This window comes from Rhizobium sp. BIGb0125, from assembly GCF_024810055.1.
Classification (GTDB): domain Bacteria; phylum Pseudomonadota; class Alphaproteobacteria; order Rhizobiales; family Rhizobiaceae; genus Agrobacterium.
On the sequence record NZ_JANUDV010000005.1, the window covers coordinates 1 to 230,686 of the forward strand.

Consider the following 230,686-nt stretch of genomic DNA (forward strand, 5'->3'; position numbering starts at 1 on the left):
TGAGGCTGAGGCTGAGGCTGAGGCTGAGGCTGAGGCTGAGGCTGAGGCTGAGGCTGAGGCTGAGGCTGAGGCTGAGGCTGAGGCTGAGGCTGAGGAAAACATTGATGTTGCAGAGGAAGAAGTACAGCGCTCTGTTACCGAAAATTATGATGAGCGCTCCAAGGACCTCGACTTTCCTGTTTTTGACGACATCGAACCAGTTACCGTCGCGGATGTAGCTGTAGAAACTGTTTTAGAAACAGAAGCTGTGGCCGAAGAAATTGAACAGGCTGACGACGCACCATCTGCGGCGGCGGGCACATTCATATTCAACCCATCGGCCCGGGCTTCCCGGTTTGTCTGGAAAATCGATGCGAATGGTTGCTTCAGTTCGATCTCGCACGAATTTGCCGAAGCCGTCGGACCGCGCTCTGCCGCTGTCGAGGGCATGTCCTTTGCGGATGTTTCGAGCCTGCTGAACCTCGACAAGGACGGCAAGATTACCGAACTGCTCAGCAAACGTGACACATGGTCCGGCAAAACGATTTTCTGGCCGGTCGAAGGCACATCACTTGTTGTGCCGATCGATCTGGCAGCCCTGCCGACCTATACGCGCACCCGCGAGTTTGACGGTTTTCGCGGTTTCGGCATCGTGAGATTGGCCGATGCCGTTGAAGACCCGCATGCTATCGGCCTGACACTTGCCGAAACCGATATCGCTCCTTTGGTAGACGTGGTCGACACGACGCTGCCAGAGGCCGAGACTATTCTGCCTCAGGAAGAGCCACAGGCAGGCGAGGCGCCAGTCGCCGAGGTCGAAGACCATGAGCCGGAAGCCGAACTGACCGACGAGCCGGTTATCGTCGCGGAGGAGCAGAGCGAAGCAGAACGCGGAAAGCCTGCCGCTTTGCAGCCGCCGCACGAAGAAGTTCCTGTGCTTCGGATCAGCGAAACCCCAAATCGCCGTTTCTCGGACAAGATCATTCAGCTGGAAGAACATCGTTCCCGTGGGCGCGATGGCTTGAGCCCCGGCGAACAGGCTGCATTCCGTGAAATTGCGCGCCAGTTGACGCCCAAGGACGAATTGGAACCTGCGCCGGTGTCCGAGCCTCTGTCACCCGTGCAAGAGGTTGAGCTGGAAAGCCCAGTTGCTGATGTCTCGGACGTTTCTGAAGAGATCGCTGTTGAAGCGCCCATCTCGCTCACTGACGAGCTGACACCGGCAGAAGAAGAAATCACAGCCACGTCAGAGGCTGACGAACCGGAAGCGCTTGAGGTAACCGACGTAGAACCTGAGATCACCGAGGCGGAACACGAAGCGCCACCTGCCCGTGAGCTCAGCACATTGACGGAAGAAACCGTTGATGCGCTGCCGCTGGCGCTGCTCATCCACACAGGCGACGACCTTATTCACGCCAACCCGGATTTCCTGCGTCTGACTGGCTATAGCTCTGTTGAGGAACTGGCTTCGGTTGGTGGCATTGACGCGCTGCTGCAAAGACAGGATCTGGAGAATATCGGCGAAGGCAGCGGCGGCATGGTTGCCGTAAGTGCCGAAAACGATCTGATTCCCGTCAATGCCCGCCTGCAGTCCATTCGCTGGAATGGCGCCGCCGCACTGATGTTGTCGCTGGTGCCGGTCCACAAGGTCGTGGAGCCAGCCCCTGTCACTCCAGTGGCCGAGGTGATCGAAGCTCCTGCAAACACCCTTGCGGTCGAGACATTGCAGGGTGAAGTCGATGAGTTGCACTCGATCCTCGAAACGGCAACTGATGGCATCGTCATCCTGGACGAGGAAGGCACCATCCGCTCCCTCAACAGGTCTGCCAGCGCCTTGTTCAATTACGACAATGGCGAGATCAGCGGCAAACCCTTCGTTGTTCTGTTTGCGCATGAAAGCCAGAAGGCCGTTCTCGATTATCTTTCGGGCCTGTCAAACAATGGTGTCGCCAGTGTTCTGAACGACGGCCGTGACGTTATCGGCCGCGAAGCAAGCGGTGGTTTCCTGCCGCTGTTCATGACCATTGGGCGGCTCAAGTCTTCCAGAGGGTTCTGCGCGGTCATCCGCGACATTACGCAGTGGAAACGTACCGAAGAAGAATTGCGCAATGCAAAGCGTGTGGCGGAAACCGCCAACGCGCACAAGACCGACTTCCTTGCCCGCGTCAGTCATGAAATTCGCACGCCGCTTAACGCCATTATCGGTTTTGCCGACATGATGGCAACGGAGCGTTTCGGGCCGATTGGGCACCCGCGCTATGTCGAATATGCCAATGATATTGGCCGCTCTGGACGCCATGTGCTGGATATCGTCAATGATCTGCTCGATATCTCGAAAATCGAAGCCGGCCAGATGGATCTCGATTTCGTGGCTGTTGAACTGAACGAAACGATCTCCGAAGCGGTATCGCTGGTGCAGCCACAGGCCAACAACCAGCGCGTCATCATCCGCACGTCGCTGTCGCAGTCGGTTCCCGCCATTGTGGCCGATCTTCGTTCGATCAAGCAGATCGTGCTCAACATTCTTTCCAACGCCATCCGCTTCACACCGGCTGGCGGGCAGATTGTTGTGTCAACCGCCTACGAGCCGAATGGCAGTGTCAACCTGCGTATTCGCGACACCGGCATCGGCATGAGCCGTTCGGAACTGGAACAGGCGATGAAGCCTTTCCGGCAGGTGGCGTCCAGCAACCGCATTCGTGGCGATGGTACAGGCCTCGGTCTGCCACTGACCAAGGCGATGGTTGATGCGAACCGGGCGAATTTTTCGATCAGTTCTTCGCCAAATGAAGGCACGCTGGTTGAAATCAACTTTCCCTCGCAGCGCGTTCTCGCCACCTGAGTGAATGAATTTTTTGAGAGGGCGTTGCATCCCGTCACAGGAACGCAACGCCCTTTTTACGTAGTTTCACCACGCAAATCCGCGGTCGCTTTTGGCAGCGTGCTTTTGCCGCGGGATTTTCACATGATGCTTTATGAAAGCAGTTCCTGTTTGAGTAACGATGCTGTAAATAGCGGACTTCTTTTGCAGTAACGGATTTCTGCCGGACAGCCGGTGGAAGGATCAGACAATTGCAGTCAGCCGATACCAGTCTCCAGCATGTCTCCGGGCCAAGCACACGCTTCAACCTGTTGAGCCTCATTGCAATTCTTGTGGCGCTTGTGGTCGCCATTCCCATCATTGCGGTTTTCTGGATTGCCATGAGCGGTGGTGTTGGAAACTGGGAGCATTTGTTTTCCTATGTGTTGCCACGCGCCGGTGGTAGGACGGTATTGCTGTTGTTGTGCACCGGCTTGCTGGCAACTTTCTTCGGTGCCTTGACCGCCTGGTTGGTCACGACATTCGAATTTCCGCTGCGGCGTATCCTGTCTCTGGCGCTCGTTCTGCCGCTCGCCATCCCTGCCTATCTGGCGGCCTATGCTTTTGGCGAATTTTTCGATTTTACCGGGCCATTGCAAACGGCAGTGCGTAGCCTGTTCGGCTATCACAGCATCAAGGATTACTGGTTTCCGGACATTCGCTCGCTGGGTGGCGCGGTGCTGGTGCTCAGCTCAGTACTTTACCCTTACATCTATCTGTCTGCCCGGTCGGCGTTCAGTATGCAGGGACGGTTTGCGGCCGAAGCTGCGCGTACCATGGGCGCTTCTTCCTGGCGGATTTTCTGGCAGGTGCAATTGCCGATGGCGCGCCCGGCGATCATGATCGGCCTGACACTGGTGCTTATGGAAACACTCAATGATATCGGCGCTGTCGAATATCTCGGCGTGCAGACACTCACCTTCACGATCTATGAGACATGGTTGAACCGTGGCAGCCTAGCTGGCGCCACGCAGATTGCTGCGGTGGTACTGCTGATTGTTGGTGCGCTGATCCTGTTGGAGAGAACAGCGCGTAAACGTCAACGCTTTTCCACCCAGAAAACCACGATGATGGCGCAACGGTTTCTGCGGAAACCTCTGACGGGTCCCAGAAAATGGCTGGCGACCATCACCTGTTTGATACCGGTTTTGACCGGTTTTGCCATTCCCGTTCTGGTGCTTGGCACCTATGCGGCCAAAAGGCTTGACGGATTTCTGTCTCCCAAGCTTCTGAAAGCGCTATGGCATAGCCTGTCTGTTTCAGGCACCGCTGCCTGCCTGACACTCGTCATGGGTTTCGTGCTGTCTTACGCTGCCCGCGCCAATGCATCGCCTGTAACGCGCACAGCTGGCCGGGTCGCCTCGCTGGGTTACGGAATACCCGGCACGGTTCTGGCGATTGGCGTGCTTATTCCGCTTGCCGGCTTTGACAATCAGGTCGACGCTTTCATGCGCAGCACATTTGGCTATTCAACCGGTCTGATGATGAGCGGAACGGCCTTTGCGATCATCTACGCAAGCACAGTGCGTTTCATGACCATGGCAGAAGGATCGCTGGATGCCGGCTTCCAGAAGCTTTCCCCACATATGGATATGGCGTCACGCACTCTGGGCCGCACAAAACTGCAAACGCTTGTCTCGGTGCTCATTCCCAATATGCGGCCGGCAGCGCTGACCGCATCGCTATTGGTGTTTATCGAATCTTTGAAAGAATTGTCAGCGACAATTCTGCTACGCCCATTCAGCTTCAATACGCTGGCAACACTTGTCTATGAAGATGCCTCGCGCTCCAAGGTACAGGATGCATCTGTCGCAGCCATCATCATCATTGCAGCAGGGCTTATTCCGGTGGCACTGGTTTCACGATCGCTCGAACAGCGACCGTCTGAGTAATCACCCAAAAAGAAAGGCAGCTAACGCTGCCTTAAAAATTAATGCTGTTCAACGAAAGGAGGAGTAGGCCGACATCATGTCTGTAGGACCAGAGGTCCTTGCGCCATCCACTCATCGGATGGCCCCACGTTGGTTTACTTTTGTCAAACGCCTCTTAACAGTGTGTTAAAAACCGCCCCAATCTATCAATGGCAAAAACTCGCGCATGTCTTTTGACATATGCCTTAAGAGCCGAATACAAAAGCGCGCCAGAGTTTGACCCTGACGCGCCTGATAGCTTCAAACCTACAATGCCGTTCAGCCTGCAGCAGCCTTGGCCGCCGCGTGCTCATCACGAATGCGTTGCAGTTCGGTCCGTTTCGAGGCAATCGACGCAAAGATCACACCCATGGTGACCAGACCGATCAGGATCGTACATATCGCATTGATTTCCGGCGTCACGCCAAGGCGAACCTGCGAGTAAATCTTGATGGGCAGCGTCGTGGCTCCCGGACCTGTCGCAAAGCTGGCAATAACCAGATCGTCAAGTGACAGGGTAAATGCCAGCATCCAGCCAGCAAGAACCGCCGGGAGAATAAGTGGCAAGGTAATGCGGAAGAAGGTTTTAACAGGTGGGCAACCAAGATCCTGCGCCGCTTCTTCAAGGCTGCGGTCAAAGGTCAAAAGGCGTGATTGCACGACGATTGCCACGTAGCACATGGTGAATGTGGTGTGGGCAATGACCACCGTCCAGAACCCTCTGTCGACACCAACCGCCACAAACAACAGCAACAGCGAAAGACCGGTGATGACTTCTGGCATGACGAGCGGTGCATAGATCATACCGGAAAAAAGCATGCGTCCCGGAAACCGGGCAAAGCGTACCAGCGACAGCGCTGCCAATGTGCCGAGGATTGTGCCAAGGGTGGCGCTCAACACACCGACCCGGGCTGTCACCCAGGCGGCATCCATCAGACCCTGGTTTGACCACATGGCACTGTACCATTGCAGGGAGAAACCACCCCATACAGTGACTAACTTCGAGGCATTGAACGAATAGATCACCAGAATGATGATCGGGATGTAGAGAAACGCAAACCCGAGGGTAAGGACGGTTACGTCAAACTTTCTGTTTTTCATCGCCCTGCCCTCACGCTTTCTGCTGCTGGTTTTGGAAGATGGCAATTGGAACCACCAGCACCAGCAGAAGCAGAACAGCAACAGCCGAGGCAATTGGCCAGTCACGGTTACCGAAGAACTCGGTCCACAATGTCTTGCCGATCATCAATGTTTCCGCACCACCCAGCAGATCAGGGATAACAAATTCACCGGTAATCGGGATGAAGCAGATCATGGAGCCAGCAATCACACCCGGCATGGAAAGCGGGAAGGTAATTTTCCAGAAGGCTTTCCATGGTGGGCAACCAAGGTCGGTTGCCGCTTCCAATAGGGTATTGTCAAGTTTTTCCAAGGCTGAATAAAGCGGCAGCACCATGAATGGCAGATAGGAATAGACCATGCCGATAAACACGGCCGTTTCCGTGCGGAAGATATGGACCTGCTGATCAGGTGCCATAAGTCCCAGCCATTGCAGGAACACCGTCAACAGCCCCTCTGGTTTCAGAATTCCGATCCATGAGTAAACGCGGATCAGGAACGAGGTCCAGAATGGCAGGATCACCAGCATCACCAAGGTCGGGCGAATGGTGGACGGTGCACGCGCCATGGCAAGTGCCATCGGATACCCGATCAGCAGCAACATCAGCGTTGAAATGAAGGCAATTCTTACCGAAGAAAAATAGGCATTAACGTAAAGTGCGTCTTCGGTGAGAAAGAGATAATTGTCAAAATTGAGTTGCGACAGAAAATCGCCGATAGCGCCGAAACCCTCAAAAACCGGCGTATAAGGCGGCATGGCAATCGCGGTAGCAGACAGCGATATTTTGACAATGATAAAAAACGGTACTGCAAAAAACAGCAGCAGCCAGAAATAAGGAACTGCTACTACCAACCAGCGTGCAAGACTTTGTTTGTTTTCCGAAGAGGCCGTTGCCATGAGAACCTCCCTTAGTTGGTCAAAACCATACCGGAATCTGGTCGCCAGTTGAGCCACACCGTATCATCAAAGGTGATCGGGCGATCAACAAGGCGGGACACGTTGGCTTGAGCCGCACGCATGATGCGGCCATCCGCCAGCTTGACGAGGAACACCGAGAAGTCCCCAAGATAACCGATGTCCCAGACCTGCCCACTGACTGCATTTGTCGTGGTATCTGCTGGTGGATCGATAGTGATACGGACCTTTTCCGGTCGAATGGCAAAAGCAACCTTGTTGCCGACTACGGCCTTGCAATCCTGCTCGACTGTCACACCCAAACCTTCACAATCGAGAAGGACGGTTCCGGGTTTGCCGACACCTGCCACATTGGACAACACGCTTGCCTCGAATATGTTGATATCGCCAATGAAGTCCGCAACATAACGGCTGTTGGGTGCCTCATAGATTTCCGCAGGCGTGGCAACCTGAACCACATTACCCTTGTCCATGACTGCGATACGGTCGGAAACGGTCATCGCCTCTTCCTGATCGTGAGTCACAATCAGGAAGGTCAGGCCTAGGCTTTGTTGAATATCCATGAGTTCGAACTGGGTTTCTTCGCGCAGTTTTTTGTCGAGCGCGCCAAGCGGCTCATCCAGCAACAGAACCTTCGGGCGTTTGGCAATCGAGCGCGCTAGAGCAACGCGCTGTCTTTGACCGCCCGAGAGCTGACTTGGTTTGCGTTTTGCAAATTCTGTCAGCTTGACCATGCGCAGCATTTCTTCAACGCGCGCCGATATGTCGGCTTTGGGCAAACCATCCTGCTCCAGGCCGAACGCAATGTTCTTTTCGACCGTCATGTGCGGGAAAAGTGCGTAGGACTGAAACATCATGTTGGTCGGTCGTTTGTGCGGCGGGGTACCAGAAATATCCTTGCCTTGCAGCAGGATACGGCCCTCCGTAGGCTCTTCAAAACCGGCCAGCATTCGCATCAGCGTAGTCTTGCCACAGCCGGATGGTCCCAGCAGCGAGAAGAACTCACGTTCATAGATATCAAGTGTCAGATTGTTGACGGCGACGAAATCACCAAAGCGCTTGGTGATGTTTTCAAACCGGATGAAGGGTACGGATGCGGGATCGTCCCAAGGACTGAATTTTCGTTTTACAGGTCCGAGAGACTTCGCCATTCGCAATCCCCTAAAAATAATAATGAGGCGGGCAAATGGTAGCTGCCAGCCCGATAAGCTGGCAACCAATGGTCAGAAACGAGCCCGCCGGCCGTTCCTGAACCAGCGGGCCCAAAATTAGCTACCGGTTTTTATCTGTGTCCAGACGCGGTTCAGAACGCGCTGTTCTCTCGGTCCATAAGGCGAGATGGTGAAGAGCTTCTTCATTGTCGCTTCGTCAGGATAAACCGCCGGGTTCTTGGAAACGGCTTCATCCATCAACGCCTGTGATGCCAGGTTGCCGTTGGCGTACTGAACATAATCAGACGCCTTGGCGATGACTTCCGGCTTCATCAGATAGTTGATGAAGGCATGAGCTTCGTCAACATTCTTGGCATCCGCAGGGATGGCAAGGTTGTCAAACCACATGTAGGTGCCTTCCTTCGGAATGACGTAGTCGACAGTCACACCGTTCTTGGCTTCTTCAGCACGCGTCTTTGCCTGAAGAATATCGCCGGACCAACCGATGGTGATGCAGGTATCGCCATTGGCAAGTTCGTCGATATAGGCAGACGAGTTGAAGGTCTTTACCGATGGACGGATCGCCTTGTAGACTTCACCACCAGCTTCCAGATCAGCAGCTTCCTTGCTGTCCGGATCCTTACCGATGTAGTTCATTGCAATTGCGAAGGTTTCGTCCGAAGCATCAAGAATGTTGATGCCACAGCTCTTCAGCTTTTCGGCATTTTCAGGCTTGAACAGAATATCCCAGCTATCGATTTTCACGTCACCGAGAGCTGCTTTAACCTTGTCGACATTGTAACCAATGCCTGTTGTGCCCCACATGTAGTTCACAGCATATTCATTGCCGGGGTCGTACTTGGCGAGACGCTCGCTGACTTCCGGCCACATGTTGCTGAGGTTTGGAATTTTGGATTTGTCGAGCTTCTGAAACACGCCTGCCTGGATCTGGCGGGCGAGGAACGGTGCAGTTGGCACGACAACGTCGTAACCGGAGTTACCGGCCAGCAGCTTGGTCTCAACCAGTTCGTTGCTGTCAAAAACGTCGTAGACAACCTTGATGCCGGTTTCCTTGGTGAAATCGGCCAGGATCGATTCGTCGATATAATCGGACCAGTTGTAAACATGGACCACTTTTTCCTGTGCGAGGGCCGTACCGGCCATCAACATTGCGGCGAAGGCGACAGACATACCAAGTGAGCGCTGCGTCATGATTTCTCCTGTTAATACGCCTTTCGAAGCAGGCGGCATCCCCTTTTTGAATGAGACTAGAAAGGAAAAAGATTATCGGCAAGCGGGAAATGTGCAGTGCAGAATTTTCCCACTTCACTTTTTTGGAGTTACTGAAAATCAAAAACACTCAATCCTGTAACCATTTCATCCAAACCCAATGGACGGGTTACAGGCGCTTGCGCTCTTGAGAGACAACCGGAGCGTTCACACAGGCGACAGGAAACACCGATGCCAACGGTGCCACTGGTTACTCTGGCAACATCACCATAGATTGTCTCGGCGCCTTGAGTGATATCGCAGGCCAGCAAAATCGCTGTGCGCCGCACCCTTTCACCAAAGGCTGTTTTGGGACCCTCGATCGTTCTGGCGATTGTTAAAAATGTGTCCCCATCCAGCACCTCGGCCGCTTCGGCCATAAGTTGTCCCGGCTGGCTGAAGGCGGCGTGGATATTGAGCCGCGGACAGAGGCCACCAAAGCTGGAATGCGGAAAGCCATGCGCCCCGATCTTGCGAAAGCGATTGCCTGCCTGATCAATCTCCATCAGGAAAAAAGCAATGCCAGGCGCACCCGGCCGTCCCAAAGAGACAAGTCGATTGGCGACCTGCTCGAAGGACACCTGAAACCGTGACGCGAGAAGATCCAGATCATATCTGAAACGCTGAGCCGCCGCGAAAAATGAGCCGTAAGGCATGATCAGGGCATGAGCAGCGTAGCGGGCGAGTTCAAAACGCGCCAGGCGTTTGGCTTCTGGGCTACTGAGGTCCAGGGTTTCCAGCGACGCCTGTATCTCCGGCTGGAGCATCAGAAGGCATGCCTCCATCGCCATTTCCTGCAGCCGGTCAAAAGGTGACAACCGCTCGGACAGAAACAGCCGCATGGAATGCCTGTCATACCGCCTGCGAAGATTTGGCATCGCATGGATGGGCAAGGTGCGCACCACGACGCCGTGCATTTTCTGCAGCCAGGTTTTCAAGGCTGCCGGCAGGTCGTCACCCGGTTTCAATTGCTCATGGAATGTTTCGGCCGCGTCATCGATCACGGCAAAATAATAGCTGCAATGTTCAAAGGCATCGCGGACCTCATCGATCGGCAACCGCGCCGATGACAGCGACGGTCCTTGACCATCCCTGGCCATCAAGCCCGCCAGGTCAGACAGCCGTTCAGCCTGTTCACGGTAGGCCCGATACAGTTTCATGATGCCACCGGCCACATTGGGTGCAGCATCTGCCACCTCGACCAGTTCCTGCGGAGATGGCACCTCCCCCGTCAGCAGCGGATCGGCAAACACTTCCCGTAACTGCGTGGCAACACCGCCGCTTTCACCCTGTAATTCATCCAGGTCAATCTTGTACACAGACGCCAGTTTCAACAGCAGCTGCACGGTCAAGGGCCGCTGGTTGCGTTCGATCAGGTTGAGATAGGACGGCGAAATGCCCAACCCCTCTGCCATGGAGGTCTGTGTCAAACCAAGGCCATTGCGCACGCGCCGCACACGCGGGCCTGCAAAAATCTTATTTTCCGCCACAGGCTCCTCCTTTGACAAGAATATTACAAGATAGAGCTGTCGTTGTTTTTACAGTTTTTACAAATTTACTACAGCCGTCAGTAAAAGACACTACATCCTAACCTCTTTCAAGTCACTGATTTTATGTTTCCAATAGAACTAAACGGAGTGATTATGTAAATTCCGTCATAGAAAATCTGAGACATCCTTTTAGGAAGAAACGTCTCCTTTTCTATTTTTACATTCGGGAGAGAGATATGACTGATTTTTACAATCTGGTACCAAACGCACCCAAAAGCCGTTTTGACGGCATCGAGCGAACATATACCGCTGAAGACGTGAAGCGTCTGCGCGGGTCTGTGGACATTCGTTACTCCCTGGCGGAAATGGGTGCAAACAGGCTGTGGCAGCTTCTGGAGCAGGATGATTTTATCAATGCGCTGGGAGCACTGTCGGGCAATCAGGCCATGCAGATGGTTCGCGCCGGCTTGAAGGCCATTTACCTCTCGGGTTGGCAGGTTGCCGCCGACGCAAATACTGCATCGGCCATGTATCCTGATCAGTCTCTCTACCCCGCCAACGCGGCACCGGAGCTGGCAAAACGCATCAACCGCACCCTGCAGCGGGCGGACCAGATCGAAACATCTGAGGGCAAGGGCCTGTCGGTGGAGACATGGTTTGCACCAATTGTTGCCGATGCGGAGGCCGGCTTTGGTGGCCCGCTCAATGCGTTTGAGATCATGAAGGCCTTTATCGAGGCGGGTGCCGCCGGTGTTCACTACGAGGACCAGTTGGCATCGGAAAAGAAATGCGGACATCTGGGCGGCAAGGTGCTGATCCCTACAGCGGCCCATATCCGCAATCTCTCCGCTGCGCGCCTTGCCGCAGACGTCATGGGTGTCTCCACGCTGGTGATCGCCCGCACCGACGCCGAGGCTGCCAAGCTTTTGACATCCGATATCGATGAACGCGATCAGCCCTTCGTCGATTACGATGCTGGCCGCACGGTTGAAGGTTTCTACCGCGTCAAAAACGGTCTTGAACCCTGCATCGCACGCGCCAATGCCTATGCGCCTTACTGCGACCTGATCTGGTGTGAGACATCAAAACCGGATCTCGAGCAGGCACGCAAATTTGCCGAAGGCGTGCACAAGGTTCATCCGGGCAAAAAGCTCGCCTATAATTGCTCGCCATCATTTAACTGGAAAAAGAACCTTGACGACGCAACCATTGCCAAGTTCCAGCGTGAGCTTGGAGCAATGGGTTACAAGTTCCAGTTTATTACACTTGCCGGTTTCCATCAGCTCAACTACGGCATGTTTGAACTGGCACGCGGATACAAGGACCGGCAGATGGTCGCCTATTCGGAATTGCAGCAGGCTGAATTTGAAGCCGAGATCAACGGTTACACGGCGACAAAACACCAGCGTGAAGTTGGCACCGGGTATTTCGATGCGGTCTCAGTGGCAATTACCGGCGGGCAATCATCCACAACCGCCATGCATGAATCGACTGAACACGACCAGTTCCGCCCTGCGGCTGAATAACTGGCACTGCGAAACCTCGCATCAAAAGTCCAATCGGGACCGATGCGTCAAAGGAGGAAAAGGAAATGGCTTCTATTTCGAGAGTTCGTGAGCGGGCCGAGGAACAGTCTTCTGCCATGACACAAGACCAGCAGGCCGCCATCCGTATGTTGGCCAATGATCTGCATCGCCTCAATCAGGCGGTTATGACTGCGGTTGAGGCGGGTGTTTCGGTTGAGCTGGTTCGCTCGGCACGTCACCACAGCGGCGGCGGCAATTGGGGTGATCTGTTGATCCCTGTTATCGTTGCCCAGAACAACGCGGCAGCCTGATCTTACACTGCACACAACAAGCCGGGCGGTTCACTGCCCGGTTTTTCCGATTTGGATTGCGAGAAATTACGCCAACAGCAGCGCGCAAAGCGTGGCGAAAGCACCAGCGGCAATAAGCGTCAGTCTGAAGATGAGGAGCTGCTTGCGGTCCTCTGCGCGGGCAATAGCAATTGCGCGGGCACGTCTGCTGTTGTTTTTCATAAGCGGTTCCTAACGAGAAACATAACCGGCATGCCGCTTGGCGGCGCCCAGCAGCACATCATGTAACGGCATAAACCGCGCTGGTATCAAGCAGGATGACTCGGCGCTTGTTAACAAGTCCTTAATGAAAGTGGTGTTTCACTATCGCCATTAAAAATGACTTAACTCGTTGTTTTATTACAGATCAGGCCGTTTCGCCTGCCGCATGGCCACTCGCCCACGCCCACTGGAAATTGTAGCCGCCAAGCCAGCCGGTTACATCAACACATTCACCGATAAAATACAGGCCTGGGACGGTTTTTGCCTGCATATCCCTGGAGTCGAGACCGTTTGTGTCAACGCCGCCGAGCGTGACCTCCGCGGTACGGTATCCTTCAGAACCGGAGGGCTTTATCTGCCAGTTCTGGATGGCTTCAACCAGGGTCGCCAGCTTGCGATCAGCCATGTCCGCCAAGGGCCCGGTTATGCCGGAAGCTTCGACGGTATATTGCGCCAGACGTTTCGGCAGGATATCTCCCAGCACCGTCTGCGGTGACTGTTTGCCGTTGCTTTTGCGGGCTTCTTTCAGCCGTTCCAGGATATTGGTGTCCGGTTCCAGCTTCAGGCGGATGGTTTCGCCTTCCCGCCAATAGGATGAGATCTGCAGGATCGACGGCCCGCTTAAACCACGATGGGTAAACAGCAAGGCTTCTCGGAAACTTGTTTTGCCTGATGATACTTCAGCAGGCACCGCAACGCCTGAAAGCACGGACAGCTTTTCCAGCATGGTCGGATCAAGCGTTAAGGGCACAAGGCCGGGCCGCGTTTCGATGATCGGCAGGCCGAATTGTTCGGCCACACGATAGGCGAACCCAGTCGCACCCATTTTGGGAATGGATTTGCCACCGGTCGCAATAACCAGACTTTGTGCCTCGATCACACCTGATGAGTTGGAGACGCTGAAACCATTTTCGGTTTTTTCGACGCCGGAAAGTTCGGTCTGCAACAGAAGCTCAGCGCCAACGCCGCGCATTTCTTTTAACAGCATGGCAATAATATCTTTGGCGCTATTGTCGCAAAACAATTGCCCAAGGGTCTTTTCGTGCCAGGCAATGCCGTGTTTTTCGACCAGCGTCATAAAATCGGCGGGCGTATAACGCGCCAGTGCCGATTTTGCGAAATGAGGATTTCCCGACAGGTAGTTTTTGGCCGTGGCATGAATGTTGGTAAAGTTGCACCGCCCGCCACCGGAAATTCTGATTTTTTCACCCGGTGCCTTGGCGTGATCGACAATGATGACCGAGCGTCCACGCTGGCCGGCGCGGATGGCACACATCATGCCCGCAGCCCCTGCCCCCAGCACCAGAACATCGCATCGCCGAACCATTTTTCATCCTTTGCTATCTCTTGCCTTCTCTTTTCAGAACATGGAGCAATGTCAATGCGGTTTCCCCCTCGCCAATTGCCAAACTCTGGTTATGATAGCGCCATTCGAAACAGACCTTCGGTGATTTATGCCTGCAAAGAGAACCATGCTCCGCCCAAAAAAATCGGCAACCATGGCAAAACCGGCAGCTCCAGACCTTTCCTCTACTCGTGGTGTCTCCTCCTGGCGTGAAGCCGCACAATGGTTGCGGGCACGGGGTATCGAGGACATTGAGTGCATTACACCGGACCTTGGCGGTGTACCGCGCGGCAAGATGATGCCGACCTCGAAATTTACCGGCGATACATCGCTGGCGCTGCCATCGGCACTTTATCGCCATACGATTTCCGGCGAATATCCGGACGAAACCGCGAACTTCCGTTATGAGCCACGCGACAGCGACCTCAAGCTCGTCCCTGATCTTTCGACACTGTCGGTTGTGCCATGGGAAAGCGATCCAACCGCACAGGTTATTTGTGACGTGGTTGACGCCGAAGGACAATCCGTTCCCTATACTCCACGCAACGTTCTGAAAAACGTCCTGTCGCTGTATGCCGACAAGGGTTGGAAACCGGTTGTTGCGCCGGAAATCGAATTTTATCTGGTCGCCATGAATGATGACCCGGATTACCCGCTGCACCCACCAAAGGGACGTTCGGGCCGTTCAATCGTCGGCGGACAGAGCTATTCAATTGCCGGCATCAACGAATTCGACGAGCTGATCGACGATATCTATCACTTCTCGGAAAAGCAGGGTCTTGAGATCGACACGCTGATCCACGAAGAAGGTCCGGCACAGCTTGAAATCAACCTGCGCCACGGCGATCCCATCGAGCTTGCCGATCAGGTTTTCCTGTTCAAGCGAACCATTCGCGAAGCAGCCCTCAAGCACGGTATCTATGCAACCTTCATGGCCAAGCCCATGCAGGGACAGCCAGGCTCGGCAATGCATATTCACCAATCGGTTCTGAATATTGAAACCGGCAAGAACATTTTCTCGACCGATAGCGGCGAAGCCTCGAAAGAATTCTTCCATTTTGTGGGCGGCATGCAGCGGTATGTTCCGAACGCACTGGTGATGCTGGCGCCTTACGTGAATTCCTATCGCCGCCTGACGCCTGACATGGCCTGCCCGGTGAACAATGCGTGGGGATATGACAATCGCACCACTGCTTTCCGCGTCCCGATCTCCGGTCCGTCGGCACGGCGTGTTGAAAACCGATTGCCCAGCTCTGACGCCAATCCCTATCTGGCACTGGCCGCATCGCTGGCGTGTGGTTGGCTTGGCATCGTCAATGAAATACAGCCGACGGAACCAACCTATGAAACTGCCAATGAAGGCTCCATCGAGTTGCCGCGCGGTCTGCTGGAAGCGGTTGCGCTGCTGGAGGGAGAGCCGGAACTGGAGCGGGTGTTTGGCCATGAGTTCGTTGGTCTTTATGCTGGACTGAAACGGGGGGAGTTCGAAACGTTCATGCAGGTTATCAGCCCGTGGGAGCGGGAATTCCTGTTGCTGAACGTTTGATCCTACGGCATCGCTGCCATGGTCGAGGCCGACCTTTGGAACACGATGCGTAGAATTGAGTAACTTGGAGCATGCTCATGTGTCTGGCCGAAGGGTGGGCGCTCCAACACCGTCAAGGAATGTGCAATGACATGGCAAAGCCCGATAGCTCCCGGAATTTCCTGGTATCAGGCAACAATTGCTGACCGACCTGAATATCCCGCGATGGATGGGTCGAGAGAGGTTGAGGTCGCCATTATCGGTGGCGGTTTCACTGGCCTGCAGGCCGCCTATAATCTGGCTTTGAAAGGCATTTCCGTTGCCTTGATTGAAGCGAACCACTTTGGTGACGGCGCATCGGGCCGCAACGGTGGCCAGTTCGGCACCGGTCAACGGTCATGGCCAGATGAACTGGAAGAGGAGATCGGTTACGAGCGCTCCAAGGGCCTGTTCGATCTGGCAGAAAATGCCAAACATTACGTGCTGGATTTCGCCGCAGCCCATGGCCTCGACATGGAGTATCTGCCGGGTCAGTTGAATGTCGCCCACAAACAGGCCTATGAAAAACACTATCGTAAAAGTGTCGAGGCGGCGGTCGAGCGTTATAATTACCCGTACATGTCCTATATGGACAAGGCAGAGGCCGAAGAGCGCCTTGGCTCCACACATTATTATGGTGGCGTTCGCGACACCGGCACCGGCCATATCCATCCGCTGAAATTGTTGGTGGGGCTTGCAAAAGCCGCCAAGGCCGCTGGTGCTGAAATCTATGAGATGACACCTGCGACCAGCCTTCGCCAGTCAAGCGGCAAAACAATCATCGAAACGCCGACGGGCAATATAACAGCCCGTCGCGTGTTGCTGGCGACCAACGCCTATATCGGCAATCTGGAACCGGTTACCGCTGCCCATATCATGCCGATCCGCTCCTTTATTGGTGCGACCGCGCCACTGGACAAGTTCCCGAGCATTTTGCCGGGCAAGGAGGCGGTTGCCGATTCACGTTTCGTGGTTCGTTATTTCCGTATGACACCGGATAACCGGCTGTTGTTTGGCGGGCGCGAGGCCTATACGGCCGATACGCCAAGGGACATTTCCACCCATATTCGCAAGCAAATTGCCGAAATCTATCCAGAGCTTGCCAATATCGAGATTACCCATGCATGGGGTGGCTCGGTTGGTATCACTATGCCACGCCAACCTTTCGTGCGTGAGGTGATGCCTGGCGTCATGTCGATCGGTGGTTACTCCGGTCACGGTGTGATGCTTTCCAACTACTGCGGCAAGCTGTATGCGGATATGCTGACGGACAAGGATCGAGCGCTCGAACAGTTCTCATCTTTGAATGTCCCAGGTTTCCCCGGCGGGGCAACGTTGCGTGCGCCTCTGCTTTTCCTCGCATTGTCATGGTTTGCGCTGCGAGACCGTTTTTAATCGCCCGCTTCTGACAGTGGGCATAACCATAGATAAACTTCCATTTTCGCCGGATAAAAGCGAAGTGACATCAAAATAATAATTCCCGACAACAAACTCTGGCGTTTTTAAATCGATTAGATTATCAATGCCCCCAACCCGTGAAGATCGAGAGAATCGGTATGAGCAGTCAAATTATTCCTGTTGACCCCTTTGATTGCGTCGTTTTCGGCGGCACAGGCGACCTGGCAGAGCGCAAGCTTCTGCCTGCGCTTTATCATCGTCAGGTAGAGAACCAACTCACGGACCCGACCCGTATTATCGGCGCGTCACGTTCGGTCATGACACATGAAGAATATCGCAAATTTGCCAAGGATGCTCTGAAAGAGCATCTGAAGTCAGGTGAATATGACGAAGCGCAGGTCACAAAATTCTGCGAACGCCTTTTCTACGTGCCAGTCGATGCGAAGTCCGACAATGGCTGGGATGTGCTCAAGAAGCTGTTGGAAGAAGGTAAGGAACGCGTTCGCGCATTTTACCTCGCCGTTGCACCGGGCATTTTTGGCGACATCGCCGACAAGATCCGCGAACACAAGCTGATTACCAAGTCGACACGTATCGTTGTTGAAAAGCCGATCGGCCGCGATCTCGCATCCGCTCTCGACCTGAACGACACGATCGGTCATGTCTTCAAGGAAGAGCAGATCTTCCGTATCGACCATTATCTGGGCAAAGAGACCGTTCAGAACCTGATGGCGCTGCGTTTTGCCAACGCTCTCTACGAGCCGCTGTGGAATTCCGCGCATATCGACCACGTGCAGATCACCGTTGCCGAAGCTGTCGGCCTTGAAGGTCGCGCCGGTTATTACGACAAGGCTGGCGCGATGCGCGATATGGTGCAGAACCATATCCTGCAGCTTCTTTGCCTTGTTGCGATGGAACCTCCGTCTTCACTCGATGCCGAAGCCGTTCGTGACGAAAAGCTGAAAGTCCTGCGTTCGCTGAGACCAATCGACAGCTCAAATGTCGAAAAGGCCACCGTTCGCGGTCAGTACCGCGCTGGCGCTTCTGCCGGTGGCCCGGTCAAGGGTTACCTGGACGAGCTTGAAGGTGGCGTTTCCAACACGGAAACCTTCGTTGCCATCAAGGCTGAAATCGGCAACTGGCGTTGGGCGGGCGTTCCTTTCTACATTCGCACCGGCAAGCGTCTTGCCACGCGCGTTTCGGAAATCGTCGTTACCTTCAAGCAGATCCCGCACTCGATCTTTGATGATGCAGCTGGAAAGATCGAAGCCAACAAGCTGGTCATCCGCCTACAGCCGGATGAAGGCGTGAAGCAGTCCCTGCTCATCAAGGATCCAGGTCCAGGTGGCATGCGTCTGCGTCAGGTTTCGCTGGATATGAGCTTTGCAGAAGCCTTCAGCGTGCGCAGCCCGGACGCTTACGAGCGCTTGCTGATGGACACCATTCGCTCCAACCAGACCCTGTTCATGCGCCGCGACGAAGTCGAAGCCGCATGGGAGTGGGTCGATCCTATTCTGAAAAGCTGGGAAGACATTGGACAGGGCGTTCAGGGTTACACGGCTGGCACATGGGGCCCAAGCGGAGCGATTGCTCTTATCGAGCGTGACGGCCGCACCTGGCACGACGCCGACTAAGGAGATATGCTTATGGACGCACAGATGCATGTTTTCGAAAACGGCCCGGCGCTTGCTGAAAAGCTGGCTGCCGATGTTGCCGAACGCCTCAAGGCAGCGATCACCGAGAAGGAAACGGCCAGTATCGCCGTTTCCGGCGGCTCTACACCGAAGCTTTTTTTCCAGGCGCTGTCCAAGCACGATCTGGAATGGAGCAAGGTCAATGTGACGCTGGTGGATGAGCGTTTTGTTGCCGCAGATAATGACCGGTCCAACCACAAGCTGGTTGCCGACAATCTGCTGCAGAACAACGCAAAGTCCGCATATTTCATTCCGCTTTATCAGGCGGCCGCAACACCGGAAGATGCTGCGACCCTTGCCACGGTAAAGACGGAACCGTTCTGCGATCCTTTCGACGTGGTTATTCTCGGCATGGGAACTGACGGGCACACTGCTTCGTTTTTTCCCGGTGGAGACAATCTCGAAGAAGCACTCGACCTCGATGAACCACGCAGTGTTCTGACAATGGCGGCGGAAACCGCAGGCGAAGAAAGATTGACCTTCAATCTGTCCAGCCTGCACGATGCCCGCTTGCTTGTTCTGCACATTGAAGGTGCCGCCAAGAAGGAAACGCTTGAAAAAGCGAAAGCCGATCTGGACGAAGACGAAATGCCCATTCGGGCCGTGCTGAACAGGGCAGATTCGCCCGTAAACATCTATTGGGCACCCTGATTTTTCCGGCCGGATCGTGACCGGCCAGAAACTGGGTTTACCCCAAGACTGACAACAACATGAACATCGGCCTGTCCGTCCCAAGCGGAGGCCGATGGTCACCAACAGACAGGATGAACGCCCATGGCCGCCGATTCCCGTATTCAGGCAATCACAGACCGTATCGTTGAACGCTCCAAACCTTTCCGTGAAACCTATCTGGAGCGACTTAGGCTTCAGGTTTCAAAGGGTGTTCACCGCTCTGTTCTCTCATGTGGTAATCTGGCGCATGGGTTTGCGGTCTGTTCCCCCGCCGACAAGGACATCCTTGCCGGCGACAAAGTTCCAAACCTCGGCATCATCACTGCATATAATGACATGCTCTCGGCGCATCAGCCCTATGAAATCTACCCGAACATCATTCGTGATGCGGCAAAGGAAGCAGGCGGCATAGCGCAGGTTGCCGGCGCGGTTCCCGCCATGTGTGACGGTGTTACTCAGGGCCAGCCGGGCATGGAACTGTCGCTGTTTTCGCGTGATGCCATTGCCATGACTGCCGGGATCGGCCTGTCGCACAATATGTTCGACGCCGCCGTCTATCTCGGCGTCTGCGACAAGATCGTGCCCGGTCTGGTGATCGCCGCTTTGACTTTCGGTCATCTGCCATCGATCTTCATTCCCGCCGGTCCCATGACAACAGGCCTGCCGAATGACGAGAAGTCCCGTATTCGCCAGCTTTATGCTGAAGGCAAGGTCGGCCGCGCCGAACTGCTCGATGCGGAATCCAAGTCCTATCACGGTCCTGGCACCTGCACCTTCTACGGTACAGCCAATTCGAACCAGATGCTGATGGAAATCATGGGCTTCCATATGCCCGGTTCTTCCTTCATCAATCCCGGTACTGAGCTGCGCGATGCATTGACGCGTGAAGCGACAAAGCGCGCACTGGCGATTACCGCACAGGGCAATGAATTTACCCCAGCGGGCGAAATGATCGACGAACGCTCTATCGTCAACGGCATCGTCGGTCTGCACTCCACTGGCGGTTCGACCAACCACACCATGCACCTTATCGCCATGGCGCGGGCTGCAGGCATTGTCCTGACTTGGCAGGACATTTCCGATCTTTCCGATGCTGTGCCGCTGCTGGCTCGCGTCTATCCAAACGGTCTTGCCGATGTGAACCATTTCCACGCTGCAGGCGGCATGGGCTTCCTCATCAAGCAGCTTCTCAAGCATGGTTTCCTGCATGATGATGTGCGCACGGTGTTCGGCCAGGGTCTTGAAGCCTACACCGTTGACGCAAAACTTGGTGAAAACGGCTCGGTCATTCGTGAAGCGTCCCCTGAGGTCAGCCATGACCCCAAGGTTCTTGCCAGCATCGAGACACCGTTCCAGCCCACGGGCGGCCTGAAGATGCTGACCGGCAATCTCGGCAAGGCCGTGATCAAGATTTCTGCCGTCAAGCCTGAGCGTCATGTTATCGAGGCACCGGCTGTGGTGTTTAACGATCAGCAGGAACTTCACGACGCCTTCAAGGATGGCAAGCTCAACCGCGACTTTATCGCTGTCGTGCGCTTTCAGGGACCAAAAGCCAACGGCATGCCTGAACTGCACCGCCTGACACCGCCGCTCGGCGTGTTGCAGGACCGCGGTTTCAAGGTGGCGCTGGTGACTGATGGTCGTATGTCTGGTGCATCAGGCAAGGTGCCGGCCGCTATTCACGTGACCCCAGAGGCCGTTGACTGCGGTCCGATTTCGCGTGTCCGCGATGGAGACATCCTGCGCCTCGATGCCGTCACCGGCACGCTGGAGATTCTGGTAAGCGCGGCAGAACTTGCTCACCGCGAACCGGCCACGGTTGACCTGTCTGGCAATGAATGGGGCATGGGCCGCGAGTTGTTTGCGACATTCCGCCGGAATGCCGGACCGGCAGACCAGGGCGCCAGCGTTCTGTTCAACTGAACCAGTTTCCCTAAATATAAAAAGCCGCGTTGGTGACAACGCGGCTTTTTCATATCCAGACGATGGACATGCTCCTGATTACCAGGATCGAAGATCAAGGGTTCTATCGCGATGCGCCGGATGCGTGCTGAACACAAAAATCCGGTCCAGCTCCTTCTGCGTCAACAGACGGAGGAAACGTACCTGCATGGTGTTGTTGGCGTGGACTCGCATCAACACGCAGCCAATCTTGCTGATACGAGCGTCAGGGATATCCAGATAAAATTGCTGCGGCAGGTTATACTGTGTCAAAAGAGCAAGAACTGCTTCCGACTGTGAAATCTTGATAACATCACAACGACGGGAAGCCATATTCATGACTGCTTTTTCAGTATATTCGATGCGCGCCGCATTCATCGTATCTTCCATCTTAAACCGCCCCTCGCGGTCATACATGAAAGACTCTTCCCTGCTGAAGTAACTGCTTTTTTGAATATTAGGACGGGCGTTCACAATATTTCCCCACTGAATTTATGGGTTCATACTAAGATCAGAATCTTTAAAAGTTTGTTTGCGCGTTTCGATATGAAACACTTCGGTAAATGCAGTGTAACCGGCCGAAAATGGCTTGATTTTCAGGCACTCCGCACCCATCAAACACTTGAATTTGCCTCACCTTTCGCCTCCAGAAACTAACCTTCAAACCGCAAATTACGCAATTTGAAGGTTAGCAGAAGGTTTGCAAATTCATTCTATTTGCGAAAAGTCGCCCCGTTCGCGTCAAAGAGATGCAGTTTTTCTCTCATCGCGTTAAACTTCAAAGTCTGACCTTTCTGGACATTCGCGATGCCGGGGATTTTTGCGATGACCGGCTCCTGAACAAAGCCACTGTCGATATAGAGAAGCGTGACCTCGCCCAAGGCTTCAACAATTGAAACCTTGCCTTCAAACAGGTAATCTTCACCGTCCTTGGCAATGTAAAGATCCTCAGGGCGAACACCAAAACTTGCCGTCTTGCCAACCTCGCTTTGCGCGGTCTCGATGGCAATGCGAAGGTTCTGGTTGCCGTTGAGTTCGAGCGCAGTTTCCGGACCAGCAGCGGTTATCTTGACCGGCAGGATGTTCATGGCAGGCGAACCGATGAACTGGGCGACAAACAAGTTGGCGGGGCGTTCATAGAGATCAAGCGGAGCCCCGACCTGCTCCACACGCCCGGCATTCAGAACAACGATACGGTCCGCAAGCGTCATGGCTTCCACCTGATCATGCGTTACATAGATCATCGTGGTGTCGGGCATCTGTTCGTTGAGCTTGGCAATCTCGATACGCGTTGCAACACGCAGTGCTGCATCGAGGTTGGAAAGCGGCTCGTCAAACAGGAAGACCTTCGGGTTACGGCAGATGGCGCGACCGATTGCAACACGCTGACGCTGGCCACCGGACAGCGCCTTTGGCAGGCGTTCCAGATACTGGGTCAGCTGCAGGATGTCTGCAGCGGCCCTTACCCGCCGGTCGATCTCCTGCCGGCTTTCCTTGGCGATCTTCATGCCGAACGCCATGTTATCATACACGGTCATGTGTGGATAAAGCGCATAAGACTGGAACACCATGGCAATGCCACGACGGGACGGAGGGATTTCGTTGACCAGTTGGCCATCGATAAACATCTCTCCGCCGGTGATGTCCTCAAGCCCGGCAATCATGCGCAACAAGGTCGATTTTCCGCAACCGGAAGGACCGACGAATACGATGAATTCGCCCTGTTTGATATCGAGATCGATACCATGCAGAACCTTTACCTGCCCATAGGACTTGCGAATGTCTTTAAGTGTCAGACCCGCCATTCTACCCTCCCCGTTTTCTCAGGCATAACGCGCGAAAAATGCGCCCCATGCAGGCAATTCAATATTGCGTCCGTTCAGACTGCTTTCAAAGCCATGGCCTTCCAGAACTTCCCAGTTGCCGTCAGGCAGTGCGGCCGTGGCAGCTGCCGGAGACAGGTTGAAGAAGCAGACGATGGTTTCGTTGCCCTTGGAACGGGTGTAACCAACGACGCTGTCGCTGACCGGCAGAAACTCGATCCCGCCCTTGGCAAAAGACGGGTGCTGCTTGCGGAACGACAGGAAGCGACGATAATGCTCCAGAACCGAGGCGTCGTTGCCTACCTGCGTGCTGACGGCACGGGCCTTGTGCTCGGCAGGAATAGGCAGCCAGGTCTTTTCAGAGGTGCTGAAACCTGCCTGTGCATGACCGGCATCCCAAACCATTGGTGTGCGGCAGCCGTCACGCCCCTTGAATTCCGGCCAGAACTGAATGCCGTATGGATCCTGCAGGTCTTCGAAAGCGATATCGGCTTCGGTCAGTCCAAGTTCCTCACCTTCGTAAATGCAAACCGAACCGCGCTGCGTCAGCAACAGGGCTGAGAGCACCTTGGCATAGGCATCCTTGTCGGCCACATCTGCACCCCAGCGGCTGACGTGACGGACAACGTCGTGGTTTGAAAATGCCCAGCACGCCCAGCCTTCAGGCGCGGCCGTCGCAAAGGCTGCCTGAACATCTGCCACACGCTGCGGGGTGAGCGCATCCGGAGCCAGGAATTCGAAGGCGTAGCACATCTGCATCTTGTCATCGCCGGAGGTATATTCCCCGACAATTTCCAGACCACGCTGACTGTCGCCGACTTCACCGACGGCGGCAATATCCGGGAACTCGTCCAACACGGCGCGGAAGCGCTTGAGGAATTCCAGGTTCTCCGGACGGTTCTTGTCGTAGAGATGTTCCTGGAAGTTATACGGATTAACGGCCGGCGCAGTCGAAGCATTGCGGCGCTCTGGTGCAAGAGCCGGGTTGTCGCGTAGTTCCAGATCGTGGAAATAGAAGTTGATGGTGTCGAGACGGAAGCCGTCCACGCCACGCTTCAACCAGAAACGGGTGGCATTCAACAACTCGTCCTGCACCTGCGGGTTATGCAGGTTGAGGTCCGGCTGTGAGGTCAGGAAGTTGTGCATGTAATACTGCATGCGGGTCGGGTCCCACTGCCAGCCCGGACCGCCGAAAATCGACAGCCAGTTGTTGGGCGGCGTGCCATCCGGCTTGCCATCAGACCACACATACCAATCGGCCTTCGGATTATCACGGCTGGAGCGGCTTTCGACAAACCACGGATGTTGGTCGGACGTGTGCGACATCACCAGGTCGATCATGACCCGTACGCCCAGTCGGTGGGCTTCGGCGATCAGGCCATCGAAATCAGCCAGCGTGCCAAACATCGGATCGACGTCGACATAGTTCGACACGTCATAACCGAAATCTTTCATCGGCGAGGTGAAGAAAGGCGAAATCCAGATCGCATCTGCACCGAGGCGAGCAATATGTTCGAGGCGGTCGGTAATGCCTTTCAGGTCGCCGATGCCGTCTCCATTGGAGTCTTGGAAAGATCGCGGATAAATCTGATAGATGACAGCACCGCGCCACCAATCCTTGTCAGACTTGAGAGCGGATGTAACCGAAGACGTCATTGCAGTATCCTTGGTATAAGCATTCATAAAATATCAGCCTCCCTTGACGGAGCCGGCCAGCAGGCCGCGTACGAGATAACGTTGAAGGGCGAAGAAAACGCAGAGCGGCACGATGATGGTGACGAAGGCCGATGCAGTAAGAATTTCCCAGTTGCCGCCGCGTGAACCAAGCAACGCATTAAGGCTGCCGGTCAGCACCAGCTGATCTTTCTGCGTGCCAAGAAAGACCATGGCGACAAGCAGGTCGTTCCATGTCCACAGGAACTGGAAGATTGCAAAGGATGCCAGTGCCGGGAACGACAGCGGCAGAATGATCTTGACGAAAATCTCGAAATCGCTGGCGCCATCAACACGCGCCGATTCAATGATTTCTTTGGGCAGACCGGAGATGTAGTTACGCAACAGATAGATGGCGAGCGGCAGGCCGAATGCCGTATGCGCCAACCAGATGCCGGCATAGGTTTTGGATGGTACGCCGAAGATGTTGCCGATCTCGTTGTAAAGTCGCAACAACGGGATGAGCGACATCTGCAACGGTACCACAATCAGGCCGACCACCATGGCAATCATCAAAGAACGGCCGGAAAAGCGCATCCAAGACAGGGCATAAGCGGCAAAGGCGGCAATGAGGATCGGGATGATCGTCGCGGGAATTGTCACAGTCAGCGAGTTGACGAAGGATTGTCCTATGCCTTCTGAAAAAAGCACGGTGCGGTAGTTGTCGAAAGTGAAGACCGGCGGAGACAGAACGGATATGTAGATACGCTTGCCGCGAGAACCCTCAAAGCTGGCGTTCTTGCTATACTCATAAGCGCCGTCCTTCTGTAGCAGAAGGTTTTCGCCATCACCGAGATCGACAACTTCATCGGCCGGATAGGCAGCAGGGTCCTGAACGCGCACACCAAATGCGGAGACCTGACCACCCTTGCCATTCTCGAACACCGAGCCGGAGATGATGAACTTGTCACCCTCCTGCCGTTGTGTTGATGGATCAGCCAAGCGCACCGCTTCCGTTTGCGTTGAACTGGCAAAAGCCGTCCACCAACCGGAGACGGTTATCTGATCCTTGTCACGTAGCGAGCTGACAAGGATGCCGAGTGTTGGCAGCAACCACAGAATGACGATGAACAGCACACTGGCATGAACGATCAGTCGTGGAAGGCCGACACGGCGAATACGTTTTACAATATCCATATCAGCGACCCTCCATTTCCTTGTTGGCCTGGCGAATGTTCCAGATCATGATCGGGGTCACGGCTGCCATGATGACCAGAGCTATAACGGCACTTCGGCCGCTGTCGCCGCCGCCGCGGAACATCCAGTCAAACATCAGGTTCGCAAGAACCATGGTGTTCCACTGGCCGTTGGTCATGGTCAGCACGATATCGAAAACCTTGAGAACGAGAATGGTGATAGTTGTCCACACAACCGCAATTGTGCCCCAGATTTGCGGCACCAGAATTTTCCAGAAAATCTGCCAGCCATTGGCGCCATCAATGACAGCAGCTTCAACTGTTTCTTCGGGAATACCACGCAGTGCTGCTGACAGAATGACCATGGCAAAACCGGTCTGGATCCAGATCAGGATCACCATCAGGAAAAAATTGTTCCAAAACGGCATGGAGATCCATACTTCCGGATTGCCACCGAAAAATGCGACAACAGCATTCAGAAGACCGATCTGGGTTTGCCCCTCACCGCGATATTCATAAATGAATTTCCAGATAACCGAGGCGCCTACGAAGGAAATCGCCATCGGCATGAACACAATGCTCTTGGCAATATTGCCCCACCAGATGCGGTCGGTCATCACGGCGATAACCAGCCCGAAGAAGGTGCAGGCAGCCGGCACAACGGCAAGCCAGAGGATGTTGTTGAAAATCGACTGTCGGAAACCGGCATCAAAAAACGCCCAACGGTAATTCGCCAGGCCGACAAAATTCACGCCAGTCCTGTCATAAAAAGACAGATAGAACGTCGCGATGACGGGATAGACGAGATAGACCAACAGCAGGATAAGCGCTGGCCCGACGAATAGCCATGGACGCACAGCGGCTCTTCGATTGAGATTGCGAGAGGCGTCGATGACATTTTTTGCGCTTACAGGGAACAGAACCTGCAAAAATTTGTCGGAAAGCCAATAATAGGCGGCACAAGCAAATACACCGACAATCATGACGCCGATTGCCGAAACGATCTGAGCGATCACATTCCCCTCCCTTATTCCCGGTCGTCCGACCTTTTGCCGATCACGAGAACGAAAAGCTTTAGAAACAACCGCCCGACAACGATGTTACCGGGCGGGGCAGGAAATGATTACTTCAGGCCGTCCCAGGCCTTCTGGATATCAGTCGCAACGGTTTCGGCAGACTTACCGCCGACGAAGTCCACCATACCGGTCCAGAATGCGCCAGCACCGATCTTGCCCGGCATCAGGTCAGAACCGTCAAAGCGGAATGTCGTTGCGGAGGTGAGAATTTCACCCTGCTTCTTCATCTGCTCATTGCCGTAGGCATCGGTGTTCACACCCTTGAAAGGTGTGAGGAAGCTGGACTGCGCCATCCATACTTCGTGTGCGATTGGCGTCTTCAGGAACTCGACAAATGCCTTTGCAGTTGGCGATTCCTTGGTCACTGTCACCAGCGTACCCGCGCCGAGAACCGGTTTTCCAAGCTCAGGCTTTGCAGCGTAAGTTGGCATGTAGAAGAAATCGACATCGGTTCCGACCTTGGTACCCTCAGGGAAGAAGGACGGAATGAAGGATGCCTGATGGTGCAGGTAGCACTTCGGCGGAATGTCAAACAGACCCTTCGGGCTGTCACGGAAGTCGGTCGATGCAACGGCAGCGATGCCGCCGCTGACATATTTTTCATTTTTGGCAAATTTGCCGAATTCGTCGATAGCGGCAACAACGGCCGGATCATTGAACTTGATCTCGTTCTTGACCCACTTGTCATAGGTTTCCGGGCTGTGCAGGCGCAGCATCAGGTCTTCCACCCAATCGGTTGCTGGCCAGCCGGTTGCACCGCCTGAACCCAGACCGATGCACCATGGCGTACCGCCATCGGCAACAATCTTGTCGGAAAGAGCCAGCAGGTCTTCCATGCTCTCAGGCACTTCATAACCGGCTTCTTCGAAATTTTCCGGCACGAACCATACCAGCGACTTCACATCAGCCTTGAACGGGAATGCGAAATAAGCAGGCTTGCCGTCCTTGCCATTATAGGTGCCGTAGTTCACCCAGGATTCACCGGCGCCGTAATTGTCCTTGACCCAGGATGCGACGTCATCGCCGAGTGGCACGAGCAGGCCCTTGGCGGCGAGGTCAGCCAGCAGACCCGGTTGCGGCAGAATTGCGATGTTGGGAGGAGAGCCAGCCTGTGTATCGATAACGATCTGCTGTTCGTAGTTTTCAGAGGAAGAATATTTTACATTAATACCGGTCGCATCGGCGAAATATGCCAGGACCGTCTGGAACAGGGCTTCATCTTCGCCGCGCCACGGTCCGAAAATCGTCAGGGTCTGGCCCTTGAGATCGGCATGGGCAGCTTTGAAATCTTCGTAGCTTTTCCAGTTGAATTTTGCATCTTCGCCAGGGGCGAATTTCAAATCCGCAGCCATTGCGGAGTTCATGAAAATGGCCATGGCTGCTGTTGTCGCCAGGAATGTCTTAAGCATGTGACTTACCTCCCATCACATCAAGATTTAAACCTATACAAACACCTCAAAGCGCTTTGGACGCTATTAATTCTCCGCGCAAACATGAGGAGTCAAGTGCCTTATCTAACTGTAACGTTGCAGTTATCTTGCTTCAATAGGTTTTGCAACGAAATTGCAGTTTTGAGCTGTATTTTCCATTGAGCAAAAAGGAATGTGGCGTTACACAATTCAAAGCGCTTTGGAGTTGAATTTTTGAGACGTTGGCTCGTCTCGCTAAAATTTGGAAGCGTGCGGAGGAGGAGAAAAGATGAACCTGAAGCAATTGTCCCAGTTGCTCGGTCTGTCCCAAACGACAATTAGCCGCGCCCTGAACGGTTACCCTGAAGTCAATGCCGAAACACGCCAGCGCGTGCTTCAAGCAGCCAAGGACACCGGTTACCGCCCCAACCTGACAGCACGTCGACTGGCAACAGGCAAGACCGGCTCAATCGGTCTGGTCATGCCGACTGCCCCCGCCCATCAGTCCGACATGCATTTTGGCGAGTTTCTAAGCGGTCTCGGTGAAGAGGCTGCCCGGCATTCATTTCACATGCTGATCATGCCTGCCGATCCCAGCAACGAGGAAGACGCTTTGCGCTGGCTAGCCGGCAGCGGCAATGTCGATGGAATTTATCTGGCCTATATGCGGGAACGCGATCCCCGCATTGCGCTTCTCAAATCGTTCAACATCCCGTTCATGGTACATGGGCGCTCGTTTGGTGCAGATGCCGATTACCCGTTTCTCGATGTCGACAATGAAGGTGCCTTTTACGATGCCACCAAATTGCTTTTGCAGCTTGGTCACAACCGGATTGGCCTTCTGAACGGCCCGGAAGGTCTGGATTTCACCTACCGACGTAAGGCCGGTGTCGAAAAGGCATTGACGGAATATGGCCTCGCGCTGCGTGCCGACTGTCTGCGGCACAGTGCCATGACCGACGAGATCGGTTTTCTGAATATGGAAGAGTTGCTTTCGCAGAAAAATCCACCGACCGCCATTCTCTGTGCCAGTACCACACTGGCGCTCGGTGCCATTCGCTCCCTCAACCAGCGGGGATTGAAACCCGGCAAGGACGTTTCTCTGATCGCTCATGACGATGTTTTGCCGCTGCTGAAGCCGCACAATTTTTCCGTGCCGCTGACCACCACCCGTTCATCGCTGCGAGCTGCCGGCATCCGGGTGGCGCAACGACTGATCAATCGCATTTCGTTTGATGAGGTGGACCCGGTGCAGGAACTGTGGAAAGCAGAGCTTGTGGTGCGCGCATCGACCGGACCTGCCCCGGTCTAATCCGGCGGTTAAAGCACGCTGCATTTGTCAACGATTGCAACGTGCTTCTACGCTCAAGTCAAAGCGCGTTAGAATGTCGGCGCAGTCTTTCCGCATTTTCTGTAGGCGGTGATCACTGTGTTTGCCATCAGCATGGCAATTGTCATCGGGCCAACGCCGCCGGGAACCGGCGTAATTGCACCAGCAACCTGACTTGCTTCTTCAAACGCAACATCGCCGACCAGGCGGGTTTTGCCCTCGCCTTTTTCCGGCGCGTCAATCCGGTTGATACCGACATCGATCACCGTTGCGCCAGCTTTGACCCAATCAGCCTTGACCATCTGCGGACGACCAACGGCGGCCACCAGAATATCTGCGTTACGGCACACGGCTGCAAGGTCCTTGGTGCGTGAATGTGCCATGGTGACAGTCGCGTTTGCGTTCAGCAAAAGCTGCCCCATCGGTTTTCCAAATAGATTGGAACGGCCAATGACAACGGCATTCAAACCCGACAGGTCTTCGCCGTTAATATCTTTGACCAGAAGCATGGCGCCAGCCGGTGTGCAGGAGATCAGGCCCGAGGCCAGATCACCAGTGGCGAGCTTACCTGCATTGACGACGCTCAAGCCGTCGACATCCTTTTCCGGCTGGATCATCTGAATGACCGGTTCGGAATCAAGGTGTTTTGGAAGCGGTAACTGCACGAGGATTCCGTGGATAGAAGGGTCGTCATTCAAGGATGCGACCAGTGCCTCAAGCTCAGCCTGTCCGGTTTCCAGCGGCAATGTGTGTTGCACGGAGTTAAAACCGCACTGCTTGGCCATTCTGCTCTTGGAACCAACATAGGCATGGCTGGCGGGATCGTCGCCCACGATGATGACGGCTAAGCCTGGCTTTACGCCAGCGGTCTTTTCCAGCGTCTCAGCAGCAACACGAACTGCCTCCGTTACCGATACCGCTTTCGCTTTTCCGTCAATAACCTGAACCATGCGCCTGCCTCCAATAACAGCCTGCCAGCAGAACACCGGCAACGACTTGCCCTATCACACCGGATAGCCGTGTGAGTTTCGCCCCTAATGCTGCTGAATGATATCGATTGCAAGCAAAAAGGCTGCGACAGAAGCGACAATAATCTCAGGCTCAGGATGCCGCCCTGCGGTTTGCGTAATCGTGCAAACGTTGACGGAGGGCGGCGATGTCGCGGCGGACCTCAAGCACTTCATCAGGCTCGTCATAGACTGGCTGGCTGAAAGCCGGTTTGTCGTAGGACTGCACTTCGAATTGGCCTTGCATCGCAGCTGCCAACATAGGCGGCAGATCAACGATGTCTTGTGGTGATGCCTTGACACTTCTGCGCATCAACACTTCGCGGACACGTTGATCGAGCGGAAGGTCATTCGCTGCGATCTCGTAGGCCAGATCATAGGCATCAGCCGTTTCAGGGGTTGCAAAGTCTTCTTCAGCATAATCCAGAGCGTCATCGCTTTCCGGCTGCGGGAAAATGGCATCCGGCTGCGGCGTATCCGTATAAAAGCCAATGTCTGGACCGTTGGTGGACTCGTGAGCAGGTATTGACACCTCACGCTTGCGGAAACGGATGTACAGGGCAACAAGTGTCAACACGCCAAGGCCAAGACCGCAGCCACCACCAATCACCGCCATTGAAATCATCTGGCGGAAACCAGCCGGAATATTGACCGCAAGCGGTGCGTTTGCGACAGCAAATGGAGCAGCGGCCTGTGTCGATTTCGGGTCACTATCAGCCAGCCCGTTGAAATAGGTTTCGCGGGCTTGCGACAGCTCTGCTTCCAACCTGTTTAGCTCCGCAGGCGCATCGCCAAAAACCGCCAATTCCTGTTCAAGCGCCTGCTGTCTGTTTCTGGCTTGGGCAAGCTCTGTCTTGGCCGCCTGCTCCTGCTGCTTCAGTTCGCTGGTGATGCTTTTCAACGCACGGTCAGCATTTGCCTTGGTTTCCTGCTGGGTCTGCGTTGCCGCAATGACGTGCGGATGTTTCGGGCCATATTGCACAGACAGTTGGGCGAGCGCTTTGGACGCAGCGACATATTGCCGAACAGCATCCTGAAGGGGAAGAAACGTCGTATCATCTGGAATTTCACGGGCAAGCGCCTTGTCGCCCTGCAACAGCGTCAGATTTGACAGCTTATGGGCCACATCCGCCAGACGGGATTCCAGCTCGGCTACCGATCCTGAAACAAGCGCCAGATCCTGTGTCGCAGCTTCCATCTTTGCCATGGCGTCGTTGCCATGCCGGACCTGAAAACCGGTAACGGCCGCTTCCGCGTTTTCAAACAGTGCACGGTTGCTGTCGTTATGTCCCTGAACCGAACCAGTCGCGCTGGCATTGATATGAGTTACGATGCGATTGGCGGCATGTTGCGCAAACCGCGCGCTTGCACCTGATGTTTCGGCGTAGGTCGTTACAAAAATTGCACTGCCATCAGCGGCTTGCGACAGAGAAATACGTCCACGCATATCATGTCTGGCGCGCAGAACAGGGTCCGACGGCGTTGGCACCTTGCCAAGCACCACTTCACCAAACAGGCCCCACCATGTCGCCTCATGAGCGGATGTCAGGACCAGGCCGTCATTGATGATCTGTTGTGCGAGCTCGGCCCTTCCCTCATCGGACAGGACGGCATTTTGTGCCACCGTCATCAATGTCTTGGAATCAGACTGCTGGGTTGAAGCGGCATTGAACTGGATACGGATCTGCGTCAGCTTTTCGGGTTCAGATGACGGCGTAACCATCAGGCCAAGTGCGACACCCGCCAGCGTAAAAAGTACAGTGCAGCCGACTGCGAACCGATAAGGGTTTTTCTTGAAAACGGTACTCAACCAACCCGTCGAGGACCGCGCCACGACACTTGCTTCACCGCGCGTTTGTGCTGGCACACGAAATCGATCCGACAAATGCAAATGTTCGATATTTTGCGCATGATCTGCCACGTCAAGCCACCTCAATATTCCGGGTCGGAACTGGTTGGAGCCCCCGTAATATTAATGAAACCTAAATCAACAAGGCAAATAAACAGTTAACAAAGGTCAATAAGGGCGATTGTCGACGCAAAATGCCGGATAGCTTTCCGGCGGCGCGTTTCAGTGGCGGATGATGCGATAAAGCCACTCAAAACCGAGGCGCGAAAACACCTCTGGTACCGGTTCCTGGTCAGTGGAATAGTGAACCTGCGAGGTCTTGCCGGCTTGCATATTGCGTGCACGATTCACGTCAACGCGATGCGCCAAAGGCGTGGTTTTTTCGGGTGATTCAAATGCAGAAAAAGAAAATCCAGAAAACTTACTCACACCCACACCCGTCCTGCGCTAGCAGTTCCTCTTAAACAGCAACTTTGCTGTTCAGGCATATTATTTGACAGAATTGAATTTACTTTCAAATAGCGTTTTCGAATATGAAGCATTTTTTTAAGAGAATATTAATCATTTCAAAAATGCAGGAACAACAAGGGCCGCAAGAGCGGCCCTTTGATTGGTGTCTGGACGAACTTTCCTGACTCAATGTGAGGGTGCTGCTTCGGCTGCCGGAGCCGCTTCGACCTTTTCACCTTCAACAATCTTCACAGAGTGCGGTTCACCACCACCCTGCTGGGCACGAATGTCTGCTTTGGAAAGATAATCGAGTTTTTCGATCAGTACTTCCTGCACGACGTCATCACCGAGCTTCTTGTTCAGTCCTTCGCGAATGCGTTTCTTGAACTCATCCGCATCAAAGGTCGAAACATTGGCAATGTTGATCATGTTGGAACCAGCCAAAAGCGTTATCAACTCGTCGGTCATCAGTTCCGTTTTTGGTCCCTCGATCAGGTTGACCTTTGTCTTGTCGACATTCAACGAGATCAGCGTGAGGAAATAACCATTTACAGCCCCTTCACTGATGACAGGGACTGTAATCTGCTCTCCCTTGACCAAAGCCAGCGACGCCTTGCGGGCCTCCTCCTCGCTGACCGGCGCCGGTGGCATTGCCATCTGCACGGAAAAATACACTGCGCCGAGCGTGATTGCGCAAACCCATACGCCGGTAAGGAGAAGTTTTAACATCAGGTAGCGCCGTAAAGAAATTGTTCCTGCGAGTAAGTGCCGTCGGTGTCAGCGTCGCGGATGGCGTTTTTCAGCAGGTCGGCAACCGCACGCACGGCATTGAGATGTGCCTCAACGCGGCGTGCATTCGTTGCCAGCTTTTCCTTGATGCCGCGAACCTGGTTGATGTAACCGGCGGCAATTTCTTCATGCGGTGTATCACGGAACAGCATGGTCAGTTCATACAGGCAACGGCTTTTGTGTGCGTTGGAGACCTTGAGATCGAATTTCGGGTCTTTGCCAATTTTTTCGTTTTCATTATCAATGATCGTTTCCAGACGTCCGAGAACCGACTGAATACGATGATCGTTCGACACTGCTTCCATGACTTCTGTTCCGTTATGATTATACATTTCTAGCCTCGTCGTTCATGTCACTGGATACACCGAGAATCTTGCGTTCGAACTCTGCAACCATACGTAGGGCCGCGTTGTTATCCTTGTCTTCGACGGAGGAGACACTTTCGAAGCCCTGGCTTTCAGCCTTGCGCAGCGTGTCCTTATAGACCTGCTCAGCAATACCGATGCCACCGTTCTCAGTCATACTGTTGGCCAACTGCTCGGCCAGCATACCTTTCCAGATTTCGCCAGCGTTACCCTTGCCATAGACTTCCTCGCTCTCCTGCGGGAGCATGGAGCCAATGAAGGTCCGCAGCACGGATGCTTCAAACTGACGGAAGGTTTCCGGAATTTCTTTACGCTCAGCGCGCAGATTGGTGTCTCCCAACCCGGCTTTGGATGCGGCATCGTTCAAAACGCCGACAGCGGCATCAAATCCCTTACCTGCATCGGCAAGGCTGGATGCTGCAAACGCCGCCTTGTTTGCCTTGAGCTTATCCTGAGCAACCTGCACGTCCGTTGGATCGGCTGCACGGACAACATCCATGACAAGGTCGCTAACAATCGATATCGCCACGCAATTACCTCCTGAAAAGAATGCAGCAGGTTTTGACCCACCACATCTGCATTTCATCAATCACGAATATTCACCACCACTTAAGGGCGATGCATGATGTGGCGACGACTATGTATCGCGAACCTTGCTGGAGGCTGGTGCTGGTGTCGCATTCATGATTTCCAATAGATCATAAATTGCATTGTCATCGGTTTCGCGATCTTCATCATCACGCGCTTCGTACATTTTGTCTTGCAGGCGGTCGCCTTTGGTTTTCTCTTTGAGAACAGCCATTTCCTGCAATTGCTGCGCGCCGGCCAACTGCCGGTCCTTGACGGTAAGGCGCCCGAAACGTTCCGAATACATTTTTGAGAACTGGTGATGCACCGGGTCCATGGAGCTTAAAGCGCCAAGAATACTGTCCATGGAATCTGCGACTTCCGCACGCTGGCGGGTGGTATCGGCAAGCGTCACTTCTGCCATTTTTTCCATATGGCGTTGAACTGTGACAAGCCGCTTGAGCTTGCGGGAGCGTTTATCCTGCGCCATGGCGCTTCTCCTTCACGGCGGGTCTTTATAAAGACCACTTACCCAACACATCACTCAATAACCGAAGAATATCGGTCCGAATCCATCCGCGAACTGTCGAATCAGCGCTGCGATGGAAAGGTAAAGCATGAAAAGACCACCCATCAGCAAATAGGGGGTGGAAATGAAGTAGACAGGAACCTGCGGCGCCAGCTTGTTGATCAAACCAACCGCGACGTTGAACATCAAGCCATAGATCAAAAACGGGCTTGCCAGACGCAACATAACATTGGTGGTCGCGCGTAAGGTATCGGTCATGGTGATCAGTGTTTTTTGCGAATCCAGCACAAAACCGACGGGCGTTGAACTGTAGGAATCGATAACCGCTTTCAGAACCACATGATGAAAGTCGAAGATGAACAGCATCAGCAGGCCACCAAAGACGATCATGTTGGTCAACTGACTTTCCTGGCTATCTTCCAGAACGTCCGCACCGCCGGGCGCGTTGAAGCCGATGGCGTTACCAACGATAGCGCCGGTAAATTGCAGGCCGAGAACATATAGCCTTGCAATCATGCCGTAGACGGCGCCGATAATGGTTTCTGAAAAGATCAGCGCAACGATGGCGCCGGGTGTCGCGCCCGCTACTTTGGGATAGACCGAATCCCACAAAATCGGCGTCAAAGCCATGGATACCGCAGCGGACAGAAGCAGTCTGATGGTCATGTTAAGACGGGCACTTGAGAAGCCCGGCATGGTCATGAAGCAACCACCGATGCGGCAAAATGCAAGGAACAATGCCAATATTGTCCCTTGCGGGTCGGTTATCATGAAATAGCGCCTAGAATCTTGATCTCAAGCCCCTTGGCCAGTTCAACATGCGACAGCACAGGCAAGGTGGCGAAGAGTCGCTCGATAATCATGCGCACATAGGACCGTGTTTCAGGCGACGTGACAAGAACAAAAGGTAGGCCCCTGTCCATGAATTCACGGATAACTTTCGATGCCTGCTCACTGAACTCTTCCAGATGGCGCGGATCGATGTCGAATTCGACGATTTCGCCCTTTCCATCACGCTTCAGCGCCTGATGGAAAATCATGTCCCATTTGTTGCCGAGGCGCAGAACACGCAGGACGCCGTTGTCGGCAAGGTCACCACACAGCTGCTGGGCAATGCGGATACGAACATGCTCAACGATCTGTTCCGTCTTGCGAACATGCGGTGCAAGCTCTGCAACGGCTTCGAGAATGAGGTGCAAGTTACGAATGGACACACGCTCGGCCAACAGCAGCTTGAGAACAGCCTGAAGGCCGGAATAGGACATGTGCGACGAGCAGATTTCATCTGCTAGCTTCTTGTATTCCGGATCAAGACGATCGATCAGCACCTTCACGTCCTTATAGGAAAGAAGCTGCGGCAGGTTGTTGCGAATGACTTCGCTCAGGTGGGTCAGAACCACCGAGACGTTATCAATCGGGTGGAAACCTTCGCGACGCAGGTCGTCAGCAAACGCTTCGAGGATAGAGACAGCCGGCATGCCAAAAGCCGGTTCGCGAATGTCGTCGCCTGGAATGGTTGGCTTGCGGCCGGAACCGGTCACGACAAGAACGTCGCCGACACGCAGTGAGCTGGAGGCAATCGTCGTTCCATGAATACGAATTTGGTAAGATTTTTCGGGGATCATGATGTCGTCGGACACCTTGATCTCGGGCACCACAAAACCATACTGGCTGGCGAATTTCTTGCGCATCTTGCCAACGCGGAACGCCAGCTCCTGATGGGCACCCAGCAAGCGTGTTGAAACCTGCTTGCCAAGGGCAAGTTCGATTTCTGCGGTTTTGAGCACCAGCTTGACGGAGTCCTTCTCGGCTTCCTTACTCTGGATAACCTTCTTTTCTTCCTCTTCGCGGCGCACGAGGTTCATCGCCTCGACCTGCTTTGGAATGTACCAGGCACCGAAGGCCATGACGCCACAGAGCGCCATAAAAGGCAGGAAAGGCAGGCCAGGCATAACAGCAAGCAGTCCCATCAGAAGGGACGCAACGAACAGCGCACGCGGGTAGGCGCTCAGCTGATCGACAACTGTTTTATCGGTGGTGCCGGACATGCCGCCACGCGACACCAGAAGGCCAGCGGCCAGAGAAACGATAAGAGCCGGGATCTGGGTAACGATACCGTCACCAACCGACAGCTTTACGAAAACGTCCGCAGCTTCGCCGATTTCCATGCCGTGACGGAAATAACCGATGATGATGCCGCCGAAGATGTTGATGGCGGTGATGATGAGGCCGGCGACGGCATCACCGCGCACGAATTTGGACGCACCGTCCATGGAGCCGAAGAACGAGCTTTCAGCTTCAAGCTCTTTGCGGCGGAGCTGTGCTTCCTTTTCATCGATAATACCAGCAGAGAGGTCAGCGTCGATCGACATCTGCTTGCCCGGGATCGCGTCGAGGGTGAAGCGCGCGCCCACTTCCGCGATACGCGTCGCGCCCTTGGTGATAACGATGAAGTTCACCGTGATCAGGATAAGGAAGACGATCAGACCGATAACGAAGTCGCCGGACATGATGAGGCTGGAAAAGCCTGCAATCACGCTACCAGCGGCGTCATGTCCCTGGTGACCATGCGAAAGAATTACACGCGTCGTGGCCACGTTCAGCGCCAAGCGCACCATGGTCGCAATCAGCAAGATTGTCGGAAACGACGAGAAGTCGAGAGGGCGTTGGATCCACAGGGATACCATCAGGATCAGAACGGACAGCGCAATGGAAAACGCCAGCCCCATATCCACCAGAATAACCGGGATCGGCAAAAAGAGAATGCAAAGAATTGCAACGATACCAAGGGCAAATCCAACATCACGCGTGCTGGGAGTGACCTTCGGTATTGATATTGCAGGTGGTTGCGCCATCGATAACGTCCTGTCTCTTCATGAGAAGGGGCGACCGATAAGGGCCGCCGCATGGTTTCACACCATCACTAGCGACCGAAGCTTGCGCGAAAATGGTAACCGCGCATTGCTGCAACAAAATTCAGAACCCGGTTTGCACCCGAGAAAAAACGAGATTTGTAAAAAGAGAAATCTGGGCGCCAATAAAAGGCGCCGCAATTCCAATCGTCACCATGATGGCAACGATTTTAGGAACGAAGGTCAGGGTCATTTCCTGGACCTGGGTAAGGGCCTGGATGAAGGCAATTGTTACCCCCACCACCATGCCCGCAATGACGCAAGGACCGGATGCGACCAGAATGGTCCAAACGGCTGCCCGCATGATATCAAGCGCATCCGCCTCGTTCATTGCAAAACCTCAGAACAACAATTGTTGACCTTAGGTATCAGATTCGCTGCTCGAATCCGAGGTGGAATCTGTGGTGTCCGATGTGGAAGTCCCACTTTTCTCACCGAATTTCACGCCAACCTGCAGCAGGATGCCCTTGCCCTCTTCCGTGATGGCGATAATGCCGTCGGAATAGATTTCGACTTCCTTGACGATACCCGAGGTCTTGTCATCGGCGCTGGTGATATGTTTGCCGATAAGATCTGTCGAGCGCGTCAGGGCTTCAGCCTGCAGCATGCTCTTGAGGTGCGTATTCGTCTTGATCGACTGCTCGACCTGCGAGAAGCTTGCCAGCTGAGACATCTGCTGGCTGGCATCCATCGGTTCTGTCGGATCCTGGTTCTTCATCTGTGCGATGAGGAGCTTCAGGAAACTGTCATAATTCAGCGACGCCTTGTCGCTTGCCGAGGTGTCGGAACCTGCATTTGCCCAAGGGTTTGATGTAGCTGTGGAGCCGACAATATCTACCGCCATGGTGCAATCTCCTTGCGAATATGTTCGATAGTCGCTGGCGTCATTTCCTGGTTGCTCAAGATCTGCTCTTCAGTCGCATACATGGAGCGAATGGCCTTGAGGGCATCAAACGCCTTGCCGGTTGCAACCAGCGCATCAATACGCTTCAACTCGGCCAGAATTTCGTCGTTCTGGAAGCATGACAGCAGCATCGTCACCGACTTGCGGAACATGGTCGTGGACTGTTCACGGCCTTCCGGGTTGATGAGCATCATCTGAGCGATGAAGTAGAGCTGACGCAGTGGAGTTGTCGCCTGCTCTGGCTGGAGAACATGGTTCTCGAGAAGGAAGGTAACATCATTCAGGAATTCGAGTGCAACCTTGCGGTCAACACGCAACACCGCCCCGTTAATAAAGATTTTCTCGCCGGATTTGAGCGAAATGCGCAGAGTACTTTTCATTTAAGTCCATCCCTGATGATGGTTGTTACGTCAATTATGCCTTGGAAGTTGCTCGATTCCCTCTTTCTGATCCGCTCGCATTCCTTCAAAATCCAGATTGCGATGGAGATCAGATTGGCACGAAGTTCGTTCGGCAACTGGTTCTCCGGGTGTTTGAGATCTTCTATGAACCTCACCCAAACCCGTCGAGTGTAATAGAGCGCTTCGACTGTCAGACGGTATTGCCCAGAGTCTTTTTGCGCGGCGTCCAGTAATTCCAAAGATTTGGACAAGGCCTGCCGCTCGCGATCCTTCGCGTCGGTGACGTCGTCCTCCATTATCTCCGCATAGGAAAACTGGTACATTCATTGTATCCTTTATCTACGGCTACCTTTAATCATCAAAGGTAGTTTACAAGGCTCATTTGTTGCAGCCGTGCCGTCAAGCTGTAGGCAATTTCTATTTGAGACTTCAGCAGATCAAGGCGTGTCTTTGCCTCGTATGTATCGATGCCCTCGAGATCAATGAGGTGCGTTTCGATGATCTTTTTCTGTGCTGACAAAGCATCGTTTGCCTTGGAAACACGCTCTTCAGAAAGACCGAGTTTACTGGCCTGCTGGTTCAGTCCGTCAATTGCGGACTTGATGTTATTGACCGCGTCCATGGAAACCTGTTCGCGGATTTCAGGAGCGATATTGTCCTGAAGGAAGGTCATGGTGGTCATTGCCGTGAAGGCGAAGTAACGCATGCCCTTGGAATTGGCGTTTGTCGATGTTTCGACGACTTCCGTCTGGCTGATACGGCTTGTCATGTTTACATCGCTGGAATCCGAGCCAAAGGCGGTCCAGAAATCGTAGTCTGTACCAGCCGTCAACGTGGAGTGCGGCGGGTTGGTGACCTTGGTTTCGCCGTTGAACTTCTTTTCCATGTCGGACATGAACGTCGCGACCTGTTCCTTGGTCAACTGCGAGGCATCGCCAACTGCAGGCGATACCACGTTCGTCATGTAGTAGTTCAACTCGTCGTCATAGGCCTGCTTCAACTTGGAATCGTCAGCGAAGTAATCATCGACCGGCTTCACATCGGTGTTGATGCCGGAGAACAGGAACTCGCCGTTGACGGACGTATTGGCAAAGCCAATGAAGTTGTTGAATGCATTGGTGATCGTGTTGCGAACAGTGCTCAGCGTCGGTTCTTCCGCGCTAGTGTTCGGGACAAGCACCTTCTGAATTTCATTTGCCGCTTCCGACATGTTCTTCAGTGCCAGCTGCGATGCTTCCAGACGTTGGGTGGCAATCGAGTTTACGCCGATGATCGATGTCAGGCGCTGCACATCACGGTTGAGGTCCAGGCTGCGTGCCGTGTTGGCACCCAGAGCTACGCCAAGATCAGCGTGCTTGCCCGTTGTCAGTTCCGTGGTCAGATCCGTCATCTCAAGCTGAGCCTTCAGGATCGTGCTACGCATGCTATTCTGCATTGCCAGTGAGGATATGAAAGATGTCTTCATTTTACTTCACCATGCTCATCAGAGATTGCAACATTTCATCAATCGTCGAGACCAGCTTCGTGGCGGCCTTGTAGGATTGTTCGATATCGAGCAGCAGAGACAGTTCCTCGTCCAGGCTGACGCCGGTCGTGTTTGAATAAACCTCTTCTGCGCGCTCATAAGCTGCAGTCTTCACATCGTTGGCGTTGGTCGCGCCCTGACGCATCTGCTCCAGCCAACCCATTGAGTTGGAAGCATATTTTAGAAGGCTCGTGTCCGTGTCGATACGGGTCGTCGGATCGAAATCGATTGATGTATCGAGTGCCGTTACATAGCTGCGGATAAGCGCGGAGTAGCCCGTGCCACCGCCATTCGACAGATCATTCTTGACGTAAGCTGCACCATTGATACCCCCATCACGAAGAAGTTCAGGGTTACCACCCTGGGAAATAATCAGATCCGGGTGCACTTTAATGGCAGCCGCAAGACCTTTGGTGATGGTACCAGCGGCCGGGACCGTGGCTGTAGCAGGATCGTTATAGGTGAACAGACCTGGCAGATCCGGATCGGCACCGGTGCTGTCTGCCTGCTTTTCAGCAAAAAGAGTGATCAGACCGCGAGCAATTTCGTCCAGCTGGTTCTGCATCGTCGGAACGACGTCGTCACGCAACTGCAACAGGCCGGAAAGGCTGCCGGATGCCGTGGTGTTGCTACCTTCACCGGCTTTGACTGCAACGCCGTCAATATACAGCGAATTGCCGTCCATCGATGCGGTGTAGCCGATCTTCGGTGTGAAGCTGACCTGGCGCGGAATGGTTTCGAACAGAGTGATACCCTGATCGCTGGTGTAAAGAGCCATGTCATTGTCACCGCGCGTCACAACGGACACGCCGACAATGCTTGAAATGTCTTTCAGGAGGCTGTCGCGGATATCAAGAGCGTCGTTCGGATCAGCTCCGGATGCTGTTGCCGACTTCACCGCATTGTTAGCGACTTCAAAACGGGCAAGCAACTGATTGAGGCTGTCGACCTGAAGTGCCATTTCCTTGTCTGCACGGGTACGAATAGCCTGCAGTTCATTGGAAGCGGTGTTCAGAGAGGTCGCAAGGTCAGTTGCTGCGTTGACAACGGTTGCTGCGAGCGCAGAGTCACCGGGTTTGCCAGCGTAAGTATCGAGGCTTTTCTGGAGCGCTCCGAGATATGCACTCGGAGAGCTTTCGTAGTCATTTCCGCCAAAGATACTCTTTACTTCTTCGAGGCCGGTAAGAAGGACATTCTGACCGGAAAAAAGTGAGGACGAAGCAAGTGTCTGCCGCAGAAGACTGTCGTTCTGAACGCGGGCCGTCGTAACAACCGATGCGCCGTAAGCTGTTGCGCTCAGAATTGCAGTTCTTTTAACGTAATTTTTATTACCAACATTGGCGATGTTGCTTGAGACAACATCAGTTTGCTTGCCGGTATTATTAAAAATTGACTGTGCAGTAATCATTGCTGACGAAAGTGACATTCATCTGTCCTCGTGAGATCTATTATCTCTTCAGGTTGACCAGGACATCCAACAATTCGGAACCTGTCTGGAAAACCTTGGAGTTAGCACTGTAGATGCGCTGCGATTCAATCATCTCGGTCAATTCATTGGCGATATCGACGTTCGAGGTTTCCAGCGTCTTGGTCATCAGGTTACCAACGCCCTTTGTGCCGGGATCGTTAGCGATCAGGATGCCAGACGTGTTGCTGGCGCTGTAAGCATTGCCGTTAACCGGATTAAGGTTATCCGGGCTGGTAACGGTCGCAAGCATCAGCCTGCTTTCCGTCAACACCTTGGAGCCGTTCTGGTACTGAATGTAGATGCTGCCATCGGTTTCGATGATGACATCTTTCACCGCCGAAGCGCCGTTACCGTTCAAGCCACCGCTCATGATGGTGCTGCCGGTGTTCTGTGTGGTAGAACCTGCAAGGCTGACCTCGATGTCGTCATTCTGGCCGGCGACACCAGGAATTATCAGGTTACCTGTGGCTGCATCCAATGCGCCAGTTACTGGGTCAAAAGTAAGCGTCTCCGGCCCCACCAGAACTGTGGAGGGGTCCCGCTTGTCTGTGACGCTCAATGACCATTCGTTTGCCGCAGTTCGCGTGAACGTGAAATCGTAAACGATCTCGACACCCTGGTAGCCGAAACCGGTCATGGAAGTTTTCCAAATATTCTCAGCCGTGGGAAGGGCTGGTGACGCGGGGGCAATTTTAGTCTGATTATTAAGGTTGAATTTCATCGTGCCGGCAGTTGTCGGGGTCGACTGGATGTCATTACCCGGCATTTCAACAACGCTACCGGAGAAGCGGTTGCTGGACGCTGTGGCCTGAGAAGGCGTGAACAGGTAATAACCAGCCGCATTCTTAAGGAAAGTTTTGTAAACGCCCGAGCCTGATGGCTCTTCCACGGTTTCGCGAGCAAAGTTACCTGCACGGGTCAGGAACTGGGCTGCGTCCGGATCGCGAGATTCAGCGACGATAAAGAAGCCACTACCTTCAATTGCCATATCCGTAGCAGTCGTTGTGTAGGAATAACCGCCAGATTCAGAAATGCTGTAGCGAATGTTGGAGCTGACGCCACCGGAATTGTAGTTTCCACCCGAGGACGGAAGAACCATGGACGAGAACGCGGTCGAAGCGCGCTTGTAACCAATTGTGCTGGAGTTGGCGATGTTGTCACCGACTGTAGCCAAGCGGTTAGCCTGCGCATTCATACCGGAAACGCCGGTCTTCATCGTTCCAAAAATACTCATTAAAAGAACCCTCGTGGTGGTCGTTGAATAGCAACTTAAGAGATGGGCCTTGCGTGAAGCTGTCTCATTTGCCGCATTCCGATGAAATGCGGCAAAGGTTCAAAAAATCATTGCCAATCAATGCAATAGCCGAGGAAGCGCTTGGAATCGACAGGGTCGTAACCAAGCTTCTTACGGAGCTTTTTGCGCAGCTTGCTGATGTGGCTTTCGACGACGTTTTCTTCGACGTCATCATCAAAAATGCCGTAGATGGCATTGAAAATCTGTGTCTTGGAAACGCGACGGCCACGGTTGGCGACCAAATATTCCAGAATGCGACGCTCACGGCGTGGCAACGGGAAGACTTCGCTGTTGATTTCAGGATCACGACCATCCGAGAAAACGCGGATCGGGCCGATGTCCGTAAAATTGTTGATGACCTTCAGGCGACGGCGAATAGCCGCTGCACGTGCCAGGATCTCGCGTGGGTGAACCGGCTTACGCACGACATCGTCGACTCCGCTGTCGAACAATGCGAGAGTAGCCTCCAGCGAAGGCTGATCGCTTACCGCGATAACCGGCGCCATGGTTCTGTCGCGAATTGCCCGTGGCAAATTCGCGTACGCGTTACCTTGGCCGATAAGGAATGCCTCAACAGCTGCCAGATCTGTGTCTGCAGCCGTCGTGACCCATTCGCCAAACTCGCGCGGGTCGAAACCCGTCGAGGGAATGCCCTCACGCCCAAATAAAGATGTGTATCCGTTCTTAACGAGCTCTCGCTCATCAACCACTACGATCATTCGTCCGCCTCCGAATCAGTGTGGTGTTGCCAATGTTGGCATTGGTACGAATCGGGGGAATCAGCGACAACTGTGGAATGTTAACTATAGAAATTAATAATTGATTAACTTTTGAGTGCCGATTTGATCTACATTTAGTAGGCATTTTAACTAATCGACACTATTTTAATGTGGAGAAAGGTACGATTCAATAAGAATCCCTCTTGCCGGACCATATTTGCGGCAAACGATCGCCACAATTCCAGATTCCGGCCACATATAGGGCAACTCAATTTATAGTTGTTATTGGTCGCAAAAATTCTTTGCGTTCGTGGTCCATTTTCCGTACCCGGTCGCGACCAGATTCGATATCACGCGGCACACATATTTCTTCTGTGCCGGATCGTTGTTTGGTCCTGCGTGATATCTGGCAACTGCCATCGTCCAGGTTTCATGCCTGTCGTGCAGATTTTTAAGGAACATCGCCGCATATTCCACGTTGCGCTTCGGGTCAAACATTTCCTGCGGAGAACTGAAATTTTCTCCATGGAAGTACTGGTTGATCTGCATGCAGCCAAGGTCAATCAGTTTTGCGCCGTTACGTTTTGCCTCTTCAAATGCCGCCATTGCCTCATTGCGCGACGCGGAAAACACTGATTTTCCTTCGATATTCATCGCGTTGGGATCAAGGCGCCCCTTGCGGCCGGTTTCGGTCAAGCCAACAGAATACAAGATGCCCTCGGGCACGCCGTATTTGGCAGCCGCAGAACGGATCTCATTTTCACAAGCACCCTGCACGCCAACCGCTGATGCGTCAGAGGTAAAGGCCAGAACTGTGATTACTGGAAGCGAGACCAGAATTCCCTTCAGCAATGACATCAAGTTCCCCTTCGTTGCCCTGTCCCGCGAACTGCCCGCGCTGGCTGCCTGACTCGCCCTGGTTGCGACCACTCAAAGCCTGCTGATTGTTTTGCTGACCTTGCTGTCCATTATTTTGCGAACTCGACTGATCACTTTTTTCTGTCGAAGAAATATTTAGCGTGATTTGATCGACCTGAAGGCCTTGAGCACGCAGCGCATCGACGATGCTTTTGCTGTCGTCACTCAATTTTCTATAGGCGGCAGTGTTCTGAACGGTCACATGGACGTTCAATTCGTCGCCAACCATGCGCAGTGACATGGTCACCGTGCCGAGGTCGATCGGCGTCATTTGCAGCTTCAGCGTATGGACGACCCTACCTGTGCTGCTCTGTGCGGCTGCATTCGACAACTCGGAGCCGGGCTGCATGGCGCTGACCCATTCAGGGTCACCAGCGATCAGGCTGGTCAATGCGGACGCATTTGTCGACATGGAAAGGCCGATGAACCGGCGTGAATCGAGAACCGTGACGTTCTCCATCGCTCCACCCTTTGCATCACTGACCTTGAACTCGATACCATCGCTGCCCGACCGGATCGACATGTCCATGTCACGGCCGGAACTGGCGCGCGAGGAGGAAAAGCGAACTGTCAGTGGGTCGGCATTCACATCAACATCTTCGGCGTCACTGTCTGCCTTGGCCGAAGACAGCATGTCGATAGCATTGGATGCCTTTGACTTCGTTGTCGATTTTTCATCGCTGCGCGAGGTTACGCCGGGATTTTCCTTGGCAATGGCTTTTGCCAGCTCGTGCACGGCTGCATCGCCCGGATCAAGGACAGAAAGAACTGTCGGTACTTTCGTGTCGTCGGCAGCAAGATCAGCGTCGGCGACAGTCGCACCCTTGAGCGCGTCGCCTTCATCCATGTCCTTAAGGCGTTTCTTGACCTGGTCGGCCTTGCCCGGCTTGGCAGTCGATGTGTCATCGGCTGTTTTGGTCATCTTGTCATAGGCAGACAGATGGGCACGGAGATTTTCTGCCGAACCATTCAACTTGTTCTTCTGGCCATGTGCACTGACCTGATCTTCCTGCAGCCGGCCATTTGCCGAGTTCGCATCGTCTTCCGATGCGGCATCATCAGATCCACGGTCATTCGCCTGACGGTCGTACGCGTGCGGCCCGGAACGGTCGTTCCGTGCACCCGACATCGCGTCGTCAAACCCGCTCGGCCGAGAGTCGCCCTTGCTAATGCCCGCGCTCGCAGGTTTTGCGTCAGATACTGGTGGCGTCAGTGTAAATGCGCTCGTATCGATCATTGCAAGGAGCCTTCTTTCTTAAGCAGTGCGTCTATTTCATCCAGCTTTGACCGTCCGCTTGAGACGGTGCTCTTGTATTCAGGACTAAGGTCTTCCATGACAGGCGTCGGATTGCGCCAAACACCACTGCCCTCCGCCTGAGGTTCGCTGCCAGGCGCTGCCGCGACCGGCAGGGTCGCCTCTCCTTCCCAGCCGGCCGTACCGGGCTGCAAGGACACGGCACTCGCCACAGGTGGGCGCACGACCTCTTCAGCAATGGCCTTTGCAGCGTCCCGCAAGATCTTGTCGCGGTCAGATAGATGTTCGTCCGGGATGCTGGTGATGGTTTTGATCGCGCTGACGATATCCGGAGTACCGATGTTTGCGAGACTTTCGTAAAGATTTGCCGGTGCCCCATCGACAACAGGTAGACCCGTTGATAGGTCCTTGGCTTTCGTTGCCGCCATACGGGCCAGTTTTTCCTTGCCTGCGACTGTCGCCATGCGTGCCATACGCAAATATGTCTCGCGCTGCCGGTCTGCATCCATCAGTGCGACCGTATCGGTAATCGTCGCCTCTTCAATGTGCTCATAGCGACGCACAGAAAGGGCCACGATCAAATCAGCGAACTGGCTAGCATAGGGCGAATGCAGAAAACGACGTGCATAACGCTGGGCGTATTTGAAGCCCTGTGTTGCATCTCCGTCCTCAACGGCAATGGCCAGCGAGCGGCGCAACGCCGCTTCTTCAACAATTGTACCGGGCGCTTCAAGCCGGGCGATATCATAGAATTTCAACGCGGCAACCGGATCCTGCGCCAATGTCACGTTACCGCTGATCAAAGCCAGATAGGGTCCGATACGGGTCTTGCGATATTCCGGCACCATGGCGCCCAGACCCTTGGCGATCAGTGTACCTCGGCCGCTGAGATATTTCCTTAGCGCATCTGCAACGCGCGTGTCGAAATTGCCATCGACGTCCTTCGCGACCAGCAATTCCAACGTCGCTGGATTACCACCACTCATCGCATAGATCAGTGCGGCGTCCACGTTGCGTGGGTCAGCGAAAATTGACGGCGGTGCATCTCTTAGACGTTCATCGATGGTCGTCAGCATAAAGCGCTGCATCTCGGCCGCCGAATGGTCACCAAGTACAACGGAATCCTGCACGAACTGCAGTGACCGCAGCATCGAATAGGGCATCAGATTGTCAGGCGACTGGGCAAAGCTTTCGGCAGCACCAACAAAGGTGCTGACCGCAGCCAATAGAGATACCCAGCGTTTTGGAAGCCGCATCCGCATCATCCCCGATCCGCTTCCAGAAGAATTTCGATACGTCGGTTGGAATCAGCCAGAGGATCTGACGGAATCTGCAGTCTACGATCAGCAAAACCGGATACCTGCTTCACGCGGTTTTCCTCAAGACCGCCACGCACCAGCATGTAATAGGCGCTGTGGGCGCGGTCCATGGACAGACGCCAGTTGTCGTTTGAACTGCCCTTGAACTGGCGACCATCGGTATGGCCGCGAATGACAACGCTACCACCCTTGTCCTGCAACAACTGACCGATCTTTTCCATCGCCAGAACCATTTCACGGCGCGGGACCGCAGAACCGACATTGAACATCGGCGCCTGGCTCTGATCGGAAATCGTCACGAGCATGCCACCTTCGGCTGGCGTCACGATCAAGCCTTCTGCAAGCTTACCGCTGACACCACTGATCTGCGCCTCGATCTCGTCACGAAGCTCCTTGGCTTCCTTTTCCTCGAGAGGGGTTGGCTTGTGCTGAGCCTCTTCCGGATCCGGTGTTGGCTTGATCTCATTCGGATCAAAACCAGGTTTCTGCTGCGGGATAACCGCGGCAATTTCTTGCTGCTCGTGGTCATTCTGTTTCTGCTCGTTGAGTTTGGCGACGTCAGCAATGATGTCGTTGGACTGCGGAGCTTCGTTTTGCTGCTGGTTCTGCTGCGATGCAGCCGCCACCTGCTGGTTCTCGGTCGCCTGAGTTTCCTGCTGTGTGTCCTGCGGCTGGGTTTCGGAACGTTGATCAGCGCGGGTTATGCGTACCTGCTGTGTCCAGAAATCAGGGTCGAACGGATCTCGATATGCCTCACCACCGCTTGCACCGGTTGCCGGGCCGGAATCGGCAGCACCGCCCTCACCCTTCGCGCTGACATTGGCCTGCTGACCAACTTCCTGCGCGATTTCAGCAAGAACCGAATAGGGGTTTTGGAAGAAGTCGGCTTCCGAGTAGTTGGCCTCTTCACCGGTTTGCGATGTCTGATCTTCGCCGGTTGCGGCCGCAGACCCGACTGTCGCATTCTCCGCCTTAACCTTGGAGCGTTCGTTCTTCTCCAACCCATCCTTTTCATCGACAGGCTTTTCCAGGCCTTTCGTCGTCGGCTTTTCATCAGAGAGCTGAATCGGGTTGAAGTAACTTGCAACGGATGCCTTGGTTTCTTCGTTTGCGGCGTTAACCAGCCACATAACAAGGAAGAACGCCATCATCGCGGTCATGAAGTCAGCGTAAGCGATCTTCCATGCACCACCATGCGCGCCGTCGTGATCACCACCGCGGCGCTTGACAATAATGACCTCGTTTTTGCCGTGGTGGTGATTTTCGCTTTCACTCATTTCAACACCTTCCGGACGCTAGACGCCCACGCAGACATGCGGGTCACCAGCACGCTGTTGTCCATCTCAACGGATAGATCAACATCCGCGTTTTCAACAAAACGAAACGCCTTTTCATTGCCGCCAAGGACTTCAATCAAACGGTCGTAAAGTGGCTTTGGCCCTTTCACGGTCAAAGTCACGGCCTCTCCATCGGTCAATGATGGGCGAATAATGTCTGCCAACCCGGCCACAGCCTTCTGCGCCAGGGCATCACTCAGGACCGGTGCCAGCACAGCCGAAATCTGTTCATCGAGGTTACTGACCACCAGGTCGTGATTTTCCTGCAGACGGCTTGTGATGAAACCGGCCATCTCGGTATGATAACGCGCCTGAAACTCGGCAATTTCCGCCGCATGGCTTTCAAGCATGGCGCGTTTTTCAGCCTCGAATTGCTCGGTCAATGCCGCAGTCGCCGCTTCGTGGCCTTCGGCATAGGAGATGCGCTTTTCTTCATCGACATCGACAGGTGCAGGCATGGCAAAACTGTCGTCCTCGCCCATATCAAAATCTGGAAATGAGGACGGCAATGCTACGGTCTCATCCATCGCATGCAGGACAGGCTGGCTTTCGCCAAAGTCTTTCAGATAACGGGCAATGGACGCGCTCATCGTCTTCCTCCGCCCATGGCCATGAGTGCGGAGGCACAGTGCTGCCTCCAGAAGCCATGTTTTTTATGCGGTTGTGAAATCATTCCCGTCACCATGTTCGAAGATCGTCAATTCAAGCCTCTGCCTGGAAAAAAGCCGAGGATACTCACTCGAAACGCTAGAACTTCAAACTTGTGCGAGGATGAAGGAGCTCCCTCCTCGCCCTTAAAAATCACCGAACGCCAGCAAATACTTACTTGAAGAGCATCAGGATATTTTCAGCGTTGGAGTTCGCAATGGACAACGACTGGATACCAAGCTGCTGCTGGGTTTGAAGGGCTTTCAAGCGGGTGGATTCTTCGTTCATGTCGGCGTCAACCAGACGACCGATACCCTTATCGATCACGTCCATTAGTGCCGACACGAAGTCGTCCTGCATGCTGATGCGGCTTTGCAGCGAACCGAGGCTGGATGCGGCGCTGGTCATGGCTTCTAGCTGGGTGTTCACGAACTGAACCATCACATCCAATGCTTCCGCATCGGTATAGCTTCCGCCTGTGACCATACCGTTCATGACGCCAGCAACCGAGTTGAGCTCGTTGATGTTAAGGGTCGTTACGGAGAACGAGAGCGAGCGGTCCGTCGCCAGAACCGGTGTCGCGCCAATATCGTAGTACCAGTCAGTGCCGGAGCCATCGGTATAGGCCACTTCAGTGCCGGCACCGGTAGACGGCGTACCGGCCATCTTGACCCAGCTGTTGGTCGCTACCTGATAATAGGTGTCCGTACCATCGCTGTAGATATTCGGATCAGTATTGGTATCCGGTGTTGCGGCATTGAGTGCTGCGATCTGTGTGTCGTTCAGCTTCTCGACAACGTAACCGGTTGTTGTCGTTGTGGTGCCTGCGGTGACCTTCACATTGACCTGCGCCTCGTTCGGGCCAACAAAGATCGCCTCCTTGTCCAGAATACCGAACTTGCCGCCGCTCAAATCGAACAGAACGGTCTTTGAATCGAGACTGTAATCAACGGTCGTAACTTCAACGCCACCTGATGATGTACGGATGAAGGACGCAACGATTTTTTTGACAATCGGCTCTTCGGCCGGCAGAGTGCCGCTGTTGCCAATGCGCTCCTGCAGCCAGTTTTCACCGGAGAAGGACGCGGATTCGGAAATGCTCTTCAATTGCTCCTGCAACTGCTGCATTTCTTCCTGAATTTTTACGCGGTCGGCGCCAACGCTATAGGCAGCCACTAGCTTCTTCTTGATTTCCTTGACCACTTCAATGGCGCTCTCAAGCGCCTCATAGGCGGTATCAACCTTTGCTGCACCCAAGCCGAGCGCATCCTGCACAGCCGACAAGGCACTGTTATCTGAGCGCATTGTTGTGGAGATTGACCAATAGGCGGCGTTATCGGCTGCGGTTTCAACGCGGTATCCAGACGATACACGGCCCTGCGTTGTTTCCAGATTTCTGTCGATCATACGCAGGGTTTGCAGTGCTGCCATAGCGGCGGCATTCGTCATAATACTGGTCATAAATATGGCCTCGGTCGATATGCGTGGGAAATCCGGTTGCGAACCGGAAACGACCAGAGGGCATCATGCTCACCGCGGCGTAAACTAGCCAAGCGGCCTGTCGTTCGTTAACAAATCATTAACGAACAGGTAACAAACATCTGTGCCGTTATGCAAGCACTTGCCACATGCTAAATTGCACTTCCCGCGCGCATGGCAGGTTTCACGCAAGCTACATGGCATTTTCAGACGATTTCACCTGACTTAAGCGGCTCTTTCCATATCACACACGCCGGTTCTGGTGCCTCTTGGTCCGGTGGTCGTTAGTTTAATCGCCGCTGAAGATGCGAAAACCGCGCTCCTTGCGAAGCGCGGTTTCGTTTGCCTGTAACTGTTTTGCCAGGGCGGGACGAAGTCGTCCCCAGCCGGGACGCCGCTTACTGACGGAACAGTTGCAGGATGTTCTCTGCGGTGGAGTTGGCGATAGACAGAGCCTGAATACCCAGCTGCTGCTGTGTCTGCAGGGCCTTGAGACGCGTGGATTCTTCGTTCATGTCCGCATCGACCAGGCGCCCGATACCGCTGTCGATGGATTCCTTGAGGCGGTTTACAAACTCTTCCTGCAGGTCGATACGCATAGAGATCGAACCAAGGGCGGCCGCGGCACTGGTCATCGACTTCAGCACGCTTTCAACGTGGGTCAAAGCGCCCGTCAGGTAGTCGCCAGTGGTGCTTTCAACGTTCAGTGTATCGAGAGAGTAACCGACGGTGCCGATGGTCGATACCAGTCCAACCAGACCGGTCGTGGTCACGATTGCACCTGCAGTGTTGGTGCCGAACAGAACGTTACCCTGGGAAGATGTCGGGTCGAGGTAATAGCTGGTTGTTTTAACCGACACATTGCCCGAGGAGTCACGGATAAAGCCAGTTACGACAGACTGCGTTCCAGCATTGCCAGCTACCCAGTTTTCGCCACTGAAGGATGCACCTTGTGCAATCGAGCGAAGCTGCTCTTGCAACTGGCGAATTTCTTCCTGGATCTTCGATTTGTCGACTGCGTTTTCGGTTGCAGCAACGACCTTCTTCTTGATTTCCTTAACGACGTCGATGGCGCTTTCCATTGCAGCGTAGGCGACGTCAACCTTGGCGGCGCCAAGACCAATTGCGTCGGATACGGCATCAAGAGCCATGTTGTCGGAACGCATGGTGGTCGCGATCGACCAGTAAGCGGCATTGTCTGCGGCCTCGCCAACACGCAAACCGGATGCGACACGCTCCTGCGCACCTTCAAGGTTCGTGTTGATACCACGCAGAGTCTGGAGTGCTGCCATTGCTGCGGTGTTTGTCAGAATGCTTGTCATTTTCGTTGCCCCTAAATTGGCTGATAAACAGGGACATTCCGGATTTCACCGGGAACAATGGAGCGGCTTGATGCCCGTTAACCATTTCTTCGTCTTGGTTAACCCATCGTTTCGATGAGGTCATTTAAGGAAGAAATGGTTAACAAAGGTTAAACGGTCGTTTACTAAAGTTAATAAAATCGTAAAAAATTGCTTGAGCAGTTGAAGTCGAAAAACCACGCGCTCGCCTGACAATATATTGTTTTATTAGAATAATTTGGAAATCGACAGTGTCTCCTCCAAAGAACCAATAAAAAAAGCCGCGCTTTTGGCGCGGCTTTCTTTTTGTGAGCGTTGTTCCGTTTATTAACGGAAGAGCGACAGAATGTTTTCCGAGTTGCTGTTTGCAATCGACAGCGACTGGATGCCGAGCTGCTGCTGTGTCTGCAGAGCCTTCAGGCGGGTAGATTCTTCGTTCATGTCAGCGTCAACCAGACGACCGATACCGCTTTCGATGGACTCGTTGAGCTTGGCAACGAATTCTTCCTGCAGGTCGATACGCATGGAGATCGAACCGAGGTCAGCAGCAGCGCTTGTCATCTGCTTCAGAGCGGTTTCAACGATATCTAGAGCGTTCTTCAGGTAGTCAGTTGCTGTGTTGGTAACATCCAGTTCGATAACCGAGAAGCCAACGCTGCCAACGGTCGTAACCTGACCGAGAATACCTGCTGTTGTTACCAGGCTGCCAGCTGTGTTGACGCCGAACAGAACGTTCGCATCCGTACCAGCGTTATTCAAAACATATTCGGTGTGCTTGACGGTAACATTGTTGTTGCTGTCACGGACGAAGCCGGAAACAACAGACTGCGTGCCGGAGCCGATGACCCAGTTTTCGCCGCTGAAGGAAGCAGCTTCCGAAATCGACTTCAGCTGGTCCTGCAGCTGGTCAATTTCTTCCTGCACCTTCTTGCTGTCGACAGAGTTTTCCTGCGCGGTAACGAGCTTCTTCTTAATTTCCTTAACAACGTCGATGGCGGATTCCATCGCGGTGTAAGCGGTGTCAACCTTGGCGGCGCCCAGACCGAGTGCGTCGGAAACGGCGTCCAGAGCCATGTTGTCAGAACGCATGGTGGTCGCGATCGACCAGTAAGCAGCGTTGTCGGATGCTTCACCAACGCGCAGGCCGGACGAAACGCGGCCCTGGGTTGTTTCCATGTTGGAATTGATGTTGCGGAGAGTTTCCAGCGCAGACATGGCTGCGATGTTTGTCAGAATGCTAGTCATTGGAAGTTGCCCCTTGAATTGGCTGATTTTAGGGAGGGGACATTCCGGGTACACACCGGTGAACAGCCGTCAGCATCATGCTTACTAACTTATTAATAAATATAGTTAACTGGCCGTTTCGTTGGCCACAGAAAACACCAATATGGTTAAAGAAAACCTAAGCGGATTTTAAAAAAGCGCTTCGGCAGAAAACACAGCATTCTGTTTGTGTGAAAGCAAACGCTGACATGCCTTTCACGCCAAGGTGTTACAGCCTTTGAGTGTATCTGCTATTTTTGGAGATTATTTTTGCGACCGCCTGCAGAGTAGCGAGACTTTGCTCTCTACACTTGGTGACACGCAGCGACAGCCGGAGAAATTATCAAAATACAACGCGGCTCGAAAATCCCGTTCACGTGTCTAAAACTCAGCGAGATAATCACGGGTTTCGGTTTATACCCTAGTGTCAAACTACGAGGTTTTGGGACACAAATCCGGTAACTGCTTTCGGACTAAGTTCCATCGACTACCGCAAACAGCATTCTTGTCAGCATTGTAGGCCGCAGCGGCTTTCTGTTGTAACTGCGCGGGAGCCGAATTCCACAGCGCAAACCGGCCGAGAATAATATTCTCCTCGGCTGGAGCGAGTTGTTGGGACAGCGATATCGATTGCGCCAATTCGTCCAAATTTGAGGTCCTAGCATAGCGAACCATCGCAAAGCGTAACCAGACATTGCCATCAACAGGCAAACACTTCAGCGCATGACGGAGATATCGTTCGGCAAAAATCAAGCCGTTGGATCTGCTCGCAATTTCCTGCAATTGGTAGCGGTAGTCCAGATCCTTCAAAACGAGCGACATACCGGCCTTGACGATGTCAGAGCGGCATACATTGTCATCGACAATTTCTGAAAGACTGTCCATCGAAGCAAGCAGCATTTCATTGGGAACGCTGCCATAGGTATCCACATCCTGCGCGATTGACAAAACATTCGCAAACCTGGAACTGCACCAAGTCTCCTTAAATGCATAGCTCAGCACCAATAAAGATGCCGCCATAACAATGGCGGCAGCAAAAATCGTCGCTCTCATAATCAGGTCTTTTCCTGGTAATATTCTGAGTAGCGCGAATAATAATATTCGGTCGAGCCGTAGGAGCGGTAAAGGTTCATCTTTTCCTGATCAACCTTATTCAGGATGACACCAAGGCACTTCTGGCGGATCAAAGGCTCAGTCTCGAGTGTCTGGCGCACGACACGCCGTGCCGTTTTGCCCCACTCTGCAACATAGACAAACCCATCGATACGGCTTGCCATGGCGCGCGCATCCACAACCGGCCCAAGAGGCGGTAGATCAATGATGATGTAGTCTGCACTGGAAGAAAGCGTGCTCAACAGCTTCCTCATCGCGACAGATGAGAGCAACTCAGAGGAATGCGGAACGCGATGCTTGACCACTGCTGGCAAGAAAGCCATACCTGTGCGGGCATTATAAAGGAAACAATCTTTCGGGCTCTTCCCGTCCAGCAGGGTTTCAAGAAGACCTTCCTGCGCGTGGCGACCAATGGCGCGCGTCGCACCTGGATTGCGCAAGTCGGCATCAATCAGGATAACACGGGATCCCTGGCTCGCCAGCAACTCCGCGAAATTGACTGAAACCGTGGACTTGCCCTCACCCGGCAACGTCGAAACAATACCTATGACCTTGCATTCCTTCTCAGAAATTCCAAGGTCAGCTGCAATCTTCGCGCTGCGAAGCGTCTCAGCGAACGATGATAGCGGATGGTCAATCACGTAATTGGTGACTTCAGTCGCCTTGCGAATACTGCGAGGATTGCTTTCCGTTGCGTTATCAACAACCCGCAGACCATCATTCATCAACGGAGCGATGCCAAGGAATTCAAGGCCAAGGATATCACGAACCTGCTCTCCCGTACGGAAGAACCGATCCCTGAATTCCCTGAATGCGCCAATACCAGCACCGATACCTGCACCCATTATACAAAATGCCGCCAGCAGAAGCATTTTGCGTGGTTGGCTTGGAGATGATGGCGGATTGGCACTTGAAATCACGCGTGCGTCGGTGACTGGGAACGACTGTTGCTGAACAGCTTCCTGGTAGCGCTGCAAGAATGTTTGGTAGAGATTCTTGTACGTCTCGGCCTCACGCTCCAGTTCGCGCAATTGAACCTGCGTTTCGTTGGCGACAGCGCTTACCCCAGTCGCCAACGAAACGCTATTTTGAAGAGAGGTTTCTCGTGCTTTTGCAATTGCGAGGTCACTCTTGTAGCTCTCAGCAATACGCCCCAATTCTTCAAACATCAAACGTCGATACTCTTCCATCTCTTTTCTGAGACGGATCGCCTGAATATGTTGTGCACCGAGACGAGAGGAAATTTCTGATTCAAGCTTGGATGCCGCAAGATACTTTTTGCGCATTTCGTTGACGATAGAACTATCCAGCGCGTCAGTCACAATAGCATCCGACTGCCCAGCGCTGATTACTTTTTGAATACCATCGAGTTTGGCAGCAGCTTTTGCAGAATCAGACTGTGCAACAATCAACGCACTATTCAACTCAGATAATTGCTGATCTGACACCAGCGAATTACCTGCAGTCACGAGGCCATTGGCCGATCTAAACTTCTGGACCGCCAAGTCCGTTTCCATCGCCTTCTGACGCAGTTCGTCAATTCGGTCCTGCAACCAAACACTTGCACGACGCGTGGCGTCATATTTTGAGTTCAATTTGTCTACGAGATATTCAGAAGCGATGCCGTTAGCCACCTTTGCCGCAAGTTCGGGAGATGGCGAGGTGTAGTTGATTTCAAGAACATAGGTCCGGCCTACACGTGTAACACGGATGTTCTTCAGTACTTTGCCGAGCGCGGAACGGCGCTTCGCCTCAATGGCAACGCTGTCTTCTTCGGCACTGGAAAACCACTGCGAAACGTTCACAACCGACCGGACAAAACGAACGACACTACCCAGGAGCGACGATTGATCCGCCATGAACTGAGCATCATTCGAAAGATCGAGTTTATCCACAACCGCCAATCCGATCGTTTCGGACTGTAACAATTCGACTTGACTGAGGACACTTGATTCATCGTCAAGCACGCTACCAATGGCAGATAACTGCTGGACCACCTGATTAGTATTGCGGTCCATGAGAACCTTGGCCGTCGCGGTATACAAAGGCACTGATGTTGTCGCGACGACAAGGCCGAGCAATGCGGCAAATGCTACACAAACTGCAACAACGATCCATTGACGACGCGCTGCGCCAAGCAATGCATCAATCTGAATGACATCGACACGGCCGTTGTCATCAACGTTCTCATGAGAAATGTTTTCTGAAATGTGTCTATTATGAAGCTGCAAACTTTCACCTCTGAAATACGATACTTCAGGATAATTCAGGCGACGAGAATACCATCCCTGACGTCTTAAAGCAGATGCCGAAAGTTCAAGGCCTAATTATGCCCCATCTTATAACTCGGCCTTTAACAGGCCAAAAGACGGGACATAATTTCAAATTTAGCCTGGGCTCACATCAACAACCGTCGTGGTATTGCCATCAGCAAAACCAGTTACGGTGCTGCCACCAGTTGGAGCAGTTGTCGAATTGGTCTGAGTGACCGGTGACGAGCCTTCGCCGAGACCAGCAGTCCCGCCACCGACAGCACCTGCCGCACCACCAATTGCACCGCCGCCACCAGCGCCGGCACCACCTGCTCCTGCGCCACCGCCAGCTGCGGTCGCCGTGAAGTTATCAGAGAATGCCTGAGCGAGTAAACCAGCAGCACCTTCAACGCGAACACGGATCATTCGAGCAAGAGCTGCGTTGTTTGCGTTACTTGCCGCATTTGCAGCCAGCGCCAACCCGTCACCCACAGCTTCGGCAGATGGCGAATTCGCTTGGGCAAATGCAAGAACCTCGTCCACAATTGCACGCGTCGCGTCCGTTACTGTGGTTTCAGGTGGCAACAGCAGTGCAACCTGCTCTGCCATAGCTTCCTCTTGAACGCTTCCGCCAGCGATACCAGCCTGAATACGAGCGAGGAACGCACCGATAGCCTCGCCTTCCGCTCTTGAAACAGCAACTGGCGCCGGAGCACCCTGCTCAGCAGCAGGAGTATTAACTTGCTCAACTGCAGGAGCTTCAACTTGCGGTGCAGTTGCCTGAGCGATTGCCGAAGACTGCCCAGCCACTACAACGATGGCTGCAGCTGAGAGCAACCCAAGCATATGCTTGACAATAACCATGCAAATATCCCCAAAACAAATGGCTATAAGTATCTGTTTTCAATCCATCACACAGACGGACGATTAACGCAATATTAATAAAGAAAGCCTGACCGGCTTCCATTATTATGTTTAATTTTTAAGTGCCCGAACCGAAGTGCGGGTGGCAAGAACGTCACTCGAAACATCAGCTGCAGTTGCGGGTACAGAACCAACCAGATCAAGAACCTTGTACAGTTCGATTGCATCCGAATTGGTAACGTAGACAATGTCCTTGTCCTGCATCGGGAACTTCTGAACGGCAAAGAACGTGGCTGGATCTCTCAAGTTTGCCCGGAAGATCACAGGAACCTCGTCTTTGACGAACTTCGAAGTATCAAGGCCAAGCTTTACCAGCAGGTCGCGATTGACGACGCGGTACAGGAAGACCTGCGCCGGATCGGCTCTTGAATCCAGCAAGCCACCGGCCTTGCCGAGTGCATCAGACAATTTCAGTTCAGACTCTTCGAAATCGAAACGACCGTTCAGACCAGAAGCACCAAAGGCCATGAATGTACGACGTTCACGATCAACCATCACCACATCGCCGGGCATCACATAGATGTTTTCCTGCGGATGGCTGGTCAGATAGTCGTAATGAACCTTCGCAGAGCGACCATTACGAATAAGTGTGACATAAGATTCAATGCCCGGCGAACTCAAGCCCCCAGCTTCAGAGATCACGTCAAGAATACGCTCGCCAGCATCTGTCAGGTCAATTTTAGCTGCGGATTTGACATCCCCCAGAACGGAAACCTGCGCTGAGCGGCTACTGATCTTGTTGATCATGACCTGCGGCTCGATAGCACGGTTTGCCAGGCGCTCTTCGAGATCAGCTTGAACTTCTTCTACCGAGCGACCTGCTGCGCGTACACGGCCGGCGTATGGCACGCTCACGGTACCGTCGCGCGCAATCGTCTGGTTTGGAAGAGAAACATAGTTGCCTGGGCGGCTACCTGCGTCCTGTGGAATGAAAAGACCACCGGCTTGGGATTCAAAGACTGAGACTTGAACAACGTCGCCTACGCCAAGCGGCAGAGATGGAGGACCGCCGCGTCCACCGCCGAAGCCGGTCGCCATGCTACCACCCGTTGCACCACCGATATAACCAAGCACTCGGCTGTTGATTTCAATCAGCGCATAATCGATGCCTGCAACGCCCTTATTGCCACCCTTCTTGTCAGAGACAAGTTTGACGGATGCCTGAGATTCGATCGACCTAAAATCCGGCCCCGAAGAAGAGGTTACAGTGCAGCCAGAAAGAACTGCTGTGCTTAAAAGCAACACACTCGAAAAACGCATAATATAATCAAGTCCCTTTAAATCACAAACTCCATAAGCCACACGGCGTTATGGCGCAATACAGTAGGCTTAAAACAATAAATGCAGGCCTCTCCAACCCCTGGAAGCCGTCACATTTATATCACTCAATTTACCTGCCGAGCAGAAAATTCAATAAGCAAGCAAACTGTCGAGAATCCTTATGGCACTTATATGTCCAGATTGAGTAATTAAATTACAACCATTAAAATTTTAAATACACACTTAACTGGCCCGCAAAAACTACCTGATATCAAGCATCCAATAAAAACAATTCAGGTTGCAATGAAACGGGGCTAACATGCTTATCAAGAAAACAGCAACTGCAACATTCCTGTCTTTCGCTATGTTAATGACAGGTACCAGCAGCCTCGCTGCGGCACCCTTAAGTGGATTGGCGCGCAGCGCTGCACCGAAGCCGGATCAGCATATTTCGACCCGCCGCACAACCATTGCTCCATTTTCTTTCGCGAGTTTCTGCACAACCAACTCTGCAGATTGCGATGTTCAGGGCAGCGGTAAAAAAGTATCTTTGTCACCCGACAAGATGAGCCAGCTGAAAAACATCAATAGCAGCATCAACCGCGCCATAAAATACACGTCAGATCAAGATGATAATGACGCATGGGAGATTAATGTCACCCAAGGCGATTGCGAAGATTACGCACTGACAAAACGCCACAAACTGCTTGCTGCTGGCTGGCCCTCCGGCGCCCTGCGTATCGCGGTCGCTCGCCTGCCAAATGGCATCGGCCATGCCGTACTTGTCGTGACAACAGACCAGGGTGACTATGTGCTCGACAACCGCACCAATGAAGTAAAGCCCTGGCACAGAGTCAATCTGAAGTGGCTGAAAATCCAGTCACCGGATTCACCGCGCAAGTGGCTCGCCATTTGAAATACGTGAAATTCCGTGACGATTGCGGCCCCGCATCGGGGCCGTTTTTTATTTGAGTTGATCCTACCAGAAAAAATATACCAAAATGTCATTTTTTCTAATTATTCACCCAGCAGCACCTATATGAGCTCAGGAGTTTGACGGCTGCGAACGCATGTTGTGGCAATAAACTGTGGTAGGCCATTCCATTTCTTTTGTTTTGCCGCATTCCACACCGCTTACCGCCTTGCAGCCGGAAAAATCGCTCCTTATATACGCCCCAGAACAGCAAAAATGCTGAACAGATATCAAGACAATCCAAGTCAAGGAGTTGTCAATGGAATGCCTACCGGGGTTCCGACAACTCGCTTCAAGGAGAGAGTAGAATGGCAAAAGTAATCGGTATCGACCTTGGCACGACCAATTCCTGCGTCTCAGTTATGGACGGCAAGGACACCAAGGTCATTGAAAATGCAGAGGGTGCACGCACCACCCCTTCTATGGTTGCGTTCAGCGACGACGGTGAGCGTCTGGTTGGCCAGCCTGCCAAACGTCAGGCTGTAACGAACCCGACAAACACACTGTTCGCGGTAAAGCGTCTGATTGGCCGTCGTTATGACGACCCGACCGTCGCCAAGGACAAGGGCCTCGTTCCTTTCGAAATCGTCAAGGGCGATAATGGCGACGCATGGGTAGAAGCCCAGGGCAAGGGATATTCCCCATCGCAGATCTCCGCGATGATTCTTCAGAAGATGAAGGAAACCGCAGAAGCTTACCTTGGTGAGAAGGTCGAAAAGGCCGTTATCACGGTTCCGGCCTACTTCAACGACGCACAGCGTCAGGCAACCAAGGATGCTGGCCGTATCGCCGGTCTTGAAGTTCTGCGCATCATCAATGAACCGACTGCGGCTGCTCTCGCTTACGGCCTCGACAAGAAGGACGGCAAGACGATTGCTGTTTATGACCTTGGCGGTGGCACCTTCGATATTTCCGTTCTGGAAATCGGCGATGGCGTTTTCGAAGTAAAGTCCACCAATGGCGACACGTTCCTAGGTGGTGAAGACTTCGACATGCGTCTGGTCGAATATCTGGCCGGTGAATTCAAGAAGGATCAGGGCATCGACCTGAAGGGCGACAAGCTTGCGCTTCAGCGTCTCAAGGAAGCTGCCGAAAAGGCTAAGATCGAGCTTTCGTCTTCGCAACAGACCGAAATCAACCTGCCATTCATCACGGCAGACGCTACCGGTCCAAAGCACCTGACACTGAAGCTGACCCGCGCCAAGTTCGAAAGCCTGGTTGATGACCTCGTTCAGCGCACCGTTGCGCCGTGCAAGGCCGCTCTCAAGGACGCTGGCGTATCTGCCTCCGAGATCGACGAAGTCGTTCTGGTTGGCGGCATGAGCCGTATGCCTAAGGTGCAGGAAATCGTAAAGCAGTTGTTCGGAAAAGAGCCGCACAAGGGCGTAAACCCTGACGAAGTTGTTGCCATGGGCGCTGCCATTCAGGCTGGCGTTCTGCAGGGCGACGTCAAGGATGTTCTGCTTCTCGACGTAACTCCGCTGTCGCTGGGCATCGAAACACTGGGTGGCGTCTTCACCCGTCTGATCGACCGCAACACGACGATCCCGACAAAGAAGAGCCAGACCTTCTCGACCGCTGAAGACAGCCAGTCTGCCGTAACCATCCGCGTCAGCCAGGGCGAGCGCGAAATGGCACAGGACAACAAGCTTCTCGGCCAGTTCGACCTGGTTGGCCTGCCACCGGCACCACGCGGTGTTCCACAGATCGAAGTGACCTTCGACATCGACGCCAACGGTATCGTTCAGGTATCCGCCAAGGACAAGGGCACAGGCAAAGAACAGCAGATCCGCATTCAGGCATCTGGTGGTCTGTCCGACGCGGACATCGAAAAGATGGTCAAGGACGCTGAAGCCAATGCTGAAGCCGATAAGAAACGCCGTGCAGGCGTTGAAGCCAAGAACCAGGCTGAAAGCCTCATCCACTCGACCGAAAAGTCGGTGACGGAGTATGGCGACAAGGTTTCGGAAGCAGACCGCAAGGCTATTGAAGATGCAATTGCATCGCTCAAGACAGCCGTTGAAGCTTCCGAGCCGGATGCAGACGATATTCAGGCCAAAACCCAGACACTCATGGAAGTATCCATGAAGCTTGGTCAGGCGATCTACGAAGCGCAGCAGGCAGAAGCCGGTGAAGGCAATGCTGAAGGCGCCAAGGACGATATCGTCGACGCGGACTACGAGGAAATCAAGGACGACAAGAAGTCTGCTTAATGCTGGCTTCTGAACGTACTTGATTGAACGACTAAAATCCGGCTGCCTCGTGCAGCCGGAAATCCATTTTGGGGCGTGTTATCTTCATGGCGAAAGCAGACTTTTACGAAACCCTCGGTGTGAGCAAGTCCGCCGATGAAAAGGAGCTGAAAAGCGCCTTTCGCAAACTTGCAATGAAGTATCATCCGGACAAAAATCCAGATGACGCCGAATCTGAAAAAAAATTCAAAGAAATCAACGAAGCCTATGAAACGCTGAAGGACCCGCAAAAGCGCGCGGCCTATGATCGTTTCGGTCACGCTGCCTTTGAACAAGGCGGCATGGGTGGCGGTGGCGGCGGTGGTTTCGCCAATGGCGGCTTCTCGGACATTTTCGAAGACATCTTCGGCGAGATGATGGGTGGCGGTCGAGCGCGCCGTTCGTCCGGTGGCCGCGAACGTGGCGCTGACCTGCGCTACAACATGGAAATCTCGCTTGAAGAAGCCTTTACCGGCAAAACGGCGCAGATCCGGGTTCCGACCTCCATCACTTGCGACGTATGCACTGGTTCTGGCGCGAAGCCCGGCACGCAGCCCAAGACCTGTGGCACCTGTCAGGGTTCCGGTCGTGTGCGCGCAGCGCAAGGTTTCTTCTCGGTCGAGCGTACCTGCCCTACCTGTCATGGTCGTGGTCAAACAATCACCGACCCGTGCAGCAAGTGCCATGGCCAGGGACGTGTCACCGAAGAACGTTCGCTTTCCGTCAACATTCCATCGGGTATCGAAGACGGCACACGCATTCGTCTGCAGGGCGAAGGTGAAGCCGGGATGCGCGGTGGACCGACCGGTGACCTGTACATCTTCCTGTCTGTAAAACCGCACGAGTTTTTCCAGCGAGATGGTGCCGATCTTTACTGCGCCGTGCCAATTTCGATGACTACGGCAGCCCTGGGCGGTACATTCGATGTGACGACACTGGATGGCACAAAATCGCGTGTCTCCGTGCCTGAGGGCACACAGGCCGGCAAGCAGTTCCGTTTGAAGGGTAAGGGCATGCCGGTGCTGCGTTCTGCGCAGACGGGCGATCTCTATATCCAGATTCAGATCGAAACGCCGCAGAAACTCAGCAAACGTCAAAGAGAGTTGCTGCAGGAATTCGAGCAGCTTTCGTCGAAGGAAAACAATCCGGAATCGTCGGGTTTCTTTGCCCGCATGAAGGAATTCTTTGACGGCTAAGCGTCTGACGTAACGGCATAAAATTGAAAGGCTGGAGATTGTGACAATCTCCAGCCTTTTTATTATCCGGCAAATCCACCCTCATCGAGAAACGCCTGTTCTTCTGGCGTCGTGTCGCGGCCGAGAATTCTGTTGCGATGAGGAAAGCGGCCAAAGCGCTTGATGATGTCACGGTGCTCGATGGCGTGGTGTAATGACGGGCCACCAATGATCTCTATCAGGCGGCAGCAGAACTCCTGATCATCCAACTCTTCCGAGTGCATGAACGGCATATAGAAAAACACGCACAGCGCCTCATCGACCGCCGTATCAAGACCTTGTGCGATGGACTTATGGGCAAAATGTCGAGCAAGCGAATCCGTCGCGTACATATGGCCCGTTCCGCGGAAACAGTTGCGTGGGAACTGATCCAACAATAGCAGAAGAGCCAGTGCACTTTCCGCATTGTTCAACCAGTCATCCAGTTCACGGGCAGCCGCTGCAAAATGCGCAGCTTTAAATCGATCATGGAACTCCTGGTCGAAATCCTCATCCTTGGCAAACCACTTTTCAGGACCTGCATTTTTCCAGAAGGTGATGATTTCGGCTGCTGTTGCTATCAATGCTGTTACCTCTGCAATGTGGGGATTTCAGTAATGTGGCGGCCTGGTAATGGCGGGCGCGTCCAATGACTGTTCTTCCAGGCTCAAAAACCGCTCAGTCAAACGGTCCAGTTTGGCACGCGTTTGTTCCACGACGCGCCATTGCTCCGCCAGTTGATCCGAGAGTTCATCAATAACACGGCTTTGATGGGCGACCGTTTCCTCCAGTGACACTACCCGTGCTTCCATATCAGTCGGCATGCATATCCTCATTTATTCCACAGTGCTGCATTCAACCCACACCGGCAGAATGTCAACCGACGGCATGATGTTACCTCACCTTTCCTTACGCCGTTTATACGGCATCAACATGATTGCGGATGCCGTCACGGCACCGGCAAAGGTTGTGACAAGAGGCAGAGAAATCAGCAACATCGGCAACAGCGGATTTTGGGAATGTTCAATCCGGGTTCCAAGACCGCCGATATCAAAGAACATCAAACCAGCCGCGATAAATAGGCCAAGGCTTGCCCCAAATCCGGCATTACGCGCTAGAAACCATAACATGTCCCAATGATCCTGCCGGGCTTCTTCCGGCGTCATCTCAAGGTCGTCGTCGTTTTTCATGGCGCATCCCTTCTGCGGGGTATTTTCAAGATTGTACAACAGCACCCACAAAATCGGAATTGATTTTCAGAATGCGCGCTATGACATGACGGGGCGGACGACACACTCACCAACGAAAAACCCCGGCAAGGAATGCCGGGGTTGCGAGTAATGGAAGCTGATGAGGATTATTCTTCTTCCTGAAAAACCTGCTCACGCTTTGCCTTGACGCTTGGCAGGAAGACGACAACCAGAACCAAAGCTGCAATAGCCAACAGGATGGCGCTGATCGGCCGTGTGACGAATGTTGTCGGATCGCCACGCGACAAGATCATGGCACGGCGCAGGTTCTCCTCCAACAGCGGCCCAAGCACGAAGCCGAGCAGCAGCGGCGCTGGCTCACAGCGCAATTTCACCAGCACGTAACCAATGAAACCAAAGAAGGCGACGGCGTAGAGGTCGAAGACATTGGAGTTCACGCTGTAAACACCGATAGCACAGAAGGCCATGATGATCGGGAACAGCACGTAATAGGGAATGGTCAGTAATTTGACCCAAAGCCCGATCAACGGCAGGTTCAACACCACCAGCATCAGGTTGCCAATCCACATCGACGCAATGATACCCCAGAACAAGGCAGGCTGTTCGCTCACCACATTTGGGCCGGGCACAATGCCCTGAATGATCATCGCACCAATCATCAGCGCCATAACGGGATTGGCGGGAATGCCAAGCGTCAGCAGCGGGATAAAGGATGTCTGCGCACCGGCATTATTGGCAGATTCTGGACCAGCCACGCCCGCAATCGCGCCGTGGCCGAATTCCTCAGGGTTTTTCGACACACGTTTTTCAACAGTATAGGACGCGAACGAGGCAAGGATTGCGCCACCACCGGGCAGAATACCCAAAGCCGAGCCAATGACGGTGCCACGTAGAATAGGTGCAATCATACGTTTGAAATCATCCTTGCTTGGCAATAGGCCGCTGACTTTGGACATCAGCACCGAGCGGGAATGTTCATCTTCGAGATTGCGCAGGATTTCCGCTATGCCGAAAACACCAACTGCTAGCGCCACGAAATTCAAGCCATCGGCATATTCACGGATGCCGAGCGTGAAGCGCGGTGTACCGCTGTAGATATCGGTGCCAACAAGACCCAGAAGCAGGCCCAGCACCACCATCGCCAGTGCCTTCACGATGGAGCCATGCGCCAGGGCAATGGACGACACCAGGCCGACGACCATCAGTGAAAAATATTCGGCAGCACCGAACTTTAGTGCAATCACCGTCAGTGGCGGCGCAAAGATCGCCACCAGGAATGTCGCAACTGTCCCTGCAAAAAAAGAACCAATTGCCGCTGTGGCAAGTGCTACACCCGCCTTACCTTTGCGGGCCATCTGATAACCATCGATGGCCGTTACGGCAGATGAGGATTCGCCGGGCATATTGATCAGGATAGCGGTGGTTGAGCCACCATACTGCGCGCCGTAATAAATTCCGGCCAGCATGATCAGTGACGAAACCGGCTCAAGCTGGAAGGTGATCGGCAACAACATGGCGATGGTTGCCGTTGCGCCAATGCCCGGCAACACGCCGATCAAGGTTCCCAGCAACACGCCAATCAGGCAGAAGAACAGGTTTCCAAGCGACGAAGCCGTGCTGAAACCAAGTGCGAGATTATCGAAAAGTTCCATCGAAACCTCTTAGAACTTGAGCCATGGACCAAACCGCTGGAACGGCAGGCCAAGACCATAATTGAACACGACGACCGAAAAGACAGTCAGCCCGGCCGCCAGAAGAACGGCGGTGTGGACTTTCATTTTACGGGAGGCGAAGGCGGCTATCAGCGCCGTGAAAAAGATTGCCGGCACAAACCCTAGCCCGCGAACGGTAAAACCGAAGAAGACTGGTGCGGGCAGAATAAGCAGCATGCCGCGCCAGGCGATAGCGCCCAGCGGTTCATGTGCCACCTTGCCGGAACGCAGGAAGATGACCGCACCTAACACGACGAGAACCAATGACAGGACAAAGGGGAAATACCCCGGCCCCATCCGAAATGTCGTGCCGAGATCGAGCTCGAAAGCCTGCCAACCGAACGCCACGCCGAGACCGACAAAGATCAACCCGCAAACGGCTTCGGACATATTGAAGGAAACTGATTTCATAGAAGCTCCGCTTCCGCGCATGCATCAGACGCTAGCGCACCATGGAAAGGGCTAAAGGGACCGGCGGCCTTGCCGCCGGTTCTTTCAGATAGAGGTATCAGTCGGCGTATTGGCCAGCAGACTCGATGACCGGCTTCCAGCGGGCGATTTCGCTTTCAAGCTTGGCCTTCAGCGCGGCTGGCGTACCATCTGCTTCCGGGGATGGGATGGTGCCAAGTTCAGCAAAGCGCGCTGCAATGTTCGGGTCCTTCAATGCGACCTGAAGCGACTTCGAGAGACGATCGACAGCCTCCTGCGGTGTGCCCTTTGGTGCATAGACACCATGCCAGATACCCACTTCAAAGCCGGGCAGGCCTGCTTCAACAGCAGTTGGTACGTCAGGCAGAACATCAAGACGATTTGGCGAGGTCACTGCGAAGGCTTTTACTGTTTTACCCTGGATCTGCTTGGTGGTGTTGGTTGTCTGGTCGCACATGATATCAACCTGGCCGCCGAGAAGGTCAGTCATCGCTGGACCAGTTCCCTTGTAAGGCACAGTCACCAGCGGTGTCTCAATCGCGCTCATGAACAGCATACCGCACAGATGCGAGGCGGCACCGATACCGGCATTGGCAACCGTTACTGTGTCCTTGTTGGCCTTGGCATATTCAATCAGGCCCTTGAGGTCCGTCGGCTCCAGATCCTTGCGTGACAGGATGGTCATCGGCACTTCAGTGACGAGGCCAACATATTCGAATGCATTGAGCGTATCATAGGCCAGCTTGCGATAGAGCGTGGCGCTGGTTGCCATGCCGATATGGTGCAGCAGGATCGTGTAACCATCAGGATCAGCAGCGGCGACGCGACCGGCACCAAGCGTGCCGCCGGCACCGCCAACATTTTCAACGACGATTTGCTGGCCAAGGTCTTTGGACATGGATTCCGCAACCAGACGGGCTACAGTATCGGTCGGACCACCGGCTGCAAAAGGCACCACCATGGTGATACCGCGATCGGGATAGGTCTGCGCAGAAGCAGACATCGCAATCAGCGAAACGGTTGCAGCCATGACGGCAGACGACAGTGTCTTAAAAAAATTCATCGGTTCCTCCCAGAATGTGACGATGATGTTCGCAAGAACCGACTCCTCAATCGGAACCTGCGGATACGTCATTTGCAGCGGGGGGAAACGAAACTGCAATCGGCTTCGCATGACGCCGCAGCATCTTTTGCTATGAACAAATGGTAAATGGGTGGAATTCGAAACATTGCGGAAAAATGACGGGTGGAAATCCACCCATCTGGCCAGCTGGCGTTACAAAGCTTCTTCATCAAGTTGGGTCATACTACCCAAATGGCGTTTATCGAGGCCGTATTTCTGCATTTTTTCGTACAGCGTTTTGCGTGAAATGCCGAGCGCTTCATAGACAGCCTTCAGATTTCCGGCATTAAGGGCGATTGAACGGGCAATCAGATCGCGCTCATAAGACGCCACTTTATCCGCCAGACGATGTGGTTGCCTGTTATCATCATCGGTGACCACCTGCTCGGCATTTTCAGATGAAAGGCCAAGCACAAAACGGTCGGCAGCATTGCGCAGTTCACGCACATTTCCTGGCCATTCCCGCGTCGCTATATCCGCGATAACACTTTGCGGAACTTCCCTATCCTCGCGGCCATAACGAGCCGCCGCCTCACGCACCAGATGCAGGAACAGCAGCGGAATATCGGACCGCCTTTGTGCCAGCGATGGCACGTGCACGGTTGCGACGTTTAGCCGATAGAGCAGATCAGGCCGAAAACGGCCGGCAGCCACCTCTGCCTCAAGATCGACCTTACTGGTGGCAATAAAACGGACATCCAGTTCCACAATGTCGTTGGAACCAAGACGGGTAATAACCCGCTCCTGCAGTACGCGCAGGAATCTTGCTTGAATGTCGATTGGCATCGAACCAATTTCATCCAGCAGAATGGTACCGCCACGAGCGTGTTCAAATTTGCCGTAGCGGGCACGAATGGCCCCGGGAAAGGCGCCTGCCTCATGGCCAAACAATTCGCTTTCAATCAGGTTCTGTGGCAAGGCCGCACAATTGATCGCCACGAACGGACGATTGGCGCGGTTGCTGACATCATGCAGGGCACGCGCCACGACTTCCTTGCCGGCACCGGTTGCGCCAATAATCAAGGTATCGGCATCGGCGGCACCAATCGCTCGGATACGATAGCGAAGATCCACCATGACTTGGGTGCGCCCGGGAAGCCTCGTTTCAAGATCATCACGTTTGCCAGCGACGGCGCGCAGGCGTCTGTTTTCCAGAACCAGCGACCGTTTATCCATGGCGCGGTGAATGACACCTGACAGATATTGCGCAGTGAAGGGCTTTTCCATGAAGTCGTAAGCGCCATTGCGCATGGCATTAACGGCCAGCTGCACATCCCCGTGGCCTGTTACCAGAATAACCGGAATTTCCGCATCAAGCTCCCGGACCTTTTGCAGCAATGTCATGCCATCCATGCCAGGCATTCTGATATCGCTGACGACAACACCATCAAAACTGTAACCGATCAGTTCAAGGGCATGTTCGGCACTGGACAGCATGGTCACGGAAAATCCGGACAGTTCCAGCGCCTGCGCCGTGGAAAGGCGAAGCTCTTCCTCATCATCGATCAGCAAGACACGGGCACCATTCATTCCGCAGCGACCTCCGCAATACGCTCAGCCACCGACAATTCGATAACGAACTCGGCACCGCCGCCGTCGGGGTTCCGTACGCGCAGTTCTCCGCCAAAATCCTTGATAATGTTGTACGAGATGGACAGGCCAAGTCCCAAGCCACGACCGACGCCCTTGGTGGTAAAAAACGGATCGAAGATACGTTCCATGATCGCGGCTGGCACTCCCGGGCCATAATCCCGCACCGAAATCAGGACCCTGCCATCATGCTGTTTCGCAGTAACAAAGATCCGGCGGTCTTCCAAAGTCTCCACCGCATCCGCAGCATTTGAAATGATATTCACCAGAACTTGCTGCAAACGGACGAGGCCCGCCTTGACGCTCAAGGGGTTGGTCCCAAAATCCACGATAAGATCGGCGTTGGCGGCCCTCAATCGCGCATGCAGAATTTCCAGCGTGTCCTGCATTGCCTCTTCAAGCGAGACAGACGTCATCTTTTCATTCGGCTTGCGGGCGAAGTTACGTAAGTGGCGACTGATTGACGCCATGCGATCGATCAAAGCCGAGATCCTCTTGAGGTTGTCGCTGGCCTCCTCCACCCTGTCACGTCTGATAAGGAGGGCCGCACTGTCGGCGTAGGTTTTTGCTGCCGCCAATGGTTGGTTGAATTCATGCGACAGGGCGGCCGACATCTGGCCGAGACCGGCCAGCTTTCCGGCCTGAATGAGGTCCCCTTGCGTTTTTCGCAGCTGTTTTTCGGTTTGCCGGCGTTCGGCAATTTCACGCTCAATATGGCGGTTGACCCGCGCCAGATCTTGCGTGCGCTCCGCCACCCGTCGCTCCAGTTCTGCCTGTGTTTCAGCCTGCAGCACCATTCGTTCCTGCAATCGCGCCCGGCGCTGCAAAACTGCGGCAAGGATGAACCCTGCAAGGCAAAGGCAGAGCACCACCGCAATGACCGTCGTGCGTACCTGGTTGCGCACTGAACTGGTGTCCATCAACACCCGCACGGTCCAGCCGGCTTCAGGCATCAGTTGCGACAGGGCGAGATATTCCTGCTCCCCCTGCCCGCTGGCGATCTTGAATAGCGTATGTCCGTCACTGCTTTCGATGCTCAATGGCAATTCACGCAATGTCGCATCGGAGTAGCGGCGCGATGTTTCGGTCCGCAACAACCGATCCTTGGTTAGTGGCAGCAGTGAGGCATAGAGCCACTCCGGCGTACCAGTCATGAAGATGATGCCTTCAGGATCAGACACGATGATCCGGTTTTCACCATTGCCGAAGGAAGCCTCAATGCCTTCAATATCGACCTTAAAAACGATCACGCCCTTGATGACATTCTCGAACAGAATGGGTGAGGAGAAATAATATCCACGCTTATGCGAGGTGGTGCCAAGAGCAAAGAACCTCGATTGCTGGCCTTTTGCTGCCTCCTGAAAATACGGCCTGTAGCTGAAGTTCTGGCCAATGAAGGTGGCCGGTCCATCGAAGTTGCTGGCAGCAATCGTTTCACCGTCCAGCGTCATGACATAGATGTCCGACGAGTGCAGAAGGGTGTTGATCTCTTTCAGATAGATATTGGCGCGGTCACGCAGCAACTGGTTGGAAGGGTTGCTGACCAGTTCCTCAATATCGTCGTGATCGGCCATCAGGGCGGGTAAAGGCTCGTAGCGGCTCAGATGCCCGCCGAGAGCCGAAACAGCCAGCCTGAGCGTTGTATGAGCCTGGGAGGAGGCTTCATTCATGAAATGGCGGGATACAAGTTCGCTGCCCTTGGTCATGGCGATAAGGCCCAAGACCAGACACACGACAGCAACGGGTATCCAGCGATGCTTCACCGTTCATTTCCTCCACTAGAGCGCTTTCACGCAATTCCGAACAGTCGCCCGGGTCTCCATCCTCGATGGGAGTGTATGTGGAAGATTGCCGATTTCCAAGATGGCCAATACGCAGTGTGCTGCCGTCTGAGTCGTCGGCCAATTGCAGGCATAAAAAAAGCTGGCACAAGGCCAGCTTTTTTTCAGTCAGTCAGAAAACGCTTATGCGCTTTCCTTCGGCGTCAGAACCTGACGGCCACGGTACATACCGGTCTTCAGATCGATATGGTGTGGGCGACGCAGTTCGCCGGAGTTCTTGTCTTCAACGTATGTCGAAGCCTTGAGAGCGTCAGCCGAACGGCGCATACCGCGCTTGGACGGGCTTGTTTTTCTTTTAGGTACAGCCATTTGTGTTACTCCACTTAACGGACGAAACGGAGCATGTTGCCACTTATGGCTGAATGCCGCATGTTTCGAAATCGGAAATTTGGCGCGCTTATACATGCCTTACCGGGTCTTGACCAGTCCCCACGCATATTTTTTCAGGTTTTGCAGGGTTATGCCTCACCCTCGGGAACAGTCCACGGCTCGACAATTGCCGCCTGATACCACTTTTGCCATGCAGGATGCGACTTGATCACCTGCATATACTCCACAGTATCTTCACTGGAAACCAGATCATAGACATCAAAACGGCAGACAACCGGTGCAAACATGGCGTCTGCAGCCGAAAAAGCCCCGAAAAGATAGGGTCCGCCAGAGCGGGCTCGCAATTCACGCCAGATGTTTTCAATACGCTCGACATCGTTGCGAACGGCATCGGAGACCTCAATCTTACTCTTTTTCCTGCGCATGTGCATTGGACAGGCCAGACGTAAGGCTCGGAAACCGCCCAGCATTTCCATGGAAACAGAGCGTGCGACTGCACGGTCTTTTATATTTGTTGGCCACAGCTGCTTTTCAGGGAAGAGATCAGCCACATATTCGATGATCGAAAGTGATTCCCATACACGCAGATCGCCGTGGTGCAGGACAGGAACCAGTTTGGTGGGCGAGATATCCTTGAACTTCGGATTGCCTGCCGCAAAGTCGAAGGGAATCAGAACTTCCTCAAAAGGAATTCCCGTCGCTTCCATGGCAAGCCATGGCCGGAAGGACCATGAGGAATAATTCTTGTTGCCTATATAGAGCGTCAGCTTTTCCATTCGCTACTCCTGTCACAACGCTTTTAAAACACGCCTGCTGCTAGGCGCGTTTTCAGCTTCTTCCATGACAGATGCATGATCGACTGACGATCCTTTGACGGTGATCCGGTTGATGAAGTTTTTTGATGGATGCTCCAAAACCGGGATTAGTGCGCCTCATCCCAGTTGGTCGCGGCTCTCGCATCAACCTTCAGCGGCACGGCCATGGATACGGCAGGCATTGCCGCGTTTTCCATGACAGACACGACAAGCTCCAACGCCTTGTCGATTTCCGCGTCTTCAACCTCGAATATCAATTCGTCGTGCACCTGCAACAGCATCCGCGCCGAAAGCTTTTCCGCCAACAGTGCCGGTTCGACACGCACCATGGCGCGGCGAATGACATCCGCAGCAGAACCCTGAATAGGCGCATTTATAGCCGCGCGTTCGTTAAAGGCACGGACAGACGGGTTGGACGAGCGGATTTCAGGATAATAGGCCCGGCGACCAAAAATTGTTTCTACGTAACCCTTGTCTCGTGCAAAGGCCTTGGTCGCTTCCATATAGTCCTTGATGCCGGGGAAACGCTCAAAATACTTTTTGATGTATTCGCCGGCTTCCGAGCGGCCAATGCTCAGCTGATTGGCAAGACCGAAAGCGGAAATGCCGTAGATGATGCCGAAGTTGATGGCCTTGGCGCGGCGGCGCACTTCTGAAGGCATGCCCTCAACCGGCACGCCAAACATTTCAGAGGCGGTCATGGCATGAATATCGACGCCATTCTCAAAGGCCTGCCGCAGCTGCGGAATATCCGCCACATGCGCCAGCACACGCAATTCAATCTGGCTATAGTCGGCAGACAGAAGCTTGTGACCGGGCGTGGTGATAAATGCCGTTCTGATCTTGCGACCTTCGGCTGTACGAACCGGAATATTCTGCAGGTTCGGTTCGGACGATGACAAACGTCCTGTCGTTGTCGAGGCCATTGCGTAAGATGTATGAACACGCTTTGTCTCGGGATGAATGTAACCCGGCAGTGCATCTGTATAGGTTGACTTCAACTTGGTCAGCTGACGCCAGTCAACAATCTTCGAGGGCAGCTCCGCACCCTCGGCAGCCAAATCTTCCAGCACCTGTGCAGAGGTGGACCATTGTCCGGTCTTGGTTTTGGAACCCCCGGGCAGCCCCATCTTGCCAAACAGGATGTCACCAAGCTGCTTGGGCGAACCGACGTTGAACCGTTCACCTGCCAACGTATAGATCTCTTCTTCTGCGGCAGCGGCCTTTTGCGCCAGCTCCCCAGAGAGACGCGACAGGATTTGACGGTCAATGGTGATGCCGCGCTCTTCCATGCGGCACAGCACAGCCACCAGCGGCCGCTCCAGCCTTTCATAGACAGACGTCAGGCCTTCAGCAGCCAGACGCGGTTTCAGCACGAGCCAGAGGCGGAGTGTGACATCCGCGTCTTCACCGGCATAGGCGGTGGCTTTCTCAATGTCGACGAAATCGAAGGTGACGCTGGCTTTGCCAGAGCCCGCAACGTCCTTATAGGCAATCGGCTTGTGACCAAGCCAACGCTCAGACAGAGCATCCATGCCGTGCGTGCCTTTGCCCGCCTCCAGCACGTATGACATCAGCATCGTGTCGTCATAACCGTCAATCACCACGCCGTGGCGCTTCATCAGCAGGTAATCGTATTTGAGGTTCTGTGCGACCTTCAGGACGGAAGGGTCTTCAAGCAGGCGCTTCAGCCGCTCAAGAGCATCACGGAAAGGTATCTGGCCTTCGCTCAACTTGATGCCATCGCTGAATAGGTCACCACCAGACCCAGTCTTGTGGGTCAAAGGCACATAGGCGGCGCGAATGGTTGTTCCGGAACCATCCTTGTTGTTATCAGCGAGTGCCAGCGAAAAACCGACAAGCTCGGCCTGCATCGGGTCAAGAGACGTTGTCTCGGTATCGAAAGCAACAACGCCTGTCTCGTACGCATCCGCTATCCATCTATCCAAACTCTGCACGTCACGGATCGTCGTATAGCCGGTCGTGTCGATGGGCGATGATGCAAACAGCGCAGCACGCGATGCTGCCAGATCAGACGGCGCAAAACCGTCCTTGTGGACGACCTCTACAGCGTCTGCCGACGCCGCTGCCTGCGATGGCTGTGGTGCAGCTGTTGTGCCAGCACCGACATCAGGACCATGGGCATCTGCGCCCCATTCGACGGGTACGACTGCAGCCTCAATCTCGCCGGCTTCCGCACCTGTGGCCTCTGCCACACGGCGGGTCAGCGTCGTGAACTCCATGGCCTTCAGGAAGGCAACCAGCTTGGGTCCGTCCTGCGGCTCCAGCACCAGCTGGTCGAGCTGCATTTCAAGCGGTACGTCTGTGCGCAACGACACAAGCTGGCGGGAAAGCCGAGCAAGCTCGGTATTGGCAATGATGTTTTCACGCCGCTTTTGCTGCTTTATTTCGCCCGCACGCTCAAGCAACGTATCGAGATCACCATACTCTTCCAAAAGCTGGGCCGCCGTTTTCGGACCGATGCCTGGAATGCCCGGAATATTGTCGGTCGAATCTCCCGTCATTGCCTGCAGGTCGATCATCTTTTCCGGCGGTACACCCCATTTTTCGATGACTTCCGGGATGCCGATCTGCTTGTCCTTCATGGCATCGTACATGTGCACGTTGGCCGTGATGAGCTGCATCAGGTCCTTGTCAGACGAAATGATGGTGGTGTCGGCGCCCACCGCCTCGGCCTGCCGGGCGTAGGTGGCGATCAGATCGTCGGCCTCAAATCCTTCCTTTTCGATGCACGGCAGGTTGAACGCACGGGTCGCATGACGGATCAATCCGAACTGCGGGATCAGGTCCTCTGGCGGTGCAGAGCGGTTTGCCTTGTAAAGGTCATAAAGCTCGTTGCGAAATGTCTTTGAGGAATAGTCAAAAATGACGGCAAAATGCGTGGGCGTAACGCCAACATCGGTGTTGCGTGCATCCCTGAGCAATTTCCAGAGCATGTTACAGAAGCCGGAGACTGCATTCACCGGCAAGCCGTCAGACTTGCGGTTCAATGCTGGAATTGCGTGAAACGCCCGGAAAATAAAGCCGGAACCGTCAACGAGGAAGAGATGATCGCCTTTTTTCATGGTGCCATCGTTACCTTGCGCCTCATCTTGCGTCCACAGAAAGTTAGATTTGGCCCGGTTTCATGCCCAGAAAGATTCAGTCAAAATCCGTGCTCACCGCTCACCTTAACGTTACCGATTTGTAATAGTTTCTTCCCTTGAAAAGCCTCATTTGCAGCCACAATTATTACTCAACGGCGCCTGATCACGCCGTAGTCTGATAGCTGGCTCGTCCCCCGCCGCCTCAGACCGGACAAAGGCCTTCCCCCCTCTCCGGGCCTTTGTCCCTCGATAAGCCGCCATGGCCGACCCCCTCCCGGCCGTGGCGGTTTTTTTATTGGCCTCACCCCGCAAAAATACCTCAGCTTTGACGCCTAAAAATGTCGCCGCATGTTTGGGGAAAGAATGGACCATTATGCGTAAGCCGCCCTGCCGATGCCATCGACCAGTGCGAGACTTGTTTTCAGGACCTCAAATCGCATGCGCTTTTCAAGAACCGATTCTGCTGCCTATCTGACTGCCCAGCTGGCCAAGGCCTTTTCACGTGCCTTGCATAAAAAAGCCTCGGCACTTGGCTTTTCTCCAGGCCAATTTCCGATCTTGCTCGAGCTCTGGAATGAAGATGGCATCACACAACGGCAATTGCTTGATCGGCTGGATATCGAGCAGGCAACGCTTGCCAATACATTGGCCCGCATGCAGCGCGACAGCCTGATCACCCGCAAGCAGCACCCCAAGGACAAACGCGCCCAGATCATCGAACTTACCGCGCAGGGTCGCTCGCTCGAGGAACAGGCTATTACCGCTGCCAAAGAGGCGGATGAATTGGCATTTTCCGGCTTCCGTCGCTTCGAGCGCGAGTTGCTGATCGAGTATGTACAGCGCGCACTCAAAAACACTTCCGCGATGTAGGTCGATGCGATAACGTTGTTATCGGCAACTGACTGCGCATTTCGACTAAATGCGCAAGCCCGGCTTCGAATTAAAAAGGCAGCATTCCCATCAAACCCCGCGGGTTTCAGAATGCTGTCCAATGGCAGGATACCCAATGACTGATATTTCCAACGTTTTGGCCAAGGCCGATGAAAATCTGACGTCGAGCCTCGACAGGTTGTTTGAACTTGTCAGAATAAAGTCCATCTCTACCGACCCGGCTTTCAAGGCTGAATGCCGCAAGGCCGCTGAATGGCTGACAGCCTCGCTGTCGTCGATTGGTTTCGACGCGTCGGTTCGTGATACCGCAGGCCACCCGATGGTCGTTGCGCACCATGCGGCGGCGACAGCGGATGCTCCACACGTTCTGTTTTATGGCCATTATGACGTACAGCCGGTCGACCCGCTAAACCTGTGGGAAAACGACCCGTTCGAGCCTGCAATCAAGGATCTTGGCAACGACCGCAAGGTCATCACCGGCCGTGGCACATCTGACGACAAGGGTCAGTTGATGACCTTCGTTGAGGCATGCCGCGCCTACAAGGAAATTCACGGCTCGCTGCCGATCCGCGTGACCATCTTGTTTGAAGGTGAAGAAGAGTCAGGCTCCCCGTCCCTCAAGCCATTCCTCGAAGCCAATGCCGGCGAGTTGAAGGCAGAGTTCGCACTCGTCTGTGATACCAGCATGTGGGACCGGGAAACACCGGCGATTGCGGGCGCATTGCGTGGTCTGGTTGGCGAAGAAGTCGTCATCACCGCTGCGGACCGCGATCTGCATTCCGGCCTCTTCGGTGGTGCCGCCGCCAACCCGATCCACATTCTGGCCAATATCCTGGCCGGTCTGCACGACACGACAGGTCGCGTGACGCTTGACGGTTTCTATGACGGTGTTGAAGAAACGCCAGCCAATATCAAAGCTTCCTGGGAAACGCTCGGCCGCACCGCAGAGGCTTTCCTTGGCGAAGTTGGCCTGTCCGTACCTTCAGGTGAACAAGGACGCTCGGTTCTCGAGTTGACATGGGCCCGACCCACCGCCGAAGTGAACGGGATTATCGGCGGTTACACCGGCGATGGCTTCAAGACCGTTATCGCCGCGCAGGCATCGGCAAAAGTCTCCTTCCGTCTGGTTGGCAAGCAGGATCCGGCCCAGGTGCGTGAAGCATTCCGCGCCTATGTTCGCGCCAAAATTCCAGCGGATTGCTCGGTCGAGTTCCACGAACATGGTGGCTCACCGGCTATCCAGCTGTCTTATGATTCTCCGGCATTGACGAAGACAAAAAATGCGCTCTCCGACGAATGGCCAAAGCCTGCCGTTGTCATCGGCATGGGCGGCTCGATCCCGATCGTTGGTGACTTCCAGAAGATGCTCGGCATGGATTCGCTTCTGGTCGGTTATGGCCTGACCGATGACCGTATCCACTCCCCGAACGAGAAGTACGACCTGCAGTCCTTCCATAAGGGTATCCGCTCCTGGATCCGGATCATGGATGCGCTGGCCGCGAAATAAACAAAAGCCCCGCTTCGGATCACCGGAGCGGGGCTTTCTAAAATAAAGGCGTCTTAAAAAATATCAGACAAAGGCCAAAAAATCAGAAGCCTTTGCCACCCTTGAGTTCGGACCACAAAGTTCCGAAAATAATTTTGATATCCAGCCACACCGAGAAATTGTCGACGTAGTAGATATCCGATGCGATACGGGCTCTTGCCTTGTCCGCACGGTCCGTCGGGCCACGAAGGCCACGCATCTGCGCAAGGCCGGTAATGCCCGGACGCACAGTGTGACGCTTGTGGTAGTTTGGTACGAGATCCTCATAAAGACGGCCGCCTGCAAACATGCCAATGGCATGGCAACGTGGTCCGACCAGCGACATGTCACCCTTCAGGACATTGATCAGCTGTGGCAGTTCATCAATGTTGGTCTTGCGCAAAATAGCGCCCATCTTTGTAACACGAGGATCATTTTTTACGGTCTGCGCGACACCCGTTGCGTCGCACAAATCTGTTCTCATTGAGCGGAATTTATAAACGCGGATTTTCTCTCCATTCATTCCCCAGCGAATCTGGGAGAAGAATACCGGCCCCTTGCTATCAAGTTTCACAAGAAGAGCGACGACACCAAGGAGTGGAGACAACATTAAGAGAGCAGAAAAAGCACCGAAGACATCAATAAGGCGCTTAACTGCAAACTGCAATTTCAGCATAGGTGTTTGTTCGACCTGATCATTTTCAAATAAAATATTTTGCGGCTCTAGAACAATACTACCAGACTGCTGAATCTCTTCGAACCCACCTGCGCGAGCCTCGCCAAGTCTAAACATCTTAATCCTCAATTAAAAAAATTTAGTACAGCAACTAAGCATTCCAATAATCATAAGTAATAATTCATTTACCCTGGAAAGTCATCAGAAATGGGGCAGCCAATGAAAAAACAAGCCTTAGGGTTAATTGAAGCGAGCCAAACGAGCGTTAGAAATTAGATATTGTTAATAAAAATCAAACCCTTAGAAAACCGATTGAAAAAATCAACCAAAACGCGAATTCTAAATTTCAAAGGCTGAATGAACGAATTCTGCCCAGGCGTCGGTAACATCTCTGGCAATCCCCCGGCACCAGGATGTCGCATTAAGAGACAAGACTCACTTGCGGCTTCCTGCCCGTCAATTTCCCATCAGAAAATCGAGAAGCGTCGTCTGTCGTGCTGGCTGAGGACCGCGTTGATCACTTGCTCCAACATCGGCAGGCGGCACCGGCCCATTTGAATAGGATGGCTCGCCCGGATAAGAGCGCTGCGGAATATCCATCGGCTGACCATTGGCCGAACCGACCTGCTCAGGTGGCATGCCTTGCGATGCCGGACGGTCACCGAAGGCGCCAGAGATAATGTCAGTTATAGACCCCGGCTGGTTTTCGTTGGGACGATCGGGTGGGAAAACCGGTTCATCGGTCACATAACCCTGACCAAACAATGGTGATGGGATCAGGCCCGCATGCGCGGCGGTCATGAAGTCATGCCATACTTTTGCAGGCAGGCCACCGCCGGTCACCTTCTTCATGGGTGTACCGTCATCATTGCCGAGCCAGATGCCTGTGGTCAGGTTGCTTGTGTAACCAACGAACAGTGCATCACGGAAAGACTGGGTTGTCCCGGACTTACCGGCCACCTGCCAACCCTTCAGTCTGGCGGCCTTACCCGTGCCTTCATCGACAACACGCGTCAGCATGCTGTTCATGGCAGCGACGATCGCCTCACTTAGAACACGTGGTGGATTATCATATTTGTTTTCATAGAGGACGTTGCCGTCCATGTCAGAAATGCGTTTGACGATATGAGGCGTGGCCTTGTAACCGCCATTCATGAAAGGCGCATAGGCTGCCGTCAGTTCTGTCAGAGAGACTTCCGAAGTCCCGAGTGCAATCGAGGCATTGGCTTGCAACTGGGATTCGATGCCCAGACGATGCGCCACTTTGGTCACATGGTCAGGGCCGACCTCCATCACCAATTGCGCGGCGATGGTATTGAGTGATTGTGCCAGAGCGGATGACAGCGTCACCTCGCCCCTATATTTCTGGTCATAGTTCTCAGGCGTCCAATTGCCGATGCGAACCGGACCGTCATTACGGATGGAGTTGGGACGCAGACCGGCTTCCAGAGCTGCCACATAAACGAATGGCTTGAAGGCCGAACCCGGTTGACGTTTGGCTCTGGTTGCGCGGTTAAACTGGCTGTCAGCGTAGCTTGCGCCACCGACCACTGCACGAATGGCGCCGGTACCATCGATCGCCGCCAGAGCGGCTTGCGAAACGCCGAGCTTCTTTCCTTCGGAAGCCAATGCCTTAGTAATGGCCTCATCAGCCTTTTCTTCAAGGCCGAGATCAAGGGTGGTATCGACAACCAGATCCTGCTTCACCTCACCGACCAGCGAGCGGACCTCATCGATCACCATGTCGGCAGCGTAGTGCTGGGCACCCGACCAGAAATGTTTGGCCTTGGTTGGCGGCTGCGACATCGCCGTCGCGCTTTCGCTATCGGTGATGTAACCTTCCTCGCGCATGGCAGAGAGAACGATCTGCGCTCGTTCTTCGGCGGCTTGCGGATCTCGCGCAGGCGACAGACGGGACGGCGCCTTCAGGAGGCCAGCCAGAAGAGCCGCTTCTCCAAGATTTACATCCCGTGCAGACTTGTTGAAGTAACGGCGGGATGCGGCCTCGACACCATAGGCATTCGAGCCGAAATAAACGCGGTTCAGATACATCGCAAGAATCTGGTCCTTGCTGTATTTTTGCTCCAGCCAGAACGACAGCAGCACTTCCTGTACCTTGCGCTCAAGCGTGCGCTCTTGGGAGAGGAACAAGTTCTTGGCAAGCTGCTGGGTTAGTGTGGAGCCACCTTGTACCATACGCCCCGAGGTCACGTTGGTGACCACGGCACGCGCCAAACCGAGCGGGTCAACACCAAAGTGCGAATAGAACCGCCGGTCTTCAATAGCCATGACCGCCTGCGGTATGTAAGGAGACATGTCCTCAAGCGCGACAGCTTCACCGCCGGTAGTGCCACGGTTGGCAATGACTTCGCCATCAACGGAAACGATCCTGACATTCGGTGGTCTCTCAGGAATAGACCAGGTGCTGGCAGCAGGCATGCGTGCACCATAATAAAGAACCAGACCCGCGACGGCGATGCCGCCCCAGATACCCAGCACCACACACCAGTAAAACAGGCGCCTGACCAGACGGACCAACCCGCCTGACTTGGCGATCTTTACAGGTGCAGCTTTGCTCTTTCTGGATTTTTTGGGTGTGGCTGCAGTAGCGGCGGTTTTGCGGCGAACGGCGGAGTTTCCGGCAATGCGGTCGCCAGCATCAAGGCGCATCTCTTCATCTTCGAGCTCATCATCCTCGAATGAAGGTTCTATTCTGCGACCTGATTTGCTTTTGCCTGCCATATGGCCGAAACCACTCCTGATACGATAAACCCTTGCAAACGGGCGTGTTTCGACGCTCGATCTGCATTTCATTCGAATGAGAATAAAATACGGCGATTTAAGGTGCGGTTAAACTCACGGGCCTACCAACTTTATGTTATTGGCAGACATCAACCCATTGGGCCTTGGTGAGCGATGCCATCAGGTCCGGCGAGATGCGGACCGCAGCATTGGTGGCGCCTGCGGCAGGCACAACTTCCTGATAGTTCTTCAACGACACATCGCAATAAACCGGAACATCCGTGGCAAGGCCAAACGGGCATACGCCACCGACCGGGTGGCTGGTGACGGCCACGACCTCTTCCGCATCCAACATGCGGGGTTTAGCTTGAAACTGCTCACGGAACTTCTTGTTATCAAGTCGCCTGGTTCCGGCTGTTACAACCAAAAGAATAGTCTCACCGGCACGCAGACAGATCGTTTTAGCAATCTGATCCGGCTCCACACCATGCGCCTCAGCAGCGAGTGCCACCGTTGCGGAGCTTTTCTCCGTCTCGATGACGGTGATATCAGGGGATCTGGAAGCGAAATATGTACGGACCGATTCAATGCTCATGCTTAAATGATAGGCGGCCGATTGAGTAATGGCAATAGAACAACCCCCAGCCATGCGCTTAATGCAAAGCTGCGCTGCAATCATGTGGCTGTATTTTGTGCGGGTTTCCGGTACATTTAAATCATCGACGCGGCGCACTCCTCCTCCCAGCGCCCGCCGATTTGGACTGACAATACTCCTCCTCCCAATTGTCAGTCAGTTTCAAGAACCCGGTGCACCTCCTCCCGCACCGGGTTTTTGCTTTTCAAGCCTTTGACAAACTTTCCTTTCTCTTGACAAGCAACTGCAAAGCCAATTATGTCGGCGCCATCGATATTTGTTTGACGACCAGACTTCGGCGCCGCATAGACGCAAACGACGATCTTTTTTCTGCAAATTCGACCAACTGCTCTCGAAAGGACTATTTTTCGAGGCTAATTCAATTTGCCAACGGAAGGAAATCGTTATGGCAACTGGTACAGTTAAATGGTTCAACTCGACCAAGGGTTACGGATTCATTCAGCCTGACGACGGCACACAGGACGTATTCGTACACGTTTCTGCTGTTGAGCGCGCTGGCATGAACGGCCTCAAGGATGGCCAGAAGATCACCTACGAACTGGTTCAGGACCGTCGTTCGGGCAAGATGTCTGCAGACAACCTGCAGGCTTAATAAGCTTTCAGTTTTTTGCACACGATTAAAGGCCGGTTTTACCGGCCTTTTTTATTTGCGTTATATTTCAGATTGCAAAAGTTGTTTTATTTTAGCAGGCCTTGAAAAAGCCCTTATGCGACAGCATATAAGGATCACATGTATTTCACACGTCGCTCACGGCACAAGAATACTGCATTCGCTGCCTTGACATTAACTTGATGTTAACCAATTGGCGCGAGGATGTGAGCAACGAGACGAAAACCTCAGGTTGTCGTTCAGAAATACAAAATCGCTTCGCCATGACCACGGATGTACTGGCATGAAGCAAAGCGGTTGTGAAAGGTCGGGCTTGCCCGGCCTTTTTGTTTTATGTGCTCTCTGCATAGATAAACGGGGCCTTCGGATATCATCCTGAAAGCCCCGTTTGCATAATCTCTTATTCACTCGGCTCTATACCGAGGCCCTCAACGGCCGTAGCGGGAAATCGAAAGATCGGCCGTCTCAATGTCTGGTTTTTGACCGCTGATCAAATCAGAAAGAACGCGGGCGGAACCACAAGACATGGTCCAGCCGAGAGTGCCATGACCGGTATTAAGATACAGGTTTCCATAACGGGTCTTACCGATAACCGGCGTACCATCTGGTGTCATCGGGCGTAGGCCCGACCAGAACAGGGCCTGCGACTGATCTCCTGCCCCGCCAAACAGATCTTCCACGGAATGGGTCAGAGTTTCTTTGCGTGCCTGGGGCAGATCATTGCTGAAACGGGCGATTTCCGCCATGCCGCCCACACGGATGCGCGAGCCCAAGCGGGTAATGGCAACCTTGTAGGTTTCATCCATGACGGTCGAAACAGGTGCCCGTGCTTCATTGATGATCGGCACGGTAATCGAATAGCCCTTCACTGGATAAACTGGCAGATTAAGGCCGAGTGGCTTGACCAGCGCCGGTGAGTAGCTGCCAAGGGCCGCGACAAACACGTCAGCTTCAATCCGGCCCTTGGAAGTTTCAACTGCCTTGACGACCGAACCTTCTGTGACCAGACGATGGATGGCCGTATCGTAGAGGAAGGTAACGCCAGCCTGCTCGGCCAGCTTCGCCAACTCCGTGGTGAACATGTAGCAATCGCCGGTCTCGTCGCCTGGCAGGCGCAGACCACCCACAATCTTGTCGCTCGAAGGTGCAAGGCCTGGCTCAACTGCCACGCATCCCTTGCTGTCGAGTATTTCAAACGGCACGCCGCCCGCCTTCAGGACGGCGACGTCCTTGGCAATGCCATCAAACTGCTTCTGGGTGCGGAACACTTCCAATGTGCCCTGCGTGCGGTGGTCGTACTGAATGCCGGTTTCATCACGGAGTGCCATCAAGCAATCGCGGCTGTATTCGGCAATCCGCACCATGCGACCCTTGTTGGTCGCATACCGAGCTGCCGTGCAGTTGGACAGCATCTTCAGCATCCAGCTCCATGTTGCTGCATCCAGCGTCGGGCGCACGATCAACGGGGCATGTTTCATGAACAGCCATTTCAGCGCCTTCATCGGAATACCTGGCGCTGCCCAAGGCGATGAATAGCCGGGCGAGATTTCGCCGGCATTGGCGAAGCTGGTTTCCAATGCCGCGCCTGACTGCCGGTCAATAACCGTTACCTTATGCCCTGCCTTGGCAAGGTACCACGCAGATGTCACGCCGATAACACCGGCTCCAAGGATCGTAATATTCATGCCATTCTCACGCATTGGGGGCACGGTCAGTCAAAGCTGCTGCGGCGTCCCGAGGTTGGATGTATTTTCTCTGATAACGACGGCCAAGGCTCGTCAAAATTTCATATGCAATGGTACCGGCATCATCGGCCACGTCTTCGAGACTCTGCTGCGGCCCAATCACTTCAACGAGTGAACCGTGCTGCAAGGTTCCCTCCGGCAAAGCGGATATGTCGACAATGATACTATCCATCGACACGCGTCCGACAATCGGCAAGCGCTGGCCATTAAACCACACCGCTCCGCTGTTACTCAAAGACCGTGGCAGCCCATCCGCATAACCGGCCGCCAGTGTCGCCAGACGCATCTCTTCCTTCGAAACGAAGGAACCGCCATAACCAACCTGTGAGCCTGCGGGCACGATGCGGGTTTGCACCACAGCGACCTGAAGCCCAACAACCGGCTTCATGGGATTTGGTGGCACCACCGACGGTGCACCGCCGTAAAGTGCAATACCTGGCCGCATCAGGTGGTTGTGATATCCGCTACCGAGAAAGATACCGCCGGAATTTGAAAAGCAGATTTTGGCATTCGGCAGGCCAAGTGCCGCTTCCAACATGACCGTCAGCTGCGCCGCATTGGCGAGGTTTTCCGGCTCATCAGCGCAGGCAAGATGGCTCATGATATAATCAATGCGCAGGCCCGAAACACGGCTTTGGTCCTTCACCAGGATTTCAAGTTCTTCCGGCGGCAGGCCTAGACGGCACATGCCGGTGTCGACCTGCAGGATTGCTGGCAGCGTCTTGCCGATGCTGGTTGCGAAGTCGGACCATTGCGCGACCTGCGCCAAAGAATTGAGAACAGGCGTAATATCGAACGCTTCACAGCTTGCTTCATTGCCGGGCTGCAACCCATTCAGCACGTAAAACCGTGCGTCCTGTGCAATCAGTTTGCGAAGGCTGATAGCCTCGTCGATATGCGCAACGAAAAAGTCACGACATCCGGCGGCGTATAGCGTGGTCGCGACATGGTCCGCGCCCAGCCCATAGGCATCTGCCTTCACCACGCCAGCCACGGCACTTGCTGGTGCCTGCGTCTGCAAAAACCGGTAATTGTCGAATAGAGCGCCGAGATCGATTGTCAGCCAACCGCTTGCATTACCGCTCGCATGTGTGCGGCTGATTTGCATGTTCATTATCGTTCACCCTCATTATTAATGAAGGATGGTAATGCACGTATTGTCGAATTTTCCGGCGATGATGTGTTGATTATTCAGATTGTTGCTATTTATTGAAACAATCTGCGACGAAATGAAAGAAACCACATGTCAGGACTCGATGCGATAGACCGGCATATCATCAGGGCGCTGCGCGCCAATGCGCGCATCAGCAACACCAAACTTGCAGAAGCCGTTGGTTTGTCACCCTCGGCATGCCTGCGCCGCATCAATATTCTGGAACAGTCCGGCGCAATCCGTGGCTACACGGTGCTGACGGGCAATACATCGGGCGAAGAAGGTATTGCGGTTATCATTCAGATAACCCTTGATCGACAAACGGAAGACTATCTCAACCGTTTCGAAGTGGCAGTGCGCAAACACTCTGAAATTCGCGAGTGTTTTTTAATGACCGGCGGGGCCGATTATTTCGTGCGGGTGGAAATTGAAAGCGCCGGTGACTTTGAGCGTGTCCACAAGGACATTCTGTCAAAGTTACCCGGCGTTTCACGTATTCATTCGAGCTTTGCGATCCGCAATGTGCTGGCATCGCAAAAAGTCAGAAAGTCCTGACATCAAAAAATCCCGCAAAACCATTGCTTTCGGTTTTGCGGAACATCTTGTTTGTCTCTTACTTCTGTGCGCTCAGGATCTTGAAGCGGGAGTTACGGCATACTTCACCGCTTGTTTTGAATTCGCCGGCAAGAATGGTCTCATAGGGAAGACCACGGTTGGCAACCATCAGCAGCTTGCCACCATTGCGCAGAGCACCTGCCGCTGCCTTGATCAGTGCCTGACCCAAGGCAGGCTCAGCCGCCTGTCCACCTGCATGGAAGGGCGGATTCATGATGATCAAGTCGTATTTCTCTTTTGGTGGCTCAGCAGCAAGATCCTGCCAGAAGAAACGTGTCGTCAGTTTCGGGCAATTTTCTTCGAGATTGGTCTTGGCGAATTCCAATGCATTCCAGTCTGCTTCAAACAAATCGATACGGGCGGTGCGCGGAGACTTCTCGGCGAGCATGACCGAGAGATAACCCCAGCCGGCGCCAAAATCTGCGGCATTGCCATCAAAATCGGTTGGCAGGCGCGATGCCAGCAATTCGGAGCCATCATCGATACGATCATGCGAGAACATGCCCGGCATCGCCGTGAACCGTCCATCAACCGTGACGGCCTCATGCTTCAGTTTCGCAACGTAAGCAGTCACCTCTTCGGGACGCTTAAACCACACTGCAATGCCATGATATTTTGGTGTGGATTCGACTTCTACACCCAGCTTCAACAGCATCTTGCGCATGGTGGCGATGCCATCTTCTTTCGAACCGGCAATCACGATTGTGCCGCCTGCCTTGACGCGTTCAAGCGCTTCGGCAACGCGGTTTTCATTTTCACCACGGTGTTTGCCGCACAGGATAAGCGCCGCATCGAACGCCTCGCCTGACAGGTCGGGTGTGACATTGGCATGTTCTGCCTGCAAGGCGCGGTAAAGCGGACGAAGGCTCTGAACCGCAACAATCTCGGCATCAAATCCTTCGAGCCTTGGTGCGCCGGCTTCGGCTCCAAGAAACAGTACGCGTTCACCCTGCGCAGGTGCTTCGACCATGCCTGCGGCGAACGGGTGGAACAGGGTTTTGACGGCGTCACGGCTCATATTTGCGACCTTTTTGAAAATAGAAAAAAGGCGCGGAAATCTTCCGCGCCTCGATATCGGAAAGAAACGAAGGCCTTATTCGGCTGCTTCGCCGTCCTTCTTCTCGGCTTCCTTGCCAGTTGCCTGATCGACAACCTTCATGGACAGGCGAACCTTGCCACGCTCATCAAAGCCCATCAGCTTTACCCAAACCTTGTCGCCTTCCTTGACGACGTCGGAGGTCTTGGCAACGCGCTCGGAAGCGAGCTGCGAGATGTGAACCAAACCATCACGTGCGCCGAAGAAGTTAACGAATGCACCGAAGTCAGCAGTCTTGACGACTGTGCCTTCGTAGATTGCGCCGACTTCCGGTTCTGCAACGATAGAGTGGATCCACTTGCGAGCAGCTTCGATTTCCTTGCCGGAAGAAGAAGCGATCTTCACGGTGCCATCGTCTTCGATGTTGATTTTTGCGCCGGTCTTTTCAACGATTTCGCGGATGACCTTGCCGCCCGAACCGATAACTTCACGGATCTTGTCGACCGGAATGTTCATCACTTCGATGCGTGGAGCAAATTCACCAAGCTGGCCGCGGCTTTCTGTGATGGCGTTGGCCATCTCGCCGAGGATGTGCTTGCGACCGCCCTGAGCCTGCTCGAGAGCAACCTTCATGATCTCTTCGGTGATACCGGCGATCTTGATGTCCATCTGAAGCGAGGTGATGCCGTCCGCAGTACCCGCAACCTTGAAGTCCATGTCGCCGAGGTGATCTTCGTCGCCGAGGATATCGGAGAGAACCGCAAAACGGTCGCCTTCGAGGATAAGGCCCATGGCGATACCAGCAACTGGCTTGGCCAGAGGAACGCCAGCGTCCATCAGCGCGAGCGATGTGCCGCAAACGGTTGCCATCGAGGAAGAACCGTTGGACTCAGTGATTTCAGAAACCACACGCAGTGTGTACGGGAACTGCTCAGCGGTTGGCAGCATTGGGCGGATTGCGCGCCATGCCAGCTTGCCGTGACCGATTTCACGACGGCCTGGGGAACCCATGCGGCCAGTTTCGCCGACCGAGTAGGGCGGGAAGTTGTAATGCAGCAGGAAGCGTTCCTTGTACATGCCGGTCAGGCTGTCAACATACTGCTCGTCTTCGCCGGTGCCGAGTGTGGCAACAACGATCGCCTGCGTTTCGCCGCGTGTGAACAGCGCCGAACCGTGGGTACGTGGCAGAAGGCCAACTTCCGAAATGATCGGACGAACGGTGGACAGGTCGCGGCCGTCGATACGGCTCTTGGTGTCCAGAACGTTCCAACGAACGATCTTGGCCTGGAGGTGCTTGAACACTGCGCCAATTTCTTCGGCTGTGTACTTTGCTTCGCCTTCTTCCGGCAGGAAGTGAGCCTTGACCTTTGCCTTCACTGCGTCGACAGCAGCGTAACGTGCAGCCTTTTCAGTGATCTTGTACGCGGTGCGCAGTTCTGCTTCGGCAAGGCCGAGCATTTCTGTTTCGAGCGCGGAGAAATCTTCCGGTTCGAATTCGCGTGGTTCCTTGGCAGCAACTTCAGCCAGCTTGATGATGGCGTCGATAACTGGCTGGAAGCCCTTATGGCCGAACATGACGGCGCCGAGCATGATTTCTTCGTTGAGTTCCTTTGCTTCGGACTCAACCATCAGAACTGCGTCCTGCGTACCGGCGACAACCAGATCGAGAACAGACTCGTCCATCTCGTCAAGGTGTGGGTTCAGTACGTATTCGCCGTTGATGTAACCAACGCGCGCGCCACCGACCGGGCCCATGAAAGGAACGCCAGAAAGTGTCAGCGCAGCAGAAGTTGCGACCATCGACAGGATATCAGGGTTGTTTTCCAGATCGTGCTGGATAACGGTCACGACAACCTGCGTGTCGTTCTTGTAGCCTTCAGGGAAAAGCGGACGGATTGGACGGTCGATCAGGCGCGAAACCAGTGTTTCGTTTTCGCTTGGACGACCTTCGCGCTTGAAATAGCCGCCTGGGATTTTACCGGCAGCATAGGTCTTTTCCTGGTAGTTTACGGTCAGCGGGAAGAAGTCCTGGCCTGGCTTTGGAGCCTTGGCAGAAACGACTGTCGCGAGAACCATGGTCTCGCCGTAGGTTGCGATGACGGCGCCGTCAGCCTGACGGGCAACTTTGCCTGTCTCAAGCTTGAGCGGGCGGCCTGCCCATTCGATTTCCACGGAATGTTGCTTGAACATATTTTGTCCTTAACTGTCGCTGCGAAATTGTTTCGTCTTCGCAGCTACGACACATCACGGGCAAGACAACTGGAGGCTTTGTTCATTGCAACGTCATCGGCGTTGCAAAAGCATCCGGCAATCCTGCCCCATGACAGGTCATCGGTTGTTTCAGACGGCACCGGCCCATCCGGCCCATCTTCCTGTTCCCCGGCGATACCTGTGTGGTATTCGGGGCATAGTCCGGCAGACTGCCGGATAGAAAAACCGGCGGGCATCGAACCGATGACCCGCCGGATTTTTTTTAGCGGCGTACACCAAGAGCTGTGATCAGCTTTGTGTAACGGGCTTCGTCTTTCTTCTTGAGATAATCAAGAAGCGAACGGCGGCTCGAAACCATGGTCAGAAGGCCACGACGTGAGTGGTTGTCCTTCTTGTGACCCTTGAAGTGTTCCGTCAGATTGTTGATCCGCTCCGTCAGAATTGCGACCTGAACTTCAGGCGAACCTGTGTCGCCTTCAACGGTTGCGTATTCCTTGATAAGGGCGGCTTTGCGCTCTGCAGTAATCGACATCGTACGATCCTTTCTATTGTCTAAGGAAAATCGGGACGCCTAGAGCCGGGATGTCGTCCAGCTCTGGCCATTCATTGGCAAAAGGCAAAAGCCTTAAGCTGGGGCTGCCTATAAACCATCTGCAGCACAAAGAAAAGGGGCGATTACGCGCCCCCCTCCTGCATGGTCTTATCCGAAAACCCGCTTGGGCCGGAACTCTCCCTGCCCGATTTCACCGATGGCAACCAGTTTGCCACGTGCCATGGCATAGGCCTCGGGGTGATCGGCCGGGGCATCACGGCCGCGCAGCAGAATTGGATTGCCCATCTTCAGGCGATGCGCCTGATCATCACTGATGACCAGTTGTGGCAGCGACGACAGGGCTTCAGCCGTATCGATCAGGAAGGCATCGAGAGCTGCAAGCCGCTCATCACGATCTTCAACCGCCTCAAACTCGATAAGCTTTGCAAGCGGCACCATGACGTCTTCACCAAAGGGTGCAACCATGGTGCGACGCAGTTCAGAGATATGCCCGAAACAGCCAAGATCGCGGCCCATGTCGCGCGCCAGTGCACGCACATAAGTACCCTTGCCACATTCCACTTCAAAATGCGCATGGTTGTTATCGGTAACAGCAAGCAAGCTCAGACGATAAATCTCGACTTCGCGTGCCGGAATTTCGACGGTTTCGCCTTCACGTGCCAGATCATAGGCGCGCTCGCCGGCAATCTTGATGGCCGAAAACTGCGGCGGTGTCTGAAGAATAGTACCGGTATATTTTGCCAGAAGGTCACGGATCGCCTGTTCTTCCGGACGAGCTTCGGAACTTTCGACCACTTCGCCTTCAAGGTCGTCGGTTGCGCGTTCTTCGCCCCACGTCACCGTGAATTCATAAATTTTGCGGCCATCCATGACATATGGCACAGTCTTGGTTGCATCACCGAGGGCGATCGGCAACATGCCGGACGCCAAGGGATCAAGCGTTCCCGCGTGACCGGCCTTCTGGGCGTTAAACAGCCACTTGATTTTGGAAACAGCCTCGGTTGAACCGAAATCCAACGGCTTGTCGAGAATAAGCCAGCCGGAAATCGGGCGGCCCTTGGGCTTGCGGTGTTGTGGTTTACGCTGTTTGGACATGCCGTATTTCTATTCTTCGTCTTTATCTTCGGAGACTTTGCCTGCAGACGCTCCAAGATCACGACTGACTTCCGGCGAGCGCAACAGCGCATCGATCTTCTGGTAATTGTCAAAACTCGTATCATCCCGGAAACGCAGTTCCGGCATGTACTTCATCTGTCGCAATTGCGCGCCGAGACGACCACGAATATATTTCGCGTGCCGGTTCAAAGCGTCAATCGTCTGGGTGTGATCAGCAACGCCAAGCGGCGTCACATAGGCAGTTGCCATTTTCAGATCAGGTGACATCCGCACTTCTGAAATCGATACGACCGTCTTTTCCAAGAGATCGTCGCGGACTTCACCACGTTGCAGGACGTGAGTTATTGCGGCGCGCACCTGTTCGCCAACGCGCAACATGCGCTGTGACGGGGCGGAAGAAGTTGCTTTTACCATTTTATTAGCCTCAAACGGAGCGAGCGCCGACTAACCGGCGCCCGTCACATTTTCTAGTCGTTTCGAGCAGCGAACTTAGAGCGTTCTGATGATATGCTCTACGCGGAAGCACTCGATCGTATCGCCTGCACGGATGTCTTCGTAATTTTCGAAGGCCATACCGCACTCCTGACCGACCGGCACTTCGCTGACTTCGTCCTTGAAGCGCTTGAGCGTCTTGAGCTTGCCTTCGTGGATAACAACGTTGTCGCGTACCAGACGTACACCGGCACCACGCTCGACCTTGCCTTCGACAACACGGCAACCGGCAACCTTACCGACCTTGGTGATGTTGAACACTTCCAGAATTTCTGCGTTACCGAGGAAGGTTTCGCGACGTTCTGGCGAGAGCAGACCGGACATTGCTGCCTTAACGTCATCTACCAGATCGTAGATGATGTTGTAGTAGCGGATCTCAATGCCAGCACGTTCCGAAGCCGTACGGGCCTGGGCATTTGCGCGGACGTTGAAGCCGATGATTGCAGCGTTGGATGCCTCGGCAAGCGAGATATCCGATTCCGTGATCGCACCGGCGCCTGAATGCACGATACGGGCACGCACTTCGTCAGTACCGAGCTTGTCGAGCGATGCAATAATCGCTTCGACCGAACCCTGCACGTCAGCCTTGATAACCAGCGGGAACTCTTTCAGTCCCGAAGTCTGAAGCTGGCTCATCATCTGTTCGAGCGAACCGCGCTGACCCGTCTGACGGGCAACAGCCTTGTCGCGTGCCAGACGCTGACGGTACTCGGAAATTTCACGAGCACGGCTTTCGTTTTCAACAACCGCGAAACGGTCACCAGCAGATGGCGTACCGGACAGGCCGAGGATTTCGACAGGCATAGCCGGACCGGCTTCCTTGACGTGTTCACCCTTGTCGTTGACGAGAGCGCGGACACGGCCCCACTGGTCGCCAGCCACAATGATCTGACCCGGACGCAGTGTACCCTTCTGAACCAGAACGGTCGCCACGGCACCACGGCCACGGTCAAGTTCTGCTTCAATAACGGTACCTTCCGCCGTACGGCTTGGATCAGCCTTCAGGTCAAGAATTTCGGCCTGCAAAAGCACGGCTTCAAGCAGTTTGTCGAGGTTGAGCTTGTTCTTGGCCGAAACTTCGACGTCCAGAACTTCACCACCCATGGATTCAACGAACACTTCATGTTGCAGCAACTGCTGGCGAACCTTTTCAGGATTTGCCTCGTGTTTGTCGATCTTGTTGATTGCAACGATGATCGGAACACCAGCTGCCTTGGCATGGTTGATCGATTCAATGGTCTGCGGCATCACGCTGTCATCAGCAGCAACCACCAGGATGGCGATATCGGTTGCCTGTGCACCACGTGCACGCATCGCGGTAAATGCGGCGTGACCTGGGGTGTCGATGAAGGTGATCTTGTGACCGTTCTGTTCAACCTGATAGGCGCCGATATGCTGGGTAATACCACCGGCTTCGCCTGCAACAACGTTCGCCTTACGGATCGCGTCGAGCAACGAGGTCTTACCATGGTCAACGTGACCCATGATGGTAACGACCGGAGGACGTGGCAGCATTTCACCTTCGTCATCAGCCACGTTGAAGATACCTTCTTCAACGTCGGATTCCGAAACGCGCTTAACCGTGTGACCGAATTCGCCAGCGATCAGTTCTGCCAGATCGGCGTCGATGACGTCGCCCGGCTTCATCATCTGGCCTTCCTTCATCAGATACTTGATCACGTCAACGGCCCGTTCGGACATACGCTGCGACAGTTCCTGAATGGTAATGGTTTCCGGCAGAATGACTTCGCGCGTAATCTTTTCGCGGGTTTCCTGCATCTGGCTGCGACGGAACTTCTCCTGACGACGACGCATCGAGGCCAAGGAGCGGCCGCGCTTTTCTTCGTCAAGACCGGCAGCAGTCACAGTCAACTTGCCACGACGGCGTTCATCTTCTGTCTTCAGACGTGCAGCAGGCTTGGCGGGAACCGGCGTGGCAACCTTACCACGGACAGGCATGCCCGGACCACGGCGCACACCACGATCATCATCGTCGCTGGTGTTTGGACGACGGACACGTGCTGCAGCGTTCGGAGCTGGTTCTTCATTTGCAGGAACAGGGCGTGAGCCTTGCGGACGAGCGTCCGGGCGGGCTGCCTGTGGTGCAGCGGCAGGGCGTGGAGCAGCAGACTGCGGCTTTTGTTCAGCCACGGCAGCCTGCGCTGCAGCGGCCTTGGCAGCAGCAGCTTCTTCAACTGCACGACGTGCAGCCTCTTCACGCTCTTCAGCGATACGGCGTTCTTCTTCCACCTTGCGGCGGGCTTCATCTTCAGCGCGCTGCTTGGCTTCAACCACGTCACGAGCCTGCGCTTCCATCAGCGCGCGGCGACGGGCTTCCATTTCACCGGCCGACAGATCGTGCAGAACATTGCCACGCGGACGATCAGGCTGGCGCGATGGCTGGCTCTGCTGACCCGGGCGGTTCTGCTGCTGGTTCGGACGGTTTGGCTGCTGTCCGGAAGATGGCTGGTGAATGCGTGGCGCAGGCGCCGCAGGCTGTTGCTGCGGACGTGCGGCAACTGGTGCTGCCGGTGCCGCTGGCTTGGGAGCCGGTGCAACCGCTACTGGAGCCTGCTTTTCGTCTTCAGGACGCGAGGGACGACGCTTGCGTGTTTCCACTACAACCGCGTTGGTGCGACCTCGACCCATATCCTGACGCACAGTACCCTGACTCATCCCGCTCGGCTTGAGAGTGAGAGTCTTTTTGGGCTGTGCGTTGAGTGTCTTGTCGTCGTTGTTGTCGGTCATTCCGTTCCCGTTCCTTCGGACGCAGGCCGGATGACAAACATCAGGCCCCGTCGTTCAATTGCTGTATCCGAAACACAGCGTCGACCTTAGCCGATAACCGCGTCATTCTTCATTCCGGCCAGCGCCGCCTTCTGCCCCGGACTGACCGCCATCGCGATACCTTAGGAGCATGTTTGCGCGCTTCACTACACCCTCACCTGCCTGCCCTGCAAGCACGCAAGCGTGGATAAAAGCATTCTGACCCATCAACTCGTCCATTTCTGCCGTAGTAAACGGCCGAATGGACGGTATTGCTGCCTCGGTTTCCATTCCGAGATGCCAGGCCGTCCGGGCCTGGTTTATTTTTCGAACGCCGTCCGGCGCCGCATCGGCGGCATGGAAGACGGCAAGGGCTGCACCGGAACGCACAGCCGCATCGACTTTTGTTGCGCCGGTAATGAATTGGCTGGCCTTACGGGCCAGGTTCATCATTCCGGCAAGCTGTTGCACCAGAAGCCTGTCAACCATGTCGACAAGCTCAGGGCCAGCCTTCACTTCCTTTTTGAAAGCGCGCGCGAAGAGCTTCTTCGCGATTGCTTTCTCCACATATTGCCGCTCGGCCTTCACCCAGCAGCCGCGACCCGGCAGTTGACGCTTGATATCCGGGACGACAACGCCGTCAGGACCAAGTGCAAACCGGATCAAATCATCTGGCTTGTCGCTCTCGCGGGTCACAATGCACATGCGACCGTTGATAGCGCCGAAGCCGTCATCCTCGATGACGGCATCCGACTGGCGTAACTTGCCACTCATTCCTGTTCAGCGGCGTCTGCCTCCTCCTCAGCAGGCTGCTGGGCATCCAGGTCTTCCTGGGTGATCCAGCCAGCGAGCAGACGAGCCTGAACAACCATGTTTTCAGCTTCAACGCGCGAAACATCGAGCTTCGAGAAGATACCCTCGAACTTCTTGGTCTCACCGTCCTTGCGTTCACTCCAACCAATCAGGTCGTCAGCAGCGCAACCGGCAAAGTCTTCAACGGACTTGATGCCATCTTCACCGAGAGCAACCATCATCTGCGATGTCAGACCTTCGATCTGCAGCAGTTCGTCGGAAACGCCGAGTTCCTTGCGCTTGGCATCCATTTCCGCTTCGACGCGCTCAAGATATTCGCGTGCACGGGTCTGGATTTCGTTTGCAGTGTCTTCGTCGAAGCCGTCGATAGAGGCGATTTCGTCGAGGTCGACATAGGCAAGCTCTTCAACCTGGGCAAAGCCTTCGGATGCCAGAACCTGACCGACCATTTCGTCAACGTCGAGTGCATCCATGAACAGGTTGGTGCGCTCGTTGAATTCCTTCTGGCGGCGCTCGGATTCTTCCTGCTCCGTCATGATATCGATATCCCAGCCGGTCAGCTGCGATGCCAGACGTACGTTCTGACCACGGCGACCAATGGCCAGCGACAGCTGCTCATCAGGAACCACAACTTCGATACGCTCTGCATCTTCGTCGAGAACGACCTTGGCCACTTCAGCAGGCTGCAAGGCGTTGACGATGAAGGAAGCCGGATCCTGGCTCCACGGAATGATGTCGATCTTTTCGCCCTGCAGCTCACCAACAACCGCCTGAACGCGGGAACCGCGCATACCAACGCAGGCGCCGACCGGATCGATCGAGCTGTCGCTGGAGATAACGGCGATCTTGGCGCGCGAACCCGGGTCACGGGCAACCGACTTGATCTGGATGATGCCGTCGTAGATTTCCGGCACTTCCATGGTGAAAAGCTTGACCATGAACTGTGGATGGGTACGCGACAGGAAAATCTGCGGGCCACGCTGTTCGCGACGCACGTCGTAAACATAGGCACGAACGCGGTCACCGTAACGCATGTTTTCACGTGGAATCATCTCGTCACGACGGATTATGCCTTCGCCACGGCCCAGATCAACGATGACATTGCCGTATTCAACGCGCTTCACGGTACCGTTGACGATCTCGCCGATACGATCCTTGAACTCGTCGAACTGACGGTCACGCTCGGCTTCACGCACCTTCTGCACAATAACCTGCTTGGCAGACTGCGCAGCAATACGACCGAAGTCCATTGGTGGCAGCGGATCAGCAATGAAGTCACCGATCTTGGCATCCGGATTGCGATCACGCGCCAGTTCCAGCGGGATCTGCGTGGAATAGTCTTCGGCCTTTTCGACAACCTCGAGAAGACGCTGAAGGCGAATTTCACCGGTCTTGGAATTGATATCCGCACGAATGTTGGTTTCAGAACCATAACGCGAGCGGGCAGCTTTCTGGATGGCGTCTGCCATCGCGGCAAGCACGATTTCGCGGTCGATAACCTTTTCGCGTGCCACAGCATCGGCGATCTGCAAAAGCTCAAGCCGGTTTGCACTCACTGCCATTTGTTCGTCTCCGTAAGTCGCATGATTGCGTTAGCTGCCCCCTCTTTGAAGGGCATTACGTTGGAATTATTCTTCGTCGTTTTCTTCGTTCTGGTTGGCTGCAGCCGCTTTCGCCTGCTTGTCAGCCTTCAATGCGTCACGAATGAGATCATCGGTCAGCACCAGCTTTGCGTCAGAAAGAGCATTGAACGGAATAACAACCGTCGGCTCTTCGCCGTAGGCAATCTGATCACGCTCTAACGTAAAATCGTCCGCACCGATTTCGGCAATCTTGCCGCGGAACCGCTTGCGGTTATCAACCAGGATCGATGTTTCGATCTTTACCAGATGACCCTGCCAGCGCGAGAAGTCGGACTTGCGCACCAGCGGTCTGTCGATACCCGGTGAGGATACTTCCAGATGATACGCCTTTTCAACCGGGTCTTCTACATCCAGAACCGGAGAAACCGCCATTGAAACTGCTTCGCAGTCCTCAACGTTCATCGTTCCATCCTGACGCTCAGCCATAATCTGGAGCGTTGAGCCATTTTGGCTGGAAAGTCGCACTCTGACAAGAACGAAACCCATGCCAGTCAGAACAGGCTCGACAATGTCGGCAATCCGACGATCAACCCCTGTTTCAACGATAAGCCGTGGCTCGGTAGTGTATTCCGACATATGCGTCTTTCCGGTCCGTTTTCTCAACTGGGACCACTTAACGAAAAAGAGCGGAGCCTTGCGGCTCCACTCTTCATCAAGTGATCAAGAATTTGAACCGTATATAACCCGTCATCCCCGCAATTGCAAGGACGGCGGCAGAAAGGCAGTGGATATTGCCATTTGTCACAATTTAACCGCTTCCACACTTCAAACGGTGGCATCCTTCATTTGTGTGTTTATACTCACACAAAACAACTCACATCAAAATTACTGGACAGGCCGTGCCGGACCGGAAATCGCCTCTTGCTCCCCTTAGACACCAGACCTATCGAACCATCTGGATAGCCAGCCTCGCATCCAATTTCGGCGGCCTTATTCAGGCTGTCGGTGCAGCTTGGATGATGACGTCCCTGTCCAGTTCGGAGAACATGATCGCGCTGGTTCAGGCCTCGACCTCGCTGCCGATCATGCTGTTCTCGCTGATATCAGGCGCGCTTGCCGACAGTTTCGACCGTCGCCGCATCATGATTTCCGCGCAGTTCCTGATGCTTGTTGCCTCGGTGATGTTGACGGTGTTCGCCTGGCTCGGCTGGCTGTCACCATGGCTGCTGCTGTTTTTCACCTTCATGATCGGCTGTGGTACCGCCCTCAACAACCCGTCCTGGCAGGCATCGGTTGGCGAAATGGTGCCGCGTGAAGATTTGCCGGCCGCCGTGACACTCAACAGCGTGGGTTTCAACATTACCCGCAGTGTGGGACCGGCAATCGGTGGTGCCATCGTTGCCGCAGCAGGTGCTGCAGCAGCTTTTCTTGTCAATTCACTCAGCTATTTCGCGCTGATCTACGCCCTGATGCAGTGGAAACTGCCGGCACCGACCTCACAATTGCCTCGAGAACATCTGGGTGCCGCTATCTCTTCCGGTATGCGTTATGTGGCGATGTCACCCAACATTGGCAAGGTGCTGGTACGCGGTTTTCTATTTGGCCTGTCAGCCAGTGCCATCCTGGCCCTCATGCCCGTTGTGGCGCGTGACCTCGTACAGGGCGGAGCATTGACTTACGGCGTGATGCTGGGCGCTTTCGGTCTCGGCGCTATTGGCGGTGCGCTGATCAGTGCGCGGTTGCGCGAGGCACTTTCCAGCGAATGGATCGTGCGTGTTGCCTTCCTCGGTTTTGCCTTTAGTTCCGGCATGACGGCCATCAGCACCAACGCCATACTCACGAGCCTCGCGCTTACCATAGCAGGTGCCTGCTGGGTGCTGGCGCTATCACTGTTCAACACTATCGTGCAGCTTTCGACGCCGCGCTGGGTGGTTGGACGTGCACTTTCTCTCTATCAGACCCTGACCTTTGGCGGCATTGCACTGGGCAGTTGGGTCTGGGGTGCGCTGTCGGAAATCCATGGTGTTTCCTTTGCCCTTCAGCTTTCCTGTCTTCTGATGCTGTTTGGCGTGCTTGTCGGCTATTTCCTGCAGATGCCAGCCTTCGCTTCGCTGAATCTCGATCCGCTGAACAGGTTTGTCGAACCGCCTCTGCGCCTCGACATCAAACCACAGAGCGGTCCCATCGCCATTCTCATCGACTATGAAATCGACGATTCGGACCTTCCGGAGTTCATGGCGCTGATGACCGAGCGCCGGCGTATCCGCATTCGTGACGGGGCACGTAACTGGAACCTGATGCGCGATCTGGAAAACCCTGACATCTGGACGGAAAGCTACCATGTTCCGACATGGGTGGAATATGTGCGGCATAACCACCGCCGCACCCAGGCGGATGCGGAGGCCTGGGATAAGCTGTTGACGCTGCATCGTGGCGACAAACGTCCTCGCGTTCATCGCATGATCGAACGCCAGACCATTCCGCCAACCGATGACATCTTTCACAAGGCCCACACCGACCATCATTGATGGTCGGCTTGATGGGTCAGCGCAGCTTGGTTTTCAGGGTTTCGTCCGGAAAACAGGTCGGCGCGATATTGGATTTCGATTGCCAGTCACCGAGAGAGCGACGGGTTTTGAAACCAGCCAGTCCATCCGCCTTGCCAACGTCATAACCCTTGGCAACCAGTGCCTTCTGCATGGCCAGCACATCTGAGCGCAGCATCGAACCAACCGCCCCCCATTCACCGCGGAACGGACCGGCATTATAAGCGATGCGGTCTGCAAGATTACCAATGAACAGAGCGTAGAGGTCGGAGTTGTTATACTCCTTGATGACATAAAAATTCGGTGTCACCAGAAACTCTGGGCCGTGGCGGCCCGCGGGTACCAACATCATGCCAGCAGCATCCAGATCGTTCGACGGAAAGCCCTTGCCGCTAATGCGAGTGATGCCCATCGATGCCCATTGTTTGACGGGTTTGGCCAGATCCGGACCTTCCTGCGCGCAACTGACATTGGCGGGGATGGAGACTTCAAAACCCCAATCGCGGTTTCGTTGCCAGCCCTTCTTGGCAAGGTAATTGGCAATCGATGCCAGACTGTCGGGCACCGAGTTCCAGATGTCGCGACGGCCGTCTCCGTCAAAATCGACCGCATATTCAAGGTAGCTGGACGGCATGAATTGCGGCTGCCCAAGGGCTCCGGCCCAGGACCCCATCATACGGTCGGCAGCAACATCTCCGCTATCGACGATATGCAAGGCGGCAATCAATTCATTGCGGAACATGTCCTTGCGGGTCGACATGTAAGCCTTCGTCGCCAGCACATCGATGACGGAATGCGGCAGCTTGGCACGGCCAAATCCGGACTCCCTGCCCCAGACGGCAACGAGAACTGAAGCAGGCACCCCATAGGTCTGCTCGATACGGCGCAGCGTCGAGGCATGGGTTGAGGCTAGCCCACGGCCGGTTGATGCCAAGGCCTGCAGGCGTTTTTCCGAGAAATAAGCTCCCGGGGATGAAAACTCGGCCTGGCTCTGGCTTTGTTCCTTCGGCGGTTTTTGTCCGGGGATGACCAGATCCGGCAGCTGCCAGTTGATGGAGATGCCGTTCAATGTGCGTTCAAGCGTCTTTTGGGAGACCCCAGCCTTGCGGGCTTGCGGCCAGACTTCCTTTCTCAGCCAGGCATTAAACTCCGCGTCATAACGGGCCGCAGCAGCAGCTGGCGGTTTTGCCGTCTGTGCATTGGCAGCCGATGACAGAACCAATGGAAAAACGGTGGCGGCAAGCATGGAAAGCCATCTGGTTTTCATTTTCTCTCCCAATAAATCAGCTCCGATGCTTCTCGGAAATTTACGGCATATATGTGCCTGAACGCAGGATTTTTACCCGCCGGGACCGGATTTCAGATCGTCGTGCGCGCCCTGAGGGCTGCAGTCAGCGTACCCTCATCCAGATAGTCCAGCTCTCCACCCACCGGCACGCCATGCGCAAGGCGCGTAATCTTGACGGGCAAACCCGCCAGTCTATCGGTGATATAATGCGCAGTTGCCTGCCCCTCGACGGTGGCGTTGACGGCAATGATGATCTCACGAACTTTTTCATCATTGGCGCGGTCGATGAGACCGATAATGTTCAGGTCTTCCGGACCAACTCCGTCCAGAGGCGAAAGTGTACCGCCTAGAACGTGATAGGCAGTGTTCATAGCACTTGCACGCTCTAGCGCCCATAGATCAGACACGTCTTCGACCACGATGATGACTGAATGGTCGCGGCGATCGTCTGAGCACACGGTGCATGGATCAATCGTATCGACATTGCCGCAGCAGGAGCAGATCTTTACCTTGTCATAGGCCTCACCCATGGCATGACCAAGCGGGCCGAGCAGTTGCTCTTTTTTCTTGATAAGATGAAGCGCTGCGCGACGAGCGGAACGCGGACCTAGTCCCGGCACTTTTGCCAGAAGCTGGATCAGTTTTTCAATTTCAGGACCAGTGACTCGTTTTGCCATAAGCATTCTCTACTGCATAAAAGAGACAACGGGAATCAGGAGCGAAAGCATCCCATGAAAATTCAGGCCATTTGCCTAGCCGATGCACAGATCCTGCCGGGCAAAACCAGCAAGACCGGTATATTCAAACACCCGGTGAACGGTGCGGTGATGGTCGATCGTGAAGGCCTTGTCGGTGATGCTGTCTGCAACCGCAAACATCACGGCGGACCGGATCAGGCCATTTATGCCATGGGCTCGGCCGATCTCGATTACTGGTCTCGTGACCTTGGTCTGACCGTTGAACCGGGATTTTTTGGCGAAAACCTCGTCATCGATGGCATCGACAGCGCAAAACTACATGTCGGCGACCGGTTGACGATGCAAGAGGTCGAGTTGGAAGTGACCGCAGCGCGTATTCCCTGCGCCACCTTGTCTGCCCGCATCGGTGATCCAGACTTTGCACCACGCTTCAAGGCAGCAGGCCAGCCGGGCTTTTATTGTCGCGTACTGAAAGGTGGTTTTCTGCAGGCTGGTGAAGCGGTAGAATTCACGCCCTATCAGGGCACAAAACTGCCGATCCCCGTTGTGCTTCAACGTTTCCGGCCAAGTCGCCTGAGCGAGCAGGAACGGATTGCCTATCTCGACACGCCGCTTGCATCCCGTTTCCGCGCCATGCTGGAAAGCTGAAGCGGCTTTTGCAAAACCGCTTCACGCATATCGGATCAATGACGTTTTAGAATGGGAACTTCATGCCGGGCGGCAGTGGCAGACCGGCGGTCAGACCAGCCATCTTTTCCTGCGCCTGGGCTTCACCCTTCTGTTTTGCATCCTTGTGGGCTGCAACAATCAGGTCTTCAAGGATTTCAACTTCGTCTTCCTTGAACAGCGAAGGATCAACCTTCACACCACGCATTTCGCCTTTGCCGTTCAGAATAACGGTCACCAGACCGCCACCGGATTTGCCTTCGATTTCAAGGGCGGCAATTTCTTCCTGCACCTTTTCCATCTTGGCCTGCATTTCCTTGACCTTGCCCATCATACCCATGATGTCACGCATGTCGTAACTCCTTGAATTGCTTACTTTCAGAATTCGATGTCGTCGCCCGGCAGAATATCACCTTCACTGGATTCAACGACCGCTGGCGGTGGAATATTCTCGTTATCGTCAGGCAATAGGGCGCGAATGCGCACGTCGGTGATTTTTGCACCGGGATATTGTGAAAGGATCGCCATGATGTCCGGATCCTGGCGTGCGTCGAGCATACGAGCCGTGCGCGCATTGCCTTCGGCTTCAACCAGCGTCGGTTGCCCCTGCTCCTTGCTGAGGCTGACAATCCAATGAATGCCAGTCCATTCCTTGAGCTTTACACCCAGTTCACCTGGCAAGGTTCCCGGCGCGCCCTCACCCAGACGGATATCGAGCTTGCCCGGCTCTAGTCGTACGCCGTGCACGAAGTTGCGCACCTTGGCTTTCATCACCGGATCGCGGTTCTTGCCGCAGAGATCAGCAATATCCTGAATGGAATTGACGGGAACGCTTGGTTCCGGACGTTCTTCCGTGCGGGGTGCTACGACCTGCATATCCTGCGGGCGGCTATCCGGCACTGCACGCAGCATTGCGGTTGGTGCGGGTGATACCTGCCGCTGAGGTGCCGCCATCGATTGGGCCGAGGCGACCGCCTGGACGGATGAATAGGACGCACGTGCGCCACCACCATTGCCGCCGCCGGATGGCATTGGCGAACCATTGCTTTCGCCAGCAGCGATATCATGCAGACGGCGCGCAGCATCCTCCGGTGATGGAAGATGCGCAGCGTGGGTCAGGCGGATCAAAACCATTTCTGCCGCACCGGCAGGCCGCGACGAGTTTTCCGTTTCCGGAATGCCCTTGAGCAGCATCTGCCAGATGCGCGACAAGGCAGACACGGCAACGCCCTGCGCAAATTCGCTGCCGCGGACACGTTCGATTTCCGACAGCGACGGATCGTCGGCGGCATCGGGAATGTATTTCAGTCGCGTGACGAGATGAGTGAAATCGGCAAGATCATTCAACACGACAACTGGGTTTGCACCTGCTTCATACTGGCTGCCAAATTCCGACAGAGCAGCAGCGACATCGCCTTTCATGACGTGGCTGAACAGATCGACGATACGGGCGCGGTCGGCAAGACCCAGCATGCCACGGACAGCGTCCGCCTCAACGCGGCCGCCACCATGGGCAATTGCCTGATCCAGCAAAGACAAACCATCACGCGCCGAGCCTTCGGCCGCACGCGCAATCATTGACAATGCCTCAGCTTCGGCTTCGATGCCTTCCTTGCCGGCGATGGTCGTGAACAGGCCGACGAGATCTGCTGCACTGATTCGGCGCAGGTCGAAACGCTGACAGCGCGACAGAACGGTGATCGGTACCTTGCGAATTTCCGTCGTCGCAAAAATGAATTTTACATGCTCAGGCGGCTCTTCAAGCGTCTTTAACAGGCCGTTAAAGGCCTGCGTGGACAGCATGTGAACTTCGTCGATGATGTAAACTTTGTAGCGCGCCGAGACCGGGCGGTAACGCACCTGCTCAATGATTTCTCTGATGTCGTCGATACCGGTATGAGAGGCGGCATCCATTTCAATCACGTCGACATGGCGGCCTTCCATGATCGCCTGACAATGTTCGCCGGGTAAGCGCAAGTCGATTGTCGGGCGGTCAATTTCCGGTGTCTTGTAATTCAGTGCGCGTGCCAGAATGCGGGCCGTGGTCGTTTTGCCAACCCCACGAACGCCGGTCAGCATGTAAGCCTGCGCAATGCGGCCGGTTTCGAACGCGTTGGTCAGCGTGCGAACCATCGGCTCCTGGCCGACCATCAAATCAGAAAAATCCTTGGGGCGATATTTTCGTGCAAGAACGCGATAGCCAGCCGTTGGCTGCGAATCGGTTCCTGCTTTTTGTTCGCTATCGCTCATTGCCCTCGCCAGCTTTGCGTTTTGGCCTGTTTTACGGGCATAGCTGCCCGGCAAAAGCTGAGGCACAGGAAAAAAGGGTGGGAGGCTGGCACGGCGACCCGTGCCTGGCTCGTTAGGGCTGCTTCCTTCCGGACCTGACCCGGTTGGCGAGTGGCTCGTCCACCACCAACCTCCCGAAGGCACATATCGGCAATATCGAAAGCAAATGCAAGCCAAGCATTCAAAAAACTGCTATCACAATGAAAACATCCTATGGAGGAACCACTTGTCCACATTCAAACTGGATGAACGGATCGCTCGCGACAGCGAACTGATCACGACACTTGGCCTTTGTCAGCTGCGTTTGCAGAACGACAAAAGGTGGCCATGGCTGGTTTTGGTGCCGCAACGCAACGATCTGAGCGAAGTTTTTGAGCTGACGCCGCTCGATCAGGCCATGCTGACCTTCGAAACCAATATGGTCGCCGAAGCGCTCAAGACTGTTACCAAAGCCAAAAAGATAAACATCGGTGCACTTGGCAATATCGTCAGCCAGCTCCATGTTCACATCATCGCCCGCAACGAGGGCGACACGTGCTGGCCGGGGCCGATCTGGGGCTACGGTACGGCGCAACCCTATGACCATGCTGAAAAACGCGATCTCATCAAAAGATTGACCGGTGCTCTTTAATGAACAAAGCGACTATTTTCGATACTGACGCCCCGCATCCCGAAGCAAGCAATCTCACTGCATTTTCACAAAACGCCCTCGACCGCCAGGCCGAGAAACGCGACGATGATTGCGTCTCAACAGCGCTCGCCATTGAAGGTACGCATATTCTCGCCTTCACCACTGGAAAACTCGTTCTCAAACATGACGATCAGGTTCTCGATCCACTGTTTGCCGCCTATGAGCTGGCTGAACTGAAGCCCGATTTCGACAACGCAATCCTGCTAGGCTACAAGCAGAATGGCGAACCGAGAATTGCCGTACCGGTGCAGACAACGGAAGAAGAACTGGCAAGCCACTTCAAACCCGTGGATGCCCGTGCGCTGTACCGCGATCAACTGCTGGACGAGGACCTGTTGGGCGAAACAGCGCAGGCTGTCAGTCTGTTGCGCTGGAATGATGACAACCGTTTTTGCGGCCGTTGCGCGTCGCGCATGGATTTGAAAATCGGCGGATACAAGCGGGTTTGCAGCAGCTGCGGCCACATGATTTTCCCGCGCACCGATCCCGTGGTTATCATGCTGACAATCGATCTGGAGCGCGATCTTTGCCTGCTTGGCCGTGGCCCGCATTTTGCGCCGGGCATGTATTCCTGCCTGGCCGGTTTCGTGGAACCCGGTGAAACCATCGAAAATGCCGTTCGTCGCGAGACGCATGAGGAATCCGGCATTGCTGTTGGACGCGTGCGTTATCACGCATCGCAGCCATGGCCGATGCCGCATACGCTGATGATTGGCTGTTTTGCTGAGGCAACCTCATTCGACATTACCCGCGATGAGGCAGAGCTTGAGGATTGCCGCTGGTTTACTCGCGACGAGGTGGCGGCACTTCTGGCTATGACTGGCGCGGACGGTCGCTCACCGCCACCGAAGGGTGCCATCGCGCACCGGTTGATGCGCGACTGGCTGGAATGGGATCCGCGTGAGGATCAGGCCTGACCGTTTTGCAAACGGCCACGCATCGGGTGGCCTTTGTAAACGCCGAGGATGCGAACTTTTTCTGAGAAGAAACGCAGTTCCTCGAGTGCATGACGAACGGGGGCATCATCCGGATGCCCTTCAATATCGGCATAGAACTGCGTGGCCACGAACTTGCCGCCAATCTGGTAGCTTTCGAGCTTCGTCATGTTGATGCCGTTGGTCGCAAAACCACCCATTGCCTTGTAAAGGGCGGCCGGAATGTTGCGTACTTTGAAGACAAAGGTGGTTACGATGACCTCGTTGTCGTCCTTGCGCTCTTCCCATTTTTCATCACGCGAGAGAATGACGAAACGGGTGACATTGTTTTCCGTGTCTTCGACATTTTCCGCAATGATATCGAGACCATAGAGCTTGGAGGCTAGTCGTGGCGCCAAGGCGGCCATGGTTCTGTCGCCCTTCTCCGAGACCAGCTTGGCGGCACCAGCCGTATCGCCCGCGACAACCGGTTTCCAGCCATTGTTGCGGATGATCTTGCGGCATTGCCCCAGCGCATGAATGTGGCTGTGTACGGTCAGGATTTCATCACGCTTGACGCCCGGCAGCACCATCAGCTGAAAGCGGATCGGCATGAAATATTCGCCGATGATGTTGAGGCGGGACTCCGGCAGCAGGTGGTGAATATCGGCAACGCGACCGGCAATCGTGTTCTCGATCGGGATCATGCCGAGATCGGCCTCACCGCTTTCCACGGCCATAAAGGTGTCTTCAAATGTCGGGCATGGCAGTGGCTCCATGTCCGGGAACATGTCCCGGCAGGCCATATCCGAATTTGCGCCGAAATCACCCTGAAATGCTATGCGGTTGGTTTTCATTGTCATGGACAGTCCGATCAAAGAGATTTTGCTGCCAGAATACGTCTGGCTTTTTCCAGATCCGCTGGCGTGTCGACGCCGAGCGGAACAGATTTCACGATTTCAGCGTCAATGCGCATGCCGTCCTCCAGCGCCCGCAACTGCTCAAGTGATTCGCGGCGCTCAAGAACAGAAGGCGGAAGTGAAACGAAGCGCTCAAGGGCGGCGCGGCGATAGGCATAAAGACCGATATGGTGGTAGAGCGGCCCGGGCCCGTAAGGTGCAGTGGCGCGGGTAAAATACAACGCGCGAAGGCGGGTGTCCGACAGCGGACTGCCCACAACCTTCACCACATGTGGATTGACCTTTTCTTCCTCGCTGACAATTTCCACCGTCAGGGTGGCGATATCCACCTGCGGATTTTCCAACGGGCGCATCGCGGCCAGGATGGTTTCTGGCTCGATGGTTGGCAGGTCTCCCTGCACATTGACCACGAATTCAGCCTCGCGATTTGGGTCAACCTTTTCAAGGGCTTCAAAAATACGGTCCGAACCGGACTGATGATCGTCGCGCGTCATCATCACCTCAAATCCGGCAGCGGCCACAGCGTCGTAAACTTGATGATCATCAACGGCTACGACAATGCGTCCCAACCCCGCTTCACGGGCGCGAAGAGCCACCTGAACGATCATCGGCTTGCCACAGATATCCGCCAAAGGTTTTCCAGGCAGTCTGGTGGATGCAAGCCGTGCCGGGATAAGCACCAAAGCTTTGCCTAAATCCGTATTCTTCATTTCGAGACCCTTCAAATCCCGCCCGAAAAGTGTCAAAACGTCACGGAGTGGGGAGCATATTCAAGTTGCGCAAGCTATGCAAAAGCCATAGCTTTCATGCAATTTCAAGATGGCCCGTTTTGTTATCAAACGGCTGTGAGGGAGCGATTGTAGATGAATTCATATGTAAACATGGGCGTGGGGGCTCTTTTGGGCACCGTATTCGTCCTGATGTCTGTTTCGATAGCGTCGGAAGGGATCTTCCATTCTGCTGCTCCTGAAAAGGAAGGCTTCGCGATCGTTGCAGAAGAAAGTGCCAGTGCCGGTGGTGAAAGCGAAGCAGCAGTTGCAACGCCAATCGCGACCCTTCTTGCAAGCGCCGATGCCGCAAAGGGCGAAGTGGTGTTCAAGAAGTGTCAGAGCTGTCACACCTCGGAGAGTGGCGGTGCCAACAAGGTTGGACCCAATCTCTTCGATCTCGTTAATCGTCCAATCGCCGCACATGAAGGTTTCAGCTACTCGGCTGCACTCAAGGATTTCTCCCAGGGTGGCTCCGTTCATTGGGATTATGACCACCTCAATCACTTCCTCGAAGGTCCAAAGAAATACATCAGCGGCACAGCCATGGGCTTTGCAGGCGTGAAAAAGGAAACGGAACGTGCCGATCTGATCGCGTATCTTCGTACGTTGTCGGCAAACCCTGCTCCGCTGCCGGATCCGGCGGCTGCACCGGCCACCAACTGATTTTTTCTTCTGTCGATCAAAAAAGCCACCGTCACGCCAGTGCCGGTGGCTTTTTTAATGGGTAGCTGCGACTTCGGTTTCTGTTGTCAGCCCAGCAGCCATGCCCACAGCGAAACCGAGAGAACACCCAGCAGCGTTGATATGCTGATGGTGGATGCTGCGAGGCTATGGCCGGTGCCAAAGCGGTTGGCGAGTAGCCATGCGTTGATGCCGGTCGGCACTGATGCCGTCAGCACCAGTGCAGCTGTCCATTGCGGGCTAAGGCCCAACAGATGCCCGGCAATCCATACACAGCCCGGCAACAGGAACAGCTTGAATGTGGTCATCGTCGCAGCAATCCGTACATTGCCGCGAATGCTGTATTTGTTGAGCGCCATGCCGAGAGAAATAAGTGCTGCCGGTCCGGCCATGCTGGCAATCTGGTCAATTACCGATTTCAAAACCACAGGTACCGGCACATCAATAGCATGCACTGACATGCCGATGATCAGACCAATGATCAGCGGATTTGAAATGAGATTGCGGCCAATCTGCTTGAGGATGGCACCGGTGGAACGCTTTTCACCGCCGATGGCTTTATGGGTAGCATTTTCCATTAGAATGGTGCCGGCAATCATCATGACCGGCAGATGGATGGCAAGAAGAATGGACAGAGCAACAAGACCCTCGTCACCAACCGAACGACCGACCAGCGGCAAACCGATGAAGATATTGTTGGCAAAGGATGACGAAATACCGGCAATAACCGCAATGCGCAGATCCTGTTTGAAAACATATTTCGCCACGATATGGCCAACGGCCCAGGTCACGGCGACACCGCTGAAATAGGCAATCCAGAGTTTGAACGGCGAAGCTCCGTGGAAATCAGCCTCCACCAACGTGCGGATAATCAGGGTCGGCACGGCAATCTTGAAAACGAAATCCCCCAGGACATCACCGACATCGACCTTGAACCAACCTACTTTTACAATCAGCCATCCGGTGAGGATGAGAATAAAAATAGGGGCAACATTCAGTGCAATCGCGGACATTGGGAGGAAGCTTTCGCGAATATAAGGCGGGAGAATCCAGCTGTAACGCAAATCCCATGGGGGGACAATTCTTGCGCGGCAATTAGCCGAACAGTCACTCACGCGCAGAAATGAAAAAAGCGGGGATCAATCCCCGCTTCATCATCACGGCAAATGCCTGCACCAGTACATCCGTGGTGCGGTTTCGCCGAAAAGCCGGAGAACAATCATGTTTTCTTACACCGTTCTCTAAAACCGAGAACTATGAATTGGCTGATCCCCGTATAGCCACACCAGATGACAGTGCCATGACGAAAGGGTAAGTTTTTAAATCCCTCAAACAACCGGCGCTGCGCGGTTTTTCCTTTCCATGCGGGCAGAAATCGGTATGACGGAATCCCGGATGAACTCTCTCCGGACTGGATATATGGCAAAATATGACGTTCTGACCGTCGGCAACGCTATCGTTGATATTATTTCACGTTGCGACGACAAATTTCTCAATGAAAACGGCATTACCAAAGGTGCGATGAACCTCATCGATGCCGAACGTGCCGAACTTCTGTATTCGCTGATGGGCCCGGCTTTGGAAGCCTCCGGTGGCAGTGCCGGCAATACGGCAGCCGGCGTCGCCAACTTCGGTGGCAAGGCCGCCTATTTCGGCAAGGTCGCGGAAGATCAGCTCGGTGAAATTTTCCAGCACGATATTCGTGCCCAGGGCGTCTATTTCGAAACCAAGCCGGAAGGCACCTTCCCGCCAACCGCCCGTTCCATGATCTTCGTGACCGAAGATGGCGAGCGTTCAATGAACACCTATCTCGGCGCCTGCGTTGAGCTGGGTCCTGAGGATGTCGAAGCCGACGTCGTTGCCGAATCCAAGGTAACCTATTTCGAAGGTTATCTGTGGGACCCGCCACGCGCCAAGGATGCGATCCGTGAATGCGCGCGTATTGCCCATGAACATGGCCGCGAAGTTTCGATGACGCTGTCCGACAGTTTCTGCGTAGGCCGGTACCGGGAAGAGTTTCTCGACCTGATGCGCTCCGGCACGGTCGATATTGTTTTCGCCAACAAGCAGGAAGCGCTCTCGCTGTACGAAACCGACGACTTCGAGCTGGCACTTTCCAAGATCGCGGCAGATTGCAAGATCGCTGCCGTAACGATGAGCGAAGAAGGTGCCGTGATCGTACGGGGTACAGAGCGCGTCAAGGTTGATGCCTATGCCGTTCACGATGTCGTGGACACCACAGGCGCTGGCGACCTGTTCGCATCAGGCTTCCTGTTTGGTTACACCACCGACCGTTCGCTGGAAGATTGCGGCAAGCTGGGCTGCCTTGCAGCCGCTGCTGTTATCCAGCAAATTGGCCCAAGGCCAATGAGCTCGCTGAAAACAGCAGGCAGCAAAGCCGGTCTTATTTAAAGGCCTCACCCGGGTAAGCGCCCCAGATTTCCCCCTGGGGCACCCAACCATTTGCCTGGCCGGCTTCGGCGCGACACCAGTCGCCATTGCACTCACCGATCCTGATCATCACGCCCGGCTCGAGTTTGGCGATGACAGACGCAGATGATTGCGGCTCACGGCGCATGTTCACGTAAATGCTTTCACCCTTGCCGCGCATCCATGGAGCGGCAACGGCTGTGCGCTCTCCCGACAAAAGAGCCTGGTTCACCCAGCCTTCGGTACCATCCGCATCGCGGATACGACGCCAGTTTTCGTATTCCTGCACGATTTCAACCGGCATACCTGCCTTCAGGTACATCCATGACACCGCATAATCGGTGCTTGGGCCGATTCGCATGTTAACGCGCTTCGATTTCAGGCTGACAAAACGGGGAAGCGGCAAACCGCTGGCTCCCTTGGCTGCACCTTGGGCGTGGGCAATCTGCCCCAGACCGCCGACAAGCGCCAAAGATAAAGCCATGCAAAAAACAAATGCAGATCTACGCATGCATGCCTCCGTTTTCTTAACCGGAGCCCTTGCCATCAAAGGAAACCCGGTTTTTGATCTCTAGAATACGCTCATCTCCAGATCGGCGATTAAGGCCATCGAAACCGGAACTCGGTCGGACTTGTCCTGACGAGTTCTGTTGTCTTCCTCGAACGGTCTGGTAGAAACGCGTGAATGAAAGAAATTATCGCTCTTTCTGGTTAACGACCTCTGAACAAGGCATCGGACACATCATGAGCAACAAGAAGAGACCCTCCGTTTACCTCACCCGGAAGCTGCCGGACATGGTTGAAACGCGTATGCGGGAACTCTTCGATGCAGAATTGAACATAGACGACGCCCAGCGCAGCGAATCAGAGCTGGTTGCCGCCATGCAAACGGCCGATGTTCTGGTGCCGACCGTAACCGACCGCATCACCGCTGCGATGATCGAAAAAGCCGGTCCACAACTGAAACTGATCGCCAGCTTTTCAAACGGCATCGACCACATTGATGTCGACGCTGCCGCGCAAAAGGGCATCACCGTTACCAACACACCCAATGTGCTGACCGAAGACAGTGCCGACATGACCATGGCGCTGGTGCTGGCCGTGCCGCGCAGGCTGGTTGAGGGCACGCGGGTTCTCGCCAACAATGCCGATGAATGGGGTGGCTGGTCACCAACCTGGATGCTCGGCCGTCGCATTTCCGGTAAACGTATCGGGATTGTCGGCATGGGACGCATCGGCACTGCCGTTGCCCGCCGCGCCAAAGCGTTCGGTCTTTCCATCCATTATCACAACCGTCACCGGGTCAATCCGGCAACGGAAGCCGAGCTTGAGGCAACCTATTGGGACAGCCTCGACCAGATGCTGGCTCGTGTCGACATTGTTTCGATCAACTGCCCTTCAACACCTGCGACCTACCACCTGATCTCTGCACGGCGTTTGGCGCTGATGCAGCCAACCAGCTACATCGTCAATACGGCACGCGGCGACATCATTGACGAAGCGGCGATGATCCAGTGCCTGCGCGATGGCAAGATCGCCGGTGCCGGTCTTGATGTTTATGAAAATGAGCCAGCGGTTAATCCCAAGCTGATCAAGCTGGCACGTGAGGGCAAGGTCGTGCTGTTGCCGCATATGGGATCTGCCACAATCGAAGGTCGCATGGATATGGGTGACAAGGTCATCATCAACATCCGTACCTATTTCGATGGTCACCGGCCACCGAACCGGGTTCTTCCGGGCAAGAACTGAAGCCTCTTCAGGAAAGCGGTTTCTGCATTTCGATGTAGGTTATGCGCTCGTAACCTGCATGCGAACGCTCTGCGGTCTTTATAAAACCCCAGCGGCCGAAGGTCGCGTGATTGGCAATCAGTTCGATACGCGTTTGCAGCCGTAGCGCTTTCAGGCCGAGTTGCTGTGCCGTTTTTTCGGCAACGGCGCATAGCGCTGCGCCAACGCCCCTGCCCTGCGCCAAGGGGCTGACGGCCAGTTTGCCAATGTAGAGCGTTGTCGGTTCCGTCTTGCAGAAAATACAGCCCAGCAGTTTGCCGTTCTCATCGCAGGCAACAAAACCGACCTCGTCATTGGCTTTCTGGCGCAGGTTCTCCAGCGTCAGGTCATGGGCAGAGGACGGTGGGTCGATGATATCATCCATATAGGCGAATGCATCGCAGATCAGTTTCAACAGTTCATCCCAACGGCCAAAACCGTCATCGACCTTGCTGATTTCAATCACATCACGCCTCTTTCTTGCGTCGTCTCTTGTAGCGCACGGTTTCAAAACGCGCTGACAAGGCGTCATATAACAACAACCGCCCGACAAGCGGCTCCCCCGTTTGCGTTATGAGCTTGATGACTTCCATGGACATGATGGTGCCGATGACCCCTGTCAGGGCACCGACAATGCCGGTTTCTGCACAAGATGGAACAAGTCCCGATGGCGGCGGTTCGGGAAACAGGTCGCGGTAGCCTGGATAGGCGACACCATCAGGGCCGGTCTCATAGGGCTTCAGCACCGTGACAGAACCGTAGAACCGTCCGACAGCGCCAGTGACCAGGGGAATGTTTGCCTGTTCGGCACTATCGGCCGCTGCATAACGCGTATCGAAATTATCCGAACCATCAACGACCAAGTCAAAGCGCGACAAATGCTGGTCCGCCCATTCGCGTGAAAACCTCTCTTCAAACACCACCGTGCGCACATGCGGGTTAAGCCTAGATATCGCATCAACGGCGCTGGCAGTTTTCATTTCCCCGATCGTACCGCTGTCATAGATGACCTGCCGCTGGAGATTGGAAAGCGACACCGTGTCATCGTCAATCAGGCCCAGTGTTCCGACACCGGCCGCGGCGAGATAAAGCAAGATAGGTGCGCCCAAACCGCCGGCACCGATTACCAGCACTTTGGCGCGCTTGAGCCGCTGCTGGCCGACACCACCAATTTCCGGCAACAATATGTGCCGTTTGTAGCGTTCGATCTCTTCGTCAGTCAGCACGTCCATCACGCTTATCCCCGCATAACCTGCCCGATATTAGGATGAGATCCGTCCATTGGAAACATTGAAGAACTGGGCACGGGAACCCAACGCTTCAAACATCGAAGCATCGGTCCCGGTCATGAAACTCTGCCCCCCAAGCACATGGATGAGATCAAACAGCGTGGCGCGTCGACCCTCATCGAGATGGGCGGCAATCTCATCCAGCAGCAGGACAGGCGCGTAACCAGTCATGTTTGCAGTCAATTGTGCATGTGCCAGCACCAACCCCACCAAAAGAGCTTTCTGCTCGCCGGTTGAACACCGCCCTGCGTCCATATCCTTTTCGCGGTGGCGCACGAACAGATCGACACGGTGCGGGCCATCCAACGTGCGTCCGGCGGCAGAATCTCTGTGCCGACTGTCGCGCAACATGGCCAGGTACATGTCTTCCTGCTCGACGGCTGGGCGCAGTGGATCGTCATCCATGAAACCGGACAGCTGCAAGCTTGCCGTCGGGAAAGCGGCACTCTCTGCCCGGTCGGCAATCAGTGCGGTGAGAAGGCCAAGAATTTCCTGACGCGCCGATGCCATGGCAATGCCGAGAGCCGCCATCTGCGTTTCGATACCATCCAGCCACACCGGGTCAAACCGGCCATCGGACAGCAAGCGGTTGCGGCTGCGCATGGCTTTTTCAAAGTCGCCTGCCCGGCGGCCATGTGATGGGTCAATAGACAACACCAGCCTATCGAGAAACCGACGACGGTCTGCCGATGGGCCGCTGAACAGGCCGTCCATAGCAGGCGTCAGCCACAAAACACGCAGGTGATCGGTCAGTTCATCTACGGATTTGACACTGGTGCCATTCAGACGCAGGCGGCGGGTAACTGTGTCACCGGTATTTTCAATGCCTGTGCCGATGGCGACGTCGCCCTCCATGCCTTCAGCATGGGCAAAAATTGAAAAGCCATTGTCTTCGGCACCCACTCTGGTGACTTCCGGCAGGGTGGCACGTCTTATTCCCCGTCCCGGCGACAGGAACGACACGGCCTCCAGCAAGTTGGTCTTGCCGGAGCCATTATTGCCAGTGAGCACCACATGGCGGTCGTCCATATCCAGGGCAGCATGAGCGTAATTTCTAAAATCCGCCAACTTCAACTGCGAGAGAAAAACCTTCGATGTCATGTGCATGAGCTAGGACGAAGATGGGCCAATGGCAAGTTTTGAATGATCAAAGCCTTCAAAAGCCCACCAAAAATATGGGCAGATAAATCCTGACACCCACGCTATGTTGCAAATTACGAAAATCGCTTCGCAGTTCGGTTTCTCGTGTTTATATGAGGGATTATTTTTTACACGCAGTTGCAGAGGCCTCAACTTCTCGCCTGCAGGCATTGTTTAGGACACGTGCTGGCTAACACGCCGGTGCATAATTCAGGTGGTTGATGGCACGCGCATTTCTACTCGTTCTCGATTCCTTCGGCGTTGGCGGAGCTGTCGATGCGATACGATACGGCGATGATGGCTCAAACACTCTGGGTCATATTGCCGAATTTTGCGCTGCCGGCGCGGCTGACCGGCCCGGTTTGCGTTCCGGTCCGGTCGATTTGCCCAACATGTCATCGCTTGGCCTCGTGCACATATCCCGCCAGGCGACCGGTGAGTTTCCTTTGGGAATGCGCATTCCCTCGCGAATTTTTGGCCTTTATGGCAGCGCCAGTGAAGTCTCAAACGGCAAGGATACCCCGTCCGGTCACTGGGAAATCGCCGGCACACCGGTTTCATTCGACTGGGGGTATTTCCCTAACGAAGGTGATGCATTTTCCCCGGAACTGGTCGAAGCGATCTGTCGCGACGGCAACATTCCCGGCATTCTCGGCAACTGCCATGCCTCCGGAACGGATGTAATTGCCAAACTGGGTGCCGAACATATCAAGACCGGCAAACCAATCTGCTACACTTCGTCGGACTCGGTTTTTCAGATCGCAGCACATGAGCGATATTTCGGCCTCGAGCGCCTGATCGAGCTTTGCAAGGCCGTCCGCGTTTTGCTGGATCCGCTCAATATCGGGCGCGTCATTGCGCGACCCTTTGTCGGCGAAACCGCAGCGACCTTCCAGCGGACCGGCAACCGGCGCGATTTTTCCGTTTTGCCACCGGAGCCAACCCTGCTTGACCGGCTGGTTGCGGCAGGTCGCAACGTACATGCCATTGGCAAGATCGGCGACATCTATGCCCATCAGGGCGTCAGCCGCGTCATCAAGGCCAATGGCAACGAAGCGTTGATGCAAGCGACACTCAAGACAATCGATGAAGCCGAAGACGGTGATCTGGTCTTCACCAACTTTGTTGATTTCGACATGCTCTACGGCCACCGGCGGGATGTTGCCGGATATGCGGCAGCTCTGGAGGCTTTTGATCTGCAGCTGCCAGAAATACACCGCAAGATGCGCCCCGGTGATATTGCCGTCATTACGGCCGATCACGGCTGTGATCCGACATGGCGCGGAACGGACCATACACGCGAGCGAGTACCGATCATGGTGTTTGGTCCGGGCATCCGTTCACGCAGCATAGGAATTCGCAGCACCTTTGCCGACATTGGCGAAAGCGTTGCTGCACATCTGGGAATAGAGCCGGGAAAATACGGCAGGAGCTTTATGTGACGACGAAACTATTAAAAGCAGAAATTCATTGCCACCTTGAAGGTGCAGCCCCGCCTGCCCTTGTTGCAAAACAGGCCGAAAAATACGGTATCGACAGCAGTCCCTTCCTGCGGGACGGCGCTTATGTCTGGTCAGATTTTGCCGAGTTCATTCGCTGTTACGATGCGGTGGCTGCGGTATTCCGCACCGAACAAGATTACGCCCTTCTGACCGAGACCTATCTTGCAGAACTGGCGGCCGTCGACACGATCTATAGTGAGCTTATCATCTCGCCGGATCATGGTGACCGTATCGGTCTGGGCGCCGACGCTTATCTTGCCGGTGTAGTCGCTGGTATTGAAGCGGCCAAGGAAAAGACGGGCATCGAAGCGCGCATCATCGTGACAGGTGAGCGTCATTTCGGACCGGAAAAGGTTATTGCCGCTGCGGAATATGCCGCACGCGTCAAACATCCGTTGATCACCGGCTTTAATATGGCTGGTGAAGAACGCATGGGCCGCGTCGCCGATTATGCCCGCGCCTTCGACATCGCCCGTGATGCTGGTCTTGGCCTCACGATCCATGCTGGTGAAGTGTGTGGCGCATTCAGCGTCAGCGATGCGCTGGATCTGGTCATGCCATCGCGCATCGGTCACGGTGTCCGCTCAATCGAGGATGCTGCACTGGTTGAACGGCTGGTGGAAACCGGCACGGTGCTTGAGGTTTGCCCTGGCTCCAACATTGCCTTGAACGTCTATCCGGATTTTGAAAGCCACCCGCTGCGCCGCCTGAAGGAAGCCGGTGTGCGTGTCTGCATCAGTTCGGATGACCCGCCATTTTTCCATACCTCGCTGCAGCGCGAATATGACCTTGCCGCCGGTGTATTCGGATTTTCAAAGCCGGAAATCGATCAACTGACCCGCACATCGCTTGAGGCGGCCTTCGTTGACGAGGCCACCCGCGCAGCACTGCTTGCCCGTCTGGACGAGAGTGCTGCGTAAAAGGCCATATGACAGGGTAAAACCTTCTGAAACCCTTGCGAAAGCAAGGGTCGGTGACATAGAAGAGCAAGATAACAAACAGAGGGAAGGTCATTTCTCCATGAACGGCGTCACAGTCATCAAGCATCCGCTGGTGCAGCATAAACTCACCATCATGCGCAAAAAAGAAACCTCGACGGCAGGCTTTCGTCGCCTGTTGAGGGAAATCTCAACGCTGCTTTGCTATGAGGTCACACGCGATCTCGAAATGACGATGGAAACCATCGACACGCCGATGGAAACGATTGAAGCACCGGTTCTGGAAGGCAAAAAGCTGGTTTTTGCGTCCATTCTGCGCGCTGGCAACGGCCTTCTGGAAGGCATGCTGGAGCTGGTGCCTTCGGCCCGCGTCTCGCATATTGGCGTTTACCGCGACCACGACACGTTGGAAGCGGTTGAATATTACTTCAAGGCTCCGGAAAGCCTCGATGCCCGCCTGGTCATCGTTGTTGATCCGATGCTTGCCACCGGCAACTCCTCGATTGCAGCTGTTGAAAAGCTGAAGGAACGTGGTGCAAAGAACATTCGTTTCCTTTGCCTGCTGGCCGCCCCTGAAGGCATCAAGAACTTCCAGGAAGCACATCCGGATGTTCCGATCTACACGGCCGCGATTGATCGCCACCTCAATGAACAGGGCTATATCGTTCCTGGTCTTGGTGACGCAGGCGACCGTATGTACGGCACGAAATAATAGAGCCTTCATCATCTCTTAACCAGAACGGCCATTTGTCCTTATAAGTCGGGACAAATGGCCGTTTTATTTGCATCTCGCAAAACATAACGGACTATATTTACCCGACGATACCTTGCGAAAGCTTGTCCGGTTAAAACGAGATTGTCCCTATGTTTATGCGCAGCGTCTTTTTACTGATCAGTCTTTCGGCCAGCGCAACGCAGGTTCCGGCAATCGTCAAGATGCTGACTGAAAAGCCGCAGGAAACACCGACCGTATCGGCCCCCGTTCGCGAGGTTGCCATTACACCGGGTTCGGTGGTGCTGAAACAGGATGCGCGCGGCCATTTCAATGCGACACTCAAATTGAATGGCAAGGCGGTCGACGGGCTGATCGACACCGGCGCATCGGCAATCGTCATCAACGAAGCAACAGCACGGCGCTTGGGTTACGGCGTCAACAGCCTCGATTTCAAATATCCGGTATCAACGGCCAACGGCCGGACAAAGGCCGCCTATATCAAGCTGGACCGGGTGGAACTCGGCAATATCCGTGTGCGCGATGTCGAGGCCTATGTCATGAAAAACGAGGCGCTCAGCACAACGCTTATCGGCATGACATTCCTTCGCAAGCTGTCATCTTTCAAGGTTGAAAACGGCACCCTGAAGCTGGTCAGGTAATGCGTGCCACGATTTCGGTTGTTGGTTCCGGCTTTTCATCACTGATCGTATAAAGACCGGCCAGTTTCTGCGCCATAAGGCGTGCCTGATCTTGGTTAGCGGCATGAACCAGCGCAATCTCGTCACCGGCTTCAACGCGGCTTCCCAGCGGCTTTATGGCGGACAGTCCAACACGATGGTCGATCGTGTCTGTTGCGGCAACACGGCCACCACCGAGTTCGACCACGGCCATGCCGATCTCACGGGTTTCACAGGCGGCGAGCCAACCGTTGTCTTTCGCCAGAACCGGATGAACGACAGGCGCTGCGACAAGATATTCGCCAGAGCGTTCGACAAAATCAGCTGGCCCGCCAAGCAAGGTGACCATCCGCGCAAAATGTTCCAAGGCCCGACCGGATGACAGGGCATGCATGGCCTGATCATGGGCGTCGGCAACCCCGGAGGCCACACCGGCCTGCAACAGCATTTCGGCAGCAAAGGCCATCACTACCAGCTCAAGTCGAGTGCCCGCTTTTTTTCCCGCCAGAAAATCGAGGCAGTTGATGATTTCCAGCGTATTGCCGGCCGCATCGGCCAACGGCTGGTTCATGTCAGTGATCAAGGCGGATGTGTTGACGCCTGCACCATTGGCAACCTCGACGAGCGAGCGAGCCAGTGTTTCCGCATCCTGCTTGTTTTGCATGAAGGCGCCGTTGCCGATCTTCACATCAAGAACAAGGGATTGCAGACCAGCCGCCAGTTTTTTGGACAGGATAGAAGCCGTAATCAGCGGCACAGATTCAACGGTCGCGGTAATATCCCTGATGGCGTAAAGCCGCCGGTCTGCCGGCGCGAGATTGGCCGTTTGGCCAATGATGGCGCAGCCTGCCTGTCGCAACACATCACGAAACAGCGCAGCGTCAGGGGCGATATTATAGCCCGGTATCGATTCCAGCTTGTCCAGCGTACCACCGGTATGGCCAAGACCACGACCTGATATCATCGGTACTGCAACACCACAGGCCGCAACAATGGGAGCCAACATCAGGGAGACATTGTCACCGACGCCACCGGTCGAGTGTTTGTCGGCAATCGGCAGGCCGATATCGCTCCAGTCCAACACCTCACCGCTATCGCGCATGGCCAGTGTCAGGGCGACGGTTTCATCACGGGTCATGCCGTTGAAATAAACAGCCATGGCAAATGCGGCCGCCTGGCCTTCAGAGATCCGCTCTTTGGCCAAACCATCGATGAACGCTGCTATGTCTGCAGCGTCCAGAATTTCCCCATCACGTTTACGGCGGATGATTTCTTGTGGCAGCAAGATCAGTATCCGTTGGAAACTTTGGCCGATGTGCCGCCACCCAGCACGTTCAAGATGTCATCCAGCAGGCTGGAGGCACCAAAACGGAAGGTGGATGGCATGGCCCAATTTGGCTGCATGATCGTTTCAGCCAGTCGCAGGTAGAGCGTTGCATCATCGACGCTGGAAATGCCACCCGATGGCTTGAAACCGACCTTCTGCCTGCTGTCACGGATGGCCTGCAACATGATGTCTGCCGCCTCTAGCGTGGCATTGGTGGACACTTTGCCGGTGGAAGTCTTGATGAAGTCGGCACCTTCGGCGATGGAAATTTCAGAAGCGCGGCGAATAAGAACGCGATCCTTGATTTCCCCGCTTTCCAGAATGACCTTCAGCAGAACAGGTGCCGGGCAGACCTTGCGCACTGCAGCGACCATTTTCGAAACGGCCGCCTCATCGCCGGCCAGCAGTTTTTTGTAAGGGATCACCAGATCAATCTCGTCGGCGCCATCGGCAACCGCACGTTCGGTTTCCCTGACTACTGTTGCAACGTCGAGATCACCCGACGGAAAATTAACAACTGTCGCGATTTTCAGGCTGTGGTTTGAGCCGAAGGCGGCCCGCGCCTGTGCAACATATCGTGGCCAGATGCAAATCGCAGCCGTGTTGCCATAGGACGTCTGCGCACGATTGATCAGTGCGGCAATCTGTTCAGGCGTGCAGTCATCATTCAGGTTGGTGAGGTCAAGCAGCGACAATGCGAGAGCCGCAGCTTCGCGAGAGCTCTGGAGTTCCATGTTATTCTCCTCCTGAAATCATTTCGCGCACGATAGCAGCAAGGCGCTTTCCACCGATCGGTGCCATGTCCTTGGTTTCTTCGTGGCTGAGTTCAGCCCCTGTCATGCCTGCACCGTAATTGGTAATAACCGATGCAGCGGCAACGCGCATGCCAAAAAATCTGGCAAGAATGACTTCCGGCACGGTGGACATGCCAACGGCATCTGCACCGAGAATGCGCGCCATCCGGATTTCGGCGGGTGTTTCAAAGCTTGGACCGGAAAACCACATGTAAACGCCGCTCAACATTGGCACACCAGCGCGAATGGCAGCATTGCGCATCGCAATGGCCATTTCCGCATCATAGGCAGTGGTCATGCCCACGAAACGGCGATCACTTTCCTCGCCGATCAGCGGGTTCATCCCAGAATAGTTGATGTGGTCGACGATCTGCATCACCGAGCCGGGCGGCATATCTTCACGTAGCGACCCGGCCGAATTGGTTAGGATCAGCGATTGCACGCCAAGACCGGCCAGCGCCTCGATCGGAACGCGCATGGCAGCGGCGTCGCCTTTTTCATAATAATGCACACGGCCAGACAGCATGATGACCGGTTCGCCACCGAGGTAACCGGCAACCAGTTCACCGGCGTGGCCGGAAACGCCGCTTGCCGGAAAATCCGGCAGTTCTGAAAACGGGATCCGAACCGCATCGGCCAATTCTTCAACGAGCGAACCAAGACCGGAACCCAGTACGATGGCGACGCGCGGCATCATGCCTTGCAAACGATCTACCAGCAGATCGAAAATAGCTTGTGACATCAAGGCAGCTCGGTCTTGAAGCTGAAGGGCAGAAGTTCATCCATCGACATGACCTTCTGAACGCCGGTCTCATCGCAAAGATAGACTTTGGTGTCTGCATTGGCGAATTCCGCAATCTTCTGACGGCAGCCACCACAGGGCGGGCAAAGCGCCAGCTTTTCGGCAATCACGGCGATTTCCTTGATCTGCTTGGCTCCACCCATGATCATGGCGCTGATGGCGCTAGGCTCAGCACACCAGCCCTGCGGGAAGGACAGGTTCTCGATGTTGGCGCCCATGTAGATCCGCCCGTCCTCGGCGCGGATAGCCGCGCCGACGGGGAACTTCGAATAGGGCGCATGGGCAAATGACATGGCATCGCGCGCGGCTTCAAAAAGATCGTGAGACATGTTCAGCGTTCCTTCGAATAGGCAACACCACCGGCCTTCGGCGGTTTTGCGACACCAATAAACCCGGCCAGCAGGACGCAGGTCAGAATATACGGCAGTGCCTGGAATATCTGTACCGGCACTTCACCGATCAGCGGCACGGATTTGCCCTGCATGAAGTTGGCAACTGCATCTAGGAAACCGAACAACAGACATGCAAACATGACAGGAACAGGCTTCCATTTGGCAAAGATCAGGGCGGCAAGCGCGATGTAACCTTTACCCGCCGACATATTGGCAATGAACGCAGCCGACTGCGCAATCGCCAGATAGGCGCCCGAAAAGCCACATAGGAAGCCGGCAACGATGACGGCACGGTAGCGCATCCATGTGACGGAAATACCTGCGGTATCGACGGCGCCGGGATTTTCACCCACAGCGCGAAGGCGCAGGCCAAACCGTGTGCGGTAAAGCACCCACCACGATAGTGGTACGGCGAGGAAAGCGAGATAAGTCAGGATATTGTGGCCGGAAATAACATTGGCATAGAGCGGCCCGATAAATGGAATGTCCCTGACCAGATCAACGCCCGGCAAGGTAATGGGTGTGAAACGGCCACCACCCGCCAACTGCGGTGTACGACCGCCCTGCCCGAACCATGCCTGCCCCAGCACCACCGTTAGACCCGCTGCAATGAAGTTCAGCGCCACGCCGGACACGATCTGGTTGCCACGATTGGTAATAACGGCAAAACCGTGGGTCAGCGAGAACAGGATCGAAACGGCAATACCGGCAAACAGACCAAGCCACGGGTTGGCCGTGACATAGGCCACACAGGCCGATGCAAAGGCCGCAGCCAGCATCTTGCCTTCAAGGCCGATATCAAACACCCCCGCACGTTCAGAAAACAGACCGGCAAGCGCTGTAAACAGCAGCGGAATTGTCAAACGAACGGTCGAACCAAGAATGCTGACGACGATATCGAAAAAATCCATGGTTTCTCACCCTTTCGTAAATTGCTGGTAGATGCGCACCAGCGCGGGGCGGTACATATATTCAAGTGCACCGGCAAACAGGATCACCAGACCCTGGATCACAACGATCATTTCGCGGGTGATATTCGGCATTTCAAACGACAGGTCGGCACCGCCCTGGTAGAGAATGCCAAACAGCAGCGCGGCAAATAGAATGCCAAGCGGATGGCTGCGTCCCATCAGGGAAACGGCGATGCCGACAAAGCCTGCGCCACCGACAAATTCCACCTGCAAACGTCCCGAGGCTCCCATGACCGGGTTCAGCGCCATCATGCCGGCCAGTCCACCGGAAATCAGCATGGCGATGATCACCGTACGTGCATAGGGGATGCCGGCATAGACTGCTGCCGAAGGGCTGATACCAAGCGTGCGCATTTCATAGCCAAGTTTGGTGCGCCAGATCAGCACCCAAACAAGGAAACACATGACCAGCGCAATCAGGAACGACACGTTAAACGGTGCCGGGCCAAGCTTCATGCCAAAGATTGCCATCAGCCAATCCAGCTTGGGCAGTTGGCCACCGGCCAGGAATGTGCGGGTTTCCGGCGCCATCTTGCCCGGAACAATAAACACATTCACCAGCAGGTAGACCATCAAGGCTGCACCGATGAAGTTGAACATGATGGTGGTGATAACCACGTGGCTACCGCGCTTGGCCTGTAGCCAGGCCGGAATGAACGCCCAGGCCGCACCAAACACCGCTGCGCCGATAACGGCGAATGGCATCGTGACATACCACGGCACATAGTGGTCGAGAGACATTGCAACGATGGCCGCGCCCAGACCGCCAACATAGGCCTGACCTTCAGCACCGATGTTGAAAAGACCGGCATGAAAGGCAACGGCCACGGCAAGACCGGTGAAGATGAAGCTGGTGGTGTAAAACAGCGTAAAACCGATGGCATCGCCACGGCCCAGTGCGCCCTGCACCAGCAGATTGAGGGCGGCGAACGGATCTTCACCTATCGACCAGACAACAAGGCCCGAGATCAGAAATGCCGTCATAATGTTTAACAACGGCATGAGGCCGTAAGAAATCCAATTCGGAAGTGGTACGGAAGCAGTGCTCATAAGGCCCTCATGCGGCGATGCCGGCCATCATCAGGCCAAGTGTCTGTTCTTCGGCATCAGCCGTTTTTTCTCCCACGATCTGACCATCGAACATCACGATGATCCGGTCAGAAAGAGAGCGTATCTCATCCAGTTCCACGGAAACGAGAAGGATGGCCTTACCGGCATCCCGCATTTCAATGATGCGACGATGGATGAACTCGATGGCACCAATATCGACACCGCGGGTCGGCTGACCGATAATCAGCATCTTCGGGTCGCGCTCGATTTCGCGCGCAACGACGATCTTCTGCTGGTTGCCACCGGAAAAATTCGCGGTTTTCAAATGGGCATTCGGTGGGCGAATATCGTATTTCTCGATCTTCTCCTCGGCATCCTTTCGCATGGCTTCGGGATTGAGGAACGGGCCTTTGCCGTACCGCTCATCGCGGTGGTAACCGAGGATGGAGTTTTCATATTCCTCGAACTTCAACACCAGACCCATGTGGTGGCGGTCTTCGGGAATATGGGCAAGGCCAAGATCGCGTAGCAGCGCCGGATCGGCCTTGTCGATCGTCTTGCCATCAAACAGGATTTCTCCCGAATGCGGTTTGCGAATGCCGGCTATTGCTTCGAGCAGTTCCGACTGGCCGTTGCCGGCAACACCGGCGATGCCGACAATTTCGCCAGCACGAACGTCGAAGGATACGTTCTTGACCATATCGACGCCGCGGCTGTCCTTGACCGTCAGGTTGCGGACCGACATCAGTGTTTGAGCGGGAGATGCCTCGCCTTTTTCCACACGCAGCAGAACGCGGCGACCAACCATCAGTTCAGCCAACTCCTCGACCGAGGTTTCAGCGGTTTTGCGAGTCGCGACCATTTCGCCACGGCGCATCACGGATACCGTGTCGGTGATAGCCATGATTTCGCGCAGCTTGTGGGTGATGAGAATTACGGTTTTGCCCTGATCGCGCAGCACGCCGAGAATCTTGAAAAGATGATCGGCCTCGGCCGGGGTCAGCACGCCGGTCGGCTCATCGAGAATGAGGATTTCAGCGCCACGATACATGGCTTTGAGGATTTCAACACGCTGTTGAAGGCCCACCGGCAGTTCTTCGATTACTGCATCGGGGTCGACTTCAAGACCGTAATCCGCCTCAAGACGTTTCAGTTCCGTGCGGGCTGCGTTAACGCCTTGCTTCAGCAGAGCTCCGCTTTCCGCTCCCAGAATAACGTTCTCAAGCACGGTGAAATTTTCGACCAGCATGAAGTGCTGGTGCACCATGCCAATTCCAGCACTGATCGCAGCCTGGCTGTCCTTGATGGACACCGGCGCTCCATTCATTTTTATCTCACCGGAATCGGCCTGATAAAATCCATAGAGGATCGACATGAGTGTGGATTTGCCAGCACCATTCTCACCAATGATGCCGTGGATGGATCCTTTGGCAACCGCAAGATTGATGTTTTTATTGGCGTGAACGGCGCCGAATTTTTTATCGATGCCAACAAGTTCGATTGCAAGCTGCGTGCTCAAATCGGAAAATCTCCAAATCTGGATATGGAAAGGGCGTATGGCACAAAGCCATACGCCCCTCAAATGTCATATCATTTCGGGCAGGAGTTATCCGACATATAGTCGTGGACCTTTACGGTACCGGCAATGATGTCAGCCTTTGCCTTGTCAACGGCCGCAACCATTTCAGGCGTGATGAGCGCCTTGTTGTCGTTGTCGAGCGCATAGCTGACGCCGTCTTGAGCAACGCCGAGCGCCTGAACACCACCGGTGAACTTGTCGTCCTGGGTGTCCTTATAAGCATTGTAGACGGCCAGATCGACGCGCTTGACCATCGAGGTCAGCACGGAGCCCGGATGCAGGTGGTTCTGGTTGGAATCCACACCAATCGAGAACTTGCCATTGTCAGCAGCTGTCTGGAGAACGCCGAGACCGGTTGCACCGGCTGCCGCGTAGATGACGTCCGCACCCTGGTCGATCTGGTTCTTGGTCAATTCACCACCACGAACTGGGTCGTTCCATGCAGCACCGGTGGTTCCGGTCATGTTCTGGAAAACTTCGATCTTGTCGTTGGCAGCCTTTGCACCCTGGACATAACCGCAACCGAACTTGCGGATCAACGGAATGTCCATGCCACCGATGAAGCCGACCTTGCCGGTCTTGGAAGCCATGCCAGCCAACAGGCCAACGAGGTAAGAACCTTCTTCTTCCTTGTAGACAACCGAGCGGACGTTCGGCAGCTCGACAACCGAGTCAACGATCACGAACTTCGTGTCAGGATATTCTGCAGCAACCTTCTCCATGGCCGATGTCCATGCGAAGGAAACGGCAACAACCGGGTTGAAGCCCTTGCTTGCAAAGTTGCGAATGGCCTGCTCACCCTGCGTGTCGCTGGTTGGCTCGAAATCGCGGAATTCGATGCCGGTGTCGGCCTTGAACTTCTCAGCGCCGGCAGCGGCAGCTTCGTTGAAGGATTTGTCGAATTTACCGCCGGTACCATAAACCAGCGCCGGCTTGATATCTGCTGCCAATGCAGATGCAGACATCGCAGCCATGGCGAAGAGAGTCAAAATGGATTTTTTCATTCGTGCAGCCCTGTTGTTGCAATTGATCTTATCAGGTCCTCCCGCAAGCCCTTAACAGGCATGTCTGCGGAACCGCCAGCCCTTTTTGGAGGCTGTGCTTGTTTTTATCCTTGCATGCCTGCACGAAAAATTCATCCGGTTTTTTTACCCGGTGGAAAAACTCGTAAACGTCTGTTTTTTGAGCTTTCCGCCGGGCATTTTGATCAAAAACTAGCCGATATTGCAGCTGACGCCAGTGCCGCGAAGCCCGCAATATCCACCGGGATTTTTAGCAAGATATTGCTGGTGATAGTCCTCGGCGTAATAAAACGTTTCTAGTGGCTCTATCTCTGTTGTGATAGGCGCCGGTTTTCTCGCATCCGTCAAAGCCTGCTGGAAAACGTCGCGCGCATGCAACGCTTCATCCAGTTGTTCCTGCGTTGTGGCGTAGATCACCGAACGATAGGTCGTGCCGATATCATTACCCTGGCGCATGCCCTGTGTTGGATCATGTTCTTCAAAAAACAGCTTCAACAGTGCGGAAAGCGGAACGACGGACGGGTCGTACACGACCTTTACCACTTCGGCATGACCGGTGCGGCCTGTGGTTGTTTCCTGATAGGTCGGGTTTGGTGTCAAACCGCCGGAGTAACCAACAGCCGTTACCCAGACACCAGGCACTTTCCAGAAAAGACGCTCTGCGCCCCAGAAGCAGCCCATGCCAAGATAAATAACCTGCGTCCCCTCAGGGTATGGTTCTTTCAGCGCATGACCGTTAACGAAATGAGTTTCCGGCACCGGCATAACCGTGTCGCGGCCAGGCATGGCCGAATCAATTGTCGGCATTGTTGTTTTCGATGCATAGCTATCGAACGTGAACATATCTCTTCTCCAGCGGATCAAACGATCCGTTTGCTTGAGGTTTCACATGCAGCGTGGAGCGGGACTGTCAGCCAAAGCGGCTGCGGATTTGCGGTTTGCGATAACCGACCATCCAAAACAGCAATGCCAAAGCAAGAAACAGCGCGAAGGCAGGAAGACTGTTCAACCAGGCTACCAGCCATCCCCAGGCGTCGGGATGAATATAGTGCGTCACCGTGCCTTCTGCCATGGTCAGCGATGACGGATAAATATCCTTCCAGGCAGCAATTGTGCTGGTCATATCAACCGAAGAAGTGGCGACGGAGCGGATAGAATCAAAGGTCCCCGCAACAATGGCCACACACAGGAGCACGAAACTCAGGATTCTCGCCAAAGATTTCAATGCCGTATATCCTCACAGGCTGCACAGGGAAAATCATCTCGTCAGAACCTTAGAATTAAAGGCCGAAAAGGCGATTTGCAATCGCGCTATACACAGGCTTTTGCACCGCGATAAAAAAAAGTGTCAAATTGCGGTTGATCCTTTGAGATTCATCGGTATATATCGCGCCGTTCCAGTTGATTTGCAGGTTTCCAAAACATGCAGTCTCTCATGAAGGACAGGTGGCCGAGTGGTTTAAGGCGCACGCCTGGAACGCGTGTGTGCGTGAAAGCGTACCGTGGGTTCGAATCCCACCCTGTCCGCCATATGCTCTTCAAAAACTTCCCTTGAATGCATGCCAAGCGATAGATCGCTCTCGCTCCAATCAAGCTGCCGGCAGGATAGATTGGTTTTCTGAAAGCTCTATGACAGACCTTCTCCGTCTCCCGATTTGAGGCTACGCGCCACCCTTGTGAAATTCAGGGCCGATTGCGATGGCCGTGTCTTGAGATGCGCGACCGCAAGATCGACGGTTGGCTGTTCGTTGCGCAGCGTCAGGAATGCCACGCCCACGACATTGAACTGCGCCATGGAAGCCGGGACAAGCGAAAAACCCAACTCAGCGGAAACCAGAGACAGGATAGAAGCAATCTGAGGCGCAAACTGTCCGAGCAGCGGTTCAAACCCGGCGCTACGGCAGGCGGCGATGGCTGCCTCATGCAGGCTGACGCCGATTTCGCGTGGTGTAACAATCAGCGGTATTGTGTACAGTGATGCCAGTTCAACATCGGAACCCGCCGTAACCGCCGGATGCGCGACCGGCAAAACCGCGACCAGCGGCTCACGTTTCAGCAGATATTCGCGAATCTCTGGCGGATCTTCACTGTTGGGTCGCAGAATGGCGGCATCGAGCCTGCCTTCTATAAGGCCTGCGGTCAGCGCCACAGAATTGGCCTCCTCAAGCGTCAACTCCACCTCGGGATAGTTGCGATGAAAGGCACGAATGGTTGCCGAAACGATGGGGCTAAGCGCCGCTGTGCCGGTAAATCCAAGCCGCAACCGTCCGGTTTCCCCTCGGGATGCCCGCTGCGCTGCACGAATAGCGGTGTTTGCCTGCGCCGGCATTGTATGCACCGCGTCCCAAAAAGCCTGGCCCGCCTCGGTCAGTTCGGCACCGTGCGACAGACGATGGAACAACTGAGTGCCGACTTCAGCTTCCAAATCCCTGATCTGGATACTGAGCGGTGGCTGGCCTATGCCCAACTTGGCAGCGGCGCGGGTAAAGTTTCCTTCCTCGGCGACGGCCAAAAAATAGCGGATGTGACGAAGCTCCATGGTATTTACATAACATATCACAAACGCCATTTCCATATATTGGACACATGACGGGTAAAGTCGGACAATGCCGGCAACAAAGAAAGTTGCATGTCATGTCTCAAGCTTCTGCACTCCAACTGGATGTTGGAACCGACCTATCTCCAAGAAATCCACCAGTTGAAATTCAGAAAATTCCGCCCGCATGGATCCGGCGCGGAACGCGAGACTATCGCAACGCCGGATACGCGCTGTTTTTCCTCGGTTTTGCGAGTTTTTCGCTGATCTACTGTGTGCAACCGTTGTTGCCAGAATTCGCGCGTTCATTCGGTGTCAGTCCGGCTCAAAGTTCGCTGGCCCTGTCTTTGACCACAGGACTGCTGGCCGTTTCAATCGTGCTGGCTGGCGCATTTTCGCAGGCGCTTGGACGACGCGGCCTGATGTTCGTTTCCATGTCGCTGGCCGCATTGCTTAACATCGTGGCCGGACTGGTTCCCAGCTGGCACTGGCTACTTGTGGCGCGCGCATTGGAAGGTGTGGTGTTGGGTGGCGTACCTGCCGTTGCCATGGCATGGTTGGCAGAAGAAATTGATCCTGCCCATCTTGGCAAGGCAATGGGCCTTTACATTGGCGGTACCGCCTTCGGGGCAATGATGGGCCGTGTCGGAATGGGCCTGGTGACCGATTATGCCTCCTGGCACATCGCCATGATTGTTCTCGGGGCTTTGTGTCTTGCCGCTGCGATTGCCTTTCTGAAGTTGTTACCGCCATCACGAAACTTCGTGCGGCAGCCAGGCTTTAATCCACGCTTTCATATCGAGGCCTGGGGCATGCACTTGCGTAATGGACGGTTGCTTAGGGTCTACGCACTTGGCTTCACGCTCACCAGTATCTTCAGCGCCTTGTTCAACTACACGACCTTTCGTCTTTCCGGCACGCCCTATGCACTCAGCCAGTCGCAGGTCAGCCTGATCTTTCTTGCCTTCGCGCTCGGGATAGTCTCATCCTCGGTGGCCGGTGGCCTTGCGGATAAGTTCGGCCGCAAACCATTGTTGCTTGCCGGTTTCGCGATCATGCTGGTCGGAGTGTTGCTGACCGTTTCAACGTCGCTCGTCATCATATCAGCAGGCATTGCGCTTGTCGCAACCGGCTATTTTATCGGCCATTCGGTGGCGAGCGGTGCGGTTGGTCCGGTCGCAGGCCGCCATAAGGGACATGCGGCATCACTTTACCTGCTGTTTTATTATCTCGGCGCCAGTGTTACCGGTTCTGCCGCAGGCTGGTTCTGGCAGCATGGCGGCTGGTCTGCCGTTGCTGCATTGACCGGTGGCTTTGCCTTACTCGGCACGGTGCTCGCTCTGACCCTGCCTCGCGCGAATGTAAAACCCAGGCCGAACCAGTTTTCACAATAAAAGCACCATATCATGACGGTCGAGACCGGGGCCGTAACCGTCCTTCTCGACCTTTTCAACGGAAAAACCAAACCGCGAATAAAAAGCGTGAGTGTGCTGGCTGGTATCGAGGCGAACGCGCTGGACAGATGGCTGTTTGCGGATGGCCTGTAAACGTGCGTCCGTCAGCAACCGGCCAAGTCCTTGGCCATGCATTGATTGATCGACCATGCCCCAGCAGAGGCCAGCGGTTTGGCCTTCATCTTCCATTACATGGCCACCGCAGGCGATGATCACGCCGTCGTTTTCGATTGCCAGAAAAGCAGTCCTCAGTGAGAGATCCTGCAGGAAAGTTGCAAAAGCCTTGCGCTCGGATGGGTCGAAAAACTTCGGCACATTGCCGTCGAACAGACGCAGGCACGCCTGCAGGTCCAATGCTGTATAAGGCCGGATATTGATCATGCGTTTTTTTAACGTTGGCCCGAGCTCGTGTAAACGGCACGCCTTTCCCTGCGCGTCTTCCGGCAACCTGTCCAGTCCAACGCAAGCTAGACAAATTAGGGAACGCTGACGACCTGTTACCAAATTCAAGCACTTTCAGTCTGCTTGCCTGTTGTGGAGTACTCATGTCCAACGATCCAGCTCTTGCATCCGATGGCGCAGCAGCTCTCACAGGTGCTTTGCACAAGGCACGCCATGGGCAGCTTTCACTGCTCGAACTGTTTCAGATTACCGAAGCGTTGAATGCCGCCGGTCATCACGGTGCTGCCGGTGATTTCTACAAGACATGGGTTGCCTTTAACGACAAAAACCCGCTGCTTCATCTTGCCTACTTCAACTATTCGGTCACGCAGAGCCAGATGGGCGATATTGCCGGCGCTGTGCAGTCATTGCGCGCCAGCGTCAATTTCAATCCGCAATTCGGCGCAGCCCACATCAATCTGGGCCGTGCGCTGGAAGATTCCGGCCTTGCCCGTCAGGCGATTGAACAGTGGCGAACCTTTACCGAAGCCACCAACGACATCACCCCTGAACGGATCAATCATCGCCTGATGTGCCTGCAACATATTGGCCGCGTGATGGAAGGGGCCGGTCTGCTGGAAGATGCAGAAACCACCTTGTGGCAGGCAATGGAATTGAAGCCAGAACGGACCGAAGCCGGTCAACACTGGTCATCGCTGCGTCAGCGCCAGTGCAAATGGCCGATCCTGACGCCATCGGAACATGTGCCTGTCGACCGGCTGATTGATTCCATGTCTCCGCTGACACTGGGTTGTTATTCCGATGATCCGCTATTCCAGCTGGCCAAGGCCTACCGTTATCACAAGTCACTTGTCGGACGCCCCGATACCAGTGGTTTTGTTCGCAAACAGGTAAAGCAGAAAACCGGTACCGGGCAGCGTTTGCGGATCGGTTACGTATCGTCGGATTTGCGGGAACATGCCGTCGGTTTTGCGCTGTGTGAAGTGCTGGAACTTCACAACAAGGACAGTGTCGAAATCTTCGCCTACTATTCCGGCGACGACCGCCCGCTTGATGCCACCCAAAACCGTATCAAGGCAGCAACCGACAACTGGCGCGACATCACAGCCATTGCCGATGTTGACGCAGCGCGGATCATCTACAACGACGATATCGATATTCTCATCGATGTGAACGGCTACACCAAAAACGCCAGAACGAAGATTTTTGCATATCGTCCGGCACCGGTTATCGTCAATTTCTGCGGTTATCCCGGCACGATGGGCAGCCCGTTCCACAACTACATCATCGGTGATGAACACACCGTGCCTCCATCGAGTGAAATCTATTACACCGAGAAGGTTCTGCGCATTGCCTGCAATCAGCCGGTAGACCGCAAGCGCGTTATCGCACAACGTCCGGACCGCGCGTCCACCGGCCTGCCGCAGGATGCCTTTGTCTACGCTTCATTCAACGGCATGCAGAAAATCACCGAAAACTGCTTCGGCAGATGGATGGCCATTCTCAAAGCCACACCGGGAAGTGTATTGTGGTTGCTGGCCGGAGACGAGCCCGTCAATCAGCGCCTGCGCCAATTGGCAGAGCAGCAGGGTGTGGACCCGCAGCGTCTGATCTATGCACCGAAAGCTGCCAATCCTGATCATCTTGCCCGGATCGGTCTTGCCGACCTTTTTCTGGATACGTTCCCTTACGGCGCACATTCCACCGCCGCCGACGCCATCACCATGGGCCTCCCGGTCTTGACCATGCCGGGTAAAACCTTTGCCTCGCGTTTCTGCACAAGCATTATCAGCGCAGCGGGCATTCCAGAACTGGCATGCGCATCTCCCGACGACTACGTGGCGCGCGCCATTGCCTTTGCGCAGGATCCCCAAAGCCTGGCAGCAGTCCAAACATCACTGCAGGAACAGCGCGAAACAAGCACACTGCGCGACATGCCTGCACTGGCCGCACGGCTTGAGGAATTGTACTGGCAGATGCAGGTTGCAGGCGAGCGCGGTGAGACACCGGTTCCGGACCTAACAAATCTCGATCTCTATTATGAGATTGGCAGCGAAATCGTGGCTCAGCATGTGGAATTCGAGGACGACGAAAGCCTCAGGAATCGCTACCTCGAAAAACTGGCAACACGCGACAACTACAGCCCGGTTGCCCATGATTGCCGTTTGTGGCTACAGACGAAATAACGACGGATGTCCTCCTTTTCAAACACCTTCTGCGGTTGTCGCAATGCGGCAACCGGCCAGTGTCCCATGCCGCCGTCTATCAGCCCCTGTGAATAATAAAACCGTGGGTTTTATCAATCGCCTCAGATCAGCCTCAGGCAAGCATGTTTCAGCATAAATCGCGGCAGTGTGCAGGTATCAAATCGCATGCATTTTCAGGCTGAACAGGCGGCAGATGATATTGCCAGCCCGAAACTCACGAAAATGGCAGTTACTATTCTGACGTTTTCCTTTCGAAGGCCTGCAAAGCAGCACGTCAAGCGGTGAGATACATCAAAAGGCTTCGTTTATGATTTCGAATATTTCTTCACTGACCGTCAGCCAGATCAAGTTGCTCTCGACTGCCGATATTGCGGCGCTAAAAACAGACGATATTGCCGCCCTGTCGACGACACAGATCAAGGCTCTTTCCTCCACGCAGATTGCTGCGCTGGAGACCGAGGACCTGGCAGCGTTTTCGACAACCCAGGTCAAGGCGATTTCTCCCTCTGCCATTGTTGGATTGACGCTGGACCAGTTGGCTATCCTGTCGTCAGACAAGATCGAAAGTCTCGTTACTGCACAGGTCGCGGCACTTAACACCCAACAGATCGTCGGGCTAGATTCGATCCAGATCAGCGCCCTGACCTCCACACAGATTGCCGCCTTGACGGCGCTCCAGGTTGCCAGCCTGTCGAGTGAAGATATTGCCACATTTACACCGGCGGAAATTGCCGCTCTCAGCACATCGGCGCTTGCCAGCCTTTCAACCGCCAATATTGCCGCTTTGAGCTCCGAGCAGGTTGCTGCCCTCAAGACCAACCAGATTGCGGCGCTCAAGACCACGCAGATCGCCGCCTTAAGTTCAGTCCAGCTTTCAGCCCTTTCGACCACACAGGTCGCCGCATTCAGTTCTGCACAAATCAAGGTTCTCTCCACCGACAATGTGAAGGCTCTTTCCGCCGAGCAGGTTGCGGCGCTAAACGTCAAGACCATTGCAGGCCTGACGACCGACCAGATTGCTGCGTTTTCGACAACGCAGGCAGAGGCGCTGACCTCGGCGCAGGTCGCAGGGCTCAGCTCCGCGCAGATCGCCGCGCTGTCCAAGGAAGATCTGGCCACCTTCTCGACGGCCGATATTGCGGCAATCAGCACCGCTGCCATTCTCGGTCTTTCCACAGCAAATATTGCGGCCCTGACAACCGCCCAGCTGGCGGCACTGAAAAAGACACAAGTGACGGCGCTGAGCGCCGCACAGATTGGCGCACTGACCTCAAGCCAGATGTCAGCCCTATCCTCGACACAGATTGCCGCTCTGACCTCCACGCAGGTCCGCGCGCTGTCGACGGAAAGTGTGGCGGCTCTTTCGACCGACCAGCTGGCCGCGCTCAGCAACAAGGCAACACCGGGCTTTACGACTGACCAGTTGCATGCGCTATCGACAGCCCAGACGGCTGCCATGACAACGCTGCAGGTCGCGGCACTGACAACCGCGCAGGTTGCAGCTCTAAGCTCCGCACAGCTTCATGCATTGACCTCTGCCCAGGTGGCCGCGCTGACCGCTGCACAGGTCAAGGCAATTACCACCGAGACCCTCTCAGCTTTGTCGACCGATCAGGTGGCTGCACTCGCAACAAAGGCAATTCCTGGCCTGACGTCTTTGCAGATCAAGGCACTGTCGACTGCCCAGGTTGAAGCCTTGAATTCGGCGCAGATTGCCGCACTGACCAGCACGCAGACAGTTGCGCTGACGGGCGAATATCTGTCGAAATTCACAACAGCTGAAATTGCAGCTCTCAGTACATCTGCCATCTCGGGTCTTTCGACCGAAGCCTTGGCGTCGTTGAGCACGGCTCATACCGAAGCCTTGAAGACTACACAGATTGCTGCCCTGAAAACATTGCAGATCGCAGCCCTGACATCACATCAGATCGATGCGCTGTCGACCGCGCAGATTGCAGCATTGAGTTCCGCACAGGTGCGCGCACTGACAACGGAAAGCATAGCAGCACTGGATGCCGATCAGATCCTTGCTCTTTCTGCCAAGGCTATTGTCGGCCTGTCGACCGCTCAAATCCAGACACTGTCGACGGCTCAGGCTGCGGCGTTGAACTCGACGCAGATTGCCGCCCTGACGGCTGCACAGGCTGGCGCCCTGACCGGCGAATATCTGGCCACCTTTACAACAGCCGAAATTGCGGCCCTCAGCACAGCCGCAATTGCTGGCCTGTCGACGTCTGCGGTTGCCAGCTTGCGGCAGGAACATCTGAGCGCACTCAAGGCAACGCAGATTGCAGCGCTGACCTCCGGACAGATCACCGCGCTGACATCAGATCAGGTCGAAGCATTTTCGACGACGCAAATTGCCGCGTTGACATCGACACAGAGTAAAGCCTTGTCGACGGAAAGTGTGGCGGCACTGACTGCCGAACAGGTTGCCGCGTTGAATGTAAAAGCCATTGCAGGACTGACATCGACACAGATTGCAGCATTGTCGGCCATTCAGGCGGAAGCGCTGACGTCGTCGCAGGTGGCAAGCCTGACCTCCGCGCAGGTTGCCGTCCTGCCGGGCGAATATCTCGCGACTTTTACCCCGGCCGAAATCGCCGCGCTCACCACCTCAGCCGTGTCAGGTATTTCCACCGACAGTCTTACCGCACTCAGCTCGGAACAGATCGCCGCCCTCAAGACCAGTCAGGTTGCAGCCCTCAATACAAAACAGATGGCCGCGCTGACCACGGGCCAGCTCGCAGCCCTATCGTCTTCACAGGTCGCGGCCTTCTCCTCGACACAGGTCAAGGCGCTCTCCACAGAGGCCGTCACCACGCTGTCGACGGACCAGATTGCAGCCTTGAGCACCAAGGCACTTCCGGGCTTGAGCTCCGCGCAAATGACCGCGCTGTCCTCCACGCAGCTTTTTGCGTTGGGCACCGCACAGATCAACGCGCTCGGCTCCGCCCAACTGGCCGCATTGGCAACCGAAAAAATCACGGTTCTGTCGACAGACCAGATTGCCGCACTCAACACCAAAGCCATCTCCGGTTTGAGCTCGCAGCAGGTCGCGTCACTGTCCACAGCCCAGGCTGAGGCCCTGACATCGGCGCTTGTTGGCGCCATGACATCGACACAGATCGCCGCACTTTCCAGTGAAGATCTGGCGACCTTCTCGACCGCTGACATTGCCGCCATCAGCGCATCCGGCCTTACCGGTCTGTCGTCGGCCAATATGGCTGCACTCAGCTCTGAGCAGATTGCCGCACTCAAGACCACACAGATTGCCGCACTTAATTCTGCACAGATTACCGCACTGTCTTCGGAGCAGATTGCTGCTCTCGCCACCACCCAGATCAACGCATTAAGCTCGACCCAGATCGCAAACTGGTCGAACAGCATGATTGCGGCCCTGTCGACCGATCAGATTGCAGCGCTTAACACCAAGACGGTTGCTGGCCTTTCAACGGCACAGATTGATACGCTGTCGACCGCCCAGGTCGAAGCGTTGACGGCGCTTCAGGTGGCAGCTCTTAGCTCGACACAGATCTCGATACTGACGCCTGAGGATCTCGCAACATTCTCAACGGCAGATATTGCTGCTATTGGCTCGTCGGCATTGGCTGGCCTGTCGACTGCCAATATTGCAGCCCTGAGTGCCGATCAGGTCGCAGTTTTGACCACTGCGCAAATTGCAGCACTGAAAATCAACCAGATTACCGCTCTGACCACCGGGCAGTTCAATTCGCTGTCGACCAGCCAGATATCGGCACTGACCTCGGCGCAGGTTGCTGTTTTGCCAAATGACCGGATTGTCGCCCTGACGACGCAACAAATCGAGGCTCTGAACACCAAGGCGATTGCTGGCCTGACAACAGCGCATATTGCCGCCCTGTCGACCAATCAGGCGGAAGCCCTGACATCTGCGCAGGTTGCAGCATTGAGCTCGACACAGCTGGCAGTGTTGTCGAAAGAAAAGCTGGCAACATTCTCGACCGAGGACATTGCAGCCATCAACACCGGTGCCATTGCAGGCATTCCGACATCCAACATCGCATCGTTGAGCGATGAACATGTCTCGGCGTTGACCAGCGCACAGATCGCCGCACTGGGTTCAACACAAATTTCTGCCTTGTCGACCGGCCAGCTTTCGGCCCTGACCACGGTACAAATCAACGCGTTGAACTCCACGCAGATCAAGGCACTGTCGACGGATAGCATTGCGGCGCTGAGCCCGGACCAGATTGCAGCGTTGAACGCCAAGGCAATTCCAGGCCTCACGACCGGTCAGATTACCGCCCTGTCGAGCGAACAGGCTGAGGCTCTGGTATCTTCACAGGTCGCAGCGCTGGGTTCCGCACAGCTGGCAGCGCTTAGCACGGAAAAGCTGGCAACCTTCTCCACAGAGGATATTGCCGCCATCAATGCCAGCGCCATTGCCGGTCTTTCCACCACCCATATCGCGAAGCTGAGTGGCGACCAGTTGTCGGCTCTGACAAGTGCACAGATTGGTGCGCTCAGCTCTGCACAGATCACCGCATTGTCTGCAAGTCAGGTCTCTGCCCTGTCGACCGCACAAGTCAACGCGCTCGGATCAGCGCAAGTGAAGGTTCTGACCAACGAGAGCATCAGCGCTCTGTCGGCTGACCAGATAGCAGCTTTGAACACCAAGGCGATACCCGGTCTGACTACGGCGCAGATTGCTGCCCTTTCGATTGTTCAGGCCGAAGCGCTGAGCTCTGCGCAGGTGGCAGCCCTTGCCTCGACACAACTGGGTGCATTGTCGAAGGAGAAGCTGGCGGTATTTTCGACTGATGACATTGCCGCCATCAACGCCTCTGCAATTCCAGGACTTTCGACGGCAAATCTTGCGTCATTGTCCAACGACCAGATTGCAGCGCTGATCACCGCACAGGTCGCGGCGATGACCTCGACACAGGTCGGCGCCCTGACCACCGGCCAGCTGGCAACCCTGTCTTCAGCGCAGATCGGTGCCCTGACCTCGACCCAGATCAAGGCGCTTTCAACTGAAGGCATCTCCGTGTTGACGACGGGGCAGATTGCCGCCTTGAATGCGGCGGCCATTCCGGGTCTGACCACAACCCAGATTGCGTCACTGTCTACCGCACAGGCCGAGGCGCTGACCTCGACCGTCGTGGCTGTGCTGAGTTCGGCACAGATCAACTCACTGTCTACGGATGATATCGTCACATTCTCGACTGCCGATATTGCCTCGATCAGCACAACAGCCCTTCCCGGCCTGTCGACCGCCAATGTCGCGGCTCTCTCAAGTGAACAGATTGCGGCACTGACATCTGCGCAGATCTCAGCCATGAGCTCAGCACAGATTGCCGCGTTGACCAGCAGCCAGATCGGCACATTGTCCTCCGCGCAACTTGGCGCCTTGAGCTCAACGCAGATCAAGGCACTGTCGACAGCGAATATCGCGACACTGTCGACCGATCAGATTGTGGCTCTGGGCACCGGCGCCATTCCGGGCCTGACCACAGCGCAAATTGCAGCGCTGACCACCGCGCAGGCAGAAGCACTGACCCCAACTCAGGTCGCGGCCATGGGCTCAACGCAGCTTGGCGCCCTATCAAGCGAGGCACTGGCAACCTTCTCGACAGAAGATATTGCAGCGATCAGCGCGGCCGCACTGCCGGGAATTTCAACCGCCAATACGGCGACACTGAAACACGACCAAATCGCGGCGCTGACAACCGCACAGATTGCGGCGCTCAGCTCTTCGCAGGTCTCCATTCTCAGCAGTGAGCAAATCGACGCCCTGTCCTCAGCGCAGATCAACGCGCTGACCTCGACACAGGTCAAGGCGCTGACAAGCGAACATCTGGCAGCCTTCTCGACGGCGGATATTGCAGCGATCAATCCGAATGCCATCGCCGGACTGACATCTTCAAATATTTCCGCCTTGTCATCCGATCAGGTCTCTGCCCTGTCCTCGTCGCAGATCGCTTCGCTAACCGCCTCGCAGATGGGCGCCATTTCAAAAGAAAAGCTGGCAACCTTTTCGACAGCCGATATGGCAGCGATCAGTGCAAGCGCAATTGCCGGTCTTTCGACAGCAACGATTGCCTCACTCTCCAATGAGCAGGTTGCCTCGCTAAGCAGCAGTGCCATTTCCGGCCTGACACCAGCGCAGATTGTGGCACTGTCCACCGCCCAGATCGATGTGCTGTCGTCGGCGCAGATTTCTGCACTGACAGCATCGCAAGTTGCCGCTCTGTCCAGCGAAGATTTTGCAGTGCTTTCAACGGGGGACATTGCGGCGATCAGTGCGTCGGCGATCTCCGGCCTGTCGTCAGCGACAATAGCAACGCTGTCGAACGAACATGTCGCGGCTTTGACCACGGCGCAGATGGCGGCATTGAGCTACCTGCAACTGACATCGGTCACCTCGGCCCAAATCAGCGCCTTGAAGACTGGCCAGATTGCAGCGTTGAATGCCATTCAAGTCGCGGCTCTGGGTACGGCGAACATTGCCCAGTTCTCGACCGAGCAGATCATGGCCATCAGCCCCAAGGCGATTATCGGCCTAACAACGGCACAGATCGGTACATTGAACACCACACAGGTTGAGGCATTGACGCCGGAACAGGTGGCTGGATTGAGCGCTGCGCAGATTGCCGCGCTGAAGACTGCGGATATTGCCACCTTCTCGACTGCCGATATTGCCGCCATCAGCACGGCTGCGCTGGCTGGCCTGTCGACCGGCGATATTTCCAGCCTGTCGACCGACCAGCTCAAAGCGATCACCACATCGCAGATCGATGCGCTGGATGCCGGACAGATTGCAGCTGTTGTGTCCGCCTATCACGCCATTCAGTACGGCTTCAAAGCCTGACAAAAGCTCTGGAACTTAGAACTTTAAGCCCCGCCCACCCGATTAAAGGTGGGTGGGGCTTTTTCATTCGAGATATGGGCTGCGCCTCGCAAGCCTGAGAAAAGCTCGGCATGCCACGTGTAGAGCAGCTAAACGGGATTTTTTCGGCTGCATTGAGCACACCCGAATGACCTTTTGATACGGACAAGCAGAAACCATGCATGATTTTCAGAATGTCGATCTCATCATTGTAGGTGCCGGATTTTACGGCGCAACAATTGCCGAGAGGGTGAGCAACGAGCTTGGCAAAAATGTTCTGATTATCGACCGTCGAAGCCACATCGGCGGCAATGCTTATAGCGAGTTCGATCAGGAAACCGGTATCGAAGTGCATAAATACGGGGCGCATCTTTTCCATACGCCGAATGCAACCGTGTGGAACTACCTCAACCGTTTCACCTCTTTCACCGATTACCGCCACCGGGTCTATTCCAGCTATCAGGATCAGGTCTATGCGATGCCGATCAACCTCGGCACGATCTGCCAGTTTTTCGGCAAACGCATGTCGCCGGCGGAAGCACGGGCGCTGGTAAGTTCGCAAGCTGCCGAACTGGGCGACCGCGTCCCTGAAAATCTGGAAGAAAAGGCAATCTCGCTGATTGGTCGTCCGCTCTATGACGCCTTCATCAAGGGTTATACCGCCAAGCAATGGCAGACCAACCCGAGGGATCTTCCTGCCAGCATCATCACCCGCCTGCCGGTCCGCTACAACTTCGACAACCGTTATTTCAACGACCCCTACGAAGGTTTGCCGAAAGACGGTTACACCGCGATTTTCGAACGAATGCTTGATAATCCGCGCATCCAGCTGTTGCTGAACACCGACTTTTTTGAAGTGAAGAGTTCGCTGCCGGCTGGCATCCCCATCATCTATACCGGACCGATCGACCGCTACTTCGATTACAGCGAAGGTGAACTGGGCTGGCGGACAATCGACTTCGAACAGGAAACGCTTGCCACCGGTGATTTTCAGGGCACCGCCGTCATGAACTATGCAGACGAAGCCGTGCCCTATACCCGTATCCTGGAGTTTCGCCACTTCAATCCGGAGCGGCAATACCAGAATGAAAAAACCGTGATCGTGCGGGAATATTCTCGTTTTGCGCAGCGTCAGGACGAGCCTTATTACCCAATCGACACCCGAGGCGATAAGGAACTGTTCCTGCGCTACAAACAACGTGCAGCAGCTGAAAAGAACATCCATTTCGGTGGACGTCTTGGCACTTATCGTTACCTCGACATGCATCAGGCAATCGGTGCCGCTCTCAAAGCTTATGATACCGTCGTCGTTCCGCATTTCGCATCCGGCAATCCCTTTGAGGCGACGCCGGACGCATGATACTTAAAACCAGGGGCCTGTGATTTTCACAGGCCCTTTTTTATGGCGATTTTTTCTGATCTCTGGACATAAAAAAACTGCCGGGAAAACCCGGCAGTTTTTGTTTTCTGTCTCTGATCGTGTCAGATCTTGGCTGGCGGCGCGAAGTTGCCTTCGCGTGCCGGGAATGCCGGTACGTCAAAGTGCTCAGGTGCACGACCTGCCTTGGCTTCTTCGACCATCATTTCGTAAGCGCGTTCCAGATGCTGGCAGAAACGCTCGGCATCGAACAACGGTGCTACAAAACGGTTGTCCGTGAGGCGCTGTTTGTATTCAGCGGCCTTCGCGCGGTTTTCGTAGAGAGCAATTGCCTTCTCAAGATATTCGGCATCGTCCTGCGCAACCAGTTCCGGAAGGCCGATTGCATGCAGCAGGCTTTCACTGACGCGCGAGGCAAAGTTGGTGCCGACACGTGTCAGAACCGGCAGGCCAGCCCACAGCTGTTCCGAGGTTGTGGTATGACCGTTAACCGGGAATGTATCGAGACCGACATCGGCGAGGTTCAGACGGTCAAGATGCTCTTCGTAGCTCACCTTTGGAGAGAACAGCACGCGTTTGGCACTGATGCCGCGGCTGTCCATTTCCTTGAGGATGTTGGTACGGGCGCGTTCATTGTCCACCATGATCCAGAGCAGGCTGTTTTTGCAGCGCTCTAGGATCGTACCCCAGATTTCGATATATTCTGCGGTGATCTTGCGGTTGGCATTGAACGACGCGAAAATGAAGGCATCTTCCGGCAGACCGAAGTCCTTGCGCGTTGCACCACGCGGCGCAGGGCGATGAACTGGATCGTTCGGCTGATAGGTTTCGGGCAGACGGCAGAATTTTTCGTAGAAGTAAGGCTTGGAATATTCCGGAAGCACAAACCTGTCACCGATGATGTAGTCGATATCCAGATTGATCGATGTACCAGGAAAGCCGAGCCAGGACACATGAACCGGGGCAGTCTCGTGATTCATGATCTGGGTACGGTTACCCTTGGTGTGGCCCTTGAGGTCAACGAGGATATCAATGTTGTGGGCGCGAATGGTGTTTGCGGCTTCTTCATCCGTCATATCAACGATACGAACCACATTGCCCCACAGGCTGCGATCGAACTTGTTGAAGCTGAGGTGTTCTTCCGGTGTGTAGCAGAACAGGGTGATTTCAAAACGGTCACGGTCGTGACGCTCGAGAACATTGCCCAACAGCTTCATTGTCGCGTGTGCATCCCACAGGTCGTAGGACAGGTAACCAACGCGGATCTTTTCATTCGACCAGTCATGTGGCCGCGCACGACGGCGCTCTGGTGTACCCGGCTCGTAAGCACGGGTCGCCATGGCGGCAATCTGGTTCAGCTTTTCATCGCCACACCACATAAGGCTATAGAACGGGCTGCCCGCACGGATGATATCGAGGTTACCACCGGCAACTTCGGCGTCCAGAATTGGCTGATGCTTGCGCATGGATTCGAATTCGCAGAACTCACGCGAGTGAATGAGATGCAGCAGGCGCACACCCTGATTGTCCGGGAAGAGTTTCAGCGTGCGGCGGATGGTTTTGAAGTTATCTTCATCATGAGGCGCGTCGGCCAGCAGATGCAGCGCAACGGCAAGATGATTTGGTTTTGCGCTTTCGATCAGAGGCTTTCTCAAGGCGCCCAGAATGTCCTTTTGGCCGCGCTTGATAAAGATGGACGCCATGACAAACGCCACGTCGGCATCCTTGTGAGCCTTGTGAAGGAATTTCTTGGCGATAACGAGCGCTTCATCCTCATTGCCGCATTCGTAATGCAGCATCATGGCATTGTGCAGATGCCTTTCGGCGTCGGTACCGCCAGCATTGCCAGCAAGCGCGAAAGCGGAGGCAGCCTCTTCCTTCATATCAAGCTTCAGGAATGTCCGGCCCAGCAGCGCGTAAGTTCTGGTGTCCTGTCTTGTGTCCAGCAATCCGTTCAGAACATGCAAGGCACCGATGTAGTTGCCTTTCTGGTACTCTTGGTTTGCAGTGAGAAAACTTGAATTGATATTCACGTTCAGGACTCCGATGAAGCGATGCTTCGTAAATAGACGGGCGATTCCTTCCAGTTTCCACCATGAAGCTTGCCTGTGGCGGGTGTGATTAACTGTTTACCCTTTGATAACCATAAAGATTGAGTGACCGGCATTTGACTCAAATTTTAATAACTCAGCAAGTTTTGACTGCCAAATTACTTCCACACACAGCAGGTTTGGTTCTTCTGAGTAAATAGAACGACCGAGTAGCATGATGTATAACTGCTGTGAACCGGTGAATATTTAAGTCCGGTATGTCCCCCAACTAGTATTTCGTATCAAAGGGACAATTCTACTATGGCAAGCATTCTGACTAACGTTTCCGCAATGTCCGCACTGCAGACTCTGCGCTCTATCAACAGCAACCTCGAGAACACGCAGAACAACATTTCTACGGGTCAGCGCGTCTCACAGGCTTCCGACAACGCCGCTTACTGGTCGATCGCAACAACCATGCGTTCTGACAACGGTGCTCTTTCTGCCGTTGAGGATGCTATCGGTCTTGGCGCCGCCAAGGTTGATACCGCTTACTCCGGTATGGAATCCGCTATCGAAGTCGTTAAAGAAATCAAGAAGAAGATCGTTACGGCCCAGGAAGGTTCCGTTGACGGCAAGAAGGTTCAGGAAGAAATCGATCAGCTGCAGGATCAGCTGAAGTCGATTGCAGAATCTGCTTCCTTCTCCGGCAAGAACCTGATCGCTGGCGCACGCACTGAATCGGTTGTTTCCGGCTTCGTTCGTGACAGCAGCGGCAACGTAACTGTCAAGAAGACCGACTACGTCATGAAGGACAGCGGCACCGACGCCAACGTTCTGTTCGGCACCAACACTGCCGGCGCTCTGGTCACGACAGCAGGTATTCTCGGCGCAACCAGCGGTTCGCTCGGCATCTCGGTTATCGAACTGGACGTTACCAACACCTCGACTGGCTACCTTGATCAGGCTCTGAGCGCTGTTGAAACTGCTCTGACTGCAATGACAAGCGCCGGTGCTGAACTCGGTTCGATCTCCATGCGTATCGATCTCCAGGAAGACTTCATCTCCAAGCTGAGCGACTCGCTCGAAAGCGGTATCGGCCGTCTGGTTGACGCTGACATGAACGAAGAGTCCACTCGCCTGAAGGCTCTGCAGACACAGCAGCAGCTGGCTATCCAGTCGCTGTCGATTGCAAACTCGGACTCGCAGAACATTCTGTCGCTGTTCCGTTAATAGAAAAAAAGAGCGGCGTACGAAGGCTGATCGTACTGCAACTCTTGAAAGAAGGCCGCTCCGCAAGGGGCGGCTTTTTTTCGTTTTAAACAAATTTTCTCGCAGTTAGGTTTTCTTTAACCATATTGGTGTTTTCTAGCGTCAACGAAACGACAAGTTAACCATAATTATTAATATGTTAGCAAGCATGACGCTGTCTGTCGTTCACCGGTGATACCGGAATGTCCCTTCCTTAAATCAGCCAATTCAAGGGGCAACTTCCAATGACCAGCATTTTGACAAACATCGCAGCCATGTCTGCGCTGCAGACCCTTCGCAACATCAATTCCAACATGGAAACAACCCAGGGCCGCGTTTCGTCCGGCCTGCGCGTTGGTGAAGCATCCGACAACGCTGCTTACTGGTCGATCGCGACCACCATGCGTTCTGACAACATGGCTCTGGACGCCGTTTCCGACGCACTCGGTCTGGGCGCCGCCAAGGTTGACACCGCTTACACCGCGATGGAATCCGCCATCGACGTTGTTAAGGAAATCAAGAAGAAGCTCGTTACCGCGCAGGAAAACTCTGTCGACACCAAGAAGGTGCAGGAAGAGATTGACCAGCTGCAGGACCAGCTGAAGTCGATTGCAGAAGCTGCTTCCTTCAGCGGCGAGAACTGGGTCATTGGCTCCGGCACGCAGTCTGTTGTTTCCGGCTTCGTCCGTGACAGCAACAACAATGTTACCGTCAAGCACACCGAATACGTTCTGGACTCCAGCACATCTGGCACTGCAAACGTTCTGTTCGGCACCAACACAGTTGGTGGCATCGTCACTTCGACCGGTATTCTTGGTAACATTGGCACAGTGGGTGCAGGCACTGCATCTGTCTTCACGCTGGACGTTACCAACACATCTACCGACTATCTGTCCGACGCACTCACAATGGTTGAAACCGCTCTGAAGCAGATGACAAGCGCTGCTGCTGACCTCGGTTCGATCTCCATGCGTATCGACTTGCAGGAAGAGTTCGTTGCCAAGCTCAACGAGTCCATCGAAAGCGGTATCGGTCGTCTGGTTGACGCTGACATGAACGAAGAATCTACCCGCCTGAAGGCTCTGCAGACACAGCAGCAGCTCGGCATCCAGTCGCTGTCGATTGCAAACAGCAACTCGGAAAACATTCTTCAGCTCTTCCGTTAATAAACGGAGCAATGCTCACAAAAAGAAAGCCGCGCCAAAAGCGCGGCTTTTTTCATGGTTCATCCAGCGCTGTAACTACCCTGAAAACATGATGTCATTCAAACTCGGCGGAGTTTACCGTCACAACCCAGTTGAGACTTGCTGGTGACGCGCTTTCGCTACCGCGCATACGGAATGCACGGCATGCACTGTAACTTTCACCTGCCGCTATTCTGACATTGCTGCTCTGATAACCATCATAGGCGACTGAGGCACGGAATGCCGGCTCGAAGCCTTCAAGTGTATAACCTAGTTTCAGGATGGCGGAAGAATTGTCGTTCTTGAACGTGATCCGCAGTGGTAATTTCGGATCGGTACAGGTGGGATCGATTGCCGCCGTCGCGACAATCCTCGTCAGGCGCTCGCTGGCTTTCACAGTTTCCCAATAAATCATTGCCGCACTTGCCACCCAGACGATTACCAAGGCCGTCAGGACAAGTTTCATTCTCTGCGGGAATACGAAGGCAAAACCTGCCAACACAATGCTTGCTATGATTCCGACGATCATCTGGTTCTCCTCATCCGTGTGTTAGTGCCACGAACAAGCCGAAAATCATACCTTCTATCTGCCGAGCAAAGTGGTTGGGTGGGTTTTTCCCCTCAAAACAATGTTAGAACGTCACGTCATTTGGAGCTTTACAAAAGCTATTGCGCAGGTGTTTCTGCCGTCTCATATCTATCAATCACCGTCAGCAGATCTTCGCGCACCGTCTCGATATGCCCGCGCAAGAAATGTGCCGCCTTGTCAAATTCCCTGCTGCGACAAAGGTTTATCATGTCCCGGTGCTCACGCATGGCGCGGCTCATCGCTTCAGGATTTGACAGTTGCAAGGTGGTATAGCGCTCACTTGTTTGCAGCAGTGAGGTGACGATTTGTCGGCTTTTGGGCAAATTGGAGCGACGGTAAAGTGCCATATGCAGTTGAGCATTCAACTGGCCATATTGTTGTACGTCACCATTGGCAGTTGCCGTCATGAAAGCTTCGTGGATCTTATCGAGAGTGATGAAATCCTGTTGATCCAATTGTGGAGCCGAACTCAGCAATAGCCTAGGTTCCAGCAACGCCCGCAGTTCAAAAACATCATTGATTTCCGCGACGGAGAGTTCCGACACCACTGCGCCCTTTTGTGGCACAATGCGAACCAATCCTTCTGCTTCGAGCTGAAAAAGCGCCTCACGCACCGGAATTCGGCTTACGCCATAGGCGTCCGCAAGCGCATCCTGCCGTAACTGGCTTCCGGCGGGATATTGCCCTGCCAGAATTCCCTGGCGTATTTTTTCGACAATAGCACCTGAAAGGGTGCGCGGCTTCAGTGATGTCGGCATCAGGGTTGCCCCCTATCAAGTGAATTAAAAATTATTCAGTCTGACAATGCGTAAAACAGAAATCAGTTGCCGCATAAAACGCAACACAACCAAAAAGATGCAAGAGCTCACGGCCAATTGATACAGGAGGCAATCTTCCCCCTCGTGAAAGATCAGATACCCTGAATTTCGACCGCGTTATTCATATCACGGGCGACGTATTCCTGTATCTGACGGACAATCTGTGCGGCATGGGCAATCGCCAGTTCATCGGCCTTTTCAACATCACCGGCGGCAATAGCTGCAATCATTTCTTCGTGCTCATCAACATATTGGCGCGGCAAGCGGTCATCAAATGTCGAATAATAAAGCCGCAGTATCCGGCGGCCTTCATCCAGCAGCCTGGCAAAAAACGCGGTGTAATAGGCATTGCCGCCGAGCGCTGCAATTGCCACGTGGAATTCACGGTTTGCCTCGATCATCGCGTAGGCATTCCTGGCGTCCACGGCTTCGGCAAACTGTTTCTGGTAATCCAGAATGGTCTTCATGCCTTCAGCATTGGGATGTTTTGCTGCCTGCCGGGTGGTGACGCGGTACATCAAGGTCAGCGCATCGAAGTAAGTCGGCAGGGAGGCGAAATCAATCGTTGACACAATGGTGTTGCGGTTGGGAAGCGTGGTCACCAGACCATCAGCCGCCAGGCGCAACAAGGCTTCGCGCACCGGTGTACGTGACATTCCAAAACGTTCGGACAGACGGACCTCATCCAGCGGACTGCCCGGTGGCAGGGCCATGGAGAGAATTTCATTGCGCAACGTGCTGTAAACCGTCTGCGTGCCTGAACCTCTCACCTTTGCTGTATCGGCTGGCTCTTCAAGGTCTTTGGGCTGCATCGCAATCAAACTCGCCGTTTGCTGGTTGTCCGGGTAATGACTTCATCAAAATATGCTGTTCGACGCCGCTTGGCAGCATCAATCCAGATGTGTTTCCACTCAGACCAGATTGTTACAGCTTTTTCTGGAACGTTTTCAAGAAAACGATCGTATCAGACTGCCGACAAGCAGGTTCCAGCCATCAATCAGAACGAAAAATAATATCTTGAATGGCAGGGAGATCGATGTCGGCGGCAACATCATCATACCCATGGCCATGGTAATCGTCGCCACGATAATATCGATCACCAGAAACGGCACGATAATCAGAAAGCCGATTTCAAAACCGCGTCTGATTTCCGAAAGCATGAAGGCTGGCACCAGAACGCGGTAATCGATCAGGTTTTCGGCCATGACTTCCTGCCCGCGCTCACGGGCGATATCCACGAACAGTTTCAAATCCTTGTCGCGGGTATTGGCTGTCATGAATGTGCGGAAGGGTTCGGCAATCTTCACCACAGCTTCCTGTTCGGTCAGCTGGTTTTGCAGCAAGGGCTGCACGCCTTCTGTCCACGCACGGTCAAAGGTCGGCGACATGACGTAGAACGTCATGAACATCGCCATGCTGACAAGGATCATGTTGGAAGGTGTTGTTGCCAATCCCATGCCGGAACGCAGGATGGAGAACGCGATCACGAAGCGGGGAAAGCTCGTGACCATGATCAGGATGCCCGGTGCGACGGACAGAACCGTCAACAGGCCGAATGTTCTGATGATCCATGCTGCGACGGAACCGTCGATCTGCGTATTCAGCAAATCAGTCGGCAATTGCTGGGCGTTAGCAAGGCCCGGCAAAACCAAGAGGACAGCAATGGTCAAAAAAAATCGAATCATTCGATCACAAAGGTTCGGAACATAACCTTCGATACTCGCCCTTCCGAACGCAGGTCAACACGTTCCTGTACGTCATCCCGTAGATATTGAAAGCCACGTGGCCCTTCGAGCTGCTGGAGTGAAACGGTGCGCAGATAGGCCATCAGATCCTGATGGATATCTTCAGCCATTTTCACGTCCGGTTCCCCGTTGAACATCAACGCGACTTCAAGCCGGATCCAGTTGGTCGAAGGATAGGCAAGATTTGCCGTGACCGGATCAAGCTGCAGAATACCGTTTACCTTGGGATCGATCTTTGGAAGTCCGGTCTCTTCTTTGCCGCCTTCATGGGCCGCCGCCGCAGCATGTTCTTCCACGACCTTGCCGATTTTCGGCGCGATGAAGCCACCCAGGAACCAGCCCCCACCGGCGCCAACCAGCGTCAGGATTGCAACGCTTGCTATCGTCATGACAAGAGGCGACTTCTTGGGTTTTTCCTCGCCGGTCTGTGCGTTATCCATGACCTTGTCTTACTCCGGACTTTCTATTTGCTTTGAGCAATAACCGGCACCGCCCAAAGGCCATGCCGGTTTAGGACTGCATCAGATTGGCGAGAACAGATCGACGATCTGCTGACCGACCGGTGGCTGTTGTACTTCCGTCAGACGGCCACGGCCACCGTATGAGATACGTGCTTCGGCGATGCGCTCATACGAGATCATGTTATCGGCATCCACATCCTGCGGCCGCACGATACCAGCGACGTTGAGGATACGGATTTCATGGTTCACGCGGACTTCTTGCGAACCGCTGATGATGAGGTTACCGTTTTCGAGAATACCAGTAACCACGGCAGCGACGAGCAGTGTCAGCTTTTCAGAGCGCTTGGTCTTGCCCTTGCTCTGAGTGTCGGTATCGGAACCGTATTTGATGCTGGAGTCCGCGTTCGGCGTCCATCCAAGGATTTCTGCCTGTGCCTTCCAGTTCAGACCGCTGGCATTGGTGCGGTTACGCTCGGTTTCGTTATCGAAATCAGCCTTGTCGTTGATCTGGATATTGACCGTGAGAATGTCACCGATGTTCAGCGCGCGCAGGTCCTTGAACAACGCACCCTGGGAATCGCTCCAAAGGGAGTAACCGCTGGCCATATGCTTCGGCTGCTTGGGATACATGCCCATCTGCGGCGTCTGGCTGAATTGCAGGCCGGTGCCAATCGGGCTCATGGCCGGCGCATTGCCAATTTCCTTCAGCGTCTGGCTGTTCTGGCAGCTCGCGAGCAAAATCAGTGGCAAGATCAGGGCCGGAATACGCATTGTCATGACGGATCCTTCGAGGTGTTCGGATCGGTTGCGCTTGACATGATCCCCGCGACAATCGCGGCTTTCTGCGCATCCATTTCACTTAAAATCAGGCCGGACTGACGTGCCGGCAATTGCATGATGATGGCGGCCGCGATTTCGACATGCATTTCGGCAAGCTGAGGAGCAGCGGCATCCGCCTTCATCGTTTTGTAGATATCGACCAGATTGGCCTTTGCCTGGGCCAGGAAGTGGTTACGGCGCGCCAGCCAGTCCTCATATTCCGTCTTGCGGTTTTCGAGGGTGGCGATGCGCTCATTGACTTCCGCCTGCAGCTTTTCCAGTTCTTGCTTCTGCAACAGGTAACGCTGGTCACGGGCAGCATCTGCAATGTTCGTGCAGAATTTCTGGATTTCTTCCTGCGTGCTCATTTCCGTCAGGATGGCCTGCTGGCTTTCGGCATTTGCGACCGGAACGAGCAGGATCAGACCGGCGACGGCGGCAAAGCGACCAAGGGTCTCGAACAGGGAGCGTTTTGGCGTTTCAGATAACATCGTCATTGCAGAACAAGCTCCGCCTGGAGAGCACCAGCCGATTTGATACCTTGCAGGATGGCAATGATACCGTCGGCTTTCAGCCCGATATTGTTGAGACCGGACACCAGCGTGCGCAAATCTGGACCTTCGATGATGGCCACCTGTCCACCTTCCTGCATCGCCATGATGTCGGTCTGGGGCTGGACAGCGGTTTCACCTCGTGAAAACGGCGCTGGCTGAATGATCTGCGGTGTTTCGGTGACCTGAACCGTCAGCGTGCCGTAGCTGACCGCCACTGGCGAGATGCGAACATCCGCGCCGATGACGATGGTGCCGGTGCGCTCGTTGATCACGACCTTTGCAGGCGTATCGGTTTCGACCAGCAGGTTCTCAATTTCGGCCATCAGCCGTGTGAGATCAGCCTCACGCGGCTTCTGCACGATGATTTCCTGAGAATCGCGCGGTTCTGCCACCGTGCCGCCGTAACGAGTGCGGGCAAAAGCGTTGACGACATCGGCCACACGCACGGCGGTCGAGAAGTCAGGATTGCGCAGCTGCAGAACGAGATTGACGCCATCCTTGAACTTGGATGGCAGTTCGCGCTCGATGATTGCGCCATTGGGTACCCGAGCAGCGGTGGTTACACCCTGAGTCAGCGTTGCCGCGTCACCTTGCGCGGAAAAGCCGTTGACGATCACAGCACCCTGCGCCACCGCGTAAATCTGGCCATCGGCACCGGACAGCGAGGTCATGATTAGCGTACCGCCGCGCAGCGACGTGGAATCACCCAGCGAGCTGACCGTGACATCAACGCGGCTGCCGGGGCTGGCAAATGGTGGCAGGTTGGCAGTGACCATGACGGCAGCAATGTTCTTGGCATTTGCCTGGCCGCCTTGTGTGGTGATGCCGAGGTTCTGCAACATGGCGCGCATCGACTGTTCGGTGAACGGCGAGGAACGCAGGCTGTCACCCGTTCCCTGAAGACCAACCACAAGACCGTAACCAATCAACTGGTTGTCACGACCCGACTGCAAGGACGCGATATCCTTGATGCGCGATGTATTGGCATGGGCCGGCACGGTGGCAAGCACCTGCGTCATCAAAGCCAGAAAGAGTATCGCAATCGACTGCAAGGCTTTCATTTCGCCATCACCTGAATAGAGCCGTCCCGCATGACCGTGCCGTTGACGATCACGCCGGAATCAATGTTACGCACACGCACCACGTCACCCACGCCACCATCCTGCATGGGAGTACCCGCTGCAGAGATCGTCATATGTCCGATCGTAAAGGTCAGACGGACGCTTGCACCGCGGGTCACAGCATAGGGGATACGCAAGGCGGCAACCGGAATGGTGCGGCCTGGAAGCAGTGTCTGCTTGGAGATTAGGCCTTCGATCTGGCCGACTTCACTGGCATAACCGTTCGAAATATTGGGGTTGGTGACCTCAACCTCTTTCAAGGCATCGGCAGAAATCACCTCACCGGGATAGATGATGCGCGTCGGAACCAGCGCAACTGGTGCCTGAGCAACGGAGGATGTGGCGACCACGGACAAGACGGACGCGATGCATAACCGGACAAGTCCGTTATTAAATCTGCTATTTTTCCGGCTAAACCTCATGTTCGCCCATCCTTTCCCGTTTTTACTTCAGGTTCTTACTGACCACCGAGGCCATTTCGTCTGCGGTGGTGATAACCTTGGAGTTCATTTCGTAGGCACGCTGAGCCGTGATCAGGTCAGTGATTTCCTTGACCGGATCGACGTTGGAACCTTCGAGGTAGTTCTGCTTGATGTAGCCGTAGCCTGGATCTTCCGGCACGCCGACGATCGCATCACCGGATGCCGGTGTCTGAGCAAACAGGTTGTCGCCGAGCGGCTTCAAGCCGGCTTCATTGACGAAGTTCGCAATCTGTAGCTGGCCAACTTCGGTGAATTCGGTGGCGTTACCCAGGCGAACTGTCACCTGACCGGTACGGCTGATCACGGTTTCCGTTGCATCGATCGGAATGATGATGTTCGGGATAACGTTGTAACCATCAATGGTAACGAGCTGGCCGTCAGCGTTCTTGTTGAAGGCGCCGGCGCGTGAATACAGTGTCGAACCGTCAGCAGCTTCAATCTGAAACCAGCCGCGACCAACCAGAGCCACATCGAGATCGTTACCGGTTTCGATGAAGTTGCCCTGTGTGTGAATGTTACGTACCGCAGAGGTCTGTACACCGAGACCAATGTTGGCGCCTTCAGGCACGATAGCCTGGTTGGCGCGGTTGGCCACACCCTGCGCACGCTCTGTCTGGTAGAGAAGATCGGTAAACTCGGCGCGGGCGCGCTTGTAACCGGTCGTGTTGATGTTGGCGATGTTGTTCGCGATAACTTCAAGGTTTGTCTGCTGCGCATCCATACCGGTCGCGGCGATAGCAAGTGCTCTCATGTCTACGTGTCCTTAATGGTGCTAAATCTGCATCTTCGATACTTCGAGATATGCGCTGACAATCTTGTCACGCAGCGCAATGGCAGTCTGGAGGGACTGCTCGGCACTCAAAACCGCATCGACGACTTCACGTGTGTTGGCTTTGCCCTGAATACCTTCAAAAGAGGCCACTTCGGCCTTCTTGAGGTTGTTCATGGCGTCGACAGACATGTTGCCCAGCACGCTGGCAAAGCTCATGCTGGTCTGTTCGCCAGGGGTCTTTTCACGCGTTGCACCGGTCAGATCGGTCGAGACGGAAGAAATACCGTCGAGATCACGCGTCAGCGAAAGAGAGCTTAATTGATTAATTTTATCGATCATTGCGAAGCTTTCAGAAGGTCAATCGTCGCGCTGACGAGTTCACGCGTTTGTTTGATCATTTGCAGGTTGGCGTCATAGCTGCGGTTTGCTTCGCGCATATCGGCCATTTCGATGAGTATGTTGACGTTCGGCATTTTGACGATGCCGTTGGCGTCTGCCGCAGGGCTGCCGGGATCGTATTCCTCGATGTACTTGCCACGATCCTCGCCGAGCTTCTTCACGGTAACGCGTTCAACGCCCGAAGCGCGGTCCAGCTCGGTCCCGAATGTCACCGTCTTGCGGCGATAAGGGTCAGCACCCGGAGTGTCGCCGGTCGAACGCGCGTTGGCGATGTTTTCCGAAACGATACGCAGGCGGGTGGACTGAACTTCCAGACCGCTTCCTGCGATCTTGCTGGCAGCGCTTAAAGGATCCATGTTCTTTACCTCTTCACAGTCATCAGCATCATGCGATGGAACGTCTTCACCAGATTGGCGTTGAGTTCGTACTGGCGCTTGATTTCACCGGTTTTCGTCATTTCTTCCGCAAGAGCGATCGTGTTTCCGGACTCTTGAACGCCGATTTCGTTGTTCACCTTGGAATTGCGAACCTCGATATTGTCGCTCAGCGTACTTGAGCCGAAGTGCGCAGCATGCGTCTTGGCCATTCCCATCGTGGTTCCGGTCGACTGCATGACTGCTTCGAAAGGACTGACGTCCTTGCCTTGGTATTTAGGAGTGTTGGCATTGGCGATGTTGGTCGCCACGACCTCCTGACGAATGCTGAGCCATTCCGCTTGACGGGATGCCAGTTCGAACAGTTGAATCGGTTCCATAGATTTCTCCATATTTTATGGTCAAAACCTATGCTGCTAATCTTGCGTCAGACTTACGGGAAATCCGTTGCGACAGCGGTTATGGCAAATCTCACGCCTTTGCGATTGGGGTTGCCAAAACGCAACAGGCGCAGCTGGTCAGCCGCGCCTGTATCCGTTGGAGATTATAGGTCTCCAGAATTGTGATCAGTGACTTTCGTTCTCGTAGATCTCGCCATTCGAGGTCACGATGACCCAGCGGCCGTCGCGCTGCTCGATCTTTGCCAGCTTGGTATTATCGGGCAGGACAGAACCAACCTTGACCATATACATGCCAGCACTGTCTTCGATCAGCGCACGACCATTGGCCACATGCAGCAGCCGGTAGTTGGCGCCGTGACCAGGGAATGGTTGTTCCTCACGTGCCGCGATGTTATTCTGCCGTTCCTTACCGGAATCCGATACTGTCGCGGTGGTCAGTGGATCAAACGGCAACGGTGGAATATCCGGACGGTCATCCTTGTTGCGGTTGACCATGGCCAGTGGCGAAACACTAAACACTTCCTTCGGGCCGGTGTGAGGAAGGTCACGGGTCATGTCGAAGTTCGGCGTCGTGACGCCAAACTTGTCTTCATTGAAAAAAACGTACCATGGGAAAAACGCAGCCGCCGCAGCAAGCGTCACACCACAGGTCGCAAGAATGCGATCGGTGCTGGTAATCGATGCCTTTGCCTTCTTGTCCATCTCGATACGTTCTTCTTGTTGCTTGTCGAGCATGGTTATCCTCTTGGTCTTTGATTATTTGCCTGCTGCGGCGCATTGCCGGTAATTGCATTGCGCAAGGCAATCGCAAGGTCGGCATAGGCATCTGCGGCTGGCGGTTCTGACGGCGTCTGTTTCAAGACATCGTAAATGATCGGGACCTGCTTGATCGCCATATCGAGATCAGGGTCTGTGCCGGGTCGATAGCCACCGATCAATCTCAAATCGCGGGTTTCCTCGAAGCGGTGCACCAGTGCTTTGAGGCGTGAAACCAGCGTTTCCTGGTCCGGTGTCCATGCTTTTTTGGCAAGACGCGAAATCGAGGCCAGCGGGTTGATTGGCGGGTAACGGCCTTCTTCGGCCAGACTGCGTTCCAGCACGATATGTCCGTCAAGAATACCACGGGTCGAGTCGGCAATCGGGTCGTTATGGTTGTCACCATCGACCAGAATGGAAATGATTGCGGTGATGGTCCCGGTGCCTTCGACGCCCGGCCCTGCCCGCTCCAGCAATTTCGGAAGTTCGGTGAAAACAGATGCGGGATAACCACGTGCCACCGGCAATTCACCCGAGGCAACTGCGACTTCACGGATGGCATGGGCAAAACGGGTCACGCTGTCGATGATCAACAGCACGTTGTCGCCCTGATCGCGGAAATGTTCGGCAATCGTCACCGCAGACAGCGGCGCCATCTTGCGCAACATCGGGCTTTCGTCACTGGTCGCAACAACGGCGATCGACTTGGCCATGTTTTCGCCAAGCGTATCTTCAATGAATTCGCGCACTTCGCGTCCGCGCTCGCCAACAAGCGCAATCACAACCTTGTCGAAGGCATCGGCTTTCGCCAGCATCGACAGCAGGGTGGATTTACCGACACCGGAGCCCGCGAAAATGCCAAGGCGCTGACCAAGACACAGCGGTGAGAAAATATCGATGGCACGCACACCGGTCTTGAAGGCTTTTTCCACACGGCTACGGGTCATCGACGGCGGGGCGGTGTTGGAAATGGAACGCCGATCCGTGCCTGATGACAATGGACCCAATCCATCGATCGGGTCGCCCAGAGCATTGATCGTGCGGCCACACCAGCTGTTCTCGGGCGCCACGCGGAATGCCCCCTTGTAGATAACCGTGTCGTCAATGCCGATCGGTTCACCCGGTTCAATGGGGCACACAAAGATCAGATCGGATTCAACGCGAACGACCTCACCGAGATGAATGCCGGTTTCGCTGCGATGGGCGACAAATTCCCCCAAACGCACATGCCGGGACAACCCAGACACCGTGTAATGGCCAGCCGCAATAGCCGTCACCCGCCCACCATGTGCAACGGCGACTTCGGGGTCGGCATAACGTTCCACCAGGCTGGCAAGTTGTGTCAGCTTGGAGGTCGACGGTTTGGAAGGGGAACCTGCGTCAGCCATCATGGCCTTGATCCTTAACGGCTACCGCCGAGTGTCTTGATTGCTTCACCGAATGTGGATTCGGTTTCGCGCATTACGGAGGAGATGCTGTCGAAGGCCCGGTTGACCTGAATGAGCTGCATCATTTCAGAGATACCGTTGACGTTCGATTGCTCGGTGTAACCCTGCATGACGCCGGCATCACTGCGGTTCACAACCGGCTGCGGCGCGGCCACGGTGGTGATACCACTGTTGTCATGGCGCAGATAACCTTGCGAGATATCAGCGGTATAAAGGCCCATCAGAGCAATCTGGCGGTCATCCTGAACAATCGCACCGTCAGCGCCGATCTTGATCTCACCACCAGCGCGGTTGAGTTCGATCTGGCCACCGCCGGCATCCAATACAGGGTATCCATTCGTTGACACCAGAATACCATCTTCACGGATGGTCAGACGACCGTCACGGGTCAGAACCTGTCCATTCGGCGTGTCGATTGATAGCCAAGCATCGCCCTTTACGGCGACATCAAGCGGGTTGCCGGTTCTGTCGAGGGAACCACTGCGTGTGGAAAGGTAATCGTTACCTTGCGACACGAAGGCAACTTTTGCATTCATGTCGTTGCGGGTCTTGCTCAGCACCTCGTCAAACTTGACTTCCGTCGCACGGTAGCCAGCGGTGTTGATGTTCGCCATGTTGTCAGCGATGGTGGTGATACGACGCTCAAGCGCCATCTGTGACGACAGGGCCACATACAGTCCGGACTGCATATCATTTGCCTCCGAGTTTCAGGGTGTTGATTGAAAGAAGAAGGTCGGAAGAAATTCCAAAACCGGCGGACGAACCAAGAATGGTCGTTGAGGTATTGACCTGTGAGGGGTTTTCCATCTCCCACATGATCGTGAAACGCTCGAGCAGCTTGCCGACTTTGACCGGATCCTGCAGATCCTCCATCTTGATGGCCTTTTCGACCAACGCTGCCTGCTTGTCGATGTCGGTGCCGGCAAACTCTGCCGGAAGCTGGAATGTGGTGCGGAAAACCTGCGACATCGCGTCGTCGGCAATAATGCCCATGCCGGACGTGATGGATGGCGCCATGCGTTCGAAATAGAGCGCCAGACGCACACCGGTGTTGTCGGAGCCGGCTTCCTGCTCAAGCGTCTGACGGGTGTATTGAGCAACAACATCCTTTTGCGCGCGGTCGAAAGACGTCGCAGCTTCACCGTAAGCGGCAAAGTTCAAAGAGGTTGCCAGTTCCTTGTAACGAGTATCCGACAGCTTGTTAGCAAAGGCGTCATCCTTGGTGATACCTTCCGTCAACACCTTGCGAATAAAGGCTTTTGCGTAAGCCATGTCTTCAAGGCCGTGCGCTTTCAGCGCGTAATTATAGAGCCTCGAATCTTCCATGAAGGCGTCGATGGATTTGATCGAGCCGATCTTGGAAAGGTAATATTCAGTCTCCCGCGCAACATCCGGTTGCTTCGATATACGATCGAGAGACTTGCCGATATCCTGGCTGATAAGCCGATAACTGGTATAGGTCGTTGTCACGCTATGTCCGCCGTTGCCGAATCCTGTTGCGCACGGATGTGCCTCGACAGGATGATGACGGTCATTGCTTGCGCGAAACTGTTTGTTCTGAATGTATTTTCCGCGGCTATCCTACAGGTTCACGCAAGCCACATTTTCTACAACTCGGCCACGAGACAACGGTCAGGTGCGAGTGTTCAATGAATATCATTATCGGGTTAATCATCACCTTCGGCTGCGTTATTGGCGGCTACATGGCTATGGGCGGCCACTTGGACGTTCTCGTTCAGCCGTTTGAGCTTGTCATCATCGGGGGTGCAGGTCTCGGTGGCTTCATCATGGCTAACCCCATGAAAGTGGTAAAAGATTCAGGCAAGGCACTGGGCGAAGCCTTCAAACATTCCGTTCCAAAAGAGCGCGATTACCTCGATGTTCTCGGCGTTCTCTACTCTCTGATGCGCGACCTGCGCACAAAGTCCAGAAACGAAATCGAAGCGCATATCGACAACCCGGCTGAATCGAGCATTTTCCAGACGGCGCCTTCTGTTCTGAAGAACAAGGAACTGACTGCATTCATCTGTGATTACGTGCGCCTCATCATCATCGGCAATGCCCGCTCACACGAGATCGAGGCGCTGATGGATGAAGAAATCGACACCATTCTTCACGACAAACTGAAGCCTTATCACTCGATCACGGCGATGGGCGATTCATTCCCTGCTATCGGTATCGTTGCCGCGGTTCTCGGCGTTATCAAGGCGATGGGCAAGATCAACGAATCACCTGCGGTTCTCGGTGGTCTTATCGGTGCGGCGCTCGTGGGCACCATGCTCGGGATCATCCTGTCCTACTCGATTGCCAACCCGCTTGCAGCGCAGGTCAAGATCGTTCGTACCAAGCAGCACCGTCTCTATATCATCGTCAAGCAGACCCTGATTGCCTACATGAACGGTTCCGTGCCGCAGGTTGCTCTCGAATATGGCCGTAAGACCATTTCCAACTACGAGCGCCCGTCGATCGACGCCGTGGAGCAGGAAATGATGAACCCTGGCGGCGAAAACAAGGCGGCTTGATAAATCATGACGACACCAGACACAGCTCCCGCAATGGACCACGCACTTCTTGCCAAGCTCACAGGTGGGCTTGGCGACCAAAAGACGATCCTCAAGATCGGTGCCGATGTCGGGCATCTCTACAGCGAGTTTCTGCCGGACATGTTCCACAGCGAAACCGGCATCCCCATTGAGGTCGATTATATCGGCTGCCAATCCGGCCTGATGACCGAACTCGTTCGCGGCATCGGTCCTGAATTCGCGGTGGCCGATTGCTCATTGCGCAACTGGTCTCCGAACTTCATTCTGGCCTGTGGCAATGCATTCATCATGACTTTGATGGAGCGTATGCTTGGCGCGCTGCCAGAGACGATTTCCGAACCGGAAGTGCGCTCGCTGTCACAGATCGAGCTTGATCTTGCAGCTCTCGTCATTGGCCGCATGGCCGGCGTTCTTCGTTCGGGCGTCAACGCACCGGGCGGTTTTGAAGCCGCGATTGACCCGCCCTACAATTCGAAGGGCAAAAGCGGTTTCGATGAACAAATCACCGGTCAGTACGGTGTACTGATTCGTTTGAAGGTGGATCTTGGTAAGGTTTCCTCGGAATTTGCGCTGGTGATCCCGCAACGTGTCATGCTCAAGACGCAGATCGTTGCGCCAAAGGCATCGGCTAGTGCCATCAAGAAGCACGAGGAATGGGTTGCTCTGATCAAGGAACAGGTCAAACGTTCGCAGGTTACACTCGAGGCACGTATTCGCCTTCAGAAGATGACCCTGCGCAACCTTGCCCGCCTGACAGAAGGTGATGTGGTTCCGTTCCGGGATATCAGCCGCGACGATATCACCGTCGAGGTCAGCGCCAATGGCAGCGACATCTACAATTGCGAGTTTGGAAAGGCGGGAGACCGCTACATGGTTCGCGTGAAAAACAACGTCAGCACAGATGATGAGATATTGAGACATCTGATGGGTTAAATCTTGTCGTGCTCAAATTGAGCGAAGGCAGTTTGACGCAAGTTTCAAAAGGAATAATTACGGCATGGCTACGAAGAAAACACCTTTGACTGAAGATGACGCGCTTTCCATCGGCGAACCTGCCGATCTGGATCAGGCGATTGGCGACCTGCGCGGTGTCCTGAAAACGGATGCAGACGGTGGCTTTGGCGATTTCGGTGATTTTGCCGACACGTCCGCGACAGATGCCGTCGACGCTATGAGCTTCGGTGGTGCTTCCAACGATTTCGGCATGGACGATTTTTCGGCGGCACCAGCTGCTGGCGCACCAATGCAGATCGGCAGCGGCCTTTCCGACAATCTCGACCTGATCATGGATATTCCAATCGATGTTCAGATCGTTCTCGGCACAAGCCGCATGCTGGTTTCCGGTCTTATGGGCCTGGAAGAAGGCGCAACAATTGCTCTGGATCGCAAAATCGGCGAACCAGTTGAAATAATGGTAAATGGCAGACGCATTGCACGCGGTGAAATTACTGTTCTTGAGAATGACGACTCACGTTTTGGTGTTAAACTCATTGAAGTGATGAGCATCAAGAAAGCCTGATCCCGGTTTTGGGGCAGAGAGGAAAGACCATGATGGACTTTGAAGATTTCGGTAACCCCATTGAAGGGAAACCGTTGTCTCAGGCAGATAAAGCTGCCGCCGTGCTGCTCGCCATGGGAAAAGGTGTGGCGGGCAAATTACTTAAATTTTTTACGCAGGCCGAACTGCAGCTTATTATTGCATCTGCGCAGACCCTACGGGTTATCCCACCGGATGAGCTTGCTGCCATCGTGAACGAATTCGAGGATTTGTTCACTGAAGGCACAGGCCTGATGGATAACGCCAAAGCGATTGAAAGCATTCTTGAAGAAGGCCTGACACCGGAAGAGGTTGACGGTCTACTTGGACGTAGAACTGCCTTCCAGGCTTACGAAGCATCGATCTGGGATCAGCTTCAGGATGCCAGCCCCGAGTTCATCGGCAAGTTCCTTGCCAAGGAACACCCACAGACCATCGCATACATTCTTTCCATGCTGCCGTCCGCTTTCGGTGCCAAGGTGTTGCTGACCATCCCGGATGAGCAGCGCGCCGACATCATGAACCGTACGGTCAACATGAAGGACGTCAGCCCAGCCGCCGCGCAGATCATTGAGAAGCGCGTTATGGCCCTGATTGCCGAGATCGAAGCGGAAAGAAACGCAAGTGGTTCTGCGAAGGTTGCAGACCTCATGAACGAACTGGAAAAACCACAGGTCGATACGCTGCTGAGTTCGCTGGAAACCCTCAACAAGGAATCCGCAAACAAGGTCAAGCCGAAGATCTTCCTGTTCGAAGACATGCTGGTCATGCCACAGCGCAGCCGCGTCCTTCTGCTCAACGACGTCTCCGGCGATGTTCTCACCATGGCTCTGCGTGGTGCGACCAACGAAATCAAGGAATGTGTCCTTTCGGCGATCAGCCCGCGCCAGCGCCGCATGATCGAATCCGACCTGGCCGTTCCGGTTGCAACGCTCAACACACGCGAAGTCGCTATCGCTCGCCGTGCTGTTGCGCAGGAAGCAATTCGTTTGGCAAGCTCCGGTCAGATCCTGCTGAAGGAAGCAGATGCGAATGCCGCAGCGGCGTAATTGCCAAAGCAGCGGTTGAAAACCCTGGCGGGGCAGGCTTGCGCTATTGCCCCGCAACGCACCACAGTCTAGCCTGACCTGACTATCCCGCCATTCTGGCGGGTTTGTTTTATGTCGGGGACCGACGTCTTGTCAGACGATCAGGATAAAGAGAGTAAAACAGAAAGCCCCACGGAGAAAAAACTTCGTGATGCGGCCGAGAAAGGCAATTTGCCTGTCTCGCGTGAAATTCCGCTCTTCGCGTCTGCTCTCGCTTTTTATCTGTATCTCGTCTTTTTCATGCCGACCAGCACGGCCCATATTAGCGAAACCCTGAAGGATCTGTTCGACCAGCCGGAGCAATGGCAATTGCTGAACCGGCCGGATGCGTTTTCGCTGTTTACCCATTTGGGTCTGGCCATCGCATATATGCTGCTGCCAGCGATGTTGATGTTCATCATCTTTGGTATTTCATCGTCCGTCTTCCAGAATATGCCGTCTTTTGTGCTTGAGCGTGTGCGCCCGCAGGCCTCCCGCATTTCGCCCATGAAGGGTTTCAAGCGCATATTCAGCGTCCCCGGTTTCGTCGAGTTCGGCAAATCGATCTTCAAGATCATGATTGTCTCGATCATCATGTTCTTCGCGTTGCGGGGCGAGTACTATAAATTGATCGATGCGATGTTCTCGGACCCGCAGACGATTTTTGTGCGACTTGTTACGATCGTCAAAAAAATGATGATCGTCATTTTGATCTGTACCGCGCTTTTGGCTGCCGTCGACCTTTTCTGGACGCGCCATCACTGGTTCTCGCAATTGCGTATGACCAAACAGGAAGTGAAGGACGAACACAAACAGACCCAGGGTGACCCGATCGTCAAGTCACGCCAGCGGTCGATTGCGCGCGACCGCGCTCGCCGCCGCATGATCAACAATGTGCCGCGCGCCACCCTCGTCATTGCAAACCCGACCCACTATGCCGTCGCTCTGCGTTATGTACGCGATGAAAACGACGCGCCGGTTGTTGTGGCAAAGGGACAAGACCTTATCGCGTTGAAAATACGTGAAATTGCAGAAAAAAACGGAATTCCCGTTTTTGAAGACCCACCACTCGCTCGCTCCATGTTTGCGCAAGTCTCGGTAGATAGTGTGATTCCACCAGCCTTTTACAAGGCTGTTGCAGAACTCGTTCATCGGGTCTTTGCACAACGGTCAGCGAAAAAGCGGGTCTAGTAATACGAATGAAAAAATGCCCCTACACAGAACAACGAGAACAAATTGTTGCTGAAGCCCTTAGCCCGGTCGCTTCGGAACTACGGCTCCTCGATCCAGCGGACTTGATCTCTCTGCTGCGATTCGAATGCTACGGGAGCCTTGCCGATCTGGTTGCTTCTGCGGCTGAACTGTATTTCCATCCAGGCACAGTCAATTTCGGCGCGGGCGGGGAATACAAGCTCGAGTGGGACGGTGTTCCTACAGTCGTTCTTGATCTTGAGCTTAAACCGCTTGGAGTGACAATTTACGCGCAACTGCATCTTGCTGATGAGTTTGCGGCGATCGATATCAACCATATATCGTTCCAGAATGCGTCGGATAATCCGGATATCAATACGGAGTTCCTGAAACGCAGCCTGCGTGAGGCACGTTTTGTGACGCGCAAAACCGGTCAATTGGCTTAACGCGGTTAAGCCCCGGTTTATCAACCGTTTGAAAGTGCCCTGACAACGTCTTTTTGGACATGAAACAGCGGCGCCCTCACCTCTAAACCTTTTTACGACCCGGAAATCATAGCGATTTCCGGGTCTTTTCGTTTTCTCTGGATACTCTCCAGACTGCTGGCATAAAAAAACCTGCGCGGAGCTTTTCCGCGCAGGTTTTAATGTCTGAAAGATCGAAACGATCAGCCGAATTGGGCGATGTATTCTCGGATATCGAAAATACCGTCCTTTGGGCCGGGATTTTCCGGGAATGCCGGGTTAAAGCGCAGATAGGCGCGTGGCTCCTGCGACTTCGCCGCACCTTCAACCGGGTAGGTCATCCGTGCGCGAATATCCTGCGGCAGCAGGTTCAGCGTCGTAGTTTCGATCATCGGATCAAGAATGATCGGTTCATTCGAAAACTCTGTTGCTTCACGCGCTGCCGTGACAACGCCGGCCAGTTTGCAGATCTGGCCAAATGCGTCTGGCGACAAAGGCATCTGCTCATGCGCCGCCATGCGGTGGTACATGATGTAGGCTTCCGGCCAGTTTCCTGCCTCGACATGAAGGCGCAACGCAACGGCCTGACGCATCATCATGAATTTCAGAATACGGGCATTCAGCGATACCTTTTCATCCGGGCTGAACGGATTGACCTGTGCAGCACGTGACACGAGATATTCAATGCCACCGCGATAGGTATCCCACAGGAACATGCATTCCTTGTTACCCTGCTGCTGGCGCGGGTCATCGGAGACGGCCGTTACGCGCGCAAATGGCTCTGGCACGAACATGATGTCGCCGCCTTCGAGCGCGCGAGTGGTGTAGAGGAATGCCCAGAAGATAAATGGCGTCGGGCTGGAAATCGCCTTTGCCAGCACACTGCGACGAATGATCATGAATTCCGGGAAGACATGATAGTTGAGGATCATGTCCAGCATCGACAGGAAGTTGCCCTTGCTGTGGCGGATCGGGCCAGGCAGACGGTAGAATGGGCCAATGTCGGTGTTGGCGTTATTACGGCCATCAACCAGCATCCACGGTGCCTGAATGACACCGAGCGCCGGATCCTGCTCCATCAGGCGCACATATTCGACAACCTTTTCCGGGATCAACAGATCGTCGTCGCCGAGGAACACGGCATAACGGCCGCGGGCGCGCTGCATGGCGAACGAATAGTTACTGACAAAGCCAGAATTCTTCACACGCCGGAAAGCGTTGATTTCCGGATTGTCGGAAATCGAGGCGATGTAAGCGGGTGTATTATCCGTCGAGCAGTCGTCAACGATGACGATTTCAAACGGAATTCCCAGTCTGCGAAACGAATCCAAGTGGAATGTGACGTTGCGCTCAAGCAGAAACTGCCGGTTATATGTGGGGACACAAATCGACAAGATGATAGGTTGTGTCGAGGACATTTTTTTCTCCGCAGTCGCTCACAGTTCCAGCAAACGCAATGCATCCAGATGCAATACGCCCAAAGTTATCATTGTTAGCTACACCTATTCGCTTTCCCGAAACTGTCCTGTTCCATAGCTTGTTATTGAAATTGACCTGCCCCGCGTCTGAAGCAAAGACACTCGTTTGCTGTCGACAAAATGCGCACAAACGTCTAGTCTCCGCTGCATCTAACTACCCACCTAAAAATCCTGCCGGAATGGAATGTCATGTTTCAGAAAAACCCACCCGCTTTCATTCAAGATGACGAACGCCTGTCGAGATTGAAAAAACTTCGTGAAACCATGGGTGCGCAGGGCTTTTCAGCCACTCTGCTTGGCGCGTCCGATAGCCTGCTATATTTCACCGGTTTGCATTGGCACCAGAGTGAAAGACTGCTCGGCGCATTGGTGACGCAGGACGGACTTTTCTACATCGTACCTGGCTTTGAAAAGAGCCGTGTTGAAACGCTGCCTCATCTGCCCGGCGAAATCCTGACATGGGAAGAGGACCAATCACCGGCAGATCTTGTTGCTGCACAGCTGAAGCCATCAGAAAAAGTGGTACTGGACGATGCCTTGCCGCTGTTCATCTATCATGCACTGGCCAAGGCTGTTGGTGCCGAGAGGCTTGCCGATGGCGGACGGCTGATCCGCAATCTGCGTCTGTGCAAATCGGCAACTGAAATTGCCATCATCAAATATACGATGGATCTGACGCTGGACATTCACCGGCAGGCCCATGCGATCATGAAACCGGGCATTCGGGCATCGGAAGTCGTTCGGTTCATCGATGAGCGGCACCGCGAACTGGCCGGCTCGTCGTCTACCTTCTGCATTGTCTCCTTCGGCTTGGCCACCTCGCTGCCGCATGGTGCCGATGGCGACCAGACGCTTGCAGCCGGCGATGTCATTCTTGTTGATACCGGCACGCGCATTGACGGCTATCACTCCGATCTGACACGCACATACATGATCGATGAGCCAACCAAGGAATTTGCCGCGGGCTGGGCAATCGAGCGTGAGGCACAGCAGGCTGTTTTCGATGCGGCGAAGCTTGGCGCTTCCTGTGCAAGCCTTGATGACGCAGCCCGCGCGGTGATGTCCCGCCATGGACTTGGACCAGATTATCAGCTTCCGGGTCTACCGCACCGAGCAGGTCATGGACTTGGGCTTGAAATTCATGAAGAGCCCTACATCGTCAGAGGCAACCAGACCAAACTGGCAACCGGCATGTGTTTCTCCAATGAACCGATGATCGTTTTCCCCGGTAAGTTCGGCATTCGGCTTGAGGATCATATCTACATGGCGGACGATGGTGCCCACTGGTTTACGCAGCCGGCCAAGGGTCCAACAGAACCGTTTGCGTAAGCGCAAATCAACAGGGAATGTATTGCCGCTTCGCTTCCATTTGTCTGGCGAAGCGGTAGTGTACGGGCGCGAAATGCCTACCAAGTTTTAGTCTGCAGGAGTGACAGATGACCCAAGCGATCGAGTATATTTCTTTTGAAGAAGCCGGTGCCCTGAGCCTGGAGTTGCTCACCCTTGCAGGCTTTTCGAAAGGTCATGCAGAAACGATTGCTGCTTCTGTCCTGAAAGCGCAGCAGGACGAATGCCACTCTCATGGCCTCTATCGCCTGATGGGCTGTGTCAAAACCCTGCAGATCGGCAAAGTTGATCCCAATGCCGAGCCAACAGTGGATACGGAAACGCCGGGTATCGTCCGCGTCAATTCCCACTACGGGTATTCATTGATGGGCTTCCATGCCGGTCTGCCGCATTTCATCGAAAAAACCAAAAAGCAGGGTGTTGCCGCCATGGCAATCAACAACTGCTTCCACTTCTCCGCACTTTGGCCAGAGGTTGAAGCGCTGGCTGACGCGGGTCTGGTGTCCTTTGCCGTTACCCCCAGCCACTGCTGGGTAGCGCCAGCTGGCGGCACCAAACCGTCCTTCGGCACCAATCCATTTGCCTTCGGTTGGCCACGGGCTGGCAAACACCCGTTCATTTTCGACTTTGCGACCAGCGCGTCAGCGCGCGGTGAAATCGAATTGCACCGCCGGGCCGGAAAACCGATCCCGCTTGGCTGGGCCATCGACGCAGAAGGCAATCCAACCACGGACGCGGAAGCTGCCCTCAACGGAGCCATGTTGACCTTCGGTGGTCATAAGGGCTCTGCACTTTCGGCGATGGTCGAGCTGTTGGCCGGTCCGTTGATCAACGACATGATGAGTTCGGAATCGATGGAATTTGACGATGGTGCGGGCGTAACCCCGTGCCACGGCGAATTGCTGATTGCGCTTGATCCGCAGTCTTTCCTCGGCGCGAGCATGACGGAAAGCATGGGGCGGGCTGAAAAGCTGTTCAGCTCGATTACCGATCAGGGCGCACGCCTCCCATCGCAGCGTCGTTATGAAGCCCGCGATCGCAACAAGGACAAAGGCCTGCCTGTGCAAGCTGCTCTGTTGGTGGATCTGCGTGCGATGCTTTCCGAGCTGAAAGCCGCCGTTTCGGCCTGACAATGTAACCAACGGGTAGCCTGTTTCGCAGACTACCCGTCCATGTCATTCCCTGCCGGTGATGCTGTAGGCAAAGCTTTCAAAATCAGCCGGCTGTCCGCGACCAGATGTATCGAAAGCGAACATGCCGACAAAAGCGCCGGTGAACGAGCCATGTTCACCGCGCCCGCCCTCATCCGAGACGACACCGGCATCAAGAACAGGCCCAACCGGCTGCCAGGCAGGAGCCGAATGGCTGCGCCAAAAGAACAGCAGATCGTTGCCTTCCACTTCCATCGCCAGATGAATTGGCCCCTCGGGAACAGTGACACCGCCGCCAATCGGAAAACTCAAGCGACCGTGTGGAAAGTCGCCCGGGCATGACAGGATGGTGACGACCCGTCCAAGCTTTTCATGGAGCGTGACAGCAAGCGCGTGAAACTTGTGGCGATTATAATAATGGGTGAGACCAGCCACCTGCTGGTAGGTATCGGGTGAGAACTCCACCACCGTTTCAGCCCGGAAGGAGTGATGTTGCTGGCGCCGAGCCACCAGCGACTGGTCAAACCAGGAGCCGATGCTTTCACGTCCGAACAATCGCAAATGCCCAGCACGCTCAGTCAGGCTAAAAAGCCGCTCAGGATAGGGCGACCGCAGCCACTGGAAATCCTGTGGCAATTGGGGTGTTTCAAAGCTGTAGTGAATATTGGCCTCTTCCCGCTTGCGGGTGGCTGAAGTGGGAGACGCCACCTCGACAGCGGGTACGACACCGCCCTGTGCGAGATAAAGCCAGTCATCGCGCCACACGCATTTCTGAATTGCTGTCTCACGGCCAAGCGTGCAACGTCGTTTTGGGGGTACAGGTCTGCCGCAGAGATGCGTGTGATAGGCCTCGCCATCTGGTGTTTCGACATATTGCCCGTGCCCTGCCCTTTGCAGCACCGCCTCCGGATTGTCTTTTGAGGTGATCAGATGGACATTCGGGTGCATCTCATAGGGACCATCCAGCGAACGGGACCGCGCCATGGTGACAGCATGGTCGTAGCCTGTGCCACCTTCTGCCGTGGTCAGGTAATACCAGCCATTGCGCTTAAAGATGTGCGGCCCTTCCACAAGCCCGAGCGGGCTGCCGGGAAAGATGTTTTTGACCGGGCCGATCAACTTGCCACTTGCAGCATCCCATTCCTGCAACAGGATGCCATCAAAGGCCGGATGTTTCGGTGCGCCACCGTAACTTTCGGTGCGGTGGTTCCACTGCATATTGAGGAACCATTTGCGCCCGTCATCGTCATGGAACAGCGTCGGGTCAAAACCGGATGAGTTGACGTAGACCGGGTCAGACCATTCGCCCTCAATGGTGTCAGAGGTCACGATATAGTTATGGGCATCCTTGAAGTTGCCGTCGTAACGTTTGACATCGGTGTAGACCAGCCAAAAGCGGCCATCCGCATAGGACAGGCACGGCGCCCAGATGCCGCAACTGTCCGGGTTGCCGCGCATGTCGAGCTGGCTGGCGCGTTCCAGCGGTCTGCGTACCAGGGTCCAGTTGACCAGATCGCGTGAGTGGTGGATTTGCACGCCCGGATACCACTCGAAGGTGGATGTCGCGATATAATAATCCTCACCGACACGGCATATGGACGGGTCGGGGTTAAACCCCGACAAAATCGGATTGCGGATCATGTCTTCCTCCCCGCGAACTTAACGCAGCAGCTTTTGCGCTTCCTCGATACCAAGAGCAGCCGGCTGCGTGCATGTCGTTGTCATGTCGATGAAACGACCCTCCTCTCCCGACTTCAGGATAGACGTCATGACATCGATGCCGTGCAGCGCACGCTCCAGCGAGCAGCGTGCGTCACGCCCCTCGATCAGCGCCATGGCCATATCGGCAAGACCTGCGGTGCGATAATTGGCACGTGGCCCCTGCGGACTATCCTGATTGGCTATGCCAAATGGATGCTCCCAGTCATCAAGCGGCTCGATATCCTTGTTCTGGCCGCTGGCTTCCACCACGCCACCAAAGAAGTTGGGGTCCGGCACGTAGAGCGAACCTTCGGTTCCATAAAGCTCCATATTGGCGTGACGGTGTGACCAGACATCCCAACTGGCCGACAGCGTGATGGTCGCACCGCTGACGAATTCCAGCAGCGCATGAATGTTGGTGGGTGTTTCCACCGGTATCGTCTGACCGGCCAGCGGCTGGCTGGTGATGGTGCGGGTTTTGTTGGCCATCGATGTCAGGGCGGCAACGCGTTTTACCGGACCAAGCAGGTTGATGAGGTTGGCGATGTAATAAGGGCCAAGATCAAGGATTGGCCCGCCTCCGGCCACAAAAAAGAAGCCGGGATTGGGGTGCCACATTTCCATGCCGGGGCTCATGACATGGCATGTGCCTGAGGTGATGCGCCCGACACGACCTTCATCGATATATTTGCGGGCAAGCTGATGTGAACCGCCCAAGAATGTATCCGGCGCGCAGCCAACAGACAGTTTTTTCTCAGCGGCAACTTTTCGAAGTTCTTCGCCTTCCTCCAGCGTCAAAACCAGCGGCTTTTCGGAATAGACGTGTTTGCCCGCTTCAAGAATGGCCTTGGAGACCGAGAAATGCGCGGCGGGAATGGTGAGATTGACGATGACGTCAATCTCATTGTTGGCAAGCAGTTCGGGAATGGACTGTGCCTTCGCACCGTATTCTTCGGCTTTCAGTTCGGCTGCGTTGCGGTTCAAATCCGCGCAGGCAAGAATTTTCAGCCCCTTGAACAGCGGAGCGAGAGAAAAATAGGTGGTCGAGATATTACCGCATCCAATGATGCCGACGCCAAGCTCTTTGGCCATGATGATGCTCCAATATGAAAATCAGTAGGCATTGAAAGATGCAATCGACCGTTCCATCAGGCGGTCGATATCGGACGGATTGTCGTGCTCCAGCACGAAATGTTTGGCCGAGGTGTTCTTCAGCGCAGTGATGAGCTTTTGCCATTCCACAGTGCCATGGCCGAGGTCTGCCCAACCATCTTCATTGGCATTCTGGCCTGACGGCGCGATATCCTTGACGTGGACAGCCGTGATGCGTTTGCCGTAGCTTTCAATCCACGCAAATGGGTCAGCCCCACCCCTGATAATCCAGGCGATATCGGCCTCCCAGCTCAGTTCAGGGCCACCGGCGAGAATCTGTTCCTGCGGTGTCGAACCATCCGCCAGCGTGTGAAACTCGAAGTCATGATTGTGCCAGCCGAAGGTCAGGCCAGCATCACGGAATGGTTTGCCGGCTGCCTGCAAACGCTGCCCAAAGGCAAACCAGCCAGCCGCATCACTGGGGCGCTGGTCGGGCAGCAGATAGGGGCAATAAACGGCTTCAATGCCCAGAATGCGGGCAACAGCGAGCGCCCGGTCGGTTTCCTTTTCGAGCATGTCGATGCCGAAATGGCCGGTTGGCATGGTCAGCCCGTTGGCATCCAACTCAGCGCGGAATTGTGTGAGCGCTGCGTCATCCATGCTGGCGTAAATGCCACCATATCCTTCGACTTCACGATAACCGGCCTTAGACAGCTTTTTCAGCGTTTCGGAAAGCGGCGGAAAATTGCGGGCGCTGTAAAGCTGAAAGCCAAGAGTTGTCATTTCCAAGTCTCCTCAATGTCATCAATATTTTCGGGTGTCAGGAAAGGGATCAGATGCGGTTTTCAGTGGCCGCGTCGAACAGCGATGCCATCGACATATCCACACCAAGCCGCACCTTGCTGCCGGGTGAATAACGGCGGTGACCACCGATCCGCACCGACAGCGTATGGTCGGCAAGTTTCAGCCAGAGCAGATTGTCGGCACCCATCGGCTCCTCGATGTCGACAATTGCTTCGTGAACTTCGCCGCCGGATATCTGCTCATCAACACGAATATGTTCAGGGCGAATACCCAGAATGACCGGGCGGCCAGCGGCGAGTGGTTCCGATGTCTGGTAACCGGAAAGACTAAAGCTCACGCCGTTGGTGACGAAGGCCGTGCCTCCATCTTTTTCCACCAACTCGCCACGCAGGAAGTTCATGGACGGCGAACCGATGAAACCGGCCACGAACAGGTTTTTGGGTCGGTTATAGATGGCAATTGGATCATCAAGCTGCTGGATAACACCGCTTTTCATGATGGCGATACGATCTGCCAGCGTCAGTGCTTCGATCTGGTCGTGGGTCACGTAGATCATGGTGTTCTTGAGCGACTGGTGCAGGCGTTTGATCTCGACGCGCAACTCCGAGCGCAGCTTGGCATCGAGATTGGACAGGGGTTCGTCGAACAGAAACACATCAACATCGCGCACCAATGCACGACCGATCGCCACGCGCTGGCGCTGACCACCTGACAGGGCCGATGGCTTGCGTTTGAGTAGCGGCTGTATCTGCAGAATTTCAGCGGCCCGCGCCACACGCCGGTCGATTTCTGCCTGCGGTACCTTTGCCACTTGCAGACCAAAGGACAGATTCTTTTCAACCGTCATCTGCGGGTAAAGCGCATAGGACTGGAACACCATGCCGATGCCACGATCCTTTGGTTCCTCCCAGGTGACGTTGCGCTCCTTGATGAAAATCTGCCCGTCGGTCGGTTCCAGCAAACCGGCAATGCAATTCAAAAGGGTTGACTTGCCGCAACCGGAGGAACCAAGCAGCACCAGAAATTCACCCTCGTGAATGTCGAGGTTGAGATTTTCCAGCACAGTTACAGCACCGAAGGACAGAGAAAGCTCTTGGATGGAAACACTATAGGTCATGAAATTCACCCTTTGACTGCGCCTGCGGCAATGCCTCGCACAAAAAGCCTGCCTGAAATGAAATAAACGATTAGCGGAACGGCGCCGGTGAGCAGGGTCGCGGCCATGTTGACGTTGTATTCCTTCACGCCCTGCACCGAGTTGACGATGTTGTTGAGCTGAACCGTCATCGGGTAATATTCAGGTCGCGTGAACACGACACCGAACAGGAAGTCGTTCCAGATGCCTGTCACCTGAAGGATCATTGCCACCACAAAGATGGGCAGCGACATGGGCAGCATGATGCGGAAATAAATCTGCCAGAAGCCTGCCCCATCGATACGCGCTGCCTTGAACAATTCCTCCGGCAGCGACGAGAAGTAATTGCGGAAAAGCAGTGTCAGGATCGGCATGCCGAAGATGGTGTGCACCACGATCAGGCCAGTCAGCGTGCCGTAGATACCGACTTCGCGCAGCACGATGACGATGGGATAGATCATCACCTGATAGGGGATGAAGGCACCGATGATCAGGATGGAAAAGAACAGTTCCGATCCCTTGAACTTCCAGTTAGCCATGGCGTATCCGCTGACCGATGCAATAAAGATCGACACGAGTGTTGACGGAACCATGATGCGCACGGAGTTCCAGAAACCTCGCGAAAGCCCGTCACAGTTGAGACCGGTGCAGGCACTTGCCCATGCCTTGGCCCACGGCTCAAAGGTAATTTCCATGGGTGGCGCGAAGATATTGCCCAGACGGATTTCCGGCATGCCCTTCAGCGATGTCACAAGCATCACGTAAAGCGGCAGCAGGTAATAGAGTGCTGCGACAAACAGCGTGCCGTACAACACGATATTGCGGCGTGAGAGGGTTTTTCGCGGCTTCTTGCCACGCGGTCCCGACAATTGCCGGGCAACCGGATCAACGCCAGCAGCGACTGTATTCAAGGTGCTGATATTAGCCACGTTTGCGCCCTCCGAATTCAAGATAGGCCCATGGGATGATGATGATGGCGACGGTCAGCAGCATCATCGACGATGCCGCAAATCCCTGGCCAAGATTTTGCGCTTGGAACATGTAGTCGTAGACATATTTCGCCGGGACTTCGGATGCGATGCCGGGGCCGCCGCTGGTTTGCGCAACTACCAAGTCGTAAACCTTGACGATGCCGCTGGCGATAATGACGAGCGTGGTTATGAAGACTGCGCGCATCATCGGGATCACCACAAAAATATATGTGCGCCACATGGGAATGCCGTCGACGCGTGCCGCCTTCCAGATATCTTCATCGATACCGCGCAGACCAGCCAGCATCAGGCACATGACAAGGCCCGTTCCCTGCCATAGACCGGCAATCAGGATGCCATAGATCACGATGTCAGGATTATAGAGCGGGTCGAAAGTAAAGCTGGTCCAGCCAAATGAGCGGACGACGGATTGCACACCAAATTCCGGATTGAGAATCCACTGCCAAACAAGACCAGTGACGATGAATGAAAGTGCAAAAGGATAAAGAAAGATCGTACGGAATGTATTTTCGAAACGGATTTTCTGATCCATCAGCGCGGCAAGCAGAAAGCCGATAACCAGACTGAAAATCAGCGATAGAATGCCGTAAATCGCCAAATTCTGAATCGAGATAATCCAGCGGGGTGCAGCCCACAGCCGTTCATATTGCTCGATGCCGACAAAGGTGGCGCGCGGCAAAAGCTTGGAGTTGGTGAAAGAATAAACAATCGTCCAGATCGTACCGCCGAGGAAGATGACAACCGCAGTGAGGATCATGGGTATGGACGCAATCTTCGAATTAAGATTGCGGAATAGCTGATTGGGGCGCTTTGAACGCGTTTGACCCGCCATGGATCACTCCTCATCAAACGTTGCCGTTGATCGCAAGGCGGGTGGCCCAATGGCCGCCCGCACCCGCGTGGTCACCGGCAATGTCAGAAAAGCACTCACATTACCGGTAGGAGTAAAGCAGCGGTCTGCAGCTCTATACGAAGTTCAACAGACCGCCAGTCAGATCAATCAGCCGAGCTGATGATACTTGCAAACCGCTTCTGCGCATCTTCGGCAGTCATCGACGTGCTGGCGAAAAACTCCGCCATCAAGTCTTCTTTCTGCTTTTGCGTATCGGCGGACACAAGCTGGTCGGTGCTGGTGAGAGCATGATCCTTGGCCAGAATTTCCAGACCCTTCTTCATGCAATCATTTGCGACGCCGAGGTCCACGTCACCACGGATTGGCAACGAACCCTTTTTCAGGTTGAAAGCAACCTGTGTCTTTGGATCGACAATCGTTTCGGCCAGAACGTCCTGTGCCTTGGTTTTTGCCTCATCCTTCAACAGCGGGAAGTAGAAAGCGTCGCCACCTGTGGTGATGTAGTCGCTGACGCCAAGACCCGGCAGGCAGGAATAATCTGTTCCGGCCGTCTGGCCAGCCAACTGGAATTCACCCTGCGCCCAGTCACCCATGACCTGGCCACCGGCCTTGCCTGTGATGACCATGTTGGTTGCCTGGTTCCAGTCCTGCACATTTGTGCCGCGCGACATGTCGCGTGCCTCTACGGCAGCAGAAAAGATTTTGGCCATGTCAGGGCCGGCAGCGGCTTCCGCATCCTTGTCCTTGTAGACCTTTTCATACAGCTCCTTGCCACCCAGTGACAGGACCAGTGTGTCGAACAGACCGTTGGCCTGCCAGGCCTGGCCACCCAACGCAAGCGGCTGAATACCGGCCGTCTTCAATGCAGGTGCCGCAGCGACAAATTCAGTCCAGTTCTTGGGAACCTCAACACCGGCCTGCTTGAAGGCAGCGTTGGAAAGCCACAGCCATTGCCATGAGTGAATATTTACGGGTGCGCAGTAAATTTTCCCGTCGATAGTGCAGCTGTCGAGCAGGCTTGCGGGTTTGATAACCTCTTTCCAATTGCCTTTTTCAGCAACGTCTGACAGGTCACGCATCAATCCGGACTGAACAAGCTCTTCTGCCTGTCTGCCGTGGTTGAACTGGGTTGCAGCCATCGGGTCACCACCGGTGATCCGGCTGATCATGATCGGGCGAGCGGTACTGCCGGAACCGGCAATCGCACCATCCACCCATTTGTTACCGGTCGCATCGAACGCCTTTGCCAGTTCGGCAACCGCGGCAGCCTCCCCGCCCGATGTCCACCAGTGTGTTACTTCAAGATCCGTTGCACCAGCCATACCTGCAGGCAACAAAACACTAGCCGCAAATGCAGCCACAATAGCACGCGTACGCATGAGTCTCCTCCCTCACTGAAACGTTGCAGGAGGAACGTAAGCGAATATTTTTAAACACGCAACGGCCTATTGCTTAAAAAGTCCTTACGACTTTTGGCTGTATAAATGCCGCTAAAGGCGGGAGAATATTACCCGAAAACAATCATGAGCAGAATTCAGCAAGTTATTGCTGTGATTTCACTTTCCAGAGAAATCGTGCACGGCCCGGAACACACAACAACCTTAATTGGTTGCGGTTTTTTCCTTGTCGGCAAGCTGCTTCCATGAACTTTGTTGAGACAACATGCCGCGCAGGTAAGCAAGATTTGCTTCTGCCTGCTGCTGGGTCAATTCCTGCCGGGCGATGTTATCGGCCTCGGCGAAACGTCCTTGGAGCCCCACGACCAGCGCCAGATTCTGGCGGATACGGCTGTCAGCGCCCGGTTGCTGCGAGGCTGATCGCAGATAGGTTTCGGCCGTTCTTGGATCACTCGACAGGACGTAGGACATTCCGAGGTTGGACAGAATACTGGGTTCGTTGGGCTGCAAGTCCAACGCCATGCGGTATTTGGTGCGCGCTTCTGGCGAGCGGCCGAGTTGATCCAGCACGGCACCTTCAGCAGAATACAGGCGCCAGTCCGGTCTATCCGGTGTCTGCGCGCGGGCGATTGTCGATAGAGCCTGCTCCAGCTGACCAGCACCGGCCTGCGCCTTGCCATAGGCTGCCAGCACGTTACGGTCTGCCGGGTTGGCAATGGCGATCTGCTGCATCACGGCCAGAGCCTGTGTGCTTTTGCCGGTCATCATAAGAAGATTGGCATAGCTCATGCCCGTGCGCGCATCCTTCGGATTGCGTTCATAGGCTTTGCCAGCTGCTTCTTCGGCCTGCCGCAGTTGAGACTGGTTGAGATTATCGTATGATTGCGCTGGCGCCGTCGTCGGGATAGAGCCTGTTGTCAGCCTGTCATGCTTGTTGGTAGAGGCGCATGCGGTTAATGCTAGCGCCAAAGCAAGCACGGCACCGCCGTTGATTATGGCTTTTCGCGCTGCAGATACAGAGTGAACAGCAGTCATGGCATTGCCCCTGCGTGCGTTGAACGGCTTTGCACCTATAAGCGGCGCAATCTTCGCTCCAGCAATAATCTGTTAACCCTAACAGAGTGTTAATTTACTGATTCTCCAAGTTTACGAAAGCAGATCATGGCCCCGTATCAGTTCATCGAAAGAGCAACACCGTTCAGTGCCAAAGCGGGCAACACCCTGCCGGTTTTTGCGGTAACGCCAGCTCATATCGAGCAAGGTGCCATCGACCCCATAGCGCTCGATTGGGCGCGCAAGGCCGGTTTCAAAGCGGAAAGCGGTGCCATTCTGCTCATCCCTTCGGCCGATGGTTCGCTGGGTGGGGCGCTTTTCGGACTTGGCAGCAATCCGTCCGAACTTCCTTTCCTGACCGGCAAACTGGCCCGCGAACTGCCAGAGGGTGACTGGCACATTGAAACCGCACCATTGACGGTGAACCGTCTCGCACTGGGGTTCGGTCTTGGCAGCTACAAGTTCGACCGCTATCGCACCGTCAAATCTTCGTCGGCCAAGATGCTCATTCCGCAGGATGCCGACGCAACTGGCATCAAGCGGACACTGGCTGGCGTCTTCCTGGCACGCGACCTCATCAACATGCCAGCAAACGATATGGGGCCGGACCAGCTTGAAGTGGCTTTCCGTGCACTTGCTGCCCACTACAAGGCGGAAGTTACCGCCGTGACCGGCGACAAGCTGTTGAGTGAAAACTTCCCGCTGATTCATGCGGTGGGTCGTGCTAGCGAAGGCGAGCCGCGTCTTCTGGAAATGCGCTGGGGCAAAAAAGGCAATCCTGCGATTACCCTAGTTGGCAAAGGCGTGTGCTTCGATACCGGTGGTCTCGACATTAAACCTGCCTCTTCGATGGCGTTGATGAAAAAAGACATGGGTGGCGCGGCAAATGTGCTTGGCCTTGCATTGATGATCATGGAAGCCAAACTCAAGGTGAACTTGCGCGTCATCGTTCCTGTCGTCGAGAACTCGATTTCCGCCAATGCTTTCCGCCCGGGCGATATCTACCAGAGCCGCAAGGGTCTGACGGTACAGATCGACAATACCGACGCCGAGGGCCGGCTTATTCTGGCCGACGCGTTGGCCTACGCCGATGAGGACGAGCCGGACCTGATGATTGACATGGCAACACTGACCGGTGCTGCCCGCGTGGCGCTCGGACCTGACATTGCGCCCTATTACACCGATGATGAAGATCTCGCTCATGACATCGCCGAAGCGGGCATGGACATGGACGACCCGATGTGGCGCATGCCACTTTACATGGGATATGACAAGGATATCCGCTCCCGCGCTGCCGACATTACCAATGCGCCGGCTGGCGGCATGGCAGGCTCGATCACAGCCGCCTTGTTCCTCAAGCGCTTTGTGTCGAAAACCAAGAAATGGGCCCACTTCGACATTTACGGCTGGTCGCCGAATGAACGTCCGCACTCGTCGGTTGGCGGTGAAGCGCAGGCCATCCGTGCGCTCTATCACTACATTGCCAGAACCTACGGCTGATCAGCAAAAACTAACGGCTCAAAACAGACCTGCACAAACGGCAAAACAACGGTGCGCAAACACCGTTGTTTTGCCGTTTGTGCCAGCGTGGCAAGTGTGACTGTCGCGTTCAGTCGGCGTGTTTGTGCTGTGCCAGCATTCGCACCACGATGCTGGTCAAGCCAAGCAACACCACGGCAGTGATCAACACGGCCGCAAATGCATTGCCGAAGGCCGTTTCTGCGGCGCTGCGGACGGCGATGGCAAGATTGCCGCCAAGCCGTTCAGCCAGAAGCAATGCTGCATCAAGACCATCGCGGGCCGAAGCCGCACCGTCGTTGATACCGACAGGTGCTTCAAACGAGGTGCTGTAGACCGCAGCAAGGACACTTCCAAGCGTGGCGATACCGATCGCACCGCCAAGTTCAAACGAGACTTCCTCGATTGACGCTGCCATGCCACCATGATGATCCGGTGCGTTGAGCATAATTGCGGTGGAGGCGGCAGTCATTGTCGCACCGAGACCTATGCCCATCAGAAACAGGGCAGCAACCTGCAAGGCGAGGCCATCGCTGATGACACTGTAATAAAGCGCGAGGCTGGCTGCCGCGATTGCCATTGACACCCACACGACGGCCCGTTCACCGACTTTTGCCACCAATATGCCCGCCAACGGGCCGGCGATAAATGCACCAAGCGGAATGGGCAGCACCATCAGACCTGCCTCCAGAGGCGACATGTCGAGCACAAGCTGGAAACGTTGGGTCACAGCCAACTGAAAGCCCAAAAGAGCAGCCGAGGCGACGGCAGCAGCAATCACGCCAGCCAGGAAATTGCGGTTGGCAAACAGGCTGAAATCAATCAACGGCGATGCGATGTGACGTTGGCGACGGGCAAACAACACCAGAAATACCAGACCCAGCAGTGCCGAGGCCGAAAATGACAATAGGGAAATGTCCTGTTTTGCCAATTCCTTGACGGCATAGGTCGAAGCTACAAGACCAATCATGATCTGTACGGCCGAAATGATATCGAATGATCGCTCCGGATTTCGCAAGCCGGGGCCAACAAACAGGATGGTTGCGACAAAGGCGACCGCGACGATGGGCAGGTTGATCAGGAAAACTGAACCCCACCAGAAGTGCTCCAGCAACACGCCGCCGATGACCGGTCCGAAGGCCGCACCGCCAGACGCAACGGCCGCCCAGACGCCAATCGCGAAGGCCCGTTCACCGGGCTCCGTGAATGTCTGGCGGATAATCGACAGCGTGGCTGGCATCATCATCGCTGCGCCAACGGCAAGCAGCGCCCGTCCGGCAATCAACACCGCAGGGTTCGGTGAAAAGGCGGCGAACAGTGATGCGGCGCCAAAAACAATCAAACCGATCAGGAACAACAGACGTGCACCGAATTTGTCACCAAGCGCGCCGGATGCCGGTAATAATCCGGCGACGGTCAGCGCATAGACATTTACGATCCACAATTTTTCCGAGGACGATGCCATGAGATCATGTGTCAGACGCGGCAATGCCGTGTACAACACCGTCATATCGATCACGATCATGAACAAGGCACTCGATACAATCGCGAGAATACCCCATCGTGCTTTGGCCTGCATAAAAACTCCATGGTCGCTAAGAGCGAGTTGAACGATAGCTGTGAATTATTTAAATACATACGTATGGAATTAAAAAGAGGCAAGGCATGGGACGAAAGAAAACCATCGATCGGGAGATCATTCTGAATGCCGCCGAAGACATTGTGCGCTCGCGAGGAGCGGCCGCACTGACAATTGATGCGCTGGCAAAGTCACTTGGCGTAACGAAGGGCGGTATCCAGTACAGCTTCGCCAGCAAGGATGCGATTATCGACGCGATGGTGTCGCGCTGGTTTGTGACCTATGACCAGAAGTTCCAGGAAATTGCCGGAGAGGCTCCCGACCCGCACGCCAAGGTCTGGGCCCATGTGGAGGCGACACGGCAGGCTGACGAACCGGCAAACTACAAGGCCGCCGGATTAATGGCGGCGCTGATGCTATCGCCAGAATATTTGGCCTCGACCAAGAAATGGTATGAGAGCCGCACGGAAGGTCTTGACGTGACGACGCTTGAAGGGCGCGCCGCACGGCTGGCATTTCTTGCGACCGAAGGGGCTTTCGCATTACGCTGGTTTGGCCTGATGGATATTTCCGATGACGAATGGGCTTCAATCTTTGCCGACATCAAAACAGTCCTGAACAAAGAGCCTAAAGATCCATAAAAACGCCGGCCGACACGTGCCATGATCTTCGCTTATGACTTGGAGACCCTTACATGTCCTCTTTCATTGATTTTCGTACTCCAAAAACCTTACCGCCGACCGCGAGTTACTCGCACACTGCCATTGTCCCGGCCAGCGCCAAGACAATCTTCATTTCCGGCCAGGTTCCCATGGATGTGACTGGCGCACTGGTCGGTGAAGGTGACTTCAAACGTCAGGCCGAAAAGGTGTTCGAGAACATTGAAATTGCCCTTGCTGATGCGGGGACCACCTTCGACAATGTCGTGAAGCTGGGCATGTATCTGACAGATATGAGTAACCTCGGCACCCTCAGAGAGGTACGGGACCGTTTTATTCAGCTTAAGGCACCACCAACCAGCACACTTGTGCAGGTGACGGCATTCTTCAACCCGGCTATTCTGTTCGAAATGGATGCAATTGCCGTCATCGGAGGCTGACGTAACATTGCGGTACCACAACAGCGTGGTGAGCACCGGACGGCATTTTCCTGTTATCTCAGCCAGACAAATGAAGACGAACTGCATAAGTTGGCTGAGAGTAATGGGGAGATTTTTGTGTGCGGCACAGTCATCCCATTGGCAGGTTTGGACCTCTGTAGACTAAGCAGCGTAGGCCACCCAACCCTTGATGCTGAGCCCGGCGTAAAACAGCGATACGTTTGAAAACCCCGCCTCTTGCATCATGGCGACATCCTCGTCCGGTGAGAGGATTAAAAGGCGGGTGCCAATGGCCTGTCTTGCGCTTTCAACCTTTGCTGGGTCGGTGCCGTTTGCCAAACCATAGGCGACGTGACGCGCGATCCATTTCGAGCGCTCAGGTTCGCTTTGCGGAAAGCTCAAATGCGCCGCAATGAACGGCGCACCGGTTTTCAGGCGTTTGCGTATTTGCAAAAGTGTTTCCAGACGTTGCTGCTCGGCGACAAAGTGGAAGGTCAGTATAGCCGTGGCTGCATCATAAGGCCTTAGTGGCGCATCTTCGATGTAACCTTCGAACAGGCGGACCCTGTTGTCATGAGCTGCGATCACCGTGTTTGCCAGCTGCAACATGTCGGCCGATGGATCCACACCATCAAAGGACCAACCGGCATGGGCATCGGCCAGAGCCTTGATTTCCTGTCCACCGCCTGCCCCCAGAACCAGCAATCGGCCATCCTGCGGCGTTACTTCCGCCAGTAACAGCGAGATCATCCTGTGCAAATCACTGTAGCCGGGGACCTGCCGTGGTGGCCCTTCATTATAGGAACTTACTGCCTTTCCCTTGAACGGGGGTTCCACTTTCTCATTCATGTCCTCACTCCATTCGCATAATGTTACTTTTGTTGTTACATGAATGGATATAGGCACAGGAAAGATGCCTGCCAAGAGCAGGCGTCACGTCATGCGGGTCAATGGAGCAGATGGCAGGTGGCTGGTTTAAACAACCACTTCCTGATTTTTACGGTCTTCCTGACCGAAAAACTTCAGGTAGCGCTGCACTTCAGACGCTTCTCCGGTTGCCTTTTGTGGATTGTCGGAAAGCTTGACCGCAGGCCGGCCATTGGCATCGCTGACCTTGCAGACGATGGAGATCGGCTTCAGTCCGGCAATTTCTTTCGGGGCACAACCGGCAAAGTCGTTGGTCAGGTTGGTACCCCAACCAAAGCTCATACGGGCACGACCTTCAAAATGTTTGTAGGTATCGATAATTGCATCGACATCAAGACCATCGGAAAAGATCAGCAGCTTCTTTTTCGGATCACGGTTCATCTTCTCCCACCAGGCGATGATCCGTTCGCCACCCTCGATGGGTGGTGCGCTGTCCGGACGGAAGCCGGTCCAGTCAGCAACCCATTCAGGCGCATTTTTCAGGAATGCCGCGGTACCAAAGGCGTCTGGAAGAACAATCAGCAGGTTGCCACCATAAAGGCGGTTCCAGTCCTTCATCACCTGATAGGGTGCGGCGGCCAGTTCTTCGTCATTATTGGCAAGCGCTGCGACCACCATCGGCAGTTCATGCGCGTTGGTACCAACCGCTTCCAGATCGGAATCCATCGCCAGCAGAACGTTGCTGGTGCCGGTAAAGGCCGGACCAATGCCCTCCTTCAACGCGTCCACGCACCAGCGTTGCCACAGGAAACTATGACGGCGGCGGGTGCCGAAGTCGGAGATGCGCAGGCCCGGCAATTCGCGCAGACGTTCGACTTTCGACCACATCTTGGCCTTGGCACGGGCATAGAGAACGTCCAGCGTGAAATAGCCGAGCGATTTCATGGCGCTGCGCGACCGCAGCTCGTTGATGATGGCCAGTGCCGGAATTTCCCACAACGTGGTGTCCATCCAGCGGCCATGGAAATTCAGCTCATACTGGCCATCACGCTTGGAGAGTTCGTATTCCGGCAATTGATAGCTGGATAGCCAGGACAGAAATTCCGGCTCGAAAATCTGCGAGCGTCCGTAGAAGGAGTTACCGGCCAGCCAGATTGTTTCCTTCTTGGTCAGACGAAGCGTGCGAGCGTGATCCAACTGATCACGCAGTTCCGCCTCATCGATTTCGTCGGCAAGGCGCACGGTCTTGGTGCGATTGATCAGGGAGAATGTCGCATCGACTTCCGGATAGAGTTTCCAGATCATCTGCAACATCAGAAGTTTATAGAAGTCCGTATCGATCAGGCTACGAATGATCGGATCGAGCTTCCAGGCGTGGTTATGAACGCGGGTGGCGATGTCCGTCATTGTCATGTCTGCGGCTTCCCTCTTCCGGCCGGTGGGCCGGTTTCCCTCTGCACCGTGAAAGCAAAACTGCCATCACAGTCACTACACAGAAATAGACATACTAAAGTCCATGGGCCGGAAACAAGCCACCAGTAAAGATAAATGGCATCAATAAATCATATCAATTGTAGGCGTCGGACGGATTGATGCCCGGGTACCAATCTTTTGAGGTCGGATTTTGCGATCCCCAATAGCTCAGCCCGCCGCCCTCACAGCGATAACCACTTACCGGAAGGTCCTCTTCGAAAATGTTGCGATAGCGCCGCTTGTCGAATGAGCCGGTCTGCAATTCACTGCGGCAGGTATAACGTACCTTTGGTTTTGCGGTGGCGGGATCTTTTACACCTGGAAGATCGCGGTAGGCATCTGGCGCACTTAACTCGAAGCCGTCCTGATAGATTGTCTGCGCGCTGGCGCCACCCGATGAAAAACCAATGGTCATCACCAGCGGCAGGATCGCCAAAACTTTCATTGATATCCCAGCCACGGCCACCACCTCTTACTGCTACGTCTACATCCGCAATATAGGATCGGCGGCGACCACAAACAGGCCGCCTGCAACAACGATTTCGTGAACGGCATAAGCCGCCTTTTACAGCCGCTTGTAGGAGGTCGGAAATTCGTAAAGCCAGCCAATGCGCTTGACGGCTTCATCGAAATTCTCGCGGGCCACTGTCATGCTGTGGCCGTTGGCGTGCAGCAGCGTTTCGGCATCTTCCATGATGCCGACATGTCCCTTCCAGAACACCAGATCACCACGAGTGAGTTCGTCGCGCTCGATCTCAAAGCCCAGTGATTTGACCTGCATGTCGGTATCGCGCAGCGAGGCCTTGCCGGTCATCGACAGGGACAATTGGACAAGGCCAGAACAATCGATGCCGAAGCCGGAGCGACCGCCCCAAAGATATGGCGTCTCGATAAATCTGACGGCAACGGACACATAATCATCAGACACAATTTCACCGATCGGCAGACAGTGCGCCGCAATGACCCCCTCACCTTTTTCAGTCAGAAGATACCGTGTCCCGCGGGTTTCTGCCTCACCGACAAAACGCAGCGTGCTGCCCATGGACAGAGCTGTTACCGGTGGCTTGCGCAGTTCTGCCTCAGGATAGAGAAAGGTTCTGGGTGCAGTGATGCGGTGCGTTGCAGCCTCAAGCTGCCCAAGCGCCGTTTCCGGCAAATAACCGGTGTAACCATCCGCATCGGCCTGCACCCAGGCCCAGCCATTTGCGCGTTCAAAAACCCGCACGGTTTCACCGAGCAGAAGTTCGGTGTCGATACCCTTGGCAAGATCAGGCGATGGGCGCAAGGCACAGACTGGCACCGCGATGCGCGCCGGTTCACCCGTCACAAAACGGGTTGCTTCAACCTGCCCCTCCAGCCTTGTATCGGCGAGGTCCGGGCGAAATGCATGTAGGCGACGATCCAGTATCATGGGCGTTTTTCCGGCGTTGTTTGCAGTCTTGCCTGCTCGATAATCATATCGCCAAAATTTTCAAGGAAAAGAGCACCGGTTACAGTCCTTTTGATGACGACGTTGCGCCGGTCTTTTTCGTCGCGCACGCGGTCGATCAGCCCCATGTCGCCCATCGTATCCAAGGCGCGGGTAATCACCGGTTTGGTGACACCAAGCACTGTCGCCAAACCTCTGACGGTGTGTGGCGGAGGAACAAGATAGACATGCAGGAGAACGGCCATCTGCCTTAGGCTCAAATCACGGGCGTCGGTTTCAACCTGTTTCAGGGTTACCCTGTGCCACAGGCCCAAGGCCTCGGAAGCGGAAAATTCGACCGGCAAATATCCCTCCAACTCTCAGGGGTCATGGCTCTGCGCATCCGTTTTCCTTGATTGTGATGATAAACACAACACGCAAAAGCAAAACCGCCGCCGATGTTCTTGCTGACAGCAAGTATCGACGGCGGTCTATTTCACCCTTTTAGCGGGCGTTTTTCCGTCCCCTCTGGACTTGTTTCTTACAAAGCAGAAACCGTGCCAGTTTTGTATCAAAGTGAAAAGTGCAGTATTTTCAGCATATTGTGCTGATTTACGCCAAACCGACACCGAAATGGCATCGGGCAAAATTTGTGCAGTGCGAAAGCATTTGCCTAAAAAAATCCCGCCGGAGTGCGGCGGGATTTTCATACCAATCCGTTGCTTTTGAAAAATCAGACTTCCGCAGCCTGTTTTTCTTCCGCTGCCTCATGGGCACGTTCATTTCGGTTGTAGCGAATGGAAGACCACAGCGCGATACCGATCAGGGCCGCGCCACCAAGACCGGTGATGACTTCCGGAATGTGGAACAGGCTCTGCATGTACATGATCACCGAAAGGATGAGGATGGCATAGAATGCGCCATGCTCAAGGTAACGGTATTCCGCCAGCGTACCCTTCTCAACCAGCATGATCGTCATGGAACGCACATACATGGCGCCAATGCCGAGACCGATAGCAATGATGAACAGGTTTGAAGTCAGCGCAAAGGCGCCGATGACGCCGTCGAAGGAGAAGCTGGCATCCAGGACTTCAAGGTAAAGGAACGCACCGAAACCGCCCTTTGCCGCACCCTGCATCATTTGCTGGCTACGGTCGAGGACACCGCCGAGAACTTCCACCAGCAAGAACGTCAACAAACCCCAGATTGCCGAACTGAAGAAGACATTTGCTGCTTCAGGACCGAGTTTCGGATCACTGCTGTCTGCAATGATACGCGAAAACACCAGCATGATGACCAGAACGAAGGCGATTTCGATGCCCTTGATGGAAGAGTAGGTGGAAATCTTCTCTTCAAGCCAACGCACCCAATGCACATCTTTTTCGTGATCGAAGAAGAAGCTCAGACCGACCATCATCAAGAAGGTGCCGCCAAATGCCGCGATTGGCAGATGTGCGTCCTGCATGATCTGCGCATAACGATCCGGTTCAGTCGCAGCCATGACCATGGCAGTCCATGGACCGACATTGGCAGCGATAACCACGATGAGCAGCGGGAAGACGATACGCATGCCGAAAACGGCGATCAGAATCCCCCAGGTCAGGAAGCGATGCTGCCATTCCGGCGTCATGTCCTTGAGCTTGTTGGCATTGACGATGGCGTTGTCAAAGGAAAGCGAGATTTCAAGAACAGCCAGAACTGCGCAGATGAAAAAGATCGTTGCAGTGCCGCTGACGGTGCCTGTCATCTCCCAACCGAGATAGCCGCCAAGAATAAGGCCAACAACAGTGACGATGAAGGCCCACTTGAAGTAGGAAAGGGTCGATTTTTGAGTGGTGGAGAGGCTCATGTTCAAATCTCTCCGTGAATGGACATGCTGGCGTGCGCAGCAAAAAACGCCATGCCACAAATGGCACGCGCAGTAAGCGTGGTTGTTGTCTTCATGGGATAAAATCCGCCGGCTGCTTTGCAGGCGGTACCGACATCGCGAGAGCGCCGTAAAACTCTCGCCAGAGGGGCCCGGCACCATTGTTCCTCTTGCCCGATCATAAATTTGTGATGCGAGCCTCTATGTACTCTGCCAAGTTTGGGATTTCGTCAAGTCCCCAGAGCGGGCGGCATATCATCAAAAACGGGAAACAAACCGTTTTCCGATCTATTTCCCGTCAAAATTTGTCCGGCATTTCCCGTTTTACGGGTGTGGCTGCCAAATATCCTCACACGAGGTCGTTTGGAAATTCGGCAATTGCCTTTTTGCGCTTCAGTGCATTTTCGCGGAAGAAGATGTAGAGGCCCGATACCACGATCAGTGCTGCCCCAATAACAATCGACATTTGCGGAATGTCATTGAAGAAAAGCCAACCAAAGAACACTGCCCAGAGCAACAACGTGTATTGCAGCGGTGCAACGGCTGCGGCATCGGCCAGTTTAAGGGCGCGGTTGACGAGCACATGCGCGCCCATGGCGACAATGCCCAGCAGACACAACAACGACATATCGAAGGTGGATTCAAGCGGCACCCACCCATCCGAAGACACCAGCAGTGCTACGGCACCAGCAAGCAGCGCTCCGACGATCTGCCAAAAAGCCAAAGTGGTATCGGCGGTGTTTCGCAGCTGTCGTCCAGAAATCATCATGAAGGCGAAGGCTGCACTGCCAATAATCGACAAAAACGCAGCCGGCGTCAGGCTTGCAGAGCTTGGCTTGAGGGCAATGATCACACCGACAAAACCGATGGCGATGGCAGTCCAACGGCGCCAGCCGACCTTCTCGCCAAGAATGAATGGAGACAGCGCCGCAACATAGATCGGAGCTGCCAGCCAATAGGTCATCACGTCAGCCAGAGGCAGCGAAATGACGGCGTAATAAAAACAGAAAATTTCGATCGTAGAAAAACAGACACGCGCAAACTGCAGGCCGCGTCGCTCGATGTTCACCAGACCGCTGACGCCGACCTTCCAGAGAATAGGCAATAGTATGACGATTGCAGCAACGCTACGGATAAGGATGACCTGACCGAGAGAATAGGTGGAAACCAGCCATTTCCCCATCGCGTCATTCAGCGCAAACATCAGCATTCCCAGCAACATTACGCATACGCCAAGGCTGGATGGAGACAAACGTTGGAAAAATGCGGTCATATCAGGGTCTTTTCATGCAGGAATGGTGTTTTTCTGCCCTACAAGTCTCTTTCCCTGTCGGTTGTGTCAAGGCAGTGATGATTGCCATTCGCAACAAAAGTAATATTTTTTATTTTCCGACCCGTTGAATGCTAACGGACACTGATTTACTGGCAAAATGTCTGGATCAGGTGAAGTTTCTTTTCTCCTGGGCAATCAGTTCCTGCAAAAACTGCACAACAGTGCGCACACGAACCAGTTCACGTGCCGATTCATGATAGGTTGTCCAGTAGGATCGCAAAATGCTGTGCTGCGGAAACAGTCGGACAAGTTCCGGATATTGCCGCGCTATATAATCATGTAGAATGCCAATGCCGGCACCCGAGCGTACCGCTTCCGTCTGGCCAATGGCACTGGAGATTTCAAAGGCCGCATCCCAGTCGCGCATGATCTCGCCAGTATAATTGAGCGATGGCGCGAAGATCAGATCTTCCACGTAACCAATGCGGGTATGGTCTTTGAGCGCCTCCAGCTGCGGAGGCGTGCCTTTCGTCTCCAGATAGCTGCGCGAGGCATAAAGGCCGAGTGAATAATCCGTCAGCTTGGCGGACACCAGTCGTCCCTGCTCCGGTCGTTCAATGGTGATGGCAATGTCCGCCTCACGTTGTGACAGCGAAAACGAGCGTGGAACCGGTACAAGCTGTACCCGAAGGGCTGGATAACGGGCGATCAGGGGCCCAAGCCTTGGGGCAAGGAAAGCGACGCCGAAACCGTCAGGTGCACCGATACGCACCGTGCCTGCCACCGCTGCATCCACCCGGCCAAGATCTGCCTGGGCGTTCATCATTTCCACTTCCATGCGTTCGGCAGAAACCAGAAAGCGGGCACCCTGCTCCGTCAGTTCGCAGCCATTGGTGCTGCGCAGGAACAGCTGGCTACCGAGCGAAGTTTCCAACGCAGATACCCTACGGCTCAGCGTTGCGTGGTTGACACCCAACCGTTTCGCGGCGGCCAGAAACTGCCCGGAACGGGCCACACTCAGGAAACAGCGCACATCATCCCAATTCATCTGTCAGCCCTTATGTCGAAATTTGCACAACAGATGATTATTCGAGGCCATTGATTTGTGCAATTCAAAGCGTAATGCTGACGCCAATTCAATTTGGAGGATCATCATGAAGGAAATCGGTCATTTCATTGGCGGCAAACATGTTGCTGGCACCAGTGGACGCACATCTGATGTTTTCAACCCGGCAACCGGTGAAATTCAGGCAACCGTGGCACTGGCCAGCGAAGCTGAAATCCGTGCGGCTGTTGAGAACGCCAAGCAGGCACAGCCAAAGTGGGCCGCGACCAACCCGCAGCGCCGCGCCCGCGTATTCTTCAAGTTCGTTGAGCTTCTCAACACCCACCTGGACGAACTTGCCGTTCTGCTTTCCAGCGAACACGGCAAGACGGTCGATGATTCCAAGGGCGATATTATCCGCGGTCTTGAAGTCTGCGAATTCGTATGCGGCATTCCGCATCTGTCCAAGGGTGAGTTCACAGAAGGTGCCGGCCCTGCCATCGACATGTATTCCATCCGCCAGCCTGTTGGCGTTGGTGCCGGTATCACACCGTTCAACTTCCCGGGCATGATCCCGATGTGGATGTTTGCACCGGCTATTGCTTGCGGTAACGCCTTTATCCTCAAGCCATCTGAGCGCGATCCATCCCTGCCGATCCGCCTTGCAGAACTGATGATCGAAGCTGGTCTGCCGGCAGGCATCCTCAATGTCGTCAATGGCGACAAGGGCGCCGTCGATGCCATTCTGACCGACCCGGATATTGGTGCAGTATCCTTCGTCGGCTCCACGCCGATTGCCCGTTACGTGTATGGTACGGCTGCCATGAACGGCAAGCGCGCCCAGTGCTTCGGTGGTGCGAAGAACCATATGATCATCATGCCGGACGCCGATCTCGATCAGGCCGTCAACGCGCTGATGGGTGCAGGTTACGGCTCTGCTGGCGAACGTTGCATGGCGGTGTCCGTTGCCGTTCCGGTTGGTGAAGAGACAGCAAACCGTCTGGTCGAAAAGCTGATCCCGCAAATCGAAGCCCTGAAGATCGGTCCTTACACCGATGACAAGGCCGACATGGGCCCGCTGGTCACCAAGGAAGCGCAGGCACGCGTCAAGGGTCTCATCGACAGCGGCGTTGAGCAGGGCGCAAACCTCTTGGTCGACGGCCGTAACTTCAAGCTTCAGGGTTATGAAGACGGTTATTTCGTCGGCGGCTGCCTGTTCGACAACGTCACGACCGACATGGATATCTACAAGCAGGAAATTTTCGGACCAGTTCTGTCGGTTGTCCGCGCCAAGAACTACGAAGAAGCCATCGATCTGCCGATGAAGCATGAATATGGCAATGGCGTTGCTATCTTCACCCGCGATGGTGATGCGGCTCGTGACTTTGCATCGCGTATCAACATTGGCATGATTGGCGTCAACGTACCAATCCCGGTTCCGCTGGCTTACCACTCGTTCGGCGGCTGGAAGGCTTCAAGCTTCGGTGACCTCAACCAGCACGGTACAGACTCCATCAAGTTCTGGACCAAAACCAAGACCATCACCGCACGCTGGCCATCAGGCATCAAGTCTGGCGCCGAGTTCGTCATGCCGACAATGAAGTGATGCCTGATGGATCTTTCACTGTGCGTCCTCGCAGCTCTCTATTTGCTGCGTGATGCGAACCATATCCCCTGACCGCGCGCCCGTAGCATATCAACTGCTACGGGCGTTGTTTTTTGCAGCTGCGATTGCACAGATCGTGATCTCTCGCTCTCGTAATGCGCTTTATGGCTGGCCTTCTGCACGCAGTGCACGTAACATACTCTCAATCAAGAAAGGTTGGGCCTAACCGGACCGGCCGATAATGGGGTGTTTGCGGGTTATGGTGGCGCGTTTTCTGATCTACCAGCAAAGAGATGTTTTTCGTTAGCGACAAGCGGACATGTCGCATGAACGGAAACAGACCTTTGGTGCCTGAATGGATAATATTGAATACGCAAAGACCTTTTTTAACGAAAATCCCGACATTGAAATTCTAGAAGCCTTTGTCATCGACGTGAACGGTGTTCCGCGTGGCAAATGGATTCCGCGCGAACGCGCACTGGATATTCTGGAAAAAGGAATGGCCGTGCCGCGCTCCGTTTATGCCCTCGATATCTGGGGCCGGGACGTCAACGCCGCCGGGCTTGCTGAAGGAACGGGTGATCCCGACGGGATTTGTTACGCCGTCCCGGAATCACTTTCGCGCGTGACATGGCTTGGGCGTCCGACCGCGCAGGTTCTACTGGCGATGAAAAATGCCGATGGAAATGGCTTTTTCGCCGATCCACGCCACGTGCTGGCGCAGGTGCTGGACCGCTACAAAAAGCTGGGTCTAACACCTGTTGTCGCAACGGAACTTGAGTTTTACCTGATCGACCCTGTGCGCTCTGCCCTTGACCCTGTCCGTCCACCGAAAAGCCGCGAAGGCCGCTGGCATACCGGCCAGACCCAGGTGCTTTCGATTTCGGAATTACAGGATTTCGAAAACGTCTTCCACGAAGTGGCAACGGCATGTCGCGAACAGAAAGTGGCGGCCGATACGACATTGCGTGAAAATGGCCCCGGCCAATATGAGATCAACCTCAACCATGTCCCGGATGCTCTACGGGCTGCAGATTTTGCGGTGTTCCTGAAGCGTATCGTCAAGGGCGTTGCGCGCAAGCATGATCTTGATGCCACCTTCATGGCCAAACCCTATGGCACACAGGCTGGCAACGGCATGCATGTGCATTTTTCCGTGCTGGATCAAAACGGCAACAACATCTTCATCGGGCCTGATGGTCCATCCGATGCACTGATGCATTCGGTTGGAGGACTTCTGGAAAACATGGGAGAAAGCATGGCGGTGTTTGCACCACACGCCAACTCCTACCGCCGCCTGCGCCCCAGCGAACACGCACCAACCTATGCCTCATGGGGTTTCGACAACCGCTCTGCTGCCGTGCGGGTGATTACTGCCAGCCGACCTGCCACGCGTATTGAGCACCGTGTCGCTGGGGCTGATACCAACCCCTATCTGGTGCTGGCAATGATCCTCAATGCAGCGTTGACCGGCATGAAGGAAAAGCGTCAGCCCGGCGGCGCTATTGCTGGCGACAGCCACGCAATCAACCACGAACCATTGCCGACGAACTGGGACTATGCGTTGCAGCGCTTTGCACGATCCAGCTTTGCCTACGCGACCTTTGGACAAAGATATCGCACGCTATATTCCGCCTGCAAACAACAGGAGCTTTCCGAGTTTTCGCTCCGCGTAACCGACGTCGAATATGACGCATATATCAGGACGGTGTGACATGAGCATGGTTTCTTCTGCGAGCACAAACCCCGGCCACACATCTTCCTGGTATGCGGCTTCCGCCAATGACAAACATGTCCGCCCTGCCCTTCAAGGCGATGTTGAAGCTGATATCTGCGTGATCGGTGCCGGCTTTACCGGAACGTCGGCTGCCCTTGAATTGAGTGAACGCGGTTACTCCGTTGTCGTGCTTGAGGCCGAGCGAATTGGCTTTGGCGCATCCGGTCGCAATGGTGGCCAGATCGTCAACGGCTACAGCCGCGACCTGCAAACCATTGCGGGGCGTTACGGAAAAGACAAGGCGCTAAAACTGGCAGCCATGTCGCTGGAAGGCGGAGAGATTATCCGCAGCCGTGTCGCGAAATATTCAATCGGCTGCGATCTGGTTCATGGCGGGTTCTTCGCCGCCTTTACCGATAAACAAATCCGCGAAATGGAGGCGCACAAGGCGCATTGGGAAAAACACGGGCACACCGGCCTCGAAATGGTTTCAAAGGCAGAAGTGTCGAAATACGTCAAGACCGATCGTTATGCCGGGGGCATGATCGATAAACTCGGTGGACATATTCATCCGCTTAACCTGGTGCTGGGCGAAGCCGCCGCGGTCGAAAGTCTCGGTGGACGTATTTACGAAAACTCACGCGTCACTGCGGTTGAATTCGGTGCAAATCCAATTGTGCGGACGGCAACCGGCAAGGTCACTGCAAAATATGTGCTGGTCTGCGGCAACGCCTATCTCGGTAAATTGCTGCCGCAAATTGGCGACAGGATGATGCCGGTGTCGAGCCAAGTCATGGCGACGGAACCGCTGGACGCCGATCTGATCGAGCAGCTTTTGCCTGCCAATTACTGTGTCGAAGACGCCAATTACATTCTTGATTATTACCGCCGCACCTCCGACAACCGGCTGCTGTATGGCGGTGGTATCGGCTATGGCGGGTCAGACCCTGCAGATTTGACCGGCGTTATCCGCCCCAATATGTTGAAGACATTTCCGCAACTGGAAAAAACAAAAATCGAGTTTGCGTGGAGTGGTAATTTTGCGCTGACTTTGACGCGTATTCCGCACATGGGCAAACTGGCCGAGAATGTCTACTTCTCGCATGGTGACAGTGGCCATGGGGTGACGACAACCCATCTTCTCGGCAAGATTCTCGGTGAAGCAGTGGCCGGTCACGCCGAACGTTTCGACGTGTGGTCATCCCTGCCAAACCTGCCATTCCCCGGAGGCAAGACATTCCGCGTGCCACTGACGGTCCTTGGCGCATGGTGGTACGGCCTGCGCGACCGTTTGGGCCTGTAAATTAGCCCATAAAAAGCGCGTCCTGTTTGCAAGGGCGCGCTTTTCTCATGTCAGGGAATTGAAAGCCACACCGGACAATGGCCGGGTCGCAAGGCTTTAAGCCTGCTTCAGCCCTTCAAGGGCATTTTCAACAATCACCTCAGGGCTATGGCTGATATCGACGGTCACCACACCCGGTTCACCGGTCGGGTCTTCCAAGGTTGCCAACTGGCTGGTGAGCAATGACAGTGGCATGAAGTGGCCGGTGCGCGCGCCCATGCGCTCGGTCAGCAGCTCAAGCGATCCATTCAGAAACACAAATGCCAGATCACCGTCGCAGGCGTTGCGCAGGCGCTCGCGGTAGGTTTTTTTCAGCGACGAGCACGAAATGACGATGCCGCCTTTGGCAATGCCTTTGCGCAGCTCCTCTCCAATCAAATCCAGCCACGGCCAACGATCGTCGTCGTTTAGCGGAATGCCTGCTGCCATTTTCTCAACATTCGACTGAGGATGAAGGCGATCGCCTTCCTGAAACTCAATGCCAAGCTTTGCAGCGATTGCTTCACCGACCGTGGATTTGCCGCAGCCGCTGACGCCCATGACGACGATTGCTTTTCTCATAACGCACCTGAATGGGAGGAAGGAAAAATTTCAATTTCGCCTAACACGTTCATAAATGATCGCAAACCCAAAAAAAGTCATCGCAGCAATCATATTACCGCACGCATTAATTGCTAAAAATGCAATCATCGCGTTTACCGTTTGTTGGCCTACACTCTTTTCAAAATATTAAAGCGTTGAAAATACAACAATTTTATAAGCGAATGATTTGTCTCGATATGAAACGACGGTTGAACATGATGTCCGGACTTGAAACAAAAATATTTAAAACAAAGCAGATTTTACGTGGCTTGACTTCAGACCGCTCCGGAAATTTTGGTATTATGGCCGCCGTGATGGCACCTGTCCTACTGGTTGCAGCTGGTGGTGCCGTTGATATGTCGCATGCTTTTGCAAAAAAGCAGGAATTGCAGGAAAAAATGGATGCGGCCGTTCTGGCTGCCGTTTTGAAATCTGACGCGAAAAGCCAGCGCCAGGAAGTGGAAAACTTCATGGGCGCGTTTCTGCCGGAAGACACGAAAGACGGCCAGCCGGTTGAAATGAGTTCCGCGGCGGTGCTGACGGTCAGCAACAATCCCGATGGCAGCGTAACCGGCACATTCGCAGATAAATTCAAACCATCCTTCCTGGGTCTAGCTGGACTGAATGAACTGAACATTTCAGTCTCGTCCACCGCGATTGCCGACAAGGCAGACACAGGCGGCCCGTGCATTTACGTGATGGGTAAGCAGAGCCAGGCTGTACTCATCAATTCCGGAGCCAATGTCAAAGCCACCAAATGTGGTGTCGATGTCCACTCCACCAGCAACCCCGCCTTTATCATGAATAGCGGCTCCACCATCAATACGATGCGGTTCTGCGTGAAGGGCACAAATTACATCAAGAATGGCGGCACGCTGACCAATCTTGAAGTGGGTTGCGCCGCAGCTGACAATCCCTATGCTGGAAAGTTGAGCGAGCCGACCGTTTCCTCCATTTGCACAACAAGCGGCACGCGCGACGGTCAGACGCAGGTGATGAAGCCGGGCGTTCACTGTGCAACGACATTTAACGGTAGCCCGAAAATTACATTTGAGCCGGGACTGCATATTATCAAGGGACGTATGATCATCAACAGCGGCGCGACCGTTGTGGCAGAAGGCGTGACCTTCTACTTCCCCGACGTTAACAGCGAAATTCGCGCCAATGGTGGACTAACCTTTACGGCAACCGCACCAACAAGCGGTACCTACAAGGGCATTCTGATGTTTGAAAACACCAGCAATGCCTCCAACAGCAACAACAAGCAGCAATATATCTTTAACGGCTCCAAGGGTGAGCAGCTGGAGGGCATCATCCATCTGCCGAACCGTGACGTGGTCTATAACTCGACCACCAATCAGTCCAACAAGATATCCATGGTGGTCAATTCGATGATCATCAACTCCGCCAACTGGCAGCTGGAGCCCTACGGCTCTGCCGGTTCCAGCGGCACAGTAGGCTCTGTACGACTGGTTCGCTAACGCCAATAGTCTGACAGTTTGATCCCCGGTCCAGTGCCAGGGATTTTCGTTTGCGACCAACGGGGTAGCCGGTCGCGACGTCGCGGCCTGTTACTTGTCAGCATCCTTGTCTTCCAATCCGGACGTTCTTTTCAGAACAGCCGGCATGAGGAATGACAAAAACAGCAGACGCAAAATATGGTGCGAGCCAACATAGGTGGCATCGGCATGCATCATGATGGCCATGGCTGCCATGGTTTCCAGTCCACCCGGCGCAAAGGCAATCATCACGGCATTCAGGGGCACGCCAGTGAGGTTGGAAATGGTGAGTGCGATGGCACCGGCAATGCCCACCACAACGATGGTCAAAACTCCACCGGCGATAAAGGCGCGTTTCAGTTCGCCAATCGAAACATTGTAAAACCGTAGACCGATCAGACAGCCGATCAGAATGTAGGTCGGCTGGATGGCCCATGGCGGCACAGCACCTGCGGTAAAGCCGGTAATATGGGTAGCAACGGAAACGACCATGCCACCCAAAAGCAGAGCAGCAGGAAAACGCCAGCGGATAAACAGCATGCCGAGCAGCAGTGCGCAGGCAAATGTCACGACAAGCACAACCGGGTTCATGGCGGCGGCCGGTGCGGAAATATCGGTACTGACGAGATCGAAATATTCAACGATCAGAGGAACGGACAGCGTCAAAGCAAGGACGCGCACACTTTGAATGATGCTGATGCTGGCTAGGTCGCTGCGCGTTTCAGCACTCAGGCTGATGATGTAGCTGAGGTGGCCGGGCGATGCGGCAAGCATGGCGGTGGTACGGTCATAACGGAACACGTAATGCAGCAGCCAGTATCCGCAATACAGTAGCAGGACAACGGTAACGACGACCGCGACGAAACTCAAAGGCCAGGATTTCGCGGCGTGGAATATTTCAGGCGTGACGCTGGTGCCCATGGAAATGCCAACGAGCACAAAGCAGGCATCACGGACGCGTTTGGGAATGTCTAGTTTGAGGCCGAAAAGTCCGCACATTGTAACGGCAAGTGCGGGGCCAGAAAGAAATGGTGCAGGAATACCTGCAATGGCTGCAAGTGCGGCCCCGGTAGTACCAACGACAACCGTCAGCAGCAGGGTGAGGATCTCTGGTTTGGTAATCACGGCAGGAAAACAATCGGTATGTGGCGATGCAAGAAAGGCGGATATTCTGATATCAGCCTAACGACTATGTCGGAAGATGCGAAGCAGGTTTTGCTTTTCGCCAATAAAAAACCCGCACAAAGTGCGGGTTTTTGAAAATCTCTGTCTACGAATTATCAGGCTGCAGGCACGACAGGCGCAGAGGCCGTTGTCTTTGGCGCAGGACGCCTGGCTGGCATGTCATCAAGACCGAGCAGGAAGCCAATCTGTGGACGGGCCTTGACCAGATCATCAATGGAATACTCTGCCAGCACATCAAAGAAGGCATTCAGAGCCTTACGCAGCGCTGAGTTGAGGCCGCAGCTGTCAACAAGTGGACACTCGACAGCACCATCTTCAAAGCACTCTGCCATGGCAAAGCTATCTTCGGTGACGCGGACAACGTCAAACAGGCTGATCTTGTCAGCTGGTTTGCCAAGACGCACACCACCGTTACGACCACGAACCGTCTCAACCAGACCTGCCTTGTTCAGTGGCTGGAGGATTTTGAACAGGAACAATTCGGATACGCCATAAGCCTTGGCGATTTCCGGGATACGGCTGAGATTGCCGTCATTCGCTGCGCAATACATCAACATGCGAACGGCGTAATTGGTCTGTTTTGTCAAGCGCATGCTGATCTCCTAACTCTCTTTTTGGAGTTATATAGTCTGTATTTCAGTTTAGAACAATTCCAAGATTGGAAAAAATTCCATTTAATTTCAGAATTGCTGAAATAGCCGTGTTGACCATTCCCTTGAATCATGAACAAACAACTCAACAATGGCAATGTAATGGAGGCTAGGCCAATGGCAAGCGTGAAACCTCGCGTTTTTTGGGCTGCGTTAACAGGATGCTTATTTTGCTCCGGTGTTTCCACAGCTTTCGCCGACGGTGAAGTCAATGTTTACTCCTACCGCCAACCGGAACTCATTCAGCCGCTGCTGGACGCCTTTACCAAAGAAACCGGCATCGAGACCAATGTGCTGTTTCTGGACAAAGGGCTTGTCGAGCGCATTCAGGCCGAGGGCGTCAATTCGCCTGCCGATATTCTGCTGACGGTTGATATTGCACGTTTGGTCGAGGCCAAGGAGGGCGGCGTTACGCAGCCTGTGCTGAATGATCCCGTCATTGAAAAGGACATTCCTGCAAATCTGCGCGACCCGGAGGGCGAGTGGTTCGGCCTGACGACACGTGGCCGTGTCGTTTACGCTTCCAGGGACCGCGTGACACAAAAGGACATCACCTACGAGGAACTGTCAGACCCCAAGTGGAAAGGCCGCATCTGCATTCGTGATGGTCAGCACTCGTATAATATTGCGCTGTTTGCCTCGATGATTGCCCATCACGGTGTTGACTATACCCGCGAATGGCTGACCGGTCTGAAAAACAATCTGGCCCGCAAGCCTGACGGTACTGATCGCACCCAGGCGAAATCGATCTTTTCCGGCGAGTGCGATATCGCGCTTGGCAACACCTATTACGTTGGCCTGATGCTGACCAATGACAAGGAGCCGGAAGAAAAAGAATGGGCCGGTGCTGTACGGGTCATCTTCCCGAATGCTGCCGATCGCGGCACACACGTCAATATCTCGGGCGTGGCCATGACCAAATATGCTCCGAACCGCGACAATGCGCTGAAGCTGATGGAGTTCCTGGCCTCTGGTGAGGCGCAGGAAATCTACGCAAAGGAAGTGTTTGAATATCCGGTTCTGCCGGGTGCGCAGCCTTCCGACGTGGTCAAAGGTTTTGGCCCGATAAAGCCGGACCCACTGTCCCTGACCGAGATTGCCGCGCACAGAAAAGAAGCTTCGGAACTGGTGGACGAAGTCGGCTTCAACGAAGGCCCGTCGAACTGACAGGAAGCCTTGAGGCACCGCGCCTCAAGGCATTCAGCGGTTCTGTAATTCCTTATCGTAATTGATGATTGCCTCACGCCGTTCCGGTGTACCGGGATGGGTTGAGAGCATGCTTGTCTTGTCGTGATCACCGAACTCTTTTTCCATCAGCGCAAAGAACCGTTCAATCGCCGTGGCATCGAGGCCAGCAGCCCGCATCAATTCCACCGAGCGCCTGTCGGCTTCGGCTTCTGCATCACGTGAATGCGACAGGGCCAGAAGACCACCGCCCTGCGTCAGAATATCTTCCATGGCAGAACCAACGTCACCCGCCACCAGCATGACCAGACCGGCCAAACCGGCTGCGCGGTAAAGCTGGCGCAGACTGTGTTCATATTCGACATGGCCAATCTCGTGGGCCAGAACACCGGTGATCATCTGCAGATCGTCGCCCGCCAGAGAAACCAGCTCATCCGTGACCACAAGTGTACCATCCGGCAACGCAAAGGCATTGGGGCCAATGACCCCACCCTTGCGGAAGTTCAGCTTGTAATCCTCAGGCGACCCTTCTGCATGCGCGGCGATCTTGGCAAAGTCCTGCCGGATTTCATCCTGTTTTTCGTTGGTCAGTTCACTCGGCGAAAAAGCCGTACGATCCAGTGCTGCCATGGTGCTGGAAGACATCAACTCCGGCACCATGGGCGGGGTGACGGCAACGGCAAGCTCCACCATGGCGGGCAGTGCCAGCCGATAGGTAGCGTAAGCAAGGAAAACTGCCGCAACTGTAATACCGATCAGCCGGGGCCGAAACTGTTCCAGCCAATGGACAACGCCGACACCCTTTTTACGGTGATAACGCAGCAATGTGTCGATGCCATCATTATCAGGTGTTTCAAACAGCGAGCCATCAGGAAAGGTGATTTCCCTGGGAATGGAGCCGACGCGCTGGCTGACCTCGACCAGTTCGATATCAGCCTGCACATAAACCCTGTTGTCGTTGGCACCATAAACCAGCAGCATATGGCCACTGAGTTTGAGTTGTGCGGGGTTTGAAAGGTTCGAGCGAGCGGCATGCCACTCGCCCGAAACCATGTTCCTGATATCAGAAACCAAACTCGAAGCCTTCCATGTCCATATATTCGGCGCTGACCGCAGCGCCCGTTGCTTCGATGGACGATAGAACTTCACCTACATCGCCGTCAAAACGAATTGCCGTGTGTTCGACGCTGTAACGTGCTTCGCGCACCGCCGCCCAAGGGCGCATCAGACCAAATGTCATCACACTGACGACGAGGTTTGAAATAACGATCCACAAATAACGGCCACGGCCCAGGTCACTAGCGAGCTGGTGTTTTCCGTCCAGCACCATAGACGATACGACTACATTGCGGACACCAACGCGGTAAACGATGCCGGCAAGACCGTAGACCAGAAACGCACCGAATATCGTGCTGTAAAGGCTAGCGGCAAACCTGACTTGAGAACTCTCGCCTTCAAGAGACGAAAGAGTTGCAAGAAATACTGCTGAAAGCGCGCTAAACAGAATGCCGCCCAGCACGACCATAACAGCCGGGATGAACCATGCATTATAAAGCTTACCAATCGTCGGGTCAGCCGTGAGTGGACGGTCGCCATAACGCAGGTTGCCGAAAACATATTTGGTGGCCCAACGGCTGCTGAAAGGCGCCAGGATACCGAAAGACAGGAATGCAACCATGCTGCCGAGCATGATCGATACAAATGCGCCGCCTGCGGTGCCTACAAAGTCAAAGCGAACATTGCGATAGCTGGTGACACGTGCGTTAAACCGAATGCTGCGCATCATCAGCCACGGCAGGAAAATAAGGATAGCGATCGGTGAGAGGAGAGCAGCTGGCGGGATAATGAACGCCAGGACGTTCATGACAATGATGAAACCAAAGGCAATCAGGCGGCCTTTGAAAATCTGTCCGCCGGTGGCGTGATACCCAAAGGCGCGGCCGTGAAGAACGGTGTTACCATTAAAGTACCGTTTGCGGCGCACCTTTGCCCAGGCGGAATAAATGCCGATTGTCACGATCGTCAGGAGAATGTTGACGATCCAGATGCCGAAATATTCCTTGGCGTTCCCAGTAAAGCTGCCGCGTTCAAAAGCAGCCTGTCTTCCGACAGGAACAAAAGCTTCATTCATAAATTTGTCCTCTCATCCTTGTCTACTCATGCATCGGGCCGGAGAACAAAATGCTTCCCGGCGAGCGCAATGCAAAGATCAATCACTCTGAGTGTCGCTGGATAACAGCCATAAGGCTGAACGACGCTGTCATGTGGTTGCCTGACATTTATCGGGCCGGTCCCCACCACCACACGCTTAAGGTTAGTAAAACCCAAGACGGTTGCATTACTTGAGTGCTTCTGTCTTGTTTTCTTGCTAAATGCAACAGCATTTTCTAAACGATCTTTTTTCAGGTGATCAAGTACAAGCTTAACGAAATCGACCAATCATTTGATTGAAAAATCAATTGATTGGTCAGATATTGATCCGCCCGATCTTCACGGGTTGAAGCGTTCCGGGCGGTAGGCATCGGCGGGAATGACTGTCGTTTCGCCATTCATCATCTCGGCCAGAATACGACCGGTAATTGGCCCAAGCGTCAATCCGTGGTGAGCATGTCCAAACGCAAACCACAGGCTTTTATGGCGCGGCGCTTGACCGATAATCGGCATCATGTCTGTGGTGCAGGGTCGCGCACCCATCCAAGGTTCGGCATCCAGCCTGTCACCAAGCGGCAGGATCGTCCGGGCAACCTTTTCGGCGCGGTCAAGCTGAACAGGCGTTTTCGGCGCATCGCGACGCGCAAACTCTGCGCCTGTTGTCATACGAATGCCCTTACTCATAGGCGCGAGGAAATATCCGCGTTCACCGTCCAGAAGCCAGTTGTTCAGCTTGGCGCCATCACGCAAATTATAATGCATGTGATAACCGCGTTTTACGCCAAGCGTGAAACGATAACCCAGCTTACGTGTGACCTCATCCGCCCATGGTCCAAGCGCCAAAACCACTTCGGCAGCTTCCACCGCTCCATCCAGCGTGCGCACTTTCCAGCCGGTTGCGGTTTGCGCAAGGGTGGTTGCATCTCCTTTTATGAACTTGCCGCCAAGGCTTTGGAACAGGGCCAGATAAGCCATCGTCAGGCCGCGGGGATCGAGAACCGACCACGGGTCTTCCCATTTCAACGCGCCGACAAAATCATGGCTGAGATGCGGTTCCGCCTGTTCCAGTTCCCCCTTGCTCAACCGGGTATAACGCACGCCATACTGCGCGGAAATGCGATCAGCCTCTGCATATTCGGCATCGCGCTTTTCAGGTGTTCGATACGCCTCCATCCAGCCATTCTTGGCGATCAGGTGCCCTGCGCCAGCCGCTTCAATCAATATCTGATGTTCGGAAATCGAATGTTCGATCAGCGGCGCATAGGCACGGGCGATCGCCTGATGACGCGATGCATTGGAGTTCCACCAGTATCTGGTCAGGAACGAGACCACCGATGGCAAAGCGGACAGGTGGTAATGTGCGTCGATACTATTGTTTAATGCGTAACGGAGGATTTTTCCCGGATCCTGCGGAAAACCGTATGGCACAACACCTTCACGCTGGATAAGCCCGGCATTGCCAAATGAGGTTTCTTCACCCGGTTCACGCCGGTCAACAAGAACGACACTCTTGCCCTTGCGTGCCAGTTGCAGCGCCGTGGAAACGCCGACGATACCGGCACCCAATACGATTACATCTGCTGTCATTCCACCAGTCCCATTACCCGCATCATCTTCCCCTGATGAGAGGAACATGCGGCGGCCACGAACTGAAAGCAATGGCAAAATCACGCCATAACGCGGGAATAACAACCGGCACCAGACAAGACCCGCACCGGGCCGGGACTTGGCAATTATTGATTGACGGCTGGTGTTTCCACGGCCTCAATATTAAAGGCCGCCGCCATCAGCGCCTTGGTATAATCCTGCTGCGGGGCGTTGAATATCTGGGTGGATGGACCTTTTTCCACCACCTTGCCCTGCCGCATGACGATGACCTCATTGGCCAGTGCCTTGACCACTTTCAGGTCGTGGCTGATGAACAGATATGCGAGATCATGTTTGGCCTGTAGATCACGCAGCAGGTCCACCACCTGCGCCTGCACGCTCATATCAAGCGCTGACGTCGGTTCATCCAGCATGACAAACCGAGGCTTTAGCACCATGGCGCGTGCAATGGCGATACGCTGCCGCTGCCCGCCGGAGAACTCGTGCGGGTAACGCCAGCGGGTTGCCGGATCAAGACCCACCTCTTCCAGCACTGATGCCACGCGCCGGTCACGCTCTTCCGACGACAGTGCCTTTTCATGCACTTTCAGGCCTTCAGCGACGATCTCACCCACCGACATGCGCGGGCTCAGCGATCCATAGGGATCCTGAAACACCACCTGCAAGCGGTTTCTGAGCGGTTTCATATCTTCGAAGGAATAACCCTCGATCTGGTTTCCGAGAAAACTGATCCGCCCTTGTGACCTTATCAAGCGCGCCAGCGCCAGGCCGAGCGTGGTCTTGCCAGAGCCGGATTCACCGACAACACCGAGTGTCTGCCCTGCCCGTAGCGTCAGATCGATACCATCGACGGCCTTGACGTGATCAACGACCCTGCGCATCAGGCCAGCCTTGATCGGGAACCAGACCTTGATGTCATCGCCCTGCATCACCACCGGTTTGCTGTCATCCGAATGGGGCGGCTCACCCTTCGGTTCGGCAGCTAGGAGATGGCGGGTATAGGCATGTTGCGGTGTGTTGAACACTTGCTCGACAGGACCTGTTTCAACGATCTTGCCCTTGGTCATCACGCAGACACGGTCGGCGAATTTGCGAACAATGCCAAGGTCGTGGGTAATGAACAGCATGGACATGCTGTGCTGTTCTTTCAGATTACGCAACAGTTCCAGAATTTGTGCCTGCACCGTCACATCGAGCGCTGTCGTCGGTTCGTCGGCAATCAGCAACTTTGGCCGGTTGGCTAGGGCCATGGCGATCATTACACGCTGACGTTGGCCGCCGGACAATTCGTGTGGGTAGGCTTTCAGGCGTTTCTCGGGATCACGAATACCCACCTGCAACAACAGTTCAAGGATGCGTGCACGCGCCTGCGTGCCTGTCATGGCCTGATGCAGTTCCAGAATTTCGCCAATCTGCCGCTCAATCGTGTGCAGTGGATTAAGCGAGGTCATCGGCTCCTGGAAAATCATGGTGATGTCGTTGCCGCGCACGGCACGCAATTCGCGCTCCGGCAGCTTCAGCATATCCTTTTCTTCAAACAGGATTTCACCGGAGGGATGGCTGGCGGCCGGATAGGGCAGCAGTTTCAAAATCGAGTTTGCGGTCACGGATTTTCCTGACCCGGATTCCCCGACAAGCGCCACCACTTCGCCCGGCATGATATCGAAGGACACGCCGTCGACAGCAATGCTTTGGCTGCCGCCCTGATGAAAGGCTACCGACAGGTTACGGACGGAAAGAATTGGTTTGGTCATTGTATCGGCCACTTTGTTCGACATCGCGCTCACCGGAATGTCTTGCGCGGATCAAAGGCGTCGCGCACGGCCTCGCCGACAAAGATCAGCAGTGAAAGCATGATGGACATGGTGAAGAATGCCGTCAGTCCAAGCCAGGGTGCCTGCAGATTGTTTTTACCCTGAGAGATCATTTCCCCCAATGAAGGCGAGCCCGGCGGCATGCCGAAACCAAGGAAATCCAGCGATGTGAGCGTGGTAATTGATCCCGACAGGATGAACGGCAGGAAGGTCAGTGTAGCCACCATGGCATTGGGCAACAGGTGGCGGAACATGATTGTCCAGTTGCCGACACCCAGTGCGCGCGCGGCATTGACATATTCAAAGTTTCTGGCGCGCAGGAATTCGGCACGCACAATGCCGACAAACCCAACCCATGAAAACAACAGCAGGATACCGAGCAGAATAAAGAAGCCGGGCGGCAAGATCGATGCGATGATGAGCAGGATGTAAAGCACCGGCATGGACGACCAAATTTCGATGAAACGTTGCATCAAAAGGTCAGTCCAGCCACCAAAATAACCCTGCACGGCACCGGCCGTCACACCGACGATAGCCGAGGCAATGGTCAGAGCCAGACCAAACAAAACCGAGATACGGAAGCCGTAAATCATACGTGAGGTCACGTCGCGTGCCTGATTATCGGTGCCCAGCCAGTTCATGTTGCCAAGCGTGCAGTCCGGATCCTTGTCACCCAGCGGATAGGCGCTGCAACGCTCCGCACTATCCAGCATCCAGAAAGGCGCCGTGGGTGCGGAACTTGGAATGTTGGAATTCACGGTCTGATAGGAATAGCGGATCGGTGGCCAGATGATCCACCCGTTGTTCTCAATTTCCTCGCGGATGAAGGATGACTTGTAATCCGTCTGTGCAAGAAAACCGCCGAACTTTTCTTCAGGATAGTCCACCAGAACCGGTACCAGCAATTCACCCTTATAGGAGGCGAGGATCGGTTTATCGTTGGCGATGAATTCGGCAAAAAGGCTGCCGATAAACAGAAACAGGAACAACCAGAACGACCAGTATCCGCGTCTGTTGGCTTTAAAATTCTGCCAACGGCGTTTGGTGGTGGGAGAGAACCAAGGCTTGTCCGGCTTTGCAGCTGTAGTTTCGATGCCCGAGGTGACGTCGGTCATTACACGTCCCTCCGTTCGAAATCGATCCGCGGATCAATCCATGTATAGAGGACGTCGGACACCAGCCCGACAACAAGCCCCATCAGAGAAAAGATGAACAGCGTTCCAAAGACGATCGGATAATCGCGCTCAATGACCGCGAGATAACCGAGACGGCCAAGACCATCCAGCGAGAAGATATTCTCGATCAATAGAGATCCGGTGAAGAAGGCTGAAATGAATGCGCCAGGAAAACCGGCAATCACGATCAGCATGGCGTTGCGGAACACATGGCCGTACAGGACCTTGCGTTCGGACAATCCCTTGGCCCTTGCCGTGACGACATATTGCTTCTTGATCTCGTCAATGAAGGAATTCTTCGTCAACAAGGTCGTTGTCGCAAAGGCCGACAGCGACAGCGCGATCAATGGCAGCGCCAGGTGCCAGAAATAGTCGATGATCTTTTCCCACCATGGAAGGGAATCAAAATTATCCGAGACCAAGCCGCGCAGCGGAAACCAGTCAAAGAACGAGCCACCGGCAAACAACACAATCAGCAGAATACCAAACAGAAAGCTTGGAACAGCGTAACCGATGATGATGATGCCCGACGTCCAGACGTCAAAGGTCGAACCATCCGATACCGCCTTTTTGATGCCGAGCGGAATGGAGATCATATAGGAAATGATCATTATCCAGATACCGAGCGAGATGGAGACGGGCATTTTTTCGATGATGAGATCCACCACCGAACGGCCCTTGAAGAAACTTTCGCCGAAATCGAAGCGGATATAATTCCACATCATATCAAGAAAGCGGGTCAAAGGCGGCTTGTCGAAACCGAACTGCTTTTCCAGCTTGGCGATCAGCTCTGGGTCGAGACCCTGAGCACCTCGATAGGTGGCGCCACCCTCATCAAACGCGCCAGCCTGCCCGAGCATGTTGCCACCACCGGAAAGCCTGTCCGCAGCACTGTCACCCGAACCGGAAAGCTGGGCAATAACCTGCTCCACCGGCCCGCCCGGGGCAAACTGGATGACGAGGAAGGAAATGCCCATGATGCCGACAATCGTCGGTATCATCAGGGCCAGACGCCGCAGAATATAAGCTCCCATCAGGTGCTCCGCTTCAGGGAGTTGGGTTCGGCTGTCATCGGCTGCGTCAAACCGTTTCCTTTCCGGAGTGCGGCAGATCCCGCACACTGTATGATTCGTAATTTGCTATGTGAATCAAGGCTTGGCTTATAAAGCAAGACCCGCATCATTTTCCGGCGCTGGCGGACCACCAGGCATTGGGGAAACCAAGCCCATATTCAGGCAACTCTTTCGGGTGAACCAGCGTGTTCCAATAGGCAATGGAACTGAAGCCGCGATAAAACTGCGGCACCACATAGGCGTTTGACAGCAGAACACGGTCCAGCGCACGGGCAGCGGCCACCTGTTCATCACGGTTTGGAGCAAAAATGACCTTTCGTACCAAGGCATCCACGGCAGGGTTCTTAATGCCGCCCACGTTCCCCGACCCCGGGCGGTCTGCTGCTGCCGATCCCCAGTAATCAGCCTGCTCATTGCCTGGGCTGGCCGAGGTTCCCCAAAGTTTGACAATCATGTCAAAATCGAAGCTGCGCACGCGGTTGGCGTATTGCGATGCATCTACCGTACGCAGCGTTGCGTTGACGCCGATCCTTTTCAGATTTTGGATGAACGGCGTGACCGTACGCTCCATGCCAACTGAATCGATCAGCAGTTCGATATCAAGCTGTTTGCCGGTTTGCGCATTGACCATCTTGTTGCCGCGCAATTCATAACCGGCCAGTTCCATCAGCTTCTTCGCCTCAAGAAGATTAGTCCGCTGTTTGCCGGGATCACCAGCAACAGGGTTTTGATATTCCGCGGTGAAAACCTCAGGTGGAACCTGATCCTTCAGCTCCGTCAGAATTTCCAACTCCCGGCCTGTCGGCAAACCGGAAGACGCCAGTTCGCTTCCCATGAAGAAACTGTTGATCCGCTGGAACTGACCGAATGCCAGCGTCTTGTTCAAATCCTCGAAATCGAAGGCGTAATTGAGTGCCTTTCGCATATTCGGGTTCTGGAATTTTTCCCGTCGCTGGTTCGGTACAAAGGCCTGCATGATGCCAGCAGCGCGATAGACATTCGGCAATTCTTCCTTTGTTATCCGCCCATCCTTGACGGCGGGAAAATCATACTGCTTGACCCAACGGCTGGAGGACTGCTCCTGGCGGAAATCAATCGTGCCGGATTTGAAGGCCTGAAATTCCACATCCTGGTCGGTAAAGAAGCTGTAGCTGATGGTCTTGAAGTTGTTTTGCCCAACATTGACGTTGAGGTCCCTGCCCCAATAATCGTCGCGCAATTCATAGGTCAACGTAGACCCTGACGAGACGGATGCGACCTTGTAGGGACCGGACCCCATAACCGGCTCCAGCGTCACGCGAGAAATATCGCGTTGCTTGCCATCCGGACCGGTGCCCTCCCACCAATGTTTGGGCACGATTGCCAATTGCCCGACAATCTGCGGTAATTCCTTGTTGTTTGCCTCATCGAAGGTGAAGGTTACTTCGCGTTCGCCTGTGACTTCAGCCTTGCTGACATGGGTGTAATAGTTCGCCTTACTGGTGCTGAGTTCCTTGGTTTTCTCAAAACTGAAAACGACATCTTCTGGCGTTACAGGCTGGCCATCCGCCCATTTTGCTTCTTTTCGCAGACGAAAAACTGCTTTCGAGATATCATCGGGGAAGCTCACAGCCTCCGCCAGCAGCCCGTAAGAGGCTGACAACTCCTCTTCGGAGCTTACCATCAACGTATCGTAAACGAGGCCCAAACCGTTGGCAGCCTCACCTTTGTCAAGCAACAGATTGAGCGTATCGAACGTGCCATTAGCTGACAAACGTAACGTGCCACCTTTGGGTGCCTCGGGATTGACATAAGCAAAACGTTCGAACCCCTCGGGATATTTGAGTTCGCCGATCGCGGAAACACCGCTGCGCCACTTGTCGGCATCCTGCGCCGAGGCTGAAAAAGGTGTCGACAACACCGATAATGCGCTCAAGGTGATGAGGCAGGGTTTCAGCCTGTTAAATAGCATGCAGTCCATCTCCGTTTTGTCATCGCGTGCCAGAAGCATAAGCGAAAGTGCGGCAAAATATAGAGGCGGGTGGCTCACAACCTTATTATCCAGATCGGTCTCCAGAGGCGTCAGAACCATTGTTTCACCAAAATGATGTTTCAGCTTGATGCGCTTTTCAGTTAGACTTGTGGGCAAATCACTTTCACATGCGGCAGACGAGAATGAAAACGACACTTGATGGCATCTGGCGTACCGGCGTTGTCGCGCTGGCGGTCCTCTCATCCAACATTGGCATGGGCGGCACTGCCTACGCTTTAGATGACAAACCTGCCAAGGAATTGTTTGGTGCAGCGCTCCTGCCCAATGCCAACGCCTCGTCGCCTTATGGATCTTATGCCAAGGGTTGCCAGTCGGGTGCCGTTGCCCTGCCCAAGGATGGGCCGGGCTGGCAGGCCATGCGTCCGTCGCGCAATCGCAACTGGGGTCAGCCGCAGTTGATTGCACTGCTGGAGCAGTTTTCACAGGATGCGCAGAACATCGGCTGGCCGGGATTGCTGGTTGGCGATATTTCGCAGCCACGTGGCGGCCCGATGTTGTCTGGTCACGCATCGCACCAGATCGGCCTTGATGCCGACATCTGGTTTACACCGATGCCAAACCGCGTGATGACACCGCAGGAGCGTGACAACCTGCCGTTCACCTCGATGCTGGACAAGAACAAGTTCCTGACCGTCAATCCGCATCGCTGGACCTCTACCCACGCACGTCTTGTGATGCAGGCTGCCAGCTATCCGCAGGTAGACCGGGTTTTCGTAAACCCTGCCATCAAAAAGAAGCTTTGTGAAACATGGTCGGGTGACCGCTCCGACATGGGCAAGATCAGACCGATTTATGGTCATGACGAACATTTCCATATTCGTATCAAGTGCCCAGCCGGTGCTGCCGGTTGCAAACCGCAGGCGGCTGTTCCAGCCGGCGACGGTTGCGACAAGTCACTCGCCTGGTGGTTCACCAAAGAACCATGGGCTCCGCCGAAAAAAGACCCGAATGCAAAACCGGTCAAACCGCGTCCAGTGATGCTGTCGGATTTGCCAAAGGCCTGTTCTTCGGTCTTGGCGGCTCCATCCGTTGCGTCGGTCAATTCTGCACTGCCAAGCGCCTATTCCGCGCCATCACAGCCTTCTTCCCAGATCGAGGCGATTATTTCGCAAGATGCCGTAGGCGGCAGTGCGCCTGCCGGTGTCCCGATACCACTTGCCCGTCCAGTGAATTGAATTCTACGGATCGGGCAAACCCGGCTTTTCAAATGGCAACAAGCTGTTATAGAAGAAATCAAATCGATTGAATTCATGACATGAAAGTTGATGGCATGGCATCCGAACAGTGCATCGCCCTGATTGCCCACGATCAGAAAAAGGACGACATGGCGGATTTTGCCCGCCAGCACAGCGCGTCTCTGGCCAAATGGCGCATTGTCGCCACCGGTACCACCGGCGGCCGCGTGCAGGATGCCTGCCCTGACCTCGACGTCACGCGTCTGAAGAGCGGTCCCCTTGGCGGCGACCAACAGATCGGCGCGATGATTGCGCAAGGTGAAGTGCATATGCTGATTTTCTTTGTCGATCCACTGACATCAATGCCTCATGATGTCGATGTAAAAGCGTTGACGCGACTTGCAACCGTCTACGACATTCCCATGGCGCTCAATCGGGCGACTGCGGAAAAACTGGTCGATTTCCAGCTTTAATTAAATTCGTTTCCGGTCACGCCCTGTTTCAAATTCCACGGTGAGAGCATCCATGTCAAAAAATATCGAAAAAGATCATCTCCCGTTTCCTATTCTGATCGGTGATATTGGCGGCACCAATGCCCGTTTTTCCATCCTCCTGGATGCCTTTGCAGAACCTCGGCAGTTCGTCAGCGTCAAGACCGCCGACTTCGCCACCATTGATGACGCAATCCAGACATCGATCCTCGACAAGACCTCAGTGCAGCCGCGTTCGGCCATTCTGGCTGTCGCCGGCCCTATTGAAAGCGATGAGATACCGCTGACAAATTGCGACTGGGTGGTGCGCCCTCAGCAGATGCTGGAAAAGCTTGGCCTTGAAGACATCATTGTCATCAATGACTTTGAAGCGCAGGCGCTGGCGATTTCGGCGCTCGATAATGAAAACCGCGACCTTATCGGCCCTGACAACAAGGACATGATCGCCTCGCGTGTTGTGCTTGGCCCTGGCACCGGGCTCGGCGTTGCCGGCCTCGTCCATGCCCGCAACATGTGGTTCCCCGTTCCCGGTGAAGGCGGCCATGTCGATATCGGCCCAAGAAGCGAACGTGATTTCCAGATTTTCCCGCATCTCGAGCCTATCGAGGGCCGTATTTCTGGCGAACAGATCCTGTGCGGCCGCGGGCTGGTTTACCTTTATAACGCGGTTTGCGCTGCTGATGGCGTCAAGCCCGCCTTTAAGGACCCGGCTGACATCACCTCGCATGGCCTGGCTGGTGACGACACACAGGCTGCCGAAACATTGACCCTCTTCAGCACCTATCTCGGGCGTCTGGCAGGAGACCTTGCGCTGATATTCATGGCGCGCGGTGGCGTTTATCTGGCGGGTGGCATTTCCCAGAAAATCATCCCGGCCCTTAAACAGGGAGAATTCCGCGCAGCCTTTGAAGACAAGGCTCCACACAACGCCCTGCTCTCGACCATCCCTACCTATGTGGTGACGCATTCGCAGGCGGCACTCGCGGGGCTTGCAACCTTTGCCCGTTCGCCTGAAAACTATGGCCTTACGCTTGAAGGACGGCGCTGGGTGGTGTGACTGCGCATTAACTTGTCTATGGCCAAAAGCGCCTCGACTGGTTATAGAACCGCCTCAAAAGCGGGAGGCCGCACACTAACAGGGCAGATCAGCGTTTGAACTCTACCGTACGCACAAAAAAGCCGATGGATTCCGAAAAGGTTTCGGGAATCCTGAAACGCATTATTGCTGAAAATGGCCGTGCGCATTTGCGCAATTACATTCTTGCCATTTCCTGCTTGTTGGTGGTTGCAGCAACGACGGCTTTTACGGCCTGGATCATGGAATCGGTGATCAACGAAGCCTTCGCCAACAAGCGTGCCGACCTCGTCATCATCATATGCTCCAGCATTTTCGCGGCGTTCGTGCTGCGCGGTTTTGCGACCTATGGCCAGTCAGTGCTACTGTCAAAGATCGGCAACAACATTGTCGCCGGATATCAGAAGCGTATCTATTCGCATCTGATGACGCTTTCAGTCGGTTTTTTCAACGAAGCCCGTTCGGCGCATCTTGCCGCACAGATCACCCAGAATGTCAGCGGCGTACGTGATGTTCTCAACCTGACGGTCACCTCGATTGCCCGTGACCTGCTGACGCTAATCGCGCTGATCGGCGTCATGGTGTCTAAGGATGCCCTGCTTTCGCTGGTCATTCTGGTGGTTGCACCACCGCTGCTGATTGGTCTTCGCTACATTTCTAAACGCCTGCGCAGTGCCACGCGTGACGCCATCGTGCTCAACAGCCGCGTTCTGGGCGCGACGCAGGAAACCATTCAGGGCATGGCCATCGTCAAAGCCTTCACGATGGAAAAGCAGCTGGAAGAGAAGGTCAACGAGGTCATCAAATCGGCTGAAGGGCGCGCAAACCGTATTGCCCGGCTGACCGAACGGACTGCACCTCTGACCGAAACATTTGCCGGTCTCGCGATTTCGAGCGTGCTGGCCTATGCCGCCTTCCGGTCGATTTACGGCGGCGTTGCACCCGGTGCATTTTTCTCCTTCGTCACCGCGCTGCTGATGGCGTACGACCCAGCCCGCCGTCTGGCTCGCCTGCAGGTCCAGATGGAACAGGCAACTGTCAACGCCCGTATGATCTACGAGCTCTTGGATTTGCAGCCGCTGCAGCGGGACAAGCCGGATGCCGGTGAGCTGACGGTTGCCAATGCGACAATCGAGCTGCGCAACGTGTCCTTCGGTTACAACAACGAAAATTCCATTCTCCGTAACGTGTCCTTCGTGGCGGAAGGTGGGAAGACGACCGCGCTGGTTGGTCCTTCAGGCGCTGGCAAGTCGACCATCATCAGCCTCATCCCACGGTTTTACGACCCGCTGGAGGGTGAAATTCTGGTTGATGGGCAGAATATTGCCGATGTGAAAAAGGCATCGCTGCGCCACCACATCGCTTATGTTTCGCAGCAACCTTATCTGTTTGAAGGCACCATTCGCGACAATATCCGTTATGGCCGCCCCGATGCGACTGATGCCGAGATTGAAGATGCGGCAAGACAGGCCTATGCGCATGATTTCATCATGGCTCAGCCGATGGGGTATGACACACCGGTTGGTGAAAATGGCATGAGCCTTTCCGGCGGCCAGCGCCAGCGTCTGTCAATTGCCCGTGCGCTGGTTCGCAACGCGGCGATCCTGCTTCTCGATGAGGCGACCTCGGCGCTGGACACGGAATCGGAATCCTACGTGCAGAAAGCCTTGGAAACGACGATGAACGGACGCACCGTCATCGTGATTGCCCACCGACTTTCCACCGTTGTCCGAGCCGACAAGATCGTTGTGATGCATGACGGCCAAGTGCTTGAGCAAGGCACGCATGAAGAGCTTGCGAAGCAGGAAAACGGGCTTTACGCTCACCTCAATAATCTTCAATCGACCGGCAGCGGTCTGAAGTCATCTGCAGAAGAGTGAACTGACGCATGAGCAGCAACGACATGAAACTGGTGGTGGTCGGCGCTGCCGGTCGTATGGGACAAACCCTGATCCGTCTTATTCACGAGACCCCGGGTGTCACGCTGCATGCTGCCATTGAACGCGAAACCTCTGCCTTCATCGGCAAGGATGCCGGTGAAATTGCCGGCTTAGGCGTGAACGGTGTTGCGATCACCAGCGATCCGCTGGAAGCATTCGTGAATGCAGAAGGCGTTATCGATTTTACCTCCCCTGCCTCAAGCGTCACCTTTGCTGCACTTGCAGCACAGGCTCGTATCGTGCACGTGATCGGCACCACCGGTTGTTCGCCGGAAGACGAGGCCAAGTTTGAAGCAGCGGCCCGTCATGCCCGCGTCGTCAAGTCAGGCAATATGAGCCTTGGTGTTAATCTTCTCGGTGTGCTGGCCCGCCAGACGGCAAAGGCTTTGCCTGCCAATGCGTGGGACATTGAGGTGGTTGAAATGCACCACAAACACAAGGTTGACGCACCATCCGGCACCGCATTGCTTCTGGGTAATGAAGCAGCAATAGGTCGTGGGATCGATCTGGCATCATCGTCGGTGCGGGTGCGTGATGGGCATACCGGCGCACGCGTCGAAGGCACGATCGGTTTTGCAGCGCTGCGCGGCGGTTCGGTTATTGGCGACCACTCAGTGATTTTTGCTGGCGAAGGCGAGCGTGTAACGCTGTCGCATTATGCCGGCGACCGGTCGATTTTTGCACGCGGCGCACTGGCAGCAGCCATATGGGCACGTGGCCAGAAGCCCGGTCTTTATTCAATGCTCGATGTTTTGGGGCTGTCGGAAGCCTGATAATTTTCATTTTTACGGAGGGAATTGACTATGAGCGGAACTCTCGTGCTTGTTCGCCACGGCCAGAGCGACTGGAACCTGAAGAACCTTTTCACCGGCTGGCGTGACCCCGACCTGACCGAGCTTGGCGTGCAGGAAGCCAATGCAGGCGGTAAGGCACTGGCTGATTACGGCATCAAGTTCGACATCGCTTTTACGTCGGACCTGACCCGTGCGCAGAAGACCTGCCAGATCGTTCTCAACAATGTTGGCCAGCCTGACCTGACAACGATCCGCGATCAGGCGCTGAACGAGCGCGACTACGGCGATCTCTCGGGCCTGAACAAGGACGACGCCCGCGAAAAGTGGGGCGAAGAACAGGTTCACATCTGGCGCCGTTCCTATGACGTACCACCTCCGGGCGGCGAAAGCCTGCGCGACACGGGTGCGCGCGTCTGGCCTTATTACCTCACCGAAATTCTGCCGCGCGTGCTGCGTGGTGAAAACGTACTGGTTGCCGCTCACGGCAATTCGCTGCGTTCGCTGGTGATGGTTCTGGACCGCCTGAGCAAGGAAGAGATCCTCAAGCTCAACCTCGCGACCGGTGTGCCGATGGTTTACAAGCTGAAAGCGGATTCCACCGTTATCTCCAAGGACGTTCTCGGCGACATGTCCGCCGCGCATTAAGTCTTGGCAGCACCTAAATTGAAAAGGTCGGAGCGTTTTACGCTCCGGCCTTTTTTATGTGACATCGTTGAATGGATCCGTCCTGAAGATCAGTTCTCCATCCGGAATTCCACCGTGTCTGCCGGAAAACGGCTGATGGCGTATTGCACCGGTTTACCATCCAGATCGGTGTTCAGCGCATGCGTCACCAGAAGGATTGCCCCCGGTGAAAGCTCAAGTGCTGCGAGATCATCGGCGCCGGCATGCATGGCAGAAATCTTTGTCGAGGCGCGCATATAGTCATTGAGGCCCACCGCCTTGAAAGCTGCAGTAATCGATCCGCTTTTTTCGTAGGCTGCAGCAATGCCCTCAAACCGGTCGGCAGGAAACCAGGTGGTGGAACGTGATACCGGGCGACGGTCGGCCTTGCGCAAAAGTTCGAGACAGATGACGGTCGCACCCTGCACCAGTCCCAGTTGTCGGGCGACTTCGATTGGTGCCGTCTCAATTGATGACGACAACAGCAGCCCCTGCATTTCGCGAACCTGGTCGCCAACCCCTTCGGAAAAGCGGGTTCGTTTTGAAATCGGGAAACTCAGCCGATCCTTGCGCACAATCATCGTGCCACGACCTTGCAGTGGCTGAACGATCCCCTCATCCGCCAAGGCCGAGATGGCGCTACGCACCGTGTGCCGGTTGACGTTGAAGGTTTCAGACAGCACCATTTCGGGAGGAAGCATGCCAGCTTCATCATACTCACCGGCCAGAATAGATTGCCGAATGCGGTCGGCAATCTGCCGCCAGAGAGCGACGCCGTTTTTCCTGCGCACATTGGCGCCCATCGAGGCCGTTACAGTCATATGTCACACGCTTGTCATGTCATTCGGATAGCAATATCCTATCTTGTATGGTTGTCTATATCAATAGACATTTGAGGATAAGATGCAAACAAAGAACATACCATCGATTGAAGGTCGTCAGCGGGTCGCAGCCCTGCTTGCACGCGCCAGCATGGAAGAACTGATGAGCGTGTGGGGCGGACTGGAACAGTCGCCCGAAGCTGAAAAGGTGCGTGGGCCGGAAACCGGCCTCGTCATGGTACGCGGCCGCATTGGTGGCGGTGGCGATGCATTCAACCTTGGTGAAGCAACCATGACACGTGCCACGATCCGCCTGGCCTCCGGCACGGTCGGTCACGCACATGCACTTGGCACCAACAAAAAGAAGGCCTGGGTTTCCGCGATCTTCGACGCCCTTTGGCAGGAACCGGCAACGCGGGACATGATTGAAGCCAATCTGCTGTCGCCGGTTGAACAGCGCCTTCAGGCCACCGCCAACCAAAAGAAACAGGAGACCGCGGCAACGCGCGTCAATTTCTTCACCATGGTTCGGGGAGACGACTGATGGACCACAAGGGCGATATTTTGTCGGGCGGTTTTGCCGATCCCGTTTTTGAATCCCAGGGCGTGTTTCGCAAGTTGATGGATGGTATGGCGCAGCCCGGAACCATTCATGTGGCTGACGCCCGTGTCAAACCGCCAGCACCGCTGGGCAAGGCCGCAGGTGCCGTGTTGCTGACGCTTTGCGACCACGACACGCCATTCTGGATGAACGGTGAGCTGGCCAAGTCAGGCGTTCCAGGCTGGCTTTCCTTCCATACCGGTGCCGAACTGGAAACCGACAAAAGTGGAGCCCGTTTCGCGGTGCTTGAAGCTGGCGCGGCCCTGACCTCGCTTGGCTTGTTTTCAGTCGGCACGCAGGAATATCCGGACCGCTCGACGACAGTGTTGATCGAGGTTGCAGCGCTTATCGGTGGTTCACCTTTTCGGTTGACCGGTCCCGGTATTCGCGACGAGCGCCAGATTGCACCGCAAGGATTGCCGCAGGCGTTTCTGCATATGTGGGCGGAAAACCGACTGGCCTTTCCACGCGGTATCGATGTCATCCTGACAAGTGGTGACAGTTTCCTCTGCCTGCCGCGCAGCACGCGCATAGACCTGATGGAGAATTGATCGATGTATGTTGCCGTCAAAGGCGGAGAGACCGCCATTGCCAATGCCCATCGTCTGCTGGCCGACCGTCGTCGCGGCGACCGTTCCTTGCCAGCATTGACCATTGAGCAGATCGTTGCGCAGCTTGGCCTCGCGGTTGACCGCGTTATGGCCGAAGCTTCGCTTCACGATACTGCACTTGCAGCACTGGCCATCAAACAATCGCGCGGCGACATGATCGAGGCGATCTTCCTGCTGCGCGCTTACCGCACGACACTACCGCGCTTCGGCACATCAAAGCCGATTGAGACGGGCACTATGCGGGTCGAACGCCGCGTTTCCGCCACCTATAAGGATTTGCCCGGTGGTCAGTTGCTTGGCCCAACCTTCGACTATACGCACCGTCTGCTTGACCCATCGCTGCTGGAAGACGGCTTTGTTGAAGAAGCGGCGCTCGAAAGCAATGGCATCGACCCTGTTTCCAAAGTGTCCGACATTCTGGCAGCCGAAGGCCTGATTGAAACCGATGGCGAAATGTCCTTGGATCATAAGGCTGGCGACCTGACGCGCGAGCCGATGGAGTTCCCGATGCCGCGCGACGTGCGTTTGCAATCGCTGGCACGTGGCGATGAGGGGTTTCTGCTCGCACTCGCCTACTCCACGCAGCGTGGCTACGGCCGTAACCACCCATTTGTGGGTGAGGTGCGTATCGGCGAAGTCGAAGTGGAAATCGACGTGCCGGAATTGGGCTTTGCTGTCTCGCTTGGAGAAATCCGCGTCACAGAATGCCAGATGGTCAACCAGTTCAAGGGTTCGTCCAAGGCGCCACCGCAGTTTACCCGCGGTTATGGGCTGGTGTTCGGCCAGAGCGAACGCAAAGCCATGTCTATGTCACTGGTGGACCGCGCGCTTCGCGCCGAGGAATTTGGCGAGGATATCACCGCCCCTGCTCAGGATGAGGAATTCGTCATTTCCCACGCGGACAATGTCCAGGCAACCGGCTTTGTAGAGCACCTCAAGCTACCGCATTACGTGGATTTTCAAGCGGAACTCGCGTTGGTGCGAAAAATGCGCTCGGACTATCAAGCGTCAAAAAACAGCGTGGCGGCCAATATTACGGGAAGTATTGCCGATGCTGCTGAATGAGCTTGTTCCTGCTACGCAGGCTTTCCGCATACCAAACTGCACAAACGATGTTCAGCGCAATGAACAGTGCAAAGAACAAACCAATCAGAATGCCAGTATCCATGAGCTTGTACTCCTTTTACATGAAGGGATAACGCACAATGCCGCCTGAAGTTTCATTCAAGGATGATTTAGCCGGTTACAACTTCGCTTATCTGGATGAACAGACCAAGCGAATGATCCGCCGCGCTATTCTCAAAGCCATCGCCGTGCCGGGTTATCAGGTACCGTTTGCATCGCGCGAAATGCCCATGCCATACGGCTGGGGCACCGGTGGTGTGCAGGTCACAGCTGCCATCATCGGACTGGACGATACGCTGAAAGTTATCGACCAGGGAGCAGACGACACCACCAATGCGGTCTCCATCCGCGCCTTCTTCCAGAAGGTGGCCAATGTCGCTGTCACCACCCATACCAGTGAAGCAACGATCATCCAGACCCGTCACCGCATTCCCGAGGAAAAACTGACGGCAGGTCAGGTGCTCGTCTATCAGGTACCGATTCCCGAACCGTTGCGTTTCCTTGAGCCGCGTGAAACGGAAACCCGTGTCATGCATGCGCTCGAAGAATATGGTCTCATGCATGTACGTCTGTATGAAGACATTGCCCATAATGGCCGTATCTCCCGCACCTATGCCTACCCGGTGAAGGTTGCTGGCCGTTACGTCATGGACCCGTCACCGACGCCAAAGTTCGACAATCCGAAAATGCACATGTCCGATGCCTTGCAGCTGTTTGGTGCCGGTCGTGAAAAACGTATTTACGCGGTCCCGCCCTATACCGATGTTGTCAGCCTCGATTTCGACGACCACCCGTTTGAGATCCAGACATTCGACAAGCCCTGCGCGCTGTGCGGCGCTGACAATGTCTATCTGGATGAAGTCATTCTGGATGATGGGGGCGGACGTATGTTCGTCTGTTCGGATACCGACCACTGCGAGGACCGTCGTGAACACGGCCATCGCGGTCACCTTTCACCAGACATGCCGGAGGCAGCAGAATGAACAGCGAAACGCCTTTGCTGAAAGTCAGCAATGTCTCCAAGTTCTACGGCGGCCGGATTGGCTGCAAGGATGTGTCTTTCGAACTATGGCCCGGTGAAGTGCTGGCCATCGTTGGTGAATCCGGTTCGGGCAAGACGACATTGCTCAACTGTATCTCGACGCGCCTTCTGCCAACCGCCGGCACAGTTGAATATCGCATGCGCGACGACGTGACCCGCAATCTCTACCACATCAACGAAGCAGAACGCCGCCTGCTGATGCGCACCGACTGGGGTTTCGTGCACCAGAACCCTGCCGATGGCCTGCGTATGACCGTTTCGGCTGGAGGCAATGTCGGCGAGCGGCTGATGGCGGTTGGCGCACGCCACTACGGCAACATCCGCGATACGGCGTCGGACTGGCTGCAACGGGTGGAAATCGGCATTGACCGCATTGACGACCAGCCTCGCGCCTTTTCTGGCGGCATGCGCCAGCGACTGCAGATTGCGCGCAATCTTGTGACCTCGCCACGTCTTGTGTTCATGGATGAACCAACCGGTGGTCTGGATGTGTCGGTGCAGGCCCGTCTGCTCGATCTGGTTCGTGGACTGGTCAACGATCTCGGTCTTGCGGTTATCGTTGTTACTCACGACCTGGCGGTTGCACGCCTCCTGTCACATCGCATGATGGTGATGAAGGATGGCCACGTCATCGAACACGGTCTGACGGACCGTGTGCTGGATGACCCTCGCCAGCCCTACACACAATTGCTCGTTTCCTCGATCCTGCAAGTCTGAAAGGCATACTCTCATGACAACGCCTCTCGTGGTTTCAGAAGTCTTCAAAAGCTTCACCATGCATCTTCGCGACGGCATCGTTCTGCCCGTGGTCGAGAATGTCAATTTTTCAGTCGCCACCGGCGAATGTGCCGTGCTGGGTGGCCCCTCCGGTATCGGCAAAAGCTCGATTCTGAAAATGCTCTACGGCAATTATGCCATCGACAGCGGGCAGATCCTGATCAGCCATGAAGGCCGGGTGATCGATATTGCCATTGCGCCACCACGCACCGTGCTGGAAGTGCGCAAAAGCACCATCGGCTATGTCAGCCAGTTCCTGCGCACCGTGCCGCGTGTCTCCGCACTCGACGTTGTTGCCGAACCATTGCTGGCAAGACAGGTACCATTGGAAGATGCACGTGAACGGGCACGGGCACTGCTGTGCGCCCTCAATCTGCCGGAGGCATTGTGGTTGTTGCCACCTGCCACCTTCTCCGGTGGTGAACAACAGCGCGTCAACATTGCCCGCGGTTTCATTACCGACCATTCCATCCTGCTGCTGGACGAACCGACGGCTTCACTCGATGCACGCAACCGCCGCGTTGCCATCGACATGATCCAGAAGAAGAAACAGCAGGGCGTCGCACTGCTCGGCATTTTCCATGACGAAGAAGTGCGTGAAGCGGTTGCCGACCGCATCATTGACGTCGCCCAATTCTCACCGAGAAAGATCGCAGCATGAGTGTAAAGGTTGGTCTTCAACCCGTTATCCACCCGACGGCGGATGTGCAGAATTCGACCATTGGTCGCTACACGGAGATATCCGAACGCTGCCGAATTCATGAAGTGGAGATGGGCGACTACTCCTATGTGATGCAGGATGGCGCAATCTGGTGCGCAACAATTGGCCGTTTTGCCAATATCGCCGCGTCCGTGCGTATCAACGCCACCAACCATCCGGTAGAGCGCGCCACGCTGCACCACTTTACCTACCGCGCCGCCAGTTACTGGGACGATGCCGAAGACGAAACGGATTTCTTTGAAGCCCGGCGACAACGGCGCGTCGTCATTGGCCATGATGTCTGGATCGGTCACGGTGTTACCGTGCTGCCCGGTGTCAAAATCGGCAATGGCGCGGTGATCGGTGCGGGTGCCGTGGTGTCCAAGGATGTCGCACCCTACACCATCGTCGGTGGTGTTCCGGCCAAATTGATCCGTGAGCGTTTTTCACAGGAACTGGGTGAGCGCATGGACCGCCTGGCATGGTGGAACTGGGACCACCAGACGCTTCGGTCCGCACTTGAGGATTTTCGTTCGATGGATGCGCAATCCTTCGTTGATCGATATGAGCACCGCGCGGCGGGCTGATCTGGCGTTTGTAACAATTTCTTCACCAAACTGACACTTCCGCTTCACAGGGTGGTGTTAGGTCCAAGTCCCGAAGCAATAGCGTACGGGACAGACAATGAGCCTTGAACTTCGACACGTCACACGCCGGTTCGGCAATCACGTTGCTGTAAATGCCGTGAACGTGGAAATTCCTCAAGGACAGATGGTCGGCGTCATCGGACGTTCGGGCGCCGGCAAGTCCACGCTGCTGCGCATGATCAACCGTCTGGTCGATCCGACCGACGGTTCCATCCGCTTCAACGGCACGGAAGTATCCAGCCTGCGCGGCTCCTCGCTGCGCAACTGGCAGCGCGACTGCGCAATGATTTTCCAGCAGTTCAATCTTGTGCCACGTCTCGACGTGTTGACCAATGTGATGCTGGGCCGCCTGAACCATCGTTCGACCGTGCTCAGCCTCCTCAGCATTTTTTCCCATGACGAACGCATCATGGCGATTTCCGCACTTGAGCGCCTTGGCATCGAACATGTGGCCCTGCAGGCTGCAGGCACGCTTTCCGGCGGCCAGCAGCAGCGTGTGGCGATTGCCCGCGCCTTGATGCAGTCTCCAAAGATGGTACTGGCCGATGAGCCAATCGCGTCGCTCGATCCGCTTAACGCCAAGATCGTGATGGACGCACTGCGCGACATCAACGAGCGCGAAGGCATTACCGTACTGACCAACCTGCATACTCTGGATACGGCGCGCAATTATTGCGAACGCATCATCGGCATGTCGGCTGGCCGTGTGGTTTTTGACGGCACACCTTCGGAACTCACGGCTGCCGCCGTTAAGGAAATTTACGGTACGGATTCGCATGGGGCAGGCATCGACGAGAGCATGACCTCCACCAGCATCACCATACCAGGAGCTCGGCTTGACGCCGATGCAAAGCAATCTGCCGGTCTGGAGCCTCTGGCTGTCGCCGGGGTTTGAAGACCGCACAGTATCGTTACGCCCGCGTCAAGGGCATCACTCATCAGCAAAACCGGGCAACCGGACATCAGGAGATGATCTCATGTTCAAGAAAGCTCTTCTCGCGGCGACTGCCGTTGGTATGCTTGCAAGTGCCGCTATGGCTCAGGACGTCAAGGTTCTGCGCATCGGTCTCGACGGTTCTGAAAACGAAGCCGACCAGATCCGCAACACCCAGTGCCTGGTTGAAGGCCTGAAGGCTGCGACCGGCGTTTCCGAAGTTCAGATCTTCCCATCGCCTGACTACAACGGCGTTATCCAGGGTCTGCTCGGCGGCACCATCGACATCGCTTCCATGGGCGCGTCTTCCTACGCCAAGATCGCTCTGACAGATCCAAACGCTGTTGACCCGATCCTCACCTACACCCAGGCTGACGGCTCTTCCGGTTACTACTCCATCATGGTTGCCCGCAAGGACAGCGGTATCAAGTCTCTGGCTGACGCCAAGGGCAAGAAGATCGGCTTTGCTGACCCTGACAGCACCTCTGGTTACCTTGTTCCAAACGTTGCACTGCCAAAAGAAATCGGCACTTCCGTCAAGGAATACTTCTCTGAAAGCGGCTTCGGCGGCGGCCATGAGAACCTCGTTCTCGCCGTTCTCGACAAGAAGTTCGACGTTGGCACGACCTTCGGTTCGGGCGTTGGCAAGTGGGAAGAAGGCTACACCGGTGGCAACCTTCACCAGATGGTCAACAAGGGCAACCTCGACATGGACGATATCGTTGAAGTCTGGAAGTCCCCTCTGATCCCTAACGGCCCGCTGATGGTTTCCAACAAGGTCGGCGAAGAAATGAAGACCAAGGTTGAAGACTTCTTCCTGGCTCTGCCAAAGAACGACAACGCTTGCTTCAAGGCATTCACACAGGGCGACAACAAGGAATACATCAAGGTTGATGCTTCCTTCTACCAGACCATCATCGACGCCCGTAAGTCCGTTATCGGCGGCTGATTGGTACGGATAAAAACAGAGCGGCGGCTTCTAAGCCGCCGCTTTTTTTCGCAACAGGAAGATGCAGCATGAGCGGACATTCGACGACTTCGACACTGGGCGGGCTGGGACAATCCGCGTCCACCGTCATGCGTCATTATCAGCAGCAGTTGAGAACACGACGGATCTATACGGCCATTTCGATTGTCGTTTTCCTGATCGCGCTCGGCGCATCGCTGAACTTCGCGAACAATGCAAATTCGGGCAAGTTCTTTGAACGCCTTCCTTACCTGTTCGATTTCATCAAGACATTCGTGCCGGATAGCCCACTGGAAATTTTCCGCGCCATGTTCGATCTACCATCGCCCTATGATGATGGCTCACTCAAATACAACTACACGGCTGACAGGGTTTATGTGACGGACAATTTCTATATTCCGTTTTTCATCTACCAGCTGATCATCACCCTGAATATCGCGCTTGTTTCGACACTAATCGGCACCGGCTTTGCATTCATCCTGTGCTTTTTCGCCTCGACCAATCTGGTTGGTGCCGGAATTGTGCGCTGGGTTGTACGCCGTATCATGGAAGTGATGCGCGCCTTCCCGGAAATCGTGGTCGCCGGTCTGCTAACCGCCATCCTGTCCATCGGTCCGATTGCCGCTATCGTTGCCATTACCATCCACACCGTGGGCGCGCTGGGCAAGCTGTTCTTCGAAGTGGTCGAGAATGCCGATATGCGCCCCGATGAAGGTCTGCGCGCCGCTGGTGCCAACTGGCTGGAACGCGTCCGCTACGCCATCGTGCCGCAGGTTCTGCCAAACTTCGTTTCCTATGCGTTGCTGCGCGCTGAAATCAACGTGCGTGCCTCCACCATCATCGGCGCGGTCGGCGGTGGCGGTATTGGTGAGGTGTTCCGTCTGGCCATTGGCCGCGATCACGCCGCCAAGACATACGCCATCATCATCCTGCTGCTGATCACCATCATCGCAGTGGACCAGTTTTCGTCATGGCTTCGCCGCCGGCTGATAGGCCAGCAGGCATTTGACAGCGCGCAAGGAACAGTCTGATGAAATCCACACCATCGATCCATGCCTCCGAGCGCGAGCGCCTGACAAAGACCTACCCTCACGTGTTCCACAAGAGCTTCATGCAGCGCTACGGCCTGCTCATCAGCCTTGGAGCCGTGGTGTCCTATCTGGCGCTGTGCTTCGTATTCTTCAACGTCGGCCCCGCGCTGATGCAGGGCCGCTGGGACCGTGCATCGTCCTATATTCAGGATTGGTACTCCTGGCGCGCGCAACCGCGCCTGCGCTTCCAGGATGGCGCGGTGGTGCCACAATGGTCGAGCCGTGGGCAGTATCCGGCGGGCGCTGACATAGACTGGTTGATCCCCGGTCAGAATGGCAGCTATACGGTGACCTATGGCAGCATGGATGACCGGCTGGACATTACCACCGACAAGGTCGAGGTTTACGTTGCCGGCACGCCTTATACGGTCACCATCTCACAGGACATGGTCACTGCCCCGGTTGATGCACCAGCCGCCATCCAGCAGGATGGAAGCAAGGTCATCGTCAACTACGGTTTCGAAGGTCAGGCTGAAATTCGCAACAGCCAGGTTTACGTGCAGCGTCGTTTCATGGGCTGGGCCAACTTCTTCTTCGATACGCAGTCGGAATTCTGGGGCAAAAGCGTTGGTGAGTTGATTGCGCTCGCGACGGTTGGTGAACGGCTGGATCCGAACCAGTCCAACATCGCCAACATGACCGACGACTTCCTCAACAACAAGGTCTGGCAGCATGCGGACATTCTGTCCAAGCTGATGCAGACGCTGGTCATGGCTTTTGTCGGTACCCTGTTGGGTACGCTGGTCGCGTTTCCCTTCGCCTTCATCGCGGCGCGCAACATCACGCCAAACCGCCTTGCCAACTGGGGCATGAAGCGCGCCTTCGATTTCCTACGCTCCATTGATATGCTGATCTGGGCGCTGTTCTTTACCCGCAGCTTTGGTCCTGGGCCAATACCCGGTATTGCGGCTATCTTTTTCACCGACACTGGCGCGCTTGGTAAGGTTTATGCCGAGGCATTGGAAAATGTCGATGACAAGCAGCGCGAAGGCGTCAAGTCGGTGGGTGCGTCACCTGCGGTGGTCAATCGTTACGGCGTGGTGCCACAGGTGCTGCCAGTGTTCATTTCACAGTCCCTGTATTTCTGGGAAAGCAACACACGTTCTGCCACCATCATCGGTGCCGTGGGTGCTGGTGGTATCGGTCTCAAACTGCTCGAGGCCATGGGCACCAATGCCGACTGGGACAAGGTTGCCTATATGGTGCTGCTGATCCTGTTTGTGGTTTTCCTGTTCGATGGCATTTCCAACGCCATTCGCTCAAGACTGATCGGCAAAACCGCACATTAACGATCAAGACGTAAACAGTATCATCATTCTGTCATGGAAATCATTTAGGCGCATGGCCTGACTTGCAGCGAACCCGGCTTTGGCTTCAAATGAGGTTCGCTGTAGTTCCCATGATGTTTGAAAGATCCCACAGTGCGATACGCTGTTTATTTCACACCTCCGCAGACACACCCTTTGAACCTTGCTGCAGCCCGATGGCTGGGGCGAGATCCCTTCACCGGTGAGATCCACGCCGACAATGAAGCGCGCGAAGAGCTGACGGCCGAGCCACGACGTTACGGATTTCACGCCACGCTGAAAGCGCCATTCGAGCTGTCGGAAAAAAAGACCGAAGCGCAATTGATTGCTGCTGTCAAAAACTTCGCTGAAACGCGCACGGCATTTGATATTCCGCAGATCGTGGTTGGTCAGCTCGGCCCGTTTTTCGCGCTTGTCCCGCATTCCGTGCACGGGCCATTGCAGGATTTTGCTGCTGATATCGTCGATTTTTTCGATGAATTCCGCGCACCGCTTTCTGACTCCGACATCGCCCGTCGCCGCCCACAAAATCTCACACCCAAGCAGCGCGACAATCTCATGCTGTGGGGTTACCCGCATGTGATGGAAGAATTTCGCTTCCACATGACCCTGACCGGTCCAACCGAAGAGCCGGATCGCCCTGATATTCATTCCGCGCTCAACGGGCATTTTTCAGAATTTATCAACCGTCCACTCCCAATTACCGGCCTTGCGCTTTTTGTTGAAGAACAGCGTGGAGAGCCTTTTAAAGTTCACTCCTGGCACTCGCTTGCCACCCGATAGAAAGACACCAGCAATGCGTTCCGAACAGGTTCTTTCCAACGCCCGTATCGTCCTTGAAGACGATATCATTTCAGGTTCGGTCCTGATCCGTGACGGGCTTATCGCTGATATCAGCGCTGGCCCTGCTACAACCGGTGAGGATCTCGAAGGTGATTACCTCATCCCCGGCCTCGTTGAACTCCACACCGACCATCTGGAGCAGCACTATTCGCCACGTCCAGGCGTAACCTGGAATAAAACAGCCGCCGTGCAGGCTCATGATGCACAGGTTGCGGCCTCCGGCATCACCACGGTGTTTGACTGCCTGCGCCTTGGCTCCGACGAGGATGGTGGCTTCAAAAAAGGCGAGATGCGTGAAATGGCTGATGCCATTGAACATGCCGCTGGCCAGAACCGCCTGCGCGCCGAGCACCTTCTGCACCTGCGCTGCGAAGTGGCGTCATCCGACGTGCTGGAACATTTCGAGGATTTCGAAAACGATCCGAATGTGAAGCTGATTTCGTTGATGGACCACTCCCCGGGCCAGCGCCAGTTCCAGTCGCTAGATCAATATATTCTCTACTACCAGAAAAAGCGTGGCCTGAGTGACGAAGCCTTTGCCCGTTTCGTTGATCGTCGCAAATTAGCCTCGGCACAATATTCCGCGCCGCATCGTGACTATCTGGCGGCTCGCTGTGCAGAGCGCGGCATTACCGTTGCCAGCCATGACGATGCCACCACCGAACATGTGCAGGAAGCTATCGGCCATGGTGTCAAGGTTGCGGAATTCCCAACCAGCATCGAAGCCGCCCGCGCCTCGCACGAGGCCGGCATGAGCGTGCTGATGGGTGCGCCGAACATTGTGCGCGGACAGTCCCACTCCGGAAATATTGCCGCCAAGGATCTGGCAGAGCTGGGTGTACTCGATGTGTTGTCATCCGATTACGTTCCATTCAGCCTGCTATACGCGCCGTTTATCATCGCAGATTCGGTAGAAAGCATATCGTTGCCACAGGCACTTGCATTCGTGACAACCAATCCAGCCCGCTCTGTCAGCCTTGATGATCGTGGCGCTATACGCACCGGCCTGCGCGCCGATCTGGTACGTGTACACCGCGAAGAAGGCGTACCAGTGGTTCGTTCCGTCTGGCGTCAGGGACGTCGCGTCGCCTGATGGACATCGACCCTACCGCCCAGTCCATGACACAAGGCAGACACGGCACATTGGTTGCCGTGGTCGGCCCCAGCGGTGCCGGCAAAGACAGTCTGCTGGCACTGGCCGCGCAGCATTTTCAAGGCTGCGCGGATGTGCATTTTGTGCGTCGTGTCATTACACGCAGCAAGGATGCGGGTGGTGAAGATCACGACAGCGTCACATCAGACGAATTTGCAGCGCTTGAGGCACAGGACAAGTTTGCTGTGTGCTGGAAAGCCCACGGCCTGAGCTACGGTGTACCAGCTTACGTGTTTTCGCAGTTGGAGAAGGGCGATCTTGTCATCGTCAACGGATCGCGCTCGACCCTACCGGATTTCCAGTCAGCCTTTGCTCGTCTGCAGGTCATCAACATTACGGCGCGGACCGAGGTTTTGGCGGAACGGCTCGAGAAACGCGGCCGTGAAAGCAAGGCCGACATTCTCTTGCGGCTGCAACGCAGTGTTTTTGACATCCCCCCCAACTTTAATGTTGCCACGATCGACAATAGCGGCGATCTTGAGACAGCAGGGCAAGCTCTCATTCAGATGCTGGAAAACTACCGTCAGAGATAAATCTTAAAGGCCTTCTTGAACCCTCAAAAAAGCTTTAGTTCAAGTCGGTGAAATTCAGGGTACTTCGCGAAAGAAAATTTCAAAACCACTCGACATCTAGCAATATCGCGATTACCATTTGGCGACGTTTGTTAAACATTACACGCCAATTGTGCTATGCCCCATCCAAGGCTCATAGACGAGATAACGATTGTGGCCGGTTTAGGATCGGCTATTTCCGGCTATGCGCAATCCTGTGGCATCGATATCAAGCCGATTGCTAAGTCCTTGGACATTGATCCTGACGTTTTGCAGAGTATGACGGCACGTGTCAGTCTCGATCGCCTGTGCCGTCTTCTGGAAACCTGCGCGACGCTGGCGGATGATGACACATTTGGTTTGCAGTGTGCGGGTTTTCTCACCCCTGGTGCAACTGGCCCATTCGGTTATGGCCTGATGAGTGCACCAACTGTGCGCGATTACCTGAAATTCGTGGACGAACATCTCTATTACGCGACCAATGCCAGCGATACACAGCTGGAGTTTGGCGAGAAGTTTGCCAGTCTCTCGTGGACTTTTGCGCCTGTGATTGCCAAACGCGACCAATATACCGATATGTCGCTCGCGATGGCGTTTAACCGGTTGCGGCAGATTACTGGCGACGAAATTGACACTCTTCTGGTCGAGTTGGAACGGCCTAAGCCCAAAAACACCAACCTTTTCAAAAAAGCTTTCTCCAAACACATCGAATATTCACGGCGTATCAACCGCGTACATGTGCCGGTACATCTACTGGACGCGGTGAACCCCAAAGGTGATATTCGCCTGTTTACCCTGATGGATTTGCAGTGTCGGGCCATGCGGCCGGAAATTTCATCTTTATCCGAGCAGAACTTTGTCAGTCAGGTTCGACGTTACATGCAGATGCGCATGAATGAGCGCGATATTTCTCTTGAGGAGATATCACCCTACTTCAGCCTGTCGGCCCGTACATTCCAGCGGCGGCTTGCGGAAGCCGGGACCAACCTCAACACATTGCGGGACGAGGTCAGGCGTGAAGCCAGCCATACACTTCTGACCGAAAGCGAATTACCTATTGCGGACATTTGTTACCGACTGGGTTATTCGGCGCCAAGTGCCTTTTCGCGATCGGTGTCGCGCTGGTTTGGCATGACCCCAAAAGCCCTGCGCGAAAGTACGTCACGAAATTTTTGAATAACACAACCCGCTTTGACGCAGCAAAACATCGTAAAGTTGCTTGACATGTTCGATAAAAATCAGGAAATTCAGTGAATTGACCCAAATTGGGACAACACATTACTAAAAAATGTCTTTAGTGTACATTTTTTGGCGCCTGAGGTTATATATTTCCCATCTCCCTCTGTATATTAGGCTCCGCAACTGAATGACCGGACGCAACGTAGCGCCGTGCCTTTTCACTCATGACAGTCGCTGAAGTTGTGCTGCATTTGGCAGCATGCTTCCTAATTCTTGGAATAACGACAAAACCACCGACCCGCCCAAGCGGGCGATGAGCATGTTTGTCAGAATGGTATTGAAAAGAATGACCATGTCTCCGCATAAACAGCATGCGGGCGATTTTGCACGCCCTGAAACGCTGACCGACTGTGAAAAAACCTATCTCACCATGGCGGCGGAGGGCACTCACCCTTCGATTATCGCCAAAAATCTTGAAAAATCGGAAGATGAAATTCAGGCGGCACTTGCGAGTGCACGTCAAAAGCTTGGCGCGAACAATCTGTTGCACGCTATCAGTATAGCCCTGCTTAAGGGTATTATCGAGCGCGACATCTGATCCGCGACAAAAGTATTTTCCGCTCAACCCCGTTGTATTAGCGGAAAATAGCCGTTTTCTCTGCTTATTGCATGTGCCTACCCCAAAACGGTTAGTTGTGTTCGGTGAGCATGCTTTAGTTTTCGTATCGGATGCCCTCCACCCCGCATTGGGGAACCACTTTGGGGAGGGATGTTTTATCTTCGCTGCCAAGTTTTGCGTTTGCAGCGCAGCCCGTGTGGTGTTTCGAGGCGATGACGTCTTCGGTGCCATACGTAACCGCAGTGGCCGGGTTTACCCGGTGGCGGATCGCACTTGCGGTTGACGGCCTGGTGAGGTGAATGATTGCCTCACCAGGCCGCCTAGTTTTTGCAAACAGCACTTAACAGATCAGAGCGCGGCGATCTCTTCCAGAATGTCAGTTTCAATGATGATACCGTCATCATATGCGCGCTTGCGGTTTCCTTGACTGCGCCGCCCCGGCAAACGCACCTCCGGTTGCGCCTCGATCTCCGCGGCAAACATTGCCAGACGACTTGTAAACATATCTCCGGCCGTCACCGACGGATCAATGGCGATGATGGTGTGACCCAGCGCAACAGAACGGCTGTTTTCATCAAACAGCGATGGCGATTCAAATGC

The 230,686-nt window shown here is 54.7% G+C and carries 209 protein-coding genes, 1 tRNA gene and 1 other RNA gene (1 of these 211 cut by a window edge); 73 read left to right on the forward strand and 138 right to left on the reverse strand.

The window, feature by feature from the left end; translation table 11 throughout:
• Positions 1-2,821: ATP-binding protein (locus tag M2418_RS14440; protein WP_259147415.1), on the forward strand; the 2,821-nt coding region annotated here is incomplete at its 5' end.
• Between the two features lie 359 nt (positions 2,822-3,180).
• Positions 3,181-4,731: an iron ABC transporter permease gene (locus M2418_RS14445; RefSeq protein ID WP_259148005.1), complete on the forward strand. Its 1,551-nt coding sequence runs from the start codon at positions 3,181-3,183 to the stop codon at positions 4,729-4,731.
• Between the two features lie 297 nt (positions 4,732-5,028).
• On the opposite strand, the gene M2418_RS14450 is transcribed toward M2418_RS14445, so the two are convergent.
• From M2418_RS14450 to M2418_RS14470, 5 genes are all read right to left on the reverse strand, one after another.
• Complete coding sequence (locus tag M2418_RS14450; RefSeq protein WP_192487048.1) at positions 5,029-5,850, reverse strand: ABC transporter permease; 822 nt, start codon at positions 5,848-5,850, stop codon at positions 5,029-5,031.
• A gap of 10 nt (positions 5,851-5,860) precedes the next feature.
• The gene (locus M2418_RS14455) at positions 5,861-6,766 is read right to left on the reverse strand and encodes an ABC transporter permease subunit (protein ID WP_259147418.1); all 906 of its coding nucleotides are present in this window, start codon (positions 6,764-6,766) and stop codon (positions 5,861-5,863) included.
• 11 nt (positions 6,767-6,777) lie between these two features.
• Positions 6,778-7,935 (reverse strand): ABC transporter ATP-binding protein, encoded by a 1,158-nt coding sequence (locus M2418_RS14460; RefSeq protein ID WP_250983605.1) that lies wholly within the window; start codon positions 7,933-7,935, stop codon positions 6,778-6,780.
• Positions 7,936-8,052: 117 nt separating this feature from the next.
• The gene (locus M2418_RS14465; RefSeq protein ID WP_259147423.1) at positions 8,053-9,147 is read right to left on the reverse strand and encodes a polyamine ABC transporter substrate-binding protein; all 1,095 of its coding nucleotides are present in this window, start codon (positions 9,145-9,147) and stop codon (positions 8,053-8,055) included.
• Positions 9,148-9,275: 128 nt separating this feature from the next.
• Positions 9,276-10,694 (reverse strand): short-chain fatty acyl-CoA regulator family protein, encoded by a 1,419-nt coding sequence (locus tag M2418_RS14470; RefSeq protein ID WP_259147426.1) that lies wholly within the window; start codon positions 10,692-10,694, stop codon positions 9,276-9,278.
• A gap of 236 nt (positions 10,695-10,930) precedes the next feature.
• On the opposite strand from M2418_RS14470, the gene aceA reads away from it, so the two are divergent.
• Both aceA and M2418_RS14480 read left to right on the forward strand, forming a co-directional pair.
• The gene (aceA, locus tag M2418_RS14475) at positions 10,931-12,220 is read left to right on the forward strand and encodes an isocitrate lyase (RefSeq protein WP_259147429.1); all 1,290 of its coding nucleotides are present in this window, start codon (positions 10,931-10,933) and stop codon (positions 12,218-12,220) included.
• A 65-nt stretch (positions 12,221-12,285) separates the two neighbouring features.
• Positions 12,286-12,531, forward strand: a complete 246-nt coding sequence (locus M2418_RS14480) for a hypothetical protein (RefSeq protein WP_259147432.1) — start codon at positions 12,286-12,288, stop codon at positions 12,529-12,531.
• Between the two features lie 66 nt (positions 12,532-12,597).
• On the opposite strand, the gene M2418_RS14485 is transcribed toward M2418_RS14480, so the two are convergent.
• Complete coding sequence (locus tag M2418_RS14485) at positions 12,598-12,732, reverse strand: hypothetical protein (protein WP_259147434.1); 135 nt, start codon at positions 12,730-12,732, stop codon at positions 12,598-12,600.
• 184 nt (positions 12,733-12,916) lie between these two features.
• On the reverse strand, positions 12,917-14,098 hold the full coding sequence (locus M2418_RS14490) for an NAD(P)/FAD-dependent oxidoreductase (RefSeq protein ID WP_259147436.1): 1,182 nt from the start codon (positions 14,096-14,098) through the stop codon (positions 12,917-12,919).
• 127 nt (positions 14,099-14,225) lie between these two features.
• Here M2418_RS14490 and M2418_RS14495 point away from each other — a divergent pair, with 127 nt between their 5' ends.
• The 5 genes from M2418_RS14495 to edd all read left to right on the forward strand — a co-directional run bounded on the left by M2418_RS14495 (position 14,226) and on the right by edd (position 21,367).
• On the forward strand, positions 14,226-15,662 hold the full coding sequence (locus M2418_RS14495) for a glutamine synthetase family protein (protein WP_259147438.1): 1,437 nt from the start codon (positions 14,226-14,228) through the stop codon (positions 15,660-15,662).
• A 126-nt stretch (positions 15,663-15,788) separates the two neighbouring features.
• Positions 15,789-17,075 (forward strand): FAD-binding oxidoreductase, encoded by a 1,287-nt coding sequence (locus M2418_RS14500; protein WP_259147440.1) that lies wholly within the window; start codon positions 15,789-15,791, stop codon positions 17,073-17,075.
• 161 nt (positions 17,076-17,236) lie between these two features.
• The gene (gene zwf, locus M2418_RS14505; protein ID WP_259147442.1) at positions 17,237-18,712 is read left to right on the forward strand and encodes a glucose-6-phosphate dehydrogenase; all 1,476 of its coding nucleotides are present in this window, start codon (positions 17,237-17,239) and stop codon (positions 18,710-18,712) included.
• Between the two features lie 12 nt (positions 18,713-18,724).
• Positions 18,725-19,423, forward strand: a complete 699-nt coding sequence (pgl, locus tag M2418_RS14510) for a 6-phosphogluconolactonase (RefSeq protein WP_259147445.1) — start codon at positions 18,725-18,727, stop codon at positions 19,421-19,423.
• Between the two features lie 123 nt (positions 19,424-19,546).
• On the forward strand, positions 19,547-21,367 hold the full coding sequence (gene edd, locus M2418_RS14515) for a phosphogluconate dehydratase (RefSeq protein WP_259147446.1): 1,821 nt from the start codon (positions 19,547-19,549) through the stop codon (positions 21,365-21,367).
• Between the two features lie 78 nt (positions 21,368-21,445).
• On the opposite strand, the gene M2418_RS14520 is transcribed toward edd, so the two are convergent.
• The 6 genes from M2418_RS14520 to M2418_RS14545 form a co-directional block, all read right to left on the reverse strand.
• Positions 21,446-21,802 carry a hypothetical protein gene (locus tag M2418_RS14520; protein ID WP_192487035.1) on the reverse strand — a complete coding sequence of 119 codons (357 nt, stop codon included), beginning with the start codon at positions 21,800-21,802 and terminating at the stop codon, positions 21,446-21,448.
• Between the two features lie 296 nt (positions 21,803-22,098).
• Positions 22,099-23,190, reverse strand: coding sequence for an ABC transporter ATP-binding protein (locus M2418_RS14525; protein WP_259147447.1), 1,092 nt, complete (start codon positions 23,188-23,190; stop codon positions 22,099-22,101).
• Positions 23,191-23,208: 18 nt separating this feature from the next.
• Complete coding sequence (locus tag M2418_RS14530) at positions 23,209-24,864, reverse strand: alpha-glucosidase family protein (RefSeq protein WP_259147449.1); 1,656 nt, start codon at positions 24,862-24,864, stop codon at positions 23,209-23,211.
• 33 nt (positions 24,865-24,897) lie between these two features.
• On the reverse strand, positions 24,898-26,058 hold the full coding sequence (locus M2418_RS14535) for a carbohydrate ABC transporter permease (protein ID WP_250983594.1): 1,161 nt from the start codon (positions 26,056-26,058) through the stop codon (positions 24,898-24,900).
• Position 26,059: 1 nt separating this feature from the next.
• Positions 26,060-27,073 carry a carbohydrate ABC transporter permease gene (locus M2418_RS14540; RefSeq protein WP_250983593.1) on the reverse strand — a complete coding sequence of 338 codons (1,014 nt, stop codon included), beginning with the start codon at positions 27,071-27,073 and terminating at the stop codon, positions 26,060-26,062.
• A gap of 107 nt (positions 27,074-27,180) precedes the next feature.
• Positions 27,181-28,542: an ABC transporter substrate-binding protein gene (locus tag M2418_RS14545; protein ID WP_259147452.1), complete on the reverse strand. Its 1,362-nt coding sequence runs from the start codon at positions 28,540-28,542 to the stop codon at positions 27,181-27,183.
• A 289-nt stretch (positions 28,543-28,831) separates the two neighbouring features.
• On the opposite strand from M2418_RS14545, the gene M2418_RS14550 reads away from it, so the two are divergent.
• A complete protein-coding gene (locus M2418_RS14550; protein ID WP_259147454.1) occupies positions 28,832-29,854 on the forward strand; it encodes a LacI family DNA-binding transcriptional regulator in 1,023 nt (340 codons plus the stop codon).
• Positions 29,855-29,922: 68 nt separating this feature from the next.
• Here M2418_RS14550 and folD read toward each other — a convergent pair whose 3' ends face one another.
• The 28 genes from folD to M2418_RS14690 form a co-directional block, all read right to left on the reverse strand.
• Complete coding sequence (folD, locus tag M2418_RS14555) at positions 29,923-30,822, reverse strand: bifunctional methylenetetrahydrofolate dehydrogenase/methenyltetrahydrofolate cyclohydrolase FolD (RefSeq protein WP_259147456.1); 900 nt, start codon at positions 30,820-30,822, stop codon at positions 29,923-29,925.
• Positions 30,823-30,973: 151 nt separating this feature from the next.
• The gene (locus M2418_RS14560) at positions 30,974-32,746 is read right to left on the reverse strand and encodes a hypothetical protein (protein WP_259147458.1); all 1,773 of its coding nucleotides are present in this window, start codon (positions 32,744-32,746) and stop codon (positions 30,974-30,976) included.
• Between the two features lie 618 nt (positions 32,747-33,364).
• On the reverse strand, positions 33,365-33,907 hold the full coding sequence (locus M2418_RS14565; RefSeq protein WP_259147460.1) for a hypothetical protein: 543 nt from the start codon (positions 33,905-33,907) through the stop codon (positions 33,365-33,367).
• The gene (locus M2418_RS14570; protein WP_259148007.1) at positions 33,907-34,272 is read right to left on the reverse strand and encodes a hypothetical protein; all 366 of its coding nucleotides are present in this window, start codon (positions 34,270-34,272) and stop codon (positions 33,907-33,909) included. Before M2418_RS14570 ends, M2418_RS14565 begins: the two co-directional genes overlap by 1 nt.
• Positions 34,273-34,291: 19 nt before the next feature.
• Positions 34,292-34,861 (reverse strand): rod-binding protein, encoded by a 570-nt coding sequence (locus M2418_RS14575; protein WP_192487024.1) that lies wholly within the window; start codon positions 34,859-34,861, stop codon positions 34,292-34,294.
• Between the two features lie 108 nt (positions 34,862-34,969).
• The gene (locus M2418_RS14580) at positions 34,970-35,389 is read right to left on the reverse strand and encodes a hypothetical protein (protein WP_250983587.1); all 420 of its coding nucleotides are present in this window, start codon (positions 35,387-35,389) and stop codon (positions 34,970-34,972) included.
• Between the two features lie 54 nt (positions 35,390-35,443).
• Positions 35,444-36,199: a flagellar biosynthetic protein FliR gene (locus M2418_RS14585; protein WP_259147463.1), complete on the reverse strand. Its 756-nt coding sequence runs from the start codon at positions 36,197-36,199 to the stop codon at positions 35,444-35,446.
• Positions 36,196-38,283 (reverse strand): flagellar biosynthesis protein FlhA, encoded by a 2,088-nt coding sequence (flhA, locus tag M2418_RS14590; protein ID WP_192487021.1) that lies wholly within the window; start codon positions 38,281-38,283, stop codon positions 36,196-36,198. Before flhA ends, M2418_RS14585 begins: the two co-directional genes overlap by 4 nt.
• Positions 38,284-38,404: 121 nt before the next feature.
• Complete coding sequence (gene fliQ, locus M2418_RS14595; RefSeq protein ID WP_192487020.1) at positions 38,405-38,671, reverse strand: flagellar biosynthesis protein FliQ; 267 nt, start codon at positions 38,669-38,671, stop codon at positions 38,405-38,407.
• 30 nt (positions 38,672-38,701) lie between these two features.
• On the reverse strand, positions 38,702-39,184 hold the full coding sequence (flgD, locus tag M2418_RS14600) for a flagellar hook assembly protein FlgD (RefSeq protein WP_259147465.1): 483 nt from the start codon (positions 39,182-39,184) through the stop codon (positions 38,702-38,704).
• Complete coding sequence (flbT, locus tag M2418_RS14605) at positions 39,175-39,624, reverse strand: flagellar biosynthesis repressor FlbT (RefSeq protein WP_192487018.1); 450 nt, start codon at positions 39,622-39,624, stop codon at positions 39,175-39,177. The genes flgD and flbT overlap by 10 nt, the downstream gene beginning before the upstream one ends.
• Entirely contained in the window at positions 39,621-39,968 is a 348-nt protein-coding gene (flaF, locus tag M2418_RS14610) for a flagellar biosynthesis regulator FlaF (protein ID WP_192487017.1), read from the reverse strand. Before flaF ends, flbT begins: the two co-directional genes overlap by 4 nt.
• Positions 39,969-40,003: 35 nt before the next feature.
• Positions 40,004-41,110 (reverse strand): flagellar hook-associated family protein, encoded by a 1,107-nt coding sequence (locus tag M2418_RS14615; protein WP_259147471.1) that lies wholly within the window; start codon positions 41,108-41,110, stop codon positions 40,004-40,006.
• Between the two features lies 1 nt (position 41,111).
• Entirely contained in the window at positions 41,112-42,596 is a 1,485-nt protein-coding gene (gene flgK, locus M2418_RS14620) for a flagellar hook-associated protein FlgK (protein WP_259147473.1), read from the reverse strand.
• 22 nt (positions 42,597-42,618) lie between these two features.
• Positions 42,619-43,872: a flagellar hook protein FlgE gene (locus tag M2418_RS14625; protein WP_259147475.1), complete on the reverse strand. Its 1,254-nt coding sequence runs from the start codon at positions 43,870-43,872 to the stop codon at positions 42,619-42,621.
• 107 nt (positions 43,873-43,979) lie between these two features.
• The gene (gene rem, locus M2418_RS14630; RefSeq protein ID WP_192487013.1) at positions 43,980-44,651 is read right to left on the reverse strand and encodes a transcriptional activator Rem; all 672 of its coding nucleotides are present in this window, start codon (positions 44,649-44,651) and stop codon (positions 43,980-43,982) included.
• A gap of 282 nt (positions 44,652-44,933) precedes the next feature.
• On the reverse strand, positions 44,934-45,509 hold the full coding sequence (locus M2418_RS14635; RefSeq protein WP_259147477.1) for a lytic transglycosylase domain-containing protein: 576 nt from the start codon (positions 45,507-45,509) through the stop codon (positions 44,934-44,936).
• Positions 45,445-46,806, reverse strand: coding sequence for a flagellar hook-length control protein FliK (locus tag M2418_RS14640; RefSeq protein WP_259147479.1), 1,362 nt, complete (start codon positions 46,804-46,806; stop codon positions 45,445-45,447). Before M2418_RS14640 ends, M2418_RS14635 begins: the two co-directional genes overlap by 65 nt.
• Positions 46,803-48,089, reverse strand: a complete 1,287-nt coding sequence (motC, locus tag M2418_RS14645; RefSeq protein ID WP_405049430.1) for a chemotaxis protein MotC — start codon at positions 48,087-48,089, stop codon at positions 46,803-46,805. The genes M2418_RS14640 and motC overlap by 4 nt, the downstream gene beginning before the upstream one ends.
• Positions 48,086-49,420, reverse strand: coding sequence for a MotB family protein (locus M2418_RS14650; RefSeq protein WP_250983579.1), 1,335 nt, complete (start codon positions 49,418-49,420; stop codon positions 48,086-48,088). Before M2418_RS14650 ends, motC begins: the two co-directional genes overlap by 4 nt.
• A complete protein-coding gene (locus tag M2418_RS14655; protein ID WP_250983578.1) occupies positions 49,417-50,070 on the reverse strand; it encodes a hypothetical protein in 654 nt (217 codons plus the stop codon). Before M2418_RS14655 ends, M2418_RS14650 begins: the two co-directional genes overlap by 4 nt.
• A gap of 232 nt (positions 50,071-50,302) precedes the next feature.
• Entirely contained in the window at positions 50,303-51,589 is a 1,287-nt protein-coding gene (locus tag M2418_RS14660; RefSeq protein WP_250983577.1) for a flagellin, read from the reverse strand.
• A gap of 416 nt (positions 51,590-52,005) precedes the next feature.
• Entirely contained in the window at positions 52,006-52,929 is a 924-nt protein-coding gene (locus M2418_RS14665; RefSeq protein ID WP_192487007.1) for a flagellin, read from the reverse strand.
• Positions 52,930-53,274: 345 nt separating this feature from the next.
• The gene (locus tag M2418_RS14670) at positions 53,275-54,192 is read right to left on the reverse strand and encodes a flagellin (RefSeq protein WP_192487006.1); all 918 of its coding nucleotides are present in this window, start codon (positions 54,190-54,192) and stop codon (positions 53,275-53,277) included.
• Positions 54,193-54,642: 450 nt separating this feature from the next.
• Positions 54,643-55,263, reverse strand: a complete 621-nt coding sequence (locus M2418_RS14675) for a hypothetical protein (RefSeq protein WP_259147486.1) — start codon at positions 55,261-55,263, stop codon at positions 54,643-54,645.
• Positions 55,264-55,265: 2 nt separating this feature from the next.
• On the reverse strand, positions 55,266-57,533 hold the full coding sequence (locus M2418_RS14680; RefSeq protein ID WP_405049442.1) for a polysaccharide biosynthesis tyrosine autokinase: 2,268 nt from the start codon (positions 57,531-57,533) through the stop codon (positions 55,266-55,268).
• A gap of 177 nt (positions 57,534-57,710) precedes the next feature.
• Positions 57,711-58,439, reverse strand: a complete 729-nt coding sequence (locus M2418_RS14685) for a hypothetical protein (protein ID WP_259147488.1) — start codon at positions 58,437-58,439, stop codon at positions 57,711-57,713.
• Between the two features lie 111 nt (positions 58,440-58,550).
• Positions 58,551-59,759, reverse strand: a complete 1,209-nt coding sequence (locus tag M2418_RS14690; RefSeq protein ID WP_250983573.1) for a polysaccharide biosynthesis/export family protein — start codon at positions 59,757-59,759, stop codon at positions 58,551-58,553.
• A 319-nt stretch (positions 59,760-60,078) separates the two neighbouring features.
• Between M2418_RS14690 and M2418_RS14695 the strand changes: the two genes are divergently transcribed.
• From M2418_RS14695 to dnaJ, 3 genes are all read left to right on the forward strand, one after another.
• Positions 60,079-60,675, forward strand: coding sequence for a transglutaminase-like cysteine peptidase (locus tag M2418_RS14695; RefSeq protein ID WP_259147491.1), 597 nt, complete (start codon positions 60,079-60,081; stop codon positions 60,673-60,675).
• Positions 60,676-61,040: 365 nt separating this feature from the next.
• A complete protein-coding gene (dnaK, locus tag M2418_RS14700; protein ID WP_192487001.1) occupies positions 61,041-62,945 on the forward strand; it encodes a molecular chaperone DnaK in 1,905 nt (634 codons plus the stop codon).
• Positions 62,946-63,031: 86 nt separating this feature from the next.
• The gene (gene dnaJ / locus M2418_RS14705; protein ID WP_259147494.1) at positions 63,032-64,159 is read left to right on the forward strand and encodes a molecular chaperone DnaJ; all 1,128 of its coding nucleotides are present in this window, start codon (positions 63,032-63,034) and stop codon (positions 64,157-64,159) included.
• A 62-nt stretch (positions 64,160-64,221) separates the two neighbouring features.
• Here the strand turns inward: dnaJ and M2418_RS14710 are convergent, their stop codons facing one another.
• The 11 genes from M2418_RS14710 to polA all read right to left on the reverse strand — a co-directional run bounded on the left by M2418_RS14710 (position 64,222) and on the right by polA (position 76,314).
• Entirely contained in the window at positions 64,222-64,761 is a 540-nt protein-coding gene (locus M2418_RS14710; RefSeq protein ID WP_405049431.1) for a DUF924 family protein, read from the reverse strand.
• A gap of 27 nt (positions 64,762-64,788) precedes the next feature.
• On the reverse strand, positions 64,789-65,001 hold the full coding sequence (locus tag M2418_RS14715) for a SlyX family protein (protein ID WP_259147497.1): 213 nt from the start codon (positions 64,999-65,001) through the stop codon (positions 64,789-64,791).
• A gap of 75 nt (positions 65,002-65,076) precedes the next feature.
• Complete coding sequence (locus M2418_RS14720) at positions 65,077-65,367, reverse strand: hypothetical protein (RefSeq protein ID WP_192486999.1); 291 nt, start codon at positions 65,365-65,367, stop codon at positions 65,077-65,079.
• Between the two features lie 167 nt (positions 65,368-65,534).
• Positions 65,535-67,040, reverse strand: coding sequence for a tripartite tricarboxylate transporter permease (locus tag M2418_RS14725; protein ID WP_250983571.1), 1,506 nt, complete (start codon positions 67,038-67,040; stop codon positions 65,535-65,537).
• Positions 67,041-67,049: 9 nt separating this feature from the next.
• Complete coding sequence (locus M2418_RS14730; RefSeq protein WP_250983570.1) at positions 67,050-67,511, reverse strand: tripartite tricarboxylate transporter TctB family protein; 462 nt, start codon at positions 67,509-67,511, stop codon at positions 67,050-67,052.
• A gap of 97 nt (positions 67,512-67,608) precedes the next feature.
• Positions 67,609-68,592 carry a tripartite tricarboxylate transporter substrate-binding protein gene (locus tag M2418_RS14735; RefSeq protein WP_250983569.1) on the reverse strand — a complete coding sequence of 328 codons (984 nt, stop codon included), beginning with the start codon at positions 68,590-68,592 and terminating at the stop codon, positions 67,609-67,611.
• A gap of 213 nt (positions 68,593-68,805) precedes the next feature.
• Positions 68,806-70,182: a sigma-54 dependent transcriptional regulator gene (locus tag M2418_RS14740; RefSeq protein ID WP_250983568.1), complete on the reverse strand. Its 1,377-nt coding sequence runs from the start codon at positions 70,180-70,182 to the stop codon at positions 68,806-68,808.
• A complete protein-coding gene (locus tag M2418_RS14745) occupies positions 70,179-72,005 on the reverse strand; it encodes a sensor histidine kinase (protein WP_259147505.1) in 1,827 nt (608 codons plus the stop codon). The genes M2418_RS14740 and M2418_RS14745 overlap by 4 nt, the downstream gene beginning before the upstream one ends.
• A gap of 201 nt (positions 72,006-72,206) precedes the next feature.
• On the reverse strand, positions 72,207-72,392 hold the full coding sequence (gene rpmF / locus M2418_RS14750; RefSeq protein WP_006724402.1) for a 50S ribosomal protein L32: 186 nt from the start codon (positions 72,390-72,392) through the stop codon (positions 72,207-72,209).
• Between the two features lie 149 nt (positions 72,393-72,541).
• The gene (locus M2418_RS14755; protein WP_259147520.1) at positions 72,542-73,189 is read right to left on the reverse strand and encodes a glutathione S-transferase family protein; all 648 of its coding nucleotides are present in this window, start codon (positions 73,187-73,189) and stop codon (positions 72,542-72,544) included.
• Between the two features lie 146 nt (positions 73,190-73,335).
• Positions 73,336-76,314, reverse strand: coding sequence for a DNA polymerase I (gene polA / locus M2418_RS14760; RefSeq protein ID WP_259147523.1), 2,979 nt, complete (start codon positions 76,312-76,314; stop codon positions 73,336-73,338).
• Between the two features lie 459 nt (positions 76,315-76,773).
• Between polA and M2418_RS14765 the strand changes: the two genes are divergently transcribed.
• Together M2418_RS14765 and M2418_RS14770 are read left to right on the forward strand one after the other, a co-directional pair.
• Positions 76,774-77,205 carry a MarR family winged helix-turn-helix transcriptional regulator gene (locus tag M2418_RS14765; protein WP_250983564.1) on the forward strand — a complete coding sequence of 144 codons (432 nt, stop codon included), beginning with the start codon at positions 76,774-76,776 and terminating at the stop codon, positions 77,203-77,205.
• A gap of 136 nt (positions 77,206-77,341) precedes the next feature.
• A complete protein-coding gene (locus M2418_RS14770) occupies positions 77,342-78,733 on the forward strand; it encodes a M20/M25/M40 family metallo-hydrolase (RefSeq protein WP_250983563.1) in 1,392 nt (463 codons plus the stop codon).
• Positions 78,734-78,815: 82 nt separating this feature from the next.
• On the opposite strand, the gene M2418_RS14775 is transcribed toward M2418_RS14770, so the two are convergent.
• From M2418_RS14775 to M2418_RS14785, 3 genes are all read right to left on the reverse strand, one after another.
• Positions 78,816-79,556, reverse strand: coding sequence for a sugar transferase (locus tag M2418_RS14775; RefSeq protein ID WP_259147526.1), 741 nt, complete (start codon positions 79,554-79,556; stop codon positions 78,816-78,818).
• Between the two features lie 327 nt (positions 79,557-79,883).
• Complete coding sequence (locus M2418_RS14780; RefSeq protein ID WP_259147528.1) at positions 79,884-82,169, reverse strand: transglycosylase domain-containing protein; 2,286 nt, start codon at positions 82,167-82,169, stop codon at positions 79,884-79,886.
• A gap of 136 nt (positions 82,170-82,305) precedes the next feature.
• On the reverse strand, positions 82,306-82,764 hold the full coding sequence (locus M2418_RS14785; protein WP_259147530.1) for a YbaK/EbsC family protein: 459 nt from the start codon (positions 82,762-82,764) through the stop codon (positions 82,306-82,308).
• Positions 82,765-83,209: 445 nt separating this feature from the next.
• Between M2418_RS14785 and M2418_RS14790 the strand changes: the two genes are divergently transcribed.
• On the forward strand, positions 83,210-83,416 hold the full coding sequence (locus M2418_RS14790) for a cold-shock protein (protein WP_192486987.1): 207 nt from the start codon (positions 83,210-83,212) through the stop codon (positions 83,414-83,416).
• 446 nt (positions 83,417-83,862) lie between these two features.
• Here M2418_RS14790 and M2418_RS14795 read toward each other — a convergent pair whose 3' ends face one another.
• Together M2418_RS14795 and alr are read right to left on the reverse strand one after the other, a co-directional pair.
• The gene (locus M2418_RS14795; RefSeq protein ID WP_259147533.1) at positions 83,863-85,119 is read right to left on the reverse strand and encodes a D-amino acid dehydrogenase; all 1,257 of its coding nucleotides are present in this window, start codon (positions 85,117-85,119) and stop codon (positions 83,863-83,865) included.
• Between the two features lie 7 nt (positions 85,120-85,126).
• Complete coding sequence (gene alr / locus M2418_RS14800) at positions 85,127-86,293, reverse strand: alanine racemase (protein ID WP_259147534.1); 1,167 nt, start codon at positions 86,291-86,293, stop codon at positions 85,127-85,129.
• 129 nt (positions 86,294-86,422) lie between these two features.
• On the opposite strand from alr, the gene M2418_RS14805 reads away from it, so the two are divergent.
• Positions 86,423-86,887 (forward strand): Lrp/AsnC family transcriptional regulator, encoded by a 465-nt coding sequence (locus tag M2418_RS14805; protein WP_259147535.1) that lies wholly within the window; start codon positions 86,423-86,425, stop codon positions 86,885-86,887.
• Between the two features lie 58 nt (positions 86,888-86,945).
• Here the strand turns inward: M2418_RS14805 and M2418_RS14810 are convergent, their stop codons facing one another.
• From M2418_RS14810 to rimP, 9 genes are all read right to left on the reverse strand, one after another.
• Positions 86,946-87,965, reverse strand: coding sequence for a class I SAM-dependent methyltransferase (locus tag M2418_RS14810; protein WP_259147536.1), 1,020 nt, complete (start codon positions 87,963-87,965; stop codon positions 86,946-86,948).
• A gap of 75 nt (positions 87,966-88,040) precedes the next feature.
• On the reverse strand, positions 88,041-90,173 hold the full coding sequence (gene pnp / locus M2418_RS14815) for a polyribonucleotide nucleotidyltransferase (RefSeq protein ID WP_192486982.1): 2,133 nt from the start codon (positions 90,171-90,173) through the stop codon (positions 88,041-88,043).
• Positions 90,174-90,456: 283 nt separating this feature from the next.
• A complete protein-coding gene (gene rpsO, locus M2418_RS14820; protein WP_192486981.1) occupies positions 90,457-90,726 on the reverse strand; it encodes a 30S ribosomal protein S15 in 270 nt (89 codons plus the stop codon).
• A 168-nt stretch (positions 90,727-90,894) separates the two neighbouring features.
• Positions 90,895-91,842, reverse strand: a complete 948-nt coding sequence (gene truB / locus M2418_RS14825) for a tRNA pseudouridine(55) synthase TruB (protein WP_259147538.1) — start codon at positions 91,840-91,842, stop codon at positions 90,895-90,897.
• Between the two features lie 9 nt (positions 91,843-91,851).
• Positions 91,852-92,277, reverse strand: a complete 426-nt coding sequence (gene rbfA, locus M2418_RS14830) for a 30S ribosome-binding factor RbfA (protein WP_259147540.1) — start codon at positions 92,275-92,277, stop codon at positions 91,852-91,854.
• Between the two features lie 75 nt (positions 92,278-92,352).
• A complete protein-coding gene (infB, locus tag M2418_RS14835) occupies positions 92,353-95,103 on the reverse strand; it encodes a translation initiation factor IF-2 (protein ID WP_259147542.1) in 2,751 nt (916 codons plus the stop codon).
• Between the two features lie 102 nt (positions 95,104-95,205).
• Positions 95,206-95,895 (reverse strand): RNA-binding protein, encoded by a 690-nt coding sequence (locus M2418_RS14840; RefSeq protein WP_259147544.1) that lies wholly within the window; start codon positions 95,893-95,895, stop codon positions 95,206-95,208.
• Positions 95,892-97,496 (reverse strand): transcription termination factor NusA, encoded by a 1,605-nt coding sequence (gene nusA / locus M2418_RS14845; RefSeq protein WP_192486976.1) that lies wholly within the window; start codon positions 97,494-97,496, stop codon positions 95,892-95,894. Before nusA ends, M2418_RS14840 begins: the two co-directional genes overlap by 4 nt.
• A 66-nt stretch (positions 97,497-97,562) precedes the next feature.
• Positions 97,563-98,153: a ribosome maturation factor RimP gene (gene rimP / locus M2418_RS14850; protein WP_259147548.1), complete on the reverse strand. Its 591-nt coding sequence runs from the start codon at positions 98,151-98,153 to the stop codon at positions 97,563-97,565.
• A 263-nt stretch (positions 98,154-98,416) separates the two neighbouring features.
• Here rimP and M2418_RS14855 point away from each other — a divergent pair, with 263 nt between their 5' ends.
• Positions 98,417-100,045, forward strand: coding sequence for an MFS transporter (locus M2418_RS14855; RefSeq protein WP_259147549.1), 1,629 nt, complete (start codon positions 98,417-98,419; stop codon positions 100,043-100,045).
• Positions 100,046-100,061: 16 nt separating this feature from the next.
• Here the strand turns inward: M2418_RS14855 and M2418_RS14860 are convergent, their stop codons facing one another.
• Both M2418_RS14860 and recR read right to left on the reverse strand, forming a co-directional pair.
• Positions 100,062-101,309, reverse strand: coding sequence for a lytic murein transglycosylase (locus M2418_RS14860; RefSeq protein ID WP_259148011.1), 1,248 nt, complete (start codon positions 101,307-101,309; stop codon positions 100,062-100,064).
• A gap of 113 nt (positions 101,310-101,422) precedes the next feature.
• Positions 101,423-102,028 (reverse strand): recombination mediator RecR, encoded by a 606-nt coding sequence (recR, locus tag M2418_RS14865; RefSeq protein ID WP_192486973.1) that lies wholly within the window; start codon positions 102,026-102,028, stop codon positions 101,423-101,425.
• 54 nt (positions 102,029-102,082) lie between these two features.
• Here recR and M2418_RS14870 point away from each other — a divergent pair, with 54 nt between their 5' ends.
• Positions 102,083-102,697 (forward strand): MOSC domain-containing protein, encoded by a 615-nt coding sequence (locus M2418_RS14870; protein WP_259147552.1) that lies wholly within the window; start codon positions 102,083-102,085, stop codon positions 102,695-102,697.
• Between the two features lie 46 nt (positions 102,698-102,743).
• Here M2418_RS14870 and M2418_RS14875 read toward each other — a convergent pair whose 3' ends face one another.
• The 3 genes from M2418_RS14875 to ffs all read right to left on the reverse strand — a co-directional run bounded on the left by M2418_RS14875 (position 102,744) and on the right by ffs (position 105,139).
• Complete coding sequence (locus tag M2418_RS14875; RefSeq protein WP_192486971.1) at positions 102,744-103,067, reverse strand: YbaB/EbfC family nucleoid-associated protein; 324 nt, start codon at positions 103,065-103,067, stop codon at positions 102,744-102,746.
• Between the two features lie 26 nt (positions 103,068-103,093).
• Positions 103,094-104,965 carry a DNA polymerase III subunit gamma/tau gene (locus M2418_RS14880; RefSeq protein ID WP_259147556.1) on the reverse strand — a complete coding sequence of 624 codons (1,872 nt, stop codon included), beginning with the start codon at positions 104,963-104,965 and terminating at the stop codon, positions 103,094-103,096.
• Between the two features lie 77 nt (positions 104,966-105,042).
• Positions 105,043-105,139, reverse strand: an RNA gene (gene ffs, locus M2418_RS14885) — signal recognition particle sRNA small type.
• A 31-nt stretch (positions 105,140-105,170) separates the two neighbouring features.
• On the opposite strand from ffs, the gene M2418_RS14890 reads away from it, so the two are divergent.
• Both M2418_RS14890 and nudC read left to right on the forward strand, forming a co-directional pair.
• Positions 105,171-105,635: an HIT domain-containing protein gene (locus tag M2418_RS14890; RefSeq protein WP_259147559.1), complete on the forward strand. Its 465-nt coding sequence runs from the start codon at positions 105,171-105,173 to the stop codon at positions 105,633-105,635.
• A complete protein-coding gene (gene nudC / locus M2418_RS14895) occupies positions 105,635-106,612 on the forward strand; it encodes an NAD(+) diphosphatase (protein ID WP_192486968.1) in 978 nt (325 codons plus the stop codon). The genes M2418_RS14890 and nudC overlap by 1 nt, the downstream gene beginning before the upstream one ends.
• Here the strand turns inward: nudC and M2418_RS14900 are convergent.
• Entirely contained in the window at positions 106,603-107,472 is an 870-nt protein-coding gene (locus M2418_RS14900) for a prephenate dehydratase (RefSeq protein WP_259147562.1), read from the reverse strand. The genes nudC and M2418_RS14900 overlap by 10 nt on opposite strands.
• A gap of 11 nt (positions 107,473-107,483) precedes the next feature.
• Complete coding sequence (locus tag M2418_RS14905; protein WP_259147565.1) at positions 107,484-108,239, reverse strand: 3-deoxy-manno-octulosonate cytidylyltransferase; 756 nt, start codon at positions 108,237-108,239, stop codon at positions 107,484-107,486.
• Between the two features lie 153 nt (positions 108,240-108,392).
• Here M2418_RS14905 and M2418_RS14910 point away from each other — a divergent pair, with 153 nt between their 5' ends.
• Positions 108,393-108,962, forward strand: a complete 570-nt coding sequence (locus M2418_RS14910; RefSeq protein WP_259147568.1) for a cytochrome c family protein — start codon at positions 108,393-108,395, stop codon at positions 108,960-108,962.
• An 86-nt stretch (positions 108,963-109,048) separates the two neighbouring features.
• On the opposite strand, the gene M2418_RS14915 is transcribed toward M2418_RS14910, so the two are convergent.
• Positions 109,049-109,993 carry an AEC family transporter gene (locus M2418_RS14915; protein ID WP_250983545.1) on the reverse strand — a complete coding sequence of 315 codons (945 nt, stop codon included), beginning with the start codon at positions 109,991-109,993 and terminating at the stop codon, positions 109,049-109,051.
• 406 nt (positions 109,994-110,399) lie between these two features.
• On the opposite strand from M2418_RS14915, the gene M2418_RS14920 reads away from it, so the two are divergent.
• Positions 110,400-111,392 (forward strand): adenosine kinase, encoded by a 993-nt coding sequence (locus tag M2418_RS14920; RefSeq protein WP_259147571.1) that lies wholly within the window; start codon positions 110,400-110,402, stop codon positions 111,390-111,392.
• On the opposite strand, the gene M2418_RS14925 is transcribed toward M2418_RS14920, so the two are convergent.
• Positions 111,385-111,921, reverse strand: a complete 537-nt coding sequence (locus M2418_RS14925; protein ID WP_259147573.1) for an SH3 domain-containing protein — start codon at positions 111,919-111,921, stop codon at positions 111,385-111,387. The two genes, M2418_RS14920 and M2418_RS14925, sit on opposite strands and share 8 nt — an antisense overlap.
• A gap of 233 nt (positions 111,922-112,154) precedes the next feature.
• On the opposite strand from M2418_RS14925, the gene M2418_RS14930 reads away from it, so the two are divergent.
• Positions 112,155-113,159, forward strand: coding sequence for a D-glycerate dehydrogenase (locus M2418_RS14930; protein WP_192486961.1), 1,005 nt, complete (start codon positions 112,155-112,157; stop codon positions 113,157-113,159).
• A gap of 7 nt (positions 113,160-113,166) precedes the next feature.
• Here M2418_RS14930 and M2418_RS14935 read toward each other — a convergent pair whose 3' ends face one another.
• From M2418_RS14935 to recF, 3 genes are read right to left on the reverse strand one after another with little or no spacing between them, the layout of a single operon-like run.
• The gene (locus M2418_RS14935) at positions 113,167-113,640 is read right to left on the reverse strand and encodes a GNAT family N-acetyltransferase (RefSeq protein WP_259148012.1); all 474 of its coding nucleotides are present in this window, start codon (positions 113,638-113,640) and stop codon (positions 113,167-113,169) included.
• Positions 113,641-113,644: 4 nt separating this feature from the next.
• Positions 113,645-114,409 (reverse strand): molybdopterin-synthase adenylyltransferase MoeB, encoded by a 765-nt coding sequence (locus tag M2418_RS14940; RefSeq protein ID WP_259147576.1) that lies wholly within the window; start codon positions 114,407-114,409, stop codon positions 113,645-113,647.
• A gap of 30 nt (positions 114,410-114,439) precedes the next feature.
• Positions 114,440-115,567, reverse strand: a complete 1,128-nt coding sequence (gene recF, locus M2418_RS14945) for a DNA replication/repair protein RecF (protein ID WP_259147579.1) — start codon at positions 115,565-115,567, stop codon at positions 114,440-114,442.
• A 260-nt stretch (positions 115,568-115,827) separates the two neighbouring features.
• Here recF and M2418_RS14950 point away from each other — a divergent pair, with 260 nt between their 5' ends.
• The 4 genes from M2418_RS14950 to M2418_RS14965 all read left to right on the forward strand — a co-directional run bounded on the left by M2418_RS14950 (position 115,828) and on the right by M2418_RS14965 (position 119,420).
• Positions 115,828-117,048, forward strand: coding sequence for a phosphopentomutase (locus tag M2418_RS14950; protein ID WP_259147582.1), 1,221 nt, complete (start codon positions 115,828-115,830; stop codon positions 117,046-117,048).
• Entirely contained in the window at positions 117,045-118,028 is a 984-nt protein-coding gene (locus M2418_RS14955; protein WP_259147585.1) for an adenosine deaminase, read from the forward strand. Before M2418_RS14950 ends, M2418_RS14955 begins: the two co-directional genes overlap by 4 nt.
• Positions 118,029-118,128: 100 nt before the next feature.
• Positions 118,129-118,758 (forward strand): uracil phosphoribosyltransferase, encoded by a 630-nt coding sequence (gene upp, locus M2418_RS14960; RefSeq protein WP_192486956.1) that lies wholly within the window; start codon positions 118,129-118,131, stop codon positions 118,756-118,758.
• A gap of 152 nt (positions 118,759-118,910) precedes the next feature.
• The gene (locus tag M2418_RS14965) at positions 118,911-119,420 is read left to right on the forward strand and encodes a TIGR02281 family clan AA aspartic protease (protein ID WP_250983538.1); all 510 of its coding nucleotides are present in this window, start codon (positions 118,911-118,913) and stop codon (positions 119,418-119,420) included.
• Here M2418_RS14965 and deoA read toward each other — a convergent pair.
• The 10 genes from deoA to M2418_RS15015 form a co-directional block, all read right to left on the reverse strand.
• A complete protein-coding gene (deoA, locus tag M2418_RS14970; RefSeq protein WP_259148014.1) occupies positions 119,413-120,729 on the reverse strand; it encodes a thymidine phosphorylase in 1,317 nt (438 codons plus the stop codon). The two genes, M2418_RS14965 and deoA, sit on opposite strands and share 8 nt — an antisense overlap.
• A complete protein-coding gene (gene deoC / locus M2418_RS14975) occupies positions 120,726-121,499 on the reverse strand; it encodes a deoxyribose-phosphate aldolase (protein ID WP_259147590.1) in 774 nt (257 codons plus the stop codon). Before deoC ends, deoA begins: the two co-directional genes overlap by 4 nt.
• A gap of 1 nt (position 121,500) precedes the next feature.
• Positions 121,501-122,301, reverse strand: a complete 801-nt coding sequence (locus tag M2418_RS14980) for a purine-nucleoside phosphorylase (RefSeq protein WP_259147595.1) — start codon at positions 122,299-122,301, stop codon at positions 121,501-121,503.
• Complete coding sequence (locus M2418_RS14985; protein ID WP_259147598.1) at positions 122,301-122,690, reverse strand: cytidine deaminase; 390 nt, start codon at positions 122,688-122,690, stop codon at positions 122,301-122,303. Before M2418_RS14985 ends, M2418_RS14980 begins: the two co-directional genes overlap by 1 nt.
• A 2-nt stretch (positions 122,691-122,692) precedes the next feature.
• Positions 122,693-123,664, reverse strand: coding sequence for an ABC transporter permease (locus tag M2418_RS14990; RefSeq protein WP_192486951.1), 972 nt, complete (start codon positions 123,662-123,664; stop codon positions 122,693-122,695).
• A gap of 6 nt (positions 123,665-123,670) precedes the next feature.
• Positions 123,671-124,774, reverse strand: coding sequence for an ABC transporter permease (locus M2418_RS14995; RefSeq protein ID WP_259147600.1), 1,104 nt, complete (start codon positions 124,772-124,774; stop codon positions 123,671-123,673).
• 7 nt (positions 124,775-124,781) lie between these two features.
• Positions 124,782-126,293, reverse strand: coding sequence for an ABC transporter ATP-binding protein (locus M2418_RS15000; RefSeq protein WP_259147602.1), 1,512 nt, complete (start codon positions 126,291-126,293; stop codon positions 124,782-124,784).
• A gap of 71 nt (positions 126,294-126,364) precedes the next feature.
• Entirely contained in the window at positions 126,365-127,357 is a 993-nt protein-coding gene (locus M2418_RS15005) for a BMP family protein (protein WP_192486948.1), read from the reverse strand.
• A 210-nt stretch (positions 127,358-127,567) separates the two neighbouring features.
• A complete protein-coding gene (gene msrA / locus M2418_RS15010; RefSeq protein WP_192486947.1) occupies positions 127,568-128,218 on the reverse strand; it encodes a peptide-methionine (S)-S-oxide reductase MsrA in 651 nt (216 codons plus the stop codon).
• Between the two features lie 67 nt (positions 128,219-128,285).
• A complete protein-coding gene (locus tag M2418_RS15015; protein ID WP_192486946.1) occupies positions 128,286-128,600 on the reverse strand; it encodes a hypothetical protein in 315 nt (104 codons plus the stop codon).
• 215 nt (positions 128,601-128,815) lie between these two features.
• On the opposite strand from M2418_RS15015, the gene M2418_RS15020 reads away from it, so the two are divergent.
• A tRNA-Ser gene (locus tag M2418_RS15020) sits at positions 128,816-128,905 on the forward strand.
• Positions 128,906-129,002: 97 nt separating this feature from the next.
• Here the strand turns inward: M2418_RS15020 and M2418_RS15025 are convergent.
• On the reverse strand, positions 129,003-129,914 hold the full coding sequence (locus M2418_RS15025) for a LysR substrate-binding domain-containing protein (RefSeq protein ID WP_259147603.1): 912 nt from the start codon (positions 129,912-129,914) through the stop codon (positions 129,003-129,005).
• A 95-nt stretch (positions 129,915-130,009) separates the two neighbouring features.
• Between M2418_RS15025 and M2418_RS15030 the strand changes: the two genes are divergently transcribed.
• On the forward strand, positions 130,010-131,305 hold the full coding sequence (locus tag M2418_RS15030; RefSeq protein WP_259147605.1) for an MFS transporter: 1,296 nt from the start codon (positions 130,010-130,012) through the stop codon (positions 131,303-131,305).
• Here M2418_RS15030 and M2418_RS15035 read toward each other — a convergent pair.
• On the reverse strand, positions 131,297-131,746 hold the full coding sequence (locus M2418_RS15035; RefSeq protein WP_259147606.1) for a GNAT family N-acetyltransferase: 450 nt from the start codon (positions 131,744-131,746) through the stop codon (positions 131,297-131,299). The genes M2418_RS15030 and M2418_RS15035 overlap by 9 nt on opposite strands.
• Positions 131,747-131,910: 164 nt before the next feature.
• On the opposite strand from M2418_RS15035, the gene M2418_RS15040 reads away from it, so the two are divergent.
• The 3 genes from M2418_RS15040 (at position 131,911) to glf (ending at position 142,205) form a co-directional block, all read left to right on the forward strand.
• Positions 131,911-133,953: a glycosyl transferase gene (locus M2418_RS15040; protein ID WP_259147609.1), complete on the forward strand. Its 2,043-nt coding sequence runs from the start codon at positions 131,911-131,913 to the stop codon at positions 133,951-133,953.
• Between the two features lie 328 nt (positions 133,954-134,281).
• Positions 134,282-140,827 (forward strand): hypothetical protein, encoded by a 6,546-nt coding sequence (locus M2418_RS15045; RefSeq protein WP_259147611.1) that lies wholly within the window; start codon positions 134,282-134,284, stop codon positions 140,825-140,827.
• Between the two features lie 196 nt (positions 140,828-141,023).
• Positions 141,024-142,205, forward strand: coding sequence for a UDP-galactopyranose mutase (gene glf / locus M2418_RS15050; RefSeq protein ID WP_259147614.1), 1,182 nt, complete (start codon positions 141,024-141,026; stop codon positions 142,203-142,205).
• 122 nt (positions 142,206-142,327) lie between these two features.
• Here glf and M2418_RS15055 read toward each other — a convergent pair whose 3' ends face one another.
• A complete protein-coding gene (locus tag M2418_RS15055) occupies positions 142,328-144,256 on the reverse strand; it encodes a glycosyl transferase (RefSeq protein ID WP_259147616.1) in 1,929 nt (642 codons plus the stop codon).
• A gap of 318 nt (positions 144,257-144,574) precedes the next feature.
• On the opposite strand from M2418_RS15055, the gene M2418_RS15060 reads away from it, so the two are divergent.
• Both M2418_RS15060 and M2418_RS15065 read left to right on the forward strand, forming a co-directional pair.
• Positions 144,575-145,486: a flagellin gene (locus tag M2418_RS15060; RefSeq protein ID WP_192486938.1), complete on the forward strand. Its 912-nt coding sequence runs from the start codon at positions 144,575-144,577 to the stop codon at positions 145,484-145,486.
• Positions 145,487-145,749: 263 nt separating this feature from the next.
• On the forward strand, positions 145,750-146,670 hold the full coding sequence (locus tag M2418_RS15065) for a flagellin (protein ID WP_250983524.1): 921 nt from the start codon (positions 145,750-145,752) through the stop codon (positions 146,668-146,670).
• A gap of 94 nt (positions 146,671-146,764) precedes the next feature.
• Here M2418_RS15065 and M2418_RS15070 read toward each other — a convergent pair whose 3' ends face one another.
• The 17 genes from M2418_RS15070 to M2418_RS15150 all read right to left on the reverse strand — a co-directional run bounded on the left by M2418_RS15070 (position 146,765) and on the right by M2418_RS15150 (position 158,897).
• Entirely contained in the window at positions 146,765-147,217 is a 453-nt protein-coding gene (locus M2418_RS15070) for a hypothetical protein (RefSeq protein ID WP_250983523.1), read from the reverse strand.
• Positions 147,218-147,354: 137 nt separating this feature from the next.
• A complete protein-coding gene (locus M2418_RS15075; RefSeq protein ID WP_259147619.1) occupies positions 147,355-148,035 on the reverse strand; it encodes a GntR family transcriptional regulator in 681 nt (226 codons plus the stop codon).
• Positions 148,036-148,187: 152 nt separating this feature from the next.
• On the reverse strand, positions 148,188-148,907 hold the full coding sequence (locus M2418_RS15080; RefSeq protein ID WP_250983521.1) for a GntR family transcriptional regulator: 720 nt from the start codon (positions 148,905-148,907) through the stop codon (positions 148,188-148,190).
• 135 nt (positions 148,908-149,042) lie between these two features.
• Positions 149,043-149,780 carry a flagellar type III secretion system pore protein FliP gene (gene fliP, locus M2418_RS15085; protein ID WP_259147622.1) on the reverse strand — a complete coding sequence of 246 codons (738 nt, stop codon included), beginning with the start codon at positions 149,778-149,780 and terminating at the stop codon, positions 149,043-149,045.
• Positions 149,777-150,280: a flagellar basal body-associated FliL family protein gene (locus M2418_RS15090; RefSeq protein ID WP_259147625.1), complete on the reverse strand. Its 504-nt coding sequence runs from the start codon at positions 150,278-150,280 to the stop codon at positions 149,777-149,779. Before M2418_RS15090 ends, fliP begins: the two co-directional genes overlap by 4 nt.
• An 81-nt stretch (positions 150,281-150,361) precedes the next feature.
• Complete coding sequence (gene flgH / locus M2418_RS15095; RefSeq protein WP_192486931.1) at positions 150,362-151,078, reverse strand: flagellar basal body L-ring protein FlgH; 717 nt, start codon at positions 151,076-151,078, stop codon at positions 150,362-150,364.
• Positions 151,075-151,611, reverse strand: coding sequence for a MotE family protein (locus M2418_RS15100; RefSeq protein WP_250983707.1), 537 nt, complete (start codon positions 151,609-151,611; stop codon positions 151,075-151,077). Before M2418_RS15100 ends, flgH begins: the two co-directional genes overlap by 4 nt.
• 2 nt (positions 151,612-151,613) lie before the next feature.
• Positions 151,614-152,693: a flagellar basal body P-ring protein FlgI gene (locus M2418_RS15105; RefSeq protein ID WP_246787675.1), complete on the reverse strand. Its 1,080-nt coding sequence runs from the start codon at positions 152,691-152,693 to the stop codon at positions 151,614-151,616.
• 38 nt (positions 152,694-152,731) lie between these two features.
• Complete coding sequence (flgA, locus tag M2418_RS15110) at positions 152,732-153,217, reverse strand: flagellar basal body P-ring formation chaperone FlgA (protein WP_192486928.1); 486 nt, start codon at positions 153,215-153,217, stop codon at positions 152,732-152,734.
• A gap of 22 nt (positions 153,218-153,239) precedes the next feature.
• A complete protein-coding gene (gene flgG, locus M2418_RS15115) occupies positions 153,240-154,028 on the reverse strand; it encodes a flagellar basal-body rod protein FlgG (protein WP_192486927.1) in 789 nt (262 codons plus the stop codon).
• A 21-nt stretch (positions 154,029-154,049) separates the two neighbouring features.
• The gene (locus M2418_RS15120; RefSeq protein WP_192486926.1) at positions 154,050-154,388 is read right to left on the reverse strand and encodes a flagellar hook-basal body complex protein FliE; all 339 of its coding nucleotides are present in this window, start codon (positions 154,386-154,388) and stop codon (positions 154,050-154,052) included.
• Positions 154,385-154,804, reverse strand: a complete 420-nt coding sequence (gene flgC, locus M2418_RS15125) for a flagellar basal body rod protein FlgC (RefSeq protein WP_192486925.1) — start codon at positions 154,802-154,804, stop codon at positions 154,385-154,387. Before flgC ends, M2418_RS15120 begins: the two co-directional genes overlap by 4 nt.
• A 5-nt stretch (positions 154,805-154,809) precedes the next feature.
• Positions 154,810-155,202 carry a flagellar basal body rod protein FlgB gene (gene flgB, locus M2418_RS15130; protein WP_250983518.1) on the reverse strand — a complete coding sequence of 131 codons (393 nt, stop codon included), beginning with the start codon at positions 155,200-155,202 and terminating at the stop codon, positions 154,810-154,812.
• Positions 155,203-155,388: 186 nt separating this feature from the next.
• Entirely contained in the window at positions 155,389-155,958 is a 570-nt protein-coding gene (locus tag M2418_RS15135) for a hypothetical protein (RefSeq protein WP_405049432.1), read from the reverse strand.
• A 2-nt stretch (positions 155,959-155,960) separates the two neighbouring features.
• On the reverse strand, positions 155,961-157,367 hold the full coding sequence (gene fliI, locus M2418_RS15140) for a flagellar protein export ATPase FliI (protein WP_259148020.1): 1,407 nt from the start codon (positions 157,365-157,367) through the stop codon (positions 155,961-155,963).
• A 14-nt stretch (positions 157,368-157,381) separates the two neighbouring features.
• The gene (gene flgF / locus M2418_RS15145) at positions 157,382-158,116 is read right to left on the reverse strand and encodes a flagellar basal-body rod protein FlgF (protein WP_259147632.1); all 735 of its coding nucleotides are present in this window, start codon (positions 158,114-158,116) and stop codon (positions 157,382-157,384) included.
• Position 158,117: 1 nt separating this feature from the next.
• Positions 158,118-158,897: a DUF1217 domain-containing protein gene (locus M2418_RS15150; protein ID WP_259147634.1), complete on the reverse strand. Its 780-nt coding sequence runs from the start codon at positions 158,895-158,897 to the stop codon at positions 158,118-158,120.
• Positions 158,898-159,076: 179 nt separating this feature from the next.
• Here M2418_RS15150 and motA point away from each other — a divergent pair, with 179 nt between their 5' ends.
• From motA to M2418_RS15180, 6 genes are all read left to right on the forward strand, one after another.
• The gene (motA, locus tag M2418_RS15155) at positions 159,077-159,949 is read left to right on the forward strand and encodes a flagellar motor stator protein MotA (protein ID WP_192486921.1); all 873 of its coding nucleotides are present in this window, start codon (positions 159,077-159,079) and stop codon (positions 159,947-159,949) included.
• 6 nt (positions 159,950-159,955) lie between these two features.
• Complete coding sequence (locus M2418_RS15160; RefSeq protein WP_250983516.1) at positions 159,956-160,903, forward strand: FliM/FliN family flagellar motor switch protein; 948 nt, start codon at positions 159,956-159,958, stop codon at positions 160,901-160,903.
• 64 nt (positions 160,904-160,967) lie between these two features.
• A complete protein-coding gene (fliN, locus tag M2418_RS15165) occupies positions 160,968-161,489 on the forward strand; it encodes a flagellar motor switch protein FliN (RefSeq protein ID WP_250983515.1) in 522 nt (173 codons plus the stop codon).
• A 29-nt stretch (positions 161,490-161,518) separates the two neighbouring features.
• Positions 161,519-162,556, forward strand: a complete 1,038-nt coding sequence (gene fliG / locus M2418_RS15170) for a flagellar motor switch protein FliG (RefSeq protein WP_192486918.1) — start codon at positions 161,519-161,521, stop codon at positions 162,554-162,556.
• Positions 162,557-162,667: 111 nt separating this feature from the next.
• Complete coding sequence (gene flhB, locus M2418_RS15175; RefSeq protein WP_405049433.1) at positions 162,668-163,765, forward strand: flagellar biosynthesis protein FlhB; 1,098 nt, start codon at positions 162,668-162,670, stop codon at positions 163,763-163,765.
• Positions 163,766-163,773: 8 nt separating this feature from the next.
• Positions 163,774-164,211 carry a hypothetical protein gene (locus M2418_RS15180; RefSeq protein WP_192486916.1) on the forward strand — a complete coding sequence of 146 codons (438 nt, stop codon included), beginning with the start codon at positions 163,774-163,776 and terminating at the stop codon, positions 164,209-164,211.
• A gap of 221 nt (positions 164,212-164,432) precedes the next feature.
• On the opposite strand, the gene M2418_RS15185 is transcribed toward M2418_RS15180, so the two are convergent.
• Positions 164,433-165,647 carry a glycosyltransferase family 2 protein gene (locus M2418_RS15185; protein WP_259147638.1) on the reverse strand — a complete coding sequence of 405 codons (1,215 nt, stop codon included), beginning with the start codon at positions 165,645-165,647 and terminating at the stop codon, positions 164,433-164,435.
• 249 nt (positions 165,648-165,896) lie between these two features.
• On the opposite strand from M2418_RS15185, the gene M2418_RS15190 reads away from it, so the two are divergent.
• A complete protein-coding gene (locus tag M2418_RS15190) occupies positions 165,897-167,036 on the forward strand; it encodes a Xaa-Pro peptidase family protein (protein ID WP_259147639.1) in 1,140 nt (379 codons plus the stop codon).
• A gap of 107 nt (positions 167,037-167,143) precedes the next feature.
• A complete protein-coding gene (locus M2418_RS15195; RefSeq protein ID WP_310503209.1) occupies positions 167,144-168,184 on the forward strand; it encodes an Ldh family oxidoreductase in 1,041 nt (346 codons plus the stop codon).
• Positions 168,185-168,229: 45 nt separating this feature from the next.
• On the opposite strand, the gene M2418_RS15200 is transcribed toward M2418_RS15195, so the two are convergent.
• The 8 genes from M2418_RS15200 to M2418_RS15235 form a co-directional block, all read right to left on the reverse strand.
• Positions 168,230-169,846 (reverse strand): glycoside hydrolase family 43 protein, encoded by a 1,617-nt coding sequence (locus M2418_RS15200; protein ID WP_259147640.1) that lies wholly within the window; start codon positions 169,844-169,846, stop codon positions 168,230-168,232.
• Positions 169,847-169,864: 18 nt separating this feature from the next.
• On the reverse strand, positions 169,865-170,998 hold the full coding sequence (locus tag M2418_RS15205) for a Gfo/Idh/MocA family protein (protein WP_259147641.1): 1,134 nt from the start codon (positions 170,996-170,998) through the stop codon (positions 169,865-169,867).
• A gap of 21 nt (positions 170,999-171,019) precedes the next feature.
• A complete protein-coding gene (locus M2418_RS15210; protein WP_259147643.1) occupies positions 171,020-171,781 on the reverse strand; it encodes a sugar phosphate isomerase/epimerase in 762 nt (253 codons plus the stop codon).
• 49 nt (positions 171,782-171,830) lie between these two features.
• Positions 171,831-172,919, reverse strand: coding sequence for an ABC transporter ATP-binding protein (locus M2418_RS15215; RefSeq protein WP_259147645.1), 1,089 nt, complete (start codon positions 172,917-172,919; stop codon positions 171,831-171,833).
• Between the two features lie 5 nt (positions 172,920-172,924).
• Entirely contained in the window at positions 172,925-173,866 is a 942-nt protein-coding gene (locus M2418_RS15220) for a carbohydrate ABC transporter permease (protein WP_192486908.1), read from the reverse strand.
• Positions 173,859-174,761 (reverse strand): carbohydrate ABC transporter permease, encoded by a 903-nt coding sequence (locus tag M2418_RS15225; RefSeq protein ID WP_192486907.1) that lies wholly within the window; start codon positions 174,759-174,761, stop codon positions 173,859-173,861. The genes M2418_RS15220 and M2418_RS15225 overlap by 8 nt, the downstream gene beginning before the upstream one ends.
• A 164-nt stretch (positions 174,762-174,925) precedes the next feature.
• On the reverse strand, positions 174,926-176,161 hold the full coding sequence (locus M2418_RS15230; RefSeq protein ID WP_259147647.1) for an ABC transporter substrate-binding protein: 1,236 nt from the start codon (positions 176,159-176,161) through the stop codon (positions 174,926-174,928).
• Positions 176,162-176,383: 222 nt separating this feature from the next.
• Positions 176,384-177,214, reverse strand: a complete 831-nt coding sequence (locus tag M2418_RS15235) for a tetratricopeptide repeat protein (protein WP_259147649.1) — start codon at positions 177,212-177,214, stop codon at positions 176,384-176,386.
• Between the two features lie 126 nt (positions 177,215-177,340).
• Between M2418_RS15235 and M2418_RS15240 the strand changes: the two genes are divergently transcribed.
• On the forward strand, positions 177,341-178,732 hold the full coding sequence (locus tag M2418_RS15240; protein WP_259147650.1) for a M17 family metallopeptidase: 1,392 nt from the start codon (positions 177,341-177,343) through the stop codon (positions 178,730-178,732).
• Positions 178,733-178,841: 109 nt separating this feature from the next.
• Here the strand turns inward: M2418_RS15240 and M2418_RS15245 are convergent, their stop codons facing one another.
• Complete coding sequence (locus M2418_RS15245) at positions 178,842-180,329, reverse strand: MFS transporter (RefSeq protein ID WP_259147651.1); 1,488 nt, start codon at positions 180,327-180,329, stop codon at positions 178,842-178,844.
• A gap of 86 nt (positions 180,330-180,415) precedes the next feature.
• Here M2418_RS15245 and M2418_RS15250 point away from each other — a divergent pair, with 86 nt between their 5' ends.
• On the forward strand, positions 180,416-180,970 hold the full coding sequence (locus tag M2418_RS15250) for a TetR/AcrR family transcriptional regulator (protein ID WP_259147653.1): 555 nt from the start codon (positions 180,416-180,418) through the stop codon (positions 180,968-180,970).
• A gap of 53 nt (positions 180,971-181,023) precedes the next feature.
• Positions 181,024-181,428 (forward strand): RidA family protein, encoded by a 405-nt coding sequence (locus tag M2418_RS15255; RefSeq protein ID WP_259147654.1) that lies wholly within the window; start codon positions 181,024-181,026, stop codon positions 181,426-181,428.
• A gap of 162 nt (positions 181,429-181,590) precedes the next feature.
• Here M2418_RS15255 and M2418_RS15260 read toward each other — a convergent pair whose 3' ends face one another.
• From M2418_RS15260 to M2418_RS15295, 8 genes are all read right to left on the reverse strand, one after another.
• Positions 181,591-182,277, reverse strand: a complete 687-nt coding sequence (locus tag M2418_RS15260; RefSeq protein WP_259147656.1) for a class I SAM-dependent methyltransferase — start codon at positions 182,275-182,277, stop codon at positions 181,591-181,593.
• Between the two features lie 126 nt (positions 182,278-182,403).
• Positions 182,404-183,708 (reverse strand): nicotinate phosphoribosyltransferase, encoded by a 1,305-nt coding sequence (pncB, locus tag M2418_RS15265; RefSeq protein WP_250983501.1) that lies wholly within the window; start codon positions 183,706-183,708, stop codon positions 182,404-182,406.
• 154 nt (positions 183,709-183,862) lie between these two features.
• Positions 183,863-184,228 carry a hypothetical protein gene (locus M2418_RS15270; RefSeq protein WP_259147658.1) on the reverse strand — a complete coding sequence of 122 codons (366 nt, stop codon included), beginning with the start codon at positions 184,226-184,228 and terminating at the stop codon, positions 183,863-183,865.
• A gap of 105 nt (positions 184,229-184,333) precedes the next feature.
• Entirely contained in the window at positions 184,334-185,179 is an 846-nt protein-coding gene (locus tag M2418_RS15275; RefSeq protein WP_259147660.1) for a C40 family peptidase, read from the reverse strand.
• Positions 185,176-185,541, reverse strand: a complete 366-nt coding sequence (locus M2418_RS15280; RefSeq protein ID WP_250983498.1) for a MarR family winged helix-turn-helix transcriptional regulator — start codon at positions 185,539-185,541, stop codon at positions 185,176-185,178. Before M2418_RS15280 ends, M2418_RS15275 begins: the two co-directional genes overlap by 4 nt.
• A 368-nt stretch (positions 185,542-185,909) precedes the next feature.
• Positions 185,910-187,025 (reverse strand): DUF475 domain-containing protein, encoded by a 1,116-nt coding sequence (locus M2418_RS15285; RefSeq protein WP_259147662.1) that lies wholly within the window; start codon positions 187,023-187,025, stop codon positions 185,910-185,912.
• Positions 187,026-187,392: 367 nt separating this feature from the next.
• Positions 187,393-188,316, reverse strand: coding sequence for a DMT family transporter (locus M2418_RS15290; RefSeq protein ID WP_250983496.1), 924 nt, complete (start codon positions 188,314-188,316; stop codon positions 187,393-187,395).
• 166 nt (positions 188,317-188,482) lie between these two features.
• The gene (locus tag M2418_RS15295) at positions 188,483-189,364 is read right to left on the reverse strand and encodes a LysR family transcriptional regulator (RefSeq protein ID WP_250983495.1); all 882 of its coding nucleotides are present in this window, start codon (positions 189,362-189,364) and stop codon (positions 188,483-188,485) included.
• A 106-nt stretch (positions 189,365-189,470) separates the two neighbouring features.
• Here M2418_RS15295 and M2418_RS15300 point away from each other — a divergent pair, with 106 nt between their 5' ends.
• The 3 genes from M2418_RS15300 to M2418_RS15310 all read left to right on the forward strand — a co-directional run bounded on the left by M2418_RS15300 (position 189,471) and on the right by M2418_RS15310 (position 193,987).
• Positions 189,471-190,967 (forward strand): CoA-acylating methylmalonate-semialdehyde dehydrogenase, encoded by a 1,497-nt coding sequence (locus M2418_RS15300; protein ID WP_250983494.1) that lies wholly within the window; start codon positions 189,471-189,473, stop codon positions 190,965-190,967.
• A gap of 355 nt (positions 190,968-191,322) precedes the next feature.
• The gene (locus M2418_RS15305; RefSeq protein ID WP_192486891.1) at positions 191,323-192,681 is read left to right on the forward strand and encodes a glutamine synthetase family protein; all 1,359 of its coding nucleotides are present in this window, start codon (positions 191,323-191,325) and stop codon (positions 192,679-192,681) included.
• A gap of 7 nt (positions 192,682-192,688) precedes the next feature.
• The gene (locus M2418_RS15310) at positions 192,689-193,987 is read left to right on the forward strand and encodes an NAD(P)/FAD-dependent oxidoreductase (RefSeq protein ID WP_405049443.1); all 1,299 of its coding nucleotides are present in this window, start codon (positions 192,689-192,691) and stop codon (positions 193,985-193,987) included.
• 96 nt (positions 193,988-194,083) lie between these two features.
• On the opposite strand, the gene M2418_RS15315 is transcribed toward M2418_RS15310, so the two are convergent.
• Positions 194,084-194,587: a gluconokinase gene (locus M2418_RS15315; RefSeq protein ID WP_259147666.1), complete on the reverse strand. Its 504-nt coding sequence runs from the start codon at positions 194,585-194,587 to the stop codon at positions 194,084-194,086.
• 239 nt (positions 194,588-194,826) lie between these two features.
• On the opposite strand from M2418_RS15315, the gene M2418_RS15320 reads away from it, so the two are divergent.
• Entirely contained in the window at positions 194,827-196,089 is a 1,263-nt protein-coding gene (locus M2418_RS15320) for a TadE/TadG family type IV pilus assembly protein (RefSeq protein WP_259148024.1), read from the forward strand.
• 90 nt (positions 196,090-196,179) lie between these two features.
• On the opposite strand, the gene M2418_RS15325 is transcribed toward M2418_RS15320, so the two are convergent.
• Entirely contained in the window at positions 196,180-197,232 is a 1,053-nt protein-coding gene (locus M2418_RS15325) for an AbrB family transcriptional regulator (RefSeq protein WP_259147668.1), read from the reverse strand.
• A gap of 155 nt (positions 197,233-197,387) precedes the next feature.
• Positions 197,388-197,885, reverse strand: a complete 498-nt coding sequence (gene rirA, locus M2418_RS15330) for an iron-responsive transcriptional regulator RirA (protein ID WP_259147670.1) — start codon at positions 197,883-197,885, stop codon at positions 197,388-197,390.
• Positions 197,886-198,044: 159 nt separating this feature from the next.
• Between rirA and M2418_RS15335 the strand changes: the two genes are divergently transcribed.
• A complete protein-coding gene (locus M2418_RS15335) occupies positions 198,045-199,109 on the forward strand; it encodes a Fe(3+) ABC transporter substrate-binding protein (protein ID WP_405049444.1) in 1,065 nt (354 codons plus the stop codon).
• Between the two features lie 33 nt (positions 199,110-199,142).
• Here the strand turns inward: M2418_RS15335 and M2418_RS15340 are convergent, their stop codons facing one another.
• The 7 genes from M2418_RS15340 to M2418_RS15370 form a co-directional block, all read right to left on the reverse strand.
• A complete protein-coding gene (locus tag M2418_RS15340; protein ID WP_259147672.1) occupies positions 199,143-200,201 on the reverse strand; it encodes a M48 family metallopeptidase in 1,059 nt (352 codons plus the stop codon).
• On the reverse strand, positions 200,191-201,258 hold the full coding sequence (locus M2418_RS15345; RefSeq protein ID WP_192486886.1) for a YjgN family protein: 1,068 nt from the start codon (positions 201,256-201,258) through the stop codon (positions 200,191-200,193). Before M2418_RS15345 ends, M2418_RS15340 begins: the two co-directional genes overlap by 11 nt.
• Positions 201,259-201,617: 359 nt before the next feature.
• A complete protein-coding gene (locus M2418_RS15350; protein WP_259147675.1) occupies positions 201,618-202,865 on the reverse strand; it encodes an FAD-binding oxidoreductase in 1,248 nt (415 codons plus the stop codon).
• 146 nt (positions 202,866-203,011) lie between these two features.
• Complete coding sequence (locus tag M2418_RS15355) at positions 203,012-204,640, reverse strand: ABC transporter ATP-binding protein (RefSeq protein WP_405049445.1); 1,629 nt, start codon at positions 204,638-204,640, stop codon at positions 203,012-203,014.
• A gap of 29 nt (positions 204,641-204,669) precedes the next feature.
• Positions 204,670-205,815, reverse strand: coding sequence for an ABC transporter permease (locus M2418_RS15360; protein WP_192486884.1), 1,146 nt, complete (start codon positions 205,813-205,815; stop codon positions 204,670-204,672).
• Positions 205,815-206,909 (reverse strand): microcin C ABC transporter permease YejB, encoded by a 1,095-nt coding sequence (locus tag M2418_RS15365; protein WP_250983483.1) that lies wholly within the window; start codon positions 206,907-206,909, stop codon positions 205,815-205,817. The genes M2418_RS15360 and M2418_RS15365 overlap by 1 nt, the downstream gene beginning before the upstream one ends.
• A gap of 145 nt (positions 206,910-207,054) precedes the next feature.
• On the reverse strand, positions 207,055-208,899 hold the full coding sequence (locus M2418_RS15370) for an extracellular solute-binding protein (protein WP_259148025.1): 1,845 nt from the start codon (positions 208,897-208,899) through the stop codon (positions 207,055-207,057).
• Positions 208,900-209,102: 203 nt separating this feature from the next.
• Here M2418_RS15370 and mepA point away from each other — a divergent pair, with 203 nt between their 5' ends.
• The 6 genes from mepA to M2418_RS15400 all read left to right on the forward strand — a co-directional run bounded on the left by mepA (position 209,103) and on the right by M2418_RS15400 (position 215,100).
• Positions 209,103-210,155 (forward strand): penicillin-insensitive murein endopeptidase, encoded by a 1,053-nt coding sequence (gene mepA / locus M2418_RS15375; RefSeq protein ID WP_405049434.1) that lies wholly within the window; start codon positions 209,103-209,105, stop codon positions 210,153-210,155.
• Positions 210,156-210,250: 95 nt separating this feature from the next.
• Positions 210,251-210,628 carry a methylglyoxal synthase gene (locus M2418_RS15380; protein WP_259147678.1) on the forward strand — a complete coding sequence of 126 codons (378 nt, stop codon included), beginning with the start codon at positions 210,251-210,253 and terminating at the stop codon, positions 210,626-210,628.
• Between the two features lie 52 nt (positions 210,629-210,680).
• The gene (locus tag M2418_RS15385) at positions 210,681-211,703 is read left to right on the forward strand and encodes a glucokinase (protein WP_259147679.1); all 1,023 of its coding nucleotides are present in this window, start codon (positions 210,681-210,683) and stop codon (positions 211,701-211,703) included.
• 125 nt (positions 211,704-211,828) lie between these two features.
• A complete protein-coding gene (locus tag M2418_RS15390) occupies positions 211,829-213,601 on the forward strand; it encodes an ABC transporter ATP-binding protein (RefSeq protein WP_405049435.1) in 1,773 nt (590 codons plus the stop codon).
• Between the two features lie 8 nt (positions 213,602-213,609).
• The gene (gene dapB, locus M2418_RS15395) at positions 213,610-214,434 is read left to right on the forward strand and encodes a 4-hydroxy-tetrahydrodipicolinate reductase (protein WP_192486877.1); all 825 of its coding nucleotides are present in this window, start codon (positions 213,610-213,612) and stop codon (positions 214,432-214,434) included.
• 30 nt (positions 214,435-214,464) lie between these two features.
• Positions 214,465-215,100 (forward strand): 2,3-bisphosphoglycerate-dependent phosphoglycerate mutase, encoded by a 636-nt coding sequence (locus M2418_RS15400; protein ID WP_259147682.1) that lies wholly within the window; start codon positions 214,465-214,467, stop codon positions 215,098-215,100.
• Positions 215,101-215,189: 89 nt separating this feature from the next.
• Here M2418_RS15400 and phnF read toward each other — a convergent pair whose 3' ends face one another.
• Entirely contained in the window at positions 215,190-215,921 is a 732-nt protein-coding gene (gene phnF, locus M2418_RS15405) for a phosphonate metabolism transcriptional regulator PhnF (RefSeq protein WP_259148027.1), read from the reverse strand.
• Between the two features lie 100 nt (positions 215,922-216,021).
• Here phnF and phnG point away from each other — a divergent pair, with 100 nt between their 5' ends.
• The 16 genes from phnG (at position 216,022) to M2418_RS15485 (ending at position 230,065) form a co-directional block, all read left to right on the forward strand.
• Positions 216,022-216,483: a phosphonate C-P lyase system protein PhnG gene (gene phnG / locus M2418_RS15410; RefSeq protein ID WP_250983478.1), complete on the forward strand. Its 462-nt coding sequence runs from the start codon at positions 216,022-216,024 to the stop codon at positions 216,481-216,483.
• Positions 216,483-217,091 carry a phosphonate C-P lyase system protein PhnH gene (phnH, locus tag M2418_RS15415; RefSeq protein ID WP_259147684.1) on the forward strand — a complete coding sequence of 203 codons (609 nt, stop codon included), beginning with the start codon at positions 216,483-216,485 and terminating at the stop codon, positions 217,089-217,091. Before phnG ends, phnH begins: the two co-directional genes overlap by 1 nt.
• A gap of 3 nt (positions 217,092-217,094) precedes the next feature.
• Positions 217,095-218,216 (forward strand): carbon-phosphorus lyase complex subunit PhnI, encoded by a 1,122-nt coding sequence (locus M2418_RS15420; protein WP_259147685.1) that lies wholly within the window; start codon positions 217,095-217,097, stop codon positions 218,214-218,216.
• A 140-nt stretch (positions 218,217-218,356) separates the two neighbouring features.
• Complete coding sequence (locus M2418_RS15425; RefSeq protein ID WP_259147686.1) at positions 218,357-219,259, forward strand: alpha-D-ribose 1-methylphosphonate 5-phosphate C-P-lyase PhnJ; 903 nt, start codon at positions 218,357-218,359, stop codon at positions 219,257-219,259.
• Positions 219,256-220,035 (forward strand): phosphonate C-P lyase system protein PhnK, encoded by a 780-nt coding sequence (gene phnK, locus M2418_RS15430; RefSeq protein ID WP_259147688.1) that lies wholly within the window; start codon positions 219,256-219,258, stop codon positions 220,033-220,035. The genes M2418_RS15425 and phnK overlap by 4 nt, the downstream gene beginning before the upstream one ends.
• Before the next feature lie 13 nt (positions 220,036-220,048).
• Complete coding sequence (phnL, locus tag M2418_RS15435) at positions 220,049-220,756, forward strand: phosphonate C-P lyase system protein PhnL (protein WP_259147690.1); 708 nt, start codon at positions 220,049-220,051, stop codon at positions 220,754-220,756.
• Entirely contained in the window at positions 220,753-221,382 is a 630-nt protein-coding gene (locus M2418_RS15440) for a DapH/DapD/GlmU-related protein (RefSeq protein WP_259147692.1), read from the forward strand. Before phnL ends, M2418_RS15440 begins: the two co-directional genes overlap by 4 nt.
• Before the next feature lie 97 nt (positions 221,383-221,479).
• Complete coding sequence (phnC, locus tag M2418_RS15445; RefSeq protein ID WP_259147694.1) at positions 221,480-222,337, forward strand: phosphonate ABC transporter ATP-binding protein; 858 nt, start codon at positions 221,480-221,482, stop codon at positions 222,335-222,337.
• Between the two features lie 82 nt (positions 222,338-222,419).
• Positions 222,420-223,325 (forward strand): phosphonate ABC transporter substrate-binding protein, encoded by a 906-nt coding sequence (gene phnD / locus M2418_RS15450; RefSeq protein ID WP_259147696.1) that lies wholly within the window; start codon positions 222,420-222,422, stop codon positions 223,323-223,325.
• Positions 223,326-223,453: 128 nt separating this feature from the next.
• On the forward strand, positions 223,454-224,374 hold the full coding sequence (gene phnE / locus M2418_RS15455; protein WP_192487822.1) for a phosphonate ABC transporter, permease protein PhnE: 921 nt from the start codon (positions 223,454-223,456) through the stop codon (positions 224,372-224,374).
• On the forward strand, positions 224,374-225,723 hold the full coding sequence (gene phnE / locus M2418_RS15460) for a phosphonate ABC transporter, permease protein PhnE (RefSeq protein ID WP_259147698.1): 1,350 nt from the start codon (positions 224,374-224,376) through the stop codon (positions 225,721-225,723). The genes phnE (M2418_RS15455) and phnE (M2418_RS15460) overlap by 1 nt, the downstream gene beginning before the upstream one ends.
• Before the next feature lie 132 nt (positions 225,724-225,855).
• Positions 225,856-226,524, forward strand: a complete 669-nt coding sequence (locus M2418_RS15465) for a DUF1045 domain-containing protein (RefSeq protein ID WP_259147699.1) — start codon at positions 225,856-225,858, stop codon at positions 226,522-226,524.
• Between the two features lie 13 nt (positions 226,525-226,537).
• Entirely contained in the window at positions 226,538-227,677 is a 1,140-nt protein-coding gene (locus M2418_RS15470; protein WP_259147700.1) for an alpha-D-ribose 1-methylphosphonate 5-triphosphate diphosphatase, read from the forward strand.
• Positions 227,677-228,270, forward strand: coding sequence for a phosphonate metabolism protein/1,5-bisphosphokinase (PRPP-forming) PhnN (gene phnN, locus M2418_RS15475; protein ID WP_259147702.1), 594 nt, complete (start codon positions 227,677-227,679; stop codon positions 228,268-228,270). Before M2418_RS15470 ends, phnN begins: the two co-directional genes overlap by 1 nt.
• Before the next feature lie 156 nt (positions 228,271-228,426).
• Positions 228,427-229,464 (forward strand): AraC family transcriptional regulator, encoded by a 1,038-nt coding sequence (locus M2418_RS15480; RefSeq protein ID WP_250983467.1) that lies wholly within the window; start codon positions 228,427-228,429, stop codon positions 229,462-229,464.
• 262 nt (positions 229,465-229,726) lie between these two features.
• Positions 229,727-230,065, forward strand: a complete 339-nt coding sequence (locus tag M2418_RS15485) for a LuxR C-terminal-related transcriptional regulator (protein ID WP_250983466.1) — start codon at positions 229,727-229,729, stop codon at positions 230,063-230,065.
• Positions 230,066-230,434: 369 nt separating this feature from the next.
• Here M2418_RS15485 and M2418_RS15490 read toward each other — a convergent pair whose 3' ends face one another.
• Positions 230,435-230,686, reverse strand: partial view of an Ldh family oxidoreductase gene (locus M2418_RS15490; RefSeq protein WP_250983465.1) — the end only. It continues 738 nt past the right edge of the window; the window shows 252 of its 990 coding nt (coding positions 739-990); its start codon lies beyond the right edge, outside the window; the stop codon is at positions 230,435-230,437.

What these genes read in the sequence shown, in the direction of transcription:
- M2418_RS15120 (WP_192486926.1), bottom strand. Translation starts at nt 154,388, where the DNA reads ATGATCGATAAAATTAATCAATTAAGCTCTCTTTCGCTGACGCGTGAT.
- flgB (WP_250983518.1), bottom strand. Translation starts at nt 155,202, where the DNA reads ATGGAACCGATTCAACTGTTCGAACTGGCATCCCGTCAAGCGGAATGG.
- M2418_RS14900 (WP_259147562.1), bottom strand. Translation starts at nt 107,472, where the DNA reads ATGACAATGAAAACCAACCGCATAGCATTTCAGGGTGATTTCGGCGCA.
- edd (WP_259147446.1), top strand. Translation starts at nt 19,547, where the DNA reads ATGGCCGCCGATTCCCGTATTCAGGCAATCACAGACCGTATCGTTGAA.
- rpmF (WP_006724402.1), bottom strand. Translation starts at nt 72,392, where the DNA reads ATGGCTGTACCTAAAAGAAAAACAAGCCCGTCCAAGCGCGGTATGCGC.
- M2418_RS14625 (WP_259147475.1), bottom strand. Translation starts at nt 43,872, where the DNA reads ATGAGTATTTTTGGAACGATGAAGACCGGCGTTTCCGGTATGAATGCG.
- M2418_RS14730 (WP_250983570.1), bottom strand. Translation starts at nt 67,511, where the DNA reads ATGAAATCAGTTTCCTTCAATATGTCCGAAGCCGTTTGCGGGTTGATC.
- M2418_RS15070 (WP_250983523.1), bottom strand. Translation starts at nt 147,217, where the DNA reads ATGATCGTCGGAATCATAGCAAGCATTGTGTTGGCAGGTTTTGCCTTC.
- M2418_RS15260 (WP_259147656.1), bottom strand. Translation starts at nt 182,277, where the DNA reads ATGAATGAGAAAGTGGAACCCCCGTTCAAGGGAAAGGCAGTAAGTTCC.
- rirA (WP_259147670.1), bottom strand. Translation starts at nt 197,885, where the DNA reads ATGCGCTTGACAAAACAGACCAATTACGCCGTTCGCATGTTGATGTAT.
- M2418_RS14725 (WP_250983571.1), bottom strand. Translation starts at nt 67,040, where the DNA reads ATGGAACTTTTCGATAATCTCGCACTTGGTTTCAGCACGGCTTCGTCG.
- M2418_RS14480 (WP_259147432.1), top strand. Translation starts at nt 12,286, where the DNA reads ATGGCTTCTATTTCGAGAGTTCGTGAGCGGGCCGAGGAACAGTCTTCT.
- rbfA (WP_259147540.1), bottom strand. Translation starts at nt 92,277, where the DNA reads ATGGTAAAAGCAACTTCTTCCGCCCCGTCACAGCGCATGTTGCGCGTT.
- fliP (WP_259147622.1), bottom strand. Translation starts at nt 149,780, where the DNA reads ATGATTCGATTTTTTTTGACCATTGCTGTCCTCTTGGTTTTGCCGGGC.
- phnC (WP_259147694.1), top strand. Translation starts at nt 221,480, where the DNA reads ATGAGCCTTGAACTTCGACACGTCACACGCCGGTTCGGCAATCACGTT.
- M2418_RS15365 (WP_250983483.1), bottom strand. Translation starts at nt 206,909, where the DNA reads ATGGGAGCTTATATTCTGCGGCGTCTGGCCCTGATGATACCGACGATT.
- dnaJ (WP_259147494.1), top strand. Translation starts at nt 63,032, where the DNA reads ATGGCGAAAGCAGACTTTTACGAAACCCTCGGTGTGAGCAAGTCCGCC.
- M2418_RS14675 (WP_259147486.1), bottom strand. Translation starts at nt 55,263, where the DNA reads ATGAGAGCGACGATTTTTGCTGCCGCCATTGTTATGGCGGCATCTTTA.
- flgF (WP_259147632.1), bottom strand. Translation starts at nt 158,116, where the DNA reads ATGCAGTCCGGACTGTATGTGGCCCTGTCGTCACAGATGGCGCTTGAG.
- M2418_RS15345 (WP_192486886.1), bottom strand. Translation starts at nt 201,258, where the DNA reads ATGAATGAAGCTTTTGTTCCTGTCGGAAGACAGGCTGCTTTTGAACGC.
- M2418_RS14465 (WP_259147423.1), bottom strand. Translation starts at nt 9,147, where the DNA reads ATGACGCAGCGCTCACTTGGTATGTCTGTCGCCTTCGCCGCAATGTTG.
- M2418_RS15105 (WP_246787675.1), bottom strand. Translation starts at nt 152,693, where the DNA reads ATGACGCAGGTGCTTGCCACCGTGCCGGCCCATGCCAATACATCGCGC.
- M2418_RS14655 (WP_250983578.1), bottom strand. Translation starts at nt 50,070, where the DNA reads ATGAGCGCGTCCATTGCCCGTTATCTGAAAGACTTTGGCGAAAGCCAG.
- M2418_RS14910 (WP_259147568.1), top strand. Translation starts at nt 108,393, where the DNA reads ATGAATTCATATGTAAACATGGGCGTGGGGGCTCTTTTGGGCACCGTA.
- M2418_RS14580 (WP_250983587.1), bottom strand. Translation starts at nt 35,389, where the DNA reads ATGGCGCAGGATAAACGCTCCCGCAAGCTCAAGCGGCTTGTCACAGTT.
- folD (WP_259147456.1), bottom strand. Translation starts at nt 30,822, where the DNA reads ATGGTTCAGGTTATTGACGGAAAAGCGAAAGCGGTATCGGTAACGGAG.
- M2418_RS15075 (WP_259147619.1), bottom strand. Translation starts at nt 148,035, where the DNA reads ATGCCGACATCACTGAAGCCGCGCACCCTTTCAGGTGCTATTGTCGAA.
- M2418_RS15400 (WP_259147682.1), top strand. Translation starts at nt 214,465, where the DNA reads ATGAGCGGAACTCTCGTGCTTGTTCGCCACGGCCAGAGCGACTGGAAC.
- M2418_RS15185 (WP_259147638.1), bottom strand. Translation starts at nt 165,647, where the DNA reads ATGTCCTCGACACAACCTATCATCTTGTCGATTTGTGTCCCCACATAT.
- M2418_RS14670 (WP_192487006.1), bottom strand. Translation starts at nt 54,192, where the DNA reads ATGACTAGCATTCTGACAAACATCGCAGCCATGTCTGCGCTGGAAACT.
- phnF (WP_259148027.1), bottom strand. Translation starts at nt 215,921, where the DNA reads ATGGGCGCCAATGTGCGCAGGAAAAACGGCGTCGCTCTCTGGCGGCAG.
- M2418_RS14920 (WP_259147571.1), top strand. Translation starts at nt 110,400, where the DNA reads ATGGCAAAATATGACGTTCTGACCGTCGGCAACGCTATCGTTGATATT.
- M2418_RS14545 (WP_259147452.1), bottom strand. Translation starts at nt 28,542, where the DNA reads ATGCTTAAGACATTCCTGGCGACAACAGCAGCCATGGCCATTTTCATG.
- M2418_RS14520 (WP_192487035.1), bottom strand. Translation starts at nt 21,802, where the DNA reads ATGTATGACCGCGAGGGGCGGTTTAAGATGGAAGATACGATGAATGCG.
- M2418_RS14690 (WP_250983573.1), bottom strand. Translation starts at nt 59,759, where the DNA reads ATGCGTTTTTCGAGTGTGTTGCTTTTAAGCACAGCAGTTCTTTCTGGC.
- M2418_RS15025 (WP_259147603.1), bottom strand. Translation starts at nt 129,914, where the DNA reads ATGGAGCTTCGTCACATCCGCTATTTTTTGGCCGTCGCCGAGGAAGGA.
- M2418_RS14715 (WP_259147497.1), bottom strand. Translation starts at nt 65,001, where the DNA reads ATGCCGACTGATATGGAAGCACGGGTAGTGTCACTGGAGGAAACGGTC.
- M2418_RS15215 (WP_259147645.1), bottom strand. Translation starts at nt 172,919, where the DNA reads ATGACCTATAGTGTTTCCATCCAAGAGCTTTCTCTGTCCTTCGGTGCT.
- M2418_RS15285 (WP_259147662.1), bottom strand. Translation starts at nt 187,025, where the DNA reads ATGAGCCTCTCCACCACTCAAAAATCGACCCTTTCCTACTTCAAGTGG.
- alr (WP_259147534.1), bottom strand. Translation starts at nt 86,293, where the DNA reads ATGAACATGCAAATCAGCCGCACACATGCGAGCGGTAATGCAAGCGGT.
- mepA (WP_405049434.1), top strand. Translation starts at nt 209,103, where the DNA reads ATGAAAACGACACTTGATGGCATCTGGCGTACCGGCGTTGTCGCGCTG.
- M2418_RS14660 (WP_250983577.1), bottom strand. Translation starts at nt 51,589, where the DNA reads ATGACCAGTATTATGACGAATGCCGCCGCTATGGCAGCACTGCAAACC.
- phnG (WP_250983478.1), top strand. Translation starts at nt 216,022, where the DNA reads ATGCAAACAAAGAACATACCATCGATTGAAGGTCGTCAGCGGGTCGCA.
- M2418_RS14495 (WP_259147438.1), top strand. Translation starts at nt 14,226, where the DNA reads ATGCCTGCAAAGAGAACCATGCTCCGCCCAAAAAAATCGGCAACCATG.
- M2418_RS14485 (WP_259147434.1), bottom strand. Translation starts at nt 12,732, where the DNA reads ATGAAAAACAACAGCAGACGTGCCCGCGCAATTGCTATTGCCCGCGCA.
- M2418_RS14530 (WP_259147449.1), bottom strand. Translation starts at nt 24,864, where the DNA reads ATGACGTCTTCGGTTACATCCGCTCTCAAGTCTGACAAGGATTGGTGG.
- M2418_RS14770 (WP_250983563.1), top strand. Translation starts at nt 77,342, where the DNA reads ATGACTGATATTTCCAACGTTTTGGCCAAGGCCGATGAAAATCTGACG.
- M2418_RS14570 (WP_259148007.1), bottom strand. Translation starts at nt 34,272, where the DNA reads ATGGAAGCAGTGTCGAACGATCATCGTATTCAGTCGGTTCTCGGACGT.
- M2418_RS15295 (WP_250983495.1), bottom strand. Translation starts at nt 189,364, where the DNA reads ATGAATTGGGATGATGTGCGCTGTTTCCTGAGTGTGGCCCGTTCCGGG.
- M2418_RS14740 (WP_250983568.1), bottom strand. Translation starts at nt 70,182, where the DNA reads ATGAATGGTGCCCGTGTCTTGCTGATCGATGATGAGGAAGAGCTTCGC.
- M2418_RS15240 (WP_259147650.1), top strand. Translation starts at nt 177,341, where the DNA reads ATGGCCCCGTATCAGTTCATCGAAAGAGCAACACCGTTCAGTGCCAAA.
- recF (WP_259147579.1), bottom strand. Translation starts at nt 115,567, where the DNA reads ATGACATCGAAGGTTTTTCTCTCGCAGTTGAAGTTGGCGGATTTTAGA.
- phnE (WP_259147698.1), top strand. Translation starts at nt 224,374, where the DNA reads ATGAAATCCACACCATCGATCCATGCCTCCGAGCGCGAGCGCCTGACA.
- M2418_RS14565 (WP_259147460.1), bottom strand. Translation starts at nt 33,907, where the DNA reads ATGTTAAAACTTCTCCTTACCGGCGTATGGGTTTGCGCAATCACGCTC.
- M2418_RS15470 (WP_259147700.1), top strand. Translation starts at nt 226,538, where the DNA reads ATGCGTTCCGAACAGGTTCTTTCCAACGCCCGTATCGTCCTTGAAGAC.
- pnp (WP_192486982.1), bottom strand. Translation starts at nt 90,173, where the DNA reads ATGTTCAAGCAACATTCCGTGGAAATCGAATGGGCAGGCCGCCCGCTC.
- M2418_RS15275 (WP_259147660.1), bottom strand. Translation starts at nt 185,179, where the DNA reads ATGATACTGGATCGTCGCCTACATGCATTTCGCCCGGACCTCGCCGAT.
- M2418_RS15100 (WP_250983707.1), bottom strand. Translation starts at nt 151,611, where the DNA reads ATGTTATCTGAAACGCCAAAACGCTCCCTGTTCGAGACCCTTGGTCGC.
- phnE (WP_192487822.1), top strand. Translation starts at nt 223,454, where the DNA reads ATGCGTCATTATCAGCAGCAGTTGAGAACACGACGGATCTATACGGCC.
- M2418_RS15090 (WP_259147625.1), bottom strand. Translation starts at nt 150,280, where the DNA reads ATGGATAACGCACAGACCGGCGAGGAAAAACCCAAGAAGTCGCCTCTT.
- M2418_RS15135 (WP_405049432.1), bottom strand. Translation starts at nt 155,958, where the DNA reads ATGCTCGACAAGCAACAAGAAGAACGTATCGAGATGGACAAGAAGGCA.
- pncB (WP_250983501.1), bottom strand. Translation starts at nt 183,708, where the DNA reads ATGACAATGACGGACATCGCCACCCGCGTTCATAACCACGCCTGGAAG.
- M2418_RS15360 (WP_192486884.1), bottom strand. Translation starts at nt 205,815, where the DNA reads ATGACCGACGTCACCTCGGGCATCGAAACTACAGCTGCAAAGCCGGAC.
- M2418_RS14995 (WP_259147600.1), bottom strand. Translation starts at nt 124,774, where the DNA reads ATGAGCACTGCTTCCGTACCACTTCCGAATTGGATTTCTTACGGCCTC.
- M2418_RS14695 (WP_259147491.1), top strand. Translation starts at nt 60,079, where the DNA reads ATGCTTATCAAGAAAACAGCAACTGCAACATTCCTGTCTTTCGCTATG.
- phnK (WP_259147688.1), top strand. Translation starts at nt 219,256, where the DNA reads ATGAACAGCGAAACGCCTTTGCTGAAAGTCAGCAATGTCTCCAAGTTC.
- fliG (WP_192486918.1), top strand. Translation starts at nt 161,519, where the DNA reads ATGATGGACTTTGAAGATTTCGGTAACCCCATTGAAGGGAAACCGTTG.
- M2418_RS15440 (WP_259147692.1), top strand. Translation starts at nt 220,753, where the DNA reads ATGAGTGTAAAGGTTGGTCTTCAACCCGTTATCCACCCGACGGCGGAT.
- fliI (WP_259148020.1), bottom strand. Translation starts at nt 157,367, where the DNA reads ATGGCTGACGCAGGTTCCCCTTCCAAACCGTCGACCTCCAAGCTGACA.
- motA (WP_192486921.1), top strand. Translation starts at nt 159,077, where the DNA reads ATGAATATCATTATCGGGTTAATCATCACCTTCGGCTGCGTTATTGGC.
- M2418_RS15235 (WP_259147649.1), bottom strand. Translation starts at nt 177,214, where the DNA reads ATGACTGCTGTTCACTCTGTATCTGCAGCGCGAAAAGCCATAATCAAC.
- M2418_RS14780 (WP_259147528.1), bottom strand. Translation starts at nt 82,169, where the DNA reads ATGGCAGGCAAAAGCAAATCAGGTCGCAGAATAGAACCTTCATTCGAG.
- phnL (WP_259147690.1), top strand. Translation starts at nt 220,049, where the DNA reads ATGACAACGCCTCTCGTGGTTTCAGAAGTCTTCAAAAGCTTCACCATG.
- aceA (WP_259147429.1), top strand. Translation starts at nt 10,931, where the DNA reads ATGACTGATTTTTACAATCTGGTACCAAACGCACCCAAAAGCCGTTTT.
- M2418_RS14500 (WP_259147440.1), top strand. Translation starts at nt 15,789, where the DNA reads ATGACATGGCAAAGCCCGATAGCTCCCGGAATTTCCTGGTATCAGGCA.
- upp (WP_192486956.1), top strand. Translation starts at nt 118,129, where the DNA reads ATGAACGGCGTCACAGTCATCAAGCATCCGCTGGTGCAGCATAAACTC.
- M2418_RS14755 (WP_259147520.1), bottom strand. Translation starts at nt 73,189, where the DNA reads ATGGAAAAGCTGACGCTCTATATAGGCAACAAGAATTATTCCTCATGG.
- M2418_RS14880 (WP_259147556.1), bottom strand. Translation starts at nt 104,965, where the DNA reads ATGAGCGATAGCGAACAAAAAGCAGGAACCGATTCGCAGCCAACGGCT.
- M2418_RS14985 (WP_259147598.1), bottom strand. Translation starts at nt 122,690, where the DNA reads ATGTCTCACGATCTTTTTGAAGCCGCGCGCGATGCCATGTCATTTGCC.
- M2418_RS14925 (WP_259147573.1), bottom strand. Translation starts at nt 111,921, where the DNA reads ATGCGTAGATCTGCATTTGTTTTTTGCATGGCTTTATCTTTGGCGCTT.
- M2418_RS14785 (WP_259147530.1), bottom strand. Translation starts at nt 82,764, where the DNA reads ATGAGCATTGAATCGGTCCGTACATATTTCGCTTCCAGATCCCCTGAT.
- M2418_RS14870 (WP_259147552.1), top strand. Translation starts at nt 102,083, where the DNA reads ATGAAAATTCAGGCCATTTGCCTAGCCGATGCACAGATCCTGCCGGGC.
- flgA (WP_192486928.1), bottom strand. Translation starts at nt 153,217, where the DNA reads ATGAGGTTTAGCCGGAAAAATAGCAGATTTAATAACGGACTTGTCCGG.
- M2418_RS14615 (WP_259147471.1), bottom strand. Translation starts at nt 41,110, where the DNA reads ATGAAGACATCTTTCATATCCTCACTGGCAATGCAGAATAGCATGCGT.
- phnN (WP_259147702.1), top strand. Translation starts at nt 227,677, where the DNA reads ATGGACATCGACCCTACCGCCCAGTCCATGACACAAGGCAGACACGGC.
- dapB (WP_192486877.1), top strand. Translation starts at nt 213,610, where the DNA reads ATGAGCAGCAACGACATGAAACTGGTGGTGGTCGGCGCTGCCGGTCGT.
- M2418_RS15300 (WP_250983494.1), top strand. Translation starts at nt 189,471, where the DNA reads ATGAAGGAAATCGGTCATTTCATTGGCGGCAAACATGTTGCTGGCACC.
- M2418_RS15480 (WP_250983467.1), top strand. Translation starts at nt 228,427, where the DNA reads ATGCCCCATCCAAGGCTCATAGACGAGATAACGATTGTGGCCGGTTTA.
- M2418_RS15380 (WP_259147678.1), top strand. Translation starts at nt 210,251, where the DNA reads ATGGCATCCGAACAGTGCATCGCCCTGATTGCCCACGATCAGAAAAAG.
- M2418_RS14930 (WP_192486961.1), top strand. Translation starts at nt 112,155, where the DNA reads ATGAGCAACAAGAAGAGACCCTCCGTTTACCTCACCCGGAAGCTGCCG.
- M2418_RS14795 (WP_259147533.1), bottom strand. Translation starts at nt 85,119, where the DNA reads ATGAATATTACGATCCTTGGAGCCGGTGTTATCGGCGTGACATCTGCG.
- rem (WP_192487013.1), bottom strand. Translation starts at nt 44,651, where the DNA reads ATGATCGTAGTGGTTGATGAGCGAGAGCTCGTTAAGAACGGATACACA.
- dnaK (WP_192487001.1), top strand. Translation starts at nt 61,041, where the DNA reads ATGGCAAAAGTAATCGGTATCGACCTTGGCACGACCAATTCCTGCGTC.
- M2418_RS15230 (WP_259147647.1), bottom strand. Translation starts at nt 176,161, where the DNA reads ATGCGTACGCGTGCTATTGTGGCTGCATTTGCGGCTAGTGTTTTGTTG.
- M2418_RS15040 (WP_259147609.1), top strand. Translation starts at nt 131,911, where the DNA reads ATGTCCAACGATCCAGCTCTTGCATCCGATGGCGCAGCAGCTCTCACA.
- infB (WP_259147542.1), bottom strand. Translation starts at nt 95,103, where the DNA reads ATGACCGACAACAACGACGACAAGACACTCAACGCACAGCCCAAAAAG.
- M2418_RS15305 (WP_192486891.1), top strand. Translation starts at nt 191,323, where the DNA reads ATGGATAATATTGAATACGCAAAGACCTTTTTTAACGAAAATCCCGAC.
- rpsO (WP_192486981.1), bottom strand. Translation starts at nt 90,726, where the DNA reads ATGTCGATTACTGCAGAGCGCAAAGCCGCCCTTATCAAGGAATACGCA.
- M2418_RS14445 (WP_259148005.1), top strand. Translation starts at nt 3,181, where the DNA reads ATGAGCGGTGGTGTTGGAAACTGGGAGCATTTGTTTTCCTATGTGTTG.
- M2418_RS14525 (WP_259147447.1), bottom strand. Translation starts at nt 23,190, where the DNA reads ATGGCGGGTCTGACACTTAAAGACATTCGCAAGTCCTATGGGCAGGTA.
- M2418_RS14965 (WP_250983538.1), top strand. Translation starts at nt 118,911, where the DNA reads ATGTTTATGCGCAGCGTCTTTTTACTGATCAGTCTTTCGGCCAGCGCA.
- M2418_RS15350 (WP_259147675.1), bottom strand. Translation starts at nt 202,865, where the DNA reads ATGACAGCAGATGTAATCGTATTGGGTGCCGGTATCGTCGGCGTTTCC.
- M2418_RS14765 (WP_250983564.1), top strand. Translation starts at nt 76,774, where the DNA reads ATGCGCTTTTCAAGAACCGATTCTGCTGCCTATCTGACTGCCCAGCTG.
- motC (WP_405049430.1), bottom strand. Translation starts at nt 48,089, where the DNA reads ATGATGCGGATGCGGCTTCCAAAACGCTGGGTATCTCTATTGGCTGCG.
- flgH (WP_192486931.1), bottom strand. Translation starts at nt 151,078, where the DNA reads ATGACAATGCGTATTCCGGCCCTGATCTTGCCACTGATTTTGCTCGCG.
- flhB (WP_405049433.1), top strand. Translation starts at nt 162,668, where the DNA reads ATGTCGGGGACCGACGTCTTGTCAGACGATCAGGATAAAGAGAGTAAA.
- M2418_RS15290 (WP_250983496.1), bottom strand. Translation starts at nt 188,316, where the DNA reads ATGACCGCATTTTTCCAACGTTTGTCTCCATCCAGCCTTGGCGTATGC.
- msrA (WP_192486947.1), bottom strand. Translation starts at nt 128,218, where the DNA reads ATGTTCACGTTCGATAGCTATGCATCGAAAACAACAATGCCGACAATT.
- M2418_RS15160 (WP_250983516.1), top strand. Translation starts at nt 159,956, where the DNA reads ATGACGACACCAGACACAGCTCCCGCAATGGACCACGCACTTCTTGCC.
- flgC (WP_192486925.1), bottom strand. Translation starts at nt 154,804, where the DNA reads ATGGATCCTTTAAGCGCTGCCAGCAAGATCGCAGGAAGCGGTCTGGAA.
- M2418_RS15200 (WP_259147640.1), bottom strand. Translation starts at nt 169,846, where the DNA reads ATGATCCGCAATCCGATTTTGTCGGGGTTTAACCCCGACCCGTCCATA.
- flgD (WP_259147465.1), bottom strand. Translation starts at nt 39,184, where the DNA reads ATGGCGGTAGATATTGTCGGCTCCACAGCTACATCAAACCCTTGGGCA.
- flbT (WP_192487018.1), bottom strand. Translation starts at nt 39,624, where the DNA reads ATGAAAAGTACTCTGCGCATTTCGCTCAAATCCGGCGAGAAAATCTTT.
- phnH (WP_259147684.1), top strand. Translation starts at nt 216,483, where the DNA reads ATGGACCACAAGGGCGATATTTTGTCGGGCGGTTTTGCCGATCCCGTT.
- deoC (WP_259147590.1), bottom strand. Translation starts at nt 121,499, where the DNA reads ATGGAACTCCAGAGCTCTCGCGAAGCTGCGGCTCTCGCATTGTCGCTG.
- M2418_RS14915 (WP_250983545.1), bottom strand. Translation starts at nt 109,993, where the DNA reads ATGTCCGCGATTGCACTGAATGTTGCCCCTATTTTTATTCTCATCCTC.
- M2418_RS15245 (WP_259147651.1), bottom strand. Translation starts at nt 180,329, where the DNA reads ATGCAGGCCAAAGCACGATGGGGTATTCTCGCGATTGTATCGAGTGCC.
- M2418_RS15060 (WP_192486938.1), top strand. Translation starts at nt 144,575, where the DNA reads ATGGCAAGCATTCTGACTAACGTTTCCGCAATGTCCGCACTGCAGACT.
- M2418_RS14650 (WP_250983579.1), bottom strand. Translation starts at nt 49,420, where the DNA reads ATGAGTGAAAGCGAAAATCACCACCACGGCAAAAACGAGGTCATTATT.
- nudC (WP_192486968.1), top strand. Translation starts at nt 105,635, where the DNA reads ATGAACAAAGCGACTATTTTCGATACTGACGCCCCGCATCCCGAAGCA.
- M2418_RS15385 (WP_259147679.1), top strand. Translation starts at nt 210,681, where the DNA reads ATGTCAAAAAATATCGAAAAAGATCATCTCCCGTTTCCTATTCTGATC.
- phnD (WP_259147696.1), top strand. Translation starts at nt 222,420, where the DNA reads ATGTTCAAGAAAGCTCTTCTCGCGGCGACTGCCGTTGGTATGCTTGCA.
- M2418_RS15195 (WP_310503209.1), top strand. Translation starts at nt 167,144, where the DNA reads ATGACCCAAGCGATCGAGTATATTTCTTTTGAAGAAGCCGGTGCCCTG.
- M2418_RS14665 (WP_192487007.1), bottom strand. Translation starts at nt 52,929, where the DNA reads ATGACAAGCATTCTGACAAACACCGCAGCAATGGCAGCACTCCAGACT.
- flaF (WP_192487017.1), bottom strand. Translation starts at nt 39,968, where the DNA reads ATGTACCAGTTTTCCTATGCGGAGATAATGGAGGACGACGTCACCGAC.
- M2418_RS15335 (WP_405049444.1), top strand. Translation starts at nt 198,045, where the DNA reads ATGGAGGCTAGGCCAATGGCAAGCGTGAAACCTCGCGTTTTTTGGGCT.
- zwf (WP_259147442.1), top strand. Translation starts at nt 17,237, where the DNA reads ATGAGCAGTCAAATTATTCCTGTTGACCCCTTTGATTGCGTCGTTTTC.
- polA (WP_259147523.1), bottom strand. Translation starts at nt 76,314, where the DNA reads ATGAAAAAAGGCGATCATCTCTTCCTCGTTGACGGTTCCGGCTTTATT.
- M2418_RS15210 (WP_259147643.1), bottom strand. Translation starts at nt 171,781, where the DNA reads ATGACAACTCTTGGCTTTCAGCTTTACAGCGCCCGCAATTTTCCGCCG.
- pgl (WP_259147445.1), top strand. Translation starts at nt 18,725, where the DNA reads ATGGACGCACAGATGCATGTTTTCGAAAACGGCCCGGCGCTTGCTGAA.
- M2418_RS15255 (WP_259147654.1), top strand. Translation starts at nt 181,024, where the DNA reads ATGTCCTCTTTCATTGATTTTCGTACTCCAAAAACCTTACCGCCGACC.
- M2418_RS14875 (WP_192486971.1), bottom strand. Translation starts at nt 103,067, where the DNA reads ATGCGTGACATCATGGGTATGATGGGCAAGGTCAAGGAAATGCAGGCC.
- M2418_RS14860 (WP_259148011.1), bottom strand. Translation starts at nt 101,309, where the DNA reads ATGCTTGCCGCCACCGTTTTTCCATTGGTTCTGTCATCGGCTGCCAAT.
- M2418_RS14550 (WP_259147454.1), top strand. Translation starts at nt 28,832, where the DNA reads ATGAACCTGAAGCAATTGTCCCAGTTGCTCGGTCTGTCCCAAACGACA.
- M2418_RS14685 (WP_259147488.1), bottom strand. Translation starts at nt 58,439, where the DNA reads ATGGTTATTGTCAAGCATATGCTTGGGTTGCTCTCAGCTGCAGCCATC.
- M2418_RS15390 (WP_405049435.1), top strand. Translation starts at nt 211,829, where the DNA reads ATGGATTCCGAAAAGGTTTCGGGAATCCTGAAACGCATTATTGCTGAA.
- M2418_RS15065 (WP_250983524.1), top strand. Translation starts at nt 145,750, where the DNA reads ATGACCAGCATTTTGACAAACATCGCAGCCATGTCTGCGCTGCAGACC.
- fliQ (WP_192487020.1), bottom strand. Translation starts at nt 38,671, where the DNA reads ATGAACGAGGCGGATGCGCTTGATATCATGCGGGCAGCCGTTTGGACC.
- M2418_RS15030 (WP_259147605.1), top strand. Translation starts at nt 130,010, where the DNA reads ATGTCTCAAGCTTCTGCACTCCAACTGGATGTTGGAACCGACCTATCT.
- M2418_RS14805 (WP_259147535.1), top strand. Translation starts at nt 86,423, where the DNA reads ATGTCAGGACTCGATGCGATAGACCGGCATATCATCAGGGCGCTGCGC.
- flgG (WP_192486927.1), bottom strand. Translation starts at nt 154,028, where the DNA reads ATGAGAGCACTTGCTATCGCCGCGACCGGTATGGATGCGCAGCAGACA.
- M2418_RS14905 (WP_259147565.1), bottom strand. Translation starts at nt 108,239, where the DNA reads ATGAAGAATACGGATTTAGGCAAAGCTTTGGTGCTTATCCCGGCACGG.
- M2418_RS15005 (WP_192486948.1), bottom strand. Translation starts at nt 127,357, where the DNA reads ATGAAAAAATCCATTTTGACTCTCTTCGCCATGGCTGCGATGTCTGCA.
- M2418_RS14890 (WP_259147559.1), top strand. Translation starts at nt 105,171, where the DNA reads ATGCAAGCCAAGCATTCAAAAAACTGCTATCACAATGAAAACATCCTA.
- rimP (WP_259147548.1), bottom strand. Translation starts at nt 98,153, where the DNA reads ATGTCGGAATACACTACCGAGCCACGGCTTATCGTTGAAACAGGGGTT.
- M2418_RS14490 (WP_259147436.1), bottom strand. Translation starts at nt 14,098, where the DNA reads ATGGTTCGGCGATGCGATGTTCTGGTGCTGGGGGCAGGGGCTGCGGGC.
- M2418_RS15045 (WP_259147611.1), top strand. Translation starts at nt 134,282, where the DNA reads ATGATTTCGAATATTTCTTCACTGACCGTCAGCCAGATCAAGTTGCTC.
- M2418_RS15225 (WP_192486907.1), bottom strand. Translation starts at nt 174,761, where the DNA reads ATGGCGGGTCAAACGCGTTCAAAGCGCCCCAATCAGCTATTCCGCAAT.
- M2418_RS15320 (WP_259148024.1), top strand. Translation starts at nt 194,827, where the DNA reads ATGTCCGGACTTGAAACAAAAATATTTAAAACAAAGCAGATTTTACGT.
- M2418_RS14720 (WP_192486999.1), bottom strand. Translation starts at nt 65,367, where the DNA reads ATGAAAAACGACGACGACCTTGAGATGACGCCGGAAGAAGCCCGGCAG.
- M2418_RS15420 (WP_259147685.1), top strand. Translation starts at nt 217,095, where the DNA reads ATGTATGTTGCCGTCAAAGGCGGAGAGACCGCCATTGCCAATGCCCAT.
- M2418_RS14735 (WP_250983569.1), bottom strand. Translation starts at nt 68,592, where the DNA reads ATGAATTTTTTTAAGACACTGTCGTCTGCCGTCATGGCTGCAACCGTT.
- nusA (WP_192486976.1), bottom strand. Translation starts at nt 97,496, where the DNA reads ATGGCAGTGAGTGCAAACCGGCTTGAGCTTTTGCAGATCGCCGATGCT.
- M2418_RS15370 (WP_259148025.1), bottom strand. Translation starts at nt 208,899, where the DNA reads ATGCTATTTAACAGGCTGAAACCCTGCCTCATCACCTTGAGCGCATTA.
- M2418_RS15190 (WP_259147639.1), top strand. Translation starts at nt 165,897, where the DNA reads ATGTTTCAGAAAAACCCACCCGCTTTCATTCAAGATGACGAACGCCTG.
- M2418_RS14640 (WP_259147479.1), bottom strand. Translation starts at nt 46,806, where the DNA reads ATGATCGATACGAGCGCATTTACACTGACGCCACCAGTATCTGACGCA.
- M2418_RS14810 (WP_259147536.1), bottom strand. Translation starts at nt 87,965, where the DNA reads ATGAGCCGTGACGCCGTCAAAACCCTGTTCCACCCGTTCGCCGCAGGC.
- M2418_RS15315 (WP_259147666.1), bottom strand. Translation starts at nt 194,587, where the DNA reads ATGAGAAAAGCAATCGTCGTCATGGGCGTCAGCGGCTGCGGCAAATCC.
- M2418_RS14635 (WP_259147477.1), bottom strand. Translation starts at nt 45,509, where the DNA reads ATGTCATTGCTGAAGGGAATTCTGGTCTCGCTTCCAGTAATCACAGTT.
- M2418_RS14840 (WP_259147544.1), bottom strand. Translation starts at nt 95,895, where the DNA reads ATGAGTGGCAAGTTACGCCAGTCGGATGCCGTCATCGAGGATGACGGC.
- flhA (WP_192487021.1), bottom strand. Translation starts at nt 38,283, where the DNA reads ATGGCGCAACCACCTGCAATATCAATACCGAAGGTCACTCCCAGCACG.
- M2418_RS15355 (WP_405049445.1), bottom strand. Translation starts at nt 204,640, where the DNA reads ATGACCAAACCAATTCTTTCCGTCCGTAACCTGTCGGTAGCCTTTCAT.
- truB (WP_259147538.1), bottom strand. Translation starts at nt 91,842, where the DNA reads ATGTCCAAACAGCGTAAACCACAACACCGCAAGCCCAAGGGCCGCCCG.
- M2418_RS15180 (WP_192486916.1), top strand. Translation starts at nt 163,774, where the DNA reads ATGAAAAAATGCCCCTACACAGAACAACGAGAACAAATTGTTGCTGAA.
- M2418_RS14535 (WP_250983594.1), bottom strand. Translation starts at nt 26,058, where the DNA reads ATGGATATTGTAAAACGTATTCGCCGTGTCGGCCTTCCACGACTGATC.
- fliN (WP_250983515.1), top strand. Translation starts at nt 160,968, where the DNA reads ATGGCTACGAAGAAAACACCTTTGACTGAAGATGACGCGCTTTCCATC.
- M2418_RS14460 (WP_250983605.1), bottom strand. Translation starts at nt 7,935, where the DNA reads ATGGCGAAGTCTCTCGGACCTGTAAAACGAAAATTCAGTCCTTGGGAC.
- M2418_RS15205 (WP_259147641.1), bottom strand. Translation starts at nt 170,998, where the DNA reads ATGGCCAAAGAGCTTGGCGTCGGCATCATTGGATGCGGTAATATCTCG.
- flgK (WP_259147473.1), bottom strand. Translation starts at nt 42,596, where the DNA reads ATGTCACTTTCGTCAGCAATGATTACTGCACAGTCAATTTTTAATAAT.
- M2418_RS14950 (WP_259147582.1), top strand. Translation starts at nt 115,828, where the DNA reads ATGGCACGCGCATTTCTACTCGTTCTCGATTCCTTCGGCGTTGGCGGA.
- M2418_RS15425 (WP_259147686.1), top strand. Translation starts at nt 218,357, where the DNA reads ATGCCGCCTGAAGTTTCATTCAAGGATGATTTAGCCGGTTACAACTTC.
- glf (WP_259147614.1), top strand. Translation starts at nt 141,024, where the DNA reads ATGCATGATTTTCAGAATGTCGATCTCATCATTGTAGGTGCCGGATTT.
- M2418_RS15080 (WP_250983521.1), bottom strand. Translation starts at nt 148,907, where the DNA reads ATGCAGCCCAAAGACCTTGAAGAGCCAGCCGATACAGCAAAGGTGAGA.
- M2418_RS14585 (WP_259147463.1), bottom strand. Translation starts at nt 36,199, where the DNA reads ATGATAACCGACCCGCAAGGGACAATATTGGCATTGTTCCTTGCATTT.
- M2418_RS15035 (WP_259147606.1), bottom strand. Translation starts at nt 131,746, where the DNA reads ATGATCAATATCCGGCCTTATACAGCATTGGACCTGCAGGCGTGCCTG.
- M2418_RS14990 (WP_192486951.1), bottom strand. Translation starts at nt 123,664, where the DNA reads ATGGATTTTTTCGATATCGTCGTCAGCATTCTTGGTTCGACCGTTCGT.
- recR (WP_192486973.1), bottom strand. Translation starts at nt 102,028, where the DNA reads ATGGCAAAACGAGTCACTGGTCCTGAAATTGAAAAACTGATCCAGCTT.
- M2418_RS14980 (WP_259147595.1), bottom strand. Translation starts at nt 122,301, where the DNA reads ATGTCACAAGCTATTTTCGATCTGCTGGTAGATCGTTTGCAAGGCATG.
- M2418_RS14940 (WP_259147576.1), bottom strand. Translation starts at nt 114,409, where the DNA reads ATGGACGTGCTGACTGACGAAGAGATCGAACGCTACAAACGGCACATA.
- M2418_RS14790 (WP_192486987.1), top strand. Translation starts at nt 83,210, where the DNA reads ATGGCAACTGGTACAGTTAAATGGTTCAACTCGACCAAGGGTTACGGA.
- M2418_RS14455 (WP_259147418.1), bottom strand. Translation starts at nt 6,766, where the DNA reads ATGGCAACGGCCTCTTCGGAAAACAAACAAAGTCTTGCACGCTGGTTG.
- M2418_RS14450 (WP_192487048.1), bottom strand. Translation starts at nt 5,850, where the DNA reads ATGAAAAACAGAAAGTTTGACGTAACCGTCCTTACCCTCGGGTTTGCG.
- M2418_RS15310 (WP_405049443.1), top strand. Translation starts at nt 192,689, where the DNA reads ATGGTTTCTTCTGCGAGCACAAACCCCGGCCACACATCTTCCTGGTAT.
- M2418_RS15250 (WP_259147653.1), top strand. Translation starts at nt 180,416, where the DNA reads ATGGGACGAAAGAAAACCATCGATCGGGAGATCATTCTGAATGCCGCC.
- M2418_RS15485 (WP_250983466.1), top strand. Translation starts at nt 229,727, where the DNA reads ATGCTTCCTAATTCTTGGAATAACGACAAAACCACCGACCCGCCCAAG.